We start from the raw sequence: 230,686 nt of genomic DNA, 5'->3' as shown, positions 1-230,686 counted from the left end.
AAGCTCAGGATCAATATCTGCAAAATAGGGTAGGGTCAGACCATTATTAATACGACCGTCTATATAATCTAAAGTCGCCATCATGACTGATAGCAAATGCTCGCGATTATAAAAAGTATCTAATACTTCGTCATCAATACTGTCGGTCGCACTGATATCAAGTGCTGCTAAGCTGGCATGGTTGCTAGCGATCTTGTCGTCAAAATTAGTATTGTCAGGTTGGCTCATATTGCTGTCCTTTTTATTATAAATGTGTTTCTAATGCTGCATCGTCTAGGTGATTTATTTGCCAGTTTTTTACTATAAAAGTAGTTCAATCACTATTTATCTTATCGCTAAATTTTTGGCTAATAAATAGAGGCCAATGTATAAAATGTATAAAGGCTACTATAGCTAAGTTACTGGTGGGCGACTAGTAGCGAAAGAGCTAAATTCAATAAACTGTCGGTAAGAAAAAAACCGGACTACTTTGAGTAATCCGGTTTTCTTATGCAAGATAAATGCTTATAGCAAATGACTGTAATTCAGTGATTAGCTTGATTATTATAGATTGGCTGCTGCATTAGCGACAGCTTGTCTACGCTCTTGTTCTTTAATACGTTCAAACTTACGTTTTTCTTCTAAAGCCATTTGCTCTTCATCAAATACGTCATAGGCTTCAACAATTTGCTGTACCAATTGATGTCGTACGACGTCTTTTGAATCAAACTTTGTGATATGAATCTCTTCAATATCTTTTAGAATATCCATCGCTTGTGCCAAGCCTGACTTATGACCACGTGGCAAATCGACCTGAGTAATATCCCCAGTAATGACGGCACGTGAGCCAAAGCCCAAGCGGGTCAAAAACATTTTCATCTGTTCAGGCGTGGTATTTTGCGCTTCATCTAGAATGACAAACGAGTTATTCAAAGTACGACCACGCATATAGGCAAGCGGCGCCACTTCGATAATCTGACGCTCAATCATTTTACCGACTTTCTCAAAGCCTATCATCTCATAGAGGGCGTCATATAGCGGGCGTAAGTACGGATCGATTTTTTGGGTCAAATCACCTGGCAAGAAACCCAGTTTTTCGCCAGCTTCTACCGCTGGACGCACTAGCAAAATACGCTCAATCTCATTACGCTCAAGCATATCGACGGCACATGCCACTGCTAGATATGTTTTACCCGTACCAGCTGGCCCAATACCAAATGACACATCAGAGCTCAGGACATTTTTTACGTAGCGTTGTTGGTTGCCACCACGCGGAACGATGCGACCCTTACGTGTACGTAAACTGATGGGCGTAAACTCGCTAGCCTCATCCAAATCTTCATCATATTCCATGTCATCGTGATCTTGTTCGTCTTCTTCGATGTCTTCATCACGAGAGAGGCTAGATTGGATGATGAGATGCAGCTCTTCTGCACTGATGTCTTTGGTGTTCTGTGCTTCATCTACCATTTTGTAGATAATACGTTCACCGCGTTCGACATTGGTCACATCGCCACTCAGGCAAAAATCACCTTGGCGCTGCATGATTTTAATATCGAGGCGTTCTTGGATATATTTCATGTGATTGTTGTATTCACCAAGCACGGTTTTCAGCTGTGCTGGGGTCAATGATTCAAACTTTATACGGCGGCTCATGGAATCAGTCAAGCGATTATCCTTTTATTGTGTACCCGACGCTATGATTTGGTTTTAATTGCGTGGCGGGTTGCAGAGATAAAATAGTTAGTGGCGTTACAGTATTTAGGTGATACAAAGATTATAGATGATAAAAATGACGGCGATATTATTGTTGTTTTTGTGGAAGGTCGTGAATGAAAGTAATGAAAAGTCTTGCCTTCATTATGGTAGAGAATTTTTAAATTTCAAGCCATACATCAGACAGATAACGCTGTTTTTGTATGCTGATTGCAACTCTACAGCGATTTTCTATAGATTGATTCGATGTTGCTATCAGTTCTATATAATTCATCGCTACCCATCATATGATAGTGCTTTAATAAGATTAAGATATTGGAGTTTTATAAATATAAACCTCGTTTATGATGAGAGTAAAGAAACGATTTGTCTACGGTTAAGACCACGGCATAATGGACAATTTGTGGTAATCTATGGGCGATACCATAGGTTACTGCAACCCATCTAATAACAGCAGCGACATGATAAAAATTATAAAATAAAATCAGTGACGAGCGGCTATCTATCATTAATAAATTGCTTGTCCAAAAATTATAATAGGAAAATAACGATGCAAGATACTGATTCACATTTATCCAATACTGACAGCATACCTAAAAAGTTCGACAGCATCTCTAAAAACAAAGAAGCAATAACTGACCAGCAAGTGCTTATCGCAGGTGGTGGTCATGTTGGTTTGTCTTTTGCATTGCTATTGGCCCATCACGGTATTGCGAGCACCTTATTAGAAAAAAACAGCTATCCAACCATCAGTCCAACGGATGATAGGACTCGCAGCCATTATTTAGACAGTCGCAATACGGCTTTATCGCGGCGCACGGTACAGATATATCAAGAGATTGGACTGTGGGATGAATTACAGAGCCATGCCTGCCGTATCGATACCGTACAGATTAGTGAGCAAGGCAGTTTTGGGCGCGCGCAGCTGAATAAAGCAGAAGAGCGCGTTGAGTCATTTGGGCAAGTCATCGAAAACGCTTGGCTGGGTCGTAAGCTTTTATTAGCCGCACAGCAAGAGCCACTAATTACCTTGATAGATAATGCCAATGTGACAACGGTCCAGCAGCAGGCCAATAGTGTGACACTTAGCTTTAATTATAACGATGAAGCCGAAAACGAGCAGCAGCTACAAGCTAGCGTATTAGTTGCCTGTGATGGACGCGACTCTACAGTACGCCAATTGCTAGATATCGGTACAACTACGTATGATTATCAGCAAACGGCCATCGTCGGCGTAGTAGAGACAAATACGCCACACGAGCATGCAGCGATTGAGCGTTTTAGTCCAGCTGGCCCGCTTGCCGTGCTCCCACTGACCGATCCAGAGGGCGATGGCAATGATGCGTATCAACAAGGCTATAGACGCTCTGTGGTTTGGGTCTGTCCAACAGGTGAAGAAACCAGATATTTAGAAGACGACGCCCATTTCTTGCAGACGTTACAACAAGCTTTCGGTCAACGCGCTGGCAAGTTTACCGCTGCTGGTCGCCGCGGCGCCTATCCATTGACCCGCGTACTAGCGGATAAGCAGGTAGAAGGGCGCTGCGTCATTATGGGCAATGCCGCTCATACCTTACACCCTGTCGCTGGTCAAGGGTTTAATCTCTGTATGCGAGATGCACATGTGCTGGCACAAATGCTAAATGCACAAGTGCTCAAAGGCGCAGATATTGGTGATGCACAGTTATTAAAGCGTTATGAGAAAGCACGTCAAACTGACCAGAAGCGAGTGATTCGTTTTTGCGATGCGGTAGTACACGGCTTCACGCATCCTAACCCAGCGATTAAGCTGGCGCGAAATATGGCGTTGTTGGCCTTTGATAAATTGCCAAATATTAAACCACTAGTCGCCACTTATGCGATGGGTCTAAAATCATAGCGCTATAGTTAATTCTCTTTAAAAGAGTGACAGCGTTAACCTCGCTTAAAGTATGGCCTATACATCTGCACTCGGTTGCATTGTCTCTCTTTTAAACTGAATCAACTAACTGTAATTAAGATTGATAATAAGCATTCTAATATTGAGCAATATTGAGAGACACCTTATGAAAAACAACCATACGCTGATTATCGGTAGCGGTATCGTTGGGGCGACGCTTGCTCTAAAGCTGGCGCAAGATAAAATGCCAGTGACGTTGATTGATGCCCGTCCTGAGCGTGATGAGTCAGCTTGGAAAGATGTGCTTAGCAAACGTGATGCACGTGTCTATGCACTCAGTATGGCTAGTATTAATCTACTCAATGACATTGGCGCGTGGCAAAAGATTGCCGCCTCTAAACGCAAAGCAGACTACTCGCAAATGCAGGTATGGCAGCTAAATGGTATGGGTGAGCTATTATTTGGTGAAAGTGAAGATATTGGCGCCGAGGATAATAGTAGTAAAAATCATGAGCCTACATTATTAGGTAGTATGGTAGAGCCTGCTGTTATCGAGCACGCACTATGGCAACGCTTGCAAGAAGCTGATGTCAGTGAGTATCTGACTCTTATCGCTGGTCATAAAGTTGTCAATATGGATTGGCTAGGGGCGCAGCAAGGCTACCGTGTAACTCTGGACAATGGCGAGGCGATTGATACACGTCTATTAGTTGGCGCTGATGGGCGCGGTTCATTTGTCCGTCAGCAAGCAGGGATTGGCGTAGATACGTTAGACTATAACCAAACCGCAATTTGCTGTGCGATTCAGACTGAGAAACCGCATCAAGCGACAGCACGCCAAGCTATGCTACCGACAGGTACGTTGGCACTATTGCCATTAGCAGATATAACCGATGTTGATAAGACAAATCCGCAGCATTGGCAGTCGATCGTATGGACATTGCCGCGCAATCAAGCATTGGCATTGATAGAGGAAGAAGAGCGTTTTATTGCTGATAAGTTAGCAGCTGCTAGCAATTACGAGCTGGGTGCGATTAATCAGATTGAGTCTATCGCTAGTTTTCCATTAGCGGCACAGCAAGCGAAAAGCTACGTCGCTGATAACTTGGTGCTGATCGGTGACGCTGCTCATGGCGTACATCCGCTGGCAGGTCAAGGACTGAACCTCGGTATGCTGGATGTGCAAGTATTATGTGAGCAATTAGCGCATGACTTTACACGTAGTGGTGGTACGCTTTGGGGCAGCAATCAAACGCTACGTCATTATGAGCGTTCGCGCCGTCCGCATAATAGCCTAATGATGCACAGCTTTTCTGCGCTTAACTGGTTATTTGCAGGGTCACTTGCCCAAATGCGTCCTGTGCAGCAAATCCGTAATGAAGGTATGTACCGAGTTAGTAAAATCAAGCCATTGATGCGCTTGTTTGCTAAGCAGGCGAGTGGGGTATAGTCGTCTACCCAAGCGCCGAAAAGAACACCATCAGCACTGGCGAGACAATATTAATCAAAAAGCCAAAGCTAATCGCTAGTGGCACGACTTTTAGACCACCTGACTGCTGAATGATAGGCAAAGTGAAATCTAAACTGGTCGCGCCGCCAAGCCCAACCGCAGCGGAGGGGTATTTGCGCATAAATACTGGAATAAAGATTAACGCAAAGAACTCACGTACCAAGTCATTAAACAACGCGACACTACCCCAAACCGCGCCATAAGCATCGGTCATGACAATCGCTGATAGCGAGTACCAACCAAACCCTGACGATAGTGCTAAGCCTTTCGTCCATGAGACATCCGTAAATAGTAGCGCGAAAATAAGCCCGCCTGCCAATACTGCTAGCGTAAAGATGACACTCATTTCTACGCCGCGTTTATTAAGTAATACTTCTTTTAAGGTGATGCCCGAGCCTTTTAAGCCTATACCAACCAGTAAAATCAAAATCATCAGCATGACGGTCATAGAGTTTTCAGGCGGCATATAATCAGCAGGCAAGAAATAGCCAATCACCATCCCGATCACCACACAAACCACTTGCGCCAAGCTACCTCGAATGCTCACCCGATGCTCTTTAGATTTTACACTTGGTTTTTTGGCATGCCATGGACGCAGATGGTCAAACAGCATAAGCGCAAACAATCCTGTACCAATTGTTAATATTGATAGGACGGTGACATATAGAGCAATTTCACCCAGCTGATTACCTAGACCTTCTACCTGAGACAGCTCAATACCGATCAGCGCTAGGATGATAAATACTAAGTATGATAGACCTTTGTCGGCCACTTTTGTCATGGTAGGGTTAGACGGAATGGCAAAGCCAATAAACATTGGCATTAGAACCAGAACAAGGGTGACTAGGCTTTCCATGATAAAGGGCTCGCAGCATTTTTAATAAGGCGTTTTTAAGAAGCTGAAGATTGTACCATATAAGGTCAGCAATACTGATATGAGCCATTGAGATTCATTGCAAATCATCGCTCATTGTTGGCCAAAATATAAAAAACTGGACGATTATAATGACGATAATAAATATCTTTTTCAAAATGTTTGAACGTTTTTGAGCGCTTTGTAATTCTTTACCTTATAAACTTTTGTTGCTACATTAAAGTACTGAAAATATTTGGCTAGACTCATGTCGCTATATCAGCTCAAAACTCAGTTTCAAAATCAACTACGTCCGATGAGTAATGCGCTGGTTGAGCAAAACATTACCGCTAACCAAGTGACAGTATCCGCTGTTTTATTAAGTATCGGTACTGCCTATATCATTGCCAAACCAGCGGCTGAACAGCATAGGCTGTGGCTTTTATTGCCTTTATCATTGTTTGTACGTATGGCACTCAATGCTATCGATGGCATGATGGCGCGTGAGCATGGACAGGCCTCAAGGCTCGGAGCCGTGTTAAACGAGGTAGGTGATATGGTTGCCGATACGGCGCTATTAGCGAGCCTGACCCCTCATATTCTGACCCATCATATCAATGATAAAGAACAGCAGACGTTAATAGCCAACTTGCCAACGAATATATCAACTTCTCAGCATCATATCACTGCTCTGATCGCTCTTAGTATTGGCACCGAACTGTTAGGCGTTACTAGTAATACCATGTTAGGTGTTCGTGCTAACCAAGGGCCTTTGGGCAAAAGCGACCGCGCCTTCTTATTAGGGGTGCTTGGTGCCTTTATGGGTAGCAGAGCCAAAGCGCCAGTAAGTATTAAAGGGCAGGTGGCTTCGCCTGCCGTCAGAATAGATCAATTATTTATACTAACAGAAATCATGCTACTAAAGACCTGTCTCAATCGACTACGTTATATGACAGAGTTATACTTGATGCACAATCCACCTGAGCTGCGATCCGTACTGGGTGAGTCAACAAACAACTCACTCTCTCTTACTGTTGTTTTGCCAAATACTTCTACTGATAACGTTCGCCCATTGGAGTTCAAAGAAATGCCAACCACAACCGTTGATAGTCAAAAATCCGAAGAACAGGCCAGTGTTGGTTTTGATTTGCCCGCATCTAAAATCATCAATGGTGAGAGCTGTTATAACGCTTACGATGGCACTGCTATTTATTATCGCTATTGGCTAACGACGCCTTTAGAATATATTAAGCAAGCCAACCAACCGTTGCGCCAAGTTATCTTATTGCACCGAGGACATGAGCATTCGGGACGATTGACAGAGCTGGGAGAGCAGTTTGCAACAGCTGGCTATCAAGTGTTTGCTTGGGATGCGCGCGGCAATGGTCGCTCAGGGGGCATTAAAGATCATGCAGAGAGCGTCACAGAGCTTGAGCGAGATTTAGAGGGTTTCGTCCAGTTGGTGATTGGGCAAACAGGCATTGCTATCGAGGATACATTGATTGTCGCCAGTAGTATCGGCGCGGTATTGGCAGCAGCATGGGTACACGATTATGCGCCTAATATTCGCGGCATGATACTTGGCACGCCTGCGCTCAGTATTCGTCTATATCTGCCCTTTGCTATACCATCGCTAAAGGTGGCACGTACGCTAGGTCTGATGTCACGTGTCAGCAGCTATGTTAAAGCACAAGTACTGACCCATGATAAAGACGCGCAGCAGGCTTACAATGCCGATCCATTGATATCGAATAGTATCTCGACTGATTTACTCATTGATACCCATGCAACGGGGCAGCGTCTACTCGATGATGCTGGTGCTATCACCGTACCGACGTTTGTCTTATGTGCGGGCAAGGATTATGTGGTCGATAAACAGGCTGAGCGGAAATTCTATGAGGCGATTAACACACCGATCAAACGCTGGCAGTTGTATCCAGACAGCTATCATGCAATCTTTCATGAGACCAATAAAGCCGATGTATTTGCCGACTGTATTGAGTTTGCTGAGCAAGTATTTAGCGCACCAGTCCAAGCCCCTGATCTGAGTACCGCTCACTTAGACAGTGCCAGTAAAGATAAAGTAGACCGTTTGGCGATTAAACCATTCAATCCAAACTTTGCCATTACCCGTTTTGCGATGCAAAAGTTCGGTCACGTCAGCGATGCGATTGCGACAGGGCTTGAGCATGGATTTGATTCAGGTCACTCGCTGGATCATGTCTATTACAATCAGCCCAGCGGGCAGAATAAATTTGGACAGGCAGTCGATAAGTTTTATTTAAATAATATTGGTTGGCAAGGTATTCGTATTCGCCGTGAGCACATATTGGAGTTGGCACGCTTAGCACTTACAGATATTGAAGATAAAAATCAGAGTAACGCCAAACCATATCAACCAAAACTGTTAGATATCGCCAGTGGCCATGGTTTTTATGCGTTTGATCTGTTGACTGAGTTTACCGATTTGCAGGCAGAGCTACGAGATTATGAGATGCATAATATACAGGCATTACAAGCAAAAGCGGAGCATTTGGCCATGAGCAGTCGAGTCGTGACCAGTAAAAAGGACGCCTTTGATCCTATTAGTTATATTGATGCACATACGAAAGACACTAGCACCGATACTAAAAAATCAGATCTTGCTATTGCTTCAGGGTTGTTTGAATTGTTCTCTGATAATGCGCTACCAGCGACAGCCTTAGCGGGTATTTATGACAGTTTAAAATCGGGCGGTTATCTGATTTATACCAACCAACCGTGGCACCCTGAACAGGAATTTATCAGTAAAACACTAAACAATCACCGTGGCAGTAGTTGGGTGATGCGTTGTCGCTCGCAAGCGGAAATGGATCAATTGGTTGAGCGTGCAGGCTTTAGGAAAATCACGATGCGTATCGATCGCTTTGGTATCTTTACTGTTTCGTTAGCGATTAAAACTGTATCAGCTGATGATGAGTAATAGATGAACAATCAGTTGGTTAAACCTTACGAGCGTGTTCAGCTGTTTTCAGGCGGCGGTTCACGTTTTGGTTATTATTTGGGTAGCTATGCAGCCTTAGCGTCTCATGACTTAGCGCCAGATATTATCGTTGGTACTTGCGGTGGGAGTTTGTCTGCTTACTTAGTACAATTTGCGCCTGACCCCAAGGATTTGCAAGCGTTGATATGTAGTCGTGAGTTATATCGCGTCATCACAGCCATCAGACATGTCGCGCCAGATGAAGCCAATAAACGTCTAAAGCTGCGTTATATGACCCATGCACTTAAGCGTTGGCGGTTATCAAAGCAAAAGGATAATGGACAAAGACAACGTCAAGCAGACAGCTACGAGCGACTGTTAAGTGAGTTGCAGCAGTTAGCGATGTTTCGTATCGATAACGAGCAGTACTGGCTAGATGAGCTGTCGCAGTTTGCTACTAGTAATAATGATATTAGCAATACTGATAAAGCAACGCCAGAGATAGCCATCATTGCCAGTCGATTGTATCAATCACCTACTGATGGTTTGTATAGTGAAAAACTCGCACTGCAAGAGTTGTTATTTGCGCCGCCGCGCTTAGCAAATTTGCCAAATTTTGTATCAGGTCTGGCCGACGGGCAAATGACATCGCCTGCGCACACATTTGCAAACGGGCGCATACACCCTTCTGTAAAGGTTCAAACACAATGGGATTTTGCCCCAGTGATCCGCGCTTCTATGGCTGACATGTACTATCTGCCGCCCACACATATCACAGAGCTTGGCTGGTGTTTAGGAGGTGTGATTAATCTGACACCAATTGAGCTAGCCTGTCAGTTGGGTAACAGCGTATTTGCAGAGACTAAGGCAGGTTATGACCCATGGCTGGCTGCTCCCGCGATTCAGCGTGTTTTTGGTTTTGATCCTAATAGGCGATTGGCAGCAGTACACGGTTATCAACCAATGAGAAAGCCATCTTATGCTACTAGCAATCACCATCAGCTACACTGGTTACCATTTGCAGATAACGAGCAGCAACTGAGAGGGCGAAATGTGCAAAAGCGTTTTAACCTAAAACAAATGATCGTCGAGCTAATACATAGCGACTATGACGGTTTTGTGCAGCAAATGCAGGCGCAATGGCAATATGGCTATCAGCGTACGGTCGACTATATACAGCAGCATAAATTATGAAAAACCTCGCAAAAGGTATCACTAAAAACCATGCGCCGCATATTATTATCGTTGGTGGTACGAGTGGCCTTGGCTTGGCATTAGCGCTGAATCATCAGATGCTTGGCTGGCAAGTCAGCGTTGTCGGAAGTAGCGCAGCAAAGATAGCCGATATCAACAGACAGCATCCTGCTATTGTGACTTATGTATGCGACTTAACTGACCCAAATCAAACGCAAACGTTATTAGACAATTTGTCAGGTATTCCATTTCAAAGGCTGATCTATAGTGCGGGTAGTTACACCAATGAGCGTATCCATCACTTAAATCAAGCAGATAGCGACCAGATGCTAGTGATTAACTTACAGGCGTTTGAGCAAGTTTTTAGATGGGCAAGCAGTCAGTTAAAGCAGCAGTTAAAACAGTCATGTCAGGCATTAGATATGACTAAAGGTGATAGACCTAGCCTCATCTGTATTGCCTCTATCGCAGGCACGATAGATTATCCTTATGCCAGTCTATATGCAAAAAGCAAGCGTGCAATGATTGCTACGGCTAGCGCTTATCGAGCAGCACTTATACCTTATAACATCCAAGTAAACTGTATTGCCTCAGGCTATATCAATACTCAAGCACTACGTGATTTAAACGATGGCGATGCTAGCCATAAGCCATTTATCATGAGCACGCAAGCAGCGGTTGATCATATTATGCAAGCGATTGACGATAATATAGAACTAGCGATATTTCCACGCTCAATGCGCTATATCACGAGTGCCTTAAATTATTTACCTAAGCCTGTGCTCAATTGGATATTGGGCAGTAAACTGGATAAAGCCAAATGACTCTGCTATCTGTGCTTTGATTGTATTTAACCAAATAACCAGTAGAGTAGAGTAAATGCTGGCACTCCAATCAGTAAACTGTCTATCCGATCTAACACCCCACCATGACCAGCGAGCATCGTTCCAGTGTCTTTTACCCCGTGCTGGCGCTTAAAGGCTGATTCTAATAAGTCTCCAAATATACCGCTTACAGCCAAGCCATAGGCAGCTAATAGACAGATCCACCAATCAAAAGGGGTGAGCCAAAGACCTAATACTGCTGCCAACATTGCCGCAACTAAACTGCCAAAGATAGCACCTTCAATGCTTTTATTCGGGCTAATAGTCGGCGCTAGACCTCGTTTAAACAGCTTACGTCCAAGCAGTCTTCCACATAGATATTGGGCAATATCGTTGAACTGACTGGCAAATAATACGAAGAGTAAAACGCCATATTGTTCGCGTTGCCAGGTCAATTGCTGTAAGGCTACAAGGCTAATGATGAGTGAGATGAATGCAACACTCAGTAGCAGATCTAAGGAATTGAGCCGCGTATAGTGTTGAGTCAGATTGAGAGAGGTTTTCGCTAGTAGGGAAGTATTTGGCTGTAAGCCTTGCGCTTGGAGTTTATTAATGAGTACGGCTTTACTGCGTAAACACCATAGGCGTTTAATCTCGTAGCTGCCGCGTAGACCAATTAATATAAAGAATAAAATGAGCAGCCATTGATAGGGATATACTTGCGAATGAGAACCTTGCGTATCGTTTGTTATTTTTGCAATCACATAGCAAGTGCAGAGCGCGGCGAGCATCAACCACCACGAGCGGGCTATCAAGTAGATTTTTGGCAATCGTTTGCGCAGACGAGGTACGGCAAGTACACTCCAAGCCAAGCTGACGATTATCATCAGGGCAATCACAAACACAATATCAGAAGCCATACCGTGGACACCCAAAGAAGAGGTAATATTTTAAGCCTATCCATAATGATAGCTTAAATGCTTCTTTAACTATAGTGTTAGATATCACCCTTGATGGGTTGGGTTATTATCTGTGGTAGGCTTAAATATGGTCAGTAACAGGTATCGAATAACGCTCGTCTTCTATGATGCGATTCATGGACTCAAACGTAGCGTCTCTCCGTGGCAAAATGATACTGGTCAAAGGCGTTTCAGCTAAGTTAGGATAATCCTCACGATAATGCCCACCGCGACTTTCAAAACGTTGATAAGCGGATTGGACAATCATCGTTGCTAACGCTAATTGCTTCGCCAATTGAAAAATTGCCAGCTCATCGAAAGTAGTGGGGAGGTTGTTATTTATATTGGATTTACCAAAATATATGAGTGACTCCTGCCACTGCTCAATTTTTTGCAATGCTTGCTCTAATTGTTTGGCACTACGTGTAATGCCCATATTGGCTGTCAAAAGAGCTTTCAATGCTATCGTTATCTCTGCAATATCTACGTCAGAATGAAATGCTTTATCAGCATTATAAGTTGGATACGATGATTGCTTAGAATAGGGTAAGATAACAAATTGCGTGTTTTCTAATGTCGGATATTGCCAAATATCGGCAGCCAACTGATGCAGTTCATAATAGGCAGTCGTATGTGGCTGCGGCATTTTTTCTAAAGCTTCAGCCGTTTTCTCTAAAGCTTCTAAGTTCTTTAAGCGTTCCAATTTTGTTAAGTAAGAAGGCAGATTAGCGGCGATGTTGCGACCAACCACCACACACTCTAACAATGAATTGCTTGCTAAACGGTTGGCCCCATGCAACCCTGTATAAGCAACTTCACCTGCTGCATATAGCCCTGCGACGTCGGTCAAACCATTGGCGCAAGTCACCACGCCGCCACAACTATAATGGGCAGTCGGAGCGACCGGAATAGGGTCTGTGGTCATATCGATGCCGAGTGCTAGCAGCGTCTGATAAATCTGCGGGAAATGCGCCTTTATAAATGCGGCTGGCAAGTGACTGACATCAAGATACACGTAGCCAAGTCCGTTACTACTAATCTGATTTGCTATTGCTCGAGCGACGATATCGCGTGGCGCCAATTCAGCGCGCTCATCAACGTCTAACATAAAGCGCGTACCAGTCTGTGGGCAATATAATCGTCCACCTTCACCGCGTAACGCTTCAGATATCAAAAAACTGCTGTCATCTAATGCCAGACCCGTCGGATGAAATTGCACAAATTCTAAATTTGCCAAGCGGCAGCCTGCTTGCCATGCCATCATGACGCCATCACCAACACAGACATTAGGCGCGCTGGCACGTTTAAATAGTTGGCCTAAGCCACCACTAGCGAGTACGACAGCTGAACTATGAATGGTGAGTTGGCGCTCATTGACATGATCAAAGACCAGTGCCCCTCGACAATGTCTAATATCGCTATCGTTCATGCTAAAAGAGGAGCTGCTAATCATAGGTGAAGTCAGTAACTCTAATGCTTCATGATAAGGCAAGATAGTGATATTGGTTGCAGTCTGTGCTTTGATAATTAATGCATCCATCACGTGCCGACCCGTTGCATCATCCGCATGGGCCACACGTCTACAGCCATGACCGCCTTCTTTGGTCAAGTGTAAGTCACTGGTTTTTAAGACTGAAAAATCAGGTGTATTATCATTTTCTTTAGTTAAAGTGGTTTGAGTAAATGGCACACCTTGCTCGCATAACCACTGCACCGCTTGCTGTCCTGCACCCAAGATACGGGCAGTATTGTCCGTCGCACACAATCCTGCACCAGCGATTAAGGTGTCAGCGACATGATCAGTCACAGAGTCCGCCGTGTCTAAGCTGGCTGCGATACCCCCTTGAGCGTAGTGACTTGAGCACACCTCAAGTGCCGCTTTGCTTAAAACAGTGATATTCAGCGATTTTGGCAGAGATAGCGCGGTGCTCAAGCCTGCCAGACCAGCCCCAATAATAAGAACATCAGTTTTTATAATATTACTCATATCACTGCTGCTCCTGTTATTTTTATAGCGAGTGGTGTTGGAACAATCAACTGAATGCAACTGACTCATGCTAGGCTGCCCCAACGTTAGCGAACAGCGCACGGTCTTTTACTATGTCGCCACTGGCGGCTACACGTTGCTTTTGTGTTTCAGCAAAATCGAGCATCCGTTGTAATGGTTTTTTTGCTGCAGTCGCTAGCTCAGGTGTCATTAGCACTTCACCGCTTTGATTGGTTAGGCACTGTTCAATCCCTTTTAAGCCGTTCATAGCCATCCAAGGACAAAACGCGCAGCTCTTACAGCTAGCGCTCTCGCCAGCAGTTGGTGCGGCCAAGAATCGCTTGTTTGGCGAGCGTTTTTGCATCTCGTGCAATATGCCCAAATCAGTAGCGACGATAAAGGTATCAGCATCCATCTCATACGTTGATTGCAAAAGCTTGCTAGTCGAGCCGACCACATCAGCGAGTGCCACCACGCTATCAGGTGACTCAGGATGCACCAAGACTTTGGCCTCTGGGTGTTCCTCTTTTAATTGCAAAAGTTCAGTGGCTTTAAATTCGTTGTGTACCAAACAAGACCCTTGCCAAAGCAGCATATCTGCGCCAGTCTCACGAGCGATGTATTTGCCCAAATGGCGATCAGGCCCCCAAATAATAGGCTCGCCTTGCGCATGTAAATGACGAACGATGTCGATACCGACAGATGAGGTGACCACCCAATCAGCTCTCGCTTTTACCGCGGCGCTGGTATTGGCGTAGACGACAACAGTACGTTCAGGATGAGCATCGCAAAATGCTGAAAACTCGTCAGCAGGGCAGCCCAAGTCAAGCGAGCACTCGGCTTCCAAATCTGGCATGAGGACGGTCTTTTCCATACTTAATATTTTTGCTGATTCACCCATGAAGCGCACACCAGCGACCACCAAAGTCTGAGCGCTATGAGCTTGTCCAAACCGAGCCATTTCAAGTGAGTCACCGACGCAGCCACCGGTTGCCAATGCCAAGTCTTGGATAAAAGGGTCGACATAGTAGTGTGCTACCAGTACGGCATTATTCTCTTTCAGTAGCTTCTTGATATTTTCTTCGACCACGATGCGTTCAGCGCGAGGCAAGTCTGCTGGCATTTTAGCCTTAGCATATTCAATATTCATCTGAGTGGCGATGCGATTGTCCGTACTCATGATAGGTGCGTCGTAAGGATATTTTTTCATAATGGCAGCCTTTGTTGGTGCGATAACGATAAATGTATGAGCTAAAAAATAGGTAATTGGACATAACAAATTTATAAGTTGTCTTAATTATGCTCATTTTGAGTATAATTACAAGTGGTTTTTTATACTTAATAAGTCAAAAGATTAGGTTTGAGTGCTCAAAGTGATGTGCAATTAAGCCGTACTAAGCTTAAAAATGGTGCTAATTCATGCCCCTTATAACTATTTATCGATATTGATTTTTCATACTTACAACCACAGACTATGATAGTTTTAGATTCAAGCTATACTAAGTCATACAACGGCTGTTAGTCTCAATAGCCTTTTACATTTTAGAGAAAAAGGATAATTCCCAAAGCCATGACGTTGTCTTATTCACATGCGCACCAGCAAGGTAGCGGCACGACAGAAGTGGTCGCCGTATTGGTCGCTATCACCGATCATATCGCGCGCGTTCTAACCGTTGACCAAGGCAAGCTATTGCCAAATGGGCCACTTATGCCGCTACATCGCTCTCTACAAGCGGGAGTACGTCAGTGGGTAGAGGAGCAAACGCAGCAACCGCTCGGATACTTGGAGCAGTTATATACCTTTGTCGATACTAACAGGCGTAATATTGATGGCCATGCGTTGGTGTATGTGAGTTATTTAGGTTTGGTGCAAGAGACGCAAACGCAGGCACTCCAAAGCAAAGCACTCTGGCGAGATTGGTATGATTATTTCCCGTGGGAAAATCATTTGGACGGTATGCCTAGTATTATTATGGACTTCATTGTGCCTGCGCTACTTGAATGGGCCAATACTGCCAATGACTCAATCGTTCAACAGCGCAGGCGTCAGCGCATTGGCTTATGTTGGGGGCTGGACGAAGCGTTTTTAGCAAGTGGTAAACTCACTGACAGTCAATCCGTCAACGAACACGATAATGAAAGTAGAGAGTGGATTGCAGAGCATGTATTACTACGTTATGAGATGCTTTATGAAGCAGGTCTAATCCCCGAAGCCCCTAATTATCCGCCCAATTATCAGGCTATTGCTTTGCCAGAAGACTGGTCACAACGCATAGGCGTACCGATGTATTATGATCACCGTCGCGTGATTGCTACTGCTATCTCAAGACTGCGCGCGAAGATTGAATATAGACCGCTTATTTTTGGTCTGATGCCAGACGTCTTTACCTTATCGCAGTTGCAGCAGAGTGTTGAGGCGTTATCAGGAGTGCGCTTGCACAAGCAAAATTTTCGTCGCTTGCTTGATTCGCAAAATTTAGTAATGGAGACAGGAGAGAGTAGCACTGCTCAGCGCGGTCGTCCTGCCAAACTATATCGCTTCCGTCATGATATTGAATTACAGAGTTTATTGATGGACAGCAAACTTCCCAAGCGCAAATAGTCGTTTCAAGCCATTCCGTTTTACCTCTAAATCGGTTTGTAAAACGAAAAATTTGTCACCTTTCCTTGCAGGGCCGTTAACTTTACGCTATATTTATGCTCATTTTGAGTTTAAATAAAGAGTAGTTTCTATCAATATCATGCCTAGATAAGGGTTAAAGATGACAATTGAAAAAGAGCCAGCATTGGATGACGTATTGCTCAAGCCATTGGTTGAGAATGCACTAACTGAAGATTTGGGTAGGCGTGGTGATGTAACGTCGCAAGCTACTATCCCAGCCGATATGCAAGCGCAGCTACAGATCAAGGCGCGGCAAGCAGGCGTGATATGCGGTATCGATTTGGCACGTTTATCTTTTGCCTTAGTCGATGCACAAATTGAGTTTATTGCACAAGTACAGGATGGCGAAACAGTAGAGGCTGGTGCAGTGTTAGCGACCGTAAAAGGTAACGCGCGTCATTTATTGACTGCAGAACGCACGGCACTGAATTTTATGACCCATCTCAGTGGTATTGCGACAGCGACACGTCAGATTGTCGATAGCGTGGCGCAATATCCTGCACAAATTACCTGTACACGCAAGACCATTCCAGGCTTACGTATTGTACAAAAATACGCCGTACGCTGCGGCGGCGGACGCAATCATCGCTTGGGGTTGGATGATGCAATTTTAATTAAAGACAATCATATCGCCATTGCTGGTGATATAAAAACAGCTATTCAGCAAGCACAGAAATTTGCTGGACATCTGATTCCTATTGAGGTCGAAGTCGATACGCTAGAGCAATTAGAGCAAGCGTTGGATACAGGTGTGAGTTTAGTGCTATTAGACAACATGTCGCCTGAAACATTGTCGCAAGCGGTTACTATGTGTCAGGGTCGCGCAAAGACTGAAGCCTCAGGTGGTATTACGCCTGAAACGGTACAAGCGGCAGCAAGTACAGGCGTTGATTTTATCGCGATGGGTTATTTGACGCACAGTACGACAGCCTTGGATATTGGGCTGGATTTTAGTGCATAAGTGCAGACGTGCTAAAGGCTAACAGCGTTATATACGCTCGATTTTATGACAAGGGCTATCACCGAGTTAATAGAATGGCAATTTATACTGATAGCTTGTACTAATAATCTGTTAAATGCTTGTTTTTACACTGAAGCTTTACTAAGGTGACATGTAGGCGTAACGGCGCAAAGTTAATGATTTTATTAGCTTATCTGCCTATGTTAGAATATAAGCTACAATGCCGTTTTTAACTGCCTATTGGGTCATCGTTGCACTTGCACGATGGCCTTATCTTTTTGCACCAGTGGTATCAATAGACAAGTGAGCGCTCAGTGAATACTGAAATTATCAAGATAATCCTAGCCTTTATGGTATTGATCAATCCATTTAGCGCATTGACGTTATTTTTAGATTTGACTCGTGGCTATTCGATGAACAATCGACGTAAGGTCGCGCGCGTTGCTTGTCTGACCATTTTTATCACCATCAGCTTTTTTACGATTGCAGGTGAAACGCTACTAAAAACCCTTGGTATTTCTATCGGCTCGTTCCAGTTGGCAGGCGGTATATTGGTGTTTTTAATTGCCCTAAATATGATGAATGGAGAGGGTAACCCTGTTAAACCTGATCAAGAGAACTTCGATGTTGATCATGTGAAAGACGCGCCAGTCTCGATGGCAGCTGCCGTGGTTCCCCTCGCGATTCCAATGATGATTGGGCCTGGTGGTATCTCCACGGTTATCATTTACTCTTCACAAGTATCAGGTATTTTGCAGGTATCCGCTATCTTGATTGCTGGCTTATTCATCAGTCTGTTTTGCTATTTGGCATTGATGGCGGCAGGTCGTATCAGTCGCTTACTAGGCGATACTGGCTTGAACATCATGAGCCGGATCATGGGTATGCTATTGGCAGCCGTTTCTATCGAAATTATCGTTAATGGACTGCGTACGCTCTTTCCTAGCTTGATGTAAATGATCAATACAATATTGCTAACCATACCCCACTCTCAACTTCGAAAGTGATTGAAAAAAGAAGAGCACCTCACTAATCTATTGTTTTCGACCAAGAATACAATGGAGTTGTGAGATGCCCATAGACGAATTTATCATCAATATCTATTTAATGGTAGAGCAATATTACAAAATAGTCGTCACCAAACCCTTGCGAAGTGCAGGTTACGCGCCAAAGCTAAGTGATCCTGAGGTTATTTGCATGGAGATGGTCGGTGAATTTTTACACCTTGATCAAGACAAACAAATTTGGCAATACTTTACCCAGCATTGGCAAGACTGGTTTCCAGCCATCGGCTCATACCCTAACTTCGCAAAGCACTGCGCCAATCTGTGGCAAGTCAAACAGCAGATACAAGATAACGTCAGTCAAATTGAAGGCCGTGACAACATTCATTTTATGGATGGCTTTCCGATACCCGTCTGTCATTATGGACGCGCTTATCGGCATAAAAACTATCAAGACTTAGCGGCTTTTAGTTACTGCGCCGCTAAGCAAGAGAGATACTATGGCTTTGAGGGACATTTGCTTGTTAATTTATCGGGCATGATTAAAGGCTTTACCGTTGCCCCTGCCAATGTTGATGAAAGAGCGGTTGCCCCAGAAATCACCACTCATATTCATGGGCTACTTGGCGCTGATAAAGGGTATATCAGCCCTAGTCTGACATCGTACTACGACGCTCAAGGCGTGGATTTACAAACGCCACTCAGAGCCAACATGAAAGAGGATAGACCCAAACCTGTGGTAAGGCGGCTAATGAAAGCCCGCCGTATCGTTGAAACTGTCATTGGTCAGCTATCAGAACGATTTAATATACAAAGGGTACGAGCAAGAGATTTATGGCATTTGTCTCATCGATTGATTCGTAAGATTCTTTCACACAATCTGTGCTTTGTACTCAATAAAAAACTTGGTAACCCGCCTCTTCAGTTTGATTTGCTTATTTCAAGTTGAGAGTGGGGTTAACCATATATATTTATACAGTGGTTAGCGGATATCGACGTCATTCAGTTTATTCAACACTCAGCTTATTTATCATTTCTCAGTCATACTTCTATCAGCTTTGATACAAATGCCAAGCCAGATATAGCATCAGTAACCCTACCAAAGCATCCAGTATGTTCCATGCCTTAGGCTTCTCAAATAGAGGTCTGAGTAATCGCGCACCATATCCAAGCGCAAAGAAGAAAAAGAACGAAGCGCTAATTGCACCTGCGGCAAACGTCAATTTACTACTTGCACCCGTAGAGACCATGCCGACGAGTACCAAGGTGTCTAGATAGACGTGTGGGTTTAGCCAAGTAAAGCCAAAGCATAGTAACAAGGCTTTTTTTAAGCTAGTGACGACTTGCCCTTCGACAGTCAAAGCATGTGACACACGTACGCTGGCATACAAACTCTGTAAACCATATCCTAATAAAAATATAACGCCTGCTATTTTTGCGATACCTATAACGTGCGGGTAGCGGGCCGTAACTGCACCAAAACCACCAACACCTGCTGAGATTAAAAACGCATCGCTCACTGCACAGAATAAACAAACAAAAAATATGTGCTCGCGTTTGAGACCTTGTTTGAGTACAAAAGCATTTTGGGAACCAATAGCAATGATGAGAGATAGCCCAAGTAGGAAACCAGAAATATAATCGGGAGCATTCATAATACGGCGCTTAACGGTTGGCGTGTAGGAATGGTGACATTTTGCTTACTGGCAGGCCAGCAAAAACCTGCTAAGATACGCTATTGAATGAATGTATGCAATATGCGCACAATGTGAGTGTAATAGACGAGGGGCAGAGCAAGTCATGGTAGTCAGTTTGACAAGAATGCTACAGTCATTTGGGCAAGCTCAAGATGACCTACCGACATTGGCAGCAAAGAATGCTCAGGAGATGAGTGTCAATCATGAACGGGATGCTGCTGCCAAGAGTGATAGCAATCACGCAGTACATGAGCGTTCTACACTGACTCCGCCTGAACGTGTAAACCGCATATGTGATGCGTTGGCACAAGTGAGTGATAGCCAATCATCCACGCCTTTGACCGATCGCTATCTGAGTAATCGTGCTCAAATGCGCCCAACCAATAGACCGCCTTTTGACCCAGATACCTTGTGGTATCTCAAACATGGACGTTGTCCGATTATGACTGAGCTTGTTGATGTGGTTGATGAGGCCACCCTAAATGCCATGCCTATTGAAGCCGTTGCGATACTAGACCGTATCAACGGTAAGCTAAAGCGTTACCGTGAGTGGAGTAGTGAGCTGAACGAACAGCAACAGCAGCAGCATAATGAGCGTCAGTTCGTCATCGATAAATTGGTGTCCGAAAGTATCCCTGAGGCATTGCATCATTATGAGCAGCTACAACGCTTTAGTCCGCATCGCACCAAAAACAATATGGTGCAGGGCAAGATGACGGCCGGTGATATGCTGACAGATTTGTTTTTAGAGATTGACTATGAGCTTGACGAGTTATTGGATGAGTTGCATCAGACAGTTTTGAACCGCCTTGCCTCAACCCATCGTTATGTTAAGAGCCGTACGCAAAATTAAATGTTCTTTAATGATGTTTTTTTGAACACTGGCAAAGGTTAAGTATTATCAAAAAACACAATCGACGCAGTGCATAACAATATAGGGCTTTAATAGAGCCTTATTTTTTTGTTTAATAATAACAACCATAAGAAATCAGCTACGACATTCTGATAAGTAATAAGGACAATATAATGACCCAAATGACTGCGATGTTCGTAATGTTTGTTTTGTATGGGCTGTTGCCAGCAGCTGGGTTATATCTAGGTTATCGTGGCATTAAAAAAGTCACAGCACCCAAAATGCTCGAATATAAGGCGATTCCGCAACTGGGTTATATACCTGAAAAAAGCCTACCTGTCGACGTTAAAACTGCTCTGGAGCAAATTAATACAAAGGGTGAAAAGCTGCGTGTCATGTATGGCGATACCAATAATGATGGCAAAATTGATGATAAAGATACTGTCAACGAAACTTATATTATGATTCAAAACTTAATGGATAGGCACGTGCCACAAGCAGTGGCTGACTATCGCCGCTTACATGATTTAGATGTGACGGATAGTGCGCTTGCTGACACTACCAAAATTAAGCATTCTAATGTCACGGGCAAAGAAGCCTTGTTAGACGTGCTTAAGACAATTAACACACAGTTCGATGACCTGCTCAACGCGTCATATCATCAAGACGGTCAAAAGCTACTCGCGACCAATCGCTATCTCCAAAAACGTTTTGACAATCCTACTAGCAACACAGAGTTTCAAAAGCCCGATAGCACTAGCACTGCCAGTAGAAATGCGAGCAGTAATGTAGATATCCAAGCGATTGAAAGCCCAACTGGTGAAAATGTGAGCGCTAAAGATATTAAGTTATAAATACAAAGTTGAATGGTGAAAGGGTAAAGAGCAAGCGTATATGAGTATCTTAATAGGCATCGGTATTGTAACGACCGTCACTACCTTTTATCTAGGTAGAAAAGGCTGGCAGGCTTTTCATAAAGCTGTCGGTATCTCACCTGGCGTGCTCACGTATCAGGATTACGATGCGCCCTTGTCATTAGCCACATTAAGCTTGCAGCAGTTAACGTTAAATAAACAGCACTTAAAAACATTGTCAGAGCAGCAACTTCGTCAGCTAAAACGTATCGATGAAAAAGTAAGCAGCTATTACGCTTATCAAGCAGCATTACATGCTCAACATAAGACACCAGCGATAACAGAAGCGCAGTTTGTGTTGAATAAAATGCTGCAAACACGGTTACCCGAAATGCTAGCTACTCATTACCAATTAACAAATATAAATGCCAAGAATGGAAATAACGACAAGAGATTGGAAGCTAATGAGTTATTGCAGAGTGTTTTAGATAATATCGAGCAGCGTTTAGATAAATTACTGGCGCAAATGGATGAGGAACAGCTACAAGAGCTGCGAGTCATGAAGCACTATATTAATAGTCACGATAGCTGAGCCGCTATATCTATACTGAGCAACTGTGACGCTTGTAAACTGTGAAGCCTATAAAAAGACACAAAAAAAGCGGTCAATGACTATTCATCATTGACCGGTTTTTATGCTTATCCTAAATCTATCAAAAAATTAGAATAATGTTAAACCAATTTAACTAGCGCTTATCATTGCGATCACGGGTGTTGCGTGTACCGCGGCTGGCAGGGCTAGCACTACTTTTAGGTTTCGCACTGCTGTTGCGGTTATCGCTACGAGTGTCAGTGCGACGCGCTTTAAGCGGCTTGTTTCTGATACGTTCTTGCTTTTCTTTAGCTGCGCCATGTAGACCCGTGCCATAACGTGGACGCAAGCTGACCAAATCCGTCAACGTGTTGATTTCTTTTTTATCAAGCTCTAAGAAACGACCAGTACGTAGCTCTTTTGGTAGAACAATCGTGCCATAGCGCGTGCGTAGTAGACGACTAACTTTTAGACCTTGTGATTCAAACAAACGACGTACTTCGCGGTTACGGCCTTCTTTTAGCTGGACGTGATACCACTTGTTTACGCCTTCGCCGCCGCCTTCTTTGATGTCTTCAAATTTGGCAAGGCCATCTTCTAGCATGACGCCAGCAGTCAGTGCACGAGCGATATCAGGCGTTACTTCACCCAATACACGTACCGCATATTCACGAGTAACTTCACCAGATGGATGCATCAAGCGATGCGCCATTTCGCCATCGTTAGTAAATAACAATAGGCCAGTTGAGTTGATGTCCAAACGTCCAACCATTACCCAGCGGTCATGCGTCAGCTTTGGCAAACGTTCGAAGACAGTTGGGCGGCCTTCTGGATCTTTAGCTGAGCAAACTTCGCCTTCAGGCTTGTAGTAAGCGATAACACGGCGACGCTTCTCATTTTCAGAAGTGTATTTGATTTGACGGCCATCAACGCGAATCTCATCACCTTGCGAGACGCGATCACCAATGGTCGCAGGACCGTTATTAACCGTTACGCGGCCAGATTTGATGACTTCTTCCATTTGACGGCGTGAACCAAGTCCCATACGGGCGAGTGCTTTCTGTAATTTTTCGTCTTTCATCATAATATCCTTGAGTCGGTGGGTTACATTTCTCAATGTAAAAAATTGGATTGACTATTCTACGCTATTTTAACAAATTTAGCACGTAAACCAATAGCTTACTGATTATTAATGCATAAGCAAACATTGTGCTAATCAATAAAAGTTTATTAGTCGTATACGAAATATAGACTCGAAGAGTCTTAGTGACTGACTATATAAGTTAATACATAGATACAAACACTTACACTATTTCGGCACTAAAAGGTTATTTCCAATTATAAATGCAATCTAGACAAGCCCTTATTAAGCTGAATTTTTTCAAATTAAAAATAAAAATTTTATTTATGACGAAGCTGTTTTCACTTGCGTTTTTTATCGCTCAACAATCTAAAAGTCGATATAAATTTTTGCAATTAGCCGAAAATAAAGGGCTTGATGAGAAATTGCAAAATAGTCACTTAATTATTTTATGGCAAGTTATATGTATTGCACTGAATATAGTTTAGGTGTATATTTATTAAATATATTCTTTTTTACGAATATAAGTGCTGTGGTGAGGTTTTCTGGTTTGATTCACAAATATAAATATGAGTAACTGTTATGGTTAATAAATATTTCATTTTTGTACACAAACGCTTCTTGGTAATGAGCATATTTTGCTTATTTCTAATGGGGTTGTTTAGTGGCTGTACGATCAACTCAGGACTTCAGTCAGGAAATCTTCCTGAATCTGGCACCTTTACCGCAGAAAACGGCCTTCAATTTCATATTCAGCCTTTAAGTCTGGCAAATTTACCGCGTACAGCGCCGCCTACTGTTACGCAAGACCTCTCTCATTTGATCAAAACCTCTGGACGAGTCAATTACGGCATTGCGAAAGGGGATGTGCTGAATATCATCCTTACCAATTATCCGGATATTAATGCGTCAACTGCTAGCTTAACGGTAGATCAACAAGGGTATATACAGTTTCCATTGATAGGCAGAGTCCAAGCCAGTGGACTGAGCGTGCCGCAGTTCACCGCTACGTTGCAAAGCAAACTACAGCGCTATCTCAAGTACTCAGATCCTCAAGTCAAAATCATTAATTACCGTGGCAGCAAGTTCTTCGTAGATGGTGCGGTGAAGCAGTCTGGTGAGTTTGCTATAGCTGATGTGCCAGTGTCGGTACATGGGGCTATCTCTATGGCAGGTGGTACCACTGAGACAGGCGACTCAAATAACATTGTGCTAAATCGTCAGGGAAATAGCTATCGCTTAGGAGTGCAGTCACTGCAAAGAATGGGGCTGTCTGCAAATCAAATCTATCTGCGAGATGGTGACTCTATCCACGTCAATAGTCAAAGCCGCAATAAGGTCTACGTATTGGGTGAATTTGGCAAAATTGAGCCAGTTGCGATTCCAGAACAAGGGCTGAGCTTAGCGCATGTATTGGGCGAGTCAAATGGGCTAAATTCCAATACGGCTAATGCAGCCAAAGTATATATCGTGCGCGACAACCCTCAGTACCAGTACACCAATATTTATTACGTCGATATGCAGAGCATTACAAGCTTGGCATTAGCCAGTCGCTTTAACATGCAAGCCAATGACATTCTCTATGTAGATCCAACAGGCTTGGCTCGCTGGAATCGTGTGATTAGCGCGATACTACCATCAACCTCTGCCATCAATGTGATATCAGGGTTATAAATAATAGCTAGTGAAAATACTGAATATGCTTTGAATTTTAATACTGAAATTGAGAAATAAGAATAGGAAGTAGAGTAACAGGTTTTATAAGGTGCGATGAGGCAGGGGGCAATCTAACTGCAGTCAAGGGCAGTTAGGGTCTTGAAGCTAAGCGAAAGCTATTAAGCGATTAACATTGAATAATGGGTATATGGTTATGAATAATATAGATTCAAAAAACCTATCGACACCTAAGGGTGACAACGACAATGACAACATCGACTTAACGGCGCTGGTTTTGGTTTTGTTGCGTGGCTGGAAAGTTATAGCGCTCATGGCAGCAGTCGGACTCTTAATAGGATTTTTCTATACACGTTATATTAATCCGACCTTCAAGTCTGATGCGCTGATCCAAATTGAAGAAAATTCCCAAGGAGTCGATGCGCTTGGTGCAAACATCTCAGAGTTGGTCGGAGAAGAAGTGAGCAAGGCTGAGGCAGAAGCCGAGCTCATACGGTCTCGGATGATACTAGAGCCAGTCGTCGATATGCTACATCTAGACATCAAACTGACCGATCCTAATATTGGCTATCTCGATAAAATAACAAACGACCGCATTAACACTCAGTTGAACACGAATGATGGTGTGTCTTTGAGCACAAAAAACGGTTCGGTTCAAATCAATCAGTTCGATGTGTCACCAGCGTATTTAAACCAGTCTTTTACGCTATCACAGTCTGACACAGGGTTTGTCCTGAGCAATGGAATAGATGATTTCAAAGGACAATTGGGTCAGCCGCATCAGTTCAATGGGGTAAACGGTGAGATTAACATTACGGTGACCGAGCTACCTGCAGACGGTTACCCTATTGGCATCACTCAGCAGACCTTAAAGACCACGACAGATGCAATGAATAGCGCCTTGTCTGTGGAAGAAAAAGGGGATAAAACCAACATTATTCAGCTGTCGATGACAGGCACAAATCAAAAGCAAATCACGACCACACTTGATCAGATAGTCCAGTCATATATCGATCAAAACCAATCTCGTGGTACGGAAGAAACGACCAAAACATTGGCTTTCATGGAAACACAGATTCCAGCATTAAAAGAAAAATTAGACACCTCCGAAGCTCAGTTCAATGAGTTTCGTAAAAAGCACGGCACCATCGATGTAGGTAAAGAGGCTGAGCTATTACTAAATGAAAAGTCTCGAATCGATGAGCAGCTCAATGATCTCAAATTAAAGAGAGCAGATTTAACGACTTACTATACCAATGAACACCCACTCGTCATCCAAATCAATGAGCAACTAAAAGTCCTCAACAGTCGAATAGGAGCGATAGGTAGTACCGTTGCAGGACTGCCTGAAATCCAGCGAGAGTTCTTAAAGTTATCAGAAGATACAGCCATTAATAGAGAGATTTACCTCACGCTGCTCAAAAATTATGAACAACTAAAAATCGTTAGAGCAGGTCAGGTTGGTTATGCGCGTATTTTAGATAGACCGACCAGTACCTTCGGTGCCATTGCACCAAACAAACTCCAAATTATGCTGCTAGCGCTACTCGTAGGTACTGTACTTGGGGTAATGCTGGTTCTAATCAGAAACTTGATTAGAAATGTCGTAAAAGACCCAGAACATCTAGAGTCTAAAACGGGAATTCCTGTTATTGCAACGATTCCACGTTCGACCTCGATATCTAAGTTAGGTAGGAACAAAAAAAATACTGGTCGGATGCTTGCTCATGTTGATCACAATGGCTTGAGCTATGAAGCAATTAAAAATTTACGAACAAACCTTTTATTCGGTAAGACGACGAAAACAGCAGATAAAAAATCCGCTCAGACCATATTAATCACTGGAGAAAGCCCAGGTGTCGGTAAGTCTTTTATTACGGCCAATTTATCCGAAGTATTTGCACAGTTGGACAAAAAAGTACTGATTATCGATGGAGATATGCGTTTAGGGGAGCTGCACAAAATGTTTGGTATGAATCTAGACAGTGGGCTCACAGATTACTTACTGCAGGATAAAGATAGCTCTCTAACAGATAATGAGCCTCGATTAGATAGTGTTATAGCTAAGTTAAACCTTGAGAGCTTTATTCAGCCGACTGGTATGGAGCATATCGACCTTATATCGCGGGGACGACCGTCGCATAATCCGACTTCCTTATTGATAGGAGAGAGGTTCGATCATTTGATGGCAACGCTCAAAACGAAGTACGACTATATCGTTATCGATGCGCCACCTATTTTGGCTGCATCAGATGCCATGGTGTTGGCACAGCACGCAGACAAAGTACTGATCGTCACCAAGTTTGATCATTCAGTAGAAGGACAACTGGTCTATGCCATCAAACAGATGAGTAAAGCAAACATACAAGTCGATGGCATCATCTTAAATGACATACAGCAAAGTATTTTGAATCGGTATAGCTATCACTACCATTATGCTTATGGACACAATTCGTAGTCAGCTACTGTTCATTGTCCATGGCAAACGAGCGTCATAACTTAAGTAGGTGGATCTTATGTTTATAAAAACAGAGTCTAACAATACTTATCACACACCAAGCGATATCAATCGATGGTCGAAGCGTATGACGCTGTTTTTATTAGCCTTACCACGCTTTGCGAAATGCTCTATCTTATTTGGCATCGATTTTTCAGTTGCTGTCCTTTGCTTGGTAGCGGCATTGGCATTGCGTCAGGGTTATGTCGATGATCAAATCGGCCTTACGGTATTGGCTTTTTATGCATTGATACCTGTCGTCAGCTTATATCTGATTGGCTTTTATAGAGGTGCTTCTAGAGGATTTTTCGATGCTGCGATGGGTCGAGTACTACAGTTGTTTTTATTACTTATTATCGTTTATCAGTTCATCATTTATGTGAACCCAGTGTCAACGATGCCGCGCTCAGCGCCAATCATATTTTTGTTCTTATTCTTTATTTGGTTGTGGAACAGTCGGCTAATGATTCGCGGGTTGCTGAATCGACTACAGAAACCAGACAGTCAAGATCGCCTAGATAGTTGCTGTGATAACGTGATTATTTATGGTGCAGGATCGGCTGGTAGAGAGCTATTAGAGAGCTTGAGACATTCTCATAAATACAATGTAGTGGCATATATTGATGATGATCCGCAGCTGATAGGGGCTTATTTACATGGTAAAAAAATATATGCCGCTCATGCGCTACCTTGGTTAATAGAAAAATTAAATGTCGCGCAAGTGATTTTGGCAATGCCTTCTATGAGCCGTGGTCGTAAAAAACAGATTATGGATAGCCTGTCAGGCGTTTCTGTCAAGTTAAAGGATTTACCGAGCTTACGAGAGCTTGCTGATGAGATCGTAACAGTCAGCCATATACGTCCGGTCGATATATTAGATGTGCTTGAAAGAGAGACTGTAGAACCAGTTGCTGAGCTCCTCCAAAAAAATATTACGGGTAAAAATGTACTCGTGACGGGGGCAGGTGGTTCTATTGGTAGTGAGCTGTGTAGACAAATCATGAAAAACAAACCTGCATGTTTGGTGTTATACGAGCAGTCTGAATATGCTTTGTACACAATCGATCAGGAACTTAGAAGCCTTGTCACTAGTAACGTCGCTGGTAATGTCATTAGTAATATTGAATATCAAGATATTGAGGTTGTCAGCATCATTGGAAACGTGGGTAACGAAAAAAAATTAATCAATATATTCGAAAAATACCATATAAAAACGATTTATCACGCTGCAGCATACAAACATGTACCGATTGTCGAATCCAATCCATTTGAAGGCACGATTAATAATACCAAAGGTACCTATCATTGTGCCTGTGCTGCGATAAAGGCTCACGTTGATACATTTGTATTGATCTCTACTGACAAAGCAGTGCGACCGACCAATGTCATGGGTGCATCTAAACGCTTGGCTGAGCTTGTCTGCCAAGGATTGAGCCAAAGCAACAGTCATACGTGTTTTAGTATGGTGCGTTTCGGCAACGTTTTGGGTTCATCGGGCTCTGTAGTACCACTATTCACCAAGCAAATTGAGCAGGGTGGTCCGATTACCATCACCCATCCAGACATCACGCGCTACTTTATGACCATACCGGAAGCGGCCAGTTTGGTTATTCAAGCAGGTGCCATGGCGTTCGGTGGTGAAGTATTTGTGCTTGATATGGGAGCGCCCGTCAAAATTGTGGATCTTGCCAAACGTATGATTCGTCTGACAGGGTGCGAGCTGAAAGATGCGAGCAATCCTAATGGTGATATCGAAATTGTGTTTACGGGATTGAGACCAGGTGAAAAGCTCTATGAAGAGCTAATCATTGGTGCTGACAACATAGAGACCACGTTTCATCCACTCATTATGCAAGCAATGGAGCATAGTTTTCCATTGGAAGATATCGAAGCTATCTTGTTTGAGTTTATCGAAAGATCAAAGCAGCACGATACTGAATGGTTGAAAGCACAGTTTAGGACCTTCGTTGAAGGCTACCGAGAAGGCGATAATGTCAGGATCGAGGTCGAAAAACTGACATCATCGTTGATGGATGAGGTTGGTTAATACAGTAGGTAGATAATCACAAGATTACTGATTCTTTATAAGTTATATGAAACATAAAATTGGATGATGAGTAATGACCTCTGAAGTGTTTTTATCGATACAGAGCATAATCAGTCGATTGAAAACCAGTCACTTTGTACGAGATGTGGCTATGGTTGGAGGCGGTATTGCTGCTGGTCAGGCAATCGCTATGGTCTTTATGCCGTTTCTCACCAGATTATATAGTCCTGAAGATTTTGGTATCGCTGCCGCATTTGCCGCAGTCATCAGTATTATTACTCCGATTGCGACCATGGGTTATGCCAATGCCATTGTGATGCCTGATAGTGACGAGGATGCCGCTGCCATTATTAGATTGTCTGTATTGCTCAGTTTGTTTATAGCGGCTATAGCGTTCATCGCTGTCTATTTCGGCAATGTTTATTTGGCACGATGGACGGGTATGGAAAATGCACCATATATGTTGTATCTCATACCGTTGACGCTATTGGCAGGTGCGTTTCTATCTGTTGCTGATCAGTCTGCTATCAGAGTAGGTTTGTTTAAAGCCAAGGCTCGTGCTTATGTGGAGAGCAAGCTTGTGACAGATACCAGTAAGTTGATAGGTGGTGTATTGGCCCCCTCTGGTATGTTACTTATTTTGTTAACGATAGCAGGACAGCTTACGAATTTTATGATGCAGATGCTTCGGGTACCTAGGATTGGTGTATTAAATATCCGAGACTGGTTTGGCACGGTTGGTATTCGTAATGCTGCTATATCGCAGCGTGACTTTGCCATATACCGCATGCCGCAAAGTATGCTCAATGCTGCTTCAGTAGGGCTACCAACCATCTTGTTAGCATCACTATTTAGTGCTTCTTCTGCTGGGCAGTATTCGTTGGCTGTTCTTGTGCTCGGTGCACCAGCGATGTTGTTAGGCCAAGCTGTTGGAGAGGTTTTTTATCCTAAGATTACGCGTGCGATCACAGCAAAGTCACCAGAGGCTTATCAGTTTTTATTAAAAGTGACGGTAATTCTATTGGTGGTTGGTATTGTTCCCTTCGGTACAGTGTTCGTTTTTGGCGATTACCTTTTTTCTTTAGTATTTGGCACAGAGTGGGCATTAGCAGGGAGTTATTCGCAGTGGCTTTCTATTTGGCTTTTGACCAGCTTGGTATCAGGTGCAAGCACTGCGGCATTGCCAGCATTACGTTTGCAGCGTTTTCTTTTGATTAGAGAGATTTTTGCAGTGATATTTCGTGCTGCAGCGCTGTATGTAGGTTTTTACGTTTTTGAGTCAGATATGGTAGCCATTGCCCTGTTCTCATTTGTTGGGGTCTTGCTTAGCTTATCTATCGTTTATGTCGCTTTTCGGCGTCTGGTTCATATTCATAAAGTGCAGCAGTAGGTAAATATGTTGACTGCGTTGGATGGCACAAAGGATATGCATTAGAAGTCTCAACTCAAGAGGCTCACTATGATTTCAGTTATTATTGCCGCATTTAATGCCGCTGTCACTATTGATCGTTGTATTAGTAGTATTGACATTGCGAAAAAGAACCATGAGATTGAGTTGATCGTTATTGACGATGGTTCTAATGATGACACTGCTAGGTTATTGCACAAGTGGGAAAGTGATAGGGCATGGGTTACGGTGAAATATCAAAAAAATGGAGGCCTGGCAGATGCTCGTAATACTGGGCTTGATACCGCAATCGGCGACTACATCGTTTTTATAGATGCGGACGACACTATCGATGATTGGTATTTTGACTTTATCATTGCACAAACGGTTAATCGGGATATTGAGATGTTGGCGTTTGGTCATAAGCGCATCATGCTAAATGGCGATGTGCTCGAGCGCCGTAACATTACAGCAGAATATTCACAGCAGGAAATTCAAGCATTGCAACTGAGAGTGACAGAAAATAGAAATATATATTGGTATGCATGTACTAAAGTTTATAACAGAAAATTAATAGGCGATATACGGTTTGATTGTGACATAAAACTTGGTGAAGACGGTATTTTCAATATTGAATGCTTAAACAGAGCTAGTCATTTATCTGTCGTACTCGACTGTCCCTATAACTACTATGAAAATGTTACTTCGATGACGAGTTTGCAATATAAGCCAGGGCTGATCGAGTCTATAGAAGCAGACTACAACGCCAGAGTCAGGATACATGACTGGTCTATCGGTGCTACAGAGAGACAAATATTGCTATCAGATTTCGCACGTAGTTATATCGAGCATATGCTGCCATATTTACTCAATAATTTGGCTCATATTCAGATGAGAAAACGCCATGCAGAGTTGATGAAGATACGTCAGTCTTTCGTTTACCAGAGCTGTTTGCCACATTACCATCAACTGCACCCAGCACGCGGCATTCGTATTTTGATTTCATGTTTTTCACGACGTTGGTATGTGATGACATTGGCTTTTTTACAACTGTCTTGGTCTAAAGCGAAGGTAAAAAGACATGTTTAATATTGATTTGTTTCCTCAGGCTTTAAAAAGTGACAAAAATGGACAGACTCGTTCTTGTTTGCTGAAACAAACAACCATGGGTGAAAGTGTCACTGAGCAAGAGTTGTGGTTTGCATATCCTATCAATCTACCAATGCCAGAAGCCGATGATTGCGACTCTTACTTGTTAGCCACATTGTTGCCTGCGATGCAACTGCGTGCGGCTATTCGTGTCCATGGCAGTGTGTCCCACGAGCTATTAGCCAATCTGACAGAACTACAGTATGTCTGGAATAAATGGTTACCAGAGCGTTATTTTTTGATTGATATACAAGTTGATCGTATTAGAGCGCGCGACGTACAAGTAGAAGGTGCGATTGCTGCATTTTCTGGTGGTGTGGATGCACAATTTACCGCTTATCGTCATGCGACAGGCAGAGCAGGATATGCCACGCGAGATATTAAGGCAGGAGTTTTCGTGCATGGTTTTGATATACCTTTAGATGATACAGAAGGTTTTGATAGTGCTGTAGAGATAGCAACCAAAGTACTTTCTGATATTAATGTTGATCTACTGCCGGTTAAGACGAATGTTCGAGTATTGTGGTCTATCGATTGGGAAGAATATCACGCGGCTGCCATTGCCTCCGTTCTATGTGGATTGAAACGATATGCAGGAATTGGACTCATCGGTAGTGGCGATTCTTATGATGTATTACTTACTCCATGGGGATCACATCCCATAACAGATCCATTATTGAGCTGTGGCAATTTTAGAATTATTCATGATGGTGCAGGGTTTCGTCGATCTGAGAAGTTAATCATTCTTTCAAATTGGTCTATAGGCATACGAAATTTACGTGTTTGCTGGGCTGGTAATAGGCATGATGGAAACTGCGGTTACTGTGAAAAATGTGTACGAACTCGACTGAATCTCTTACTTGCAGGTGTTGATAACCCTGCTTGTTTTGACACCCCGATAGAGTCGTCACTTTTCAGGTTCATGGTTCTGAAAAGTGACGCTGTACGCATAGACTGGTCTCTAATTCGTCAAGAGATGATTGAAACGGGCAGGGGTCTTGAATGGCTTCCGTATATTGAAAAAGTACTCAAACGTAAATCATCTCCAAAATTGAGTAGGTTATTTCCTTTTGGGTCAAAACGTCGCATGTGGGTAAAAAAAATATTAATGAGAAATAAATAAGGGAGTGTCAAAAATGAATACTACCGCCATAAAAAAGCTCATACCACTTAGACTAAAAAAACACTTAGTTACTTATATGGGCGCGCGAGATTTGCCTTTACCTAGTAGTAATCGATGCTTCATTTTTCTGGCAGCTGACTACGGCAATATTGGTGATATTGCTATCTCTTATGCTCAAAAGCAATATTTGCAACATGTGATGACTGATTATGAAGTTGTCAGTGTTCCTATTAGTCAAACCAGATTGGTGCTTAATTCGATTAAACAACAAATACAACAGAGGGATATTGTCACTATTATTGGGGGAGGCAATATGGGTAGCTCGTATCCTGATATTGAAGAGCTGCGCCAATTAGTTATCAATACGTTTCCTGCGAATCGCATTGTTTGTTTTCCTCAAACCTTGGATTGGAGTGATTCTGCTAAGTCTAAGCGAGCATTGCATCGTATCGTAAAGGTCTACGCCAAGCATCCAGATATACACATTTTCGCTAGAGAGTCGATGACAGCGGCCAAACTTATCAAGCTTTTTGCTGAGTATAGCAATGTCCATGTTGGTCTTGTGCCAGATATCGTTATGAGTGCAAACGCAGCAGTACTTGGGACGACAAATGACGTAGAGTCTTCAACTATTCTGCGATGCTTACGAGATGACAAGGAAGCTGCGCTATCAGGTGAGCAGTATGCAATGATAGACAAAGCCTTAGCAGATACTGGCTATCATATTGAAAAGACAGATACTCATGCTGGCGGCTCTCAATTGGACGAAGCACATTGCAAAAAATTATTGACTGACAAGCTTAGCCAGTTTCGTGCTGCAAAATTGGTCGTGACTGACCGCCTACATGGCATGATTTTATGTTTACTATCGGGTACACCTTGCTTGGTATTGCCGAACTCCAATCATAAGATAAGGCAAACGCAGTTAGACTGGTTACGTAACCATCCAAGACTTGTGTTTTTAGAATTAGATGAGGTTGCTGAGATTTCAAAACATATCGACAAACTGCTATACCTGTCTCATGGCACCATGACTGAGTCAACCGTTCATATCAATGAATACCATGATTTAGAAAAATCGGTGGTGATTATATGACTAGCATAGCAGAGCCATTAGTGAGCATTATCGTGCCAGTATATAACGTCGCACTATATATCGACGCGTGCTTAGAATCTATCAAGCAGCAAACCTATAAGAATATTGAAATTATTGTCGTTGAAGATTGCTCTACTGATAATTCAAAACAAGCGCTTGCCTTACATCTCACAGATAAGCGTATCAGAGTCATTCAACATAATAAAAACAGTGGTCTTTCTGCTGCTCGCAATACTGGTATTAAATCTGCAGTAGGCGATTATATGATGTTTGTGGATTCCGATGACATTGTAGATACTCGCTTAGTAGCAGCTTGTGTAGATTGTGCTCTTACTACGAATGCAGAAGTAGTGACATATGGTTTTGCACCGTTTAGAGAGGGAGCAGCAGAGAATGAACTACCGTATCCAGCTGCTAGCTTGGTATCCGAGACAACCAAGATAGAAGATTCGTATTTCAGCCTACCGCATTTTGCGTGGCTAAAATTTATTAAATCTAGTGTCGTGCAAACGGCTTCTCTAAATTTTCCAGTGGGTTTGTATTATGAGGATTGGCCTTTCCATTGGCATCTTGGCTTATCTACTAAGGTTAGATATCAGTTGCCTATTAATTTTTACCTGTATAGACAGCGAGGCACGTCGATTACGGGTTCAACAGATAAAAAGCTATTAGACCTATTTATTATTCATTCAAAAGTCATGAGTCTAGTAGAAGACTATCAAGCGGATGACGTTAAAAAGATACTTGCCAATAAAATCAGACAGAGTCATTGGAGCATTCTCACCCGTATAGACAATGAGTATTTAGTAAAGGCATTAGTACAAGCTAAAAAAGCAGATAAAGCGCTACGACTAAAAGGTTATCAGAATAAGTGGACGTTAAGGAATATATTGATCAGCAATATAGTACGTATGCCAAGCCAAATTGCGCTGCCTATAATGCAGGTGCTTCGTCAAGCACTAGAGAAAGAAGCAAAACTAAAAGGAAGCAAATTGGAAATAGTTATGAGAAGCAAAGTTGGCTTTATGTTTCTTAAAAGGTAAATGATATGACTATCCGAAGAGTGCTGCACATAGTGGGAAAAATGGATCGTGCTGGGGCAGAGACCATGCTTATGAATTTATATCGTCATATAGATCATAGCCAGATTCAGTTTGATTTTGTCACTTTTACCAACGAGATCGGCGACTATGATGCTGAGATAACAGCGTTGGGCGGTAGGGTTATACCGATTTTAGCTGGTCATTCATTAACGCGCATGCTCAAACTTAACAAATTCCTTAAACAGCAGCCTGATTATCAAATCGTTCATGCTCATATGCTATTAAACAATGCCTTTCATCTGTTGGCTGCTAAAGGTGCTGGCGTGCCGCATCGCATTTCTCACTCTCATAGCACCAGTAATGGTAAAACCAATATTATTAAAAAAATATATGAACAATGGGCATTAATTACCAATCGTACATTGGCTACTAAGAGAATCAGCTGCGGTGATCATGCTGCAAACTACCTATTTGGTACTACAAAAGATGTGTGGCTACTGCCCAATGCTGTTGATATACAGAAGATGATATCAGTCGCTAACCAATCACGGCATTATATCAATCAGGAGTTTGGTGCTAAAAGACTTGGAGATGAAGGGTTAAAAATCATCCAAGTTGGTCGTCTCAATGAGGTTAAAAACCATCAGTTTTCTTTAGAAATCGCTGAGCAGCTGAAAAAACGTCAGATCGACTTTACCTTATATATCGTTGGACAAGGTCCATTGGAAGATAAATTAAGACGACAAGTGAAAGAGCAAACCTTAGGGGGTAATATTAAGTTTTTGGGTATGCGTACTGATATTACTGAGTTAATGGCCAGCGCTGACTATATGATTATGCCATCCCTGCATGAAGGTTTCCCAGTGGTCTTAGTAGAAAGCCAGACAGTAGGACTTATGGCATTAGTTTCTGATCAAGTATCACCTGAAGTAGATTTAGGACTTGGACTTGTATGTTTTTTGCCTATACAGTCAGCCAATGTTTGGGTGGATAGTTTGCTGAGTTTTCAGCCTCCAATATCCAATGAAGCAGAAATAATGAATGCGCTAAATGTACATGGTTTTAGCGCCGCAACCAATTCGCAGAAGTTAACGCAAATGTATTTGAATATGCGATAAGGCTTTTACTTAATATTCAGCTACTTTATAGAGGGTTAAATGCTTCCTTATCTGTTGGTCCTTAGCCTTGTTGTTTTCTGGATAGTACTGGAGAAAAAATCTCTCAATCGTACGTCTTTTTGGCTGCCTTTAATTACTTTAGCGCTGTTCGCAGGCGGTCGTAGTTATTGGGTCGGTACAGATACAGGGAGCTATACCAGAAATTTTAATAATAAATTGAGTCATGAATCCTTTAGATTTAATGAAGATGTTGAGTACGGCTACCAGCTATTTGAGTATTCGTTACTGCATGTGACAAATAACTATTTTTGGCTACTGATTATCACCAGTTTCGTTATCGTCTATTGTTATTTGAAAGTCATCAGAAGATACAGTGTGAACTATTGGCTCTCTGTATTTCTGTTTATTACGCTAGGCGTCTATACCTTTTCATTCAATGGATTGCGTCAAGGAATCGCAATGGCTTTGTTTACTTTGGCCATTCCTTATCTGCTAGAGAAACGGCTTTTTCCTTATCTATTAATATGTGCCATTGCATCGTTTTTTCATATCACGGCTTTATTTATCATTCCATTTTATTTCATTGTAAATTTGAGAGTGAAGCCAGCTTATAAAATACTTGCGACGTTTTTTGGGTCGTTATTCGTTAGTAGGTTACTCGTATCTTATATTTCATCTACTAATGATCGATATGAAGACTATGCAAAAGTATCTGAAGAGTCGGGCGGGTTTTTGACACTTGGGTTTTACACAGTGCTCATGCTTCTCATCATTATTGCGAGCTATGTATATAAAATTAAAGACAAAAGCTTTCAACAGCTATTGATGTTTTATGCATCAGGCGTGGTTTTTGTTATACCGCTAGCGCTGTTGGGTACTAGCGCTTCAGGCCCGCAAAGAATCATTTCGTATTTTACATGGACTTTGGTTTTGTTACTGCCTGTGGCTTTGAAAAAGATAAATAACATTTATGTCTATATCATTAGTGTGTTTATCTTCCTAATGTATTTCATATTGACGACATCAAAGTTTAGCGATCTGAGTCCTTATATTATCAATCCTATGTTTGAGGTGTTCTGATGAAAAGTCACGCTTATATCTCAATTGGCATTCCTATCTATAACGCTGAAGCTTATTTGGCAACAGCCATAAAGTCGATATGGGCGCAGACACATGAGCGGTGGGAGCTTATCTTGATAGATGATGGTTCTACAGACAACTCGCTAGCAATAGCCAAACAGTTTGAGAAGATTGATAGCAGAATAAGAGTGATCTCTGATGGTTCCAACAAGAAACTGCCTGCTCGTCTGAACCAGCTTATTGATGAATCAAAATATGATTACATTGCCCGTATGGATGCTGATGACCTTATTCACCCAGATAGATTGACTATTCAAATAAGCTTTCTGGAGAATAATCCCAGTTATGACTTGGTATCGACTGGCGTAGTATCTATTGATGCTCAAAACAAGGTGTATGGTTGTCGTCATGTAGACCGTTTATATGCAGGATTTGAGAGTGTGGAGACTGCATATCCCATTGTCCATGCGTCTATTTTGGCAAAAAAAAGTTGGTATGAGCGTAATAGATACAATGAGAATTATCCAAGGTCTGAAGATTATGACCTGTGGTGTAGAGCCATATCCAAACAGGATTTGCGCTTAGCCGTGCTCCCAGACTTGCTCTATTACTATAGAGAAGAGGGCAATCTGTCATTAGCAAAAATCGTTCGATCTTACAAAGATAGTCTTACGACATATAGTGAATATAAAAAAACCAATATCGTCGACAGTGCTAAGTTAGAAGTAAAAGTAGGCGCGGTAAGGTTATTAGACTCGCTAGGGCTCTTGCAAAAGATAGCCAATAAGAGAAACAAAATAACGATGTCCGAGCAGCTACAAGAAAACCATCAAGCGGTTGTTAATGGTTTGGTTGCTGAATAAATTTATCAATGAAGTAATAATGAGGTGCTTAAATGAAACCAAAAATATGCTTTATTATGACGGACGCCGTTTCTTTTAATGTGTTGTATCGCAATCAGCTTGAATATATTAGAGACTCTTCAAACTTTGAGATTACATTAATCTGTGGCGGTAGTAGGGAACAGTTAGATATTTTACGAGCTCGTAATCTAGGAGAAGTGGTTGATTTAAATTTTCAGCGCAAGCCTTCTGTACTACAAGATACCAAGTCGTTAGTGCTATTGACTCGTTACCTGTTCATTAGGCGATTTGATATTGTGGTTTATTTAACACCAAAGGCTTTATTGTTAGGAAGCATAGCCAGCACACTCACTATGCAAAAGAGAAGAGTTGCCTTTAGTGTGGGACGAGCCTATGAGAACTTTTCAGGCCTAAAGAAACGCGCTTTTCAGGGTCTTGATCAACTTAGCTTTGGTCTTTCTCATGAGGTTCTATTCGTTTCTGATTCCTTAGTAAATGTGTGCTTATCAGAAAATCTTCTTAAAGAAAATAAGGCGCGTGTCATCGATAATGGTTCATTTAACGGTATTGATATTGATGTACTCAGACCGGTAGAGCAAATGGCAAAACAAAAATTAAGACGACAGTATAGAGTGCCTGTAGACGCTTTTGTAATTTGTGTTGTCGGTAGAATTTGTGAAGATAAAGGCCTAAAAGATATTGGTGAGATATCTGAAAGCTTTAAATCAGAAAATATTCACTTTATGTTCATCGGAGACTTCGAAGATGACATCGGAAAGGCGGTCGTTGATAGAATAGTAAAAGAAGGTAAGGGCGTATATATACCAGCTAACCCAAAAGTAGAAGAAGTAATTCAATGTGCTGATTTGCATCTATTTTTAAGCTACCGAGAGGGTTTTGGGAATGTTGCTATCGAAGCGGCTAGTTGCGGTGTGCCGACGTTTGCCTATGATGTGGTGGGTGTAAAAGATAGTGTAAAACAAGATATCAGCGGTCAAAAGTTCCAGTTAAAAGACACTGTGTCCGTGACAAAAGCCATCAAACAAGCAATCACTGATATCAATTTTAAAGATAAGTATCCTAAAGCAAGAGCTTGGGCGATTCAGAACTTCGAACAAAAAGAACTATGGCAGAGTTATTTGGATTTTTATCTACACCATACAAATAAGGCCTAACGGATGATAAAACGACTATTTGACATTGTAGGTGCAACGACAGCGTTAGTAGTGCTATCTCCTGTCTATGCTGCAACTGCCTACAAGGTGAGTAAAAATCTTGGCGCGCCTGTTCTATTTCGTCAGATTCGTCCAGGTCTGTATGGCAAGCCATTTGAGATGATAAAGTTTCGTTCCATGAAGGATGATATAGATGCAGATGGCAATCCTTTAGAAGATGGCGCGCGATTGACATCGTTTGGTAAAGCGCTGCGTAACACTAGCCTTGATGAGTTGCCAGAGCTTTGGAATGTCATAAAAGGTGATATGAGTCTAGTGGGCCCGCGACCATTATTAATGGAATATCTGCCCTTATATAATGATGAGCAAGCGCGCCGACACAATGTCCGCCCAGGTATTACAGGTTATGCTCAAGTTAATGGTCGCAATGCTATTGGGTGGGATGAGAGGTTTGCACTTGATACATGGTATGTGGACAATCAGTCGCTGTGGTTAGATATCAAGATTCTATTTAAAACAGTAAAAAAAGTTATTGTTAAAGATGGTATCAGTGCTGAGGGTGAAGCAACTATGAGTAAATTCATGGGCAATAGTATTAATGAAGAAATGCTTTAAAAGTACTCTTTGCTAATAGCAATACAGTTAATCAAAAGATATTAGGCATCAAGAAAGTCATGATAGATAACAAGGTTAATAACATAGTGAGCAGTTTATCGTAGAGCGTGACACAACATTAGACATAAGTACCATAGAGGAACATATGCTAAATACCCCTTTTTCACCTTGGCCAAAATTTACGCAACAAGAAGCCGACGCTGTCAGTCGAGTGCTGTTGTCCAATAAAGTCAATTATTGGACAGGCGAAGAATGTCGTCAGTTTGAGCGAGAGTTTGCTGATTGGACAGGTAGTAAATACGCAATAGCGTTGGGTAATGGCACTTTGGCGTTGGATGTCGCGTTACAAGCACTCGATATAGGTGCCGGTGATGAGGTCATTGTCACACCGCGTACCTTTATTGCTAGTATCTCGTCAATCGTTAATGCAGGTGCGATCCCCATCTTTGCAGATGTCGATGAAGCAACTGGTAATATCACCGCTGAGACCATCACAGCTGTACTGAGTGATAAAACCAGAGGTATCGTATGCGTCCATCTAGCTGGCTGGCCATGCGATATGGACAGTATTATGGCACTGGCAGATGAGCATGACCTATATGTCATTGAAGATTGCGCACAAGCTCATGGTGCACGATATAAAGGGCGAAGCGTGGGCAGTATTGGTCATGTTGGGGCATGGAGTTTTTGCCAGGATAAAATTATGACCACAGGAGGTGAGGGCGGTATGGTCACCACCGATAGCGAACTGCTATGGCGAAAAATGTGGGCGTATAAGGATCATGGTAAGAGCTATGCGGCAGTCTATGAAACGGAACAATCACCTGGCTACAACTGGCTACATGAAAGCTTTGGCACCAATTGGCGTATGACTGAGATGCAAGGCGTTTTGGGGCGTATTCAACTGGAGAAAATGAGTGAGTGGACAGCCAAACGGACTGCTAATGCGCAAGCCATACTAAAGGCATGTAGTAAATGGGAGTCCAAAGGCTACCTTTGTGTGCCAAGACTAGAACATTTAGCGCAGTTCTCCAATACGAACCATGCTTACTATAAATTATATGTCTATGTGCAGTCCGATAATCTACCTGATGGCTGGACACGTGACCGCATTATTGAAGTAATTAACAATCAAGGTGTGCCTTGCTTCTCTGGATCTGCGTCAGAGGTCTATTTGGAGAAGGCCTTTGATAATACTGGGTTGCGTCCAAGTATTAGATTGCCAATGGCAAAGCAGCTAGGAGAGAGTAGTCTCATGTTTTTGGTGCATCCTACGCTTACGGCGGCTGAAATTGAACTGACAATACAGGCGATCGATAGTGTGTTTGGTTCGATGGACGAATAAGACGATAATTAATGATTATTTTTAAAAATGCATCCCTCAGTCGACGCTATTTTTATTGAAAGCATAAGGTACATTTGCCTATATATAAGCAATACTGTTTAATTGACTTATTATGAAAATTTATCAGTGCGCAGGCTTTATCTTACGCTAGGATTTTGTAGCGTACACAGGTACAATATTACTCTTAGTCAAAGATTGACGAACCAAAGGACAGGCATGCAAAGTATTTGCGCGCGCTGTCTTTATTTTTTTATATCGTACCCTCTATTGGAGTTACTATGTCTACTGCCCAAGAATCCGCTACCGTTTTGGACGGCAAAGCACTTGCCAAACAAATAGAACAGGATCTGCGCACGCGCGTAGATACGATTAAGGAAAAGACTGGCCGCACCCCAAGCTTAGCGACGATATTGGTTGGTGACGATCCAGCCTCTGCCACTTATGTTCGTATGAAAGGCAACGCCTGTAAGCGTGTTGGCATGGACTCTATACGCGTTGAGATGCCGAGTGCCACGACCACTGAGCAGCTCATGGCAAAAATAGATGAGTTAAATAGCAATCCAGATGTACACGGCATTTTGCTACAGCATCCTGTTCCTGAGCATATTGATGAGCGTGCTTGTTTTGAGCAGATTGACTTAGCAAAAGACGTCGATGGTGTGACTTGTCTTGGTTTTGGTCGTATGGCGATGCAGCAGTCAGCTTATGGCTCATGTACACCGCAGGGCATCATGCATTTGTTAGAGCATCATAATATCGAGCTATCAGGTAAAGAAGCAGTAGTCGTAGGGCGTAGCGCTATCCTAGGTAAGCCAATGGCGATGATGCTATTGAATGCCAACTGTACAGTGACGATCTGTCATTCAAGAACTCAAGATTTGGCGGCGCATATTAAGCGTGCAGATATCGTAGTTGGTGCAGTAGGCGTACCTGAGCTTATTAAAGCGGAGTGGATCAAAGCAGGAGCGGTTGTTGTTGATGCAGGGTTCCATCCGACAGATGATGGCGGTGTTGGTGATATCGAAATGAAAGGCATGGAAAACATTGCCAGCGCTTATACGCCAGTGCCAGGCGGCGTTGGCCCAATGACTATTAACACGCTTATTCGCCAAACGGTCGATGCTGCTGAAAAGTCAGCGGGTTTGAATAACGGCTAAAAAGATAGTCATACGAATACTGATTGCCGATATATAAGGGGCCTGAGGTAACGTAAACTCAGGCTAAATCAACCACATTTCAGTTGATAGGACCTAAACATGGCTAAAAAAAATGTAGGTGTCCATGAGCGACTACAAAGTATTGGTAGAGAGTTTGTCGATGTCTGTCATTACGTTATTTTATTTCTAATCAGTGTGGTTGTCGTTTGGACTGCAGGTAAAGAGTTTATTTATATTGTCCAAAAGGGTTCAGCGGATCTAAAAGACATATTGATGTTATTTATTTACCTTGAGCTACTGGCTATGATAGGTATCTACTTTAAAACCCACCGACTGCCAGTACAGTTTTTGATATTTATTGCCATAACAGCATTGTCACGACATTTGGTGGTTGATGTACAGGCAGTTTCAGACTATTTCCATTTATGGCTGCTAGCGACAATTTCCGTGGCCATCATGTTATTGAGCGGCTCTATTGTAATCCTGACTTGGACAGCAAAAACGTTTGGTCGCCCAGAAGATAATCTTGATAAGCAGCATGCAAACCTAACGGTTAAAGCACTATTGCCTGATAATGCTCAAGCGCCTGATAGCCATACTAAGCATCGCCGTGAATAATTAGATAGCAATACAAAAAAAAGAGCGACCAGTGGTTGCTCTTTTTTTATGCCTATCGTTTGGCATTACAACCATTTCAGTCTTTTGAAGTTATAGTACAGATAGCTACATAAGGCGATAATAATGGCCATAATGACAAGGTAAGAGTATTTCCAATGTAGCTCAGGCATAAAATCAAAGTTCATGCCATAGATGCCAGCGATAGCTGTTGGTACTGCTAGAATACCTGCCCATGCCGCGAGCTTACGCACGACTTCATTCTGACCCATATTGACCATCGCCATATAGGTATTCATCACCACGCTCAGCATTTCATTAAGACCATTAATAGCATCTAGGGAGTGTAAGAGGTGATCGTTGACATCGCGAAAATACGGCTTAGCGGCTTGAGAAAATCCAGAGACAATCTCACTTTTTTTATGATTGATAAAAAAGCTACAGATGTCTTGCACAGGTAAAATAATGGCACGCATATGTACCAGTTGCGATTTAAGCTCGTAGAGGTTTTTTAGCGTACCTTTATCAAACTCAGAAGTAAATACGTAGCGTTCTTGCTCGCGCAAGTAACGGCCCAATCGATCGGTAATCGGCATATAGTTATCAACGATAAAATCGAGGATAGCATGCAGTACAAAGATAGGGCCCATGCGTAACTTTTCAGGGCGACGATGGCAGTGCTCACGGACAGGTGCATAAGAGTTTGACGGGCCATTGCGAATTGTAATGAGGTAGTTTTTACCCATAAATATCGCAGTAGTACCATAACGAATGACATTGTCTTCTAGCTTAGCCGTACGTAGCACCACAAAGACCATGTCATTATCGTAGTTTTCGACCTTGGCACGTTGATGATCAGCAAAGGCATCTTCAATTGCTAGCTCATGCAGGTCAAAGGCTTCTTTTACTTTAACCATGGTTTCTAAGCTTGGATCATATAGCCCAAGCCAAATAAATTGACCGTTGTTCCCTAGAGTACGACTTACATCATTGAGCGCCACTCTATTAAGGTTCTCACCTGTTTTACGTGAGTAAGCGTAGCAATTGACCACTTCACCTGCACTTGATGAATCAATATCTTCATAGCGTTCAGAGTCAGGATCGTAGACCGTCATGGTCTCAATAGTATCTTCAGTAGTGGCGTCCACATCACCATAAATATAGCTATCATCATCGTCCAAATAGAGATGCTTGTCATTCATATTGGCATAGATATGATTCATATTGGAATCAGGGGCAATATGAGCCGTTTTTTTAATCAATTGATTATTATCATTTTCCATATACTTTCCTGTCATATAATAAAAAACTTCAATAATCCAAATATACTGTGAACGCTGCTAAGGTTTTATCGTGTGCCAATACTATCTATAGGGCATAGCTTTTTAGCGTATCGATATCTACCAATGCCAATAGGCTCTCGTGACACGCTTCTAACTTGATTTGCGGTGCAATATCGAAGTCCAATGCTTCAACCCAACGTAGCGCGCAGATGCACCAGTAGTCACCAGGTTTGAGACCAGGAAAGTTGTATTCAGGTAGTGGGGTAATTAGGTCGTTACCGCGACTGGCAGAGAAGTTTAAAAATTCGCTGGTCATCTTGGCGCAGACGGTATGTTGACCGACATCATGGTTGCCAGTATGACAAAAACCATTGCGATAATAGCCAGTAATGGGATCGAAACAACAGCTGGCAAGTGCGGTGCCTAAGACATTGGTTTGGTTGATGGCAGGGTTTGGGTGGTAATCAGATGACATAAGGCTTCCGAGATAAAAATATGTGTTAGTGTATCATGAGTCTGTGCCGAAGACGCTGCCGTAATCACGCTCATTATCTTATGGTTAACAAAAAATAAACCTCTTGGCTATTCGCCCAATATTGAGCCAAATATATCAATGATGACTGTTACATCTGCTAAGCTCATAAGCGGCAATTGAACTGTAATTAGATAGTGATTGTGGCTAATTGTCACTAGGCGAACCTTGAGTGCTATGCTAAACTAAAGCATAAAGTGCCTTGATTATTTGTCGCAATTTTTTAGCGCATAAAGATACTCGTCTTATCATTCTAAATTATACTTATTATTCACCCTTTTGCGGTTACCTGGTTTGTTTATAAATAATTGGGTCAATGATGTTGCGCGTTAAAAATAAACACACACAGCGTCAATACCCGGCAAATCACCCTTTAAGTACCGCATCAGTACCGCGTTTTTGGTAAGCGATACGCCAAACAAGGATTTATTGTGTCTGTTAGTTCTGATTCTGCAAAACCTGACCAGCCAAACTCTACCAATGAAACAGTGTCTCAGCCTGCCGAAAACAGTGCTGCACCCAATCGTATGCCATATTTGAGTAACTTTGGCAGTGATGTTGCCAATAGTTGGCTATTGCCTGATGGGGTGGTTGATGTCCTGTTTGAAGATGCGCATAAGCAAGAAGTGCTTAGACATCAGTTAATCGAGCAGCTTATTACTCATGGTTATCAGCTGGTTTGTCCACCGATGATCGAGTTTACTGAGTCTTTGCTAAGTGATGCATCAGAAGATCTAAAACGCCAAACCTTTAAGATTATCGATCAGTTGACTGGTCGCTTAATGGGCGTACGCGCTGACATTACCCCGCAGATTTTGCGTATAGATGCGCATCATGGCGGTACGGGTATTGCGCGTTATTGCTATGTGGGCGATGTGATTCATACCTTGCCATCAGGTCTGTTTGGCTCACGTACACCGCTGCAGTTAGGTGCTGAGATATTTGGCTGTGCGTCACTAGCGGCAGATATTGAGCTGATAGATGTGCTATTTACGATGGTGAATAAACTCAATATGAGTGCAGCGCTCCATATCGATTTGGGTCACGTAGCGATATTCAAACGTTTGGCTGAATTGGCTGAATTGTCAGACAGTGATACTGAACAATTGATGTACTTATATGCCAATAAAAACTTACCAGAGCTCAAGCGTGTTTGTCGCGCTTTGCCAATGGGTGATGATTTTTATGTGTTGGCACGCTTTGGTCACGATATCGCAAACCTATTAGCCAAATTATCAGATGCGGCGCAGCAAGACAGCCAAATCGCAACGGCAATTGATGAGCTACAGCGTTTGAAAAACTATCTACAAGACCAATGGCAGTGTCCAGTCAGTATTGATGTGACTGAGCTATCAGGTTATCACTATCACACTGGCATCGTCTTCAATGGTTATATCAATAGTGAAACGCAGCCACTAGTACGTGGTGGTCGTTTTGATGGTATGCAAAGTCAGACGCAAGCGTTACGCGCGGCCACGGGCTTTAGTATGGATGTCAGCCGATTGCTGGCTCATACACAGTTAGATGCGCCAACCGTTGTCTTGGTTGATTTTGCCGCTTTGTCTAATGCCAATACAGATGAGATGCAGACGCTACTGCAACAAGTAGAGAGTCTACGTCAGCAAGGCTATCGCGTCACTATGCCATTAGATGCACAGGACAGTCCAAGTGATATTACGCATCGTTTGAGCATGTCCGACGACAGTCAATGGCAGCTACAGACTGTTTAACTGTCTAATAGTAGGCGATTGAATGGCGCACGCAGCCAAAAGTATTCAGTACAGATTACGAGAACGTAAAATTATTTGTTAGATATCTCAGTGTTTCTATTTCATAAATCACTGAGATAAAAAGATGTAGCTAAGAAAATCATTTTAATTTTCAGCTTTTATTGCACACACCTCAATACATAAAGGTAAGGATTGATCATGGGTAAGAATGTTGTAGTTTTGGGTAGCCAATGGGGCGACGAAGGTAAGGGTAAAATCGTTGATTTACTTACCGAAAAAGCCTCAGCAGTAGCCCGCTTCCAAGGCGGTCATAATGCTGGTCACACGTTGGTTGTCGATGGCAAAACCACTGTCTTGCATTTGATTCCATCAGGTATCTTGCGTGAAGGCGTCACTTGCTTTATCGGTAATGGCGTGGTGTTAGCACCTGACGCACTACTAAAGGAAATGAAAGAGCTAGAAGACAACAACGTACCAGTACGTGAGCGTCTACGTATCTCTCCTAATTGCCCACTTATCATGCCTTATCATGTAGCACTTGACCAAGCTCGCGAAGCCAAGCGTGGATCTGGTAAAATCGGTACAACAGGTCGCGGTATCGGCCCTGCATACGAAGATAAAGTAGCACGCCGTGCGATTAAACTTGCTGATTTGTTCCGTGAAGATCTAGAAGAAAAACTACGTAACCTAATCGAATATCACAACTTCCAACTGACTGAGTACTATAAAGTTGAAGCGATTGATTTTGATGAGACACTTAAGCTTTGTAAAGAGTGGAAAGAAGAGATTAAAGGTATGGTTACTGATGTAACTGAAGACCTAAATCAATTACGTCTAGCTGGCAAAAACCTAATGTTTGAAGGTGCTCAAGGTACGCTACTTGATATCGATCATGGTACTTATCCGTTTGTAACTAGCTCAAGTGTAACTGCTGGCGGTGTATCAACGGGTACAGGTATCGGTCCATTGTATTTAGACTATGTACTTGGTATCACCAAAGCATACACTACGCGCGTTGGTAGTGGTCCATTCCCAACTGAATTGTTCGATGATGTTGGTGCTCACTTAGCCAAAGTCGGTCATGAATTTGGTGCGACGACTGGCCGTGCACGTCGTTGTGGTTGGTTCGATGCTGAAGCATTACGCCGTGCAGTAGTACTTAACTCTATGTCAGGTATTTGCTTGACCAAGCTTGACGTACTAGATGGTCTTGAAGAATTGCTAATCGGTGTAGGTTACAACCTACCTGAGACTGAGTGTGCAGGCGCGCATGATGCTGAGTTCTATGAGTCAGTCACGCCTAAGTACGAAACCATGCAAGGCTGGAGCGAGTCTACCGTTGGCATTACGAACTATGATGAGCTTCCAGAAAACGCTAAAAAATACATCAAACGTATCGAAGCATTGATCGGTTGCCCAGTTGATATTATCTCAACTGGCCCTGATCGCGAAGAGACTATCGTATTGCGCGATCCGTACGACGCTTAATTTGTACTACAAACTTGATTAAATAGTTTTGAGTATTAATAAAAAACCCCGATGCTGAGCGTTGGGGTTTTTGCTTTTGTTAGAACTTACAGCATTATCAACGACTAATGCACAATAAATTTACTTTTATGCAAGGTATGGTCATAAATTAACCCTATCATTTATGGCCTTAATCATTATAATAGGCAGCAATCCGATGTTGGCGCTTATGGTTATACACTGATATACCATGAGTTGTGTAAAACAGTCCAAGTCAACATTGTGGCTAAAGCTAAAAAAACGCATTATTTTTTTCATATTTTATTGAACTTATCATTTATTAGGAGCTTCTCATGGCTAACGAACGTACTTTATCTATCATCAAACCTGACGCAGTTGCTGGCAACCACATCGGCGCTATCTATAGCCGTTTCGAACAAGCTGGTCTAAAAATCGTTGCAGCTAAAATGCTACAACTTGATGATGAAAAAGCAGGCGGTTTTTACGCTGAGCACGCTGAGCGTCCATTTTACAACGACCTAAAATCTTTCATGATGTCAGGTCCAGTATTGGTATCAGTACTAGAAGGCGAAAACGCTATCGCTCAGCATCGTGAAATCATGGGTGCAACAAACCCAAAAGAAGCTGCTGAAGGCACTATCCGTGCAGACTTCGCTAGCAGCATCGACGAAAACGCAGTACATGGTTCAGATTCAGCTGAATCAGCAGCACGTGAAATCAGCTACTTCTTCAGCGATGATGAAGTTTGTGCACGTACACGCTAATATAGTAAGCCAGCTATAAGCTTTTACGGCGTTCGATTTGTTTGAGGTAACTGCTATAATAAGACAGCTACGATTTAGACTGATCTTACCTGTATGAGTTTTATACTTGATTGACTATATACGAATTATTTACAACATTGATTGTTTATAATTGGTTTGCGAGACGGCTTATATCTTATGGGTATAGGCCGTTTTAGCTATTGTAATAATCCTATAATCAAAGAACTACTAAACTGCGACGGTATTACCCTCATCAGATGTACTATTTGTACAATCTGCAGCCTTGTATCTGCTTTAGAGTTCTGTAATTATATTATTCATTGAAATTCTTAATGACTTGCCTCATTATTGATTTTACTTAGCGTTATCAATCCCTTATCAGCATGTTTTTGTTAATTCGAAGAACTGCGCTCATAGCGGATTGCTCATGCACCCATGTATGTATGGCAAAGCCCATATAAATAATTGCACCGCTTATCTAAGCTTCTGCAAAAAGGTTACCTATTATGTCAACTGTTCAAGCACCTACTCAGCACGTACCTGCTAAGATTACTGATAGCATTAAGCTGGTAGATGAGGCACATGCCAAAACCAATCTATTGGGTATGACGCAAGCGCAACTGGCTGATTACTTCAAGAGTATTGGCGAAAAGCCATTTCGATCTACTCAGGTGATTAAGTGGATTTATCAGCATGGCGTAACAGATTTTGAGCAAATGACCAATTTGAGTAAGTCATTACGAGATAAATTGTCGCTTAATGCTTGTGTGGTACCGCCCAAAGTGATTCATCGTCAATACAGTGATGATGGTACGCGTAAGTGGGTGTTTGAAGTCACTGGCGGCTCGTTGGTTGAGACGGTGCTTATCCCTGCAGATGATAGCAAGTTAAATGGCCGCAAGACATTATGCGTGTCTTCTCAAGTAGGCTGTGCATTGGACTGTAGCTTCTGTAGTACAGGCAAGCAAGGGTTTGAGCGTGACTTAAGTGCGGCTGAAATTATCGGTCAGTTATGGGTCGCTAATGCGTCATATATGACAGATGAAAATGAAAGCTTAGAAAACGTTGATCATAGCCTATGGGAAAATAACGTCACCAACGTGGTGATGATGGGCATGGGTGAGCCGCTATTGAACTACAAGCCAGTGGTTGGCTCAATGGAATTGATGCTCAGCGATCATGCTTATGGGTTATCAAAGCGCCGTGTGACTTTATCAACATCAGGTGTCGTTCCCAAAATGTATCAACTTGCCCAAGACATCGATGTGGCATTAGCAATCTCATTGCATGCGCCAAACGATGAGTTGCGTAATGAGCTGGTACCAATCAATAAAAAGTACCCGCTAGATGAGCTGATTGCCGCGGCAAAAAACTACGTCTATGATGTTAATCCACGTCACAAAAAGCACGTCACCATTGAGTATGTGATGCTCGATGGGGTCAATGATAGCAATGAACATGCGCATCAGTTGGTCGCACTATTAGACGGTCTACCAAGTAAGATCAATCTTATCCCGTTCAATCCGTTCCCACACGCGCCATATGATAAGTCGAGCAACAACCGTATTCATGCGTTTAGTAATATATTGAGCGAGGCAGGTTTTGTTTGTACGATTCGTCAAACACGTGGTGATGATATCGATGCTGCTTGTGGTCAGTTGGTTGGACAAGTTGCCGATCGTACTAGACGCTCAGCCGCGTGGCAGCAGAGCATTAAAGATCGTGAAAGTGTTTAGTAGTCTTTGAGAGAATAAGCGTTATATATGACTGGTATAGCGTTTTAACTGTCATTTGTCTGTCGCAATGGTAATGAAAATGTATCAATAACGCTCGAGACTGAAGAACACAGCAATTAATAACAACTAAATTGTACTTATAGGGGTTAAATCTATTAAACTGAGGCCTCGAAGATCGAACGCATTGAATCCCAGTTTTATGATGGCGGCTATGATGACTTCTAAAAATTCTTGTCAGTTCAAATATCAAAAATCATTTTCTAAATTTTATCAGCAGTCGAGTATCAGTGCTGCCCAAACCGCTTTGCCAAAGCGTGCAGTGCTGTCGGCAGTGTTTGGCGTCCTTGTATTAAGTGGCTGTCAGACCACCCCGACTAATGATTTGCTAGGCAACTCTCCTTATCAAACATCTACGCGCGCTAGCAACGATCGAAATTTAGATCAGCAGGAAATCGCCCGTGTACGTACCTCACTTGCCGCGCAATACATCCGAAAAAATGAGCTTGATACCGCGCAGCAGCAGCTCGAAAAAGCCTTTGCTGCCGATAGCCGTTATGCGCCAGCCTATGATATGATGGGCGTTTTGTTACAGCAAGAAGGCAGCCGTATTAATCTAGCCAAAGCTGATGAGTACTTCAAAAAAGCAATCTCACTAGATAAAGACTTTGTACAAGCACACAATAATTATGGCGTGTATTTGTCACAGACAAAGCGCTACCGTGAAGCAGCAGAACAGTTTGAGATTGCAGGGGCGACGCTAGGCTATGAAGGCCGTATTGGCGCGCTAGAAAACCTAGGTCGTACTTATCTACAGTTAGGCGATAATAGTGCTGCTTCAAAAGCATTTCTACGGGCACTCGATGGCAATCGTAATAGCATCATTGCTCATATCGAATTGGTAGATTTATTGCTGGAACAACAGCGTGTACCGCAGGCACAGAGACTGTATGATGAGACGCTGATATTGGTGCAGGGGCAGGGTATTAGCCCGCGCTTGCTCTTACAAGGTATCAAGCTTGCAGCAGCACAAAATAATATAACAACGCGCCAGCAATTGGCACAGCAGCTTTTATCCGCTTATCCGCTAAGTGATGAAGCAAAACAACTTAAGACTTGGCTTAACAATCCAGAGGCACCATGGAAATGATCACCCCATCATCTAACACTCAATCTAACGCTCAGGGATCATTTGGTGCCGTGTTGCAGCAAGCCCGTAAGAACAAGCAAGTAACTTTAGAAGCAGCGGCGGCTGAGCTGTTCATTCTAAAGCGTCATTTGGAGGCATTAGAAAGCGAAAACTTCGCTGAGCTACCACAGGCTGCGTTTGCTCGTGGTTTTGCGATTAACTATGCCAAATATCTGGGCTTAGACTCAGCAAAAATCGCTAGTAGCTTCGATGCCGCTTATCCTAATGAGTTAAAAGCCAAATCAGCCAGCAATATCGATACGCCGCTGCGCCCAATGGGGACTTTGCAGCGTGATACTCACAACCGCATCCGCTTTAACCCGCTATTGATCATAGGCGTTATCGGATTGATTATCTTGGCGGTGTTCCTATTCCGTATGGTGAGTAACGCTAGCAAAGAAAACACCCAAGAGCCTGTATCAGCTGTTGAAGACATGTCAGCGATAGAGCAAGCCCAAGGTGCCGCCATCAATAGTGACGCGAGTGGCGTTGGTGCTTCTGGCTCTGCATTGAATCTAGGTGATGCTGCAGCAACGGCTAACCTAAACCTTGTATTGACAAGCGACGCTGTGGTTAGTATCACGGATGCTTCTGGAAACAGTCTGATAAATGGTTCTCAGTCTGCAGGTAACTATGACTTGTCAGGTATGCCACCGTTTAATGTGCAAATTGATAATATCGATAATGTTAGCTTGATGCTCAATCAACAACCAGTTGCGTTAGATACGTATGCAACAGATAAGCAAGCTACTTTTGAATTGACACCATAGTCAGTTGCATAAGCACCAAATTTGAATAAAGCACTCATATGTTTGGATGAAGCAGCCATGTGTTTGAATAAAGCGAATATGTGTTTGTCGATTTAGCTGGTTTATATTATATGTACAAAGGCCTAGGGCTTTTCTATTTTTGATTCAAGGATTTATGTATGTCAATGCCATCGCCTATTAATCGTCGTCTGACCAAAAAAATCTATGTCGGTGATGTCGCGGTTGGTGGTGATGCACCAATTAGCGTACAGAGCATGACCAACACTGACACCTGTGATGTAGCAGCGACTGTTGCCCAAATCGAGCGTTGTGTCGAAGCAGGTGCTGATTTGATGCGCGTATCAACGCCAACAATGGATACTGTCAAAGCTTTTGGCGAAATTCGTAAACTGGTAAGCGTGCCTTTGATCGCTGATGTGCATTTTGATCATAAAATCGCTTTAGCAGTCGCTGAAGCGGGCGCTGACTGTTTACGTATCAATCCTGGTAACATTGGTAGCGATGCTAAGGTACGTGAAGTGGTCGCTTGTGCCAAATATCATAACATCCCGATTCGTATTGGCGTCAACGCTGGCTCTTTAGAAAAAGACATCCAGCGTAAGTATACTGAGCCAACTGGCGAGGCAATGCTAGAGTCGGCAATGCGCCATATTGATATTTTAGAGCGTCTTAATTTTGACCAATATAAAGTATCTGTCAAAGCCAGCAACGTGTTTTTGACATTGGATGCTTATCGTTTAATATCAGCGCAAATTGATAATCCATTACATTTGGGCGTGACGGAAGCGGGTGTCTACCGTACGGGCGCTGTTAAATCTGCTATTGCGCTAGGTGGATTATTGCTAGATGGTATTGGCGATACTATTCGTATCTCGTTAGCCGCTGAGCCTGAAGAAGAGATTAAGATTGGTTTTGATATCTTAAAATCGCTTAATATTCGTTCGAATGGCGTAAACTTTATCGCCTGTCCAAGCTGCTCGCGTCAAGAGTTTGATGTGATTAAAGTAATGACAGCGTTAGAGTCTCGCTTAGAAGATATTCGTGAACCAATGAATCTATCTGTGATCGGCTGTAAGGTAAACGGTCCAGGAGAGGCAAAAGAGGCCGATATTGGCATCGTTGGTGCTGCCCCTAGATCACTGGTCTATCGTATGGGTGAAAAAAGCCACCTTATCGATACAGGCAATCTGGTCGATGAAATAGAAGGTATGGTTCGCGCCCATGCAGAAGACTTGGCGAAAAAACGTGAGAATGAAATTATTCGCGTAAAATAAGCCATAGAATAGATTGATACGTTAGGCTATACCGTCACAGTATAAATCACATATAGCGCTTATTTGAATATATAGAAAACAATAATAGAATACCTGTTAAACATTTAAGGATACGACCGTACCATGATCAAAGCTATCAAAGGTTTTAATGATATTTTGCCTGACCAATCAGCAAAGTGGCTGCATTTAGAAGCGATATTGGCTGATGTACTTGGTAGGTACGGTTACGAGCATATTCGCTTGCCAATCGTCGAACAAACGGATATGTTTGCCCGTGCTATTGGCGGCGCGACTGACATCGTCGAAAAAGAAATGTACAGCTTTACTGATAAATCTGAGCCACCAACGCCATTAGCGTTGCGTCCTGAAGGCACAGCTGGAGCAGTACGTGCAGTTATCGAGCACAACTTGCTACGTGGTGATACGCCCAAGCTTTGGTATATCGGTCCAATGTTCCGCTACGAGCGCCCGCAAAAAGGCCGCTATCGTCAGTTTCATCAGTTAGGTGTCGAGAGCTTCGGTAGCGCACTACCGGATGCTGATGCTGAGCTGATTGCGATGACTCATTTGATGTGGCAAGAGCTAGGTCTTAACAATGAGATGCGTTTGCAACTAAACAGTTTGGGTGAGCTGGATGAGCGCTATGCTTATCGCGAGGCATTGGTTACTTATTTGACTGATAAAAAAGACCAGCTAGACGAAGACAGCAAACGTCGCCTAACGACTAACCCTTTACGTATCTTGGATAGTAAAGAGGCGAGCACGCAAGCAGTATTGGCAGATGCGCCAAAGCTTGCTGACTTCTTGGGTGAAGAGAGTGTGGCGCATTTTGAGCAAGTCAAAGCCTATCTGACTGCGCTTAATATCGATTTTGAAATCAATCCGCACTTAGTACGTGGCCTTGATTATTACAATAAAACGGTATTTGAGTGGGTAACAGATAAGCTTGGAAGTCAAGCTACCGTTTGTGCGGGTGGTCGTTATGATGGGCTAGTAGGGCAATTGAAATCAATCGGTACAGATGGCAGTAAACCAGTCAAATCTGAGCCTGGTGTTGGTTTTGCAATGGGGCTTGAGCGTTTATTGCTACTCATAGAAGCGGTAGCGCCGATTGCTGACATACCTGCTTGTGATGTATTCATGGTGGCCCATCCTGAGGTATATAGTGCTGGTATAAGCTATGCACAGAACTTGCGTCACAGTCGTCCAGATGTACGAGTAAAGATGGCCAGTGCCACGAGTCTAAAAGCGCAAATGAAGAAGGCAGACAAGTCAGGCGCGGCATTGACAGTTATCATCGCACAGCAAGAGCTGGATGATAATACGATTAGTATTAAAGACATGCAGACAGGTGAGCAAAAGACGGTCGCCCAAGATTGGTTATCAAATAAAGATAACTTCTCTCGTCGCTAGTCAATTTTTGACTAATAAGATTTGTTTGTCGCACCAGCAATTTAATGTAAATTTTATCAGGTAAATATATATGGCTCTGACACCTAATTCGCCGAATGCAGATAACTCCATGCAAGCGTTAAAGCAATATGGTAGTTATATCGTCACTGCGATTTTGTTAGCACTGGCCGCCTATTTTGGTTGGACGTACTGGCAAAACAACCATGCGCGAGTAGATACCGTCGCCGCCGATCAATATGCTGATATTCAGCAGCTAAACGAAGAGGTCAAACTGGCCTCGCAAAACCCAGATTTAGAAGCAGAAGCTCAAGAAGCGCTTACCCAAAGTCGTAGCCAACTAGACAAAGATATTGATACTTTGGTCGGCACGCATGGTGAGTCGGTTTATGCATGGCAAGCGCTAATGATAAAGGCACGTCAGCAAGTAGATAATGATGACTTTGCAGCAGCGACTGAGACATTCAAAAAAGCATTGGCCATCGATTTGGGTGATGCTGGTCTAGAAGCGATTACTCGTTTACGCTATGCAAAAACACTGTTGGCCGCAGGTGATACAGATGCTGCACTGTCAGAAGCAAACAATGACATGCCAAGCTCGTTTGAAGCAAGTCAGCAGGAGCTACTGGGTGATATTTACTTAGCGCAAGACAATAAAGACTCAGCGATTAAATCTTATAGCAATGCGTGGGAGCTATTACGTAGCCGCCAAGAAACGCGTGCAGTATTGGCATTAAAGATGGAAAGCTTAGGTATCACGGCTGAGCCGATTGCTGAGCAAACCAGTCTTATTCAAGAGCCATCTGCTCCTGAGCCGTCGCTAGTGATAGATACCTCGAATGAAGTCGCTGCCGAAGCAGGGCAATAAGTCGGTAGGCTAGATATTAAGTCAGTAGTATAGTATTGAGAGTTGGTAATCATCCAAAGCTCTTTTTTAATATAACCTAATGATTACTAATTTGCCGTTGGCCAATTTACCAATTAATAATAATTTATCTGTAGTGAGAACATACAATGACTCAATCTATTCGCTCTAGCAAAATGTTAAACACCAAGACTATCAAAAAGACAGTCATGCATGTGGCCGTACTGGCAGTAATGAGCACGGCAGTGATTGGATGTAATCGCGGTATTAAGCCGGTCGTTAATGATCCGGTAAAATTGGTACAAATCGCTCAGCCGATTAGCGTACTACAGCCTGTATTTAGTACCGATGTTGGCAATAAAAAAGCCAGCAAAAAAGATCCGCTAGATTTGCAAGTTGGCTATGCCAATGGTCAAATCGTTACTGCATCACGCGGTGGTGAGCTGTCAGGGTTTAATAGTGCAGGCGAGCGTGTATGGTCAATCAATGTTGACGACCAAATCACCGGCGGTGTCGCAGTAGATGCATTGAGCCAGACAGCTATTATTAGTACTCGTGGTGGCAAGGTTATGGCATTTGATAGCACGACTGGTGCAAAACGTTGGCAGCAGCAGTTATCAGGTTCGGTGTTGACGCCAGCACTGATTACCAATAATCGTGTGGTATTATCAGCGAATGATGGTTTCTTACACGGTCTGTCGCTGCAAACTGGACAGTCAGTATGGCAGTTCGCAACTCAAGTACCTGCTATCAGCGTTCGTGGTAACGCTGCGCCAACTTTATTAGACAATGAGACGGCACTTTTGGCGACAGCTGATGGTCGTCTGCATGCGATTACTGTCGATAATGGTCTTCCGCTATGGTCAAGACGTGTTGGCGTAGGCGCTGGTAGTAGTGAAGTTGAGCGCATGAGTGATGTCGATGGCAAACCTATCGTAGATAAAAATCAGTTGTTTGCGATCAGCTATAGTGGTCAGCTATTAGGTATTGATTTGGCCTCACGTCAGGTGATGTTCGTCAACGAAATTGCGAGTCTCAAATCACTGGCGGTAAATACTCAGCAAGTCATCGCTACTAGTCTAGATGGCAAAGTAGTTGCTTATGATCGCAACAGTGGCGAGACACTTTGGGAAAGTGACGAATTGGCTTATCGTGATCTTACCAATCCTGTGATGATTGGCAACTATATCGCCATTGGTGATTTTGATGGCGTAGTGCATTTGTTTAACCCTGCTACGGGTAGCATCGTTAGTCGTGTAGAGACAAAAGGTGCGTTGACCAACTTGCAAGTTCAAGGTAGTCGTTTAATGACTCAAAGTACGTCAGGACAAGTTGCTATCTGGCAACTAGTTCGCTAATAACTATATAGATAGGTGCTTATAGATAATTAACGAAGTGTAATATTTCACTATAGCCCTTAAGCCTATTCTTGATTATCATTTATAAAACACAAACGCTGCTTAGTCAGCGTTTAGTGCCTTGTGTAAATTGCTTGTTTAAACACAGGCTTTCGCGTACTCTATGCGACCGATGTGCTATCCATATATACTACTTATTTATGTATAATAGGTAGAATGAAGCCATCCTATATACTATTTTTAATCGTAAAATAGCCATCTATTATTTTTGCTATTGTTCTATCATCCATTTTAATTCACGGTCAATTGCAGCATATCTATTACTATTGTTATGTCACTGGTTATAAGAATAACTGTACTGCCCGTCATTGTGCCTTTCACTGAGAGTAACCCATGAGTATCAAGCCTGTGGTCGCCTTAATTGGTCGTCCAAACGTCGGTAAATCCACCTTATTTAATCAGTTCACAAAAAGTCGGCAGGCATTGGTCGCTGACCTTTCAGGATTGACTCGTGACCGTCAGTACGGTGATGCAACTTATGAAGATAAATCCTTTATCGTTGTAGATACGGGTGGTATCGGTGAAGCTGATGACGGTAGTGGTAATATCGATGACTATATGTCTGAGCAGTCGCATACAGCAATCCATGAAGCAGATATCATCGTATTTGTCGTTGACGCTCGTGCCGGTATGATTGGCGCTGATGCTGAAATTGGTAAGTTTTTGCATACATTAGGCAAGCCTGTCTATGTTGTCGCCAATAAAGTCGACGGTGTACATGATGCAGCACCTGCTGAGTTTTATGCACTGGGCTTGGGTGAGCCGTATCCGATGGCAGCCAGTCATGGTCGCGGTGTAGGCAATTTGCTTGAAGTGCTAACAGCTGATATGCCTGAGCAAGAAAACATAGTAGAGCCAAGAGGCTTGAAGCTTGCCATTATCGGTCGTCCAAATGTTGGTAAATCGACGCTCGTAAACCGCTTGCTTGGCGAAGATCGAGTAGTGGTATTCGATATGCCAGGCACGACACGCGACAGTATTTATATTCCTTATCAGCGTGAAGGTCGCGACTATGTTTTGATCGACACTGCTGGTGTACGTCGCCGCGGTAAAATCGATGAAAAAGTAGAAAAATTCTCTGTCATCAAGACTTTGCAGGCGATTGAAGATTCTAACGTAACCGTGATTGTTATTGATGCTCACGAAGGTATCGTGGATCAAGATTTGCATATGATTGGTTATGCGCTTGACGCTGGACGTGCGTTAGTCGTTGCGATCAACAAGTGGGATGGTCTAACGCAAGATCAAAGAGACTATATCAAGCTTGAAATGGATCGCCGTTTTAGCTTTATCCCTTATGTAAAAATTCATCTAATCTCTGCATTACACGGAACAGGCGTCGGTAATTTATATCCTTCTATCTTGCGTGCGTACAAATCTTCTATGTTCGAAGTATCGACCAACCGTTTGACTCAGATTCTGCAAGATGCGGTAACGGCCAATCCGCCACCAACCGTTGCTGGTCGTCGTATCAAGTTACGTTATGCGCATATTGGTGGCCACAATCCACCCGTTATTGTTATTCATGGTAACCAAACCAGTGCGCTTCCTAAGAGCTATCAGCGTTATCTAGAAAATCAATTCCGTCAAGTGTTTAAGCTAGAAGGCACACCGCTTAACGTTATCTTGAAGCAAAACGATAACCCATATGCGAACAAGAGTGACACACCGACTAAGGCAAAAGCTCAGCAATTGCGTCAACGTGAGCGTAATAGATCACAGAAATTTACTACCAAAGATAAAAAGCCTCGTTAATTCTCGTATTTTATGCTTTAGCTTTATGATTAATGTCATCGCGTTCGATAGCGCGATGACATTTTTCTATTAATACGTTATAGTTTGGGCTTATAAATAGTTATCTGAATGCTTTAAAAATACTCAAATGTTTTACTTATCACATCTTTAAAATACCTGTACTATAAATGAAAGCTGCACGCGACTCAGTAGAGTGATATGAACAACCGTTCGTCTCAAACCATTCCCGTACTTATCTGGCGTTCTGTCATACAAGCCGCTGTTTTGGCAGTATTGGCAGGTTTTTTATTGCCTTTTATTTATGGTTTAGTGCATCACTATCAAGAAAAAGAACAGCATATTCAACAATTGGCATCGCTATTAACGACTAGTGCATCGACTGCAGATGGCGCAGATATCGTGGCTGAACAAGTGAATATCTTGTTAGAAAATGAGCCGACTATCCAGAGTATTGTTTTCTATTCAACCTCTGAGCCAATTGAGGATATAGACCAGTCGCTTGCTGATTGGAAAAATGCTTTATTTGCGCACACGGTCAGTTTCAACTATCCAGTGATTAGTAAAGACCTCGATGCCAGTATTGTGGCGTCCAATAAGTCCGATTCCAATCAACAGTTAGCACTGACTTTATCAAACATTATGAGCGAATCGTCAGTGCCAGATGAGACGACTGATACAGCTACCGAAAATAGCACATTGATTGGTTATATCAATATTACGATGGACGTAGAGTTGCTACGTTTACATTGGTTTCAAAATATCCTGTGGTTATGGCTAACAACAGTGGTAATGATTGTTATATTTGCCTTATACATTTTTAGAAAGCTGAATTGGCCAGTTAAAGATATTGAAGTGTTAACTGATGTTTGTGACATTGTCATAGACAACGCAAATCTAGAGCAACTGCCAGTCATTCCGCAGCAATTTAATTTTCAAGAACTGACTCATATCAAGAAAGCACTAATTGTGTTATTTAATCGTTTACAAGAAGCGAGGCAAGGTTATGAAACCCTTGCGGCCTTTGAACAGCAGTTACACAATAAAGATGTGTCACTTGATGTGCAATTGCATAATTTTCAAAGCATGATTTCTCATGAGTTAAAAACGTCATTGAATGCAATTGTAGGTGGTTTACAACTATTGGATCATGAGGCGCTCAACAGAGAGCAAAAAGACGCGGTAGAGATTATCAGTAGTGGTAGTGATAAATTGGTATTGTCGTTAGATCATATTATACAGTTGAACCAGATCCAAAAAGGCCAGATAAGAATTCATAAAAATGAGTTTAACCCATTACAGTTAATCGCTGACCTGTTAGTTAAGTTTGAAAATACAGCTACGCAAAAAGGGCTAGAGCTGATTAGTAATATTCATCATATAGACTATAGCCTATACGGTGATTCAGAAAAAATACATCAGATACTATCGATACTACTCAATAATGCGATTAAGTTCACGCCTGTTGGAAAAGTTACGATTACGTCGCAACTGACACATTTTAATAAGAGTAATCGCTGGCAGATTAGCGTGAAAGATACCGGTATTGGTATCAATAATGAGCACCTAGACGATATATTTAACCCGTTCTTTCAGGTGGATTCGTCGCAAACTCGCCAGTATGAAGGCTCAGGGGTTGGCTTACCTATCGTTAGACAAATGGCACAGCTTATGGGTGCTACTATAGATGTTGATAGTGTGCTTGGTGTAGGTACGCAGTTTACGCTGACCATAGCGATGCCCAATCAACAGCAATCAAAACAGCAGCGCTTATTGTCTGGTCTAACGATTATTTATTATTACTATCATGAGACAGGCTCCTTATTAAATGAACTGGAATATCTAGGAGCTACGATTATTTGTCGCCAAGGTAACCAACTCGTCATAGAGGAGATGCGTAAGCAGAAAGTTGACATGGTGATGTTTGCTGAAGATGTCTTCCCAGAAACAGCTGAGATACTAGCCAAACGCATTCGTCAGTATGAAAGCGATGAGGGTAGTAAGAGCGAGCATCGTGCGTTATTGGTATATTGGTATCCGCAGCATCGGGCGCGCTATGTAGACAGTTTTGAGTATGGTTTAAAAGCAGCTGGCGTTGACTATTGTCATATTGCTACTTATAAAGACAAAGCGTTAAGCGACTTATTAAAACAATGGTTGGTTTAGACGTAGTACGGTTCTATTAAATCCGTATTCCTAGTTAGATTTATCTTACTAGGTAGCGTTTTTATATTTTCGACTTTTCAATGTCGAAGCACTTTTAAATTAAAGTAGGTATAAATACAAAAAAGACGCCCATTTTAAGGCGTCTTTTTTTAAATAGTTTTTAGCTAGAATTGCTTTTTAAAAGTTTCTCTTAGAAAAGATTTTTTACCCAGCGTACGATATGTTCCCACGTACGGCTCATAAAGCCTGACTGTTCGATATCATTGGTTGCGATAATTGGAACTGAGGCTACCGCTTTACCATCGATTACAGCCATCATTTTACCAACTTCCTGACCTTTCTTGATCGGTGCTTCTAAGCTCTCAGGAATGTCGACCACTGTAGTGATTTTGTTTTTCTGTGTTTTGCTGGTTAGAATTTGCAAGTTGTCGCCAGTTGCCAGTTCTACCTCGTCAGCTTCTCCAAACCATACTGGAAGCTTACTAACGAACTGTCCAGTGGGTGCTTTGGTAACGGTTGTAAAGTGACCGAAACCCCAGTTAAGTAGTTCACGTGACTGATCAGCGCGAGCCTGTTGGCTCTTGGTACCCATAATGACAGAGATTAGACGCATGCCTTCACGATTGCTTGATGCAACCAAGCAGTAGCCTGCCGCATCAGTGTGGCCTGTTTTTAAGCCATCAACAGTTGGGTCAGTAATCAGCAGAGCATTACGGTTACCCTGGGTAATACCATTATAAGTAAACTCTTTTTCTGCGTAGATACTATAGTAGTCGCCGCTGTTTTTGATAATAGCGCGAGCAAGTTTAGATAAATCCAAAGCAGATGCTAAATGACCTTCATCAGGCATACCGGTAGCATTGACAAAGTTAGAGTTCTCCATGCCAATCTTTTGCGCTTGTTCGTTCATCAAGATTGCAAACGAGGCTTCACTGCCAGCAATATGTTCAGCCATGGCTTTTGATGCATCATTACCTGATTGAATGATAATACCGCGTAGCATATCGATGACGCTGGCAGTTTTGTTCACAGGCACATACATACAAGATTGGCTGCTGCTACCACGGCACCATGCGTTTGGACTCATCAATACCTGTTCATCTTCTTTCAGGTCGCCTGATGCTAAGCGTTGCTCAATGATATAACTGGTCATCATCTTAGTCAGAGATGCTGGCGGCAGCGCCTCATTGGCGTTCTTTTGAGCCAAAATTTCGCCAGTGTTATAGTCCATCAACACATAGGCAGTATTGTCCATTTCAGGTGGTTGAATGGCTGCGTTTGCCACTACTGCACTCATCGAGATACTTACACCAACTACCAGCTGTACCAGCTGATTTTTTACACGCTTTACTGTCATATATCATTACACCGCATCATGGAACCAAATGTATCTATCGCTTATGTTTTGTACCTATTTCCATACATTATTTTAAGCAGCATGTCTTAAATGCAGTGTTTAAAATAATGTATCGACGAAAATAGTAACGCCTACACAATAGACATAAAATTAACGCCTTATCTTAGCAAAATGACTACCGATGGGGAATCGATAAATGCAAAAATAAGGCAAGTTTGAAAAGAAAAATGAAGGCCTATCATATATTTGTTGTGTCTATCATCTGACCAGTCTCTGTAATAAAAATTTAACGCTCACAAAAAAGCCTGCTGCACTGCTTGTGAATAACAAGTAAAGTGACAGCAAGCTTTGATGCTACAGATATCTAAACAATCAATTGATAATATTTGCTTAACCGATGTTATAAAGAGTACATAGCTTTTATTTTATTATCGTTAATACTAATATTATTAATAAGCTAAGCAGATGACGCTAGTCGCTGAATCAAACTAGCTAGTTATCTAGTAATCCGCATTTGCCAAATCTTCACATAGTGCTTTGTTTTCTTGCTTTGAGAATCCCATCGTCCAACTACGAATACCTTGTAGTATCTGGCGATAGTCTTGCTGTGTAGATAGGTATTGAATAGCCGCTTTTGGATCTTCTAGAGAAGGCATTAGCTCATGCAGCTGTACAGTGTAGGACTTATAGAACCGCTGTTTTTGCTTACCATTTAGCATTGGTGGGCATATCTCTGATAGTACCTGCATCACCGCAATTTCGTGCTTAGTGATGTTGATGCCAGACATGTCTAGCGGAATGGTAGTGCCAGAGTTATTCGCAGCATTAGAAGCTTGAGACAGCATAGCAACAGACGTTATCAGTCCTGCAATCCCAACTTTTGAGGCAGTATTTGCTATCACAGAAGCTATAGATAATATCGATTGTTTATTCATTCAGTATTACACTCGCTCGTCTTTATTTAATGGTCATATGTTAATCGGTAAAAAAACAAAAGTCACATAAAATATTGATTTATGTGTAGATATCTTGTGAGCCAAAACCATTTTTTAGCAACATATCAGTAGCATACCCTAATGACGTTACTTCAGTATCAGTACATCGGTTTGTATTGTTGTGGGGTGTTGCGTATTGTAACGCGATGCTTAATCTACTGGTTGTCATCCGCTCTATACAAATATTTGTCACGCTATTTTTCTCATATAATCATTAGTATGAGATGAGAATGATACTTTGCTAAAGACAGGGTTCGTGTCTTTATATTATTCAGTTATAATCGGCCATGCTAACAAAACGATTCGTTTTCGATAGACTGAGGCGTCATGTCGTTGGAGAATTAGAGTATCATGTTTTCATTTTAGATATGAGCATCGTTCTTTGATGACTATCTTCGACAGACATGGCGCGATAGCAGAATTATCAAGTAAAGATGTAGAAAGACAGCTAATAAAACATTAACCACATATTGAGCAGAAATGAGATTTTTAATTAGTAATGATGACGGTGTTTATGCGCCAGGATTATTGGCACTATCTCAGGCATTATCGACTATTGGTGAAGTGGTGGTCGTCGCCCCGAACGATGAACAAAGCGGCTATGCCAGTGCGCTGAGTGTCTCAAGACCACTGCACACGCATCAGCTGCCTTCTGGATTTGTAGCGGTAAATGGTTCACCAGCTGATTGTGTTTATCTAGCAATCCATGAGTTGTATCGTGATGGTGACTTTGACTGCATGATTACAGGTATTAACTCAGGGGCTAACTTGGGACAGGATGTGATGTTCTCTGGTACGTTCGGTGCTGCGTTGACTGCGCAACTATCTGGTATTCCTGCTATAGCAACGTCTTTGGTAGGCGGGGGGGTCAAAAACGGTGGGCAAGAATCAGCCAGTGATTATCAAGTGGCCGCACATGAAATCGTCAAACTGCTTACTGAGACTTCGATTTTAAAGACACTCAAAAGTTTGCCCTATCATGTATTAAACGTTAATATTCCTGATGTGCAGCATGCCGATGATATCAAGGGTCGAAAAATAACCTCGCTAGGCTATAAGCAGTCTGCTCAGCCAGTACGCCATATGATAGACCCACGCGGTCGAGATGCGTATTGGTTGTCTCTACGAAAAGGTAAAAATGAGCGACCATCAGAGACGTCAATCGATGCGATACAAGCGAATCAGGATATGATGACAGATTATCAGGCTGTAGCGGCAGGGTATGTCAGTTTATCACCAGTACGCCTACATCATACGCCAACGGCAGCGCTGGAGAGATTATCAACACTCGCGCTATAAATTCTATAAGATATAGTCCATACCGGCTTATTAAACACTGACGTGTTATGAGAATATCAGAAGACTCTTGTATGATATCAAGCGCTTTTGAATGATTAAACAATGAATGAGCAACACAAAGAATAGGAACCTTGTATGAAAAAAATCATAGCTGGATCGCACCTTGTTAAAGCCGCGTTGATTGGTACTATGGCAGTCGCTACTCTATCTGTCGTTGGCTGTGCAACGAAGCCTACCTATCAATCAGCAAACCAAGCAGGTCCTAAGGTTATTACTAACGCGCAAGGCGTCCCTAACTATCACCGTGTACAACGCGGCGATACGGTCAGCCAGATTGCAGCGCGCTATCGTCTGAACTACCGCCAAATCGGAGCGATGAACAATCTAGATAGTAAATACACCATCTATAGTGGCCAATGGCTCAAACTATGGCAAGGCAATGTGGCAACCACTGCAAGTAACAATAGCTACAGTGCTCCAGTTCAAACGCAACCAACTTATACGCCACCTGTGACCCAATCTCAAACACCAGCTTATGAGGCCACTGCCAACTCGACCTCTGGTTATGATTATCCTACGCGTAACCCAGTGACTCGTAATATTGACCCTGCTACGGGCAATATGGGAATGTGGTTTGCGGGCAAAGTTGGTGATCCAGTACTTGCCAGCCAATCAGGAACTGTGCTTTACTCAGGCAACGGTCTGCCAGAGTATGGCAATCTAATTATGATTCGTCATAGTGATAACTACATCACAGCCTACGCCCACAATAGCCAATTATTGGTGCAAGAGGGCGATACAGTACAGCGTGGCCAACGTATTGCTAGTATGGGTAGCAGTGGTCAGACCAATGAGGTAGGCTTAGAGTTTCAAGTTCGCTTAAATGGTAATCCTATTGACCCACGTAGCGTACTTGGGCGTTAGACTTAAATAATAGCTACGGATAGCTTGGCCACTGTGAGCCATTTTATTTATTCATGTTTGAGATTTTTTATGAGATTAAAAAAGCAATACCTCACCCTTATGCCAGCATTAGTGATGGTCGGGTGTACAAGCCAGCAGGCAATGCAAAGTAAGCCTGTTCGTCAAGGCGGCGTTGAGATTACTCAAACCCAAACCGTTCAGGTCAAACCAACACCTGCACCAGTCGTAAAACCGCAGCCTGCGCCCAAGCCTAGCTATAGTAGCTTTTCTGATTGGAAGTCAGACTTTTCTATGCGTGCCATATCGTCAGGCTATGATGCCCAAGTTATTGGTCGATTGCTTGATTCTGCTTATCTAAACCAGCAAGTCATCTCATTAGATTCAGGTCAGCCCGAGTTTTCCAAGATGCCGTGGGAATACGTAGATTCTGCGGTATCAAGTGGACGCGTCAGTGTAGGGAAGCGTAAATTTGCCGAGCAGCGTGCTTATTTGTCTCAGCTAGAGTCTCAGTATGGGGTCAATGCAGAGATTATCGCTGCGATATGGGGCATGGAGTCATCGTATGGCGCTGTGACCGGTAATAGTGATTTGCCAAGTTCGCTTGCCAGCCTTGCCTATGATGGTCGTCGTCAAGAGTTCGCTGAAGCGCAGTTGCTATCGTTAGCGACCTTGTTACAACGCGGTGATGTATCATGGTCACAGTTGGACGGTTCTTGGGCAGGCGGCATGGGACAAACCCAGTTTATCCCTGAGACTTGGCTCAAACAAGGGGTCGATGGTGATGGCAATGGACATCGCAATCCTTGGGCTACTGGTGATGCACTAGCCTCGACTGCCAACTATCTTAGCAATTCAGGTTGGGTTCGTGGCTTAGCGCCTTTTTATGAAGCAACGGTGCCAGCCTCGTTTGATTACTCAGTGGTTGGTAGTAAACAACCTGCGGCTAGATGGGCTGCGATGGGTGTCGATACGATAGCGGACGTTTACTTAGATGCCAATACTCAGATGGAGCTATGGTTACCTGCGGGTAAAGACGGTCCAGTATTGTTACTAAGCCCAAACTTTGATGTGATCAAAGTCTATAACAATTCATCTAGCTATGCGTTGGGTGTTAGTCTGCTAGGCAAAACGATTAATGGACAAAGCGGGTTGCAAAAATCTTGGCCTCGTTATGAGCGTCCGTTATCGACTACGCAAGTGACTAACCTACAACGTCGTTTGACTAGTATGGGTTACGATACCAAAGGCGCTGATGGTATCGTTGGTACCAATACTCGTATGGCATTCCAGCGCTGGCAAGCAGATAATGGCCAAACGCCAGATGGATTCATTACTCAAAACAGTGCGTCTTCATTGGCTGGATGGTGAGGTAAACTGACGGTGTTTATACACTGTATAAAAGTGGCTCTTTTTAATAGTATTTAGCCATTATTAATTAGCCACTAGTCATCAAACGATAATTTACTTTGTTCTACAAAAAGCACCTTGCCAAGGTGCTTTTTTTGTCTCAATCTATGTCTGATTTTGCTGACACCTTTAACATAATGGACCATGCAATAAGTATCAAAAATTAAGACCAGTGTAATCTGGCTTTATTCAAAACTTATCAGGACAAGGTTAATACAAGAAAGTTGATACTTTGAATGATAGACTCTAGATAATGTGTTTTTTAACGATGACTTTTACTCAGAGTGTTTAGTAACAGTTTTCAACGACTATTTTAAATCACAATTTTGATTATAAATAATTAGAACGACAGAAAGAGCGTGACCTTATGATTACCATGGAAGAATTACAAGCTGCGATACAGCAACGGATAGATAATTATCATATTACTGACTTTCCGCTACAAAAAAGAGCCGTCAACACTCTAGAGTTGCTGGGCAGCCTAAACCATATACTGGCTCAAGATATTGCTTCGCCTTTTGATGTACCGCGACAGAACCTATCTGCAATGGATGGTTATGCGATTGCAAAGGGTAGTGAGTTATCAGAAAGCAGTACTATCGAAATCGTTGGTGAGTCGCAAGCTGGCAGTGCTTATACTAGTGAGACAGCGGCAGGGCAAGGGGTGCGGATTTTTACGGGTGCAGTCGTGCCAGATTGCTGTGATACGGTCATTATGCAAGAGAATACGAATTTTGCAGATATCAAAGCGACCGTTGATAAATCTCAACTTTATAACATCACGCTCACGCAAACCGCCAAAGTTGACGGTAATATCCGCTCACAAGGCGAAGAGATTGAGTCTGGGGAAGCCGTTTTAAAAATCGGTAAACGACTAAATCCTACAGATATTAGCTTACTGGCCAACCTTGGTATTAGCCAAGTGAACGTGTTTCAACCACTCGTCGTAGGCGTGTTGGCAACAGGTGATGAGCTCGTAGCTATTGGCAATGAGCTGCAAAGTCTAGCCCAAATATATAACTCTAATACCCCAACGCTCAAAAGCTTGCTATCAGATCTGCCTATCACTATTCGTGATTATGGCATTATCCCTGATAACCTAGAGCAGACAACTATCGCAGTCAATGAGGCCATGCAGGACTGTGATGTACTGATATCGACGGCAGGGGTCTCGGTTGGTGACTATGATTTTTTGACCACTGTGATTGAAACGTTAGGTCAAATTAACCATTATAAAGTGGCGATGAAGCCTGGTAAGCCTTTTGTATTTGGTGAATTGAATAAAAATCTCGATAAGCCAGTATTGTATTTTGGCCTACCCGGCAATCCGCTCTCTACGGTCGTGGGTGCGCTACAGTTTGTAATACCTGCATTGTGGCAAATGTCAGGTGCTAGCGTATCAGAGCAGCCAATGCCGCTAACTATTAAAGCCAAACTCATCAGTGATATCAGAAAATCTCCCGGCCGCAAAGACTTTCAGCGTGGCGTACTGTCACGAGATGAGACAGGTAATTATCAAGTTGAGTGCTTTTCAAGACAGCAGTCACATAGAGTCAAACAGCTGAGCCGTGCCAATTGCTTTATTGTATTGGACAAAGACAGTGGGAACGTAGCAGCTGGTAATGACGTCGTTGTACAACCGTTTCCTTGGCTACATCGCTAATTCATCGTTTGCCAATTTATTGTAAGGTGGTCGCACAAAATCAGAGAGTAACCTTACACTGGTATGCTAAACACGAATAACAAAGTAGTGCTTATAGTAAGCAGTACTGATGGCAGTAACATATGATTGATGACAAACACAAAATAGACAGCCCGCAACTGTATTCACCGAGCTTGGCACCGGCATTATCTGACGGCTACATAGAGCCTTCCTTGGTCGTGCCTACTGAGCAGATGAGTGACTATCACCAGCCGCTAACCGATGGGTTTGCACGGCGTCTGACCTACTTGCGTCTGTCTATTACTGACTTCTGTAATTTTCGCTGTGAGTATTGCCTGCCAAATGGCTATCAAGGTAAGCGGCCTGATGATGAGCTAAGTATCTCTGAAATTGCCACCTTGGTGCGCGGCTTTGCTCAAGTAGGTACCAAGAAGGTTAGAATTACAGGTGGTGAGCCTTCTATTCGTCGTGATGTTGTCGAAATTATCGAAACGATTAAGCAAACTGACGGTATCGAGACGGTCGCGATGACCAGTAACGGTTATAAATTGGGTAAACATATAGCCAAATGGCAAGCTGCTGGACTTGATCAGCTCAATATCAGTATGGACAGTTTTGATGCTGCTACCTTTCATAAGATGACAGGCTTTGATACCTTGCCGCAGATATTGGCTGACATGGATATATTGTTAGAAACGACTGATATCAAACTGAAAATAAATAGTGTCTTGATGGCGGAGACTGCTTTTGAGAACTTAGTCACGGCGATCGACTATGTCAAAGACAGACAAGTGACTTATCGCTTTATCGAATTTATGCAGACCAGTGATAATAGCGATTTGTTTTTTGCTCAGCACGCTCAGTCTGATATTATCACTGATTACTTGTTAGAGAATGGTTGGCAGCCGCATGAGCGCGGTAGTGCCGATGGTCCAGCAGTAGAGTATAGCCACCCTGATTATGTTGGTCGTATCGGTATGATTGCCCCATATGCGGCGCACTTCTGTGATACCTGTAACCGCTTGCGTGTAAGCAGCCAAGGCAAGGTGCATTTGTGTCTGTTTGATCAAGGCAACTATGATATCCGTCCATACTTACAGCAAGACGATATCCAAGGACTGGTAAACACTTTACATAGCTTTATGCCGATCAAACCTGAGCATCATCATTTGCATGACTCTAACAGTGGCATCATGCACAATCTATCGATAATCGGCGGTTAAGATGTTTTGAGTCTGCAATCATGACGCTGATAGAAGCTGTTTTCCAATGCAATCGTTTTTCAATATAGTTTTTTGATACAACCGCTTTTTAATACAATTATAAAATGACATCTATAAAGGATTATTTATGAGTAAGCCTGCTGCACAATTTACACCGCTTAATATTGCTGTATTGACTGTTTCTGATAGCCGTACGCTGGCAGAAGATACGTCAGGTCAGTACTTAGTAAATAGCTTGACTGAAGCAGGTCATCATTTAGCAGATCGTCAATTAATTACCGACGATATTTACCAGATTCGCGCAGTCATTAGTGGCTGGATTGCTAGCCCAGACGTTCATGCAGTTATTACCACTGGCGGCACAGGGTTCTTCATTAGAGACAGCATGCCAGAAGCTGTGAGTGTACTGTTTGATAAATCAATCGATGGTTTTGGTGAAATGTTCCGTCTAATCTCAAAAGATGAGATCGGTATGTCTACCGTACAATCGCGAGCAGTTGCTGGCATGGCCAATGGTACGGGTATATTCTGTCTACCAGGCTCTTCTGGTGCTTGCCGTACTGGTTGGGAAAATATTTTAAAAGATCAGTTTGACAGTCGTACTCGTCCGTGCAATTTTGTACCGCATTTTTTGGCACAAAACCCTAGCCATAATTGAGATATAAATAATTGAGATATAAATAATTGAGTTATAAATAATTGAGCTATGAGTGATATACAATCAAGCCTGACAGGTAAATGGTAAATGAAAAACTGCTCAAATAATCTGGATGGTTTGGCAGGTGTGATTATCTTGGCAGGCGGCGCATCTAGACGTATGGGAACGGCTAAGGCGATGCTGACGCTACCGTCAGGTGAGCAGCTGCTAGACTATCATGTTCGTCATGCGAGCAAGTTACAGATTCCTATATTGGTTGCAGATAATGGTCGCGGCTTTCAAACTGGTTTAGATGTCCATTTAGAAAAAACCAATTCGCCTATTATTCATATTGCTGATTATGGTGCTGATGTTGACTCTAATGAGCATGATGGGCAGATCAAAACTGGCGGCGCATTGGTCGCTATCGAATCAGCCTTACAAACATTGAACGATTTGAATGATTCAGGCGTCTCAAAAGACGTACAAGCATCGTGGTTACTGGTTATTAGCTGTGATAGCTTAATACCAGCAACTGACTTGTGGCAGAAACTACAATGTGAAATGAGCCTTGCTGCTGATAAGAAGGTGATTTGCTTAAAAGATGATAGTCACTTATATCCATTATTAGGGCTGTATCAGTTAAGCATTGAGCGTGATTTGAAAAACTATATAGATAGCGGACAGCGTAGTGTAATGCAGTTTATTCAGCCATTAGTGCAAGCTGTACCATTTAGCAAAGAGTGGCAAAATCTAACCAACTTTAATACGCCTAAAGATTTTAAGCAGGCATGTGCTGTTCTACCAAAATAATAAAAATATCACATAGAAAAGGTTATATAAATGAGTGACAGCGTTCAGATAAATCAGCAATCTACTTTATCTCACTTAGATAGTGATGGTGATATTACCATGGTCGATGTCAGTGGCAAGACAGCAACGACGCGAGAAGCCAATGCAACTGGTCAGGTACGCTTTCCCAGTGAGATTTATGCGCAGATTAAAGCGGCTGATGGGATGACCAAAAAAGGTAGTATCACGCAAACGGCTCACATCGCTGGTATCATGGCGGCCAAACGCACTCATGATCTTATACCGCTTTGCCATCCACTACCGTTAGACAAGATAGGTTTGAGCTTTGAGTACAATGACGCGCTCAGCAGCCTCACGGTCAGTGCGGTGGTCAAGGTTACGCATAAGACAGGGGTGGAGATGGAAGCGTTAACAGCGGTCAGCGTTGCCTGCTTAACTATCTATGATATGACTAAAGCACTATCGCATGACATCGTTATAGATGATATTCATCTGGTCAAAAAGACAGGTGGTAAATCAGACTACAGTCATGCTTAAAATAACAACATTGCAGAGTGCGTCATCAATTAATTAATCAATAACAATGTGCTAAGTGTCAAGCAAGGAAGCTTGCGCAAGAGGGAGAGGTTTATGAGTGCTATCGATATGACAACTAATATCGAATCAACGATGAATATTAATGTCATGTATTTTGCCAGTTTGGCTGACGAGGCCAATTGCCAGCAAGAGACAGTAAGCGTACAGCAGGATACATCATTGACTGAACTATACGAACAGCTTAGTCAAAAGCATCGCTTTAGCCGTCCACAGTCAGAGCTACGCGTTGCAGTAAATGACTACTTTGCCAAATGGACTGACCAGATAAATGATGGTGATAGCGTAGTTTTCATTACGCCAGTCGCTGGTGGTTAGACAAGCGTTTATTAGTGTCCATTTTGTCAGTAGCTATTCAGTGGTTACAAAGAGAAAATAATAAATAGAGAAGAAAAATGACCGACAACGTCCACGATCATTCAATGAGCATCAAACGTAGTGCTGACGACGCTTACCTTATCGCTGAGCGTGATGGCTTTGCGCTACTAGATATTGCGATTGATGAAGATAGGCTAAAAAGTACGTTAGATAATGACAGCTGCGGCGCGTTTGTTTGTTTTGAAGGGCGAGTGCGCAACCATAATAATGCCGCGAGCGTTGATAGCCTTACCTATTATGGTTATGAGGATTTGGCCATCAATCAAGGCCGCACCATTATAGAAGAAGCCAAAAAGCGTTTTGAAATTACGCATGCTATTGCGATACATCGTATCGGTGCGTTAGAAATTGGCGACGTGGCTGTGTGGGTTGGGGTGGTGTCAGCGCATCGTTATCCAGCATTTGATGCTTGTCGCTGGATATTAGATACCATCAAAGCAGACATTCCTGTGTGGAAGCAAGAATACTACGAAGACGACTCGTCTAAATGGCTTAGCAATAATGGTTAAGTCATTAGTTACTGTCTGTGTATCTGCTTGTCTGCTATTATCACTAAATGCTTGTACGCAAGACAAAGACGCTAATACGACGCTTACTGATACTACTGAGCAATCTCATACATTGCGTATTGCTGCGGCTGCTAACTTATCTGATGTACTCCCTCATATCATTGATAGCTATCAGGCTGATAACAGCTCATCTGCCCAAAATATTTCAGGTATCTCAGATATTGAAGTTACTTATGCCTCTTCTGGCAAGTTATATGCGCAAATCAAAGCAGGGGCACCGTATGATATATTCTTGTCTGCCAATCAAGATTTTCCTGCTAAATTGGCTGATGAAAATTCAGCTGATGTTACTAGTAAAGAGCGTAAACTAACTAAGCCCTTTACATATACTAGAGGACAGTTAGCGCTCTATAGTGTCAGCAAACCTTTAAACGATTTTACGCCAACATCGCTGGGTGATGTGTTTACCAGTGCTGACTTTACTCAGGACAGCAAGGTAGCTATTGCGAACCCTGACCTTGCGCCTTATGGTGCGTCTGCCAAAGCCTATCTGCAATCACAAAATATGTACGATAAGTTAAATGCTCAAAAAAGCTTGATACAGTCAGAGAATATCGGTCAAGCGTTTCAATATGCGTATACGGGTAGTGTGGACTATGGGTTTGTAGCACAGTCTCAGCTTGTTGCGATTAAAGCCAAGCCTGAGCAGTTTATTACCTTATTGCCAGCGTCTTATCCAGCTATCTTACAAGATGGCATAATTATCAATAACACCGCCCCAGCAGCAGACTTCACCGACTACCTGCGCTCAAAAGCAGGGCAGCAACACTTCTTACAAGTAGGCTATCTGGCCGTCCAGTAATACGTTAGACTAGGGTTGCTTGAATGTTCAACAGACCCTAACCCCTCTCATCATAGAACGAGCAGTGACATTATATGATCGACCAGTCTCTTATGTCAGACATGCTCAGTCCATTTTGGGTGAGCATTAAGCTCGCTTGCGTGACTACCTTATGTCTATTGCTATTTGCAACGCCTATCGCTTATTGGTTGGCTAAGCCGAGCCGTATAAAAGCAAGAGGACGTCTTAAGGTACTGCTCATGGGCATCATTGCGATGCCTCTGGTGCTACCACCTACCGTGATTGGTTTTTATCTACTGTTACTGCTCAGTCCTAGTGTGGGTATCGGTAAATGGTTGAGCGAACATAATATTAGCCCGCTGATTTTTACCTTTGAAGGTCTGGTCATTGGTTCTATTATTTACTCATTGCCTTTTTATATACAGCCTGTCTATGCACAGTTTTTGCGTATTCCGCAAAGTGTCACGGAAGTCGCTCATCTCCTAGAACCAAGTCGTATGCGACGGTTTATGAAAGTAGCCTTACCGCAAGCGCGCGTGGGTATTATTTTGGGCAGTTTGGTGAGCTTTGCTCATACCATTGGGGAGTTTGGGGTTGTACTGATGATAGGCGGCAGCATCTCAGGCGAAACTAAAGTAGTATCGATTGCGATATATGAGCAGGTAGAAGCGCTCAACTATGAGGCGGCGCATATGATGTCTGGTATTTTGATTATTATGGGTGTAGTGATGGTAGCGTTAATCGCTAGTGTGAGCCGAATAAGTCAACGTTCATAGCACTGAAACATTTGTATGCGAGTTAAGAAGTGTTAGATAGTGCAACAGCTATATAAACAATGTCTAAGTAGAATATACAGACACAAAAAAACCTCAAACAATCTAATGCTTGAGGCGAAACTTGCTTAAACCCAAAGGTTTAAATTCGTTTTAAATATGGCGCAGCGGACGGGACTCGAACCCGCGACCCCCGGCGTGACAGGCCGGTATTCTAACCAACTGAACTACCGCTGCTTAGGTCTCTTAGCTTGTTTAGCCACTTGCTAAGAAGTGGTGGGTGATGACGGATTCGAACCGCCGACATTCTGCGTGTAAGGCAGACGCTCTACCAACTGAGCTAATCACCCTTCGAACAATTGCTAGGCAATTTATTCAACATCAACTGAGCTCTTAAGTTTGTCACTAAGCTCCGTTGCTGTGGGTGTGTATTATATAGATTTACTGTTGGGTGTCAAATATTATTTTAATGTTTTTAGAAAATAATTATAAATCGGACTTGTAATCTATCAAAAATAGCACTCAAAGCCATGTATTATATAGCATTTCTAAAAGTACACTTATTATCATTATTTGTTGTTTAGAGGTGAAAAGCTACTATACTATGGATGCTTTGCTCGTTGAACACGGTTGATGGAGGCCAATATAAACACTTTTACTATTAAGGATACTTTTACTAGCTGGACCTGGGGAGACTTAGCGGGTCTAGGTCTGGTGCTGCATATTGTACTTATGATAGTAATGACGCTGCGAGTGGTTTCGGTGCAGCGCAATATTGGCGTGTCTATTGCGTGGGTGGCTGTGCTTTACACGTTACCAGTATTTGGTTTTGTGGCTTATATCCTGCTCGGTGAGCCGATGATTGGACGGCGCTATCGTGAACGCGTGGATCAAGCCAGCATTTTGATGAATGATATGGCACGGCGTGAGCATCTGATTTTTGATAAAGGGCAGGACTTATTACCAGCCAACTACCGCGGTGTTAGCCAAATAGGAACGCGCTGGACCGGGTTTGGTGTATTTCCCAATCACCAAATGCAGCTGTTGACGGATCCTGCTTCTATTTTTCAGCGTTTGATTGAAGATATTCATGCCGCCCAGCGTATTGTCCTTATGGAGTTTTATATTGTCTATCCAAAAGGACAGGTGTTAGAAGTTATAGAGGCGCTGTCTGTAGCGGCTCAGCGCGGCGTAGAGTGTCATATATTGGCTGATAGTGTGGGCAGCTTTAGCTTTATTAATAGTAGCGTGCACCGCAAATTAGAAAAAGCAGGGGTTTATGTCCATCAGTCATTGCCAGTAGGACTGTTTAAGACGCTATTTAAACGTTCTGATTTGCGCAATCATCGTAAAATGGTGGTTATCGATGAACATATTGGCTATATCGGCAGCTTCAATCTGGTTGATCCAAGGTTTTTTAAGCAAAATAAAAACGTTGGTCAATGGATTGATGTGGCGCTACGAACGACTAGCCAGCACTCGATTAGTATCAATACAGCGATGGCTAAAGTGGTTGTTACCGATATTGGTGCTGAAAGTAATGACAATCTTGCCGAGCTGCATCAACGGGTTAATAACTATACTCGTAAGTTATATGTGATGCATCCGACCATCAATGATCTAAATAGCCGCGTGAAGGTATTGGCGGATACGATTGATGATCATGAGCAGCCAGATATAGGCGCCACCTCGATTGTCGTACCAAAGATGCCTGTCGTGGACAAAGTCTTGGCGCAGCTAATACCTTCAGCACCGCAGCTAACGGCTCATGTGATTTACAATACGTTAGTTTCTGTGATTCATCGTGCCAATAAGCGCATTCGCATTACCACACCTTATTTTGTCCCTGATGAGTCCCTATCGGGTGCGCTGACGATAGCGGCTAAGCGCGGCGTTGAGGTGACGATTATTGTTCCTGAAAAGGTGGATTCATTTTTGGTACAGCATGCTTCTCAGGCTTATTATCAAGAGTTGTTGGATGCAGGGGTAACGATCGCATTGTTTAGAGGTGGTTTGCTACACGCAAAAACAGTGGTTATCGATGATGACTACTGTTTATTTGGCACCGTCAATATTGATATGCGCAGCTTTTATTTAAATATGGAAGTCAGTTTGGCGATTTATACGCCAGAAATGGTCGCCCAAGTAGCGGACTGTCAGAAAGTCTATTTAGAAAACTGCCGAATCTTGGATAGTGATGAGTGGCAACAGCGTCACGGATCAAAACGCTTGTTTGATAATGTCGTGCGCTTGTTCAGTCCTTTATTGTAGCACTCGAGTTTTTAGGGTAAGGTAATCTACCAGTATCGCTCTATTATCTTAGTAATAGCAGCACTTTTATAGCCTATACTTTTTTGGTTTATTTATCTGCAAAGAGGTCACTCCCGTCTATGTCTGCATCCCCTTTAACGCCACTGGACTATATTGCAGAAGGCTACTGGCAAGATTTCTTAGTTGGGCGTCCTATTGCGGGCGGTATCGCCTACGAAACTGAGCTGCGTGCTTGTACGTTAGATGAGTCGCTTGAGAGTTTACAGCGTATCGACACGCTATTGTCTCAAGTACGCCGAGATATGATCAAGAGCGGTATATGGGAAGAGGCGACGCTGCTGATCGATGAGCACTATCGCAACTTTATGGTGTTTTTGGCGTTTTATGCAGGTCGCGTATTGGCACAGCAGTGGCAGAGCAAGCCACATTGGTATGGTCAGTTTGAGCTGCGTAAACGTTACCCTGAGTTGTCATTGATCACCGATGATTTTTATCAGCATATGGCAGTCGGTTATGATAATGATAGCGTGGTTAAAGAGCGCTTATTTTTTGCGCTAGAGCCAATAGGGCTGCGTCTTTTTGGTCATATTGATCGGCAGTTTGACCCAGTACAAGGCGGGCAAGTAGAGAGTGGGTTATATCAAGCGGTTAGCCTTAAACTACCAACTACTTTAAGCAACGATGTTCATTCAGTGCCTGAATTAACAGCGGATAAAGTAACAACGCATAAAGCAACCACTCATCAAGTCACTGAAAGCATCGTTCCGAGCGCAGATTTAAATACGCATATCGGTACTATCCAATTAAATGCTCCTCTTAACAAGCCAGAGGAAGTATCGATAGGAGCTGAGCATAACCAAGCAAACGTAGTGCCTCCTGAGTCTGAGAATTCAATAAAGCCTGAGCTGACTAAAGTAGCGCAACCAACGGCTAAGCCTGCGTCACCTGTAAAAAACACATCAACGCCAGAGATGTTTACGCAACTGCTCGTAGAGTTAGATGAGATAACGGTGCCACAACCAACTGGTGATGTGCAATATAAGCAAGCACGCAAAGTATTAGATCAGTTCGAGCAGCATATTGCCAAACAGAACAAACCTCGTCGCCAAGTTATATTTTCAGATAATCATATCGCAGCAAAAAACAAAGCGTTGCTATTACTACAAGCGGCTGCTGAAGATGGTAATACAGCGGCTATGTTACGTTTGGCCATGTATGAATTGTTAGGTGAAGGTTTGACAGCGGACAGTGACAATCAAAAAAAATCTGGCGTAGATTGGGTTAATCAAGCCGCCAGCAAAAACGACAGCCGTGCTCAGCGTCTACTCAGTAAAATGTATTATCAAGGAGTAGGGGTGTCTCAAGATATAGATAGCGGTAAATACTGGTTAGAGCAAGCAGCGGATAATGGTCATGCAGAAGCGGCCAATCTGGTCAAGCAATGGCAGCAAGCAGATATGCTGCTGACCACACAGAAGCAAGAGCAGCATAGCACCAAGCGTTATCAGCTGTTAATCGGCGCAATCATCGCAGTCGCTTTATTGATAATAATCATTATCTAACAATCATTATCTAATAACTATTTACTCAGTAACTTTTTAAAAGCTTATTGTTACAGCTTAAATTCAGGTAGAATTGGCGCGCTTTACCTTTACCCTTTTATTGTTTGATTCATAACTAATTTGGGCTGTTCCATGCCATCATCTAATACCCCGTCTGACCACTCTGCAAATCCAATTGACCCTGTATCATCGCCTAGTCGTGCGGTACATGAGACACCTTTATATTATCAGTCTCTTATTGGGCTGCTAAAGCCACTATATCGTCTGCAAGTATGGCGTCGATCTCATAAAAACGAAAACTATCAGCAGGAAATCGATCAGCGTTTTGGCAGGCAGTATCCACCGCGTCCAGTGGTCAATGCTGATAGCGATAAAGGGGTGATTTGGTGCCACGCAGTCTCACTAGGTGAGACCAATACGGTCGCGCCTTTACTAGATATGTTATTGGCTAATGGCTATCAGATATGGTTGACCAATACGACTCAGACAGGTTTTGCTCGTGGCGCCAGTCGTTTTGCAGAAAAGATAGCTCAGGGTCAGATGAGTCATAGTTATGTGCCAGTCGACAGCCCTGCTGTTATCGAGACTTTCTTAACGCATGTGCAGCCGATCGCTGCACTGTTTGTAGAAACAGAGCTATGGGCAAACATCTTGACCAAATTATCCCAGCACCGTATTCCAAGTATTCTAGTCAATGGTCGACTATCTGCTTCTTCTTTTCAGAGCTATCAAAAAATTGGTGCAGTCAGCGCCAGCATGATGAAAAATCTTTCTTTAATTATTGCGCAAGACAGTGACTCTGCTAAACGCTTTAGGCGACTAGGGGCTAGTAGCGCCCAAATTCGCGTAGCAGGCTCATTAAAGTGGGTAATCAATGCGTCCACAACTAATGACAAAGCGGTAGAAGATAACAGTATTCATAGTAAGAAAGCTGATCTGCGAGCAGAGTTTGGTATAGCAGATCGTCCTGTGTGGGTAGCTGCGAGTACTCACGATGGCGAAGAGGCAGCAGCGTTGTCATTGCAGCAGCAACTACTGTCTCAAGCCACATTAGCAGATACGCTGCTTGTTATCGTCCCTAGGCATCCTGAGCGTTTTGATGCAGTAGCAGATCTCATTCAAAAAACTGGGTTAAACATGGCTCGGCGCAGTGATGGGGAAGCGATTGATGCAGACACTCAAGTCTATCTAGCAGACAGCATGGGTGAGATGATGACTTGGTATACATTGGCAAATGTAGCATTTGTGGGCGGCTCGCTGGTAGATATTGGTGGGCATAATCCAGTGGAGCCTGCAAGTGTGGCAACGCCTGTACTGATGGGGGGTTACACTCAGTCTTGCCAAAGCGTAATAGACAAATTGGCTAGCGTAGGCGCTGTATATCAGCCAAGTAATGACTTCTATCGTCCAATCGAGTCAAATAGCTCAAGTAGTTCGGATGCACAGATAGTCAGTGATGAGCAGTTAAAGGCGAATAAAAAATCCTCTCGTAAGAAAACAGCTTATAACCGTGAAGACGCTGTTAGCATTTATATGCAGCTAGAGACTTGGCTAAGTAATTTGCCATTAGCCGCGCAGGCAGGGCTAGCTGGCGAGCAAATGACGATACAGCAGCAAGCGGTACTGACCCGTCAATTTACGATGATTGAAGACGCTATCGAGATGTCTTCCAACCAAGATAGCTTATGAACTGTATATTATTGCCCGCTGAAAACTTCTCATCAGATACAGCAAAAATCGATTCCTTGTCTCAAGTCAGCCATGTGACTAAAGTGCTGGGCGCGAAAGTCGGTGATACGCTTAAAATTGGCCAAATCGGCGGCAATCTTGGTACTGCTGTTATCGAAGATATTACCGCTGACAGCATTCAGTTAAGTAACGTTCAGCTCAATACTGTGCCGCCAGCCAAATTAGATTTGACTGTCATTTTGGCGTTACCGCGTCCTAAAGTGCTACGGCGTTTAATCATGGATATGACGGCGCTTGGTGTACGCGATATCATTCTTATCAATAGCTATCGTACTCAAAAAAGCTATTGGCAAAGCCCAATGCTTGAGCGGATAGACGAGTTTGTATTAGAAGGTCTGCAACAAAGCATCGATACGATTGTTCCTAGTATTACGCTACAAAAACGTTTTAAGCCATTTGTTGAAGACACACTTGCAAGCCTAATGAACAATCGAGCGATTGTCGCGCATCCTTATAGTCAGCAGTCATTTTCTGAGTTTTTACAACTACAACCATCACGAGAGCTACCGAGTATAGTCTGCATAGGTGCTGAAGGTGGTTGGATTGACTATGAGATAGAGATGCTGTCGGCACAAGGTTGCACGCCTGTACATATAGGCTCTCGTATCTTACGTACAGAAGCTGCGGTCAATGCAATTTTAGGGCAATGGCTCCTTTAGATTGACACTAAAATGCGTCGCCAGACCAAACTATTGAAAGAACTGGGCCGCTAAAAATAGCTCTTAAAAATCAATGCTAAAGACTCATCACAGGTATATTTGCCAGTTAAACAAATGTATTGATAATTAATCTCACTTCCATTAGTATGTTGCTTTGATATATTATGGCCTGATTACTGCTAGCGCTTAGCAAGTCAGCGTTATAATCACTGTTATTTTGTCTCACCATCCGTCTTACTTTTTTTATAGCATTACTATGGGGAAAACCATGTCATTAAACGCTATCAGCGCTAATCTAACCTCTACGAAGCTTATCTTACCTGCAGCCGTATTTGGCATGATGTTGGGTTTGGCGGGTTGTAGTAATTCTTCAACCACAGAAGAGAGCGTAGAAGTAGAGTCAACAGAAACAGGTGCTGAGCAGCAAGCAGCAACTGACGAAGCTATGACTGCTGATGGTCAGACAATTACTATCTACTCATCACGTAATGAGCAGCTGATTAAGCCATTGTTAGATCGCTATACTGAGCAAACAGGCGTAAAAGTTGAACTGGTTACAGACCAAACTGGGCCTTTGATGGCGCGTCTAAAAGCTGAAGGTCAGAATACCCCAGCTGATATGCTATTGACCGTTGATGCTGGTAACTTATGGCAGGCTGCAGAGCAAGGCCTATTACAACCAGTATCATCTACTGTATTAGAAGCTAACGTCCCTGCAAAATACCGTGATCCAAAAGGTCAGTGGACAGGTCTGTCACTACGTGCACGTACTATCTTTTATGACCCAAGCAAAGTCACTGCTGACCAGCTATCTACTTATGCAGATTTAGCCGATCCAAAATGGAAAGGCAAATTATGCTTACGTACTTCTAAAAAGGTCTATAACCAATCGCTTGTCGCTAGCATGATGGAGCATTTGGGCGAAGAGAAGACCGAAGCAGTTATTAAAGGGTGGGTTGATAACCTAGCGACTGATGTGTTCAGTGACGACGTTGCGATGTTAGAAGCTATCGCTGCTGGTCAGTGTGAAGTGGGTATTGCCAATAGCTACTACTATGGTCGTCTATTGGACGAGAAACCAAACTTCCCTGTTAAAATATTCTGGGCAAACCAAGATACGACTGGTACGCACGTAAACATCTCAGGCGCTGGCGTGGTTGCAGGTTCAGACAATCCAGATGGTACGCTTAAACTGATAGAGTGGTTGTCATCTGATGAGGCACAAGGTCTTTATGCCAGCTCTGACAAAGAATTCCCAGTAAAAGTAGGTATCGATGAGTCAGACATGCTCAGATCATGGGGCGAGTTCAAAAAAGATGATATCAATGTACAGAAATTCGGTGAACTACAAACTCAAGCTATCCAAATGATGGATAAAGCGGGTTATAAATAAGGGGTCGCCAGTAATACTGATACCAATCTCAAAACCATAACTTTTAGACAATAGTTCTCAAAGCACGGCTTTTAAACAACAGCTTTTAAAGAATAAGTTCAAAGGTTAGTCGTTACAGATCAGTTATTCAAGTAATGACGATTTTGAGGTTGGTATAAGCTTACAAGGTCTCTATACGTATGACACGGTAATGATAATATGATCACAACGCCAGATGCGTCTGTTAGTCAAAACGATACTGTCAATAACGGTGTTAACGACCAGCAGACTGTCAGCCAAGACCATGCCCTTCGTAAACGTATTATCTCGAAATCAGTCTTAGGGCTGATTTCGTTGTTTATGCTAGTACCGATTTTAATCGTGCTGCTGTCGTGGACACAGCCAGTGGCAGAGATTTGGACACACATGGCAGACTATGTACTGCCGCAAGTGCTCAAAAACACGGCGATTTTATTGCTAATGGTGACTGTTGTTTCAGGCACTATTGGTACTGCTCTGGCTTGGGTGACTAGTATGTATCGTTTCCCTGGTCAGCGTTTCTTTTCGTGGGCATTGATGTTGCCACTTGCCATCCCTGCTTATGTGTTGGCATTTGTCACTATCGGCATTGTTGACTTTAGTGGGCCGCTACAGACAGCTCTGCGCGATTCTGGTATTAGTACTGCTCTACCGTCGATAAGGAATGTATGGGGCGCAGGCTTGGTATTATCGCTAGCGTTTTATCCTTATGTATATTTGCTCGCGCGTCAGGCATTTTTGTCGCAAGGCAGGCGAGCGATAGAAGCGGGGCAAATGCTAGGTTTGAGTCGTAGCCGTGTATTTTTTCGTCTGGCGCTACCACAAGCATTACCGTGGATCATTGGTGGCTTGCTGCTAGCCAGTATGGAAACCTTAGCGGATTTTGGTGCAGTATCGGTATTCAATGTCGATACTTTTACTACCGCCATTTATAAAGCATGGTTTGGTTTTTTTAGTTTGACCACAGCGGCTCAGCTAGCAGCCTTGCTCATTGGTGTGATCTTTATTGTGGTATTGTTTGAGCAGTATTGGCAAGCGAAGCGTGGTAGCTCACTGACCCAAGGTAGCAGCCAGCGCTTTGACGCTAGCAAACCTGCCAAATTCGCCATGACACTGCTGTGTACGCTGATCTTTCTGGTCGCCTTCTTAATTCCTTTCTTACAGCTTATCTATTGGACAGCACTGAATTTTCGCCAAGATTTTGATGCACGTTACATTGATTTTGTCACCAATAGCCTCATGATTGCTAGTATGACCACGCTATTTATTGCTTTTTTGGCCATTATTATTGCGTGGATCAAACGGCAGTATCCTGATAAATCGACTAAGCTAATGACCACTTTAGCCAATTTAGGCTATGTCGTACCGGGGACTGTATTGGCGGTAGGGATATTTATACCTATTGCGTGGCTTGATAATCAAATGATTGCCTTTGGTATCACCTCACAGCAAGTGCTTTCTGGCAGCGTCATTGTTATGCTACTGGCGCTATCGACGCGTTTTATGACAGTGAGTTTTCAGCCAGTTGACAGACAGTTGCAGCGATTGACAGTCAATCAGGAGGCTGCCGCAAAATTACTGAGCGACAGTCCTTATCAGCGCTGGCGTCATGTGATGCTGCCTGTGCTTAGCCCTGGCGTATTGACTGCATTATTGATGGGTTTTGTCGAAGTGATGAAAGAGATGCCCATTACGCTGATGACACGGCGTCAAGGCTGGGATACGCTTGCAGTACGAGTGTTTGAAATGACGAGCGAAGGCATGTGGGGACGAGCCGCTTTGCCGAGTTTGCTAATCGTGCTGGTTGGTTTGCTCCCTGTTTGGATATTATTGCGTCAAAGCGACAAACACAGTTAGTAACAACAAAGCTAATAGCAATAATTTGACATAAGTTTAACAGCACACTCGTAGTGTCAGCTATATTATAATTTGCTCTGTTTTATCGATGGTTTTACTTACTAATAGCGAACTGGTACCGTTTATGTACACTGATTCAATGAACGACTCTACAAATTCTAAGTCAGAAAAGGCTCGGGCTAATCACATGCCTGTAGCAAAATCAGCACTGTCACAAAATAGAATCAATCCAGTTCAGCCGAATAAAACTGTAGAGCAGAGCAGTACCTCACAACAAAATACTGAGAAACATATCGCGACAGATCCTTACTTTAGTGTGCAAAATCTCATCGTAGGCTATGACGATACTATTGTCGTCAATGGTCTATCGTTGATGTTGGAGCAAGGAGAGATTGGTTGCTTCTTGGGTTATAGTGGCTGCGGGAAGACCACAGCGCTACGAGCAATCGCGGGACTGGAGCAAAGTCGTGGCGGCACTATTTATCTAAACAACCAACGCCTAACAGAGAAAACTGCTCGTCAATCATTTGCAGTTGCGCCAGCCAAGCGTGGCATGGGCATGGTGTTTCAAGACTATGCTCTGTTTGGGCATTTAAGCGTGGCAAAAAACATCGCCTTTGGTCTCAATAAGTGGTCAGCTGCTGACAAAAAAGCCCGTGTGGCTGAGATGCTAAGTTTAGTTGAATTGACTGAACATGCAGACAAACGTCCAAATGAGCTTTCTGGTGGTCAGCAGCAGCGTGTGGCTCTAGCAAGAGCGCTAGCCCCCAAACCAAAACTACTATTACTTGATGAACCATTCTCTAATCTAGATGTGGTGCTGCGTGAATCACTAGCAATGAATGTCCGTGATATTCTTAAACGTACCAACACCACAGCAATTTTGGTCACTCATGATCAAAATGAAGCGTTCGCGCTAGCGGATAAAGTAGGGGTAATGGATAAAGGACGATTGGTGCAGTGGGCGCGACCAAGCGAGCTGTATCATGAGCCTGTCAGTCCTTTTGTCGCTGAATTCGTAGGCGAAGGCGCGATGATAGACGGCATTATCAAAGAAGGTCATGTTGAGACGGCGCTAGGTAATATCTATCGTCGCATGGAAGTCTATGATGAATCAGGCCAGCCACAGTACTGCGAATATGATTATCCAAATGGTACGCCAATCAAAGTACTCGTGCGCCCTGATGATATTATTCATGATGATGACAGTACGCAGACAGCTTTGGTTATCGGACGTGTGTTTCGCGGTGCCAACTACTTGTACCGTCTGCAGTTAGACGACGGACAGACTGTCTTATCCTTGGTTGCGAGCCATCATAACCATGCAATCGGCTCGCATATTGGCATTCTGCCTTTGCTAGAGCATGTCGTAGTCTTTGATGAAAAAGACATCAATGCCACTACTTGGTCAGAATACGATAGATCATCGAGAATGGATGAAGAGGTTTAGTAGTCTTCATCCATTCTTGGGTAATCTTCTAAATTTACCGTTTAGCCAAAATGTGTAAATAACGGCCAAGCCATTTGTACGGCTCTAATTGTGAGTAGCGTAACTCCATTCTGATCACTGCATCTGGGTCGTTATGCCCGCCACGCTTGAGTGGTGCATAATCATGAAACACTCGTAGACCACTGCTACGTACCGTCTGATAATCATGCGCTTTGAGCCACGACTCGACTTCTACTTTGGCCACGGGATAGTTGGGGGTGAGGCTTTTCTTATTGTCCGCTTTGTAATCGTTACCATCAAGTAAGCTATCGAGTAAGTTAAAATTCCCCATGATAAGATTGCGATAATCAAAACTCGCTGGGTTATAGAAGCAGACAGATAGCGCGCCATCATCTGTTAAATGCTCATCAAAAAAGTCCATGACCGCCGCTGGTTCTGCCAACCATTCAAGTAGCGCATGCGACATGATCAAATCAAATTTTTCTGTCTCTGTCTGAGCCAGTTTTTCTTCAAGCGCTTGATAAGGGCAAACATACCATGTGATGTCTAGCTTTTTATCAATTTTTTCTGCGCTCGCTTTCGCCTTCTCAAGCATATTTGCTGATATATCATTGATGACTACGCTATGACCTTGAGCAGCAAGTTCTATCGCAATTTGCGCAAGCCCTGCACCCACATCCAGGATACGTAAAGGTCGCCCAAGCGCTTCACTCATCTGTGAACTATATTCGAAAATATCACGGCGTAGTACAGCCAATCGAATCTCGCCTTTTAAACCACCATACACTTTCTTTTCGAAATGATCGGCAATGGCATCGAAGCTACGATCTGCTCGTTTGTCTTCTGTTGGTATAGAAAGGTTTGAGTCAGGCTGGCTATCTTGATGTTTAATTGTCATAGGTATTTAGATCAATAATTAAGAGGGTCAAATTAATAAAACTATTCAGTATTAACTAGCGTTTCAAACGTCTGTTAATTACCCATTTAAAAACGACTTTCGCTAACACAATAACGACAAATACCACGATAACAAACACCCACATACCATTGCCTTGTAGGTTTTCTTGATAGGCTTTTGACAAGTATGCTGATAAAGCCATAGCGACTAAAAGTGCTCCCCAACGAACATAGGGTACAGCGCGATTGTTATGGTTAGGAAAGCTAGCAACATAATCGCTCGAAAAGCTGTATAGCACCATTGCTAAAATCCAAACAATTGCAAGAATGATATCCATAATAAAAGTAGCCTGTTAGGTCGTTATTTAAGTGCTATAAAAGATGAGGTAGTGTAGCGTTTAGAATTTTTTTGTCCAGTATCACTAAAAAATAACCGCATCAAAGTGGTTTAAATCATAATGTGCTCATGAGAATAATATGATTTTGAAAGCTATTAGCTTATGGCAAAGCATTATGGTTATGAAAACAATATGACCATAAAAACAATCAGTTCACGTCAGAGACAGTTGTAGGTGTTGTTGTATTGGCTAAATATTCTAAGCATCCTAGTTGTTTGGTCAATAGAGCTTATATGCAAACCACGTATGATCCCTATGCTCAAGATTTTAGCGTTAAATTAAATGTCATGTTGAATTGTAGGTAGAAATATAAGTATTCACTCAGTTAGTCAAAATAAATCTTGTCGAGCTGTACTGAATGAGTATAGTATTTTTCTATTTAATATCCATCAGATACGGAGAATAAACAATGAAATCAATCAGCACAGCGCTACTTGCCCTAGTATTTACTTTTACATCTATGAGCCAAGCACAAGCTCGAAATACGCCTTGTTCAGGTAAAATGGGCGGGGTGTCTCATTGCTCAGCAGATGGTAAGTTTGTTTGTAAAAATGGCAAAATCAGCCAATCAAAAAAAACCTGTCATTAGAATTATTTTAGAGTGTGTCAATAATTCAAAATATCACTGTGAATGAACCGTCTAGCTTGATTTTAATGGTACTCAGAACCCCCTAAATCAGCAAATTTGTGCTAAAATAGCTTCTTTTATTAAACATTAAAACTATCGCTATTTTCCTATTGTTTTGCACGTGTAGCAGTGTTTTTTTATGGTATGTATTTTGGTCATGACTGCCCATTTATGTGGCAGTATTTTTATATGATCTATGGGTGCTATAAGCGATGTGTCAACGTTAGAAAAAAATGTGAGTGAAGGAGTGTATATGAGCGAATCGGTCAGTCCTATTGGCATCGTAGATGAACTAAAGCAGTCGTATTTGGATTATGCGATGAGCGTGATCGTCTCGCGTGCGCTTCCTGATGTGCGTGATGGGTTCAAACCTGTACACCGCCGCGTGATGTATGCCATGCACGTGCTATCAAACGATTATAACAAACCGTACAAAAAATCAGCACGTGTGGTCGGTGATGTTATCGGTAAGTACCATCCACATGGCGATAGTGCCGTCTATGATGCCATCGTCCGTATGGCGCAGGATTTCAGCTTGCGCTATCCAATGGTTGATGGTCAAGGTAACTTTGGCTCGATCGATGATGATCCTCCGGCAGCGATGCGTTATACCGAAGTACGTATGACCAAACTGACCCACCAGATGCTCGCTGATTTGGACAAAGATACGGTCGATTGGGAAGACAACTACGACGGCTCTGAGCGCATGCCAAGCGTGATGCCAGCGCGTATTCCTAATCTATTGGTCAATGGCGCGACGGGTATTGCCGTTGGTATGGCGACCAATATGGCCCCGCATAACCTGACTGAAGTGATCAATGCTTGTTTGGCCTATGCTGAAAACCCACAAGTTTCAGCCGAAGAGCTGATGTCGCATATCTCAGGTCCTGATTTTCCTACGGGCGGTATTATCTATGGTCGCGCGGGCATTTTAGATGCTTATCGTACGGGTAAAGGCCGCTTGCATATTCGTGGTCGTTATCATATCGAGCCGATGAGCAATTCTGGCGTCAACCGCGATCGTGAGCGCATCGTATTCACCGAAGTACCTTATCAGGCCAATAAAGCCAAGTTGATTGAGCGTATCGCAGAGCTGGTCCGTGATAAAAAAATCGAAGGTATTAGCGAAATTCGTGATGAGTCTGATAAAGATGGTATGCGTATAGCTATTGATTTGCGTCGCGGCGAGACTGCTGAAGTTATTGTTAATAACCTATTTCTACAAACGCCGCTAGAGTCTAGCTTTAGTATCAATATGGTGGCGCTCGATAATGGTCAGCCAAAACTATTGACCTTGCGTCAGCTTATCGCTGCGTTTGTTCGTCATCGTCAAGAAGTGGTGACACGTCGTACGATTTATGAATTGAACAAAGCCCGCGTTCGTGGTCATTTGCTAGAAGGTCTAACGGTCGCTCTAGCCAATATCGATGAGATTATTGCGACGATTAAAGCGTCAGCAAACCGTGGATTGGCTCGTGAAAGTCTATTAAATAATACATGGGGTTCAGGTAGCGTTGTCGCGATGCTTACAGCTGCTGGTAGTCAGTCAGTGCGTCCTGAGTTTATCGATGGTGAAGATCCTAAAGCGCCGTTTGGTCTGATCGAAGGCGAAGAGCGCTATCGCTTGTCACTTGAGCAGGTCAATGCGATTTTAGATATGCAATTGCATCGTTTGACGGGTCTTGAGCAAGATAAATTGACCGAAGAATACCAAGACCTATTACGTGAAATTGCACACTTAGAGTCTATCCTTGGCGATTTTGATAAGCTTATGGCTATTATCTCTAATGAGATGATCGAGATTCGCGATAACTTTGGTGATGAGCGCCGTACGGACATTATTGACTCACGTACTGACTTTAGCCGTGAAGACCTTATTCCAGAGCAAACGGTCGTGATGACAGTGTCACGTACTGGTTATGCTAAGACTCAGCCAATTGACGATTATGTCGCGCAAAAACGTGGCGGTAAAGGCAAGTCTGCCACGGCGATGAAAGAAGATGATGTCATTGATCATTTAGTTGTGACATCTACTCACTCTACCGTATTGTGTTTTACGGATAGTGGGCGTGTCTTTAGCTTACGTGGTTTTGAAGTGCCGATTGCCAGTCGCGGTGCTCGTGGTCGTCCACTCGTTAACCTGATTGGCTTAAATGGTGATGAAACCGTTACGACGATATTACCGATTCCGAAAATCGTAGGGGACACATCGGTCACAGGTGAGATGTCAGAGGCAGATATCTTAATAGATAGTGATGATGACTCAGTAGAAGACAGCAACCAAGCAGAAGCGCCTTTCGTTTTCTTTGCAACGGCCAATGGTACCGTGAAGCGTGTTGAGCTTAAGCAGTTTGCCAATATTCGCTCGAACGGTTTGATTGCGGTTGGACTAGAAGACGGTGATAAATTGGTCAGCGCTCGTATCACTAACGGTAGCCAAGAAGTGATGTTGTTTGCTTCAAATGGTAAAGCGATTCGTTTTGATGAGAATGATGCGCGTGCGATGGGCCGTACGGCAAAAGGCGTCCGCGGTATGCGTCTGGCTACTGATGAGTTTATCAAATCATTAGTCGTTATCGAAGATGATGTACGTGAAATTCTGATTGCTTGTGAAAATGGCTTTGGTAAACGTACCTTTATCGATGAGTTCAATACACAAAATCGTGGCGGTGGCGGTGTGATCGCTATCAAGACCAGCGAGCGTAATGGCGCACTAGTACGAGCGACCAAGGTTGACTCTACCGATGATATTATCCTAATCTCTGACAAAGGTACGTTGGTTCGTACACCAGTTGAGCATGTTGCTAGCTCTGGTCGTAATACGCAAGGCGTAACATTGATTCGTCTGTCAAAAGATGAAAAACTGGTTGCCATGGCGCGTGTTGAGCACGAAGAGAGCGATGACGAGCTTATCGATGCCATGAGAGAAGATGGTACGTTTGAGGTAGAAGGTCAGGAGCAGATAGATATTGATGCGACAACTGACAATACCGCAGCTACCGACGTCGATGATGTGATTGATATTGCAAACGACCATAAACCAAGTGACAATCTATAATAGACTAACTATGCATAAGACGATGACGAGTAATAGTCTTGGTAATTAGCTTTTGAGTCTAGTCTCTTAGCATTTTTCTAGAAAAAAGCCTCTGACGTTATCGTCGGAGGCTTTTGTTTTTTAATTCTCATTTTTTCAATACTGTAAATAAGGTTCTATTTTTTAAGGCTGTTGTTATGCTTACGACCAATCAAACTTTTCAGGGAACGGTTGCTTCGGTATCATCGAGCTTTTTATTCTCGATGATGTTTTTGTTTGGACTGTTTATGCTGCCCTTAACAGGGACGCAGGTAGCATCATGGCGTGTGCTCATGATGTTGCTCAGTTTGGTTATATTGGTCAGTTTGACTAAGCAGTGGCAACGTGTTTTTGATTATATAAAGACGCTAAAGACAGTCAAGGAATGGCTTATATTTATACTGCCTGCGCCAATCCTAGGTGGACAGATTTGGTTGTTTATGTGGGCACCGGTCAATGGGTTTGGTCTCGATGTCACATTGGGCTATTTTTTATTGCCGCTAGTGATGATTGTGCTTGGTCGATTCTTTTACCATGAATATATGAGTATCTTGCAATGGGCTGCCGCGATATTTGCAGCACTCGGTATCGGCTACGATATTGTTCAGTATGGTTCAGTATCTTGGGTGACACTGTTTGTATGCTTGGGTTATCCACCGTATTATCTGCTACGGCGCACCCTTTCTGTACCACCTATTACGGGTTTGTTATTTGATTTGACGCTGTTGACACCAGTAGTGCTCATCGTGCTTTATATGACTGGCGGTTTTGATGTTGCAGCGCAAGACATGAAGTTCTGGTATCTATTGCCGCTGCTTGGTGCTTTTAGTGCGCTTGCGATGTCGCTGACGATGATTGCTAGTAGTAAGCTGCCAGTATCACTGTTTGGGGCGCTAAGTTATATAGAGCCGATGCTGTTATTCGTATTGTCTATTACTATTTTGAGTCAAAGCCTTGAAGAAGGTGGTTCGCTCTTTATGTACGGCATGATTACGCTTGCGCTACTGGTTATGATGGCTGATAGCATAAAAGGCTATCTCGTTCGTCAGCGTAATGATCGCTTGCATGGCTATAGAGAGCTTCAGATTGGCGGCTTTCCACCGCGTCGTCATTTTATCAATCAGCGTATCGATGGCGTGCTAAAAGCCCATCGTTTTCGCAAGATTCGTCGTTACCAAAAGAAGATGGATAAGATACAGCAAAAAATCGAACAACTTGATGCAAAATAAGTACTTACCTGCATTAAATTTACTCAATTTAAAAGTTTAGACACTAGATGAACAGTGGCATTGCTTATTCATTCTGACTTTGACATAATGCCGACCATGATGTAAGCCTAGTACATCAAAAGCGTTCAACTTAGATTGCGCGACGACCTTATATGCAAAAGCCTCAGACGTTCTCGTCTGAGGCTTTTGTTTTTTTTAAAAATTGCCATGGATGTGCCCCAATCTTTAAAGGCTGTTGTGATGCTGACTACTAACCAAACCTCGCAGGGTACAATCACTGCCGTCGCTGCAAATTTTTTATACTCATTGCTGTTCTTATTTGGTCTACTGCTGCAACCATTATCAGGTACGCAAGTCGCTTCGTGGCGCGTGCTGACAATGTTTTTTAGTCTAGTACTGCTGGTAAGCGTATTAAAGCAGTGGCAGCACATTTTTGATTATTTAAAAACACTAAAAAATGCAAAAGAGTGGTTTTTATTTATATTACCCACACCGATTTTGGGTGCGCAAATCTGGATATTCATGTGGGCGCCAGTTAATGGTTTGGGACTTGAGGTAACGTTGGGTTACTTCCTATATCCGATGATTATGATCGTTGTCGGCAGGTTCTTTTACAACGAAGACATGAGCTTACTTCAGTGGGCTGCCATTGTATGTGCAGGTCTGGGTATCGCTTACGATATTTTTGAGTATGGTGCTATTTCTTGGGCGACTTTGTTTGTTTGCTTGGGTTATCCTCCTTATTATCTACTACGCCGTAAGCTTGCAGTACCGCCTATTACTGGTCTGATTTCAGACCTTGTATTGTTGTTGCCAGTGGTATTGGTCGCACTGTATATGAATGGTGGTTTTGAAGTAGCAATCACCAACCACAAGCTTTGGTATCTGCTGCCATTATTAGGCATTATTAGCACCGCTGCGATGTCACTAACGATGGTGGCCAGTCAGAAGTTGCCTGTTTCACTGTTTGGCACTCTGTGCTACCTTGAGCCAATATTCTTGTTCATATTCTCAATCGCAATTTTAGATCGTAACTTACATGATGGTGGCTCCATGCTGATGTACAGCATGATTTTCATCGCATTGCTGATTATGATTGCTGATAGCGCGTTGGGCTATATGGCGCGTAAACGTGAAGACCGCTTACATGGCTACAATGAACCACAAGTAGGCAGTTTTCCACCACGTCGTCGTCTGAAAAATCGCCGTATCAAAGGCGTGCTAATCGCGCATCGATTTCGTCAGATCAAAAAATATCAGCAAAAGATAGATAAAATGACGCGCAAGATTGAAGCATTACATTTAGATTGATGTCAAAGAGTACACCGTCTTAGACAGTATCGATACGGTAGGCATTGTTTTCCATCATGTCTGCCAACTCATAGTATTAAAGAAGTAGAAATTACGCTATTATCGAGAGCAGTAGGGCCGCGATTGAGTGAACATATGGCGCTATATCTGAGATATTATGGCTGATTTACTACAATATATAACTAGGACGGTTTATGTTACATCTTCATCATTTAGCAAACTCGCGCTCGTTTCGTATTATCTGGCTGTTGGAAGAGCTCGGCGTTGATTATAAACTGACTTGCTATGAGCGCAATAAGGCATACCGTGCCCCTGATAGCTTAAAGCAAGTGCATCCGATTGGTAATGCACCGATACTAGAAGCAGACGATCGTGTGCTGATTGAGTCAGGGTTTATCATTGAGTATTTGATTAAGCACTATGATAAAGAAAAGCAGTTCAAACCTGACGATAATAACGAAGCAGCGTGGGAAGCCTACACGTTTTGGCTACACTTTGCAGAGGCTTCATTGATGCCACTGTTGGTCATGCGTTTGGTATTCACCAAAGTAGTGTCTCAATCGCCGATGCTAATCAAACCTATCAGCAAAAAAATCCAAGGTCAGATTGAAAAGAACATGATCAGTAGCGGTTTGGAGAAGATGTTAGATATGATGGAGCGTCATCTACATGAAAATCACTGGTTTGCAGGTAGTGAATTTAGCGCCGCTGATATTCAAATGCATCTTGCAGTCTTGGGTGCCAATGCTGGTGCAGGTTTAGATCAGAGTAAATATACTAATCTCTTGAATTGGCTCAAACGCTGCGAAGAACGAGATGCCTTTAAGCGAGCAGAAAAAAAGGGCGGCCGTCTGAATTTTTAGAGGATACTGGTATAATCCTCTCTCAACGCTTAAGTAGCCATATAGACCAAAGGCTTTGTTTATGAATAAACAAAGCCTTTTTTAGGATAATACTATGACAGATCTAAATACCTCGAATAAAGGTAATCTAAAGCAAGATAGCCTAAATAAAGATGACAATCAGTCAGCAACTCAAACATCACTTAATAAGCAAGATACCAGTATGCAAGAAAATAATAGACAACAGATTAATAGCCAGCAAGTCTCTATCAAATCGTGGTCACAGAAAATTCTAGTGGTAATTCTATGTGCAGCGAGCTTTTATGGTGGCTGGAAATCTTACGAATCGAATATGGTAAACGATTGCACCGCCAATGGTGGACAAATGGTTGAAGGTCAAAAAACCATGATATGCCAACTGTCGTAGCTAGGACATATTCTCCGTTTATCTCATTTCTGTTATCGTTTTAGAATGAAGAGACGTTCTCGTAAGTCTGAGCCAGTATTCCTGATAAATAAAAGGCATCACTATGCTAAAGCTAACCTTTTTGGGCACCTCTGCAGGTGTACCGACCAAACAGCGTAATGTGACCGCATTAGCAATAGAGTGTTTGAATCCGCATACCTCTGGCGTACAGCAAGGAAGTCGTCAACAGAATAATCAGAGTAAGAAATCGCGTCCATGGGTGCTGATTGATTGCGGTGAAGGCACGCAGCAGCAGTTGCTACATACCAAGCTCTCCTTACATCAATTGGCTGCTATCTGTATCACTCATGTTCATGGTGACCATTGCTATGGTCTACCAGGGCTGCTAGCTAGTGCTGCCATGTCAGGACGTCGTGAATCATTGACTTTGATTGCACCAAAAGCAATTGCTACTTTGCTTGAAGCTATTACCGCCACTACAGAGCTGTATCTACCTTTTGCTTTCGATTTTATAGCGATTGAAGAGGTGTTAGCTGAGCAAGATGATACGAACAAGGTCAGTATTAGCTTAAGTGACCAACATCAGCTTGATATTGATATCACGCCGCTATCACATCGAGTTGCTTCTCATGCCTTTGGTATTACTCAGACTATTAGCCGCCGCATCCTTAATACAGATAAGCTTGTGGCAGATGGTATTCCAGCAAGTGCACTATGGGGCAAGTTACAGCAAGGCGAAGATGTCACGACTGAGGGTAATAGACAATTGCGCTCAGTAGATTATGTTGACAATGAGATACAGCGGACGCGAGTGGTGGTGGCAGGAGACAATGATGCGCCAAATTTGTTAAGCAAAGCCGTTATCAATGCGGATTTATTGGTGCATGAAGCTACTTATACGCACGAGGTGCTCAATAAGATTCGAGCCAAAAACCCAGACTATGATCCGATGCATAGTAGCGCCCAATTGCTCGGCGAATTTGCCCAAGCGGCTGGACTCAAAAATATAATTTTGACCCACTTTAGCGCTCGCTATCAGAACTTTGATAATCCAGATAGCGAAACGCCAAATATGGCATATATTCGCTTAGATGCGCAAAGTGTCTATCAAGGCAATCTATGGCTGGCAGAAGATTTTGACCAATATATGGTCGATAGTGCAATTGGGTCGGCAAGCAATCAAGAGAGCGGTCAAGAGGAGAGTCGCGTGCAGTATATAGGCTCTGCACGCAGTGATTAGAGATCGTTAAGCTTAGATATGATTTAGCGTTAAATATGACCTAGCGCTTACTGTCTTCGATAGCCAATTGTGTTTCACCACTCCAAAAGCGGCTGAACTGGTAAGCAACTCTTCCTGAGCGACCACCACGTTCTGAGGCCCAACGTAGCGCATCCTTTCTGATCTTATCAGGCATAGACTGACTTGCTAAAATGTCCTTAGCATCACTACCCATATCAGCTGAGATTTTTTGCTGCTCTAAATTCAGATAATGCTGAACGATATGCAGATAAGTCTGCTGATCCATAGGATGGAAGGTGAGGGACAAACCGAATCGATCTGATAATGACACGGTCTCATCAATAGCCTCATAGGGATTGACTTCATCCGTCTGCCCATTATAGATATCGACATTGTCTTTCATCATCTGCGGTAGCAGGCGACGACGATTGCTGGTGGCGTAGACCAGTAATTTGTCTTGCTCAGAGTCTAGCGAGCCATCGAGCACGCTCTTTAGCGCACGATAGCTTTCATCTTGACCATTAAAAGCGAGGTCATCACAGTATACGATATAGCGGCAATGACAATCTGCTGGTAGGGCATTAATAGCAGCACGAATCTTATCCAATACTTGCAGATCATCGCGGGCCACCTCAATAATACGCAAGCCTTCACTATGATGGGCTTGTAGCAAAGCGCGAATCAATGATGACTTACCGGCACCGCGTGTGCCTGACATCAATACATGGTTGGCAGGGTAACCTTTAATAAACTGACGGGTATTCTGTACCAGTTTCGATTTTTGCGTATCGATACCATGCAAGTCATCTAAGCTCAAAAACAGATTGACTGACAAAGGCTGCAGGTGACCAGTGCGTCCACCAACCCAGCGATAAGCAAGCTGGCTCGGGTCGATTTCAATAGTTGGTGTGACTCGCTCTTGTAAGTATTGACTGAGTAAGTCTAGCAGCGGTGCGGGCAGGGCATAAGTGGGTTGATCAGATGGCGTGGTCGGGATAGTTGGTTGTGACATAGTGGCTCTAGCAATTAAGGTTGTCTTTAATACCATACCCAAAAATACAATTAACGCTGCTGAAATTTCAGTGACTACACTCTTAGTACCTACTAAGCGTAGTACTTGTAACCATTATTCGCGCTATTATTATCTTTGGAAATGATACGAATGGGAAGGCAGTAATCTCACTATATTATGAGAAACAATATCATGGAAAATAGTGCCAGTAATCCGTCTATTACGCAAGCCTTGCAAGCTCAAGCAATGCAGCTATTGCCCATTATTACCCAAGAACTGGACGCACAAGATTTTAGTGAGATAGTACATCAACGTATTGCTCAGCAAAGCACAGAACAAACGCAAGGTCAGCATGCGCAAGTTGTTAAAACGCAACATATCGACAAGACTTACTTCCAAGGACTAACACGTGCCCAGCATCCACAATTTGGTAGCGTGATGATTAAATGGCAGTTGAGTGATGGCGCTTATACTATTGCTGCCGATTTAACTCATGAAGCGGATATTTTAGCTGCTGTAAATGCTTCATCGAAAATCAAAAATAACGCTATCGCACCGCCACTATTGGCTCATCATTGCGTGGATGTTCAGATACTATCGCAGTTGCAACGACTAGTTATAGTAGTCACACCTTATTACTCTAATGGTAGCTTGGCGAGTCAACTGACCGCTTCAAAACATCTGTCATTGAGAGCATCACAAAAGCATCATTTCATCACTCAGGCTGCATACTTGATAGCTAATTTGCATCAGGCTGGTTGGCTACATAATGATATTAAACCCAGTAATATCTTGGTTGAAGGTTCTGATGATGAGTGGCCAGTAGATACTATGAGTAATAGTCTGACCCCTAGATTATTACTCACTGATTTTGCTTTATCACAACGTGTTACGGTGGCTAATAGCCAACCAAATCCTGCTGGCACACCAGCGTATCTCGCACCTGAGCGCTGGCAAGGTCAGGGTGCAACGGTGCAAAGTGATATCTACGCGTTTGGCGTAATGATGGTTGAGATACTAACAGGAAAACGCCCGTTTCAGATAAATGCTGACAGCCGTGAGAAATCAAAAACGTGGGCGATTCAGCATTGCCAACAACCTATTCCAACGTTACCAGCAGAATATAATCACTATCAATATATGGTCGATAAAGCATTGGCGAAACGGGTAGAGAGACGGTATCAGGAGATGGATAAGATATTGATAGATTTAAAGTTATTAAAAAATAGCTGAATTTATTATTTTATTTTAAAAAGTGATTGTTTGTAGTATTCACATATTACCTAGTAGTTGTTTTTTATGTTTGAATGGATATTCAGGCTCATTTTAAGCGAAGTCGCTATAAACTAATTTGGGTTCCCATATTTCATTACAATACAGTGAGAATATCATGGCTAAAGTACTTATCATTACCGGTGATTTTGTTGAAGATTATGAAAACATGGTTCCGTTCCAAGCGCTTCTAGCGATGGGACATGAGGTTGATGCTGTATGCCCAGATAAAGTGGCAGGTGATAGCATCGCGACCTCAATACACGACTTTGAAGGTGATCAAACTTATACCGAAAAACGCGGTCATAACTTTACCCTTAATGCGTCTTTTGCAGATATTAATGTCGCAGATTACGATGCTTTGTATTTACCAGGTGGACGTGCGCCAGAATACCTGCGTTTGAATACTAAGGTTATTGCAATGATTCAGCATTTCGCAAATACTAATAAACCGATTGCGTCGGTTTGCCATGGACCACAAATGCTGACGGCTGCTGGCGTATTGAAGGGTAAAAAAGTATCTGCTTACCCTGCGTGTCAGCCAGAAATAGAAATGGCTGGCGCTGAGTATGTCAAGTTACCTATGGATGGTGCTATTACAGATGGCCAACTGGTAACGGCTCCTGCGTGGCCTGCCCATCCAGCTATGCTGAAGCAATTTGTTGCCTTGCTATAAGCTTTAATTAGTATCGAGAGAGGATATTATATGTGTCAATTGTTTATTAGTGCTGACGACAGCTTGTGGAGCTCTAAAACCAAATCACTTCGAATTCAGGGAGTTGTCACCTCAATTCGTTTAGAGGTGTTTTTTTGGGATATATTAGAAGAGTTGTCATTTCGGGATCAAATGACGGTTAATCAGCTGATCACTAAGCTATACCTTGAATCTCTCGATGCTGATCATGATATTGGTAATTTCACCTCTTTTTTAAGAGTTTGTTGTTCTCGTTATTTATCTTTAATAGCCGATGGCGATCTTTCTCGCGAAACAAGGTTACCTTTAGAAAAGGTCGATGCAAAAAATATAATTCAACGTGAAACCCTTCGTAAAAATCAACGTAGTGCATTATTCAATGAAAGTGAGGGAAACCTTTCTATTAATTAGTTCTGTCTATGGCAAGTACATTAAAGCATTGATGCAGCGGGTAAGTAAGTGCCATCAGAGTATGGAGGAAGTGTTAAAGGATTTAGAAAAGAAGATTAATACTTTTAATAAGATATTTTATAGTTTTAACACCAAATTCCAGACACAAAAAAACCTGCTAAAAGCAGGTTTTGATATTTGGTCTAAGATGTACTATCCGAAAATGGTGGGGCTGGAGAGACTCGAACTCTCACACCTTGCGGCGCCAGAACCTAAATCTGGTGCGTCTACCAATTCCGCCACAGCCCCATTTTCGTTACTCTATCATCAAAAGCGGTTAAACTCAAACGCTATCTAGATAGTTAACTGATTCGGTAGTGCGTCTCAGTGGTTGGCTATTATATAGAGTTTTAATTGTTTGGCAACCCCTATTTGCAATTATTTTTAATTATTTATCATTTATTTTCGGTACTAATTTTAAGTGATTGATATTAATAATAATTTATTATCATGTTTTATGCGTTTATTTACTCTTTAGTTGGTACTCTCGGGGCAGAGATATCCAATTGCTGCAATTTGCGTGTCAGAGTATTGCGTCCCCAACCAAGTAAGCTTGCGGCTTCTATCTTTTTGCCGCCACTATGATTGAGTGCTGCTGTTAATAAAACGCGCTCAAACTCAGGGGTTGCTGTTTGTAAAATATCAGTTTCACCCGTGCTTAGCGACTGCTCAGCCCAATCAGCCAATGCTTGTTGCCAACTTTGGTTCTTAGGCAACGGGCTACTTTGATTATTTTGATGACTGTTTAACGCACTACTATTTAATACATCGCCATTTTGTACCAAGTTCTCTTGAGCGTCTTCCTGTGATGAGCAATGCTCTTCATAAAGCACCGTATTAGGTGAGATGTTTTCAAGTAGCTCTGGTGGCAAATCTGTCGCCATCACAGTATCACCAGTAGCCATAACCGTGAGCCACAAGCAGACGTTTTCTAATTGACGCACGTTACCACGCCAGTCAAACGTCTGCATGATTTGCAATGCGGCAGGATGTAGATGCTTTGGAGTGGTATTCATTTGCTCTGCGGCAGACTGCATAAAGTAGAGGGCCAATGCAGGAATGTCTTCAGGGCGTGTACGTAGTGGTGGTAGGGGTAATCGAATGACATTAAGGCGATAAAACAAATCTTCGCGGAATCGGCTTTGTTTTACCAGCTCTTCTAAGTTTTGGTGGGTGGCTGCGATGATACGTACATCGACCTTTATTGGCTGTTGACCACCAACACGATAAAATTCACCATTGGCCAGTACGCGTAACAGCCTTGTCTGAGTGCTAAAAGGCATGTCACCGATTTCATCTAAGAATAGAGTACCGCCGTCTGCCTGCTCAAAACGGCCTTGACGCATCGTTGTTGCACCAGTGAACGCGCCTTTTTCGTGACCGAATAGCTCAGACTCGATCAAGTCATGCGGTATGGCTGCCATATTAAGTGCAATAAACGGTTGCTGCTTACGAGGGGAGTGTTGGTGCAATGCACTGGCTACCAACTCTTTACCCGTTCCAGACTCTCCAGTAATTAAGACGGAAATGGGGGATTGAGCCAGTCTGCCAATGGCACGAAACACCGTTTGCATGGCTGGTGACTGTCCAATGATGCCGCTAGGGTTACCATTATCCTTGGTTACGGCGGCACCTTTGCTCTTATTGTCTTTGGTTGTCTTACTAGCAGGTGCTACTTTAGGTTTTATCAGGTCTTCAGTGAAAGTATCAGACGTTATATTGTTATTGGATTCATCTAAAAGGGAAACAGTCGTTGTTTCTAGATTGGGCTGATAATTGATGGCTTTATAAATCGTCGCAACCGCGTCATCTAAGTCAAAAGGCTTGGGCAGGTATTCAAAAGCCCCTGTCTGATAGCTATTGATAGCAGAGGTCAGGTCTGAGTGTGCTGTCATAATTACGATTGGCATTTTAGGGAAATGCTGATGAACCCAGTCGCTAAAAGATAATCCATCCATCATTGGCATGCGTATATCGGTCAATATGACGTCTGGTAATTGCTCGGCTGACTCTTGCTGTTTTAAAACATCATTAAGGCGAGTCCATGCTGCTTGTGCTTGAGTAAAACTGATAACGGTCAATCCAGCATCTTCAAACGTGTCTGCCAACACCATGCGTAGGGCTGCATCGTCATCGATTAACCACAATGTTGCAGGGTGGTCGCTGGGTGCATTATTCACAGTTACTATTTGTGATTGTGGTGATTGATCATCGCTTTTAGGTTGGAGGTCGTCGCTATATTCAGTCATGTATTGGGCCTAATCAGCAATTATTGATGGTAAGTTGGGGATTGGGAGTTGGCGTTATGAAACTTAGCAGCCTTTAATTCATAAATTCATAATTTGTTTTATGTCTCAGTGATGGGTTGAGTAAATGGTAGATATAGCGTAAATCGGGTTTGCTTATCTTCTTGCTCTTTTGTCGAGCTCACATCAATCATACCATGATGATGACTGATAATATCTTGGACGATGGATAATCCAAGACCTGTACCGGCTGCACGGCTAGTGACCATCGGGAAAAATATCTGACCGATCAATGCTGGATCAATACCTGAGCCATTATCAGTAATAGTAACTTGCATCACTTGCTTGTGCTGCTGTCCGACGATTGTATGCTGAAAAGCAACCCGCGTTTGAATATTCAATGTCGGTTGATAGTCAGAATTGCTCTCAGTTTGCATGGCAGCTTGTGGTGATTCTTGAGACTCTGAGATTTGATTCTGTTGTAGCGTTTGTTCGAACTCAGTCATCGACTCACAAGCATTATTGATAAGGTTTAAAAACACTTGAATCAGCTGATCTTTGTCAGCGCACAACTCTGGCAATGATAAATCATAATCACGCTGTAACACTACCTGTGGATACTGATTGGTCACTAAGGTTAAGACATGCTCTAGAGGCTCATGGATATTAAGCGTTTGCCAGTTTGGTAGTTGATTGGAACCCAGAAGCTGCCCAATAAGATGGGTCAATCGATCAGTTTCTGAAATAATAATGTCCGTATAGTTGCGCAGCTTTTGATTCATTTTTTGCAAATCATGCTGAGTGTCAGTGTTAGTGGTTGTCAAAGCATTATCAGCGCTAGAGGTGTTAGTAGTAGATGCGTCGCTGAATTTAATAAACTGCCGTTGCAACAGCTGGGCTGCCCCGCGAATACCAGCAAGAGGGTTTTTTATTTCGTGTGCGACCGACCGTAGCATATGACGGGCCACTGTATACTGCTGTTGTTGGCGCTGCTCCTCAGAGATACGACTTTGCCGATCTTTACCCCACATCTCGATAATAAAATAAGGCTGCTGTTCATAGATGACAGGCGTGACGCTATAGTCGACTGACAATGATAAATTACCGTTTAGCGGTGTTTTGATAATGTGATCATGGTCGATAAAAGGCTGCTGATAGTTTTGCGCTTGCACAAAGCGCTCGGTCAAAGAGTAAGCTGGCTCGCTTGAAGACTCATTTTCATTTGTATCATTACTATCATTATCTATAGATACCGTATCTTTAGTCTTTAATTCATCAGGTGCTAGCAGTGTCAAGATGGATTGATTGATTAATCTGCCGCTACTAATGGCAAGTAGCTGCTCGGCTTGAGCATTCAACCGCGTGATTGATAGCTCATCGTTGACCCATAAAATAGCGGTGAATAAATGCTGAGATATAAATGCGAGGTCAGGGGTTGTTTTGGCGGTTATAAAATCAGCGTTCATCAGTAGGGCCCAAAAAAGTCAGATGCTTGAGATAATATTTAACCACAAATCAAGACTATAGAGCGGCAAAACTGGTGATTTTTGCAAAAAAAACGTACAATGCGCTCAGCCAATTTATCTCTAGCAAGGTCAGCCATGTCCAAAACTTCTACCGAGTCAGTGAATACGACAGCAACAGCTCCTCTATCTGCCGTAAAAGACACTGCCACTATCTTCAATCCTGCCGCGCCTACCATAGTACAAGCGCAGAGTCAGGCAGATGCCAGTCAAACAGATACTAAACAGCCTTACCATCACAAAGCCAACCACAACCAAAACCGTAGTGTAGCCCAAAGCAGCGATGTTACGACTGCCAACGCCACTGCTACGATGCCAGTTAGTGCAGCGCCAAAGATTGGTTTTGTGTCACTAGGTTGTCCAAAAGCATTGGTGGATAGTGAGCGTATTATCACTGAGCTAAGCCGTGACGGCTATCAAGTAGCCAGTGATTATGACGGTGCTGACTTAGTCGTGGTAAACACTTGCGGCTTTATTGAATCAGCGGTACAAGAGTCCCTTGATGCGATCGGCGAGGCCATTAGCAAAAACGGTAAAGTGATTGTTACTGGTTGCTTAGGTAAAGAAGCAGACAAAATCCGTGAGATGCATCCGGCCGTACTAGCAGTGACGGGCGCGCATGCCTATGACGAAGTAATTACGGCAGTGGCGCAGCATGTGCCTAAGCCAAATCGTAGTCAGGACGCTAACTATGATCCAAAAATAGATTTGATTAATGAAGCGGGTATCAAACTGACCCCAAGCCATTATGCTTATCTAAAAATATCAGAAGGCTGTAATCACCGTTGTACGTTCTGCATTATTCCAAGCTTGCGCGGTGATTTGGTATCGCGCCCGATTGATAATGTGATGAACGAAGCACTGGCACTCAAAAAAGCTGGCGTGAAAGAATTACTTATCATCTCGCAAGATACTTCGGCATATGGCCTTGACCTAAAGTATAAGACCAGTTTTTGGAATGGCATGCCGCTCAAGTCTAAGTTTTATGACTTATGCCAAGCATTGAACGATTTGGGCATTTGGGTACGCCTGCATTATGTCTATCCGTATCCACACGTAGACAAAGTCGTTGAGTTGATGGGTGAGAAGAAACTGCTTCCTTATCTGGACATTCCGTTCCAGCATGCCAGTCATCGTATCCTAAAAGCGATGAAACGTCCTGCGCATAGCGAAAACACCTTGGCCCGTATCAAAGCGTGGCGTGATATCTGTCCTGATATCGTGATTCGTTCAACCTTTGTGGTTGGCTTCCCTGGCGAGACAGAAGAAGATTTTCAGTGCTTGCTTGATTGGCTGGTTGAAGCACGCCTCGATCGCGTGGGCGCATTTACTTATTCAGAAGTAGAAGGCGCAGTTGCTAATGACTTGCCTGATCATGTTCCTGAAGACGTCAAGCAGTCTCGCTATGAGCGTTTAATGGCGCTACAGCAAGATATTTCAGCGCAAAAGCTACAAGAAAAAGTCGGCAAAACCTTAACGGTATTGGTCGATGAAATTGATAGCGATGAAAATATTGCTATCTGCCGTAGTTATGCTGATGCACCTGAAATTGATGGTCATGTCTATGTTGATGACATCAACGCTCAAGTTAAAATAGGGCAGTTCTTAACCGTGACTATCGATGATGCTAGCGAATACGATCTATTCGCCAGTTATCAAGGCTAGATATCCAATAAGATATGCGAGTGAAAATTGCCCAATGGCGGGCAGTTTTTGCTACAATTAGCGCAATTTAGCCTTTTTAATACGCTTAGCTGTAAGTGTGGCGTTGTGGGCAAACTCGATTTGTATTTTACCGATAATTTTCTTTATAATTTCATGATAACAAGGTGACCTCATGTCTGACAAAAACCCGCGTTACGCTCGTATCTTGCTGAAACTCTCCGGTGAAGCCTTAGCTGGTAGTAAAGACATGGGTATTGATACCGAAGTGCTTGATAAAATGAGCTTGTCTATCGCTCACTTGCGTGGACTTGGTGTCCAAGTGGGTATCGTAGTCGGTGGTGGTAATTTATATCGCGGTGCACAGTTACAAAAAGAAGGTCTCGTTGGCCGTGTGACTGGTGATCAGATGGGCATGCTAGCGACCGTTATGAACGGACTGGCAATGCGTGATGCGCTTGAGCGTCGCAATATCAAAACGCGCTTGATGTCAGCGTTACCGATTGGTGAAGTCACCGAAAGCTATAGCAGTCGTAATGCCATTCGTTATCTCAAAAACGGCGAAGTTTGTATCTTTGTGGCAGGCACGGGTAACCCATTCTTTACCACTGACACCGCTGCATGTTTGCGCGGTATCGAAATCGAAGCTGGTTTGATTTTAAAAGCGACTAAGGTCGATGGCGTTTATGACAAAGACCCGAGCCTACATGACGATGCAGTCAAGTATGACGGTCTGACTTTTGACGAAGTACTAGAGCAAAAGCTAGGCGTCATGGATTTAACGGCTATTGCACTGTGCCGTGAGCATAACGTACCGCTGCAAGTGTTTGATATGACTAAACCCAATGCATTATTGAATGTCATCATGGGTGAGAATGAAGGCACACGAGTTTTTCATTAATTGATGCGATACTGGCAACTAACGTCAGTAAATAGCTAATGATTAGCAACAAATAATTAATATCCCAATAGCAAATAAAAAATTTGTCGGTAACGATAAATAAGGATACACAATGATTAAAGAGATTAAGCAAGACGGCGAAGCACGCATGCAAAAAACGTTGGAAGCGCTTGAAAGCACTTTCAGTAAAGTTCGTACTGGCCGTGCGCATCCAGGTATGTTGTCAGGTGTGATGGTCAGCTACTACGGTTCTGATACACCATTGAACCAAGTAGCAAGCGTCAACGTTGAAGACTCACGTACCTTGCTGGTTCAACCATTTGACCGTACGATGGTACAAGCAGTAGATAAGGCCATTCGTGAAGCAGATTTGGGTCTAAACCCAATGTCTGCCGATGTAATTCGTGTGCCGATGCCAGCATTAACAGAAGATACTCGTCGCGATATGCAAAAACTTGCACGTGGTGAAGCTGAGAGCAGCCGAGTTTCTATCCGTAACATTCGCCGTGACATGATGAATGACATCAAAGACTTGGCAAAGGAAAAAGAAATCTCAGAAGATGATGAGCGCCGCGCTAGTGATGATATTCAAAAAATCACTGACAAATATATCGAAACAATCGATGCTCGCTTGAGTAAGAAAGAAAGCGATCTGATGGAAGTTTAATACTGATATATTTGGTGTTGAGAGCAAGAATGAGTTCGTAAGATTATCTGTAATTGAGCAGCCAATACTTTATAGCTATTGGCTGTTTATTATTGTGTAGACTGATATAGTCAATCCTTTCTAAAAGAGTAACAGCGTTAACTTCGCTTGAAGTATCACAGTTACATCTGCACTCGGTTGTGCTGTCTCTTTTTTAAACTGAATTAACTATATAAAGCCATATCTAAGGCAAGCCAAAGATGTGGTTGATTGAACTGGATCCATCGTATTCTGAGCACTAAAAACTAACAATGTAATTGTGATAAGTTAGTGAATTATATAAATGGCGCTTTTTAATCGCTGTTGCACACGTTATTATTATTTTACCTCAACAATAAGCAAGTTCGCCTATGTCCATTTCAGCCGTTTTGGCGCCCGCTATTCTTCCTCGTCATATCGCCATCATTATGGATGGTAATAATCGCTATGGTAAGGCCAATGATTTGCGCCACGGTCAAGGGCATGTGGCTGGCAAAGACGCGCTCGATCCTATCGTTGAGTATTGTGTCAATACAGGCATTGAAGTGCTGACCGTATTTGCGTTTTCTAGCGAAAATTGGCAGAGACCACCTAGTGAAGTGGCACTGTTGATGCAGCTGCTTACATCGACGATTCATGAGCAAATGCCGCGCATGAATGAGTATCGTATTCGCTTGCGTTTCATCGGTGACCGTAGTCAACTTAGTGAGTCATTACAAACGCTAATGGCTGATGCAGAAGAAAAAACGGCGAAGTTTGACGCAATGACGCTAGTGATTGCGATTAGTTACGGTGGGCAGTGGGATATTGCAAATGCAGCAAAACAGCTGGCTCAACAAGTTCAAGCTGGCGAATTAAAAGCTGAAGATGTCAGCGAAGAGTTGTTAGGTAATTACGTACAGTTAGCCGATACGCCAGCAGTAGATATGCTAGTGCGTACGGGCGGCGAGTATCGTATTTCTAATTTCTTATTGTGGCAATCTGCTTATGCTGAGCTATTTTTTACTCCCACATTATGGCCAAATTTTACAGCAGAAGAGCTGGCTTTGATGATCGCAGAGTTTGCAAAACGTCAACGCCGCTTTGGCAAAACCAGCGAGCAGGTAGTAATAGAGCAGCAAGGGCACTGAGCAATGAGTTGATAGGTAAGTTCAGTCGGTTCAGTTCAGTTAGTATTGTATAACTGGTCAATAGGGTTGGTTTATGCAATGATAAATGGCTTGAATTAGTATTGAATGCTATCACTAGGCCATCGTTAGTTAGCTGCTATAATGCATTTTTTGAACATCTGTTCTTCATTATTATAAGGCTCGATAAGTATGTGGCAACGAATTAAAACGGCAATTGTTCTCGTTATTATCGTTGGTATTGCAATGTTTGCGAGCCAAACACCTATTTTATTTGCACCACTGTTGGCCATTGGGGTCATTATCGCCGCTCATGAGTGGGCTAAATTGATGCCTAAGTGGCGCCAACCTGCGGTATTTGTTCTATTGATTTTAGCGCTCACTATATTCTCACTGATGTTCAAGGTGACTTGGCTGTTTTGGTGGGTGGCGTCACTCGTTATATGGCTAATGGCGCTGTCTTGGGTTCGAGTCTTCCCAACACAAACAAGATGGTACGGCAACCAATTGGCAATGATGGGCGCGGTTATTTTGACGGCATCTATTACGGCAATGTTCTATCTCTGGCAACTGTCGGCATGGTGGCTGCTGTATGTGTTCTTATTAGTATGGTGTGCAGATAGCGGTGCGTATTTCGTTGGACGCAAGCTTGGTCGCCGAAAAATGGCACCCAATGTTTCGCCCAATAAGAGCATGGAAGGGTTGGCTGGTGGCCTCCTCACAGGGCTGTTAGTTGTGATAGCTATCAGCGTCTTTAAATTACAGCTGACGGGTGTACCGTTGATCGCATTTGTAGCGTTATCGGCCATCACTATTCTTGCCTCTGTACTTGGAGACTTGTTTGAGTCGATGCTCAAGCGCCGTGCTGATGTAAAAGATTCAGGCACTATCTTGCCAGGTCACGGTGGTATCCTTGATCGTATTGATTCGCTTCTGTCTGCAACACCGATATTTGCCCTTGGTTTTTGGGCGATACAGCAGCTTGGTTTGATAGTGGTATAAGGTTTTATAGCAGCACTGTTCTATTTAAACCTACTCTGTCGTTTATTCTCAGTAATATTGATATAAGTCAGCCGAGCGCGAGTAATACATTAGTATGGCAAGCGTGGCTACTAGCATGACAATATAGTTAACAGACGATATTCTATTTTTATTATTTTTAAGTATCATGGGCATTGATGGTTATGACGCAACGCATCGCCGTACTAGGCGCGACAGGCTCGATTGGCGATAGCACCTTAGCAATATTGGCGGCGCAACCGCACACTTATGAAGTCTATGCTTTATCAGGCTATCATCGCTTAGATAAACTATTTGCACTTTGTCAGCAATTTCTGCCGAAGCGAGTCAGTGTGCCGACGTCAGCCGTAGATGATTTTGCTCACAGGCTTAAAACAGCAGGAATTGCTAGTGAGGTCGTAGGGGGCGAGGCAGGATTGGTAGATATTGCCACTGACTCACAGACTGATACGGTGGTAGCAGCGATTGTAGGGGCGGCAGGGTTGCCGTCTACATTGGCAGCAGCACGTGCAGGCAAACGTATCTTATTGGCCAATAAAGAAGCCTTAGTCATGGCAGGTAAGGTCATGATTGATGCGGTCAAGACGTACAACGCTACTTTGCTGCCGCTGGACTCTGAACACAATGCTATTTTTCAATGCTTGCCACTTGCTATTCAGCAAGACAATACGCAAATTCATCAGCCAAATCATGGTGTCCGTAAACTGTGGTTAACAGCCTCTGGTGGGCCATTTTTGCAGCAGTCGTTTGAGCAGATGCAGCAGGCAAGCGTCGCAGAAGCGGTCAAACACCCTAACTGGTCAATGGGTCAAAAGATATCTGTCGATTCGGCGACGATGATGAACAAGGGGCTTGAGCTGATAGAAGCCTGTCACTTATTTGATTTGCCTGAAGATAAGATAAATGTGGTCATTCATCCACAAAGTATCATTCACTCAATGGTAGAATATAGCGATGGCAGCTTTTTAGCGCAGCTGGGCAGTCCAGACATGAAAACCCCCATTGCGCACGCGCTGAGCTATCCTGATCGAATTGATAGTGGCTCGCAGCCGTTAGACTTATTTGCACTTAGTGGTTTGGAGTTTATTGAGCCAGATCTACAAAAATTTGCCTGTTTGCGTTTGGCTCGCCAAGCTATGCAAGCAGGGACGCAAGCCACAATTGTGCTCAATGCGGCAAACGAAATTGCAGTAGCAGCGTTCCTCGATGGCAAAATACGTTTGACTGATATTGCTGATATTAACGAACAAGCCTTAAATGACATACAGCTGCCACCATTGAACGAAACCGCTGACATAGAAGATATATTGGCAATCGATAAGATTGCACGCCACTTGACTGATAAGTTGGTAGCAAAGCTGACATAATCGTAGCAAGCGTCTCTTAGCTGATACGTGACATTGATAAACGATATTAGCGAAGATGTTGATGAAAATGCTGAGAGACAATACTGAGAAAAAATCATGACGTTTTTACTAACACTTCTTGCCGCCATATTTGTTTTAGGCCCGCTTATTGCCTTACACGAGTGGGGACATTATATTGTGGCGCGGCTTTGCGGTGTCAAAGTACTAACGTACTCTATCGGTTTTGGCCCTAAAGTTTTTGGTTGGACCAGCAAAAAGAGCGGTATCGATTATCGTATCTCAGCATTGCCACTCGGCGGTTATGTAAAAATGCTGGATGAGCGTGAAGGTAATGTCGCAAAAGATGAGCAGCATCTTGCATTTAATCGGCAGCATCCGCTCAAGAAAATTGCTATCGTTGCAGCTGGCCCTATCATGAATTTTGTCATCGCTATCGCGCTATTTTGGGTACTATTTATGACCCCATCTGAGCAGTTGGCGACTAAGATTGGACAGGTACTACCAGATACGCCTGCTGCAATGGCACAGTTACCAGTCGGTGATAAGATTGTTGCGATTGATGGCCACGATGTGCAGACATGGGAAAATATTAACTATCGTCTTGCAGGACGTATGGGTGAGACGGATAATGTCAGCATTACCTTGCTGTCAGACGCCCAAACCAATCAGTCGACTAAAACATATCAAGCCCCCGTCACACAGTTTATGCAAGGTGAGGCTCAAGGCAAAGACGCATTGACTAGCTTTGGTATGTTGCCATGGCAGCCGCAGATTGCGCCGATTGTAGGCGGTTTGGCTCCCGATGGTGCCGCTAGCCGCCAAGGTCTAAAGGTTGGTGACCGCATTACTGCTATTAATAATGAGTCAATCGAAGATTGGATTACTGCGACGCGTATCATTCGTGATAATCCTGAAACGCTGTTGAACTTTACAGTGTTGCGTGATGACAAGCCTGTACAGTTGCAGATTATGCCCCAAGGTAAAAAAGACAACTTGGGTAATGATTACGGACAGATTGGTGCAATGGTGGATCAGACTGAGATTATTATCCCTGACGATTACAAGACCACTGTGGTCTACGGTCCTAGTGAGTCGTTAGTTAAGTCGTTTGAAAAGACTGAGCAGCTAGCAGTAATGACCGTAAGCTCAATGGGAAAAATGCTGTCAGGTATGATTGGTTTAGACAATCTATCAGGGCCAATTACCATTGCCAAAGTCGCCAAACAAAGCTTTGATATCAGTTGGCAGATGGTATTATCGACAGCGGCGCTTATTAGCTTAAGTCTTGCCGTCTTAAACCTTTTGCCGATTCCAGTATTAGATGGTGGTCATATTGTCTATCATTTTATTGAGCTGATTCGCGGTAAGCCACTGTCTGAAGGTGTGCAAATGGTCGGTCTAAATATCGGTTTACTCTTGCTAGCAGGTTTCATGGTGTTAGCAATTGGTAATGACATCAGCCGGCTCTTTTAGTCAGCTGATGAGCAATATGGCTGATAAAGCACGATATACTAATGGTTTTACGCCTATTATAGGCTGATTATTGTTATGATAGGCATGCTACTCTGTGTCGCAGCCTCTGTACTAATCGTAATTTTTAGTTTATTTTGTGATGCAATTTATATAAAGTGTTCTGAGTTACCCTTGCATGGGTTTATAACCTTATGCGCACGGGTTAGACAATACGTGCCTTTTAACTTAACTTAAGCAATTTTTTTATTGACGGATAGTGTTTATGCGTACGCCTTTAATTATGAGCGCGGCTGGGTTGCCGTTAGTTGTAGCGATGATGAGTATGCCAGTACAGGCTGCAGAATTTGTAGTAACTGACATCGGTTTTAATGGCTTACAACGCCTAACCCCTGATAGCCTCTATCCGGTCTTACCTGTTACGGTAGGCGATACGGTGAATGATAGTAGCTTAGCTGCCAGTATTAAGGCGCTATATGCAACTGAAAACTTCGCTGATATTCAAAGTCGTGTCGAAGGTGGCAAGCTGCGCTTTGATGTCGTCGAGCGTCCTATCATCGCTGAAGTCAACTTTGAAGGCAATAAACTTATCCCAAAAGAAGGGCTTGAGCAAGGGCTTGGTAACGCTGGTTTGTCTGTGGGTGATGTGCTAAAGCAAGCGACCTTGCAAGGTGTTGCCAACGAGCTACAACAGCAATATATTAGTCAAGGTTATTACAATAGCAATATCGAAGTCGATCAGACATTATTAGATGGTAACCGCGTGAAACTTGACGTGCGCTTTGTAGAAGGCAAGCCTGCTAAAGTTGTCGATATCAATATCATTGGTAACAAGCACTTTAGTGATGAAGAGATTAAAGACGTTTTCGCGGTAAAAGAATCTTCATGGACGCGTCTATTATCTAAGTCAGATCGCTACGCCAAAGAAAAACTAGGCGCAAGTTTAGAGAACCTAAAAGCGCTGTACCAGAACGATGGTTATGTGCGCTTTAACGTTGACAACGCCATACTCAATATTAGTGAAGATAAAAAAAGCGTCTTTATTGAAATCAGCTTAACCGAAGGCGACCAATACCAGTTTGGGGATATTAGCTTTTTGGGCGATCCCAAATTCGATGTCAATGATCTAAGCGAGCTTGTGACCTTTAATGCTGATGAGCAGTACTCGCAAGCTAAGCTTGATGCAACAACTGCTGCGCTCAAAAACCGTTATGGCAATGAAGGCTATTATCTAGCACAAATTCGCCCAGTACCGCGTATTAATGACGACACCAAAATCGTCGATGTTGACTATTATATCGATCCGGTAAGACCTATCTATGTACGCCGTATCAACTTTAACGGCAATATAAAAACCCAAGACGAAGTACTGCGCCGAGAGATGCGTCAGTTAGAAGGTTCGCTGGCCTCTAACGAAAAAATCCAGCTATCGCGCACGCGTTTATTGCGCACCGGTTTTTTTAAAACCGTTAACGTTGATGTTAAATCGGTGCCCAATCAGCCAGACCAAGTCGATGTGAACTATACCGTTGAAGAACAACCCTCAGGTAGCTCAACGATTGCCGCTGGTTACTCTCAAAGTGGCGGGGTAACTTTCCAATTGGATCTGACTCAAAATAACTTCATGGGTACCGGTAACCGTGTAAAGGCTGCGCTTTCTCGTTCAGAAACACGCGACTCTTATAGCCTAGGTTATACCGATCCGTACTTTACAGAAAACGGTGTCTCTCAAGGCATCAGCGGTTATTATCGCAAAACCAAATATGATGACGACAACGTTAGTAACTATGTGACCGATTCATATGGTGCGACGCTGAATTATAGTTATCCTATTGATGAAACCAAACGTCTGAGTGCGGGTCTGAATGTGGACAACACAAAGGTTCGTGGTGGTCGTTATCTGGGTATATCTAATGTTCAAGAAATTCTAGACGAGGGCGGTACGAAAACGCCTGAAGTTGATACTGATGGTGTTGCCACTTTCAAGAATGACTATCAGACTTACAATCTATTGTTTGGTTGGGACTACAGCACTTTAGACCGTCCAGTATTTCCTACCAAAGGGATGAGCCATGCGGTTGATGCAACCATCGGTCTTGGCGATGCCAACTACCAAAAGCTAACTTATAGCGGCAATATATATTACCCTATTTATAAAGATGTGATCGCACGTGGTTATACCAAGCTTGGCTATGGTAATGATTTGCCATTCTATGAAAACTTCTATGCTGGTGGTTATGGTTCGGTTCGTGGTTATAAATCATCTACTCTGGGACCTAAATCACAAGTCTATTATGATGCGGTCAATGATCCAGACAACCAAACCTTTACCGCAGAAGAGGTTGGTGGTAATGCACTAGCAACGTTTGGTGCTGAACTAATTTTACCAATGCCGTTTAAAGGTGATTGGGCAGATCAAGTACGCCCAGTATTGTTTGCTGAAGGTGGTCAGGTCTTTGACACGTCTGATAAAGAAGATCGTACTTTTAATGATTCAGATGTTCCATTACTGACCCAAGATAATGACTTCCGCTACAGTGCGGGTGCTGGTATCACTTGGTATACGCCTATCGGACCTATTTCGATCAGTTATGCGGTACCTATTGGCGACAAAGAAGACGACAAGACCGAAAAAGTCCAGTTCCAAATTGGTAATACATTCTAAATTAATGACATCATTCTCATCTATTTGAGCAGTTTTAGAGATTGTCTCAAATAGACGGAAATATCATTAGAGCTTAGTAGGTCGTCAAAACGCATTGTTATTTTGGCGACCGTTTCATTTATAACCATATTTTATTAATAGTCATTATGATAACGATTGAGCAACTCATTACTCGAATTGAGCAGCGTCAGCCTATTATTAATAAGGCCGAGATTGATACTGAGCAATTGTGTCAACCATTCAGTAGCGTCGGTAGTTTGACGACAGCCAGTCAGCAGCAGTTAAGCTTTTTGGCAGATCCTCACTATATCTCTAGCTTGGCTAGCAGTGACGCAGGCGCGGTGTTGGTAACGGAAGCATATCGTGACCAAGTGCCTACCTCAGCGATAGCGCTAGTCGTCTCAAATCCATATTTGGCTTATGCCAGTGCCAGTCAGCTGTTTGCACGTCATTCTTTATCTAATGGGATTCATCCTAGTGCTGTGATTGCAGACAGTGCTGTTATTGGCGAGCAAGTCAATATCGGCCCTTTTTGTGTGATTAGTGACAATGTGCAAATAGGAGCGCGTAGCTCACTCGATGCTCATGTCGTGGTTGAGGCCAATACTAGTATCGGTACCGATTGTGTCATTAAGTCGCAAGTCGTTGTTGGGCCTGAGTGTGTTATTGGCAATCACGTAAGATTGCATGCAGGGGTCAGTATCGGATCTGAAGGGTTCGGGTTCGCTCCTACTAAAGATCCTAGTAACACAGGTTGGGAGCGCATTGCCCAGTTAGGCCGTGTCATTATTGGTGATCATGTGCGAGTTGGTAGCCAGACGTGTATCGATCGTGGCGCTATTGATGATACTGTTATTGGTAATCACGTGATTATTGATAATTTGGTACAAGTTGCCCATAACGTCCGTATCGGTGACGGCACTGCTATTGCTGCTCAAACCGGTATTGCGGGTAGTACTACGATAGGTAAGCGCTGTATAATAGGCGGCGCTGTCGGTATCACAGGGCATATCGAGATTACAGACGATGTTGTTTTATCTGGCATGACCATGGTAACCAAATCCATTAAAACCGCTGGCTCATATTCATCTGGTACGGCTGCAATGCCAACTGCTAATTGGCGACGTGCTGCTGTACGTTTTCGTCAGCTAGGCAATAACTAATGCAAACACAAACGAATAATAGATATTCAAAACACAGCAAGGAAGCGTCATTATGAGCAATAACAATATAGATGTCCCAACTGATGAAGACGTTAAAAGCTTAGCTGAGCAAGGTCTTACGCTACCATTGACGTATAATACGATTAAGCATTACTTACCGCATCGTTATCCTTTTATGCTGGTAGATCGTATTGTAGCTTGTACGCCAGGCGAGTGTATTACTGGTATCAAAAACGTGACTATTAATGAAGAGTTTTTTAACGGTCACTTTCCTGATGAGCCGATTATGCCAGGGGTATTGATGGTGGAGTCAATGGCACAGGTGTCAGGTATGCTTGGTTTTATTAGTGCAGGGCTAACGGCAGAAGACGGTTACCTCTATCTGTTTGCAGGTGTGGATAAAGTCCGTTTTAAACGCCGTGTGATTCCTGGTGATCAGCTTATCATTCGTGCAAAGACCGTGATGCAAAGACACGGTATCTATAAATTTGATTGTACTGTTCATGTCGAAGATGAACTGGCTGCTAGTGCTCAAATCATGATTGCACGTCAAGAGCAGCAAAAACCTGCTAACACGAAGGGTGCTTAAGTTTTCAATAAGCCATACTGTACAAAGAGCGATATTGAAATCGCTCACTATCACTCCAATAAACAGCTATATGTAAACTCAACAACATAACTGGTATTAGCTTCGTTAGTAACACTGAAATAGCGATACTTTTTTATTATTTACTCGCATCAAATGATACAAGGGCCCATCTTATGAGTCAGATTCATCCTACAGCACTCATCTCACCGTCCGCGCAGATTGACGAGACTGCTATCATCGGACCCTATTGTATCGTTGGTGATGAAGTATCAATTGGTGCGCATACGGTTTTGCATAGACATGTCGTTGTGACTAAACTGACTCGTATTGGTCAACACAATGAGTTTTATCAGTTTGCGAGTATCGGTGAAGATCCTCAAGATTTGAAATATGCAGGTGAGCGTACTTGGCTTGAAATCGGCGATCACAATACGATTCGTGAAGCCTGTAGTTTACACCGTGGTACAGCGCAAGACGGCGAGCTGACTAAAATCGGCAGTCATAATCTACTGATGGTAAACACCCATGTCGCACATGATTGTGTCATTGGCGATCATAACGTACTGGCTAACAATGTCGGTGTAGCGGGGCATGTGACTATCGGCGATCATACCATTATTGGTGGTAACTCAGGCATACATCAGTTTTGTACAGTAGATGACTATAGCTTGATTGGCGGAGCAAGCCTTATTTTAAAAGATGTGGCTGCATTTACGATGGTGTCTGGCAATCCGGCAAAGGCCCATGGACTCAATATCGAAGGTATGCGCCGTAAAGGTTGGTCAAAAGAAACGATTAATGTATTACGTCAAGCGTACCGTACGATTTTCAGATCAGGTTTGACCACTGCGCAAGCGTTGGAAGTCTTACATAGTGAGCTATTGGCTAAAGAGCCAAAAATTCAGCTACTTATTGATTCATTACAAAATAGCAGCCGCGGTGTTGTGCGCTAAAAAAACAACTCGATTAATGATGAGTTTGATACTTTTAATCAGCTAAATTCTTATGGAATGAAGGCGAATTAGATGAAAGCCATAACTATTTGTTATGGCTTTTTATATTTATGAGCACTTGACTTTTTTGGTCGCTTAGCAGAAACTGAGCGTTTACGATATTGTAATCAATTCTTTCTTAATGTTGCTGGGCGTTTCACATCGAAGCGTTTACTAAATAGTCCAACGGTAAAGCCGACTATTTATGTTGATCAAGGAAGATTATCAGTAACGTTAATTGAAGCACGAGGACGGAAAAAATGGCTATCAATAAACAAGAACATGCCCAATGGAGCTCAAGCTTTGGCTTCGTATTGGCAGCAGTAGGCTCAGCAGTTGGTTTAGGAAACATATGGAAATTTCCATACATGGTTGGCGAAAGCGGTGGTTCAGCTTTCGTTATTGCCTATTTGTTCTGTATCGCGCTGGTCGGTTTTCCGATATTAGTTGCTGAATGGTTAATTGGTCGACGTGGTCAAAAAAACCCAGTCAATACTTTTTCAGACGTAGCAGCGACTGAAGGTAAGTCGCGTAGTTGGGGCATCGTTGGTGCTACTGGTATCTTAGGTGGTTTCTTAATTCTATCGTTCTATAGTGTGATCGGTGGTTGGGCGCTTAACTATATTACTAAAGTTGCAACAGGTAGCTTTGCTGGTCAAGACAGTGATTCTGTTGCTGCAACCTTTGATGCTATGCTTGCATCAGCTGGTACATTGACGATCTGGCATACGGTATTTATGATTTTAACCGCTGTCATCGTTGGTATTGGTGTGACAAGTGGTATCGAAAAAACAGCTAAGATTTTAATGCCATTATTGGGTGTGATTCTGTTCGTTATCGTTGGTTACAACGTGATGAACGGTGGATTCGGTGAAGCAGTTGCTTACCTATTTACGCCAGATCTTAGCAAACTAACGGCTGATGTTATGCTTGCAGCATTAGGCCATGCATTCTTCACCTTATCAATTGGTATGGGTATCATGGTCGCTTATGGTTCGTATTTGGGCCGTGAAGTGAACTTGCTAAAAACAGCACGTACCGTTGTTATTTTGGATACGGTTATTGCGTTGGCTGCTGGTCTTGCCATCTTCCCAATTATCTTCAGCAATGGTCTAGATCCTGCATCAGGTCCTGGTCTTATCTTTGTAAGTTTACCAATTGCTTTCGGTAGCATGGGTGCGGGTACTATCATTGGTGCATTGTTCTTCTTGCTTATTACCTTTGCCGCTATCACCTCATCTATCTCGTTGCTTGAGCCAACCGTTGAGTTGTTAGAAGAGCGTACGTCGATGAGTCGTACTGTATCTACTATCGTGGCAAGTACAGTAATCTGGTTGTTAGGTATTGCAGCATTGCTATCGTTCAACCTATGGTCTGACTTCACTATCATGGGTAATGGTATCTTTGATGCATTAGATAAGCTTACTAGTAAGTTCCTATTGCCTCTAACAGGTCTGGCTGCAATCGTATTTGTTGGTTGGAAAATGGATCAACGTAACATTCAGCAAGAGCTTGGTTTATCTAATGGTACATGGCAGCTTTGGCAAATCGTTGCGAAATTCATCGCACCAATCGCTGTTATTGTAGTATTTGTGACGTCATTGATGGGATAGTAGTCAAGATTGACACTATATTAATCATTAGTTGATAATCATTAAATAATAAAAGCAGCACAGAAAAAGGGCTTAAGATTATTCTTAAGCCCTTTTTTATTTCAACAGATTCGTTACACAGTCGTGAATGTTAAACAGGATTAGCGCAAGTTTAACTCAGGAACCGTTTGACCGCGTTTGGCATAAAACTCGCTGACAAACTCATCAAATTTATCTTGCTCGATAGCATCTCTAATACCCTGCATCAAACGTTGGTAATAGCGTAAATTATGAATAGTCGCTAACTGAGCACCTAGCATCTCTTTACACTTATTAAGATGGTACAGATAAGCACGGCTAAAGTTTTGGCAAGTATAGCAGTCACATTCAGGATCTAATGGGCCTTCATCATTGCGATATTGGCTATTACGGATACGTACCACGCCAGCATTATCTGCATCGCCCGTCACAAAGTAATGGCCATTACGCGCGTTACGCGTTGGCATCACGCAGTCGAACATATCCACACCGCGACGTACGCCTTCAACTAAATCCTCAGGCTTACCAACACCCATAAGATAGCGCGGTTTATCTGCTGGCATATCGTCAGGCAGGTAGTCTAGGACATCTATCATCTCTTCTTTAGGCTCGCCAACTGATAGACCGCCAATAGCATAACCATCGAAGCCAATCTCTAACAGACCTTCAAGTGACTGCTGACGCAAATCAGGATACATACTGCCTTGTACAATACCGAATAATGCGTTGGTACTGCCCAGTCTGTTGTGCTCATCGATACAGCGCTGTCCCCAACGTAATGATAGCTCTAACGACTTTTTCGCTTCATCATGAGTGGCTGGATACGGCGTACACTCATCGAACTGCATGACGATGTCTGAGTTCAAACTATACTGAATTTGCATAGATTTTTCTGGTGAGAGAAATACCTTTGCGCCATCGATAGGAGATTTAAAATTGACGCCTTCTTCGGTGATTTTACGCATTGCGCCGAGGCTGAATACTTGGAAACCGCCCGAATCGGTCAAGATAGGTTTGTCCCAATGCATAAACTTATGCAAGCCACCGAATTTATCAATGACTTCGGTACCTGGACGTAACCAAAGATGGAAGGTATTGCCCAAAATAATATCAGCACCGATGGCTTCGATATCACGTGGCAGCATGCCTTTGACCGTACCATAAGTACCAACAGGCATAAAAGCAGGCGTTTGCACGTCGCCATGATTGAGATGAACCGTACCACGGCGTGCACGCGTTACACCGCTGGCCGTTTTATGTAAGACAAATTGCATATGATAACCGCTATTTAAGCTATGAAAATGGCGCTAATTATAGCATTGTTAGCGGTTTTTTGGACATATAGTCAGAGAATCACTGAACTGCTACGGCGTTACCCTCCCTAAATGTACTACTTGTCCAATTTTTAGTTGGCTACCTTGTACCCGTTTTAGCGTTTTTTAACTATAGATATTAGGTGTCATCGATATACGTGCAATATATACTTTGGTCAATACCGCTTTACCATAACCAAAAAACACAGATAGCACGCCAAAAGACACAGATAGTGCTAGAGGTCTGTTGATACAGTAGAAGTTATACAGGTGAGGTGATAAATATTGCCACATCATGCTTTTAGATGCTGGAGACATGACATGAAAAAGACAGCTTACTTATTATTGAGTGGTTCATTATTGATATCAGGAGGAGCTATGGCTACCGAAGAGCCGAAATATACGGTGTTGACCCAAGTAGACGACTTTGAGCTGCGTCGTTATGATGAGCAGCTAGTAGCGCAAACGTGGGTGAGTGGTGACCAAGACTCAGCAAGTCGTGAAGGATTTAAGGTTTTAGCGGACTATATTTTTGGTAATAACACCGCACCAAGTGGAGACAGTAGTAAAATTAGTATGACGGCACCTGTTACGATGCAAGCTGATAACAAAAAAAGTGATAATGAGTCACAAAAAATTGCCATGACAGCACCAGTCAGTATGCAACAAGACAATGGTAAGTGGCGCGTACAATTTACGATGCCTAGTAAATATACGATGCAAACACTGCCTAAACCAAATAATCCAAACGTTGAGATTATAGAAGTACCTGCACAGACGTACGGTGTGATTAAGTTCTCTTGGCTCGCAGGAGAAGATAAAGTAGCGGAAAAAACCGAAGCGCTGCAAACATGGATGCAAGACCAGAATTTGACGCCTATAGGCGAGCCTGAATTGGCCCGTTATAACCCACCTTGGACGCTACCATTTTTACGTCGTAATGAGGTGATGATTGCGTATCAACCTAACTAGTAATCAGCCTATAAAAAAAGACAGCAATCGCTGTCTTTTTCGTGCTTTATTTAAGGTATCTGAGTTAGACGTTTTGCTCACGGATGATATTAAGCATACGACGTAATGGTTCTGCTGCGCCCCACAATAACTGATCACCAACGGTAAATGCGCCTAGATACTCAGGGCCCATATTCAACTTACGTAAGCGACCTAGTGCAACGGTTAGGGTCCCAGTCACGGCTACTGGCGTTAGGCGGTTCATGGTAGCTTCTTTGTCATCTTCGACCAAGTCCAACCATTCGTTACCACTATTTTTGAGTGCAGCTTCGATTTCTTCTAGCGGAATGTCTTTTTTCAGCTTGATCGTTAGGCCTTGCGCATGACAGCGCATAGCCCCGACGCGTACACACATACCATCGATAGGAATCGTACTGGCTTCATCGTTACCCAAAATCTTATTGGTCTCGACGCCGCCTTTCCATTCCTCTTTTGACTGTTTGTTTTCTAGCTGCACATCGATATAAGGAATCAAGCTACCTGCCAATGGTACACCGAAGTATTGTGTAGGGAAGTCTGCTGAGCGCTGAGTCTGAGCGATTTTTTTATCAATCTCAAGAATAGCACTAGCAGGGTCAGCCAATTCGTCTTGGACGGCATCACGTAACACACCCATACCGTTGATGAGCTCGCGCATGTTGTTTGCGCCAGAGCCACTAGCAGCTTGATATGTCATCGCGCTGACCCATTCGACCCAGCCTTTATTAAACAGCTCACCGATAGCCATCAGCATCAATGATACGGTACAGTTACCGCCGATAAAGTCCTTTTTACCGTTGGCTAGGGCACTATCAATAACGTTACGGTTGACTGGATCAAGAATGATGATGCTGTCATCTTTCATTCGCAGCGTACTTGCCGCATCAACCCAATAGCCGTTCCAACCACTATCACGTAGTGGTTGATGGACTTTTGACGTATAGTCACCACCTTGGCAAGTAATAACGACATCACAAGCAGCAAGTGCTTCAATATCATGAGCGTCTTTTAGTTGGCCGGTTTCAATACCGTCGAATTTTGGTGCATCACCACCAGCATTACTGGTAGAAAAAAACACCGGCGTGATACCGTTGAAGTCATTTTCTTCGTGCATACGTTGTATCAATACTGACCCTACCATACCGCGCCAGCCTACCAAACCTACTGTTAAATCACTCATGAAGTTCAATCCTATTTACAATTATTTGTTGCATCGTCAACCGATAACAATGCCGTGAATGGCGCGAAAAAGCAAGGCGTTTTGGCTATTATTTGGTCGTTTTCCATACACTATTAACTATGTCGGCTATAACTTTAAGTTATTACTATTGAAGAGGTACTTGGCTATCTGACGACCTCAAAAATATAATGTTAATAAATCACGCATTACATTGAATGAGCCAACATTGTAACGTTTTATGATAGTTGTCGCATAATTGAGACTCACCAGTAGGCGAGAATCTTCTGAAATGCTAAAGTAAGTCTCAAACACAATTACTCGACGTTAGTTATTTGACGTCAGGTGAGTTAAAGCTTAACCAATATACATCATCAGCTCTATCGACACTTTAATCAACGGTTAGTACCTACTTATGGATCTCTCACTATTGTATTACGCCTTACAAGGTCTAGCAGGATTCATCGCCTTTGTCACAATCTGGGGCTGGTTGCCGCTAGATAACTGGTGGGTGCGCGGTGTTGAGTTTCCACGTATTCAAATCATGGTGCTTGGTATTATCGCTTGGGTCGGCATGATAATGTTTTTCTCAGAGTGGGAATTAGGGCAGTGGATATTATTTGTTGTACTGAGCGGTACGTTAGCATTTCAGCTGAGAATGGTACTGCCATATACTAAATTGTGGAAAAAAGAAGTTCAAAAGGCAAAAGATAAGCCAGAAGGGCAAGCGCATCAAATAAAAATCATGGTATCAAACGTATTGACGCCCAATGATGAAACGCAAAAGCTGGTCGATTTGGTTAAGCAAAAGCAGCCTGATATCTTAATTACATTAGAGAGTGATAAAAAATGGGAGCAAGTCTTACAACAAGTCGAGTCTGACTATCCCTATACCGTGAAAGTGCCACTAGATAATTTATATGGTATGCACTTGTATTCTAAGCTTGAGCTAATTGATCCTGAAGTTAAGTACTTGATGATAGATGATATACCGTCTATCCATACTCAATTGCGTTTGCAAGGAGGCCGCGTCATTTGGTTATATTGCTTGCATCCCATGCCGCCTAGTCCAACTGAAGCTGATAAGTCCACCACGCGTGATGCTGAGCTGCTCATGGTAGGTAAACACATAAAAGAAAACGACCAAACGGCGATACTGGCAGGTGATCTTAATGATGTCGCATGGTCAAAAACCACGCGTCGCTTTCAACGTATTTCTGGTCTGTTAGATCCTCGTATTGGTCGACATTTCATTAATACCTTTCATGTTAAATATCCATTTCTGCGTTGGGCTTTGGACCATATCTTTCATAGTGCCTGCTTTACGGTAGTTGATATTCAGCGTATGCCATCCGTAGGATCTGATCACTTTCCTGTGATGACTACCTTGCAATATGAGCCAGAAGAGGCAAGCAATCAAGAAGGCAATGCGCCTACGGCACAAGCAGAAGATATCCAAGAAACTGATAACAAAATCGAAGAAGGCAAGAAAGAAGGCGAAAAAGTGTCAGAAGAGCACAGACAAGAGCAGCGCAGTTTTGGTTAATAAAAGAGGCTGTTTATTAACGGTAATGCATAGAAATGATGTAAGCATATGCTTACGCAAAATAGAGTCTTTAGCTTCTATCGGCACCAAATCCATTGGCCTATAATACATCCATCAACACAAGGATACGCATGGATGTAGTGTTGAGACAGTACCAATAAAAGTACAGGTCAGCCCGCTGTCTTATATAATACTGTTAAATGACTTAGGATGAGTCAGCACGGAAGAGAGATAATAACAATAACACGAAGTATTGAAACCCTGAACCAATCGCCCTAGGTTCGGGGTTTTTCTTTGTGTGGATTTTGGTTTAATAAAGTTTAAAATGCTTAACTCCGATATTTTTTTAAAGCTTCCAGTTAAATATCTAACTGCGCAAAATAAAGAAGGGTATATGCAATAGCATATACCCTTCTTTGTTTAAATCGATTCAGTGCTTTCGCTAACTTAATACTACTAGCTTATTGCAACATATCAGCCAAGTATCTGAATATAAGCGCCAGCACGTAGCTCTTGTAACCAGTCTTCTTGAGCTTGTGGCGCTAAACGTTGATACAATGCTTGACGTGCCATATTGCGACGATATTGCTCGCTAATATCTTGATCGCGCTTACCGTCGACTTTTAGGATATGCCAACCAAATTTTGTCTTAAATGGTGCAGAGTAGTCACCAACCGCTGTATTTTTCATGGTGGCTTCAAATGAACCAACCATATCTTCTTCGCTAACCCAATCAAGATCACCGCCACGTCCCGCAGAACCTGGATCATCTGAATACGTTGAAGCTAAACTAGCAAAGTCAGCGCCGCCACGAAGTTGCTCGTATAGATCATTGATTTTTTGTTCAGCAAGCGCGTCAGTCTGTAGGTCATCGACTTTGACTAGAATATGGCGAGTATGCCATTGTGGTATCAGCATCGTATTGCTGGCTTTTTTATCAGCAAGCTTGATGATATCAATCCCTTCAGGAGTCAATAGTGGCTCGCTTACAGTACCAACGTCTAGCTTGGTAATTTTGCTAGACAGTTCTGTCGGTAAAGAAGCAGCCTTGTGAAAGCCCATATCTCCACCTTGCAATGGAATCGGATAGCTACCTTGGCTAGCAGCAACGGCTTCAGCGACGTTGACATTTGGCTCAAGCAAACGCGTACGTAATGCTTGCGCGACTTTTAATGCTTCTTCACGTTGAGCGGCTGATAGGCGACTATAGTCATCTATATAAGGCACACGTACGTGAATGGTTTGATATTCGCTTTGATTCAGACGTTTGGCTTCAGGTGAGGCCAAAAATGCATCAATATCTTGCTCGCTAATACGTACTCGGCGAGTAATTTGACGCTGCTGTAGCGCTTGGATAGAAGCCTCTTCGATCAGTTTGGCACGTAGATTGGCATAACTACCAGGTTGTGCGGCATCTAGACGTTGCTGCAATGCTGCAATGCTATTAAGGCCTTCAGCTTGAGCGATTTGACCAAGACGTTGATTGATTTCTGCTTCATCGGCAGACAGTCCCGCACGTTTGACCATAGACAGTTGTAGTTCACGCAAAATAAGCGCGTTTAATACTTCAGACTGTAGTTGTGCTGAGTTTGCGATAGGCTCACCAGCAGCTTTGGCACGTGCTTGGGTTTGCTCGATAGCATCAACCAGTTCGCTTTTTAAAATAGCATTTTCATTAACTAGGGCAATAATACCGTCTGTGCTATTGGCTGGTGTTAAGCGATCAACTGAGCTTTGCGCAGCAGAAGTAGAAGCTTGAGCTGCTGCAGGTTTGACAGTAGCAGCGTTGGCACTTAACGTAAGCGTAAGGCCTGCCATAGATAGCAATACTGCTCTGCTAGTCTGACGTAAAGAAAAAAATCTCATGATGCTCCTCATCAATGTCATTGCATCGGATGGTAGTTGGTCAACTCTATCCGATACCCTTAATAATAAAATATTCGACAGCGTTTCCCATAATAGGGGTTTAAATAGTGTCTTATAAATATTTACGTAAATAACTCTAATCTAGCAAAAAACTGGTTAGTCTTTCCATGCCGTCTGTACAGGTTCAAAGCCCAAAATCTTATCAGCGAGCAATCGTGTCAAGCGGCTACTACCGCTGCCAAGACCATTTAATCTAACTTCTGCCATAATAGCTTGTGTTGGCTCGTCTTTTACGTTTAGGTCATTGTAATAGCGGCGACCATAAACAGCAAAGCCGAAACAGCAGTCTTCGTAATCAACGCCGATGAGTGAATCAAGCATCTTGTTACGATTATAATCGTACTGACCTTGAGCCAATATACGCCAGCTGTTATTGATAGGGAAAACAGCGGAAGCGGTAAACGCAGATAATGGCAACTGATCGGTATTGTCATCACGCTGACGCTTAACATAACCCACATTAAATAAGCTGTTGTCTGATGGCTGATAACGAAGTTCAGTAGTAATGTAGTTCAAATCATAATTACTGGTTAGGGCACCGCTGACATCAACCCAAAAATTATTATAAGGCTGAGTGCTGGTATCCCATACCATACCTGAAGAAGACGAGGTAAAAACAGGCTGATCGTCGTCAAGTGTTACACGTCCATCATCTAGATAGAACTGTTCTGCAATGCTACCATCAAAACGTGTCACACCCGTTGCATCGATGTAACGATAATTGACGCCAGGCGTAATAGAATGCAGATCCTGCAAACGATCATGACCTAAGAACCAACTGTCCGAAAACAGCTGCTCATAGTTAATAGAGGCAATACGCGTATTAAAGTTAGGAATGTCGTTTTGGTTCTCATACGGTGAATACGTATATTTTACGCGTGGGCTAAGTAAACGATAGCCGCCCATCGTATCGTCAAACGCACCAAATGGTGAGCCCGCTTGATAGAAGTGTAGACCTGCATCGATACTGGCTTGCGGAACAAACACAGACTGACTGCCATCTTCTTCACTAAGCTGATTATCTTCTAAACTATCTTCATCATATGACGTATATAGATGCTGCAAGCTGAGCTTAGGTTTGATATAGCCCCAAGATTTTTCCATCGGATAAACGGCGCTTAATTTATTATAAAAACGCGTGCCACTTTTTTCATTTTCATAGCCATCATCGATGGATTTTTTAAAATAAGCCGAGTCACTTACGCCTGTGATATCAAAGCTTTTTGCCCATGGTAGACGATAGTCAAGTTTAAGCTGTGGCAAGCGCGAGTACGGCTTGTCTTTATCTTGTAAAGGCTGTCCGTTATTGTTAAATGCATCGAGCGTTTGGAAAGTCTCGACTTTTAATTCACCATTGACATAATCGTTATAATAATTCACCCGCGCACGGCGTGGTAGGTTTAACGTATTGTCTGACAAACCCAAGGTATCGAAGTCGTTGAGATAATCGGCATCTGACACATAGCTATATTTTGCGTCGCCACTTAAGCGCGGAATACTGGTAGATGACCAATAATGATCGTAAAAAAAGCTGCTACGATCTTCGCCATCATATTTTTTATCATTGGGCAAATAAGAGCCGTTAAAAATTCCTTCGCCGTACTCCTCAGTTAGATAACGAAACTCACCGGAGAGCATGGGGTTACGGTTGGTATAAACGCGAGTATTAAGGGTGGCATCGTAGTTCGGCGCTAAATTAAAATAATAAGGTACGTCAACTTCAAGGCCGCTTTTACTACCGACACTCGCGCTCGGTAATAAAAACCCACTACTACGGCGACTGTCTATCGGGAAGTTAAAGTAGGGGAGATAAAATACGGGTATATCAGCCACACGGAAAGTGGTGTTATACGCTTCGCCGCGCCCTGTATCGGTATTTAGATCGATACTTTTCGCTTCAAACTGCCATTTGCGGTTGGTAGGTGGACAGGTACTAAACATCACCTGATCCAGCTCGTATTCACTCTCATTCGGTTTGTTTAAGCGTTTGGCATAGCCGTGCGCTTGTAGTCCAACACTAGCAAATGCCACATCATTGGCCGTTGATTGACCAGTCTCAGTATTGTAATTTAAGCTGTCTGCAACGCCAATTAGGCCGCCTTGTGCTGCTCTATCATTAAAGCTGGCTTGGCCATTATTTGTAGCGGCATTGTTTGTAGAGACGTTGCTTGTACGCTGTCCAGTCGCATTATCTGTAAACATGACTTTGCCTTGAGCAGCCGCAACGCCATTGCTCAAGTCAATCATGACTTTTTCTGCTTCGATATGCTGAGTGCCTTGGTCAATTTTTACATTGCCAGATAGCTCGGCATAATTAATATTGTTGTAATAACCGTAATCTGACTCGGTAAATAAAGGGGCTTGATTGTTCGGAACGCTAGCCACATTTGGTGCTGGTTGTCCGTTTGCCGTACCAGCTTCGTTTACAGCGCGTTGATAGTTGGGGTTACTCTGCGGATATACCCATTGACCTTCACAGCGCTGGGCACTGTCCACGGCATTTGGCAACAGACGTAAGTCTCTACCGACCTTTGGAATCGTCTGTGCAGCAGGCATCGCATTATTATGAGAATTGTCCGCCTCAGTGCTGACAGCCTCATTGTTTAATGTTGACGCATCGGTATCTGGTGTTAGCTCATAAAACTCTGCTAAGCGCATTAAGCTGGCTTGAATACTCTCATCATTAAGATCTAGCTTGCCATTTTCCGTTGTCACCGCTTTAGGGACAAAGGCACTGCTATCTGGTGTATTACTGATTGGTTGGTTGCTGGTTTCTGTATTTAGATTAGCAGTATTAGACACTTCGTTGCTAAAAGCTTCAGAGTCAGCAGCCTCATTAATCTCTGTAATATTTAGGTCATTGTTCTCAGAGAATCTGCTATCTAACGCAGTATCATTTAATAAAGTAGCGTTGTTCGTATTAGCAGAATTAGCATCGTCTGGATAGCTATCATTTAGAATATCTGCTTCTTGATAGCCATCATTACTTTGAGTACGACTAATACTATTGGCGTCAGTCGCCACACTATTAGACGCATAGCTGCCTGTACTGTCCGTAGTGAGTGGTTCAGTTTTTTGCGTATTGGCATCACCAATGGCAGCACTGACAGTTAGGCTAGATAAACCTAAGGCACCAAATAAGATCAAGCGGATGCTTTGGTAAAGCGGAGAATATAACAAGGGCACACCTATGATTGCAGAGCTTATTGGATTGCATGACTGAGTTTAGTAGCGGTATCACCGAACGACATAAAGCAGTGAACGAGCGACTAAAATATGACTAATGTATTCTCAAAAATTTGGATGTTTTACATATAATGACGACTAATCATAGTCAAAAAAAACCAAATCAGCTACACTATTTACCAAAATTTATAATATAGCCATGCTGATTTTTAAGTAGCGATAGCGATTCTATCCGACATCAAGTATTGAATGATATAGCAATACGTCTGTGACAGCTTGTAGAGCACCGACACATATCGCTATTTTAGCAAGTATTTGTCCGACTTATCACTACTTTAATTATTTATGACTTATATTTAACCAGCGATGCCCAATATGACTGACAAAACGACTTTAGAGACTGATATGATCGATGAAAATAACAACCGCCAACAGCAATTAGAACAATGGTTACAGCAAGTATTTTTAGATCAAACCTTTAGTCTAGATAGCTTACCTGGTGACGCTAGTGCCCGCCGATATCATCGTATCGAACTATCAGAGACAGACAATAGCGCCAACAAGCATTATATCGTCATGGACTCCGCTGACGAGCAAGATGCGATGCTGCAGTTTATCAGTGTGGCTAAGCTGATGGCACCTGCTGTCAACGTGCCGACACTGGCTGCACAAAATGTAGAAAAAGGATTCTTGGTATTACAAGATTTTGGCACAGTAGAATTTGCTCATTTGCTTGTCGATGCCACTGCAGACCAAATCAATGACTACTATCAACTAGCAATGCAGACACTAGTCGCGCTACAAACGGTACCAGTAGAAACGGCAAAGTCGCAACACCAGCTACCAGATTATGACACAGCACTATTAGACCGCGAGATGGATTTATTTAGCGAATGGTTTATGCCTTATATTGGTATAGCGCTAGATGAGCAGGTTTGGGGAAACCTAAAAACAGCGTTAATGAATGAGATTTTGCGACAGCCACAAGTGGTGGTACATCGTGATTATCACAGCCGCAACCTCATGCAAGATCAAGCAGATAAATCTCAGTTGGGCGTGATTGATTTTCAAGATGCTGTTATTGGTTCGTATGCTTATGATTTAGTGTCGTTAGTCCGCGATGCTTATGTTGAATGGCCAGAGAGCCAAATATCTACATGGATTAATGACTTTTGGCAGCTACAAAAACAAAAATCACTAACCACTGCTGATAGCGCGGTGCAGTTTGAAAACGATGTAAATGTCATAGGCGTACAACGTCACTTAAAGGTATTAGGGATTTTTATTCGTTTGTCTGAGCGTGATGGGAAAGACCGCTATTTGGCGGATATTCCTAAAGTCATGCGTGATTTGATTATTGAATTAAACTGGCTTGCCGAACATGGCAATGATGAACTAAAGCAATCAATTATATCGTTTAATCAATGGCTACAAGAGGCAGTGCTACCTGCTTATAAAGAGAAGTTTGCTTCAGCGTAGATGACGCTCAGCTAAATTAATTTAAATAATAAAGATAGGAGCGCAGATGTCTACCTCTACGATTACACAAGCCATGATTTTGGCAGCGGGCAAGGGTACACGCCTACGTCCATTAACGCTTGAGACGCCCAAGCCTTTGGTTGAAGTCGCAGGTCAACCGCTTATTGTATGGCATATTAAAGCACTACAAGCAGCAGGCATTACTGATATCACGGTCAATGCCTCATGGTTGGCAGATAAGCTAATGGACGCCCTAGGTGATGGTTCACAATATGGCGTAAATCTGCATTGGTCAGTAGAAGACGATGAGCCACTTGAGACTGCAGGCGGCATTTTTCAGGCATTACAATCAGGTAAACTAAAAGATGAGCCGTTCATTCTGGTAAATTCTGACGTCTGGACTACCTATGATTTCTCTCGATTAACAGACTATACATTGGGAGCGGATCAGCGCGCGCATTTGTTATTGATTGATAATCCAGAGCACAATAATGGCGGCGATTTCGCGATTAATAATGGCCTTGCTAGTGAACAACCGGTTGGCGATGCAGATAAGTATACCTTTGCAGGTATTAGCGTAATGTCACCAAAATTGGTAGAAGGTCTGGTATCAGGACAGCCTGCGGCATTAGCACCACTACTAAAGCAAGCAATGATAAAGTTTCAGATTACTGCTGAAGTGACGACAGATAATTGGATAGACGTGGGGACCCCAGAGCGTCTAACACAGGTTAATGAGTTTATCGAACAGAATGATATCAAGCATGCAGGTAGGCCAAGCTGATAAATTTAAGATAAATAAAAAGCAGCGTTGATTATTCAACGCTGCTTTTTTTATGCATATAGAGTTACTTTTTACGACATTCTTAAAAGAGGTATTTGCAAGACAAAAATGCAAATTTAGCATCTAGCAAGCTATTTATTAGCTAACTAACCAACTACTCAATCGTATGATTAGGCAGTTACGCTAAACACCCATGGCCAGTTTAATTAGCTGAGCAATGGTAAATACCACTAAGAACCCTGCCAAATATAGACCCACGAACCATGCCCATTGCGATTGTTTTTTACTGAACTTTTTCATAGAGATCTCCTGATTAGCGTATGAAGTGTGACTACCATCTATAAACGATGATAGCCATCCTTTTTAGCTGATCCGTTGTCCGTCGCGATTAGCGACTAGTACATTGGATTGTGATCAGACTTACCTTTAAAGGTATAGTAAGCAAATGCTGTATAGCTCAAGATAATCGGTAACATGATACAGGCGCCAATCAGCATAAATGATAACGAGGTATCGGCAGCAGCAGCTTCATAAATCGTCATTTGATACGGTACGATATAAGGGAATAGGGCGAAACAAACCCCAATATAACCCATTAAAAATAAGGCAACCGTTAGTAAGAATGGACGATACTCACGCTCTGTTTTTAAGTCTTTACGCATGATAAAGAATAAGAGCATGACAATGATAGGCATAGGAGCGAGGTATAATAAATCTGGGAAACTAAACCATCCTTCTAATGCATCGATGTCTGAGAAGTACATAAACGCTGTGACCACAACCATCGCTACTAGTAACGCAGTAAGCATCCATCTAGAAACTTGGCGCGCCCATACTTGTAATGTGTGCTCTGTTTTTATAATAAGCCACGTTGAACCAAGTAAGGCATAGCCGATAATCATGGCAAATCCGCACACTATTGAGAAGGGTGTGAGCCAATCAAATGGGCCACCAGTATATAGACGGTTACTGGCTTCTAACCCTTGCACTAACGCCCCAAGCATAATGCCTTGAGAGAAAGTGGCAACGACTGAACCGACAAAGAAAAAGGTATCCCATACATGCCGGCGCGAAGAGGATTTAAAGCGAAACTCAAACGCTACGCCGCGCATGATAAGACCGAACAACATGGCAGTTACTGGCAAATATAGACCTGTCATGATGATGCCATAAGCAACAGGGAATGCTGCGAATAAACCACCACCACCTAGGACTAGCCACGTTTCGTTACCGTCCCAAAATGGGGCGATAGAGTTCATCATGCGGCTACGGTTTTTATCTGAGCCTGCAAAAGGGAACAAAATACCGCAGCCCAAATCAAAGCCATCAAGCAGTACATAGACAAAGACAGACAAAGCAATCAAACCGCCCCAAATAAGAGGTAAATCTAATACATCACCGAAGTTAAACATTAGCGTAATCCTCCATCATCGACATCATTTGCAGGCTCATCTAAGCCTTCTTCAGTACCTTTAGCAGGATTACTATCACCACTTAACGCGCGGCCTTGGCTCTCAGTTACTGAATGCTCGTAGAAGTTATCTTCTGCAGGATCTGTATAAGGTTTCGGCCCTTGAGCAATCAAGCGCAAGATATAAAAACTGCCTGCACCAAAGACAAATATGTACAGAACGATAAAGCCAATCAATGTTGTCGCTACTTGCTGTGCTGCAAGCGGTGACATACTTTCAGCAGTACGAATCACCCCATAAACCGTCCAGGGCTGACGTCCTGTTTCGGTTACGAACCAACCTGATAATAAGGCGATAAAACCAAGCGGAGTCATCATCATCCAAGCACGGTGGAACCATACACTGTCAGTATTGAACTGCTGTTTTTTGAAGTATTTGTATAGACTGAATAGGCCGACCAGTACCATAAGCATGCCAATACCAACCATGATACGAAACGCCCAAAACACGATAATGACGGGTGGTTGATCTTCAGGCGCCCAGTTTTTAAGCCCTTTAACTTCACCATCTAACGAATGGGTTAAGATTAAACCAGTCACATAAGGAATTTTTACTTCGTACTTATTGGTCTGATTTTCTTGGTCAGGAATCGCAAAGAGACGTAGTGCGGCACCGCGCTCATCTTCCCAGAGCCCTTCCATCGCAGCTACTTTAGCAGGTTGATGCTCAAGGGTATTTAGACCATGCTCATCACCAATCAATACCTGCGCAGGCGCAACGAAGATGGCCATAATCATCGCCATACCTAGCATCACACGACCATGCGCGCGGTGCTCGACGTGCTTTTTGGATTGAATATAATATGCGCCGATACCACCAATGACAAAGGCAGTGGTTAGAAAGGCTGCGGTCATCATATGAGCGTAGCGGTAAGGGAATGAGGGGTTGAAAATAATTTCAAGCCAGTCAGTTGGATAGAGCAGGCCATCTGCACCCATCATAAAACCTTGAGGGGTCTGCATAAAGCTGTTGGCGGCTAATATCCAGAAACCTGAAATCAAGGTGCCGATAGCAACGATGGCGGTTGAGGCAAAATGCATGCGTTTGCTCACGCGACCCCACCCAAATAGCATAATCCCCAAAAAGGACGCTTCTAAGAAGAACGCTGTCAGTACCTCATAGGCGAGTAATGGGCCTAGAACGTTACCGGCTTTATCAGAGAATACTGCCCAGTTAGTACCGAACTGGTAGGACATTACCACGCCTGATACCACGCCTAAACCAAAGACGACAGCAAATATTTTGACCCAATGCTTGTAGACTTCAGCATAGATAGGTTCACCAGTTCTTAACCAGCGGAATTCAAGCACCGCAAGCCAGCTGGCAAGACCGATAGAAAAGGCAGGAAAGACGATATGGAACGAGATAACAAAAGCGAATTGGATACGCGCGAGCATCAGCGCATCGAGCTGGTCAATCATAAATGTAGCGAACATAAACGGTTACTCTCATCTGTTAGCTGAATAGCGCTGACTTCCATACAACGCTCAAGTAACTGTCCGTAACTATCCATCGATCAAAGTGGCAAACATTACGGGCAATAGCTCAGTGACGTGGACTTAGCTCCATTAGACATAAATTGTGGCTAAGTTTGCGACTCACTGTTTAGCTGAATTGAATAATTTATGTCCTTATAAATTTACATATTACTGTCATGTGCTATAGATATATTATGCGCTCACCTAGATATACACGCAAGCAACCCAGTCTGTCTGTTGCAGACCTAAGAGTCATCAAAATAACATAATTCAAACATTGAAAAATAAAATTAATATTATTAAAAACAAAGCAGTATGCGCGAACATACTGCTTATCTGAAAGCTATGACTGATGTTTAAAGGTTACGATTTATACGTCAAAAACCTTGTGAAATAACAAAAATCTACATCATTCTTGTAGCTGCTTATGCAAAATTCTTCGCAACGTCAAAATGGTCTGCGGATTAGTCTGGATACTATGACCACCATTGATAATTGTCTCAGATGCGGCACCATCGAGATGGGCACTATTATAAGGAACGATACCATCTGATAAACGCTCAGTCAGTGCTTGACTGATATCATCATTGACCGTTACAGCAGCAACAAGCGGCTCAGGTGGTAGCTGTGATGTCTCAGTATTATCGCTCACATCAACGCTCGCCGTTTCATTTCCAGCATTGTCTTCTACCGCTTGCGACAAATCAATCTTGGCACCATTTGGTTGTGTTTGTGCCAACCCTTTAGTGATATCGGCATCGTTATTGGCAATGATTGAATGATAAGTGATACGCTCATTAATAGTGATGTCTTTGGTTAACTCTATAAAAGAAGACTTATCACTTAACTGGCTGGCACCATTCTGCAAATACAATGCTCCTAGTGGGTTTTGCGCCAAATCGCCTTGTGTGGCAATAGTCGCTAAGTTATCCGTGAATGTCTTGACCAGACCTACGGGTAAGTAAACGATGCGGCGTAGTGCACGGGTGAACCATCGATCTGCATAATCGGTACCACGGAAAGGTGCAGATAGAAAAACAGCGGTGTCTACTTGTGGCAATGCCTGTAGCTCAAATCGTTCCTTTAACTCATCTTCGCCAAAAGACGTTTTGAGCGCGTTACGGATTTGCTGCTTCTCATTGCTAGAGAGGATGTCTTTATCATTGAGCTTATCTAAATCATCGATTAAATTTTCATCAGATAGCATCATACGAGCGATAATGGCACCCATACTATGACTGATAATCACACTGTTTTGACTGGCACGATTTTGTCCATTGGGATCAGTTTGCTGGTAGGTGCTGTTGATTAACTGTTGAATCTGGTAGCGATTTTCTAAAATAGGCAGATTGGTTGGATAGAATATCTGCCAAACTTGGTAGTTATCACGCAGCTTGTCATCATTAAGAATATCGTTGGTCAGATTGACCCAAGTGGCCGGACTAGAGGCTAGCCCATGCAACATAATCAACACGCGTTTATCAGGATCATAAGGCTCGAGCATGAAGAGTTTGGGCAGCTGAGCATCTGGTTGGCGAGTAATCAAGTTTAAATAACCCACACCATCTAACTGGTTTTCTGATAACCATAAGCCATATCCCGCAGAAAAATTGGCTGCCAGTGGGTAGTCATCGTTGAGGATATTGACGGATTCAGTTTGGTACGGATTGTATAAATGAATATCAAGCTTACGACTGCCTAGCGCGTCTAATACGCTATCGCCATCTGGCTTAATCAGACCTGTTAATAACAGGTGTCCAGTGGGATAAATACGTGAACTTGGCTCGCTATCGTCCGTGTTTGTATCTTCATTTGTTAGCCGACCAGATAATGAGGCGACCAATAATTGACGGATTGTGGTGGTATAGCGATCATCCAACGAGGCAACCAAGCTGATGCCTAAGCCGGGGCGTTTGCTCACGGAATTGAGACCTGAGAGTCGCAGCTCATAAGTGGATGATAAGTCTGCCAAAGCGGAAGTTTGTTTATGAGCGTTTTGCAGATAGTTGTTTTCGTTTGGCAAATAAATATCAAGGTTGTAGTTATCTACTGTCACTTTCATGACTTTGACTTGGTCTGTTGCTTTGCCCTTTAGTGGTGGTCGATTGGCAATCGCTGCTTCATCGGTGTTATCACGCTTGGTAGAGGTTATTGGCAGGTATTCTACTTTCGTATCACCCATCAATTTATTGGCATTTTCAGTCGATTGATAGATTTGAGTAATAACGTCGTTACTGGCAGCGTTATAAATATCTTGGGTTTGGATGTCATTGTCATTCGGAATACGGTTTTGCGCACGATGGCTATTACTATTTTGCTCTGCACCTTCAAAGTCATGGGTCAAACTGTCATAAAATAGATAGGTGTAGCTGTATTTGACGGCATCAAACAATCTTGCTTGATAATCGGTTAAACACAGGTCAGTCTCTTCTTGCTGTGTTTTTGAATCCTCATTACTTAAAGGCGCATTGGCGTAATACGGATCAAGTGGCGGGCGTGCAAGCGCATTACGACAGTTTTTTGAATCAGATAGTTGACGCGCTTTTGCATAGTGCAGTTCTGCAAAAATAGCTAAGGCAGGCCGATAGTGCCTGTTAAGCATACTATCAGAGAGCTGAGTCAAGCATAAGTCAAATTGCTGCATACAGGCTTGCTCATTCAGTCCTGCTGATAGCAAAGCAGATGTTGTGTCGCTACTTAGCGCATTGTCAGTGACGATATTGCCGCGCTGCGCTGAGATGGTCTTGGCCGAGGCTTGTTTATCGACCGTCACCGTACTACACGCTGGTAGCAATACTGCTGCCGCCAAAAGCATAAGTGACGTAATGGGCAGGGTTTTTTTATTAATATGCATTACTGTCTGTTTGCTAAAGCCAGCGAAAGTCATAAGTCAGTCCAATAAACGGTAGTTATGTATGAGAGTATCAATAATGAAAGTAGCAATTGATAATGAGTGTAGCGCAACTTTTGGCATTAGACTATTCATTTGCAGTTCTACAAAAGCATGTTTTAAAACGAAAGTGTTTCTACTAGTCGAAAAAAAGCGCTTTTGTCTTATAGATATAAAACAAAAGCGCTTGGTATTTAAAGCTTGGATTTAGATTATTTATTAGAGATTTGACCTAGTGAAGGTTTTATTAAACAAATATCTTATGAATCAAACCCTCAATAGCTAATCTCAACAAGTATAAAATTTCTAAGCACCTGGTTTTACACTGATGTCAGGGGCAGGAATATCCCAAATGTAGAATTTGCCTTCTTCAACGAGTTTGATTTGTTGAGGAATAACAGTATTGTTAGGGTATTGCCCTTCAAGACGACGTAGGCGTTCTAACGCATTAGCACGGCGGTCACTAAGTAGATCTGACTGTGCCAAGCTTTGTTCTGCTTCGGTGTACCCTAGAGCGACAGCGCGATCTAGATACTTTTGACCTTCTTTGAATCCGCCACCCTCTGATAGCATCATACCGTATAGGAAGTTAGCCTCACCACTATCAGGTTGCAGCTTGATAGCGCGATCGACATACTGACCACCACGTACCGTGTAGTCTGAACCCAAGTCTAGGTTACGACCCATACCGTTTAGCTTAGCAGCACGAAGCAACACATCATAAGAAGCATTTGGCGACTTAGCATAAGGTTCGATCCAATCCGCTAATACTTTGATTTTTTCACGAGTGTAATGACGCTGTGTGCGGTTAGGGAAGTTTGGTGGATAGTGGCGCGCGTTAGGGGATACATCAGCGATGAAGTCATCTAATAAGCTAACATCAAGCTTATCAGTACCTAGCCCTTTTTGTTGTGGAATTAGTACAGTTTTAACAAAGCTCATGTCTGAGAGCTGTAATTGCGGTGTAGGAATATTCGGAAGTTGTCCGCTACGCAGATCGATACCAGTAGCTGTCATTGGACCAGGCTCATAAACACGAGTAGTGCCGTTCATGACAGGTGCAGCAGCAGGCGACATCATTTGTGGTGTTTGAGGTTGAGCAGTGCTAACAGATGCGTTGTTTTGCAGAGTGCCGCTTAGTTGCATGTTAGTTGTTTGCGCATTAGTCGGCTGGCTGTTGCTCGCAGGTGTTGCTGGCAAGCTTGTTTGAGCGGCATTGGCTTGAGCAGGACTGATAGCTGCATTAGGACGAGCAAGACGAATCACACGTTTGCTTGAATCCATTGCACTAGGTACAGCCGTTGCAGTGGCGTCAGTTTCTGCAGCGTTTACAGGTGCAGATAACAGCATGGCACAGGTTGCAGCCATGACGGTCAACGTTGCAAACTTCGGTGACTTAATAGAGTGGCTACTAGAGAGAATCGCTTTCATAAAAATCGTTACCTTGTTTAATTTATTTGGTTGTTATTCATTGATTGGACGGTAATATAAATAGCGCATTGCTGCAAAATCGTACAAATTTTTAATACCGTAGCAAATTAAGCTTTACGCTATCTGTGGTAGGATTGTTAATCGCTAGAATTAAGCAAACCTACGTAAATCTGTGCAGCTATTAATTAGTAAGAAAATCGACAACAGCAACTAACCACAGTACCTGTAGCCATAAGTGATAAGCTATAAGTGATAAGCGGTATCTTTCATGCGATTTGCCATCCATCGCATGGTCCGACGTACTGCCGGAGAAAGGGCAGCGCCGCCACTTGCAAGTGCTAGCTCGCGATGATGCAGCTCCTCTTTATCCATTTGTGCCAGTATTTCTTTTGAGCGCTGATCATGTTCAGGTAGCTGCTTGATATGATCCTGTAGATGCTCGCTGACCTGCGCTTCTGTCTCCGCTACAAACCCTAGACTAAACTCATTTGAGATCGCGCCTGCGACTGCACCAAGTCCAAAAGACATACCGTACCAAAGCGGCGTAAATACGCTGGCATGGCTACCAAGTTCGCTTAGACGAGTCTCGCACCAGACCAAATGATCGACTTCTTCTTCGGCGGATTGTTGCATGGCTTGTTTGACACCATTATCTTTCGCGGCAAACGCTTGGCCATGGTATAGACCTTGCGCACATACTTCACCGGTATGATTGATACGCATAAGACCTGAGACGTGCCGCGCTTCTGTGATGGTCAGCTCAGGAATCTCATCGCTACTGACGGGCAACGGACGCGTGCTTGGATTGGAATGGGGCACGACAGCTCGTAATGCCTTATCGACCCCAAGTAACAACTGGTCAATTTTAGATAAAGGACGCAGGGTCATAATTCACTCCTGATGGTGTTAAAAACTGTCAATAAAATAAAGTATGTTACCGTCTAAAAGCAACGGCATGATGCGTATTACTATAACAAACAATCCAAATTATCGGCTCGAATATTACTGTCTAGGTAGCCCATAAATAATCTATAGATAGTTCATAGGTTGCTATAGCGATAAGAGCAACGAAGTCATCAGCGCAACATTAGACTGTATCTATGGAACTGAACTTATTTACGGCGCTATACCATCGTTGGTTTGGATAACGGCATGCTTAATATGCTTATTGAGTTTAATATATAAGAACGCACCAAACACAATATTTAATAGCCCTGTTACCAAGAATAGCTGCGGTAGCGTAAACCCTAAAACATTTAAAATAACAATCGCAAAAATCGCTGATGTAACCATAAATATCGCATTAAAAATATTATTCGCACCGACAATACGTGCTCGATGGCTCTTAGGTGCGTAGGCTTGCATAGAAGCATATAGCGGTACGATATACAAACCACCGCTGAACCCTAATAAGAACAAATCTGCAAACACCCGCCAGCTACCACTTATATTAAACAAATCACCGATGCCAAGTAATGTGTCATTATTCACATTTATATCTAAACCTGAAAGTGAAAAATACAAATCAATAGCAAAGATACTTAATCCAGCAATACCAAAAGGCAATAAACGCAAGCTGACTTTATTTCTGGTCAATGTTTTGCACAGCACCGAACCGATCGACACGCCAACAGAAAACAATGTGAGTAAGAAAATAACAACTGACTCATCACCAAGCAAAATCACCTTGCTGAACTCTGGCACTTGGGTCAAAAACGTCGCCCCATAAAACCAAAACCAGCTGTTACCAAGAATGATAAAGAACAAAAAAGGCAAGGAGTATAAGTAACGTACAGTGGCTAAGCTGGTGGTAATGATATTCCAGTTAATCTTCAGGTCAGGCTGCATCGCTGCCATAGTAGGAATATATCGTGCAGCTAAATATCCTAAAACAGCGACAACCAACACCGTGGCACTAATCCAATACAGGGATTGTGATAGTTGAGTCAAAATACCAGCGACAATCATACCGACCAAAATAGCCAGCGACGTACCCATCTGAAAAAGGCCGTTGGCGCCGACCAGTTCATCTTCTTTCATCGCTTGCGGCAGATAAGCGTATTTAATCGGTCCAAAGAAGGTCGAATGTGTGCCCATCAAAAACAACGCGACAAATAGCAGTGCATACCATTCAAAGACAAAGCCGACTGCGGCAACTGCCATAATGATCAGCTCAAGGAGTTTGATAAACTGCGTGAGCTTTGATTTTTCATACTTATCAGCAATCTGGCCTGCCAAAGCAGAAAACAAAAAGTAGGGCAGGATGAATAGCATAGCGGCCAAGTTATTAAGAATGCTGACCTCTACGCCTAATTTACTGGCGGCAGTATAAGTCAGCACCAGTATGAGCGCCTGCTTAAAAATATTGTCATTGAATGCGCCCAAAAACTGGGTAAAAAACATAGCGCTAAAACGACGGCGCTTGAATAACTGAAACTGGTTGGACATGGACATTCCTACAGATAAATCGCGACTGATAGAGAAAATAGCGGCGCTGAACGACAATTTTTTTATGAGAATAATCGTAAATTTTATTAAAAACTATATCAAGATATAGCATAGGTTTTATCAATATTAAGCCGTATAATAGCAAGGCTTCGGTGAAAATACATGCAGTCAATGCTATGATTCGATATTTAACTAAGTTATGATTTATAAATTTTATGTGATTGCGTTTTAGGGTATAAATAGTAGTGAAAACAAAGGCTACTACCCATTAATGCTATCTATAAGCTAGTAGCCTTTTCTAAGCTAGTAGACCTATAAGGCAGTAGACACAGAGTGCTAAAGCCGACACTATAGATAACCAGTCATAAAATTAAAGTAGTAAACCATTAATTCCAGATAACTGCTATAAGTTTATTCACCGGTCAGACTTAACGATCGTTATCGTTGATAAGATTGTGCCGCGTGAGCTGATAGGACGTAAAGATGATAAAGCAGCCTTCAACTCGAGCATGCAAGGGTCTAATGATGCAGCGTGACACAGCCATAGTCCAAAACGATAGTAATAATCCAAGTACGTATCCAGCAGCACCGCGTAAAAATTTCAGACGTTCGGCATTGTGCACTGCGCTTGCGACCAGTTTGTTCGGTATGGCACCTGCGGCAATGGCAGACACTACCAATAGTGTAAATAATACCGCTATCACCAACTCATCTGCTGCTGACCAAACTGATAGTAATCGAACGCTTAGTAAGCAGAATAACAATAGTCAAGCTGCTAATGATCAAGCGGCTATCAAGCAGTCAGCTACATTGTCCGATGACGATACTCAGCTAGATATGGCTCTAGATGCGCTACGTCTAAAAAAAGCAGTAGAACAAGGCATCATTGATCAGTCAGTATTGGACGACTATAGCGAACAAAGCTTAGGAATTAAAAAACCTAACTCGACAAAGTCAGGATCTAAAAACTCGACGAAGCAAAATGCCAATGCTCAAAACTTATCTTCTCAAAACAATAACTCTCAAGATCTAGAGACTTTCACTGATAGTCCAAGTACTTCATACAATCCAAATAACGCTCAATCAATCGCTTCTAATGATGACCTGTTGCAACAAGCAACTGAGATTCAGCAGCAGGGTTATCAAATGATGACGCCTGAGCAGATCGATCGTGAGCTAGCGGCAATGGATACGCAGAACGCTCAAGATATTGACAGTATCAATATCAGCAATAACGACAGTGATTTTGATGCGCCAATCGCTACGTTAGATGACACAATATCGCCAATTGGTCTCGATGTAGAGCTAGATGCGACAAACTTGCCAGCTCCGAACAATCTTGATACGTTGGGTAGAAATGAAACAACGGAAGAACAGGCGAGCACAGCTGAAGGGATGTCACGTCCGATTGAGGTGAGTGGCGCTGTTAGCAATGAAGATGTCGTTAGTAATGAAGCTACTGTTAAGAATGAAAATGGCCTGACGACTGATGATAGTAGTGATGAGGTGATAGCTGGCACGAATGTGCCTGCAAATGTAAAAGGTACGACAACAGACATTATCAATCCGAATGACTATCTACCAGATTATCAGAATGATACTCAGGCCGTCGATCAAAGTATCGAACAAGCCAATAGACCACGGCCACGCGCGCGTAATAGAGGTAATATCGTGACGCGTCTCTACAATCGTTTTTTTAATGACGGTGGCGTGGTGGCTTTGCCAAATGTAGAAACCACTATTTATCTAGAGCAAGTATCCGCTGAAGATTCTCCTAACGGTAAGGCTCAGTTGATTGAGGCTGACAATGATATTCAGCCGATGAAAAACATCAAAGCAGCACTGGATGACACTTCCGTTCAGTCGGTTATTGACTTTACTGCGGCATTGCCACGTTTGCGCGAAACAGCACAGAATGCTGCTAAAGCCGTGGGTTACTACGAGGTTGAGATGCGTTTGACCCAGCCTGATCGCGATACAGTCAATGTGGTGATTGAAGAGCTAGGCGAGCCGGTACTGGTAGACAGCCGTATTATTGAGATTCGCGGTGAGGGCAGTGAGCAAGAAGAGTTTGCATCGCTTGAGGCAGATTTGCCGCCGCAAGAAGGCGATATTTTTAATCATCGTGTCTATAAGAGCAGTAAAGCGGCTTTAGAGTCCTTGAGCAATACCTACGGCTACTTTGACCAGTATTGGCTGAATAAATCTGTTGATATCATCTTGCCGGACAACAAGGCAGATGTCTCGTTGGTTTATAACACGGGTGATCGTTACGAGTTTGACGATGTGGTGTTTTTTACCTACGACAAAGAAACCAATACGCTGACCCAAGACCCTGACAAGCTACCAGTAGAGCTTTCATTATTACAACAGCTCTATGGCTTTACGCCGGGTGAGCCGTTTTATCGTCCAGCAGTCACGAAGTTCAGTAATGACTTATCGGCAACTCGTTACTTTAATACGATCAACGTCGAGTCGATACTACCACCAACTGATAGTAGTGAAGCTGGTACCTTAGCGTTTGACAATGCTGCTACCGAGGGTAACGACACATTAGATGACGATATTAATAATGTGGACAATGATGGCATTGCAGATCTGAGTAGCAATGATGGCGCAGCTGCCTTAAATGTAACTGCTAGCACAGAAGATACGGTCAATGATAATAGCGACATAGGTGCAGAGAGCGATAATGCTCTGAGTGCTAACAGCGGCGCGACGGTCAATGAAGCGGATATCGCTGCGATTGATTTTGAAGCTGATGAAGCCACCCTTGATAAGCTGCAAGCCATCAGACAAAAAGCAGAACGACTAAGCCGCTTGCCGAATGATCGCGTGCTCGATGAAAAAGATCAGGAAGCCGATAATCTATTGGGAAAAATCAGTGACTCAATCAGTAATGTCGCGCAAAAGATATTCCCTGACGAAAAGAGTCTGATTGCTGACGAAAACTTTGTACCACCAACGCTAGCAGGACGTAAAACGCCGCAAGACGTCGCAGAAAGCAAAAAAGTACCTTTATATGTGTTTGTATACGCGGATAAACCACGTGATGCTCAAGTTGGTCTGGGTTATGGTACAGATACTGGCGTTCGCGCCACTGCAAAAATAGACTACAACTTGCTCAATCGCCAAGGCTATCAAGCAGGTGCAGAAACGGAAGTTTCGAGAATCAGCAAAAACGTGGCTGTGTATGCCAGTCGACCATGGAAGCACCCGCTCAATGATAAGCTAGATGCACGTCTTACTTATGAAGAGGAAGTGATTGACCAAGGTGAAGGCAACTTTGATCTATCAACCACAACGCTAAAAGCGGCTTTGGCACGTAACATTCGTAGTGACACTGGCTGGAATCGCAGCTACTCTGTGCGTTATCGCTTGGATGAGCTTGAGACAGGGGTTGATGGGGCAGCACTAGATGATCTGCCTATCCGCTTTACCTCTTCAAGTCCGAAACAGCGCGCGTTATTATTTGGCTATGGTATGAATAAAACAGATACTGATAACGCTACCAATCCAACGAAGGGCATGCGCCAGTACTACTCAATCGAGGCTGGCACTGATAGCGCATTCAGTGATACTGATATGGCGATTATTCGCGCAGGCGTTAGTGGTATCTATAGCTTTGGCGAAGACAAAAAACATCAAGTATTAGGTAGTGCTAATGCCGGTTATATCTGGGCGGATGATTTTTACGATGTGCCTTATAAATTGCGTTTCTTTGCAGGTGGCGATCAGAGTATCCGCGGTTATGATTACGAGAGCTTGTCACCATTAGATAAAGGCTATCTAACGGGCGGGCAGGTACTAGCGGTCGGTAGTGCTGAGTATAACTATGAATTTAAACCAGGTTTCCGTGGTGCATTCTTTACTGATGTCGGTAATGCTTATGACAAAGATTTTGATACTGAGACAAAAGTCGGCGTTGGTGTCGGTATCCGCTGGGCATCGCCTGTAGGAATGGTGCGCGTCGATGTGGCTGCTGGCGTGACAGAGGAAAGCATTCCTGTACGACTGCACTTCTTTATTGGGTCACCGTTATAATCGCTTAATGTAGTAGTTCCAAATGTTTAGTAGCTCCAAATGTTCTAATCATCACTTATCGTACCGATTGCTGGTCTTCATTTTTTAACGTAGTTGAGTGTCATGCTGACAGAAAATACCCCGCCTAATAATGCTCCAGATGAAGATCCAGCACAGCGTGATGCCCGTGCCGTTAGGCGTTGGTATCCGTTGTCATTTCTGCTCAAACTGCTGGTATTGGTGCTTATCGTACTGGCGATTATGTTTGCCATATTTTTTTATGCGGCAGGGACTGACGCTGGTACGAAGTTTATATTAGAAAAAATCAGTGTTGAAACAGGTATTGATTTCAAATACGGACGCGGTAACTTGCGCGATGGCATTTGGGTCACTGATATCGATATTGAAGCGACTGAAGATCTTGAGATATTGGTAGATAAGGCCTATGTAAAAATAGGCTGGCGTGCAGTATTTGCAAAAGAAGTGCATTTAAGCGATGCAGACATCCAGACCATAGAGATTATCAATAAGAAACCGCCTACTGGTGAACCGTTCGATTATAAAACCTTAAAGTTGCCAGTAAATTTGCGTTTTGATCAAGCAAAAATTAAGAAAGTCACCTATAAGCAAGTAACCAAAGATCCTATCGTTATTCAAGATATTACGGCACGTGATCTAACGTGGGTGGGTAGTACGGTGACCGTTGGCCGTGGTGACTTGCAGTACGCTGATATCGTGAAAGTCAGTGCCTTACAAGGAGAGATCGACCTACAGGGCGACTATCCACTAGATTTGAGTGCGATTGCGGAAGTCAGCGCCCTTGAAAAAGCCTATATCGACCCATTGAATATCTCTGCAACGGGAACGCTTAAACGTACTGTCGGTAAAGTACGCAGTCGTTATAACGATAGCGATGTGAGAGGCGACTTTGTAGTACAGGGGTTGGATGCGGGTGCGCCGTTCGATGCAAAACTACAGTGGGATGATATTCTTATCCCTTACGCCGATAGCCAAAACATTCGCCTACAAAGCGGTACAGCCACAGCTTCTGGTGTCATCTCTGAGATACGATTGCGTATCAATACTGAATTGACAGCCAAAGACATTCCATCAGGTCATTATCAAGGCCGCGCCGTTATTGCCAATAGTCAGCTACGTATAGATCGCCTAGATGCTGACGTGCCAGCGGGACGTTTGGCATTACAAGGTATCTTAGATTGGAAAGACAGCTTTGAGGCCACAGTGCGTGCGACGGGTAGTAATTTTAATATTCGCCAAGCTATTCCGGCTGAGTATGCTGACTTTAAAGCTTATGCGCCGCAAACCCTTAACGGTAGACTGTCACTGCGTTATCAGCAGCAGAATGCCACTGGTAATACGCAGATCGATGCAGATTTACGTCAGCGTGATGGTGAGCATATCAATGCCAATATGGTCCGTGGTAAAACCTCTGCTAAATCTAAGCAGGTTGCGCCTTGGTATATTGATGCTAACTGGAAAAATCTAACCCGCCGTAACGTACCCAATATTGGCAATATCGACAGTCCTAGTGGACAGGCAGACGTCATCGTTCGTGGTTCAACCCTATCAGTCGATGCCAATGCCGTTATCAATGAGCTAAATGCTGCCCCCAAGGGCAACTATGATTTACGTATACGTAAGGCTGGTGATGTCATAGATATAAATCGTCTTAATTATAACGGCATAGTAGGAGACTTATCCGGCACAGGACAGATTCAGTTGGCGAGCAACCAGCGTCCACTGACATGGCAGATTGACGCCAGTACCAAAGGTTTACTTCCTAAGAAATATCGTAGCGATTTACCGCTTGAGCGCCTAACAGGTAGTATAAGTGCGCGTGGTCGACTGCTAAATATCACTAAAAACGGCGTCAGCGGACAGCGTCACGTGATTACTTTAAACAATACCGATATGCAAGCGCAGCTCGATGCGACGCAAGCAGATCGTGCTATCGGTATTACCGGTGCTGGTGATGCCAGTGTTGATATCGTAGGTGGTGAGCTGTCAGTCTTTGATGCGCGTTTTGATGGTCGGATTGATACAGCAGATGTACCACAAGGTCGTCTATCTATCGATGCTGCGGGTACGCCAAAGCTGATTAGTATTCGTAAGCTGAACTATAAAGGTGAAGCGGGCGCAGTTGATGCGAAAGGTGTTATCGACTTACGTAAAAATATCGGCTGGAATATAGATGGTCGTTTTGACCAGTTCAACTTGGGTTATTTTTTACCCAATAATCCAGCGATAATCACAGGCGATCTAAAGACCAGTGGCGAATGGCAAAATGCGCCAAAAAACAGCAAAAACACCGCAGGCACATTGCAGCGCTTTGCCGTAAATTTCAACGGCATATTAGATGCCGAGCAATTGCCAGCAGGTAAGCTAAATATAGAAGCCAGTGGTGACAGTCAGTTGATCCGTATCAACCGTTTCCGTCATGTGGGTGCGGCAGGTAGTATCGATGCCAGCGGTACCGTTGATGTGCGTCAAGGCGTTGCATGGGATATCAACGCGGTGATGGATCGTTTTAACATTGGCTACTTCCTAAAAGATACTCCAAGCCTTATCACTGGTACGATTGATACAGATGGCCGCTGGAGTGACACGCAGCAGATTGTCAATATTAAACAAGTTAATCTAAATGGCATGCTAAAAGGGCAGCAACTGAGTGCCAAAGGCAGCCTATCAGCGAAAATGCGTTTGCCTAAAGATTTAGCAAGTTACTTCAAGCAACTTCAGACCCAAGATGCCCAAGCACAGTATAAGCAAGTAAATGCTTTGATTGATAGCTTAAATGCTAATAATCTGGTGCTGCGTTGGGGTGATAATTACGTCACGGCTAACGGCAATGCCAAACAGCTACAAACCAAAATTAATATCACCAGTCTAGATCAGCTGTCTAACCAACTGGCTGGTAAAGTCACTGGCGGTGCCACGCTGTCTCAACCATCTGGTCAAGCACTGCCTACTATTTATATTGATCTGGTCGGTGAGCGACTTGCGCTACCTGGCTTTATATTGCGTCAAGGCCGTGTACGCGGCAAGCTGGTTAACTTAGCCAATAGCCCAAGCCAGTTAATCGTAACGGCTGAAGGTCTAGATGCTGCTGGTCAAAGTTTCGATAGTGTCAAAGCGTCTTTTAATGGTACCGAAAAGTCTCATGTGGTCGATCTAAATGTGGCCAATAAGCAACTCGATGTCGGCGCTAGGCTAAAAGGTGGTTTTGATCGAGATAGGCTAAGTTGGTCAGGTGTCATTGGAAAAGGCCGCATTAGATCTAAATATGCGACTTTGAATCAGTTGCAACCTGCACAGCTGATTGTGAATTTACCTTACAATCAAGGTGGTGAAAACCGTGATCTAAAAGTACAGCTTGCCGCTCATTGCTGGCAGGCCACGGATCAAACTGGCAAGCTCTGTCTACGTGAAAAACTAGTAGCATCGCCGGACCAAGGCGAAGTCAATGTAGCGTTACAGAATTTAGATACGTCGTTATTCTCAGTGTTCTTACCAGAAGATATTGACTGGAATGGTAAGATTAATGGTAAAGCAATCGTCGGATGGCAACGTGGTCGTCCGCCAACCATTAATACCACGTTATACTCAGACAATGGCAAGATTGGCCTCGCTCAAGATGGCGAAAGCACATCAATGACTTTGCCATACAAGCGTGTGTCTCTCATTGCTCTGTCTGTGCCTGAGGGTATCAAGCTGCGTACCGATATCAATACTGGACGCGGGGCACGTGGTTATGCTGAAGTGATCGTTGATCCTTATAAAGACCCTAAACCAATCTCTGGCGCATTGGTGCTGAACGAGCTTGATCTTGCGATATTTAAGCCTTTCTTCCCCGGTATGCGCGTCCTAAGAGGTAATGTCACAATGGCGGGTGGCCTAGGCGGCACCTTAACCAAACCACAGTTCTATGGCGATGTAAAACTCTCTGACGGCCGTATAGCGATGCTTGATTTGCCAGTGAATCTGTCTAAAGTAAATGTGGCAGCCAAAATCCGCGGTACACAAGCAACCATTGATGGCACATTTAATAGTGGTACAGGTGAAGGCGAACTATCAGGGACAGTCAACTGGCAACAAAAACTGCAAGCCAAGTTGAGTATCGTCGGTGAAGGCCTAGTCATTACTCAGCCGCCATTACTGGTTGCTGAAATCGATCCTGATATCGATATTATCGTGCGTCCAGGCGACCGTTATGTTGATATAAAAGGGGCGATCAGTGTGCCGTCTGCGACCATTCGTCCGCCTGAAGCCAGCGAAGATATCATTACTCAAACTGAAGATGCAGTCGTCCTAGATCGTCGTTTGATTGGTAATATCGATGAAGTACTGGCTATCTCAAAACCTTGGTCAATCAATGCGGATATCGGTGTTGATTTGGGCGATGATATCAATTTCCGTGGTTTTGGCGCCGTCATTCCATTGGCAGGGGCGATTAATGTTACTCAGAATGGCACAGGTATCATGCGTGCTAGAGGTGTTGTGCAGGTCTCACGCCGTACCAATATCAATGCCTTTGGCCAAAGCCTAGAGCTGAATTATGGTCAAGTGCGTTTCAATGGCGATGTGATGAAACCGAGTCTGAGTATTGAAGCGGCCAAAACAATTAATGGCAAAACAGTTGGTCTGCGTGTCAAAGGAACGACTGAAAGCCCCAATATTATCGTCTTCAACAATGCAGGACTGACCCAGCAACAAGCCATGAATGCATTGGTGACAGGCCGCATCGATAATAAGAGCGCGACGCAAATCAGTGAGCAAGGGTTCAAATCGCAAGTGACCAATAATCTGGCTGCCGCTGGATTGAGCTTTGGTCTGAGTGGCACTCGTAGCCTGACCAATCAAATCGGACAAGCGTTTGGTTTGCAGAGTCTGACAGTCGATGCTTCAGGTAGTAGCGAGGACACCAATGTCAACGTCACAGGTTACGTTACCCCTGATTTGTACATTCGCTATGGCGTGGGTGTTTTCAACGCGCAAAACAGCCTTTCTGTTCGTTATCAATTGACGCGCCGCATCTATGTAGAAGCGAGCTCAGCAGCGGAGAATGCAGTAGATGTGGTCTATAGTTGGCAGTTCTAAATTGTTTATTAATAAGACGACTGCTTTTTAATTGATGTCAGCTGAGAGCGCTTTTGAAATTGTTTTTAAGTTGTATAACCTATAAAAAAACGCCTCATAATGAAGGCGTTTTTTTATAGAGGTATTGAGAAAGGTGTCACTGAAATAGACGTTACTTGGTTAGAATCAAGCGATTGTTGCGAGTTAGGCGTAGTCGATACTCTTCGCCTTCATGCTCGATACGTACCTCTTTGGTTAGTGCAAATAGATGTTGTGATTGCAAAGTAGGTAGACGGTTTTCACGACAGTTTAAATAACGAGAGATGACCATGCTCATAGTAAATTCCTTTTGAAAAAAAGTGGCTTAAAAAATTGGCTAACCATAGCGTAATTGTTTTTAACGATAATAATTATCATTTAGATTTGATGAATTTGCAAGGCAATTGATAAAATAAAATGCAGTTATTATGTAAACTTATCTAAGTTTACTGTCATAAAATATCTCAGTTGAATATTTTATCTATATAAATTAATAAGTTAGGTAATAAATTTAAATAAATCATCTAGCCTATAAAAACTATTAAATTATCAAAAATAATCAGAGTAAATACCGAAATAAAGGATATAAGTATGTTGAACGGGTCAAATCAACAATCAGAGACGAAGCCGGAAAGTAAGACAAATAGTAAGACGAAAACTGACAAACCTAGCATTGTAAATGTTGCAGTGGCTGTCATTCATTATAAAGATCAGTATTTACTTGGGTTTCGAGATGCTACTCAGCATCAAGGAAATCGTTACGAGTTTGTCGGTGGAAAGATAGAAGCAGATGAGTCAGCAGCGCAGGCGTTGATAAGAGAGGTGGCTGAAGAGACGGGTATCCTGATTGATAATAATACTATCGTTAAGCTTGGGCGTTTGCATCATGATTATGGCGACAAGCAGGTCAGCTTACAGGTTTATAAGATTGAGCTGACAGCAGAGCAGTACGAGCAGCATAGACACTGTGAACAAGGTTTAGAAGGGCAGGCACTGACTTGGGTAAGCAAATCACAGCTTTTGGCAGGAGAGTATCATCTGCCCGCTGCTAATAAGACAATCCTTGAATGGTTGAAACTCCCATCGAAGATAGCGATTACTTATCCTCTAGCACATTTCGGCACACACACTGATGCAGCGGCAGCATGGCTACAGCATCATCAAGAAAAGTTAGCATCAGAGTCATGGGTGTATATCCGCTTGAAGGACGCAAAATCTGAGCATCTTGCTGAGCAACTGATGACGGTACGCCCAGATATTTTAGCGATTTTACCTAGTGATAATGAGCAGCCTTTAAATGGGCAAGGCTCACTAACCGCTAATGAGACAAAGATTGGCCAGCGAATAGTTGCCAAGCATCTGACACAAACGACACTGATGCAGTGCTTTGATAAGGATGGCAGTTCTACAGCTCTTATACAGTCGTTATCTAAAGACCATCCGCTTATCGTCAGCTGTCATGACATCGCGAGCATAACGGCAGCCAATCAACTTGCCAGCATGCGCATACAGAATGCATTGCCACCAGTGATTGGTACTTTCGTATCGCCTGTGCTCGCCACCCAAACGCATCCTGATGACACACCGCTTGGCTGGGAAGCATGGTCAGCGTTGGCAGAGTTAGCTGATATGCCTGTCATTGGGTTAGGTGGTTTGGAGCCTGCAATGCTCAATCAAGCATTACAGTATGGTGGTATCAGTGTGGCAGGTATCCGTCAGTTTATATAATCCGCATGACTCGAGAAAGCTATCTACAATCTATAGTTCCATTTGCCTGAATGTGACCCGTATTAAACTTGCGTATTAAGCTTAGTAAGTTCAAATAACTGATTTTTAACTTAGTTGTCCAGCAAGTAACTGTGTGGTTATGATGTGTTCAAACAACACTCAAACCTCATAGTTACTTACAAACCGTTGCGTTTTCCTACATTGCACTACTGTTTTAATAGTCCAGTTGTCCTTAATATATATTGCATATCTACGATACGTTGATCTTATTTCTATAGACGAGTGACTGACCAAAAGTGATGCTCAAAATACAATAATAAAAAAGCTTTTGTAGAGTCAAGTTTTGCACGAATAATTTATACCAAAGCAAATGGCTTTTAGAAAACGAGACCAAATAGATGCCGTACATAAAGCGTTTTTAACAATCACTATTTAAGAATGGTACTCCTATGAAAACCAATAAGTTACCTGAATCAGCATGGACTGATTCACAGGCAGCTGGTTCTCAACTTCAGCAGCCTAAGCAATCGCTCAATGACAATGAATATGGCGACGACACGCAACAGACAAAACAAGCGAGTAACGATGCTAGCTATAATCACGATAGCTCGAATGGCGAATATTCGCACCATCTGGCAAAAGACACGTCTTCGCAAGACAGCTATTTTGGATACAAAAGCGCCGACAAAAGCCTTAGGGCAAAAGAGTCAGCTATGAGTAACAATGAGATAAGCAAAGATCTAAAAAATAGCAATGAGGACAATCATGACGTGGCTAGTGGCTACAAATCATCTGGCTATAAGTCAGCGCAAAATAAGCAGCCACAAAAGCTAAATGAAGATGAGCCATTAATATCAGGACTGTTAGAGGATCAAATAGATAATCTAAACAGTAGTTCTGAACACGCCATCGACGCTGAGCCAATCGGTGATACATCAACAAATAATTCATCCTACAAAGAAATACCGGAGCGCATATTTATGAATGGACTGATCAAACATACAGGCATTGCCTTAGCAATTATTATACCGTTAGCAGCGTTCTCAGCCTATGCGGCCACGCCGCCAATGAACTCGGCAACTAACAACGTAGTAACCAATGGAATGTCTGATGATGCGATGAGTGAGAAGACTACAACCGATATGCTATCGGTTCAGCCAAGTGATATTATTCATAAATCTGCAAGCACACCAACTACTGTAGATAGCGTAGATCTGAACACTTATGCAGGTACTTGGTATGAGATTGGCCGTTTGCCGATGTATTTCCAGCGCAAGTGTGCTGGTGATGTCACCGCCAACTATGCACAAAAAGATGACGGCTCGGGAATCACGGTTACTAATAAGTGTGTGAGCGAGGATGGTTCAGGCATTGTGGCAGAAGGTTTGGCTAAGCCAGTCGATGAAAGCGGCAGCAAACTAAAAGTGACGTTTTTACCGAAGTGGATTCGCTGGATTCCAGTCGGCCGTGCTGATTATTGGGTGTTGGCACGTGATGCAGAGTATAAAACTGCGCTAGTAGGGACACCTGATAAAAAATACTTATGGCTACTAGCACGCTCGCCAAATATCAGTCGGGAAACGTATACCAAATATCGTCAAATTGCTCAGCAGCAAGGTTATGACTTAAAAGAGTTTACATTGACGTCGCAGAGTAACCAAACGGTGAATCTAGCACCATAGGTGTTATAACTAAATTTACTGCTGTGGTTAATTAAGCCCTATAGCAATTATTATTTCATTACGTCTCGAATAAGGCAGCATATATAGCTGCCTTTATTTTTATTATTAGCTGTATATGAGAAGTATATATAAGAGCTATATACGAGAATGAAACCTATTATGCACGCTAGCTAATCGGTTACTACTGGCAAAATGAGGCGTTTTAGGCTAAAATCTAGGCGATTCAAATACTCTAGCGTCAATAACCCATATTGATAGTGGTTGATTATCATATTAGAGTCGCCATTTAGAGCATACACGACCTATCTATTTTACACTTCTTCATATTTTATTGATCATATATTACTGACCATAAGGATGTTTCTCGTGAGCAACGCTGATACCTTACGCCAATTACATCAAGACCACTTGAACAACTACAACAATCAAGAGCAACAAGCGATTGAGCTTATGGGGCTACTAAACAAGCTCTATAACAAGCAAGACGTACAAGTGACTTTGTTTGGCGAAACGCTAGACTCTACCTCAGTTGGTCAAATACTTGCTTTACATCAAAAAGTAGCGCTACGCGACCATGGCGCCAAAGCTATCGATATCGCTGATACTCTAGCGATGGTAAAAGTTATCTCAGAAAACACTGATATCCAAGCCACTCGTATCGATGTTGGTCAATTGATTGCTAATGATACTGACTTACAAACCGCTCTACAGTCTATCAACAACTCTGGTGCTGTAAATGGCGCGACGGACGTTGTACTGTATGGTTTTGGCCGTATTGGTCGTATCTTGACTCGTCTGCTCTTGTCACAAGCGTCAAGCGCAAAAGGTCTACAACTAAAAGCAATCGTTGTACGTCCAGCCGCTGCTGGTGACTTGGCTAAGCGTATCTCATTGCTTGAGCGTGACTCAATCCATGGTAGATTCTTAGGCGGCATCAGCATCGATGATGATAATAACGGCATGATCGTTAATGGTCGTTTTGTACAAGTTATTTATGCCAAAGACCCAAGCGAAATCGACTATACTGCTTATGGTATCGATAACGCTCTTGTTATCGATAACACGGGTATTTGGAAAGACGAAGCAGGCCTTGGTAAGCACTTACAGTCTACTGGCGTGAAAAAAGTACTACTAACCGCACCTGCTGGCGGCGATATCAAAAATGTCGTTTATGGCGTGAACAATGACACCGTTGGTGACGATACGATTGTTAGTGCTGCTAGCTGTACGACCAATGCGATTACGCCAACGTTGAATGTACTGAACGATGAGTACGGTATTGTAAATGGTCATGTAGAGACTATTCACTCATTTACCAATGATCAGAACTTAGTTGATAACTACCATAAAGCAGACCGCCGTGGTCGTAGTGCTGTGATGAACATGGTTATCACTAGTACTGGCGCTGCAAAAGCTGTTGGTAAAGCATTGCCAGAATTAAATGGTAAGCTAACGGGTAACGCTATTCGTGTACCAACACCAAACGTCAGCTTAGCTATCTTGAACGTGAATCTAAAAACTGCTCCAGCAAGCGCTGATGCATTAAATGAGTTCTTGCGTAAAATGGCTAACAGCAGCACTTGGCAGTCGCAGATTGCTTATACAGATTCTACAGAAGCGGTATCAACGGATTTCGTTGGTACGACTCATGTTGGTATTATCGATGCTCAAGCCACTATTTTGACTGACAACCAAGCTATCGTATATGTTTGGTATGACAACGAAGTTGGTTATAGTACTCAGGTATTGCGTTTGGCGACGCAAATGGCCGGAATCAGCTACGCTCAGATTCCAGCATAGGTTACTAAATACAGTAGAGCAATAACGTCATACCAAGTATAGTAGCGCTATAGTGTCATAAGAATGGCGCTGTAGCAGATGCTACTTTAAATAGCTTGGTAGGACTTTAACTGTCATACTTAAACACCCGATAGTCCGATTGATTATCGGGTGTTATTGTCATAATGGGCACTAAGTAAAATTAGTATTTATACAGTGTTCATTTTGACGCAACAACATAGCAAAACCCCAAAATACAACCGTTGGTTGTAACCAGTTTATAGACTGGATTGTGAATTAAGGAACGTAAGATGCGATTTATTGATGAAGCCGTCGTAACGGTAAAAGCAGGTGACGGTGGTAACGGAATCGCCAGTTTTCGCCGAGAAAAGTATGTCCCACGTGGTGGACCTGATGGTGGTGATGGCGGCAAGGGCGGAGATGTGTATGTCATTGCAGAAGACAACACCAACACCCTAGTTGACTATCGTTATACGCGTCGTCATGACGCCATGCGTGCTGAGAACGGCCATAGTAGAAACTGTTCAGGTAAAGGGTCTGATGATCTTTATTTACCAGTACCAGTTGGTACGACGGTAGTTGATACCGAGACAGACGAAGTATTGGGCGATTTGATTGAGATCGGCCAGACACTACTGATTGCCAAAGGTGGCGATGGTGGTCTGGGTAATACCCATTTCAAAAGCTCGACCAACCAAGCGCCGCGTAAAGCGACGTCAGGTTTTGAAGGCGAGCTAAAAGTTCTTAAGTTTGAGCTAAAAGTAGTGGCTGATGTTGGTTTGATTGGTTTGCCTAATGCTGGTAAATCGACCTTTATCCGTCAAGTCTCTGCTGCTAGACCAAAAGTGGCTGATTATCCGTTTACCACCCTAGTACCAAACTTGGGTGTGGTCGATATTGGTCGTCATCGCTCATTTGTAATGGCAGATATTCCTGGTCTTATTGAAGGTGCATCAGAAGGCGCAGGACTTGGTATTCGCTTCTTAAAGCATGTTGCGCGTACGCGTCGTCTGCTACACTTAGTTGATGTCAAGCCTGTCGATGGTAGCGATCCGGTCGAAAACGCCCGCGTTATCCTAAATGAGCTTGAGCGTTTTTCGCCTGAATTGGCCAACTTGCCGCAGATTTTGGTATTAAACAAAATCGATCAGGTCAATGATGAAGACTTGAACGCGCTTTGTACACATATTGTCGCAGAGCTTGGTTGGACAGGTATGGTCTTCCGTACAGCAACGCTGACTGGTGAAGGTGTTGATGCGGTAAAATATCATTTAATGAATGATATTGAACTTGAGCGTGAGCGTGAAATAGAAGATCCTATATTCGCTGAAGCACAAAAAGAGCGTTTTGAGCGTTTAGAAGCCGAAGTGCGTCTTAACACTGAAGCACAGCGTGAAGCATATCGTGCAGCTCGTAAAGCAGCACGTGAAGGCTTGGATGCGTCTGATTTGGATGATGACGACGATGGCGTTGAGGTAATGTACGTTCCTTAAGCTAGTATGCTTGAGCAGTTATACTTGAATTGTGAATTTAATCCCTACAATCAATTGATATGAAAAAAAGGAGTTTATATGGCAGATGACATAGCAAACACGATGGAAGAAGCAAGATTTGTTAAGCAAACTCGCAACTTTGATATTCAGCGCGTTATTGTCAAAATTGGTTCATCACTATTAACCAATAACGGTCGAGGGCTGGATCGTACTGCCATATATGAGTGGGCAAAGCAGATTGCTAAGCTGCACAAAAAAGGCGTTGAGGTACTGCTAGTATCATCAGGTGCTGTTGCTGAAGGTGTGGTACGTATGAACCTTGAGGAACGCCCTAAAAAACTAGCAGCACTACAAGCCTGTGCTTCTATTGGTCAAATGGGGTTGATTGAAACATGGTGGTCAGCTTTGATTCAGCATGGTATTCAAAGCTCGCAGCTACTGCTAACTCATGATGACTTGTCTAATCGTAGCCGTTACCTTAATACGACGGGGGCGCTGACCCAGTTATTAGAATGGCGCGTACTACCTGTTATCAACGAAAACGATACCATCACGATTGATGAGATTAAATTCGGTGATAACGATACCTTGGGTGCGATGGCAGCCGCAATGGTTAATGCTGATTTGTACATCATCTTAACCGACCAAGAAGGTGTCTTCACTGATAACCCACGTGATAATCCTGATGCCAAGATGATTCGCCAAGAACGTGCAATGGCGGATTATTTATTTGATATTGCAGGAGACGGCGGTAAGCTTGGACGCGGTGGTATGTTGACCAAAATCCGTGCTGGACGCCTTGCTGCTATGGGTGGCTGTCCTACCGTTATCGTCAGCGGTGCTATCGATGACGTTATTACCCGTGTGGTATCAGGCGAAGCGGTAGGTACATTGCTGACGACTAATGACGAAGATAAAATCATCGCGCGTAAACAGTGGCTAGCTGCGCATCTACGTATGTCAGGTAGCTTGGTCGTTGATGCAGGTGCTGCAAGAGCATTGACTGAGCACAATAGAAGTTTATTGCCAGTGGGTGTTGTAGAAGTGCGGGGCGGGTTTGATGAAGGTGATGTGGTAGAAATCATTCATCAAGATACTGGCGAACGCATAGCCGTTGGGCAGGTAAACTTCTCATCGAATGATGCGCGCCGCGTAGCTCGTGAGCGTACCGAACAGTTCGATAAGATCTTTGGCAGTAGCGAAGAACGTGTCGTCATGGTACACCGCGACAACCTTGCATTGACTGTATAGCGCTTTCATATAACCTTTTTTATTCAACTTATTTTATCCAGCACAATATCCATTTATAAATATGGATATTGTGCGGTTTTGGAGATTTGTACATGAGTGCTTCAGACGGTAGTAACTCGGCTCAGCAACAGTTTGCACCTTTAAAAAATGATAGATTGCTACGTGCATTACGTTTTGAGCCCATCGATACCACACCGGTATGGATGATGCGCCAAGCTGGTCGTTATTTGCCAGAATATAAAGCCACTCGTGCTGAAGCGGGTGACTTTATGAGTCTGTGCAAAGATACAGCCCGCGCTACTGAAGTGACTCTACAGCCATTGCGCCGCTATGACTTAGATGCCGCTATTTTGTTTAGTGATATTTTAACTATCCCTGATGCGATGGGATTGGGCTTGTATTTCGAAACAGGTGAAGGTCCTAAATTTAAGCATCCTATCCGTGAGCAGGCTGATCTTGATAGATTGCCAGTGCTTGAGCCAAACGACTCTCTAGATTATGTCATGCGTGCTGTAACCAGTATTCGTAAAGCATTGAATGGACAAGTTCCACTATTTGGTTTTTCTGGTAGTCCGTGGACGTTGGCTACTTATATGATAGAAGGCGGTAGCTCGAAGGATTATCGTTATACCAAAGGCTTTTTGTATAGTAACCCTGATTTTTTACATCAGTTACTAGACAAGCTGGCGACGTCAGTTATTGACTATTTAGATGCCCAAATCGTCGCTGGTGCTCAAATTGTACAGATATTTGATAGTTGGGGCGGGGCGTTAGGCCATCGTCAATTTATCGAATTTTCACACATTTACAATAAGCGTATTGTCGCTGAACTAAAAGAACGTCATCCACAAGTACCTGTAGTGCTATTCACTAAAGGTGGTGGGTTATGGCTTGATATTCAGGCTGACAGCGAAGCGGACGTGTTAGGTTTAGATTGGACGATGCCGATTGATCGTGCGCGTCAAGTGTTGACTGAAAGTCAGCGTCAGTTGACCAAGAAGCATAAAAAATTGCAAAGCAGCAAAGCTATCCAAGGTAACTTAGATCCAGCGACGTTATATGGCTCGCCTGCAACTATCCGTTCTGAAGTGAACGCCATGCTTGACCGTGCTTACGCTGACGGTGAAAAGACTGGTTACATAGCAAACTTAGGTCATGGTATCACCCAGTGGGTTAACCCTGACAATGCCAAAGTGTTTGTGGATGCAGTACACGACTATAAAATTTAAGAGTCAGAATATTTAGAGAGTGATTCTGTATTTGTTCGCATTTGCGGAACTGTATAATTTATGGAACTGAATGAGTTATAAGCAAATATAGAATCTATCAGTGCATATTTAGTATTTACCAAGAAAAGGGTGTTTTATGATTTCAGCAGCGATCGTCGGTGGCACAGGCTATACGGGTATTGAGCTCATTCGCTTATTATCTGCTCATCCTGAGGTTTCTATTGATTTATTAACTTCTCGTAGCGAAGCTGGCACTCGTGCTGATGAAATCTTCCCAAGCTTACGCGGTGTGTCTGACATCGTTTTTAGCGACTTGGGTGATAATACGCTTGCTGCATTGCAAAAATGTGATGTTGTGTTTTTTGCGACGCCACATGGCGTAGCAATGAAGCAAGCTGAAGCGCTTACTCAAGCTGGCGTCAAGGTTATCGATTTGGCTGCTGATTTTCGTTTGCAGTCACTGACTGACTTTGAGCATTGGTACAAGCAGTCACATGCTTGCCCTGAATTGTTGAAAACAGCAGTCTACGGCTTACCAGAAATCAATCGTGACAAGCTTGCGAATGCGTTACTAGTAGGCAACCCAGGCTGTTATCCAACCACTGCGATTTTGGGTCTAAAACCAATTATCGAAGCTCAGAATAAGCAAGCAGAGCGTTTGATCGAGTCTCGTATTGTAATTGACGCAAAATCTGGTGTATCTGGCGCAGGTCGTCAAGCATCACTTGCACTCAATTATGCTGAGACAACAGATAGTTTTAAGGCTTATAGCGTCGAAGGTCATCGTCATTTACCAGAGATTGAGCAGGGTGTCGCACAGTTATTAGACAGTCAATTTACGCACCGTATTCGCTTTTTGCCGCATTTAGTACCGATGATTCGTGGCATGCTCAGCTCTATTCATATGGAACTGACCGATGCTGGTGCGGCTATCGATTGGCAGCAAGCGTTTGACAATAGCTATGCGTCAGAGTTGTTTGTTGATGTCATGCCAAAGGGGCTTTATCCCGATACGCGCAGTGTTCGCGCTAGTAACCGTTTACGTATTGCCGTACATCAGGACAATGAGCGCGCTGAGCTAACAGTTATCGTTGTTCAAGATAACTTAGTCAAAGGTGCTGCTGGGCAGGCTGTTCAAAACATGAACGTGATGTTTGGTTTTGACGAGTCAATGGGGCTAAACTTTGCACCGATTGTTCCTTAATATCAACGACTTCATATTCCAATCATTCACATTTGCGGTGCTAGGTATTGATTATAAATTCGGCTATAATGACTTGCCCTTACCCTTAAGAGATACTGTCTAAATGCGTTCTCAGCTCGTACTACGCTTTTGCTCACAGCCAGCACGTCTATCGTGCAAAGACTTGGTTATAGATAGCTTGGAGCGCAAACAGCATTCCTTTAGAAATAATAATGTCCCTATAAGTGGTATTGCTAGCTCACAACGCGGCGCTTCTACATTGGTATTGGCACTGTTTGTAGTGGCTGTATTAGTGACAGCGGTGGTTGGGCTGGTATTCGGTCATAAGCTTGGTTACCAACGTGGCCTTCATTCGATGGAAACAGAAGCCAAGCAAGCAATCATCGATAGCACTGAAGCGACACAAGCATTAGAAGACTTGCGCCTTAGCAATAAGATAGCCACTAACCAAGCGGCAACTGCCAAACAAGAACTGGCCATCAGTTTGGCTAATTTAAAAGAACTGCGTGAAAGCCAGCAAGAATTAACAGTAGAAAATAAGCAAGTATCACAGCTCAACGAGCTATATTCAGATGTCATCCGTGAGAAAGGTGGTATGCCTTTACAGGTATTAGGTGCCAAAATTTCGCCACTACCTGAAAATGCTTTTGAGTATGGTTTTGATATTGGGATGCTCGGTAGCGATGGTCAAGCCAAACGCTTGAGGCCTGTATTGACGCTACTTAACAATGACGATCTTGTAGAAGTACCTCTTGACCCTGCATACCATATGATCGAAGGTATCGTTCGGATACGTGGTCGCTTTGTAATGCCATCAGGCTTTAGACCATTGCAAGCCAAACTGACTTTGCAAGCTGGTGGTCAGAAAGTAGAGCAATTGTATGACTGGAAGCTCGGTGATAGTGTGGATAACATGCTACCATCGCTCCTAGATTTACCAGAAGTTGATGAAAGTCCTATCGTACCTTGATTACCTCATGTCTTAATGAAATACTCAGTGACGATGCTGTGGTTGAAATCAAAGCACAATAGCCCTAGTTAGTAGTTGTGCTTTATACCATGCCTTATCGCCTGCCTTAACAACCTCTTCTATCTTAAACTTACCTTATAATTATATTTTGATTATGATGAAAAAAATGATATCACAAGCCACGCCAACGGTTGCTGATTGGCACTTTCCCAATATGCCTGCTCATCGTGCACAAGACGGTGATACCGATGGTGAAACGTCACCGCAAGCAGATGTATTGGTCGCAGAGCCTGAAGTAGCCAAACCGCCTATGTATGCGGTTGTTATGTATAATGACAACTACACGCCGATGGAGTTTGTTGTATATATATTGCAGTCAGAATTTCGTCATAGTATGGATTCTGCAGTCGAGATTATGCTGACTATTCATAATAGCAGCAAAGGCATTGCTGGCATTTATCCTAAAGATATCGCCGAGACTAAGGCCAAAAAAGTAAATAGTTTGGCACATCGTGAAGGCTATCCCTTATTAACCCAAATCGAGCCGCATCAAGGCGAGTAGAGCAATTTATTAATTTCTTATACTGATATATGGCTCTATTATAGCTGTACCTACTGTTCTTTATTTCTAAGCAATCCATATCAAAGCTCACCTTTATAGTGAGCTTTTTCGACTTTTCAGTCATTCCCCTTATATACAAGTAGAATCTTTTAAAATAGATTTATTATCCATAGAGTCTTGATTTCTATAGCGAATAACCCTATCTATTAAACAGCCTACTCAATAGTCTTAGACTAAGTATCTCAGTTAAACTTGCTAAAACTCTGTCATTTCTAGCTTCTAAAATATCAATCTCTCTTTCTATCTAATCAGTTTTTCAACATTTAATATTCGTTATTAGAGTTGTCGCTACTAGCTTGTAGCACGCTTTGATACATTTTAGTCTGTGTTAATAGATTGACTCCGTTGAAGTATCGTGTTGATATAAAGAAAAGCGGCCATGGATAGTTATGATTACTGTTGGCTGATAGCGAGATTATAGTATTTAATCAATAGTCTACCGCTCACCTCATTTATTCATGACTTCTAATAATACGAATATAGCCCTTGAACAATTCATCTACCGCCCTGATTTACTTACTAACTCATTCATAAAACTATCAATTATAAAGATAGATATAACCGTAGGAAGTTGTTATGTTAAGTCGTCATCTTGAAGTTTCTCTACGTTTAGCAATGACGCTTGCGCGCCAAAAATCGCATGAGTATCTCACTGTTGAACACTTGCTTTTGGCCTTATTAGAAAACACTCATGCTGCCAATACGTTGACTGCTTGTAATGCTAATGTCTCGGCGTTGCGTACTGAGCTTGAGGTTTATATTAATAAACACACGCCAACTATCGATGCTGATACAGAACAGTCACCGCAGCCGACTCAAAGCTTTGATCGTATCTTGCAGCGTGCTATTTTTCACGTGCAATCGATCGGTGGTGGTCGTTTGGTAGAAGGCTCTGATATTTTGGTCTCTATGTTTTCAGAGCATGATACCTATGCTGTCTACCTGCTTAAAAAACAAGGCATCAGTCGCCTTGAGCTAACCCAGTATTTGTCACATGGTCAAGATAAAGAAGAGCCGTCTGAATCACGTGGTTCTGCAGGCACTGAGCGTCGTAGTGCCTCTGAAAAGACCAGTAAAGATCCCTTAGTTGAATTTGCAACCAATCTAAACCAGCGAGCTGCTGAAGGTAAAACGGATCCTTTGATTGGGCGTGCTTCTGAAATTGAACGTGCTGCCCAAGTACTATGCCGTCGTCGTAAAAATAACCCATTGCTAGTAGGTGAGCCTGGTGTAGGTAAAACCTCTATCGCTGAAGGTTTAGCATGGTTAATTATTAACGACAAAGCGCCGAAGCCACTTAACGGTTGCGTGATTTATAGCCTTGATATTGGCTCACTAATTGCGGGAACTAAGTATCGCGGTGACTTTGAAAAACGCATGAAGTCGTTGCTTGATGCACTAAAGAAAAAACCAAATGCTATTCTTTTTATTGATGAAATTCATATGATTATTGGTGCTGGTTCATCTATGAGTAGCAATATGGATGTATCGAACCTTATCAAGCCAGCGCTTGCTAACGGTGAGCTACGTTGTATAGGTTCAACAACCTTTACTGAATATCGCCAAGTATTTGAAAAAGATCATGCATTGTCGCGTCGTTTCCAAAAAATCGATGTCAAAGAACCCAGTGTGGATGACACCATCGATATCCTGCGTGGCCTAAAACCTCGTTATGAAGAATTCCATAATGTTGAGTATACGGATGAAGCGTTGGTCACAGCGGTACAGTTATCAGCCAAACATATTCATGAGCGTTTTTTACCTGACAAAGCTATTGACGTAATTGACGAAGCAGGTGCGTATAAGCGCTTAGGTGTGGTGCCTGATGTCGATGATATCGAAGCGGAAGAAAGTTTCATTGCTGATTTAGAGCAAGATTTTGATGCGCAGATTGATGCTGATATCGAAGGTATCGATAGTGATACAGATAATGAAATGCAGGATGAAGCAGCGACTGCGAAAGCAAGCGATAGTGCTAAGTCAGCAGATGGTGTGAAATTATCAAAAGGTCAAAAGCCACCGATGAAAATCGATGTTGCTGATATCGAAGCTATTATTGCCAAATTGGCACGTATTCCACCCAAATCTGTATCGAGTGATGACAAGAGCATCCTTGAGCATTTAGATCGAGATCTTAAGCACTTGGTGTTTGGTCAAGATGAGGCGATTGCTACGTTGGCTGATGCTATCAAGCTATCACGTGCAGGACTAAAAGCACCTGATAAGCCAATTGGTTCGTTTATGTTTGCAGGTCCAACTGGTGTGGGTAAAACAGAAGTATCGCGTCAGCTAGCGAACCTGTTAGGTGTAGAATTGGTACGCTTTGATATGTCAGAGTATATGGAAGCGCATACGGCATCACGCTTGATTGGTGCACCTCCAGGTTATGTTGGCTATGATCAAGGTGGCTTACTTACTGAAAAAATCAATCAGCATCCACATTGTGTGTTGTTGCTTGATGAGATTGAAAAGGCGCATCCGGATGTCTTTAACTTGTTACTACAAGTCATGGATCATGGGACGTTGACCGATAATAATGGTCGTGTGGCCATTTTTAAGCAAGTCATCGTTATTATGACAACAAACGTTGGTGCTGATAGTATCAGTCGCTCGTCAATGGGCTTTACTCAACAAGACCATAGCCGTGATAACACAGAGTCGCTGAAACGTGTCTTTACGCCAGAGTTCCGTAATCGCCTAGACGCCATTATTCAGTTCAATCCTCTAGATACGTCAGTTGTTGTATCAGTTGTCGATAAGTTCTTGGTTGAATTGCAAGTGCAGCTTGATGATAAGCAAGTGACATTAGAGATTGATGATGATGTACGTGACTACTTGGCGGATAAAGGCTATGACCGTCTAATGGGTGCACGTCCGATGCAGCGTCTGATTCAAGATGAAATCAAAAAACCATTGGCAAGTATGATTTTGTTTGGGGATTTGGTCAATGGCGGTGTCGTACACCTGACCTTAGAGCCTAAAGTCGATGATTCTCAAGAGAGTGATACGATGAAGCTTGATAAGGTATCAGACAAAGGCTCAGCTGATAGTCGTATTATTCTAACAGTCGTTGAAACTCATGAACCGCATCCTGATTCTGAGTCTCTAGCCAGCTAAGTTTTTTGATATTGACATCATAAAAACGGCTACCGTATTACTGCGGTAGCCGTTTTTTTATTGCTATAATTCATCAACAAAGCACACACCGTTTTTTGTTAGTATGATTATTTACAGTAAATCAGCTTTAACGAACCTATTGAATTTATAACAAGATAACAAGTATAAAAAGGACACACTATGGAACTGTTTGATGAACCGAAAACCAAGACTCCAGAACAAAAGCAAGCGATTTTAGACAATGTCCGTTTACCAGAAGATTGGAAAACGGCATTAGCAGATGAATTAACGTCTGAGAATATGGACAATCTACGCGCGTTTTTAAAAGAAGCCTACCAGTCCGATGATAGTATCTATCCGCCTGCACCATTGATGTTCAATGCGCTTAACCTCACGCCTTTGTCACAAGTCAAAGTGGTAATCTTGGGCCAAGATCCTTATCATCGTCCAGGTCAGGCTATGGGGTTATCATTTTCTGTTCCTAAAGCCATTCCAAAGCCACCATCATTGAATAATTTGCTTAAAGAAATGGCAGATGACATTGGCATTCGCCCTTCAGCGCATGGCGATTTGACATACTGGGCGCAGCAAGGCGTTCTACTGCTTAATAGCTCACTAACTGTGCGAGAAGGCGAGCCAAACAGTCATCAGAATAAAGGCTGGGAGCAGTTTACTGACGCTGTCATCGATGCAGTCAATGAACAGACAAAGCATACCGTGTTTATTTTGTGGGGTAGTAAAGCCCAGAAGAAAGGCAAGTATATCGATACCGATAAGCATTTGATCCTGACAGCGGTACATCCATCACCACTGGCGGCAAACCGTGGCGGCTTCTTTGGCACTAAACCTTTTTCTAAAACAAATGATTACTTGGTGCAGTATGGCCAAACTCCAATTGACTGGCAATTACCACAATAAATGCAAAATATACAGAATATAAGCTTAATGCCGTATCAACCTTTAAATATGCAGGCCAGCACTTTTTGGTTAGCTGAAGATATTAAATGGATGCAACAAGCAATCGAACTTGCTAGACAAGGTGCTGAGCGAGGAGAGGTGCCGGTAGGTGCGGTATTGGTACATGAGCAGCAAATTATTGGCCAAGGGTTTAATCAACCAATTAGTAGTCATGATGCTACTGCTCATGCAGAGATAGTTGCATTGAGAGATGCTTGTACGCGTTTAGAAAATTATCGACTGCCGCTACAGACTACTTTATATGTCACTCTGGAGCCGTGTACAATGTGTATTGGTGCATTAATTCATGCGCGTGTAAACAAGCTGGTGTACGCAGCGAGTGAACCGCGTGCTGGGATGGTTGGTAGTCAAATGGACTTATCATTACAACCTTTCTATAATCACAGTATTCAAGCCTATAGTGGATTATGCAGCGAGCATAGTAGTCAAATACTTAAGACATTTTTTCGTGAGCGTAGGCAAGCGGCGAAAAAGAATAAGGCCACTATGTAAACTCAAAATACTAATAAACAAGATATCAGTCTTGGTGCTAGTGGTCACGATGATTTTTTGCTATAATATTGCCCTATTTGATAGCACCCATTTCAATGGGCTATTAAAGACTTAACATACGAATAAATATTGTTTTATTAATGACATACGATAAGCGATATAAGTAACGCATATTATTGAGTAAGTATTATGACTAGTTCTACACCTGATAATGTTTTACTCAATACAGAGGATAGCCATACCTCATCAGTGCGCTACCCTGTTATTTGTATCGATGGTCCCAGTGGCGCTGGTAAAGGTACGGTCACATGGCGTCTAGCACAAGTGTTAGGCTATCAGTTGTTAGACTCTGGTGCGCTTTATAGAATTGTTGGGCTAAAAGCCTTTGAAGCGGGTTTAATCAGCGCAGATACTAGCCAACCAATTGATGAAAATGCTGTATTAGCATTGACTGAAAGCTTAGAGATAGCGTTTGTACCAAACAATGACTCAGGACGTGTAGATATCATTGTTAATGGACAAGCAGTAGGTGAGCAAGTACGCAATGAAACGGTCGGAGGCTATGCATCACAGATAGCTGTCTTTCCACAAGTTCGTCAAGCATTGCTCAAGCTACAACAAGATATGGCCACTCGTTCAGGTTTGGTTGCTGATGGTCGCGATATGGGTACGGTTGTTTTCCCAGATGCTGATGTTAAGGTGTTTTTGACGGCCAGTGCTGAAGCACGTGCAGAGCGCCGTGTGATTCAGTTATTGAATGCTGGTCAAACAGCAGATTTTGAGGCGATTTTAGCGACGATAAAAGAGCGTGATGATCGTGATGAAAATCGCAGTACAGCGCCATCGAAGCCTGCGGCAGATGCATTATTACTTGATAGCTCAGCGCTTAATGCTGATGCAGTATATGAGCAGGTTAAGAAGCATTGCCAAGATAAAGGTGTTTTTTTCACTAGCTAGTCATTTAATAGCTAGTAAAAACAACATATTAAGTACTAAAAAGTTTCCTATTAATCATTGTTTTAGTATAAAATAATACGGTTAAGTTAAATTTTATTGAAGCCATAAGAAAAACTTAGTTTATTCAAGATATTGCATTCGATATAAGACAGTTGTTGTTAGTCAGTTTTAATTATAATGAGCTCGCTATCAACAAACGTTTTTTTATATGATTGTATGGGATATAAAACCAGTATTTCGTTCTATACAATCATAAATTTGATCCGTACTGTGCTGGACAGGATACGGCTATACAAAGGTAGACATAATGGAATCATTTGCTGAACTATTTGAAGCGAGCATTGAAGAGCAGGGCCTAGATATCGAGCGTGGCTCGGTTATTACAGGTGCTGTTGTGGCCATCGATAGCGATTGGATCACAGTAGATACTGGTCTTAAATCTGAAGGTATCGTCGCTCGTGAAGAGTTTTTAAGCGAAGAAGGCGAACTTGAAGTTGAAGTTGGCGATAGCGTTGATGTCGTAGTTGAAGCGGTTGATAACGGCATGGGTCAAACCTTGCTGTCACGTGAGAAAGCTAAACGTGTTGAAACTTGGAACTTCCTTGAAAAAATCGCTGATAACGATGAAATCGTTAAAGGTATCATTTCAAGCAAAGTTAAAGGCGGTTTCACTGTAGATATCGGTTCAGTACGCGCGTTCTTACCAGGTTCATTGGTAGATGTACGTCCTATCCGTGATACAACGCATCTTGAAGGCAAAGAGCTAGAATTCAAAGTCATCAAACTTGACCAGAAACGCAACAACGTTGTTGTTAGCCGTCGTGCAGTTATGGAAGCTGAAAACTCAGCTGAGCGCGAAGAGCTATTGAACAAGCTTGAAGAAGGCATCGAGATCGAAGGTATCGTTAAGAACCTTACTGATTACGGCGCGTTCGTTGATCTAGGTGGTATCGATGGTCTATTGCACATCACTGACATGGCATGGCGCCGTATCAAGCACCCATCTGAAGTTGTTGAAGTTGGCCAAGACCTAAAAGTTAAAGTATTGAAGTTTGACCGTGAACGCAACCGCGTTAGCCTAGGTTTAAAACAACTTGGTACTGATCCTTGGGATAACGTTGGCGGCACTTACCCAGTAGGTAGTGTTGTAAAAGCTCGCGTAACTAACTTGACTGACTATGGTTGTTTCGCTGAGATTTCTGAAGGTATTGAAGGTCTAGTACACGTATCAGAAATGGATCATACCAACAAAAACATCCACCCATCTAAAGTTGTTCAAGTGGGCGATGAAGTTGAAGTAATGATTCTTGATATCGATGAAGAACGTCGTCGTATCAGCCTAGGTATCAAACAAACTCTAGCTAACCCATGGGATGAGTTTGATAAGAAACATGAGCGCGGTGATAAAATCACTGGTACTATCAAATCAATCACTGACTTCGGTATCTTTATCGGTCTAGACGGTGGTATTGATGGTCTTGTTCATCTATCTGATATCTCTTGGAACGAAACTGGCGAAGATGCTATCCGTAACTACAACAAAGGTGACACCGTTGAAGCAATGGTATTGTCTGTAGATGCAGAAGCTAACCGTATTAGCCTTGGCGTTAAGCAGCTAAGCTCTGATCCATTCAACGAGTACTTGGTTGGTAACGACCGCGGTGCTATCGTTAATGGTAAAGTAAAAGAAGTAGATGCTAAAGGCGCTACTATCGAACTTGCTGACGAAGTTGAAGCTTATCTACGTGCTTCTGAAATCCAACGTGACCGCGTTGAAGATGCAACTAAGCATCTGACTGTTGGTGATGACGTTGAAGCGAAAATCATCAGTGTTGATCGTAAAACACGCAACATCAACTTGTCTATCAAAGCGAAAGACGAAGCTGAAGAGCGTCAAGCGATTAAAGATCTTGGTAGCACGAACACTACTGCTGCTCCAGGTTCTGATGCACAGCCAAAAACTATTGGTGATTTGATCAAAGAGCAAATGCAGTAAGCTGCAAACTATTGACATAAAAGTAATATAAAAAAAGCGACTTCGGTCGCTTTTTTTTATGATTAGATTTTATTAATACAGTTAGTAAGAGAGGTTTTTAGCCAAATGGGCAAACTCTTATTCCCATTTACGCTAATATCCGCTATCATTTGCACCATTGAGTAACGAGATGATAGTTATAAGCTTTTTATAGTCATAATGTGATTCTGAATGTTAATTTTCAAAGATTCAGTATATATAGTTTAATTATACAAACGCAATTACGTACTATAGAGCGTTGACTTATCATCAGCTTATCCATCAATCAACAAGGCAAGCGTAATAATGCAGCAAGCGATTAACAAATCCGAATTTATTAGTAATTTGAGTGCAAACTGTGACAACATGGCAGACACCGTGGTTGATGACGCAGTGCGTGAAATCTTAAACTTGATGACCCATACTTTAGCCAATGATGGCCGAGTCGAAGTTCGCGGATTCGGTAGTTTTTGTCTACATCATCGCCGTGCCCGTATGGGACGTAATCCTAAGACAGGTGAAAGCGTACCTGTACCGGCTAAAGCGATTCCACATTTTAAGCCAGGTAAGGCTTTACGCGAAGCAGTAAACGATACGGTAGCAAACGGTTAATTAAACCAGCACTGGCTATCTAACCGTCAAAATTTATCATTCCAAACAGAGGTAACTGTCTCATGCGCTTTCTACTATTTGTATTGCTATTCTTGAGCTTTGCCTATTCACTTGGTTTGGTATTGGCAAATAATACTGAGGTCGGAGTCAACCTACTGTTTTCACAAGCACCTACGATGAATCTAGGGTTGCTACTTATTTTGTGTTTGATGCTAGGTATTGTTATTGGTATTTTACTGGCATTACTTATCTTTCGTGTGCTACAGAATAAGTGGGAAATCTCACGTCTGCAAAAAGCAAACGCAAACCTGCAAGAGCAATTGACTCAAGCCAATACAGTTATCGATCGTCAAGCAAGCGCGCCAACAGTAGATGAAGCTGTTTATGGTGCTTCTGCTACTAACGTGCACAATACCGATGCAACTAGCCTAACTGAAGGCTCTACTCTATCTAAGCGTAGACGAGATTAAGTCTTTAGGTAATCTTTTAGGTGCTCTGCTAAGTGACAGTTCAACGATCGCAGTACTGACCTCAAATACAATACTTTGATAACTTCAAAATATATGGTAAAACCATGAATAAAGTAATTAACTCTCCAGTTGTCGTCGCTCTAGACAATATGACGGTAAAGGCTTCTTTAGCGTTAGCTGACCAGTTAGATCCATCCCAATGTCGATTGAAAGTCGGTAAAGAGCTGTTTACGCGTTGTGGTCCTGATATCATCAAGGCATTACATCAACGTGATTTTGAAGTGTTCTTAGACTTGAAATTTCATGATATTCCGAATACCACTGCTCAAGCAGTATTGGCTGCCGCTGAACTTGGTGTATGGATGGTGAATGTCCATGCTAGCGCAGGTCTAGAGGCCATGTCGTTGGCAAAACAGCGCTTGCTAGATAGAGATCTCGATACCTTACTTATTGCAGTTACTGTATTAACCTCTATGGATAGTGAAGCGTTGATGCAAACAGGCATCACTGATAGCTTAGATACCCAAGTAAGCCGACTAGCACAACTGACTAAGCAAGCTGGTCTAGATGGGGTAGTTTGCTCGGCTCAAGAAGCAAAGGCACTTAAAGCATTATGTGGTCAGGATTTTAAACTGGTAACGCCTGGCATACGCCTAGCTGAAGACAATGCGGATGATCAAAAACGTATCTGTACACCAAGTCAGGCGCTAATAGACGGTTCCGATTATTTAGTCATTGGTCGTTCGATCACTCAAGCCTCAGACCCTGCTGCTAAACTACAGACAATACTTCAAAGTATTTAAGTTTGAATAGATGTTAAGAAAAAAAGACAGCCTAAATGGCTGTCTTTTTACTTTTTGATGGTCAAGGAAAAGCTGCTACACTACTTAAATTTATTCTTACAACCTTTCTAAAATATAATAACTATATTGACAACGCTCATGTAGCTAAAGATCAGTAGTACTGCTATGAGCGTTTATCGCTAATTAGATTTTTAATAATAACGCCACTAAGTGATGTTGGATAATATGAAATTACAGATATTGAGTGACTTACATATTGATAGTTATGCACGTCAATCGCACCCCGTTGGACATATTCCCAAAACTGATGCAGATATAGTGCTGGTAGCAGGGGATACTGCTAATAGCGACAAAGGTATGCCGTGGTTGCAAGAACAAGCGGCGCGCTTAGAAATTCCCCTGATTACTATCGCTGGTAATCATGAATACTTTGATGAAGATGTCTTGAACTTTGACCATAAACTGGCAACTTGGGATAACTATGATACTGCGTCTAAAAAAGGGGTTCGCGTATTACAATGCCAGCATATCGATATCGGTGATATACGCCTTTTAGGTTGTACCCTTTGGACAGACTATCAGTATCATGCTAACGAAGACACCATGGCCGCTGCTCGTCATTTTATGCGTGACTATAAGCAAATCTATGCAGGCAACGAATTGTTTTCACCTGAAGTATCTATGCAGATTCATGCCAAGCATCGTCAGTGGCTACAGCAAGCTTTGATGGAATCTCATGAACTAGGTAAAAAAACAGTAGTCATGAGTCATCACAGCGTCAGTGCGTTATCGGTGTCTGAAAAATATGCCAATCTACCGAGTAATGCGGCTTTCGTCAGTGATCTGTCAGGATGGATGCACGAGGATTGGGCGCCGATGCTATGGGTACACGGACATACTCATGAAGCATTTGATTATAAAATTGGTAATACGCGAGTGATTGTCAATCCACGAGCCTATCCTAATGAGGTCAGTAGTACCGCACTAGAGTTCGCGTGGGACAAAGTCATTGATATTGGCTAGGACCGTGTGTAAATATCTGGCAAATCTCGATTTATTCTAGACATAGATTCTTTTGAATAAAGCGTTTTTCTGAAAGAGTACATAGTATTTATAAGATATATTGCAACTAGATTTGTCTGTGGTTCATTCCTGATAAGAAATCTGCTAGGCTTGCTATCATGAGTAAATATCTAAATAACACCCTGTCCAAAATATCTGCTGACAAGCTTGCGAGTCACACCCCAAGCGCGCCTGCACCTTCGCACCTACCAGATAGTATGATTTCCTCCGTTAGCCTATTGCCTGAAAATAAGCGGCTGATACTATTTACTAGGCACTCTTTACGCGAGCGTTCTGATGGTAATGGCTTTGCTAGCTATCAGCTACCGTTGACTCCTAAAGGCCGTATACTGGCAAAGTCTTGGGGTCGTTGGTTATCAGGTCATCTACCATATTCGCTCGACGTCGATAGTATTTCTAGCCCGATTGGGCGTTGTATCGATACCGCGCAGCTGATGCAAGAGGGGGCAGGACTACGGCGTGACATTACGCATCAATCATTGTTGGTTGAGCCTGGCAGTCTCGTCACTGAGCCTGAAATAGCCAATCCTGTGTTCAAAGAAATTGGCGTCCTGAACTTTATTAATCGTTTTTTGCAAGGCAATCTCGAAGGGACTAAAAACACCTATCAAGGCGGTTTGGATATTCTGTCGCTTTTTTATCAGAATCAGCCGCAGCATGGCCATCTGATGCTCGCTGTGAGTCATGACACGTTGCTATCTGCGTTCTTGGCCGTCATGTTCGATGTGGTAGAGATTGATTGGAATGATTGGCCAAAGATGATGGAAGGCGTGTTCTTATGGTTCGATGATAAGCCATTTGATCAAGCGAGCGCGCATTTTATTTGGCGGGGTCAGGTATATACTCGGCCGATTAGTTCATTATTAGACGGTTACCGTGCAGCTGGCTATCATCCTAGCAAGTTGCTATTGCCGCCAGAAGTACAGTGGAATTGATGCTTTGTTCAAACATTGAATGAGTTGATAGAGCAACTATTCGTTGAATACGTTTTGAACAGGCATAAAAAAAACCTTGCCACGGTATTAGAACCAGTGACAAGGTTTTAGTCATTACGCTATAAAAACGAAATGCGGTCTAACCAATACAAATCTTAAGCTTGTAGGCCTTTGATTGTTTTGTTTAGGCGGCTCTTACGACGAGCAGCTTTATTCTTATGAATAATACCTTTGTCAGCCATACGATCAAGAACTGGTACCGCTTTTTTGTAAGCTTCGGTAGCCGCGTCATAATCTTTAGCTGCGATAGCCGCATCAACACGTTTTAAGTAAGTACGAACCATAGAGCGTTGTGACGCAGAGTTCTGACGACGTTTGGTGTTTTGACGGGCGCGTTTACGAGCTTGTGCAGTATTAGCCACGCGTATCTCCTTGATAAAGATAGATAAAAATATGAATGTTGATTGCAATAATGGGTTTAACAATCATCGGTGACGAGCAGCCGTCTCGTCAAATATGATGTCGATGTCTGATATTAAAGTATCTAATATAAATAGAGCATCGTAAGCGTCAGAGCTGTTTGGAATAATTAAACAGCGTTGACGTGTAAAGCCGATTATCTTAGCAAATTATTGAACTAAGGACAATATATTTGATGATTAATGCTCAAAGAAGTTACGTAATATCATTGAATCTGGGTCATTCTAGTAACTAAATCCTTAGTAAGCGCTGACAGACATAGAGGGTTGATAAAATCTCTTACAATATATCCTATATAATAGCATCAGTTATTGAGGAATTTAGGTATGATATTCTAACGATAGACCTTGATATAGGTATTTTCTCATCAATATAGTTCATCTAATGTTATATAAGTGGATAGGGTATGCAGCGAAAAGCAATTGTGATTGGCGCAACGGGGTTAGTAGGGCAGCATTTGGTAAAGCAACTGAGTGAGCTTTATGACACATTGATTGTGATTGCTCGTCGCCCGCCACGCTACATTAATGCCAGCATGCGTTTTTATCAAATCAATGATTTCGATAATCTCTCTGAAGTGTTTGCAAGTGTTGGTGCCGATCGCACCACGGATGCTTTTAGTTGTTTGGGTACGACAAAAAAGCAGGCTGGTAGTGATGAGGCTTTTCGCAAGGTAGATCGAGACTACAACGTAAACTTTGCCAAGTTATGTCGTGACAAAGGGGTAGAGAATTTCTTTTTACTCTCCTCAATGAATGCGGATATTGATAGTCGTTTTTTATACAATCGAGTCAAGGCTGAAACAGAGCAGGCTGTTATGGCATTAGATTTTGGCCAGTTGGTCGTCTTCCGTCCGTCATTATTGCTTGGTAAGCATAAAGGTCGTCCGCTTGAAAGCATTGGTCAAAAAGCCTTTAAACTCATCTCGCCGCTCGTGTCAGAGTCACTATCGTTACATCCTATCTCTGCTAAACGCGTTGCTAGTGCCATGGCCATGAGTGCTCATGATATCTATCATCGTAGTAAATATCGTACTGAACCTCAAATCAAGCATATCGATATTATCGAAAATAAGCAGATGCTAGCGATGACCCGTGTCAAAAAATAAAAGGACAGTTTTTCTAGTGACAGATTCAGTCTCAAAACTGGAAAGCTACAGATATTGATTGTTAATTGCATTAGAACAAGAATACAAGAGTAAAAAATACAATAACTATTATCAAAGCATCGATAAGTATTGAAAAACCAGTCAGTTGAATCACTAAAACAAGGAGCAGGAGCAATGTCAGAATCGATACAAATGGATAGAGGGAATTTTGTCACTTGTGATCTATTGGATGCCAATCCTGAGTCGCAAGTATGCTTGCCAAATATCGAAAGTAAGTCATTCCGTCAGTTTGGTGCGAAAGACAAATTCTGCGGTGAAATAGTGACGGTTAAGTGTTTTGAAGACAATAGCCGTGTTAAATCTCTATTGAATAGCGATGGTAAAGACAAAGAAGGCAATGGCAAAGTGTTGGTCGTTGATGGCGGTGGATCTATGCGCTGTGCACTACTAGGCGATATGATTGCACAATCAGCTATCGATAATGGCTGGGCTGGGGTTATTGTATATGGTTGTGTCCGCGATGTTGATGACATGGCAGAGATGGATCTTGGCGTGATGGCGCTTGGTTGTATCCCGCGCAAATCAACTCGCCGTGATGAAGGTCAAACGGATATCGAAATCAGCTTCGGTGACTTAACGTTGAACTCGGGTATGTTTGTTTATGCTGATAATAATGGCATTATCGTTAATGATAAACCACTTATCAGCTGAAGTTTTAGGCTTGGCTTGATTAGTAAAAACAAAAACCTCAGCTGATAAGTTGGGGTTTTTTGTTATGTAATGACAGTTAAAGCGCAATAATCGTTGTTAACACTCAATCATTAATGAGTAAACTCTTAAGTGACAAACCGTTACGGCATAAGTTTTGGTAATTGCTCAAATATTCGTATAATAGCTTTCTGACTCCTTAACTTTGATCCTATTCTTTATGCCTATTACTGCTCTGACTGACGCGTTTGACCCTATTAACCAGCAGTTGTTTCCTATCCAAAATGCCGAGCGGCGTTGGCTAGCGCCTGTCCATGGTGCGGTCAGCAGTTTATGGTTGGCAAGCTTGGTGCAAACACCTATGTGGAATGTTGCCGAGCGCCTAAAAGTTGTGGTGGCACGTGACCAGAACCAACTCAATCAAATAGAGACTGAGCTGGCATTTTGCGGAGTCGATGCTTACGTATTCCCTGACTGGGAAACGCTAACCTATGATGAGCTATCTCCACATCAAGACATCGTTAGCGAACGCATTAATCTGTTGACGGATATGCCAAAAACGGGCGTGCTACTTATTTCAATACAAGCGCTCATGCATCGCGTCGCACCGCCAAGCTGGTTGATTGGACAGCATTTTGATTTGAGTGTCGGCGATCGTTTTGATATCAATACCCAGCGAGGGCTATTGGCAAAAGCAGGTTATCGCGCGGTTGAAAATGTCTTTGAACCAGGTGAGTTTGCAGTACGTGGCAGTATTATTGATATTTTTGCCATGGGTCAGCCTTTTCCGCTACGTTTAGACTTGTTCGATGATGAAATCGAAACGATTCGCTTTTTTCATCCTCAAACGCAGCGTACATTGACCCCTGACGATCTTAAAGCGATGTTAACGGGCAACGATACCAGTATGGCAAAAGAGTCATTGTCACTACTGCATAAGATGCCAGATATCTCTAAACCTATCGACCAATTTCAAATCTTGCCTGCAAAAGAGTTTCCGCTCGATGAAGGGCGTGAGACGTTCCGCACGAACTTTGCTGCCATGTTCCCTAATACCAGTAGCCGCAAGTCTGAGCTGCACAAAGACGTGATGGCAGGGATTGCAAGTAGCGGATTAGAGTATTATCAGCCGCTATTTTTTAACTTAAAAGACTGGGAGGCAGAGAGTAGCCTATTTTCCTATTTACCAAGCGATGCATTGTTTATCACCGATGAATTAATCAATGAAAAACAAGCCGATTATCGGTCGCAAATTCAGCGCCGTTACGAAGAGCGTCGCCATGATATTGATAAGCCTATCGTAGAGCCAGCAATGCTGTATCTATTATCTAACGCGCTTAACGAACAGCTAAACCAGTACCCAAGAGTAATATTAAGTGCTCGTGATGAACTGGCTACGATGAATGATGTGGTAGTGCCAGAAAGTATAGATGCCTCACAAATGCCATTGCCATCGAGTGTGACTAAACAACAAGGACTAGTGACATTAAGTGCTCAAGAGCCGCCACAGTTAGCAGTTAATCATCAAAAGTCTGAACCATTATCCGAATTGCTCGACTTCTTAGATATGCAATCAAAGACTTCAACACCCGTACTAATCGTTGCAGAAACCGCAGGCCGTCGCGAGATTCTCATTGAACTGTTCAAAGGCAAGATTGATATCAAAGCATATGATAGCTTTGAGGCATTTTTAGCTGCAGATAAAACTAGTGTTACCAAGAACAATCACCTACCGCATGTCGGTCTGACTGTGGCACCGATTGAGCGCGGTGTCTATGTGCCTGAACGCTTGGTGTTGATTAGTGAGACGCAGCTGTTTGGTCGTCAAGTTTTACAGACACGCCGTCGTCGCCAAAGCGGGGTATCAGAAGAGTTCTTAGTCAAGAGCGTCACTGAGATAACAGATGGCAGTCCAGTGGTACATATCGAGCATGGTATCGGTCGTTATAATGGCTTGATTACCTTAGATGTGGGCGATGGTGAGCAAGAGTTTATCCACTTAAAGTATTCTGATGACGCTAGTATCTACGTGCCAGTGGCCAATCTGCAAATGATTAGTCGCTATAGTGGCGGCGATCCTGCCTTAGCACCACTCCATAAGATTGGTAGTGGTAAATGGGACCGAGCCAAGCAAAAAGCATTGGAGCAAATTCATGACGTCGCTGCTGAATTACTCAATATGCAGGCAAGACGTGAGGCTAAAGTTGGCATTCATTTCAAAATAGACCCATCGCAGTATGAGCTATTTGCCAGTCAGTTTGCCTTTGAAGAAACCGCCGACCAAGCCAATGCTATTCATGCGGTAATGGAAGACATGAGACAAAACCAGCCGATGGATCGTCTTATTTGTGGTGACGTTGGTTTTGGCAAAACAGAAGTCGCGATGCGAGCCGCCTTTATTGCCGTTAGTGCTGGCTATCAGGTTGCCGTACTGGTGCCTACTACGTTGCTTGCTGGTCAGCATGAAGACAATTTCCGTGATCGTTTTGCCGATTGGCCAGTCCGTATCGAGAGCTTATCGCGCTTTGGCGGCAAAAAACATCAAGAAATGGTATTGGCTGATTTGGCCGCTGGTAAAGTGGATATTGTCATTGGTACTCATAAACTGCTACAACCAGATGTGAAATTTGCCAACCTTGGCCTGATGATTGTTGATGAAGAGCATCGCTTTGGAGTGCGTCATAAAGAGCGTATCAAGGCTATTCAGACAGATGTAGACAGTATGTCTATGACCGCGACTCCCATTCCTAGAACGCTTAATATGGCACTCTCAGGCATGCGTGACATGTCTATTATTGCCACACCGCCAGCACGTCGACTTGCGATTAAAACTTTTGTCATGCAAAAGACAGATGCCTTGATGAAAGAAGCCATCTTGCGCGAGCTGTTGCGCGGCGGGCAAGTCTATCTCTTGCATAATGATGTGGCTAGTATTGAGCGTATGGCAGAGACTATTCGTGACCTCGTGCCAGAAGCGCGGGTAGGGGTTGCCCATGGACAAATGCAAGAGCGCCAACTTGAGCAGATTATGCAGCAGTTTTATCATAAAAAGTTCAATGTGTTGGTTTGCTCTACCATTATTGAGACGGGTATTGATGTGCCCAATGCTAATACGATTATCATTGAGCGTGCAGATAAGTTTGGTCTTGCGCAATTACATCAGCTGCGTGGCCGAGTAGGACGTAGTCATCATCAAGCGTATTGTTACTTACTAGTGCCATCTCTAAAAGGACTCAAAGGTGATGCCAAGCGCCGTTTACATGCGATTGAACGCGCCAATACTTTGGGTGCAGGTTTTATGCTGGCAAGTGAGGATTTAGAGATTCGCGGCGCAGGTGAGATATTGGGTAAGCAGCAAAGTGGCAATATGCAGGCGATTGGTTTTAGCTTATACATGGATATGCTTGAGCGTGCGACTAAAGCCATTAAAGCTGGCAAGGAGCCTGATTTAAATACACCATTGTCGCTAACCAGTGAAATAAACTTACATAGTTCTGCTCTTATTCCAGAAGAGTATCTACATGACGTGCATCAGCGCTTATTGTTCTATAAGCGTATTAGTAATACCGATGATAAAGAAGCATTGACAGATATTCGTACGGAGATGATAGACCGCTTTGGAGCACTGCCAGATCAAACCAAGCAGCTATTCGCTATTCATGGATTACGCTTACAAGCAGAGCCGCTTAAGATTAACAAAATTGATGCCAACAGTAGTAGTATGACGCTGGAATTTGCGCCAGATACTCCAGTTGATGCGTTAGCGATTATTAAATTGATCCAATCAAATGGTCAGCATTATCGTATGAATGGCGCATCTGGTATCCGTTACCAAAATAGCGATAAACTGGCCACACCGCAACAGCGCGTAACGGTCATACAAGAGCTGCTGCGCTATTTTAGCGAGCACATGGTGACAGAGCCTGCTTAGTACATGGCTAGATATCAGTAGGCTCAGTAGTCATATTAAACCAATAAATTATGGTGCTATTTTATCAACCCGATAACTGATAAAATAGCCCAACTAACTTTTTAACCCTCTGTATTTTATTTGCATTAAACAACAAGAGAACCGTCATTATGTTCCAACTTCATCATAAACTTGCTGCTGATAGTTTTTTAGTGGGGGATTTTCCATTATCCACTTGTCGTTTAATCAATGACTGCCAATTTCCTTGGCTGATATTAGTGCCACGTGTCTCCGGTATCAAAGAGTTATATGAGCTGTCTGAGGCAGATCAAACACAGTTTTTACGAGAGTCCAGCTGGTTGTCGAGTCAGTTAGCTAAAACCTTTCAAGCTGATAAAATGAATGTGGCCGCTCTTGGTAATCAAGTGCCACAACTTCACTTTCATCACATTGTCCGTTATCAAAATGATATGCAATGGCCAAATCCAGTATGGGGTGTGCCAGCTGTCCCATATACTAAAGAAGTATTGGCGCAAATGCAGCAAACATTGATGATGGCATTACGTGGTCATCACCAAATGCCGTTTGATTGGCAAATGTAATTATTATTCTATTTTGCCTTCAATAAGAATAGATTGAACCTTAATTTTATATGTAAAAAGAGAGGCCAGATACTTAAATGTATCTGGCCTCTCTTTTTATTTAAATTTGGATAAAAACTGTAAAACAGTGAATAAACTAGACAAAAGGTCGCCTTATAGTCATCAGTAACCTTGTTTAAACTTATTTCAAAAGTATAATATATTATTAGATATATCTTATGATAAATCGTCATAAGGACAAATAACGTACATATGTTAGTGTAGTATGCCTTTGTCTCTCAGGTAGCTCACCTTATTTAAGTGAATCTCATATGACCTTCTCAGAGACATTCAAACCAATGACACCGTTAAAGGACACCGGGACATGTCGTTTTGACTATCCAGAAGTGTTCGTGTTGATACTGACGGTTGTTTTGCGTGCTATATACTACGACTTCCGCTCTATCTCAATGGCACTATTGGTTATTATTACATTGCCAAGCCTTATGATCCTGATATATAACTACCGACGCCAGACCAGCTTTTGGACGTCTAATATCGTTATTATTCTATTATCGGTTGTCATTGGCTCGCTACAATGCTGTACGGTCATATCAATCAGTTTGGCTGCTTTGATTGGTGTACGTATCATTCTTAGCCGACCTGAGAATCACCTCAGACTGTTATCTGTATCTGTTGTGACTATCATTGTGTTTTTCTACGTTAGCACAGTCTTAAATGCAGACAGTATGGACTTTGATGAAGGCTTATTACCATTGATAGTAATGGTGGCAAGTCTAGGCGTTATTTTATACCAGTTCTGGCGTATCTATCAGCAACATATTACTTTTAAAGTACGTACCCATCAGGCTAGTGGACGCCTGAACACAATGGTATCAGTGATCAATAAGCTTACCCGTTTTGTACCACCACAAATTTGGGAGCCTATTGTCAAATCGGATAGCCCTGTTAGGGTTTCTAATAAACGCGCAAAAATAACTATCATGTTTTCGGATATTGTCGGTTTTACCGAGTTGTCTGATAGTCTAAGTTCTGATAATTTAGCAGATATTCTCAATACTTATATGCATTGCATGACATCGATTGCTGACAAACACGGTGCAGTACTTGATAAGTTCATTGGTGATGGCATGGTATGTTTCTTTGGTGAACCGAATAGCCGCGGCTCGCGTCAAGATGCACTAGATTGTGTGGCGATGGCAATCGATATGCGCCGGGAAATGCGTACTTTACGCCAAAAATGGCGGCTAATGGGATTTGAAGGCTTATATATACGTGTTGGTATCACAACTGGCTACTGTCACGTTGGTAATTTTGGTAGTAATAGTCGATTAAGCTATACCATCATTGGCAAAGAAGCCAACCTAGCCTCTAGGCTTGAGTCTTGTGCGGGCAAAGATCAGATATTGGTCAGTGAAAGCACTTACGATTATATATGCCATAACTATGAGTGTGAGCACGTTGCCGCATTTTGCTTGAAGGGAATTGATGAAAAGGTCGATGCATGGCAAGTACTTGACCCTAGTGCCAGTACAGGTCATTTATCTAAATGGGTCGACCACACATTGCCTGGTTTTAATTTGCATTTGAATTTCAAAGATATGAAAGACAATGATTATCAAGATATTAGAGCTCGTTTAAATTTTGCGCTGGAACGCATCGAGCAAGAGGAAGAAAAAGTAGTAAAGAGTATAGCTGCAGAAAGTAAGCGTGAGAATGCCAATCGCAAGTAAGCGTTTCAAGTCTATCGTCTTAAAATCATATATAGAGAAAGGCCAGCTATCACATAGCTGGCCTTTTTTATCTTAACTAGAAAGAATCATCAGTGTTTAATGATTTTCTTTAGCATGATTAAGGGTATATTTAGGAACTTCGATGGTCAAATCCTCGTCATCAAGCATGACCTGACAAGATAAACGTGAATCAGGCTCTAGTCCCCAAGCACGATCAAGTAGATCAGCTTCGATATCATCCATCTCATCCAAACTGTTGAAACCCTTACGTACTACAACATGGCATGTAGTACAAGCTTTCGACATCTCACAGGCATGCTCGATTTTAATGCCTTTTTCTAGTAGTGCTTTGCATAAGTTTTCACCAGCTTGCAACTCAACTTCTGCGCCTTCAGGGCAGATTTCGTGATGGGGTAGTACGGTAACTTTTGGCATAAATTATCTGTCCGATGCTAATCAATTTAAAAAATATTAGAAATTAGCTTAACGTGTTAGCTAAGCTATATATGTCGATGTATTTATTACCAGTCTTTGGCACTAGTACCTGCCATACTGGTCTTGACGCTTTGATTCATAATACGTGCAGCAAAGGCATCACTATGTGGCTTGAGCTGTGCTTGTTGTGCTTCAATAAGCGCTAAGTCATCAGTGCTAAGAGAGTTACGTAGCGCTTGTATATGCTCTGCTAGTGACTGTTGTTCTTCAGTAGAAAGCAACGCCGCAAATTCGTTAAGTGCCGACTCTAGGGCAAGTACTTCACGTTCCGCTTCTACTTTGGTCTCAATTAAAGAACGCGCGTTTTTGTCTTCTTCAGCGTGTTTGAACCCTGCAATGAGCAACTGTTCTTTTTGCTCATCTGATAGACCATAAGAAGGCACAATCTCAATTTTGCTTTCTGTTTTGGTCGTAGTTTCTTGTGCACTGACAGTAAGCTGACCGTTGGCATCGATACTAAAGGTAACTTCGATACGAGCAAACCCAGCTTTCATTGGCGGGATGCCATACAGCTCAAAACGTCCAAGTGAGCGACAGTTTTCTACCGTTTCACGCTCACCTTGCACCACGTGTATCACCATGCCTGTTTGACCGTCTTGATACGTGGTAAACACTTGACGTTTCTTCACAGGGATAGGCGTGTTGCGTGGGATGAGTACTTCAACCAAACCGCCCATGGTCTCAAGACCTAATGATAATGGCGTCACATCCAATAATAATAAATTGTTGTCACTATCACCATTCACCAATTGATGAGCAGTTTGGGCAGCGCCCAAGGCAACAACCTCATCTGGATTCAGACGACAAAGTGGCTGCTTAGCAAAAAACTCAGTCACGACTTGCTGTACGGCAGGCATACGAGTCGAGCCGCCCACTAAAATAACTTCATCTAGATCTGTAGTAGACAGCTTGGCATCGCGTAGGACTTGTTCGCACACGCTTAGGGTACGGCGGCTAACAGGCTCTACGATAGTTAGCACGTCTGTACGGCTTAATACGCCTTGATAAGACTGACCATTGACAACCACATTGATGTCCACTTGCTCAGCATCAGTCAATGCTTGTTTATAAGCTTTTGCTTGTTGAGCTAGTATTGATTTGTCGTGCAGGCTTACGTCTTTTGGATCGATATTTAATTGTTTAATAATCCAATTGGTAATAAGACGATCGATATCATCGCCGCCTAGTGCGCTATTACCACCAGTTGCCAACACTTCAAAGACACCGTCGGTAAGCTTTAAGATAGAAACGTCAAAAGTACCACCGCCCAAATCATAGATTAAGTAATAGCTCTCTTTTTTACTGTCTTCTGATGATTGGTCAAGCCCGTAAGCGACCGCAGCGGCCGTTGGTTCATTCAACAAGCGAAGTACGTTGATACCCGCTGCTTGTGCAGCATCTTTGGTTGCTTGACGCTGTGCTTCATCAAAATAAGCGGGAACTGTAATCACAGCACCCTCGATGCTATCTGCAGGTAAGGCACTTGCTGCACGTTGCTCAAGAGCGGCTAAGATACGCGCTGATACTGCAACAGGAGACACCTCACCTTGAGCCGTTACAAAGGCGGGCATATCATCTTTATTACCAGATAACTCATAAGGATGAGAGAATTTGATATCAGCTTGACTACGACCCATAAAACGCTTAGCCGAGACGATCGTATTTTTTGGATCATCTGCTAAATGAGCTAGGGCGTCATAGCCAACCAATGGCGTACCAGTAGCTGGATAATAGACAACAGACGGTAATAATGTATCTGTCGCTGCGCCTGCCTCTAAGACTTGTGCCTTACCTGAACGCACCACAGCAACCAACGATCGTGTAGTACCAAGGTCGATGCCCAAGCCAAATTTATGTTGGTGAGGTTGAGCGCTTTGATTGGGTTCAGCAATTTGCATTAAAGACATAAGGATAACTCAGAGATAAAATGAATAAGTGAAATGGAGCAAATATAGCATATGCAGTACGAGAGCTTAACGTCAGTAATCTCACTCCATGGAATACGGATTCTGACAGTTTAATGCGCTTAGACTCAAAGATTATACGGTATCACGGTCACTATTTTAACCAAATATATAGAATTTAGCTTGTTAGTGAAAGCCATAACCACAGATGTTTAGACGTATAGGTCATCGTCATCTGAATGCGATGCATTTGCAACGTCATCAAGCCCCGTCGTCACATCAGCATTTAGCTTAACTAAAAATTTTAGCTTCTGTGTCGCATCAATCGCTGTTTGCCAATCTTGATTTTGATAAGCACTATTAAAGCGCTCAGATTGATTTGCTAGACGCTCTGTAATTTGAGGGTGTAATTGCTGCAAGGCTGCAAGATCTTTGTCTTCGATAGCATCATCTAGAGCCATACGCATCTGCATCGCATCTTCCAAAAAGTCTAAATCTGCGATTGAGTGCTCTATATTTTGTGCTTGATCCGCCATGTCTAATAAATAACCAGCACGGCTATCAGGAGCGCTTAGTGTTTGATACGCTTGATTGATTAAAGCGGACGCTTTTTCAGACTGCAGCTGTGCTTGAACCATATCGGTCTGATTTTTGGCGACATTATCAGGATGAAAGCGTTTTTGCAGCAATCGCAAACGTTGCTCTAGATTGCTTTGATTAATTTCAAATTGTACAGGCTGCTCAAATAGGGCAAAGAAGTTATCAAACTGTGGTTCTGAAGTAATATCTGTCATAATCTGATGCCTTGCTTTTTTATTTGTTTTTGAAGTCATGACCTAGCTAAGAATATTGAATCGCTCGGCTACTCAACTACATTAATATTTCTTCATAGCGATAGCAGAGATACTGCACTATTCTTATGAAAGCTTGCTGAGCATAAATCTATTAGTTTTCAGCCATTGAACAATTAAACGGTAAACGACTCACCGCAGCCACATTCACCTTTTTGGTTAGGGTTGGTGAATTTAAAGCCTTCGTTTAAACCTTCTTTTTCGTAATCCATCAACAAGCCGTCTAAATATACGAGGCTTTTAGGATCAATAAAGATGCTAACGCCGCGACTTTCATAACGGGTGTCGTTTTCATCAGGGGTATCTACAAACTCTAAAACGTAAGCCAAGCCCGAGCAACCCGCCGTACGGATACCAACTCGAATGCCTTCGCCTTTGCCGCGATTGTCCAAAAAATCTCGAACATGCTGAGCGGCGCGTTCTGTCATTTCAATCATGCCAACTCCCATTGACTATTAATCATAAATATCAATAAAAAAATCTAGATAAACTGACAACCAGAATTACAAGATTGCCAAAACAATAGGCTTGCGACTATTAGAAAACAAAAGGTGACAATTACATAAGTGTCATTGTCACCTCTTTAGCGTCAGTAGCGATTACACATTGCTACTTTAGCGTTGCTAGTACAACGTAGCGCATACGCTAGCAGGTTTAGCCTAGCTTAGATCGCAGCTTCTTCTGCTGGAGCTGCTACGCCATGCTTGCCTTTATAGTCGCTAATAGCGGCTTTAATAGCGTCTTCTGCAAGTACAGAGCAATGCACCTTTACTGGTGGTAATGCTAGCTCTTGAGCGATATCGTTGTTTTTGATTTCGCCAGCTTGATCCAAGCTTTTGCCTTTTAGCCACTCAGTAACAAGCGAGCTTGAGGCAATCGCTGAACCGCAACCATAAGTCTTGAAACGTGCATCTTCGATAATACCATTATCGTCGACTTGGATTTGTAGACGCATTACATCGCCACATGCTGGGGCACCGACCATACCAGTACCAACGTTCTTGGCGTTTTTATCAAGATTACCAACGTTGCGTGGGTTTTCGTAATGATCAATAACTTGGTCACTATAGGCCATGGGGTTTTCTCCTAGTTAGATGATGAGTAGTTGTTTAGCAACTTTAAATGTCTAACTACTCATCGATAATTGGGGTCAAACGCTTAATTTAATTGTCTGATCAATTGTTTAATAAATATATTGCTAGCTATACTAAAAAGCCATATTAGAAATTAGTGCTCAGCCCACTCGACTGAATTTAGATCAACACCTTCTTGATACATATCCCAAAGTGGTGATAGGGCACGTAGTTTATCAACAGCTTCATGCATCTGCTTGATAACAGTATCGATATCTTCTTCAGTGGTATAACGGCCGAAGCTGAAACGGATTGAGCTATGTGCCAATTCATCTGGGCGACCGATTGCACGTAGTACATATGATGGCTCAAGCGTTGCTGAGGTACAGGCTGAACCTGATGATACAGCTAAGTCTTTAAGTGACATCATCAATGACTCGCCTTCAACGAAGTTAAAGCTGATGTTTACAATATTTGGTACGCTATTCTCAAGATCACCGTTTAAGTAAATCTCTTCGATATCTTGTAGGCCATCCCAAAGTTTTTGACGTAATTTGGCTGCATGTGCATGGTCAGCTTCATAGCTTTCATTAGCCAAAGCAAATGCTGCGCCTAGACCAACGATCTGATGCGTTGGTAGTGTACCTGAACGCATACCGCGCTCATGACCACCGCCATGTTGCTCAGCTTTCAAGCGAATACGTGGCTTACGACGAACAAACAATGCGCCGATACCTTTAGGGCCGTATGCTTTATGACCTGAGAAGCTCATCAAATCAATTTTCATTTCTTCAAGATTGATTTTTACTTTGCCAACAGACTGAGCGCCATCAACATGGAAAACTACGCCAGCTTCGCGAGTGATTTCACCAATCGCTGCAACATCAGTAATAGTACCAAGCTCATTGTTCACCATCATAAGTGATACTAAAATAGTATCATCACGCAGTGCTTCTTTTACTTGCTCTGGCAGAATAAGACCTGTGCTTGGCTGTGGCTCAAGATACGTAATCTCAAAACCTTCTTGCTCAAGCTCACGGCAGGTATCTAATACAGCTTTGTGCTCAATTTTACTGGTAATGATATGTTTGCCACGAGACTGATAAAAATGTGCCGCACCTTTAATGGCTAGGTTGTCAGACTCAGTCGCACCAGAAGTAAAGACGATTTCGCGTGGATCAGCGTTGATAACTTCAGCAACTTGACCGCGAGCAGTTTCTACTGCTTCTTCCGCTTGCCAGCCGTAACCATGTGAACGTGAAGCTGGGTTACCAAAGACACCATCTACAGTCAAATACTCGCTCATTTTAGCAGCTACTGATTTAGCAACTGGGGTAGTGGCGGCATAATCTAAGTATATAAGGTTGTTATGTTGGCTCATGCTGGGTTTGCCTCGCTGTTCGATAGAGTAATAGTATTAATGTCTTTTATGGAAATATCTTTTGTAGAGGTGTGCTGACGCTCTGAGACTGACTGCACATTTTCCATATCTAATAATTGCGCTAATGTTATATTTTTCAAGTACTGTTCGATATGATTTGATAGTGCACACCACAGATCGTGAGTTAGGCACATTGTACCACCTTGACAGTCACCGCGTCCTTCACACTGCATCGCGTTTACTGACTCATCAACCGCAGATATGATGCTCATCACATCTATCTCATTCAATGGCTTAGCTAGGTGATAACCACCTGCAGCACCGCGAATACTCGTGACAAGGCCGCGTTTGCGAAGTTTAGAAAATAACTGTTCAAGATACGAGATTGAAATCGATTGCCGTTTGGCGATATCGGATAACGATACAGCACTGTCTTGTTGGCTGGTCTGTAATGCCAAATCTAATAATGCGGTAACAGCGTATCTGCCCCGAGTAGTCAAACGCATGTGTTATCTCCAAACTTGATGTCATTTATGTTTAACAACGATCTTAGCCGAAAGTCTTAATAAGTACTCATAAGATAAAAAGAGCAACCAATAATACGTCAGCTAAGTTTTGTCTTGTCGTTATTGAACAACAGATGATTAACCCGATGTGTGCAACGATTAAGGTAATTATACTTAATCCCGAGTAATTTAGTCAAGATTAAAGTGTGGTTCAATGGTTAATCAAGCTTATTGCTGTAATTGATAAAAATAATGATGTTTAGAAAAGATATATGAGTGAGACATAAGCAGCTTAATTTGTCTGCTACAGATACGTTTGACGAAGTAAAAAATAAGCGTTCAATATCTATAGAAGACATTGAACGCTTATTTATAGGTAATTCAACGAAGCAAAACTAATTCATCAATAGTGCGATGATTGAACCGATCATAATGACAAGGGCAACAACAGTGACAATCATCAACATCTTTTGCTTGCTTTGAAGCTCTCTCACGGTTGTTTCAAGTTCACGGTTTTTAATGGTCAAGGTATTGATCTGTGTTTGCTGTTCTTTAATACGCAGTTTGTAGTTGTTCTTTTTTTCTTCCAAGTCAGCTTCTGTAGGTTTGGTTTTAGCTTTACCACCCTTTATCTTTTTGATCAGCCCCTGAATCAAGCTGCCAAGCCCAAGTTGCATAATAAACTGTTTAACCAGTTGTACTTGAATCGACTCACCGCGCATCTGTAGCTTTTCAGTGGTTTCGCTATCATGAGTGGTGATGGCGTTGATAACTTGAATGCTGTAGGCATTGATAACCACGTCAGGCTCACTACGACCAATCGGCAGCTGAGCATCTAGTAACACGCCTTTGGTACTAAAGGTGGCAAATACTTCTACATGCGGTAAATACAGGCGAAGCGCCACCACGGTGCCTTGCTTAGCAAGCGGATAAGCGGCCTTACGCAATTCAGGATCCAAACGTAACAATAATGTCAGCGCCGACTCGATAAATACTAAAATGATATTAAGAAAAGAGTGAGACAACGTAGAACGCTTCATGTAAGTAATCCGTTTTTTATTTAGCAAGTTTTAGATATTTAGCAAACAGAAGTCTGTATTTGCCCAATACTTGCAGTGATATTTTGCTTATAGTAACGTCTTTATAATAAAAAGTAACGCTAGTTTCTGTAGTGGCTAAACTATTACATTACAATTTAGCAGTCAATAAAGACACTCTTATTTATGACCAGTAATATACAAACTTAATGCATAGCAATGCACAGACGGCAATTGACAAATCTGACAAAGCGTAGAAAATAGGAAAGCCAATCGTCTCAGTTATACAGAGCCACTTATATATAAGTTCCTAACGCTTTGCGTAACATTAGGTGTCAAATACGTAGTGTAGAGCACAAAAATATGTAAAATCGCTTGCGCTCCTTATGCTGCCTTGATATAAAGACGATAACAAAGAAGAACCTGTTAATGCGCCAGTTAGGTAGTTTTTATTGCGTAAGCACCATGAGAGCGTTACAATACTTGGCGTGAGCATTTATTACCCCCTTAAACTTGAAGGAAATTTTATGAATAAGTCAGAATTAATTGATAGCATCGCAGACAAAAGTGGTCTAAATAAAACCCAAGCTGGTGATGCACTAAACGCTGTTATGGAAAGTGTTGGCGAAGCGCTAGAAGCTGGCGATAGCATCTCATTAGTTGGCTTTGGTACTTTCAGTGTAAAAGATCGCAAAGCACGCACTGGTCGCAACCCTAAGACTGGCGAAGAGCTAAGCATTCCAGCAAGCAAAGTACCAAGCTTCAAAGCTGGTAAAAACTTAAAAGAGCGCTTGAATTAAGCCGCCTTTTTAAGCATAAAATGATAGTCGGTGGTCTATAGCTGAAGTAATGAGCTAACCATCGAAGAGAGCACCTAATATTTAGGTGCTTTTTTTATCGCTATAGTTTGTATCATGCGTCGTGAATATTTTGAGTCTGCATGAAAAATCACGTATCATAGGGCGCGCGATAGGTGTGTCATTTAAGTCAGATTTCTTTAGTAAATTTTGTTTTTTACTATAAAATGCATACGCTCTTACTCTTACCATTGCTAGCTTAAATAGTACTGATATTGACAGGTTGCACTCAACAGCTCCTAACAGTATTACAATGGTTTTTCATCAATATAGGTTAATAAAGCAGAGATAACTATGGATAAATTGCGCGATTTCTTAAAAAGCTGGCCAGGTCGCATTTTATTGATTTTATGCCTATCGCCGCTCGCTCTCTTGGGTGTCGAAAGCTATTTTGGCGGCAACGTCGATCCCAACCAGATTGCGCAGGTAGGTGAGGCAAGCGTAGGACTGTCCGAGTATCAAACTGCTGTCAATAGCCGTCGTTCTGAAGTATTAGAGCAAGTTGAAGATGCCAGCTTATTGAATGAAGATGTGCTTCATGAGCAAGTATTAAAGGGTCTAATCGACCGTACGTTGTTAGAGCAGCAAGCAGGTAAGCTTGGTATGACAGTGTCTGACGACACGATCAATCGTTTGCTGCGTCAAGAAGAAATATTCCAAGATGCAGAAGGTAACTTTTCAAACGATCAGTTCTCAAACTTCTTGCGTCAGCGCGGCATGACCAAAAATCAACTATTTGCAGAATTTCGCAATCAGTTAAGCTTGGATCAATTGAACGCCAGTATTGTTGGGACGGCCGTCTATCCTATGCAAGCGGTCAGTCAATTGATTGACTTGCAACTTGAGTCGCGCAACGTTTGGGTGCATCGCTTTAATTGGCAAGACTATGCTGACAAAGTTAAGCTTAGTAAAGCAGACATTCAATCATACTATGATGCCAACAAAGACACATTGAAAAGTGCAGCGATGGTTGACTTGGCTTATATCCAGCTTAGCCCGCAAACTATCAAGGTTGATGAAGTAACCGCAGAAGAGTTGCAGCAGCAGTATGAAGCATATAAGCAGAGCATTGCGGCTACTGATGAGCGTAAAGTCAGTCAGATACTGTTTACTGGTAAAGATGCTAAGACACGAGCCGATAAAGTGAAAGCGCGTCTGAATAAAGGTGAAGCGTTTGCTGCGCTTGCTAAAGCAGAGTCGGATGATCCATCAGGTGAAACAGGTGGTGATATCGGACGCTTTAATCCGTCAGTGTTTGGCAGTGACGCGGATACTGTGCAAGAGGCACTAGAAGGGTTGAGCGTTGGTGATGTGACTGCGCCTATCAAGACTAGCTTTGGTTATCAGATATTTACGGTTACTGAAGATAATGGCAAAAAAATTCCAAGTCTAGACAGTATGCGTGAAGAGCTAACTGCGAAAGCAAAAGAGTATAAACGTCAGGAAATCTATGCTGATAAAGTGACATCAATCAATGATTTGGCAGCAGATGGTTTCAGTATCGAAGATATTGCACAGCAAGAAAACGTCAGCCTCAAGCGTATCAAAGATTATCGTAAAGTGAACAACAAATCAGCACTGCCGCAACCAGTAGTGGTTAAGCAGGCCTTTGATGAGTTTACTATTCAAGATCAGGCGGTAACGGCAGGCGTAGAAGTTGGCAACGGTACCGTATGGTTACAGCCAAGCAATTATCGTCCTACTAAGACGCTTGCTCTAGCAAATGCAACTCCAAGAATCACTCAAATACTCCGTCAGCAGAAAGCGACAGCATTAGCTTTAAAAGATGCTAAAGCATTGGCTGCTGGTATCAAGACGCCAGCTGATATAAGTAAGCAGTCGGTTAGTTTCCAAGCACTGGGTGAGATTAACCGTCAAACGACGCAGCTAACGGACAAAGAGCGTGGATTGGCCTTTAGCCAGCAAGCCGCTGATAATGGCGTCGTCGCGATTGCTAGTGAGACTGAGATGGGTGCAACGCTACTGGTTGGAGACCGTATTAAAACTGAGCAGCAGTCACCACTGTCTGATATGCAACGAGCGCAAACAGCCAGTATCATTCGTGACAATTTAGGCCAAGACCAGTTGCAAGACTATTTGGACTATCTACGTATGGTGTATACGGTTGAGATTAATGAAAGCAACATGGCAAACGCACAAGGCCGCTAAGTATTTGCTAGATTCTTATTTTTATTCTTATTTTTAGACGTAAAAAAGCCACCGTATCAATTGATACAGTGGCTTTTTTTTGGGTGATGCTTTAACGATAATTATCACGAATATTATATAGACTGAAAGTTAGTCGCATTAATAAATACAGCTGCTGCGACTAATTCCAGTCTTAAATTAATAGGTGATTGTTTAATGGCGGAAATGGCGCATACCCGTGAATACCATCGCGATACCATGCTCATTAGCAGCAGCAATGGTTTCGTCATCACGCATAGAACCACCTGGCTGAATGATAGCAGAGATACCTACTTCAGCAGCATTGTCGATGCCATCACGGAAAGGGAAGAACGCATCTGATGCCATAACAGCACCTTCAGTTGCTAGTCCAGCATGTTCTGCTTTGATAGCGGCAATACGTGCTGAGTTAACGCGGCTCATTTGGCCCGCGCCAACACCGATAGTACGTTGGCCTTTTGCGTAGACAATGGCATTAGATTTGACGTATTTTGCTACGTTCCAACTAAATAGTAGATCTGCCACTTGCGCTTCAGTTGGTTGTACATCAGTAACGATTTTTAGGTCGTTAGCCGTGATTAAACCAAGGTCTTGCTCTTGTACGAGTAAGCCACCGTTAACGCGCTTATAGTCAAGTTGGATATCACGCTGATCTGGTGCTGGTAGCTCGCCGCATACCAATACGCGTACGTTTTTCTTAGTAGCTGTCGCTTCAAGTACACCGTCTTCGATACTAGGTGCAATGATCACTTCTACAAACTGATTGTCGATAATGGCTTTTGCCGCAGCAAGCGTCAACGGACGGTTGAATGCGATGATACCACCAAAAGACGATTCAGGATCGGTGCTAAAAGCAGTACGATAAGCCGCTACTTGGTCATTATCAACCGCGACACCGCAAGGGTTGGCATGCTTAACGATAACGCAAGCAGGCGCGCTGAAAGCTTTAACGCACTCAAGCGCAGCATCGGTATCAGCGATGTTGTTATAAGATAGCGCTTTGCCTTGTAACTGCTTAGCTGTCGCGATTGAAGCTTGTTTGCTTTTTAAAGGCTGGTTTTCAGTATAGAAAGCCGCGTTTTGATGAGGGTTTTCACCGTAGCGTAGGTCTTGTACTTTTTCGAGCTGTACATTGAATGTACGTGGGAAGTTTTCTGGCTCTTGAGTTTCGTTGACACGGCTACCTAAGAAGTTTGCAATCATACCGTCGTACTGTGCCGTATGCTCAAACGCCTTTACTGCTAAGTCATAACGCAAAGCAGTTGTCAGTTCGGTGCCACCGTCTAACGCGTTAAGTACACGGTCATAATCAGCTGGATCAGTGACGATACCTACATGAGCGTGGTTTTTCGCTGCTGAACGCACCATGGTAGGGCCGCCAATATCGATGTTTTCGATAGCGTCGTTCATAGTCACGTCAGCACGTGCAATCGTTTCGGCAAACGGATATAAGTTCACGACGACCAAGTCGATACGTTCGATCGCATGATCACTCATTACTGCATCATCTGTACCGCGGCGTCCTAGGATGCCACCGTGAATCTTAGGATGTAGCGTTTTAACACGGCCATCCATCATTTCGGGAAAGCCTGTGTAATCTGATACTTCAGTCACGTCGACATTGTTTTCTGTGAGCAGACGATAAGTACCGCCAGTAGATAATAAACCAAAACCTGCTTTGAGAAGGCCTTGAGCAAACTCGACGATATTAGACTTATCGGAGACCGATAGTAGGGCAAGTGGGGTTGTACTCATAAGAAATTTTCCATAAAAAAAGCCTGACGTAAACGTCTGGCAAGGTGATGATGACAATGGTATGCCGTATCATGATAGATAAAGCGCGGAACATTTAATTGCCATACATAATGATAGTCAATGATGGGTAAGCTCATATAACAATGTTACATTAAATCATAGGTTTTCATTTTTTTGCGCAAAGTGCCTCGATTTAGGCCTAATATCTGAGCACATTTGGTTTGGTTGCCTCTTGTTTTTTCTAGGACGACAGATAAGAGAGGCTCTTCGACTTGCTTCAAAATCAGCTCATATAAATCAGTGGGCATCTCATCTCCTAGCATCGCAAAGTACTGACGTACCACACGCTCCACATGAACTCGTAGAGGTTGCTGCGCACTATTTGTATAGTGTTGACTAGCAAAATCAAAGCCGTGCGTAGGTGATTGGTATTCGTCTTTATTATAATCGGCAGGGTGCTCAGAGCTTTTAGCAAAATGATTAGCATTATGCTGTGCATGAGGTGCCATAAAATAATATCCTTGAGATGAAGAAAAATTCTGATTGTGAGGGGTCAGAACCATAGTATATCAAATTAATATCGCCTAGCGCTGATAGATTCATCGTTATCTTGGCTATCACGGTTTAATTGAAAATGAATTTACGGTGTATTTTCTACTCACGCTTATTTATATATGACACCCTAGTTTAATAAAGAGCGGTCATAGTAATGTCGCGAATTTGCGCATTAGCGACAGGGATAGTAAACAATAGCTGTCTATCTGTATTGGCCATTAACTGACTTTGCTTGCCTAATAAATAATCGTTTGGACCTGCAATAAACTCTCCAATAAGCTCATTTCTACCGTAAACGCTTATTTTTACATTTGGGTATAGTTGTGATTGCGGGCTGCCATTACTTAGAGTAGCGCCTATATCGCTAAATGTACCAGCAGTTTTAATCTGACTGCTTCTATGAAAGGTATTGCTGATGGTAAGCGCTGATAAATCTGCACTGGGCAAGCTGCAGGCAGCGACAGAGCATATCGATTGGAGACGCTGAGCATAGGTTGGGTTTTTGACTAAGTTCTCTAAGTTAAAAATAACATACTGAGCCGCGAGTAGCAGTGCTAGGACCAAACAACCTAATATCCATAATAATGATGCAATAGAACGTGTCGTTTGGGTTGGTGCAAACGGTAGCTGTGTTTTTCTTAAACGATCGTCGACAGCAGGCTCTTCATCTTTAACGGGTACTCCCATATCAGATAGAAGCTGTGATAAGTCTGTGTCATCTGGCGGTGTTTCTTCGTCTTGATTTTGTTCTTCTAATAGTTTTTGTAGCCATGAATTGTTATCACTACTCTCAACATTGGCATGAATATCATTGGCCGCTGCCGAGCTGAGCATGTTCTGTGTTGATGCTGATATTGTACTAGTAGATGGTTTCTTTGTTGATGGATTAGAGGTTTTGATAGTTTCTTTAGAAGAGGGCGCTTTTGGTTTTTCTGTGGTTGCTGCGCTAGGACTGGTATTACTGGCTTGGGTTAACCATGCATCCATATTATCTAAAGAGTCATACTCTTGAACGTCTTCTTCTGGCTCGTCTATATCCATATCGTCATAAATTAAGTCGTCATGAATCAAAGTATCAGATGATTTTTTCTTACTGATTGAAGATGTAGGGCGATTTGGCACATTTTGAGGTTTATGCTGATTACTATTAGTAGACGTTTTTTGCTCGTTCGAAATTGGTTGAGTTTGAGCTTTTTGTTGAGCAGGAATATTTTTTTGTGGTGTTGGTTTTTGAATGACCTCAGAATTTACCACAAGATGTTTATTGACCAAAAAACTTTGCTGGCACCGATCACAGCTGATGGTAGCATTGACTTGATTTAGTTGAGTTTGTTTAACGCTATAGCAAGCTTGGCAATGGGGGCATTGGGTTTCTATTGGCGTGGTCATAGAGGCGAATCCAAAAAAGTATGGTTATCAATACCGCTTAGCCACTCACCAATAGCGGCCCACAATACGCATTTTACTTATTTAATTTCGATGAATTGTAGGCAAAGACAGAGTGGCGTCAAACACATAACATTTGACTGCCCTCTATCGTAACAGATGTAATTAAATGTTGCTAGCTAGTAAATGTACCTGATAAACGTTGCCAATGCTGGTCTTCTTGCGCAGTAAAAGCATGCTTAGGATCGAGTGCAAAATATGGCTGATAAGCTTCAGTGACTTGCTCGGTTTGCGACTCAATCAAACCTGCCAAAACGATACGGCCCTTTGGCGCAACCAGTGTTGCAAAGTAAGGTGCTAAACCAATAAGCGGCTTTGCTAAAATATTGGCAACAATCACTTCTACAGGCAACACATCATGTTGCGAGCAGTACTCTGTAAATTCTTCTGGTAGAAATGCCTGTAAACGTTCGCCTACATTGTTGCGTACTGCATTCTGATTGGTAGCAAGTACCGCCTGCGGGTCAATATCGACTGCATATACCTGACGTGCACCCAATAGCAAAGCAGCAATCCCTAGAATACCTGAGCCACAACCATAATCGATAACCACTTTGTCTGTTAGGTCTTGCTCTGTTAGCCAGTCTAGGCATAGGCGAGTCGTAGCATGATAGCCAGTCCCAAATGCCAAACCTGGGTCCATAATGATATTGGTGGCTTCAGGGTTAGGCGGTGTTAGCCAGTCAGGCACAATCCATAGGTCATTAGCACATTCGATAGGATGATAGTTGCTCATCCATTCGCGCTCCCAGTCTTTATCATCAACAGCCGTTAGCCAGATACGAGTAGCCTGTACTTGTGCAGCAATTTCATGACTTAATTGCTCAACCGCTTGACGACTACCTGCATCAGTAGTCGCATCAAACAATCCTGTTAGTATCACCTCATCCCAAAGCGGCGATTCACCTGGAAGTGGCTCAAACAAAGGTTGATCGCCAGCATCGTCTAAAGCTATTGATAATGCGCCTGCTTCTAACAAAAGCGCTTCAGCCAAGTCGACGTTTGATTTTTCGCATTGTAAATGCAGTTGTTGCCATGCCATAAAGATAACCTTAAGCGGAAATAAAAATAAGTGTAGGTGTTAGGGAATACCCTAGATAAGTCTACATACAACGAAATTCATGATGTATATAGATGTTTTAACTAATGAATCTAAGAGGCACAAATACTCAGCTATTAGCGCAGTGCTTGTTTTGCTTCATTGACCACGCGTGAGTTACCCTGAGCTTGTCCTGATTGCAATATAACTTGCCATAGTGCTCGTCTACGACTGCTATCCTGAGAGACGCTAAGACCACGACGTGCCATCGCTTCTGCTTTACGAGGCTGGTTCTTTTTTAATGCTACTTGTGCCAAATAGAAGTATACCGCCGATGATTTGGGCGCTAGACGCTGTGCACGGGTAAAGCTGTTCTCGGCATTGGTTAGATTGCCCGCTTTCAACTGACTGATACCTACTTGCATCAAATTGCGAAACGCAGGTAGATTACTATTATTGCTTACAGATTGTTGAGTACGTTGCTGCGAGTTTCTTCTAGCGTGCTCAAGTAATTCATTATGCGACGGTACTGATGGTTCAGAGATTATATAGTCGTTACGAGAAGGTGCAATGATAACAGGATCAGGCTGCATCACTTCTGGAGCAGGAGGCGTAAATACAGGGGTTTCTTGCGTTAACGGATTTGGTGTTTCGGACTGTTCAACCGCATCGTAAGGCTCGGTTGGATAGTTGCTTTGATCATTTGCTTCCGTGATATGCGCTGGAGCAGTTGTCGTTGATGGCACGGTCGGTTGTGACGTTGGTAATGTTTGAACAGGCGTGGTTTGCACTGTAGTCGACGTGCTAGGTGCCGTCTGACAAGCACTTAGGCTTAGCATGCCAACGATCGCGCTGCCTGCAAGTAATGTATTGTTTGACGTGATTTTATTGCGCCATAGCACTATGGTTTGTTTTACTGAAGTAGTTGTCCGTAAAGATGACACCATCATGTTAAAACCTTTTTTAAATATTAAAAGCTAAATATCAAAAACACTATTAGAGCCATTCAACAGCTAGAACCACTCAATAGCTAGAACCATTCAACAGCACGGTCATACCAAGTATCAGCACGGTCTTCATCACCTTCACTTTGCTCGCTGCTACCTGCTGCATCATCAGATTCAACATTTGGAATCTCTAAACCTTCGCGGCGACGTTGTTGATTGATATCACCTTGCTGGTTCTGAAACTGTGTCTGTTCACGAGCGCGATCTTGCTGATACAGGCTCAGCGCACAACTGCTGGCTTCTTCTGGTAGGTGAGCTGACATTACTGGTAAGTAGCGAGCGTTAGCGCAGCGTTCATTAGACAGTTTGCCTGAATTGTTCTCTAGCCATAACCACTCGATACCTTCTGGCTCTGGTAGGGCAACTGGAGTCAGTTTTAGGCGTTTCATATAATCTACCCAAACTGGTAAGGCGCCAGTGCCACCACTTAAACCAATCGGTTTATTATCATCACGACCAACCCAAACGACACTCACATAGTTACCACTATAGCCTGCAAACCAAGCATCACGGTAGTCGTTTGTTGTACCTGTTTTTCCGGCTAGGTTTAAATTACTGCCGAGTGATTGGGCGCGTCTGGCTGTACCATTTGAGACGACTTGCTGTAATGCATAGTTGGTCAAAAAGTTGGTTTCAGGTGGAATACTGCGCTGAGTGTTAAGCCCAGTACGCTGTAAGATACGGCCGCGATCATCAATGACCGTACGAATACTATGAATAGGCGTACGGAAGCCACCAGTGGCAAAGACTTGATAAATGCCAAGCATATCCATCGGACTCAAATTAACTGAGCCTAACAATGCTGATGGGTAAGGTGGTATTTTTTCTTTGATACCCATGCGCTGTAATTGCTTAGCAAAGGTATTAACGCCGAACTCCATACCTAAGCGTACTGCCGCCTGATTATAGGATTGAGATAGTGCCGTGGTAAATGGTACATAGCCATGATCACGGTTGTCGTAGTTTTTAGGGTTCCAGTCAGTACCGTCGTTTAGATTGACCGTAATAGGGGAGTCATCTACTGAACTGGCTAAGTTATAACGACCGCTCTCAAGCGCAGTCATATAAATGATAGGTTTAAGCAATGAGCCGACTTGGCGTTTGGCATCGACCGCACGGTTAAACCCTGTAAATTCACTACCACTACCTACAACAGACACTAGCTCGCCAGTCTCAGGGTTGGCACTCACTAACGCGCCTTGTAAATCCTTAGTTTTGCTACTATTACGACGCAGCTCACCAAGTTTTCTATCAACGGCCTTGTCTGCTGCCAATTGAGCGATAGGGTCTAAGGTGCTGATAATAATCAGACCTTCGTTTTTGAGGTCGTCAGAATAGTAAACGGTATTTAGCTCACGTTTAACAATATCCAAGAAGTCAGGGAACTGACTTTTGCCTTCAGCAGGCTTATCCACGATGCCAAGCGGTTGCTTTAAGGCTTTGTCGTAGTCTTCTTGGCTCAGTGTACCCATGGTCAGCATGTTATTAAGCACCACATCACGGCGTGCTTTTGAGTCGTTTGGATTACGACGTGGGTTATAGATACTTGGGCCTTTTGCCATACCAACCAGCATCGCTTGCTGATCTAAGCGCAGCTCATTAAGTGGTTTGTCAAAATAAAACTGTGATGCCAAACCAAAGCCATTGATAGAGCGGTTGCCATTTTGACCCAGATAAGTCTCATTCAAATAGGTCTGTAAAATTTCATCTTTGCTGTAATGCAGTTCAAGTAGCACGGCCATCAATGCTTCATTGGCTTTGCGTTTGATAGTGCGATCTGAGTTGAGATAAAAGTTTTTGATCAGCTGCTGGGTGATTGTCGAACCACCTTGTCTGGCACCACCAGTAAAGTTATTGATTACGGCACGGGCGATACCACGTACCGATACCCCTTTATGCTCATAAAACGCGCGATCTTCGGTAGCGATAAGGGCATCAATTAACGGCTGAGGCACTTCGTCCAAAGACACAACCATCCGATCTTCATTACTGTCTGGATAGATACCACCGATATTGACAGGCTCTAGACGAATGATGCCGCTTTTGGCAGGCAGAGTACTCTGGATAGATTCTACTTTATTGCCAGAAATTGTCATTTTGATGACTTGCTCGGCATCTTTATCATTGGCGCTATACGTAAAGCCGCGCGTGTGAATAAAGTAAGTATTACCTGTTCGATGATAGGTGCCTGTACGATCATAAGCTTTGTTGCTTTGATAATTAAGCAACTCTAGCCATGTCTTCATCGTATCTCTATCGACATTGGCACCTTGATACAGCTCAAGCGGCTGCGAATACACTTTGGCTGGAATGTCCCAGCGCTTGCCCTCAAACTTATGAGTAATGGTGCGATCAAGTTTGATCAAATATAGCGCCAACAGCACCATGCCTGCGATGATGATAATTAATAGCAGACTACTAAAGACCAAGCCGCGCTGCTGCGAGGGTAGCGTGTGCATAGCAGACTTAGATGACGCTGATAACTTGGTATTTGGTAACTTGTAATTAGGTTTTTGCACGGATGTCGCACCATTTTTGGATAAAAAACTGCCTCATAATGACGCAAATTGACAAATTTTTCAATCTATCATCGTCAACGCAGGCATTTATTGGTCGTAGACTATGAGCGATGATACTGCTCATAGCGATAGCTTATAGTATAATCCCTATTAAAATACCGATACTTGTAATAAAGCGTCAGTCACTTTCAATCTGGTAGATAAACGCCATATAAGATAACAATTTACGATTGCCCTCACGATGTATTTTGTATGAATTCGCTGTTGCTAATGGTTTGCTATTAGCCGTTCGTTATGAATACTATGCTACTAACAGTAGTAATATTCATGTGATTAAAAACGGCTCTATTGCATGACGTACAGTACAGTCAATACGAGCAAGTTTGCTTTAAATGAATGCATTTTAAGCAAGCCTGTCAAAGGAAGTAAGCGCGACTATGTCTAGTATCCCATCATCAGTATCATCTGCTACCAATCACTCTTATGAAGACACTTCTATCATCGAAGGCTTAGTGCTTCCGCTGGCTGACCACTGCTTTCACTGCGGCGATCCCGTACCTCAGCCACCGTTTTATGCTGAGATATTAGGTCAGTCACGAGAGATGTGTTGTATGGGCTGTCAGTTAGCTGCCCAAAGCATAGTAGAGGCTGGTCTTGAGCAGTATTATCTTGACCGATCGGAAATTAATCGTACGGCAAGTTTGCCAACTCAGCTGACGCGTCTTGAGGTCTACGATCATGACGAGATAAAATCACAGTTCGTTTACGCGCAAGATGGCATGTCAGTAGCAGAGCTGTCGGTTAATAACTTACGCTGTGCTGCCTGTACTTGGCTGATTGAGTCGCGTCTCGATGAGCTAGAGGGTATTGGTAAATGTCAGGTAAATCTGACCAACCAACGTATGCGGGTCATTTGGGATGAAAACAAATTACCCATCAGTCGTATTTTAGCGGTCATCAACGAAATCGGCTACGAAGCCAAGCCTTATCGCCAAGATACACACGAAGCCATGCTGGCACGTCATAACAATCAAATGCTATTGCGTCTCGGCATCGCTGCACTAGGTTCGATGCAAGCGATGATGTATGCCGTTGCGCTTTATTTTGGTGAGTATAGCGACATGTTGATATTCCAACGTGACTTTTTGCGTTGGGTGTCTTTATTTGTGAGTACGCCTGTATTTTTCTATGCTGGCATTCCTTTCTTCACCTCTGCATGGTCAGCAATTCGTGCGCGCCAAGTCAATATGGATGTGCCCGTCAGTCTTGCATTGATTATCACTTTCTTTGCCAGTCTCTACGCTACCATCACTGGGCAAGGGGAGACGTATTATGACTCGGTCAGCATGTTTATCTTCTTTCTGTTAGCAGGGCGTTATATCGAGCATAACGCACGTCTAAAAGCCGCGACTATGGCTAATGATTTGGTGGTGGTCGAGCCGGTATTGGTGCAAAAAGTCGCTGAAGACAAAGCAGCTGCCGAGCGTATTTTACAACTGCTGAAAGAAAATGAGTCTCAGCAAGATGAGCTTATTGAAAATGAAACTACTAAAGGTGAGTCGGCTACAGTAGAGCCGATGCCTGACTTTATGCAGCGTATGGACGCCAATGTTTATCAGCTCACATCGCGTATCGCTCAAGAATGGCAGCAGTCACGTAACCAACCGAATACGCAATCACAGCCCGAAGGCGATATAGAGTCAAAGCAAATGGTCACCGCTCATAGTTTACAAGTGGGCGACATCATTTTGGTTGAAGCGGGTTCTGAGATTATCAGTGATGGTATCTTGCTAAGCTCTACTGCAACAGTGTCACAAAGTCTACTGACGGGCGAGGGTGATTTAATCATCAAATCTCAAGGCGATTATATTGTTGGTGGTGCACAAAACGATAGCCAGCCGTTTGAGATGCTAGTCACCGCCTTACCAAAAGACAGTCAGATAGGCTTAATTGATCGATTGATGAATCGTGCCATGAGCGAAAAACCCAAATTGGCGCAGCAAGCAGATAAGCTGGCACGTTGGTTTGTCGCGCGTATTTTGGTTTTATCCGTCTTAGTATTTGTCGGCTGGTATATTGTTGACCCAAGCCAAGCCATTTGGGCAACCGTGGCAGTCTTAGTCGCTACTTGTCCATGTGCATTGTCATTGGCGACGCCGATTGCCTTGACCGTCTCAACCAATCGTCTGGCAAGTTATGGTTTTTTGACGACGCGTGGACATACATTACAAACGCTAGCTGAAATCACGCATGTTGCTTTTGATAAAACTGGCACGCTGACTTATGGCAAACCAAACCTACTAAATATCGAGTTAATCACATCAAAAAGCCAGACCGAAACTGACGATTTGTCATTAACAGCGCAAAAAGATACGCTGTTGGCAATTGCAGCTGCACTAGAAGTAGGGAGTCGTCATCCAATTGCCCACGCGTTACTGACGGCAGCCTATCAGTTACATCTACCATCGACGCAAGCCGTACAGCATTATCCAGCAGGCGGTGTAGAAGCGATGATTGATGGCACTGTATATCGAATCGGTCACAAGGACTTTGCGTTAGATAAAACAAATGACAGCGCCAATGATATAGATGCTAGTAATGATTTAACCATTGATCTGGTAGCTCAGCGAGCCAGCTCAGCAGTGGTATTGTCTTATCAAAATACTGATAGCAAAAAATGGCAAGCGCTGGCATGCTTTTATTTCAATGACAAGGTACGTGATAGTGCGCAGTCGATGCTCGATACGCTTAAAGCACTAGGTATCGAGTCTGTTATGTTGACAGGTGATCCAAGCCCGCAAGCGCTAGTCATGGCTGAGAGTTTAGGTATGCAAGCAGCATACAATGGACTATCACCAACTGATAAGGTCAATCATATCCAGCAGTTGCAAGCTAATGGTGCTGTGGTATTGATGGTAGGTGATGGTATCAACGATGCACCAGTGCTAGCCGCAGCAGATGTGTCGACCTCGATTGCAGGTGCGGCAGACTTAGCACAAGTATCTAGTGATAGTATTATCTTAAATGGACAGATCGAGGCCATCACTGCGGCTAAACGCATCTCTGATAAGACGGAACGTATTATCAAGCAAAATTTCCGTTGGGCGCTCGCTTACAACAGTATCGTCCTGATACCAGCGGCTTTAGGCTATGTGCCACCATGGCTCGCTGCAATTGGTATGTCGCTCAGCTCATTGTTTGTTGTATTAAATGCATTGCGTCTAAAACGTGCTTAGTCTCTTTAAAAAGTATTTAATGTAAACAGGTCTGTAAAGTTTGCCCATAAAAAAACCGCCTTGCATCAAATGGAAGGCGGTTTTTTCTATACAGAGATACTGTTAGGTTACTCTTACAATTAGTCTTGTAGATAGCTTAGCAGACGCATAAATTCGATATACATCCAGACGAGGGTTGCAAGAATACCAATACTGAACAACCATTCGTAATCTTCAGAAACACCCATCGCAACACCGCGATCAATATTATCGAAATCTAATAGCAAGGTGAAAGAAGCGATAACGATGACAAATAAGCTAAAGCCAATAGCGATAGCGCCACCTTCAAATAGGAACGGCAATGATGAACCAAACGCTAGAGAAAGTACCCACTGTGCTACATAAACAAGCATAATGGCAATAACCGCTGAGGTCACGATAGAGCGGAACTTTTCAGTAACCTTAACTAAACCTGAACGATATAAACCTAGCATAACTGCAGCTGTGACGAAAGTTGCACACATTGCAGTGACTGGTACTGTTGGATACATTCTCATGAAAAATAATGAGATGCCGCCCAAAAAGATACCTTCTAACAAGGCGTAAGGCACTGCCAAAGTCTTGGCTTTTTGCGGCTTAAAGGTAATAAAAAGAGCCAGAACAAACGCAGCAATCATGCTACCAAAGGCTGCCATCGTAATAAAACCTTGCGATAAACCTGCCATAAGCGCATAAAAGAAAAAGCCCACACCAGTAATGGCTGATAAACCAAGTAACAAGCTGGTCTTTTGAATTACGCCCTTGACCGTCATTGGATTACCGCCGATCGCAAGTTCTGCGCGACTGACAATAGGATTGGCCATACATAAGTCCTTAATAATAAAATATAAAAATAGTGATGTTAGTTACTTTAGCAAAACCGCCATTATTGTCAACTGTGTTTGCGTGACAACTGCTGCGGTGCAACCTCAGGCTGTTCATTGTCTAGTGCATCGAGCTACAGTATCGCCCAATACGCTAATTGAAAAACTGAACAGACAGATCTGACTAAGTAAAACATTCGATAGCTTTTATATGGGGTCAGTTACGACAGTTAACAACGATAATTCATAAACATGCTAGTCTAAGCGCGCATTTATCGCTATCATTACCTTGTACTTCACCGTTATACCGAGTCGTTTTATGGAAAACTCAGCGCAGTCAGCAAGATTGCCACACTTACATGAATCAGAGCTATTCCACGCTATTAAAAACCCCGCCTTTAGGCGTATTGGTCTAATGGGCCGTGCTGGTAAACGTAGTGTCACTCAAAGCTTGGTACAGATTGCCCAAACCGTGAATGATATGAATTTGACGTTGATAATGGATGTACAAACGGCCAATTTGCCAACGCTTGATCTCACAGACATAGAAAGAGTCAAAATCGTCAAACGTGGTTTGATTGGTGAGATTTGTGATTTGGTTATTGTTGTTGGCGGTGATGGTTCGATACTACATGCGGCTGAAGCGCTAGCACGCTACCGTGTACCTGTATTAGGGGTTAACCGTGGTCGTTTAGGATTTTTAGCAGATGTAAAACCTGATGAAGCTGCCTTTAAGTTACGCCAAGTATTGATGGGGGACTATCAACTGGACCATCGGTTTTTATTGACTATGGAGATACGAGAAGGGCGCAAAATTATCCATGAAGACATGGCGCTGAACGACATCGTACTGCATGCTGGTAAATCCGTACATATGATTGATTTTCAGATGAAAATTGATGGACATGACGTTTATAGACAGCATAGTGATGGCTTGATAGCAGCAACACCGACTGGTTCTACTGCTTATGCCTTATCAGGTGGCGGTCCAATTATTCATCCGAGTATGGACGCTATTTGTCTGGTGCCGATGCATCCCCATACATTATCTAGCAGACCGATTGTGGTCAGCGGTAATAGTGAGGTTTGTATTCGTATCCACGAAGACAATCGTACTCAGCCGATGGTAAGTGCGGACGGTAAGCCAAGCGTGCCACTTGAGCAAGAGCAGCGCCTCCATATTCGTAAGCATCCTGATAAGCTTACCTTGTTGCACCCACCTGGGTTTGACTTTTATGAGGCCTGCCGTACAAAGCTGCACTGGAACGTACATGCCGAAGAATTCAGTCTTGATGTCGATGATGATATTATAGACGATGAATAAGCGTATCTATTAGACCAAAATATGATGCAAAAAATGGTAGTGGAGAGTAGGCAAGATGGATAAACAAACAATACTAGCAAGTCTAACGCCCGAAGTGGTTGATAAATTTCGTATGGCGATTGAGCTAGGTAAATGGCCTGACGGTCGTAAGATTACCGCTGAGCAGCGTGAGACTTGTATGCAAGCTGTGATGGTATGGGAACATGAGCATCTGCCGCCAGCTGAGCGTACAGGTTATATTCATAAACCCGTAAAAGACGATGGTACTGTCGTTGGCGCTGAATGTGATGTCGAGCACGAGCATCACTACCCTAATATGCCGAATCCTAAAGGTGCGGTACAGCCTGTTAAGTTTCGTGATAAATAGATTTATAAATAAGTTGTAATAGTTGTGATAAAAACAATTATCATAAAAAGCCACGCTATATAGCGTGGCTTTTTTACTTTATCAATAATTAAATTATCAGAAATAGCTTAATCATCATAGACGATTAAATAGCAGTCGTATCGACACTAGGACGAACCGTTAGCGGGTTCTTTTGCATCAAAAATCCTTGCCAGCCCCAATGTAAAAAATTACGGATATTGGCATGATCGGTACCGTTAGGCGTTGCTTGAACCTTGGCATAATGCTCGCCAAATAGCTTAAGCGTGTCCAATTGGTTCAGGCCATGGTGCTTAGCAAAACCAAAAATCTTTGCGCTACCTTCGTTCTCACCGGCTGCATTATGTACCATTCCATTTACGAAAGGAGCAGGCGCATAGCGATAAAAATCATCGATAAAGCTGATGACATCATTGAATCCAATGGCTTTTTTGTTCAAACCATTAAGTAATGCCGATACATCTGATTGGCGGATACTCATAAATAAATGACCTCAGAGCAGATTAAAAAAACAATATAATATTTATGTGTGCTCAATGATGATAGTAGCCGTTGAGCGTTCAGCATTATAATTTAGCTAGCTTAGCGATTAAAGTAGTCTTCGTCATCAAACGAAGGCGAAAAGTTGCCTTGTTCAAGATGCTGCATTTGCGACTGTACAGAACGCTCATGCTGAATACGTTGATAAATCTCTTCGCGGTGTACTGCAATATCTTTAGGTGCGTTTACACCGATACGTACTTGATTGCCTTTGACGCCTAGAACCGTCACACTTACTTCGTCGCCAATCATTAGCGTTTCGCCCACGCGGCGTGTCAAAATTAACATGCGTCACACTCCTTATGTCGCATCAACAAATTATTACTCATCAGATTACTTCTCAATTGCAGAACATCACCGCAGCACCAAACATGCAATATAACCATTATCACGATGCCAGATATCGTGCCAATAGCGGTAATGATAGGTAGATTCATTTAGCCCAAATGAAAGCCCCATTATAGGCGGCATAACAGATACTGTCACGGTTTTTCACAAAACTATTAGGTAAATGCTCATTTCAACTATGCTAAAAAATAAAAATAGGACCTAAAAAGATCCTATTTTATTTAAGTACTGTTTTTATTTAGATACTATTAATTCAAACGCTATTAATTTAAATGCTGTTTATCTATATACTATATAAAGTATAAAGTCATTAATAGCGATTAATAGATAACCATTAAAGCTAATGCTATATTTTAACAGTTTTTATGTCTTATAGCCCAGCGATTTTGCTTTCACCGTCTTCACGATCTAGGCCAAATGCCGTGTGCAATGACTTAACGGCTTTTTCTAAGTGTTGATCCTGAATTAGGACCGACACTTTGATTTCGCTGGTTGAAATCATTTGGATATTGATGTTGTTTTCAGCCAGTGTTTGGAACATAAGACTAGCGACACCTGCGTGTGAACGCATGCCAACACCAACCAATGACACTTTGACGACTTCACTGTTGCCCAATATTTCTTTGGCGCCAATTTCATCTTTTACTTCTTCGTTAAGCACTTTTAGCGTCTTATCTAAATCAGTGCGGTTAACCGTGAAAGTAAAATCAGTGGTACCGTTATCCGAAAGGTTTTGTACAATCATATCGATTTCGATATTGGCACGACCAATTGGGCTTAAGATAGCAGAGGCGATACCAGGATGGTCAGGCACGCCGCGTACTAAGATTTTTGCTTCGTCTCTATTGAACGCGATACCTGAGATGATTGCCTGTTCCATATTGTCTCCTTCGTCTATCGTAATTAGGGTACCCACGTTGTCTTGAAATTCTTGGTCAAAGCTACCGTCTGTGTTTTCATCAAAGCTAGAGAGTACACGTAGCGGCACGCCATATTTACCAGCGAATTCTACTGAGCGAATTTGTAGAATCTTAGAGCCAAGACTTGCCATTTCAAGCATTTCTTCAAATGTAATTTTTTCAAGTTTTTTGGCTTTTGAGGTCACGCGAGGGTCAGTGGTATAGACGCCATCGACGTCGGTATAAATTTGACACTCGTCAGCGCCCAAGGCCGCGGCAATCGCCACACCTGTGGTATCAGAACCACCGCGTCCTAATGTGGTCGCGTTGCCTTCTTCGTCGATACCTTGGAAACCTGCCACAATAACGATATTGCCAGCATCTAATTGCTCACGTATGTTTTTGTCATCGATGCTTTCGATACGGGCTTTGTTATGGGCGTTGTCGGTCTTAATCGCGACTTGGCGACCAGTCATTGAACGGGCACCAATACCAAGCTCTTTAATGGCCATAGCGAGGAGTGAGATAGAAACCTGCTCACCTGTTGAGACCATCTGATCGTATTCGCGAGGATCAGGTTGCGTGCTAATTTGGCGAGCTAGATCAATCAAACGGTTGGTTTCGCCGCTCATGGCTGAGACCACGACGACCACTTGATGACCATTGTCATGCCAGCGTTTGACTCGTTTGGCGACGTTTTTGATGCGGTCGATACTGCCCATCGAGGTGCCGCCGTATTTCTGTACTATTAACGCCATAAAAATCTACCTATTTATTCAATAATGACTTTTTATTGTCATTGATGAGAGTCAATGTGATGCTCGTCAATGCTTGTATAGATAAAGCCAGATGATAAGAGTTATGCCTTTAGGTCTTTCATTCTTCTAATGGTATCTATCAACCTTATGGAATGAACAATATGCCCAAACGTTGACCTTTATACCATATCTGCCGCATAACTTTAAGCCTCAGGAGCGCTTAGATGTATGGCGATTGGTTATAGTAGTTATAACCAATCACGTATTCTATGCGTAGTGGAGTAAAGCTATGCGATAAATATAAGGTACATTGTGACGCGCTATACCAGTATATTCGCGAGTTTAATATTCGCCAGCTTAGCTAAGCTGGGTTTCAATCCAAGCAGGTAGAGCGCTGATAACCGCTGTACTATTGCCAGACTTCGGTGCACCGCCTTGTGCGTAGTCAGGCTTACCGCCACCTTTACCACCAAGCTCACCTGCCAAGTGACGAATAATATCACCAGCCTTCACTTTGGCAGTAACAGATTTTGCGACGCTCGCTGCGAGTGCTAACTGGTCATCTTTATCACCAATTAATACAATCACGCTATCAGGCAGTTTTGATTTGATATCGTCCATCAGCGTACGGATAGATTTACCATCGATACCGCTTAAGGTGCTGATAAGAACTGGCGTACCGGCGATCGTTTGTACATCATCAAGCAAATTGGCTGCTTGAGCGCTGGCGATTTTTTGCTGCAAGCGCTCTAGTTGTTTTTCTAGGTCGCGTTGCTTATCAGCCATCGTACGGACACGCTGCGCTACTTCAGGACGTTTTACTTTTAGCTGACTTGTGAGCTCGCTCAGTTGTTGCTCGCTTTGCTGAATGTTTTTGACCGCGTTCATGCCAGTGACAGCTTCAACTCGGCGGATACCAGCAGCAATACCAGACTCACTGGTGATTTTTAGCACACCGATATCGCCAGTACGCTGTACGTGCAAGCCACCACATAGCTCGATAGAGAAAGGCTTGCGCTGACCATCAACGATACGATCTGTACCCATGGTTAGGACTCGAACGTCACTGCCATACTTTTCGCCAAACAGTGCCATAGCGCCTTGATTCATCGCTTCGTCAATCGACATATGCTCGATACGGGCAGGGGTGTTGGCTTGAATTTGCTCATTAACGAGACGTTCAACACGCATGATCTCAGCGGCGCTGACAGGTTTGTCATAAGCAAAGTCAAAACGTAACACTTCGCTTGAAACTAGTGAGCCTTTTTGCGTGACCGCGTCGCCCAGCACTTCTCTTAGCGCTGCATGCAATAGGTGAGTGGCTGAGTGGTTTTTGGCGCTGGCTGCACGAATGCTGGACAGTACTTGCGCTTCAGCAGTCTGCTTAGTACTGATATCACCCATGGTCACGACACCATAATGGATAATCGCCTGACCAGATTTTTTGGTATCTTGTACTTCAAAGACGCCAGATGCTGTACGAATTTCACCAAGCTCACCAACTTGACCACCACCTTCGGCATAAAATGGGGTGCGATCTAATACCACAACGCCTTCCATGCCTTCTGTTAAGCTGTCTGCTGGGTTGCCGTCTTGATAAAGCGCGTCAATAGTCACGCCGTCTTCTTCAAGCTGCTCATAGCCGATAAATGTCGTTGGTGTTTCTACTTGGATGACACTGCTGTAATCGACGTCAAACTTGCCAGCATCACGCGCACGCTCACGTTGTGCCTGCATATGCTCATCAAATTCCGCTTCATCAATAGCAATACCACGCTCACGAGTGATATCGGCGGTCAAATCAAGTGGGAAACCATAGGTATCATAAAGCTTAAATGCCGCTTCACCAGATAGCGTATCGCCATCTTGCAAGCCTTCAAGTTCGCTGGCAAGTAAACGTAAGCCTTGTGCCAGTGTTTTAGCAAACTGTGCTTCTTCTTTTTGAATGGCGTTTTCGATGACGCTCTGCTTGTCTTTTAGCTCAGGATAGGCACTGCCCATTTCAGCCACAAGCGGCGCAACCATTTTATAGAAGAATTCGCTATCAGCACCAAGTTTGTTGCCATGACGTACTGCGCGACGAATGACACGGCGCAATACATAGCCACGACCTTCGTTACTTGGCGTGACACCATCAGCAATCAAAAATGCTACAGCACGAATATGGTCGGCGATGACTTTTAATGATGATTGTTGCTCATTATTGATTTCTAAGATGTCAGCCGCTGCGTCCATCAAATGGACAAACAAGTCGATCTCATAGTTGCCATGAACGCCTTGCATGATGGCACTAATACGCTCAAGCCCCATGCCTGTATCGACGCTAGGTGCAGGGAGTGGTAATAGCGTGCCGTCTTTTTGACGATTGAACTGCATGAATACGCAGTTCCAAATCTCAATATAGCGATCGCCGTCTTCTTCTGGGGTACCTGGCAAGCCGCCTTCGATGTCGGCGCCATGGTCATAAAAGACTTCGGTACAAGGACCACAAGGACCAGTATCACCCATTGTCCAAAAGTTATCAGAAGCGTAAGGAGCACCCTTGTTATCACCAATACGAATGATGCGCTCACTTGGAATGCCGATATTTTTATTCCAAATCTCAAAGGCTTCGTCGTCAGTTTCATAGATAGTGACATAAAGACGATTTTTATCAATCGCTAACCACTTCTCCGAGGTCAAAAACTCCCAAATGTACTCGATGCCTGCTTGCTTGAAATAATCACCAAACGAGAAATTACCAAGCATTTCAAAGAAAGTATGATGACGTGCGGTATAGCCGACATTATCCAAATCATTATGTTTGCCGCCAGCACGTACGCACTTTTGCGAGGTTACCGCACGTGTATAGTCACGTGGTTCCATACCCAAAAAGGTTTCTTTAAATTGATTCATACCGGCATTGGTAAATAGCAATGTCGGATCATTGTGTGGAATCAAGCTAGACGATGAAACTTGGGTGTGCTGCTTGCTTATGAAAAAATCGATAAAGGCTTGGCGAATATCGGCTGAGCGAAATGGCTGGCTCACAGCGGCTCCTTACTGACGGATAGAATTGAGTAAATGACATAAAATAATTTTGCAAGCGATTTTAGCACAAACGCCCAAGCTCTTGGTACAAGAGTTATAACTACTAGGTTATTATACGTGTGCTAGTCATCGCCTAATTTATAGAGTATTAAGATTAATTGGTCAAAATTGCCGCATCCGTTTCATCCAATTTGTCTTGCGTCGTTGGATTGGACTCGATTACTTGCACAGGCAAATAACGTAGTTGGAGCTTAATTGGCAAGTACTCTGGGAAATTCTCTGCCATATCATTAGTAATGAGTGTCTCAATCTGGCGTACGTCATATGAGCTCGGCAAAGTCTCTCCACGTACGATTGCCCGCACTACTTGATTTTCTTCTGAGGTATCAAATTGCGTATTGGTTAATACATTGCCTTGGTCGATAAAGTAGTTGTTAATGGTTTCTTTGACATTACTCTCAAACACTTGCTGCTTGGCATTGGTCTGTAGGTTGATGGTTAAGTAGGCACCTAAGCCACCAAGTAGTAATAAAGTCACGGCGTTACGCTGCAAAAAAGTCAAATAGGTATTGGATTTATAATCGTCATCGACCAAACGACGAAACCCTAAGACCCACAATACAAGCGCATTGGTAAACTGGATAGCAAGAATGTTGGTCGCTGCCAATAATAGCGCACCAAGCCCAAGCTGCATCTCGCCATTAGCGAGCAAGATACCACTAGCAGCCAGTGGTGGCACCAAGGCTGTGGCAACCGCAACGCCAACAACCGCAACCGAGAGATGCGGAGATACCATCGCGTACGCGCCAGCTGTACCACCTGCTAAGGCAATCATTAAATCCATAGAGGTGGGCTGGGTACGTGATAGGATTTCTGCCGTTAGCGGTTGGTCTTTATGTAGCCAACCAACGATAAAGCCGACCAATACCACCAGCGAGACACCGATAATAACGGTAAAAAGCGACTTACGTAGCAGTGGCATACGGTGATCGATAATTGCTAGCGCTATACCCGTAATAGGGCCTAGCATCATCGCAACTAACATTGCTCCAATGACCACGGCTGCTGAATTGGTCACTAGGCCATAACTCGCAATGATGGCAGATAAGATGTTCATGATGAAGTACATCTTGCTAGGCAGCGCGTTCGCCTCGATTCTAACCCGTACTTCTGGGTAATCTACCTTTTGATTGCTGAACTGCTCGGCGACAAACTGCTTATAAGATTCAAGCTTGGCTTCTTTTTCCTCTTGAACCTCATCTTCGTCACTTTCATCTTGAGGTTTTTGAGCGTCGCTATCTTCTACATCGTTGTTTTTACTTTGGTTTTTATCTTCTGAGTCATTATTTTGATGGTCGTCATCGCGACTAGATTTGTTTTTTGTTTTTGGTTGATTGGCTGTTTTGTTATCTGATGACTGTGCTGCGATATTTGTGTCATCAGCAGGGTCGTCTTCTACTTCTACCGTTACTTCAGCATCACTATCATCTTGAGCACTTTTTTCTGTTGTTTCTGCCGTATCCGACTGGAAGAAATCGGACTTCTCTTTCGCTTCTATAGACTCTGATTCTGCAACCTCAGACGCTTCAGTATTTGATTGTGACTCAGGTTCTGTCGATTCTAAGGTTGCTACGACCACATCGTCACTGATAGTTTCCATGGTTATCTCAGCGTCAGGTGGCTGCGCACATTCAGTGTCTACTTCGGAGTCTATTTCGCCATCTGTATCAGTCGATTGCTTGTGTTGATTGTCTTCGCTTTCATCATTGTCTACAGCGGCATCATCAACTACTGGGTCAATTGTCGCGTCTTGATTGTGAGAGGCGTCAATAATGATTGGTGAATCATTTTGATCCACTGAGTTAGGCGCAGTGTTTTTTTCAGATGAGGACATAGCAGATAGCGTTCTTAGTAGGTAAAGAAAGTCATTATTGTAATGATAAATAGATAAAGATATAGGGGATTCTTGAAAATATAAAAAAGAGTTGAGAGAAGGTGGGAGTAAGAACTGGTATTTCTTATGATTAAGTCTAAAACCTTAATAATAGCATGGTTTTTATTCTAAAGTCATTCAATATAGATGCTACAAGGGTTCACGATAAATACTTACTTTTTTTGTGGAATTAAGGTTAAATATATTATATCCACAATAAAGATAAGGAATAATTTATGAACTGGCCGTTATTTTCTGTCATCTACTCAATGGCAGCTACTGTGACTATCGGACTTTTTATGATTGGTGCTCTCATTACAGGGTTCGATGAGATATTTCATATTCAAATAGCAGTGGGATTGGGCGTTCTAGCTTCGATACCTGCAGGATTATTCTTTACCAAAAAAATTGGCAGTATTACTGGCAATGAAGAAGGCTATAAAACATAAAATCAAACATAAGGACAAGCAATGTTATCGATGTGAAGTGGAACCGCCTATCAGCAAACAAAAAAAGACCTCAATATTGAGGTCTTTTTTATCATTAAAAATATCTGCTAACTAGCATCGAAGCTAGATTCAATAAGGTTCTATTTATTGAAGTTCGACAACTGCGCCATTTTCGATATTGGCATAAACTTCTAACACATCCCAGTTGGTCAAACGAACACAACCTGCTGAGCCTTGACGACTGATACCTTCAGGTACTGGTGAGCCATGTAAACCGTAAGAAGGCTTAGATAATCCCATCCAAACGACACCGACTGGGTTGTTTGGTCCTGGTGCTATCATATGAACTTTCTTTTGAGCGCCTTCACCAACGGTTGATTTATACCAAGGCATTTTCACTTTATTGATGATTTTGAACGTGCCTTTTGGAGACGGTGTGGCATCGCTACCAACGGTCGTCGGATAAGTAGCAACCAACTTATCACCATTATAGGCATACAATGTTTTATCGGCTTTGTTGGCGACTACGCGATTAATACGTTGGTTCAGCTTGTCGCGAGTATTTAGTACTGTGATAGTCTCGCCAACAGCATACTTTTTGTTTTTGTTAAGTTTATCTAAGTAACGTACATCCATATGGAAACGTTCACCTAGCATCTCTTTGATATCTTGATAATAAAGACCTTTCATTTTTGACTTCGCTTCCGAACCAGAAGGGGTAGTCGCAAAATTGGTATTGATATCGTCTGCGGTCAACGTATAAGTGACCAGTACAGGTTTGTTCGCAGGGATATTTTTAACCAAGGCATCCCAAGTTTTTTGGTCCATTTTACCAGTCGCTGGCAAGCCTTTCATCGTTTGGAAGTTAACAAGGGCTTTTTTGCTGTTCATACCCCAACCGCCATCAATAGGACCAGGAGAAGCATGGTTCCAATCAAGCAATGCCTGCATTTTGATCGTCATCGCTGAGTTGACTTTCATATTAGGTGACCAGACAGCACCATTCACTTGCTTGGCATAGTTCGACAAGTTCAGCGTTGTATGCTTCTTACCATCTTTGTCTTCGATGTTTTTGATGGTTGGATCGTCGCTAAAGTCTTGACGCTTTTCGTTCTCTGGTAACTCAAAAGCGAGTGGATCAGACGAGTCGATAGATGATAGGTCGCTAGGCGCAGCGACGGCTTGACCTTCACTAATGTCATCATTGCGGTCAGCTTGCTCATCTTTACGCGTTAGTTCTGCTGCACTCATATTATCAGCAACTGGGGCTGGCACGTTTTGGTTGGCTTCTTGCTTATTATTGATAAGCTGGTTCATGCTGTCGACTGGTTTCGCTTTCTCTGTATTTAACTGTACAGTAGCAGCGCCATCTGAGCGACTACGGTTTTCTTGCACATTAAGGCTAACCTTTTTGGCAAGACCTGGCATAGCGTCAGCCGTGCGTACTGGCAATGTGCGAGTACTATCGGCAGGTGCAGCAAGTGCGGCTACACTAGCACTTACAGCTGCGATAGATATGGCAGTAATAATTGGCTTTATTTTCATCATATTGAGTCACTTGTGGTTGCTACTAATGCGGCTATTATGCGCATAATTTGATTGCATCGCAAACTTTTGACACATCTTTTTGCATTTAAGACTTGCCAAACGTCAACTGCTGACGTATTCGCTACAGTTGGGTAATAATTTAACCAAGGTGTGTATGGCGTCGTGCTCGATTCTTACGCAAACTGTCCATTATTCGCACTATTTTTTGTGCAAGTAAAAATGACAGTTATTGGCGCTACTAGAGGTTTACGTCTATAATGTATGACTGAATTTTATTTAATATAACGATTTTTAGCAAACAGCAATTTAACCCGCTAGCAGTTAATCCACAAGGTGCGATATGTCAGAAGACCAAACAATGAGTGCAGAAGAGTTTCAAAACCAATACTTCAATGATGAGTCTGAAGGCTTAGACGGTGAGATGGAGTATGATTTAGAGACTGGACTTCTTGGTGAGCACGATGAATTTGCTAACTTACATGCAGAGCTAAACGAAGCACGTGAGCAGCTTGTCAGTATTCGCGACTTTATTCGTTTTTCAGTCACGCAGCTGCGTAACTACGACGTCGTTGTTGCACAAGGTACGACCGATGAGTTTGCAGAAGCGTCAGCCATTGTCTTGCACTCTTTGTCTCTCGATTGGTCTGCTAATGAGCAGATTTTAGACTGTCGTCTGACCACGTCTGAAAAACAGTTGGTACTAGGACTATTAGAAGAGCGTATCGCTGAACGTAAGCCACTCAGTTATTTAATTAACTTGTCATACTTCTGCGACCTGCCTTTTTATGTCGATGAGCGTGTTCTTATCCCGCGTTCACCGATTGCAGAGTTGATTCGTCAGCAGTTCCATCCGTACTTTGAAGTTACTGAATTGGCCAAACCACTGGGTGTCAGTCCGAACGAAAAGTCAGCGGTATTTTATGACCATGGCTTGGATGTGAAGCAATTGTCGCAGCCTGAGCGTATCTTGGACTTGTGTACTGGCTCTGGTTGTATCGCAATCGCGCTTGCTACCCGTTTCGTTGATGCGTTGGTCGATGCTGTTGATATCGATAAAGGCGCATTAGAAGTGGCAATGGTCAATGTCGATCATCATGATCTTGGCCATCAAGTAAACGTAATCGAGTCTGATTTGTTTGCCAAGATACCTGCTGAAAACCAGTATGAGCTTATCGTCACCAATCCACCGTACGTCGATGCGGCTATCATGGCAGATTTACCGCCTGAGTTTTTGTATGAGCCTGAGCATGCACTAGCAGCTGGCCAAGACGGCTTAGATTTGGTACATCGTATCTTATTTGAAGCGCCAGATTACCTTAGCCCAGATGGTTTGCTGATCTGTGAAGTAGGTGACAGCGAATGGGCACTAAAACAAGCCTATCCTGAAATCCAGTTTGATTGGTTGAAGTTTGCACATGGCGGTCATGGTGTCTTTGCGATTACCTATGATGAGCTAGTCTCAAACCGTCAATTGTTTGCCTCTTATGTTCAGCTATTAGATAGCCTTCAATAGACAGATATTGGGTCGGATAGACATCGGCTGCACGAGCCGAAACTATAAATAACAATACAATTACTCATTATAAGCAGTATAAGCAATAACCATGAGTGATTGGTCACATAGTCATCAGTAGCGTTTACTTGTTTAAGGACAGTTATGGCAGGCAATAGTATTGGGCAGGTTTTTACGGTCACCACTTGCGGTGAGTCACATGGCGCAGGCCTGATGGCCATCGTTGATGGCGTACCACCAGGTTTAGCATTATCTGCAGAAGACCTGCAAGTAGATTTGGATCGTCGCAAACCGGGTACGTCTAAGTATTCAACCCAGCGCCGTGAGTCTGATGAAGTTGAGATTATCTCTGGCGTATTTGAAGGCAAAACCACAGGTACGTCTATCGGTCTATTGATTCGCAATACCAATCAAAAATCTAAAGACTATAGCGATATCAAAGATACTTTCCGTCCTGGACACGCTGACTATACTTATAGTATGAAATATGGCTTCCGTGACTATCGTGGTGGCGGTCGTTCGTCAGCGCGTGAGACGGCTATGCGTGTAGCAGCTGGTGCTATCGCTAAGAAATACTTGCAAGAACGTCTGGGCGTACAAATTCGTGGTCACGTTACCCAAATCGGCAATGAGCATAGTAACGTCCTAGATCCGAGCCAAATTGATTGGGAGTTTGTAAATAGTAATCCGTTCTTTTGTGCAGACAGAGAAGCGATTGGCCGTTTTGAAACCTTGATTGATAACTTGCGCCGTGAAGGCACTAGCTGTGGCGCGCGCCTTGATATCATTGCGAGCGGTGTACCAGTCGGACTTGGCGAGCCAGTATTTGATCGTCTGGATGCTGATATCGCTCATGCGATGATGAGTATCAATGCGGTTAAAGGGGTTGAGATTGGTGATGGGATGGCGGTGGCAGGTCAATTCGGACATAGCGCTCGTGATGAGCTGACCCCAGATGGGTTTGCAGCCAATCATGCTGGTGGTGTCTTGGGCGGTATCTCATCAGGTCAAGATATCCGTGTGAGTATTGCGCTAAAACCAACGTCTAGTATTACCACCGCTGGCAAGAGCATTAACACTCAAGGTGAAGCAGTCGATATGCTTACTAAGGGTCGTCATGATCCTTGCGTTGGTGTGCGTGCTACGCCCATTGCCGAAGCGATGTTAGCGATTGTAGTGCTTGATCATTATCTGCGTCACCGTGGTCAAAACGCGGATGTGAAGCCGCCAGTACAATCGATTACTTAGTGTTTCATTGAATTCTGTTGAAAGTACACTTATCTTAAAAAGGCTTAAGTATGTCTGTTTATCATTATATATTAGCATGGTCTGAAAATAAGCCATTGTATCTAAGAGACAGTCTTCGAAGAATTTTAAATGCTTCTATTGATAATGATGATATTAATGAGCTAACTTTATTAGTTAAGAAAGAACACGGTGATGATACAGTCAATATTCAACCTATTTTTTATGATCAAACGCATATTCCGACAAGTATTCAAACTAATAATGACTATCCAAAATTACTAGGTTTGAAAAATCCTAAAAATATATCTGCTTTACATAGTGAAGCAGATTTAAAGTTTTCAGAAGATGGTCTAACCGTCATTTACGGTAATAACGGTTCTGGGAAATCAAGCTATTCAAGGATTTTTAAGAAGTTATGCTGGAGTAGAGCACCAAATATAGAATTGAAAACTAATATTTTTAGAAGCGATCAAACACAGCAGCAAGTTGAGATAAAAATAGGTTTTGAAGGTCAAAATATTGATTGGATATGGAATCAAAGTAATGAAAGTCATTCTCTGTTAAAGTCTATATTCGTATTCGATAGTGAATGTAGTGAAGTTTACATAAATAAAGATAACCCAGCTGAATATAAACCTGTTGGTATAGATTTGCTAGAAAGCTTAATCGATGTTTTTAACCAAATACAATCTAAGCTAAAATTGGAAATTTCACAATATAATGTAGTCAAGCCCGCTTTACCAGATTCACCAGTTAATGTACCAATCTCTAGCTGGTACAGTCAGATCGAGAATATCGATAATAAGCAGTTAAATGATTCTATCCAATTTAATCAAAGAGATATTGATAGAAAGAGTTTTTTAGAAAGTATTTTAGATAGCCCAAACCCAAGCAGAGATATACAGGACTTGAGGATTACCAAAAGCAACTTACAAAGTTACTTTCAAAAAGTATCAGAAATTGAAAGTTATTTCAGTACTCAAGCTATAGTTAATATTCGAGATTTCAAGCAAAGTTTTGACAGTACTAAACAGGCTTATGAAATAGCCAGGAATGAACTGAATGATTTGAATACTTTCCAAAGCTTTGGTACAAGCCCATGGAGGATTCTGTGGAGTTCAGCTCAGGATTTTGCTCACAGTTCTAATATGTCTGATGGACAAACCTTTCCATCAAATGAATCCTTGGATAAATGTGTATTATGTCAGCAAGACCTTGATGAAGAAGCTAAGAGGAGAATGCTACAGTTTAAGCAATTTGTTCTTAATGACATATCAAGTCAACATAATGAATTAAATAGAATATACGATAATAAAAAAAGGGGCTGTAGTAGATAAGGATTAAATATCACACCATTTTCTCAAGGTTTTCAGCTGATTAGATGGTGAGCCATAGTTGAATCTAAACTCGCACTCTTTTAAAAACAAATGGAAGTTCTTCTTATTGATCCCATTATACTTTCTGAGTGTTCGTTTGGACTGATTCCAGAAGTTCTCAATGCCATTGATGTGATTGTTCTTACCGCAAATGAACTCTATAGAGTGATTGACTCTGAAATGTTTAAACTCACTCACATCTAATGCATTGTAACTTCGATAGCTATCCGTATAAACAAAGCTGTCAGGCTTGATTTTACGCTTAATAACAGGCATTAGGGTAGTCTGTTTGGTGTCTGCTACGACAATGGTATAAACCTTACCGTTTCGTTTTAGAATACCAAATACAGCGGTTTTACCAGCTGCCCCGCGACCTCTTTTGCCTTTGCGTACACCGCCAAAGTAACTTTCATCTAATTCGACCTCACCATCAAAAAGCTCATCAGCTTCTAATGAGAGATGGTAATCTATCACAAGTCTTATTTTATGATAAAAAAGTGCAGCAGTATTAGGCTGGATATCAAGCAAATCTGCGGCTGTTCTAGCAGTCACTTCAGCCGTAAAAAACTCTAACAGCCTTCGCTGTGCTTTTTTACTTAGTTTACAACGGGTTATCTTCATAAAAGTAGTCTAGCATAGTGCTTATCTACTACAGCCCCTAAAAAAATGCTTTATTCAAATATGTCTGTTTCGGCTTATGGCAATATTGATGAAATAGAATACTATGTTAATAACTTTAATGAAATATTTCAGAAATTTGAACAAGAAGTTCGTTTTTCTATCAATTCAATTTTGACTTATTTAGAAAATGGAGGAGGATTGATATTCCCTATTCCAGTAATGCCAGTAGATATCGAGCCTATATTAGAGGATATTAGTAAAAAAATTCACGAACTAGCTCAGTTACAGCAAAATAGAAATAATTTCTGGATTGAATATCACAATATTGCTGCAAAAGAATTTATATTTAATAACAAAGCTACTATCATCCAATATCATCAAGAACTTAAGTATAAACAATGGTTAAGCCATCTAATTAAACAGTTAAATACCTCGATAATATCTAAAAAAATCGGTGATATTATGACCGAAGAAGCTATTAATCTACAGCATGATGAGTTCATCGCTCATTTAAACTGTTTTAATTCTGAACTATCTAATAAAGTAAAGATTTCTAAAAGTAGAACGACTATAGGTCAAGCTTTCATGAAATGTAACTTCAGTGAAGTTAGCGACGATATGGGTACTATTCTAAGTGAAGGCGAACAACGTATTGTTTCACTCTCAAATTTCTTAGCAGAATGTACGATTGATAATAAATTAAATAGTATTATCTTTGATGATCCTGTTACTTCTTTAGATACGGATTATAGAGAGCTTATCGCAGTCAAATTAGTTAATTTAGCTCAAACTAGACAGATTATTGTACTGACGCATGATCTATCTTTTATGAGATTGCTTATGGATATTCATAAAACTGAGACCTCAAATGATTGTGAGATAATAGGAATTGATAAATATAATGGAGTAACAGGTATTGTAACAGATGAAATTCCATATTTAGCTAAGAATCTTCAGGAAAGAGTTGACTCAATCCAAAGAATAATCAGAGAGCATGACTCACTTTCAATCACAAATGCTCATGAGCGAGAAGTTAAATTAGACTCTGCTAGGAAAAGGTTCAGAATGCTATTAGAAAGGTCTGTCGAAGAAGTACTATCAAACCGTACATATGAACGCTTTTCAAAGAATATCAATTTGAAAAGAGGCTACTTATCAAGCTATGTCGTTACTGAGGAAACTGATATTAATTTCATATTAGGTTTGTTCGGTAAATATTCTATTACTGAACATGATGGAGGGATATCAACTATACCTAGGTTACCTAGTAAAACTGACATAGAAGATGATATTAGAGAATTTAGTTTGTGGAAAAATAGCTTCAAAGCTAAACTTAAAGCATTTAGAGAGGCCAGTGTGGGTTGATTTTTGATGAATCTTAATATTTTGAAGTTAATAAAACTTATTCCGATTTTAGATGACTGTAATCACTAAGCAGCTACTTGATAACTATCAATAGCTACACATTGCTGATGTCGAAATACCAATAATAACCGCTGACTAGGAATTGCTAGCCAATGACCAAACTCAATACTATCGACGCCTTGGCTCGTTAATGTCTGTGTACAGTGATGACGGCTAAAGCCGATTAGATTCTTGATAATAGGGTTATCGGTCAATTGATGTGACATAGGTTGTCTAATCCTCATTTACTTTACAAATTTGACGGTTCAACAGATCTTAGTGCTATCGTAAAACAATAAAGTAGAAATCCTGTGTAGTCATGATGGAAAGTTGATGAATCCTTATAAAATTCTTATTCTAAAGCTAGTGGTAGGGTGATACTAACCATCACACCAGAACGCTGGTTTTTACCAGTATCAGTATTATCAGTTCTAGCTTTATTAGTGTCAGCTTTATCATCATTAGTACGGACATTATTGAGGGCTACCTGACCACCATGATGTTCAATTACTTGCTTCACTAGTGTTAGACCAAGGCCCGTGCCTTTTTTAAGCGTATTACTACTATAGTCAGTCTGCCTTGGCTTAGTCGTTGGATCTGCCGCCTCTGTATTTAGATCATTGCTGTCTGTATGATTCGTTGTTTGAGATGAGGGTTGGCTTTGATGAGATAGGCTAAAATAACGTTCAAAAGCTTTTTCAATAGCATAATCAGGCAACAGCTTTCCATCATTAAATATATCAATGATTACCGTTCGCGCTGTGCTATGCAAAGAGATGTTAACAGTGCTATCAGCAAAATGAATGGCATTATCCAGCACATTTTGTAGGACTTGTATCAGCCAAAATTGGTCAGCAAACACACTGGTAGAGGCCAACAACTCTGCTGGCAAGTTTGTAGTGTTTGTCATGTGCTGATCATCGATGTATATATCGATAGGGTATAGATTCTGCTGTTGCTGCTTGGCTGTATTATCTTTGATCAGACTTTGCAAAAGTGGTAATAGGGGAGTCAGTTGTCGGTTGAGCTTGAAGGTAGGCTGTTCAACCTTCGCAAGCAACAATAGGCGGTCGATGAGCTGTTGCATTTTTACGCTTTGCTCACCAACCGTCTCAATGAGCATCTGCCGATCATCCTTATCAAGCATATGACCATCTAATCCATCATCTTCTAACAGCTCACTACTGGCGCGAATGGCGGTCAAAGGGCTTTTTAGCTCATGGGTCAAAGTATGGACATAATCAGTGACATAAGCTCTATTTTCGAGTCGATGCTTCATGGTCTCGATGGTATCTGTCAGGCTATTTAATTCATGACCCAGATAAAAATAGGGCTTTTTGGTGTCTTCTGCCAATGCACTGGTATATTGAGTCACCAAGGTAATACTTTGCTTGAGCCACCATGCGATGAGACCCGCCAGTATAAGGGCGGCGATACTGATAAGTAGTGCGGTGATAAGCATGCGGTTACGTGTGTCATCTAAATAAGGCAATACGCTAGCGACAGGCTTACCGACGCTGACCACGCCGATAATATCGCCAGACATATTCTTTATTGGCTGTGCGACATACATGACCGAACCATCACGCTGCTGGCCATCCCGCAGCGTACTTCTTGCACCGTATTGACCTCTTAATGTGAGATAGACATCATTCCAGCGCCCATAATTTTGCCCTTCATTATTGTCAGGTTTGGGTAGCGAGTCGTAAATGACTATGCCGCTACTGTCTGTCACATACACGCGAAAGCTACTGTAGCTTTTGGTTTGATCGACAGGACTGAGTATTTCATCCATCGCTGGCATGCCCACAAATGCAGCATCAAGTTGCGCTTGATATTCCTCATCATATAATTGTCCTGTAGATAATGGCACTTGGAGACTGGCTGCTAACAGTTTGCTAGTGTCTAGGAGCGTGTCTTCGATGACTTGCTGCGCGGTTGGCTTGACGTAGCCAAACAACTGAGTAAACACAACCACACCGCATATGACGAGCACCAACGCAACGGCTAGCCAAATCCTAAAAAATATACTTAAATTGAGCAGCCGTTTGCGTTTAGGAGCTTGCTGAGCAGTACCAATAGGGTGCAGTTTGGCATACCAATTGCTTTGGTCGTTATGAATAGCATTCTCAGCAGGATTAGTTTTATTATTCATAAACTAGCAGCCACTGTTAAGCGGGACATAATGCGTAACCCAGTCCACGATGCGTATGGATGACATCGACATTAGCATCTACCATAGCGAGCTGTTTACGAATTGATTTGATATGGCTGTCTATCGTGCGTGCCAAGCGGTGGTCGGGATAGTCGCTTACTGCGCTAAGCAATTGCTCACGGCTAAATACTTGATGCGGTGCTTGCAATAACGTTAGCAAAATTTTGCGTTCTGTATTGCTAAGCTCAAGCTTTTGCTCTTGCCACGTTAATGAATAGTTAAGCGGTTGATAATGCCAAACGCCAGATTGGTTCTCAAACGTTAATGCTTGTCCTGATAGATTATTCGAGGAAGTATTATCCGTACTGTTATCTGAGTTTATGATATGAGAGCCTGACTGTTGAATTAGCTGTTCACGGCGCCAAATGGCTTTTAAACGCGCGACCAACTCACGTGGACTAAAGGGTTTGGCACAATAATCATCGCCGCCCATCTCCAATCCCAAAATCCGATCGACCTCATCGCTACGCGCGGTCAAAAACACGATAGGCAAATCTTTTAAGGCGTCGATATCAGGTGTGTGACGTATTTGCTGACATAGGCTCAAGCCGTCACCATCTGGCAGACCGACATCCATAATGATCGCCGACAGATCTTGTGCTTCATAACTATGCAGCATGGGTAACACACTACTGGCATTATCCAACCAAGTTATTTGCCAACCTTCGCGCTTGCAGGTGACCTTGAGTGACATCGCGATCGCAGGATCATCTTCTACCAGTAAAATATGGGTCATAGTATCTACATCGTCTTATAAGCTTAATAAATTATCGTAGCACAAAACAGCAGACTGCTCTTGCTGCCACGAGTCAAATGGTGTGAAAAGTTAATGGAAAAGTAAGGTGCTCAGTAGATAGTGTGCGATGTAATTATTTTAATACATTCAACAAAAAGGCCAGCTCAATAAATAAGCTGGTCTTGATAACGAAGATTAAGCATGGTTGTTTATTAATAGACTAAGCGAAAACCTATTTAAGACCTTTGCAGTTGGCATAGTAGCTCACTGTAGCGGGCCAATCTGAAAAAATGCCTTGGACACCGACGTCTTGCGCTAGTACGTCAATATAATTCATCATATCACCATCATTGTTGATATCATCACCAAGACCGCTATAGTACCAATCGCCACCATCGGTTAGTGGTCCTGAACGCTCTATCGACCAGGTAATGATTTTTAGACCATTGGCTTTGGCTTGTTTTGCGTATTCTGATGGTTGCATATTTCCCTTACCATCAGTAGTGACTAACGACCAAAGTGCTGGAGCAATGGTGTTAATGCCGCGTGCTTTGATATTAGCCAATGAGTGCTTCCAAGTGGTTGCGTCATTTTTATTAAATGTTTTATCGTCAGCGGTCTCATTGCTGTCATCAATCAGATAAACGGCATTAGCCCCATAAGCTGGCTCGTTTTTGATCCAGTAATCCAGATCTTCTATATTAAATGACTGGGCAAATACATCGCTTGCAGGCACATCTGCTGCCTTATAAGTATCTATCAGCTGTTGGCGGTAATCATCTAAATGATAGCCGTTAAACGGCATGGTCACTGCAGGCGCTTTTAGCTCAGGCGTGTGTTTCATACCTAGCTTGCGAGCCAATGCGATATGCTCTTTTAATGTCATTACCTGACCATTTTGTGAATACAAATCCGTTCGCCAAGGCGCAGTTGCGTTCATATATTCACTAAGGCTGGTTGCTTTTTTATTGGCAGCATCCATCTTACCCGTCAAGGTCTTGAACTGAGCGGCACTGATATCTGAGGTGCGACATTCGATATTATCGGCATTGGTAAGTTTGCCTTTAGCATCTAAGATGGGCGGTACGGTACATTGCTTGGCCAGCGGCGTGGCTAATATATTAGTAGTGGTGTGCAAATCGTTCTGGGCATGACGACAGACAAGCTCACCGTCATTGGTAAAAGCGACATCACATTCCAAGATGCCAGCACCCATTTGTGCTGACGCCACGTAGCTATCATAAGTATGTTCAGGCAGCTGTAATGGCGCACCTCGATGCGCAATAGAGAAATCTGTCTTACTTGGCAGTTGCCCTCTGCATGCCTGTAGCTCTTCTTTTAGTGGTCCCTCATCCATATCATTTATCAAATAAAACGGACGCACTCCATAGGTATATGCGACAGGTGAAGACGATTGTGGCTGTGATTGCACTGTCGATAAAGGGGCTTTTGATGTGAGCGTTGATCGGCTATCGGTAGTGCAGCCTACTATCAATAATGAGCTGATCAGCGTTAAAGGTAAGGCGATATTAATCTTATTAACCTTAGCCAGCGTGTGCTTACTCAGCTCAAGCGCTGATTTATTAGAAATTGTCATGTAAAATGTTCCTGCAAAATTATAAAAAAATCCCATCGGACGTATGGATAGGAATTGAAAAATTAACGTTTGACTATTGGTTGCTACTTGCCAAAAGAAGCTAAGTGTCGTGCATTCTTGTAAAAGCTTAGTTTTGTAAGAGCTTAGCCTTGTAAGAACTTAGCATTAATGCGGATACAATTGTAGGCACATGTACTAAAGAATAGACAGCTGACAGTACTTGAGCCTGATGGTATTGAGCTTATCGGTCGTAAAATCATACGTGTCTTCTTATACTGTTCACATTTTTGCTATTGTCCGTTTAGTACCTCACTATTGACCATACTCTCAAACTAACAGATGATATTGACCATATAATGACACACACATTATTTCGGCAAAAAATACAAAAATGCTTAAGGCATATCTCACTACATTATTAAGGATAACTATGAGTAACTATTTAGACGCCGTCGTCGTTGAGCACAATCCCTCTCAAAAAAAGATAGATCGCGCAGTGATTTGGCTACATGGCTTAGGTGCTAGCGGTCATGATTTTGAGCCAGTTGTACCGCAGCTTGGCTTGGCTAATGATATGGCAGTACGTTTTATCTTTCCGCATGCGCCCAAGCGTCCTGTCACGGTCAATGGTGGGATGGTGATGCCGGCTTGGTATGATATCTTGGAGATGAGTCTTGAGCGCAAAGTTGATGTGACACAAATTGAGACATCCTCGCAGCAGATTCGCGATTTGATTGCCCGCGAGATTGAACGCGGCGTCAAACCTGAACATATCGTTATCGCTGGGTTTTCGCAGGGCGGGGCGGTTGCTTATCATGTGGCGCTCAGTCATCCAGAGCGCTTAGCGGGTCTGATGACGCTCTCTACCTACTTAGCAACCAATGACAATATTGAGTATAGTGCTGCCAATAGAGACCTACCGATTTTGATTGAGCATGGTACGCATGATCCAGTCGTACCTGTGATGCTAGGCGAGCAGGCGCAGCAGTTATTGACGAGCAAAGGCTACAACGTTGAATACCATACTTATCCGATGGCACATCAAGTCTGTATGCCGCAGATTCAAAATATCGGCAGATGGCTAAACACTGTTTTAGCATAGCCCATTAAGCTGTAACGTAATGTAATGCAGGCTACTTATAGGTTGAAACCTAACCGATATCTCCTATATAATAGCCAGTCTTATTGGGGATGTTCTGGCTTCGACGCTGGTGATGAAACTCAATGATGCATGTCGAGAGTGTATGTCCTCTCGTTAATCAAACATATATTGTTATAGTCGCAAACGACGAAACTTACGCTCTAGCAGCTTAAACCCTGCTTACTTAGTTGCTGATCACCTACAGTTGGTTAACTAAGTTGAAGCGTCCGCATGTAGGCTCGCCACAAGTGATTGTCTCAATTGCTTGGGTTCAAAAGTAGAGAATCGTCCAATCCATCCTGACTGTCGGATCGGTGCGGATTAAATTTAAAGACAGAAACTAAACATGTAGATTCATGAGCGTAATGCTGGCGGACGCGGGTTCAACTCCCGCCATCTCCACCAAACATTAAAAATCCGATCACTTAGGTGGTCGGATTTTTTTTGTCTAAATTTTATGGTTAATTAAAGAAACAATGATACCAATAAACTTTTGATGAGAAAGTAAAAACTATTTATATAGAGTAATCATCAAGTCTTTGAAGTTGAATCACAGTTTTTCGTCGCCTATGGAGAACATAATATTAACTTGTCTTAAAGAATAATTCTGATTATTCTTAGTTGAGGCCTATTCTTCGCATCAGGCAATGCAGTAGCAAGAATAAGCGGACTTTCAAATAACTACAGGGAATGTATTATGTTAGGAAAAATGATGTATCAGCCATTGCTGATCAGTGGTCTAATCGAACACGCTGCCCGTTATCATGGTGATACGGCGGTTTTGTCCAAAGAAGTCGATGGACAGATGACTCATACCAATTGGCGTACTGTCTCAGATAACTCAAAACGATTGGCCAATGCGTTGGCTACACTGGGACTTAAATCATCAGAACGCATAGCAACTTTGGCTTGGAATAATCGTCGTCATTTAGAAGCTTGGTATGCGATTTCAGGCAGTGGCATGGTTTGCCATACTATCAATCCACGTTTGTTCCCCGAGCAGCTGAGCTACATTATCAATGACGCTGATGATCGTGTGCTATTTTTTGATACTACTTTCCTACCGCTAATTATGGCAATCAAAGAGCATATCAAAGGTGTTGAATACTTCATTTGTCTAAGTGATCGAGATGATAGTATCGTAGAAAAACTGCCTAATGTACTGTTCTTTGATGAGCTATTAGCAGAAAACTCTACTGACTTTGACTGGCCTCAATTCGATGAAGCAACAGCCAGCTCTTTATGCTACACCTCAGGAACTACCGGTAATCCTAAAGGGATTTTATATACTCATCGCTCTTCTGTGCTGCATGCGATGGCGTTATGCATGCCTGATGTCTCCGCGCTCTCTGCACAAGACGTTTTGTTACCCGTAGTACCGATGTTCCATGTCAATGCGTGGGGCACACCTTATGCAGCTGCCCTGACTGGTTGCTCTCTCATACTTCCTGGTCCAAATCTCGATGGTGACAGCCTAGTATCTCTCATTGATGATTGTCATGTTACGGTTGCTCTAGGGGTTCCAACAATCTGGCAAAGCCTATTAACCGCTGCCAAAGCCAGAGGTAGTAAGCTTGATAGCATGACGCGTACCATCGTCGGAGGAGCCGCATGCCCACCATCAGTAATCAAAACGTTCAGAGAAGACTTTAACTGCGATGCGGTGCATGGTTGGGGCATGACAGAAACTAGCCCACTTGGAACGATGAATCAAATAAAAGCCAAGCATAAATCGCTGAGTAAAGATGAGATTAATGAGTTGCGTAACTCTCAAGGTCGTCCGCCCTACGGCGTTCAGCTACGTCTCATAGATACTGATGAACCGCTACAGCGAGTCGAAGAAGATGGTATGTCTCAAGGTCGTTTACAGATCAAAGGTCATTGGATCATCAATGACTATTACACAGAAAATCCTGATGCGATAACTGAAGATGGTTGGTTCGACACAGGCGATATTGCAACCATTGATGCCGATGGCTATATGAATATTCGGGATCGCTCAAAAGATTTGATCAAGTCTGGTGGAGAATGGATATCGTCAGTAGAGCTGGAAAACATCGCAGTCGCCCATCCGCAGATAAGAATGGCGGCCGCTATTGCTGCAAAGCATAAAAAATGGAGCGAACGTCCAGTACTAATTGTGGTGAAGGAGCCAGATTCAGAAATCGATGAGCCACAAGTGCTGAGCTTTTACGAAGGTAAAATCGCCAGCTGGCAAATACCCGACAAAGTCATCTTTGTAGATAACATCGTGCTGAATGGCGCTGGCAAAATGGTCAAAAAAGACCTGCGTGATGATTATGGCAACGTGTTATTAGATAGCTGATTTGGCTGTTAAGAGCATAAATTGACAATGCTACTTGCAAAACCAAGTGTGTAATCTAGATAGGTTTCTTTAAGAATAGTGGTATAGGTGAGTAGGGCGTTTGAGATGCTCGTCATCTATATCACTTATCATGATTATTATTTCAAACGAGCACTGAGAGATTAATGTACATCAGATGCACAGATTGAGATAGATAGAGCAGGACAGTATAGAACACCAGATACAACAAAGCCCCTGATATCAGGGGCTTTAGCTGTTCTATAAGATAGTATAGGAACTATGTAATGGTACCCGGAGCCGGAACGGTTAATTGTTGTTAAGTGTTTGATGTATATAGATAAATATTTAAATATATATTTTAGTACACTTGTGAGTATACTTTAGATTTGTTTTTCAGTTTTATAATTTAATAGTAACTAAATATTATCGCTTGACTAGGGCGTGTCTTCAATTGGATAAGCCCTAAATAATAGTTACAATACCGCATCTATTGAGTCGATGCGAGAAATA

179 protein-coding genes, 3 tRNA genes, 1 other RNA gene and 1 pseudogene (1 of these 184 cut by a window edge) are annotated in these 230,686 nt (G+C 42.8%); 124 read left to right on the top strand and 60 right to left on the bottom strand.

What is annotated here, in order from left to right; all coding sequences use genetic code 11:
- A protein-coding gene (ybeY, locus tag QO187_RS02215; RefSeq protein ID WP_371546917.1) for an rRNA maturation RNase YbeY crosses the window boundary here: on the bottom strand, positions 1-228 show its 5' portion. It extends 372 nt beyond the left edge of the window; 228 of the gene's 600 nt are visible here — the first part of the coding sequence; the start codon lies at positions 226-228; its stop codon lies off the left edge, out of view.
- A 315-nt stretch (positions 229-543) separates the two neighbouring features.
- Positions 544-1,647, bottom strand: coding sequence for a PhoH family protein (locus QO187_RS02210; RefSeq protein ID WP_179798643.1), 1,104 nt, complete (start codon positions 1,645-1,647; stop codon positions 544-546).
- Between the two features lie 598 nt (positions 1,648-2,245).
- Between QO187_RS02210 and QO187_RS02205 the strand changes: the two genes are divergently transcribed.
- Both QO187_RS02205 and QO187_RS02200 read left to right on the top strand, forming a co-directional pair.
- Positions 2,246-3,574, top strand: coding sequence for a UbiH/UbiF/VisC/COQ6 family ubiquinone biosynthesis hydroxylase (locus QO187_RS02205; protein ID WP_371546914.1), 1,329 nt, complete (start codon positions 2,246-2,248; stop codon positions 3,572-3,574).
- 166 nt (positions 3,575-3,740) lie between these two features.
- On the top strand, positions 3,741-5,024 hold the full coding sequence (locus QO187_RS02200) for an FAD-dependent monooxygenase (protein ID WP_371546912.1): 1,284 nt from the start codon (positions 3,741-3,743) through the stop codon (positions 5,022-5,024).
- A 4-nt stretch (positions 5,025-5,028) separates the two neighbouring features.
- On the opposite strand, the gene QO187_RS02195 is transcribed toward QO187_RS02200, so the two are convergent.
- The gene (locus QO187_RS02195) at positions 5,029-5,940 is read right to left on the bottom strand and encodes a lysine exporter LysO family protein (RefSeq protein ID WP_160021578.1); all 912 of its coding nucleotides are present in this window, start codon (positions 5,938-5,940) and stop codon (positions 5,029-5,031) included.
- Between the two features lie 265 nt (positions 5,941-6,205).
- Here QO187_RS02195 and QO187_RS02190 point away from each other — a divergent pair, with 265 nt between their 5' ends.
- Genes QO187_RS02190 through QO187_RS02180 form a run of 3 tightly spaced genes read left to right on the top strand, consistent with a single transcriptional unit; the run spans position 6,206 to position 10,917 of the window.
- Entirely contained in the window at positions 6,206-8,899 is a 2,694-nt protein-coding gene (locus QO187_RS02190; RefSeq protein WP_290176429.1) for an alpha/beta fold hydrolase, read from the top strand.
- A gap of 3 nt (positions 8,900-8,902) precedes the next feature.
- The gene (locus QO187_RS02185) at positions 8,903-10,093 is read left to right on the top strand and encodes a patatin-like phospholipase family protein (protein WP_290176430.1); all 1,191 of its coding nucleotides are present in this window, start codon (positions 8,903-8,905) and stop codon (positions 10,091-10,093) included.
- Complete coding sequence (locus QO187_RS02180) at positions 10,090-10,917, top strand: SDR family NAD(P)-dependent oxidoreductase (protein WP_371546908.1); 828 nt, start codon at positions 10,090-10,092, stop codon at positions 10,915-10,917. Before QO187_RS02185 ends, QO187_RS02180 begins: the two co-directional genes overlap by 4 nt.
- A 26-nt stretch (positions 10,918-10,943) precedes the next feature.
- On the opposite strand, the gene QO187_RS02175 is transcribed toward QO187_RS02180, so the two are convergent.
- The 3 genes from QO187_RS02175 to nadA form a co-directional block, all read right to left on the bottom strand.
- On the bottom strand, positions 10,944-11,837 hold the full coding sequence (locus tag QO187_RS02175; RefSeq protein ID WP_371546906.1) for a phosphatidate cytidylyltransferase: 894 nt from the start codon (positions 11,835-11,837) through the stop codon (positions 10,944-10,946).
- A 121-nt stretch (positions 11,838-11,958) separates the two neighbouring features.
- Complete coding sequence (gene nadB, locus QO187_RS02170) at positions 11,959-13,863, bottom strand: L-aspartate oxidase (RefSeq protein ID WP_371546903.1); 1,905 nt, start codon at positions 13,861-13,863, stop codon at positions 11,959-11,961.
- Positions 13,864-13,933: 70 nt separating this feature from the next.
- On the bottom strand, positions 13,934-15,073 hold the full coding sequence (nadA, locus tag QO187_RS02165) for a quinolinate synthase NadA (protein ID WP_201547637.1): 1,140 nt from the start codon (positions 15,071-15,073) through the stop codon (positions 13,934-13,936).
- Between the two features lie 360 nt (positions 15,074-15,433).
- Between nadA and QO187_RS02160 the strand changes: the two genes are divergently transcribed.
- The 4 genes from QO187_RS02160 to QO187_RS02145 all read left to right on the top strand — a co-directional run bounded on the left by QO187_RS02160 (position 15,434) and on the right by QO187_RS02145 (position 19,439).
- Positions 15,434-16,465 carry a hypothetical protein gene (locus tag QO187_RS02160; protein ID WP_201547638.1) on the top strand — a complete coding sequence of 344 codons (1,032 nt, stop codon included), beginning with the start codon at positions 15,434-15,436 and terminating at the stop codon, positions 16,463-16,465.
- A gap of 160 nt (positions 16,466-16,625) precedes the next feature.
- The gene (gene nadC / locus QO187_RS02155; protein ID WP_371546900.1) at positions 16,626-17,486 is read left to right on the top strand and encodes a carboxylating nicotinate-nucleotide diphosphorylase; all 861 of its coding nucleotides are present in this window, start codon (positions 16,626-16,628) and stop codon (positions 17,484-17,486) included.
- Positions 17,487-17,800: 314 nt separating this feature from the next.
- Entirely contained in the window at positions 17,801-18,442 is a 642-nt protein-coding gene (locus tag QO187_RS02150) for a MarC family protein (protein WP_082624565.1), read from the top strand.
- 115 nt (positions 18,443-18,557) lie between these two features.
- On the top strand, positions 18,558-19,439 hold the full coding sequence (locus QO187_RS02145) for an IS982 family transposase (RefSeq protein ID WP_371546896.1): 882 nt from the start codon (positions 18,558-18,560) through the stop codon (positions 19,437-19,439).
- 103 nt (positions 19,440-19,542) lie between these two features.
- Here QO187_RS02145 and QO187_RS02140 read toward each other — a convergent pair whose 3' ends face one another.
- Positions 19,543-20,145: a LysE/ArgO family amino acid transporter gene (locus tag QO187_RS02140; RefSeq protein ID WP_371546894.1), complete on the bottom strand. Its 603-nt coding sequence runs from the start codon at positions 20,143-20,145 to the stop codon at positions 19,543-19,545.
- 166 nt (positions 20,146-20,311) lie between these two features.
- Between QO187_RS02140 and QO187_RS02135 the strand changes: the two genes are divergently transcribed.
- From QO187_RS02135 to QO187_RS02125, 3 genes are all read left to right on the top strand, one after another.
- The gene (locus QO187_RS02135; RefSeq protein WP_057758986.1) at positions 20,312-21,040 is read left to right on the top strand and encodes a hypothetical protein; all 729 of its coding nucleotides are present in this window, start codon (positions 20,312-20,314) and stop codon (positions 21,038-21,040) included.
- A 173-nt stretch (positions 21,041-21,213) separates the two neighbouring features.
- Positions 21,214-21,894 (top strand): hypothetical protein, encoded by a 681-nt coding sequence (locus QO187_RS02130; RefSeq protein ID WP_057758988.1) that lies wholly within the window; start codon positions 21,214-21,216, stop codon positions 21,892-21,894.
- A 40-nt stretch (positions 21,895-21,934) separates the two neighbouring features.
- The gene (locus tag QO187_RS02125) at positions 21,935-22,486 is read left to right on the top strand and encodes a hypothetical protein (RefSeq protein WP_057758990.1); all 552 of its coding nucleotides are present in this window, start codon (positions 21,935-21,937) and stop codon (positions 22,484-22,486) included.
- Positions 22,487-22,640: 154 nt separating this feature from the next.
- Here QO187_RS02125 and rluB read toward each other — a convergent pair whose 3' ends face one another.
- Positions 22,641-23,567 carry a 23S rRNA pseudouridine(2605) synthase RluB gene (gene rluB, locus QO187_RS02120; protein WP_101206234.1) on the bottom strand — a complete coding sequence of 309 codons (927 nt, stop codon included), beginning with the start codon at positions 23,565-23,567 and terminating at the stop codon, positions 22,641-22,643.
- Between the two features lie 582 nt (positions 23,568-24,149).
- Between rluB and QO187_RS02115 the strand changes: the two genes are divergently transcribed.
- The 16 genes from QO187_RS02115 to QO187_RS02040 all read left to right on the top strand — a co-directional run bounded on the left by QO187_RS02115 (position 24,150) and on the right by QO187_RS02040 (position 43,554).
- Positions 24,150-25,241 carry a polysaccharide biosynthesis/export family protein gene (locus QO187_RS02115; protein ID WP_371546893.1) on the top strand — a complete coding sequence of 364 codons (1,092 nt, stop codon included), beginning with the start codon at positions 24,150-24,152 and terminating at the stop codon, positions 25,239-25,241.
- 196 nt (positions 25,242-25,437) lie between these two features.
- The gene (locus QO187_RS02110; RefSeq protein WP_371546892.1) at positions 25,438-27,699 is read left to right on the top strand and encodes a polysaccharide biosynthesis tyrosine autokinase; all 2,262 of its coding nucleotides are present in this window, start codon (positions 25,438-25,440) and stop codon (positions 27,697-27,699) included.
- A 58-nt stretch (positions 27,700-27,757) separates the two neighbouring features.
- On the top strand, positions 27,758-29,785 hold the full coding sequence (locus QO187_RS02105) for a polysaccharide biosynthesis protein (protein WP_371546889.1): 2,028 nt from the start codon (positions 27,758-27,760) through the stop codon (positions 29,783-29,785).
- Between the two features lie 73 nt (positions 29,786-29,858).
- Positions 29,859-31,175, top strand: a complete 1,317-nt coding sequence (locus QO187_RS02100) for a lipopolysaccharide biosynthesis protein (protein ID WP_371546888.1) — start codon at positions 29,859-29,861, stop codon at positions 31,173-31,175.
- A gap of 69 nt (positions 31,176-31,244) precedes the next feature.
- A complete protein-coding gene (locus QO187_RS02095; RefSeq protein ID WP_371546886.1) occupies positions 31,245-32,261 on the top strand; it encodes a glycosyltransferase family 2 protein in 1,017 nt (338 codons plus the stop codon).
- The gene (locus QO187_RS02090) at positions 32,254-33,444 is read left to right on the top strand and encodes a hypothetical protein (RefSeq protein WP_101206228.1); all 1,191 of its coding nucleotides are present in this window, start codon (positions 32,254-32,256) and stop codon (positions 33,442-33,444) included. The genes QO187_RS02095 and QO187_RS02090 overlap by 8 nt, the downstream gene beginning before the upstream one ends.
- 13 nt (positions 33,445-33,457) lie before the next feature.
- The gene (locus QO187_RS02085; RefSeq protein ID WP_201555914.1) at positions 33,458-34,540 is read left to right on the top strand and encodes a polysaccharide pyruvyl transferase family protein; all 1,083 of its coding nucleotides are present in this window, start codon (positions 33,458-33,460) and stop codon (positions 34,538-34,540) included.
- The gene (locus QO187_RS02080; RefSeq protein WP_201555913.1) at positions 34,537-35,583 is read left to right on the top strand and encodes a glycosyltransferase family 2 protein; all 1,047 of its coding nucleotides are present in this window, start codon (positions 34,537-34,539) and stop codon (positions 35,581-35,583) included. Before QO187_RS02085 ends, QO187_RS02080 begins: the two co-directional genes overlap by 4 nt.
- Before the next feature lie 5 nt (positions 35,584-35,588).
- A complete protein-coding gene (locus tag QO187_RS02075; RefSeq protein WP_371546883.1) occupies positions 35,589-36,701 on the top strand; it encodes a glycosyltransferase in 1,113 nt (370 codons plus the stop codon).
- A gap of 39 nt (positions 36,702-36,740) precedes the next feature.
- Complete coding sequence (locus tag QO187_RS02070; protein WP_371546881.1) at positions 36,741-37,781, top strand: EpsG family protein; 1,041 nt, start codon at positions 36,741-36,743, stop codon at positions 37,779-37,781.
- A complete protein-coding gene (locus QO187_RS02065; protein ID WP_290176443.1) occupies positions 37,781-38,644 on the top strand; it encodes a glycosyltransferase family 2 protein in 864 nt (287 codons plus the stop codon). The genes QO187_RS02070 and QO187_RS02065 overlap by 1 nt, the downstream gene beginning before the upstream one ends.
- 32 nt (positions 38,645-38,676) lie before the next feature.
- On the top strand, positions 38,677-39,819 hold the full coding sequence (locus tag QO187_RS02060; protein WP_290176444.1) for a glycosyltransferase: 1,143 nt from the start codon (positions 38,677-38,679) through the stop codon (positions 39,817-39,819).
- 3 nt (positions 39,820-39,822) lie between these two features.
- Positions 39,823-40,434, top strand: coding sequence for a sugar transferase (locus tag QO187_RS02055; RefSeq protein ID WP_371546878.1), 612 nt, complete (start codon positions 39,823-39,825; stop codon positions 40,432-40,434).
- A gap of 145 nt (positions 40,435-40,579) precedes the next feature.
- Entirely contained in the window at positions 40,580-41,779 is a 1,200-nt protein-coding gene (locus QO187_RS02050) for a DegT/DnrJ/EryC1/StrS family aminotransferase (protein WP_371546876.1), read from the top strand.
- A gap of 278 nt (positions 41,780-42,057) precedes the next feature.
- The gene (gene folD, locus QO187_RS02045) at positions 42,058-42,936 is read left to right on the top strand and encodes a bifunctional methylenetetrahydrofolate dehydrogenase/methenyltetrahydrofolate cyclohydrolase FolD (protein WP_371546873.1); all 879 of its coding nucleotides are present in this window, start codon (positions 42,058-42,060) and stop codon (positions 42,934-42,936) included.
- Positions 42,937-43,035: 99 nt separating this feature from the next.
- Positions 43,036-43,554 carry a phosphate-starvation-inducible protein PsiE gene (locus QO187_RS02040; RefSeq protein WP_057759021.1) on the top strand — a complete coding sequence of 173 codons (519 nt, stop codon included), beginning with the start codon at positions 43,036-43,038 and terminating at the stop codon, positions 43,552-43,554.
- 65 nt (positions 43,555-43,619) lie between these two features.
- Here the strand turns inward: QO187_RS02040 and corA are convergent, their stop codons facing one another.
- Positions 43,620-44,774 (bottom strand): magnesium/cobalt transporter CorA, encoded by a 1,155-nt coding sequence (gene corA, locus QO187_RS02035; protein WP_371546973.1) that lies wholly within the window; start codon positions 44,772-44,774, stop codon positions 43,620-43,622.
- A gap of 145 nt (positions 44,775-44,919) precedes the next feature.
- On the bottom strand, positions 44,920-45,309 hold the full coding sequence (locus QO187_RS02030) for a DUF2237 family protein (protein WP_057759025.1): 390 nt from the start codon (positions 45,307-45,309) through the stop codon (positions 44,920-44,922).
- A gap of 488 nt (positions 45,310-45,797) precedes the next feature.
- On the opposite strand from QO187_RS02030, the gene QO187_RS02025 reads away from it, so the two are divergent.
- From QO187_RS02025 to QO187_RS01970, 12 genes are all read left to right on the top strand, one after another.
- Complete coding sequence (locus QO187_RS02025; protein WP_371546870.1) at positions 45,798-47,096, top strand: ATP phosphoribosyltransferase regulatory subunit; 1,299 nt, start codon at positions 45,798-45,800, stop codon at positions 47,094-47,096.
- A 198-nt stretch (positions 47,097-47,294) separates the two neighbouring features.
- Positions 47,295-48,584, top strand: coding sequence for an adenylosuccinate synthase (locus tag QO187_RS02020; RefSeq protein ID WP_057759029.1), 1,290 nt, complete (start codon positions 47,295-47,297; stop codon positions 48,582-48,584).
- A gap of 332 nt (positions 48,585-48,916) precedes the next feature.
- Positions 48,917-49,348, top strand: coding sequence for a nucleoside-diphosphate kinase (gene ndk, locus QO187_RS02015; RefSeq protein ID WP_057759031.1), 432 nt, complete (start codon positions 48,917-48,919; stop codon positions 49,346-49,348).
- 506 nt (positions 49,349-49,854) lie between these two features.
- Positions 49,855-51,084, top strand: a complete 1,230-nt coding sequence (rlmN, locus tag QO187_RS02010) for a 23S rRNA (adenine(2503)-C(2))-methyltransferase RlmN (protein ID WP_371546867.1) — start codon at positions 49,855-49,857, stop codon at positions 51,082-51,084.
- Between the two features lie 214 nt (positions 51,085-51,298).
- Complete coding sequence (pilW, locus tag QO187_RS02005; RefSeq protein ID WP_371546864.1) at positions 51,299-52,231, top strand: type IV pilus biogenesis/stability protein PilW; 933 nt, start codon at positions 51,299-51,301, stop codon at positions 52,229-52,231.
- Positions 52,228-53,040, top strand: coding sequence for a helix-turn-helix domain-containing protein (locus tag QO187_RS02000; RefSeq protein ID WP_371546970.1), 813 nt, complete (start codon positions 52,228-52,230; stop codon positions 53,038-53,040). Before pilW ends, QO187_RS02000 begins: the two co-directional genes overlap by 4 nt.
- Before the next feature lie 158 nt (positions 53,041-53,198).
- Entirely contained in the window at positions 53,199-54,314 is a 1,116-nt protein-coding gene (gene ispG, locus QO187_RS01995; RefSeq protein WP_057759039.1) for a flavodoxin-dependent (E)-4-hydroxy-3-methylbut-2-enyl-diphosphate synthase, read from the top strand.
- A 123-nt stretch (positions 54,315-54,437) separates the two neighbouring features.
- Positions 54,438-55,727, top strand: coding sequence for a histidine--tRNA ligase (hisS, locus tag QO187_RS01990; RefSeq protein ID WP_371546860.1), 1,290 nt, complete (start codon positions 54,438-54,440; stop codon positions 55,725-55,727).
- Positions 55,728-55,797: 70 nt separating this feature from the next.
- The gene (locus QO187_RS01985) at positions 55,798-56,592 is read left to right on the top strand and encodes a YfgM family protein (protein WP_371546858.1); all 795 of its coding nucleotides are present in this window, start codon (positions 55,798-55,800) and stop codon (positions 56,590-56,592) included.
- Between the two features lie 146 nt (positions 56,593-56,738).
- Positions 56,739-57,947: an outer membrane protein assembly factor BamB gene (gene bamB / locus QO187_RS01980; RefSeq protein ID WP_371546855.1), complete on the top strand. Its 1,209-nt coding sequence runs from the start codon at positions 56,739-56,741 to the stop codon at positions 57,945-57,947.
- A 393-nt stretch (positions 57,948-58,340) separates the two neighbouring features.
- Complete coding sequence (der, locus tag QO187_RS01975) at positions 58,341-59,762, top strand: ribosome biogenesis GTPase Der (protein WP_057759046.1); 1,422 nt, start codon at positions 58,341-58,343, stop codon at positions 59,760-59,762.
- Between the two features lie 198 nt (positions 59,763-59,960).
- Complete coding sequence (locus tag QO187_RS01970; RefSeq protein WP_371546852.1) at positions 59,961-61,925, top strand: sensor histidine kinase; 1,965 nt, start codon at positions 59,961-59,963, stop codon at positions 61,923-61,925.
- 190 nt (positions 61,926-62,115) lie between these two features.
- Here the strand turns inward: QO187_RS01970 and QO187_RS01965 are convergent, their stop codons facing one another.
- Together QO187_RS01965 and QO187_RS01960 are read right to left on the bottom strand one after the other, a co-directional pair.
- Positions 62,116-63,282, bottom strand: a complete 1,167-nt coding sequence (locus QO187_RS01965; protein ID WP_371546849.1) for a D-alanyl-D-alanine carboxypeptidase family protein — start codon at positions 63,280-63,282, stop codon at positions 62,116-62,118.
- 500 nt (positions 63,283-63,782) lie between these two features.
- On the bottom strand, positions 63,783-64,217 hold the full coding sequence (locus tag QO187_RS01960; RefSeq protein WP_057759051.1) for an MCR_0457 family protein: 435 nt from the start codon (positions 64,215-64,217) through the stop codon (positions 63,783-63,785).
- A gap of 540 nt (positions 64,218-64,757) precedes the next feature.
- Between QO187_RS01960 and surE the strand changes: the two genes are divergently transcribed.
- The 12 genes from surE to modB all read left to right on the top strand — a co-directional run bounded on the left by surE (position 64,758) and on the right by modB (position 75,362).
- Positions 64,758-65,576, top strand: a complete 819-nt coding sequence (gene surE / locus QO187_RS01955) for a 5'/3'-nucleotidase SurE (RefSeq protein ID WP_371546846.1) — start codon at positions 64,758-64,760, stop codon at positions 65,574-65,576.
- 135 nt (positions 65,577-65,711) lie between these two features.
- Complete coding sequence (locus tag QO187_RS01950; protein WP_371546843.1) at positions 65,712-66,500, top strand: LysM peptidoglycan-binding domain-containing M23 family metallopeptidase; 789 nt, start codon at positions 65,712-65,714, stop codon at positions 66,498-66,500.
- A gap of 69 nt (positions 66,501-66,569) precedes the next feature.
- Positions 66,570-67,868, top strand: coding sequence for a lytic murein transglycosylase (locus QO187_RS01945; RefSeq protein ID WP_371546840.1), 1,299 nt, complete (start codon positions 66,570-66,572; stop codon positions 67,866-67,868).
- A gap of 406 nt (positions 67,869-68,274) precedes the next feature.
- Positions 68,275-69,570: a gephyrin-like molybdotransferase Glp gene (glp, locus tag QO187_RS01940; protein ID WP_371546838.1), complete on the top strand. Its 1,296-nt coding sequence runs from the start codon at positions 68,275-68,277 to the stop codon at positions 69,568-69,570.
- A gap of 122 nt (positions 69,571-69,692) precedes the next feature.
- Positions 69,693-70,793: a GTP 3',8-cyclase MoaA gene (gene moaA, locus QO187_RS01935; protein WP_371546835.1), complete on the top strand. Its 1,101-nt coding sequence runs from the start codon at positions 69,693-69,695 to the stop codon at positions 70,791-70,793.
- 127 nt (positions 70,794-70,920) lie between these two features.
- A complete protein-coding gene (gene moaB / locus QO187_RS01930) occupies positions 70,921-71,451 on the top strand; it encodes a molybdenum cofactor biosynthesis protein B (protein WP_371546832.1) in 531 nt (176 codons plus the stop codon).
- Positions 71,452-71,538: 87 nt separating this feature from the next.
- Positions 71,539-72,243 carry a molybdenum cofactor guanylyltransferase gene (locus QO187_RS01925; protein ID WP_371546830.1) on the top strand — a complete coding sequence of 235 codons (705 nt, stop codon included), beginning with the start codon at positions 71,539-71,541 and terminating at the stop codon, positions 72,241-72,243.
- 30 nt (positions 72,244-72,273) lie between these two features.
- Entirely contained in the window at positions 72,274-72,780 is a 507-nt protein-coding gene (gene moaC, locus QO187_RS01920; protein ID WP_165596862.1) for a cyclic pyranopterin monophosphate synthase MoaC, read from the top strand.
- A gap of 93 nt (positions 72,781-72,873) precedes the next feature.
- Entirely contained in the window at positions 72,874-73,155 is a 282-nt protein-coding gene (locus QO187_RS01915; protein WP_057759069.1) for a MoaD/ThiS family protein, read from the top strand.
- A 77-nt stretch (positions 73,156-73,232) separates the two neighbouring features.
- A complete protein-coding gene (locus tag QO187_RS01910; protein ID WP_371546825.1) occupies positions 73,233-73,724 on the top strand; it encodes a molybdenum cofactor biosynthesis protein MoaE in 492 nt (163 codons plus the stop codon).
- On the top strand, positions 73,717-74,586 hold the full coding sequence (gene modA / locus QO187_RS01905; RefSeq protein ID WP_160021605.1) for a molybdate ABC transporter substrate-binding protein: 870 nt from the start codon (positions 73,717-73,719) through the stop codon (positions 74,584-74,586). The genes QO187_RS01910 and modA overlap by 8 nt, the downstream gene beginning before the upstream one ends.
- A 74-nt stretch (positions 74,587-74,660) precedes the next feature.
- Positions 74,661-75,362 carry a molybdate ABC transporter permease subunit gene (gene modB / locus QO187_RS01900; RefSeq protein ID WP_371546822.1) on the top strand — a complete coding sequence of 234 codons (702 nt, stop codon included), beginning with the start codon at positions 74,661-74,663 and terminating at the stop codon, positions 75,360-75,362.
- Positions 75,363-75,519: 157 nt separating this feature from the next.
- On the opposite strand, the gene QO187_RS01895 is transcribed toward modB, so the two are convergent.
- Positions 75,520-75,596, bottom strand: a tRNA-Asp gene (locus QO187_RS01895).
- A gap of 37 nt (positions 75,597-75,633) precedes the next feature.
- Positions 75,634-75,709, bottom strand: a tRNA-Val gene (locus QO187_RS01890).
- Between the two features lie 283 nt (positions 75,710-75,992).
- Here QO187_RS01890 and QO187_RS01885 point away from each other — a divergent pair.
- From QO187_RS01885 to QO187_RS01855, 7 genes are all read left to right on the top strand, one after another.
- Positions 75,993-77,630, top strand: a complete 1,638-nt coding sequence (locus QO187_RS01885) for a cardiolipin synthase (RefSeq protein WP_371546820.1) — start codon at positions 75,993-75,995, stop codon at positions 77,628-77,630.
- A 119-nt stretch (positions 77,631-77,749) separates the two neighbouring features.
- Positions 77,750-79,192 (top strand): tetratricopeptide repeat protein, encoded by a 1,443-nt coding sequence (locus tag QO187_RS01880; protein WP_102094343.1) that lies wholly within the window; start codon positions 77,750-77,752, stop codon positions 79,190-79,192.
- A gap of 132 nt (positions 79,193-79,324) precedes the next feature.
- Positions 79,325-80,881: a 3-deoxy-D-manno-octulosonic acid transferase gene (locus tag QO187_RS01875; protein WP_102094344.1), complete on the top strand. Its 1,557-nt coding sequence runs from the start codon at positions 79,325-79,327 to the stop codon at positions 80,879-80,881.
- Entirely contained in the window at positions 80,878-81,600 is a 723-nt protein-coding gene (locus tag QO187_RS01870; protein ID WP_102094345.1) for a 16S rRNA (uracil(1498)-N(3))-methyltransferase, read from the top strand. The genes QO187_RS01875 and QO187_RS01870 overlap by 4 nt, the downstream gene beginning before the upstream one ends.
- A gap of 268 nt (positions 81,601-81,868) precedes the next feature.
- Positions 81,869-82,993 (top strand): extracellular solute-binding protein, encoded by a 1,125-nt coding sequence (locus QO187_RS01865; protein ID WP_102094346.1) that lies wholly within the window; start codon positions 81,869-81,871, stop codon positions 82,991-82,993.
- Positions 82,994-83,191: 198 nt separating this feature from the next.
- Entirely contained in the window at positions 83,192-84,868 is a 1,677-nt protein-coding gene (locus tag QO187_RS01860) for an iron ABC transporter permease (protein ID WP_102094347.1), read from the top strand.
- A gap of 124 nt (positions 84,869-84,992) precedes the next feature.
- Positions 84,993-86,318, top strand: a complete 1,326-nt coding sequence (locus QO187_RS01855; protein ID WP_185156646.1) for an ABC transporter ATP-binding protein — start codon at positions 84,993-84,995, stop codon at positions 86,316-86,318.
- A gap of 34 nt (positions 86,319-86,352) precedes the next feature.
- On the opposite strand, the gene QO187_RS01850 is transcribed toward QO187_RS01855, so the two are convergent.
- The gene (locus tag QO187_RS01850; protein WP_102094348.1) at positions 86,353-87,216 is read right to left on the bottom strand and encodes a methyltransferase domain-containing protein; all 864 of its coding nucleotides are present in this window, start codon (positions 87,214-87,216) and stop codon (positions 86,353-86,355) included.
- 55 nt (positions 87,217-87,271) lie between these two features.
- A complete protein-coding gene (locus tag QO187_RS01845; RefSeq protein WP_101206189.1) occupies positions 87,272-87,553 on the bottom strand; it encodes a hypothetical protein in 282 nt (93 codons plus the stop codon).
- Between the two features lie 469 nt (positions 87,554-88,022).
- On the opposite strand from QO187_RS01845, the gene QO187_RS01840 reads away from it, so the two are divergent.
- The 7 genes from QO187_RS01840 (at position 88,023) to QO187_RS01810 (ending at position 96,366) form a co-directional block, all read left to right on the top strand.
- Positions 88,023-88,202 carry a hypothetical protein gene (locus QO187_RS01840; RefSeq protein ID WP_102094349.1) on the top strand — a complete coding sequence of 60 codons (180 nt, stop codon included), beginning with the start codon at positions 88,023-88,025 and terminating at the stop codon, positions 88,200-88,202.
- A 292-nt stretch (positions 88,203-88,494) separates the two neighbouring features.
- Positions 88,495-91,299, top strand: a complete 2,805-nt coding sequence (gene gyrA / locus QO187_RS01835) for a DNA gyrase subunit A (protein WP_102094350.1) — start codon at positions 88,495-88,497, stop codon at positions 91,297-91,299.
- A 176-nt stretch (positions 91,300-91,475) separates the two neighbouring features.
- Positions 91,476-92,546: an EamA family transporter RarD gene (rarD, locus tag QO187_RS01830; RefSeq protein WP_371546812.1), complete on the top strand. Its 1,071-nt coding sequence runs from the start codon at positions 91,476-91,478 to the stop codon at positions 92,544-92,546.
- A gap of 240 nt (positions 92,547-92,786) precedes the next feature.
- The gene (gene rarD, locus QO187_RS01825) at positions 92,787-93,857 is read left to right on the top strand and encodes an EamA family transporter RarD (RefSeq protein WP_057759099.1); all 1,071 of its coding nucleotides are present in this window, start codon (positions 92,787-92,789) and stop codon (positions 93,855-93,857) included.
- Between the two features lie 194 nt (positions 93,858-94,051).
- Positions 94,052-94,720: a glutathione S-transferase gene (locus QO187_RS01820; protein ID WP_102094352.1), complete on the top strand. Its 669-nt coding sequence runs from the start codon at positions 94,052-94,054 to the stop codon at positions 94,718-94,720.
- Between the two features lie 94 nt (positions 94,721-94,814).
- Positions 94,815-95,126 (top strand): hypothetical protein, encoded by a 312-nt coding sequence (locus QO187_RS01815; protein ID WP_102094353.1) that lies wholly within the window; start codon positions 94,815-94,817, stop codon positions 95,124-95,126.
- Positions 95,127-95,229: 103 nt separating this feature from the next.
- A complete protein-coding gene (locus tag QO187_RS01810) occupies positions 95,230-96,366 on the top strand; it encodes a ribonuclease Z (protein ID WP_102094354.1) in 1,137 nt (378 codons plus the stop codon).
- A 40-nt stretch (positions 96,367-96,406) separates the two neighbouring features.
- Here QO187_RS01810 and QO187_RS01805 read toward each other — a convergent pair whose 3' ends face one another.
- A complete protein-coding gene (locus QO187_RS01805) occupies positions 96,407-97,378 on the bottom strand; it encodes an ATP-binding protein (protein WP_102094355.1) in 972 nt (323 codons plus the stop codon).
- A 192-nt stretch (positions 97,379-97,570) separates the two neighbouring features.
- Here QO187_RS01805 and QO187_RS01800 point away from each other — a divergent pair, with 192 nt between their 5' ends.
- The 3 genes from QO187_RS01800 to QO187_RS01790 all read left to right on the top strand — a co-directional run bounded on the left by QO187_RS01800 (position 97,571) and on the right by QO187_RS01790 (position 99,755).
- Positions 97,571-98,611: a protein kinase gene (locus tag QO187_RS01800; RefSeq protein ID WP_102094356.1), complete on the top strand. Its 1,041-nt coding sequence runs from the start codon at positions 97,571-97,573 to the stop codon at positions 98,609-98,611.
- Between the two features lie 154 nt (positions 98,612-98,765).
- Positions 98,766-99,326: a DJ-1/PfpI family protein gene (locus tag QO187_RS01795; RefSeq protein WP_322868756.1), complete on the top strand. Its 561-nt coding sequence runs from the start codon at positions 98,766-98,768 to the stop codon at positions 99,324-99,326.
- 30 nt (positions 99,327-99,356) lie between these two features.
- Positions 99,357-99,755, top strand: a complete 399-nt coding sequence (locus QO187_RS01790) for a ribbon-helix-helix domain-containing protein (protein ID WP_102094358.1) — start codon at positions 99,357-99,359, stop codon at positions 99,753-99,755.
- Between the two features lie 203 nt (positions 99,756-99,958).
- Here the strand turns inward: QO187_RS01790 and QO187_RS01785 are convergent.
- The 3 genes from QO187_RS01785 to QO187_RS01775 all read right to left on the bottom strand — a co-directional run bounded on the left by QO187_RS01785 (position 99,959) and on the right by QO187_RS01775 (position 103,506).
- Positions 99,959-100,043 (bottom strand) — tRNA-Leu (locus QO187_RS01785).
- A gap of 218 nt (positions 100,044-100,261) precedes the next feature.
- A complete protein-coding gene (locus QO187_RS01780; RefSeq protein WP_102094398.1) occupies positions 100,262-102,043 on the bottom strand; it encodes a sigma 54-interacting transcriptional regulator in 1,782 nt (593 codons plus the stop codon).
- A 98-nt stretch (positions 102,044-102,141) separates the two neighbouring features.
- The gene (locus tag QO187_RS01775) at positions 102,142-103,506 is read right to left on the bottom strand and encodes a nitrogen regulation protein NR(II) (protein ID WP_102094399.1); all 1,365 of its coding nucleotides are present in this window, start codon (positions 103,504-103,506) and stop codon (positions 102,142-102,144) included.
- 135 nt (positions 103,507-103,641) lie between these two features.
- Between QO187_RS01775 and rimO the strand changes: the two genes are divergently transcribed.
- The 12 genes from rimO (at position 103,642) to QO187_RS01715 (ending at position 118,817) form a co-directional block, all read left to right on the top strand.
- Entirely contained in the window at positions 103,642-105,228 is a 1,587-nt protein-coding gene (gene rimO / locus QO187_RS01770) for a 30S ribosomal protein S12 methylthiotransferase RimO (protein ID WP_102094400.1), read from the top strand.
- A 172-nt stretch (positions 105,229-105,400) separates the two neighbouring features.
- Positions 105,401-106,126, top strand: a complete 726-nt coding sequence (gene pyrH / locus QO187_RS01765) for a UMP kinase (protein ID WP_057759121.1) — start codon at positions 105,401-105,403, stop codon at positions 106,124-106,126.
- 112 nt (positions 106,127-106,238) lie between these two features.
- A complete protein-coding gene (gene frr, locus QO187_RS01760; RefSeq protein WP_057759123.1) occupies positions 106,239-106,793 on the top strand; it encodes a ribosome recycling factor in 555 nt (184 codons plus the stop codon).
- Between the two features lie 389 nt (positions 106,794-107,182).
- Positions 107,183-107,941 carry a polyprenyl diphosphate synthase gene (gene uppS, locus QO187_RS01755; protein WP_102094401.1) on the top strand — a complete coding sequence of 253 codons (759 nt, stop codon included), beginning with the start codon at positions 107,183-107,185 and terminating at the stop codon, positions 107,939-107,941.
- Positions 107,942-108,130: 189 nt separating this feature from the next.
- The gene (locus QO187_RS01750; RefSeq protein ID WP_102094402.1) at positions 108,131-108,940 is read left to right on the top strand and encodes a phosphatidate cytidylyltransferase; all 810 of its coding nucleotides are present in this window, start codon (positions 108,131-108,133) and stop codon (positions 108,938-108,940) included.
- Between the two features lie 176 nt (positions 108,941-109,116).
- Positions 109,117-110,325 carry a 1-deoxy-D-xylulose-5-phosphate reductoisomerase gene (gene ispC / locus QO187_RS01745; RefSeq protein ID WP_102094403.1) on the top strand — a complete coding sequence of 403 codons (1,209 nt, stop codon included), beginning with the start codon at positions 109,117-109,119 and terminating at the stop codon, positions 110,323-110,325.
- Positions 110,326-110,421: 96 nt separating this feature from the next.
- Positions 110,422-111,798 carry an RIP metalloprotease RseP gene (gene rseP / locus QO187_RS01740; RefSeq protein ID WP_102094404.1) on the top strand — a complete coding sequence of 459 codons (1,377 nt, stop codon included), beginning with the start codon at positions 110,422-110,424 and terminating at the stop codon, positions 111,796-111,798.
- Between the two features lie 262 nt (positions 111,799-112,060).
- Positions 112,061-114,460, top strand: a complete 2,400-nt coding sequence (gene bamA, locus QO187_RS01735; RefSeq protein WP_102094405.1) for an outer membrane protein assembly factor BamA — start codon at positions 112,061-112,063, stop codon at positions 114,458-114,460.
- A gap of 146 nt (positions 114,461-114,606) precedes the next feature.
- Entirely contained in the window at positions 114,607-115,623 is a 1,017-nt protein-coding gene (gene lpxD / locus QO187_RS01730) for a UDP-3-O-(3-hydroxymyristoyl)glucosamine N-acyltransferase (RefSeq protein WP_102094406.1), read from the top strand.
- A 52-nt stretch (positions 115,624-115,675) separates the two neighbouring features.
- Positions 115,676-116,212 carry a 3-hydroxyacyl-ACP dehydratase FabZ gene (gene fabZ, locus QO187_RS01725; RefSeq protein WP_102094407.1) on the top strand — a complete coding sequence of 179 codons (537 nt, stop codon included), beginning with the start codon at positions 115,676-115,678 and terminating at the stop codon, positions 116,210-116,212.
- A gap of 173 nt (positions 116,213-116,385) precedes the next feature.
- Positions 116,386-117,165: an acyl-ACP--UDP-N-acetylglucosamine O-acyltransferase gene (gene lpxA, locus QO187_RS01720; RefSeq protein ID WP_057759135.1), complete on the top strand. Its 780-nt coding sequence runs from the start codon at positions 116,386-116,388 to the stop codon at positions 117,163-117,165.
- A gap of 299 nt (positions 117,166-117,464) precedes the next feature.
- Positions 117,465-118,817 (top strand): sodium-dependent transporter, encoded by a 1,353-nt coding sequence (locus tag QO187_RS01715; RefSeq protein WP_102094408.1) that lies wholly within the window; start codon positions 117,465-117,467, stop codon positions 118,815-118,817.
- Positions 118,818-118,957: 140 nt separating this feature from the next.
- Here QO187_RS01715 and tgt read toward each other — a convergent pair whose 3' ends face one another.
- Entirely contained in the window at positions 118,958-120,109 is a 1,152-nt protein-coding gene (tgt, locus tag QO187_RS01710) for a tRNA guanosine(34) transglycosylase Tgt (protein WP_102094409.1), read from the bottom strand.
- Between the two features lie 165 nt (positions 120,110-120,274).
- The gene (locus tag QO187_RS01705) at positions 120,275-120,466 is read right to left on the bottom strand and encodes a hypothetical protein (protein ID WP_102094410.1); all 192 of its coding nucleotides are present in this window, start codon (positions 120,464-120,466) and stop codon (positions 120,275-120,277) included.
- Between the two features lie 3 nt (positions 120,467-120,469).
- Between QO187_RS01705 and QO187_RS01700 the strand changes: the two genes are divergently transcribed.
- The gene (locus QO187_RS01700; protein ID WP_102094411.1) at positions 120,470-121,120 is read left to right on the top strand and encodes a heme-binding protein; all 651 of its coding nucleotides are present in this window, start codon (positions 120,470-120,472) and stop codon (positions 121,118-121,120) included.
- Positions 121,121-121,184: 64 nt separating this feature from the next.
- On the opposite strand, the gene asd is transcribed toward QO187_RS01700, so the two are convergent.
- The gene (gene asd, locus QO187_RS01695) at positions 121,185-122,318 is read right to left on the bottom strand and encodes an aspartate-semialdehyde dehydrogenase (RefSeq protein WP_102094412.1); all 1,134 of its coding nucleotides are present in this window, start codon (positions 122,316-122,318) and stop codon (positions 121,185-121,187) included.
- Positions 122,319-122,730: 412 nt separating this feature from the next.
- Here asd and QO187_RS01690 point away from each other — a divergent pair, with 412 nt between their 5' ends.
- Positions 122,731-123,861: an endonuclease/exonuclease/phosphatase family protein gene (locus QO187_RS01690; RefSeq protein WP_102094413.1), complete on the top strand. Its 1,131-nt coding sequence runs from the start codon at positions 122,731-122,733 to the stop codon at positions 123,859-123,861.
- Positions 123,862-124,335: 474 nt separating this feature from the next.
- Here the strand turns inward: QO187_RS01690 and QO187_RS01685 are convergent, their stop codons facing one another.
- Complete coding sequence (locus QO187_RS01685) at positions 124,336-125,727, bottom strand: peptidylprolyl isomerase (RefSeq protein WP_102094414.1); 1,392 nt, start codon at positions 125,725-125,727, stop codon at positions 124,336-124,338.
- Between the two features lie 156 nt (positions 125,728-125,883).
- On the bottom strand, positions 125,884-128,967 hold the full coding sequence (locus tag QO187_RS01680) for an LPS-assembly protein LptD (RefSeq protein WP_102094415.1): 3,084 nt from the start codon (positions 128,965-128,967) through the stop codon (positions 125,884-125,886).
- Positions 128,968-129,348: 381 nt separating this feature from the next.
- On the opposite strand from QO187_RS01680, the gene QO187_RS01675 reads away from it, so the two are divergent.
- Positions 129,349-130,452, top strand: a complete 1,104-nt coding sequence (locus QO187_RS01675) for an aminoglycoside phosphotransferase family protein (protein ID WP_371546792.1) — start codon at positions 129,349-129,351, stop codon at positions 130,450-130,452.
- 46 nt (positions 130,453-130,498) lie between these two features.
- On the top strand, positions 130,499-131,236 hold the full coding sequence (murU, locus tag QO187_RS01670; protein ID WP_102094417.1) for an N-acetylmuramate alpha-1-phosphate uridylyltransferase MurU: 738 nt from the start codon (positions 130,499-130,501) through the stop codon (positions 131,234-131,236).
- 183 nt (positions 131,237-131,419) lie between these two features.
- Here murU and QO187_RS01665 read toward each other — a convergent pair whose 3' ends face one another.
- The 7 genes from QO187_RS01665 to QO187_RS01635 all read right to left on the bottom strand — a co-directional run bounded on the left by QO187_RS01665 (position 131,420) and on the right by QO187_RS01635 (position 140,955).
- Complete coding sequence (locus tag QO187_RS01665; protein WP_101206161.1) at positions 131,420-131,536, bottom strand: DUF2474 domain-containing protein; 117 nt, start codon at positions 131,534-131,536, stop codon at positions 131,420-131,422.
- 95 nt (positions 131,537-131,631) lie between these two features.
- A complete protein-coding gene (gene cydB, locus QO187_RS01660) occupies positions 131,632-132,648 on the bottom strand; it encodes a cytochrome d ubiquinol oxidase subunit II (protein ID WP_057759155.1) in 1,017 nt (338 codons plus the stop codon).
- Complete coding sequence (locus QO187_RS01655) at positions 132,648-134,144, bottom strand: cytochrome ubiquinol oxidase subunit I (RefSeq protein ID WP_101206159.1); 1,497 nt, start codon at positions 134,142-134,144, stop codon at positions 132,648-132,650. The genes cydB and QO187_RS01655 overlap by 1 nt, the downstream gene beginning before the upstream one ends.
- A gap of 451 nt (positions 134,145-134,595) precedes the next feature.
- A complete protein-coding gene (locus QO187_RS01650; protein ID WP_228153225.1) occupies positions 134,596-137,073 on the bottom strand; it encodes a triacylglycerol lipase in 2,478 nt (825 codons plus the stop codon).
- A 309-nt stretch (positions 137,074-137,382) separates the two neighbouring features.
- The gene (locus QO187_RS01645) at positions 137,383-138,507 is read right to left on the bottom strand and encodes a M48 family metallopeptidase (protein ID WP_102094418.1); all 1,125 of its coding nucleotides are present in this window, start codon (positions 138,505-138,507) and stop codon (positions 137,383-137,385) included.
- A gap of 243 nt (positions 138,508-138,750) precedes the next feature.
- Positions 138,751-139,395 (bottom strand): 2-polyprenyl-3-methyl-6-methoxy-1,4-benzoquinone monooxygenase, encoded by a 645-nt coding sequence (gene coq7 / locus QO187_RS01640; RefSeq protein WP_102094419.1) that lies wholly within the window; start codon positions 139,393-139,395, stop codon positions 138,751-138,753.
- Between the two features lie 228 nt (positions 139,396-139,623).
- On the bottom strand, positions 139,624-140,955 hold the full coding sequence (locus QO187_RS01635) for an MFS transporter (protein ID WP_102094420.1): 1,332 nt from the start codon (positions 140,953-140,955) through the stop codon (positions 139,624-139,626).
- Positions 140,956-141,438: 483 nt separating this feature from the next.
- Between QO187_RS01635 and QO187_RS01630 the strand changes: the two genes are divergently transcribed.
- Positions 141,439-144,999 carry a BamA/TamA family outer membrane protein gene (locus QO187_RS01630; RefSeq protein WP_102094421.1) on the top strand — a complete coding sequence of 1,187 codons (3,561 nt, stop codon included), beginning with the start codon at positions 141,439-141,441 and terminating at the stop codon, positions 144,997-144,999.
- Positions 145,000-145,101: 102 nt separating this feature from the next.
- Positions 145,102-150,096 (top strand): translocation/assembly module TamB domain-containing protein, encoded by a 4,995-nt coding sequence (locus QO187_RS01625; protein WP_102094422.1) that lies wholly within the window; start codon positions 145,102-145,104, stop codon positions 150,094-150,096.
- Positions 150,097-150,247: 151 nt separating this feature from the next.
- Here the strand turns inward: QO187_RS01625 and hemP are convergent, their stop codons facing one another.
- A complete protein-coding gene (gene hemP / locus QO187_RS01620) occupies positions 150,248-150,406 on the bottom strand; it encodes a hemin uptake protein HemP (RefSeq protein ID WP_227672156.1) in 159 nt (52 codons plus the stop codon).
- A 299-nt stretch (positions 150,407-150,705) separates the two neighbouring features.
- Here hemP and QO187_RS01615 point away from each other — a divergent pair, with 299 nt between their 5' ends.
- The 19 genes from QO187_RS01615 to QO187_RS01525 all read left to right on the top strand — a co-directional run bounded on the left by QO187_RS01615 (position 150,706) and on the right by QO187_RS01525 (position 173,554).
- On the top strand, positions 150,706-151,842 hold the full coding sequence (locus QO187_RS01615; RefSeq protein ID WP_102094423.1) for an NUDIX domain-containing protein: 1,137 nt from the start codon (positions 150,706-150,708) through the stop codon (positions 151,840-151,842).
- Positions 151,843-152,291: 449 nt separating this feature from the next.
- Positions 152,292-153,524, top strand: coding sequence for a lipocalin family protein (locus QO187_RS01610; protein WP_102094424.1), 1,233 nt, complete (start codon positions 152,292-152,294; stop codon positions 153,522-153,524).
- Between the two features lie 357 nt (positions 153,525-153,881).
- Positions 153,882-155,324, top strand: coding sequence for a glyceraldehyde-3-phosphate dehydrogenase (locus QO187_RS01605; RefSeq protein ID WP_102094425.1), 1,443 nt, complete (start codon positions 153,882-153,884; stop codon positions 155,322-155,324).
- Between the two features lie 290 nt (positions 155,325-155,614).
- Positions 155,615-156,817: an Obg family GTPase CgtA gene (gene cgtA / locus QO187_RS01600; RefSeq protein ID WP_102094426.1), complete on the top strand. Its 1,203-nt coding sequence runs from the start codon at positions 155,615-155,617 to the stop codon at positions 156,815-156,817.
- A gap of 78 nt (positions 156,818-156,895) precedes the next feature.
- The gene (proB, locus tag QO187_RS01595) at positions 156,896-158,068 is read left to right on the top strand and encodes a glutamate 5-kinase (RefSeq protein ID WP_102094427.1); all 1,173 of its coding nucleotides are present in this window, start codon (positions 156,896-156,898) and stop codon (positions 158,066-158,068) included.
- 92 nt (positions 158,069-158,160) lie between these two features.
- Positions 158,161-159,297 carry a uroporphyrinogen decarboxylase gene (gene hemE / locus QO187_RS01590; protein WP_102094428.1) on the top strand — a complete coding sequence of 379 codons (1,137 nt, stop codon included), beginning with the start codon at positions 158,161-158,163 and terminating at the stop codon, positions 159,295-159,297.
- A 136-nt stretch (positions 159,298-159,433) separates the two neighbouring features.
- On the top strand, positions 159,434-160,501 hold the full coding sequence (gene argC, locus QO187_RS01585) for an N-acetyl-gamma-glutamyl-phosphate reductase (RefSeq protein ID WP_102094429.1): 1,068 nt from the start codon (positions 159,434-159,436) through the stop codon (positions 160,499-160,501).
- 103 nt (positions 160,502-160,604) lie between these two features.
- Positions 160,605-161,471 (top strand): hypothetical protein, encoded by an 867-nt coding sequence (locus tag QO187_RS01580; RefSeq protein WP_102094430.1) that lies wholly within the window; start codon positions 160,605-160,607, stop codon positions 161,469-161,471.
- 166 nt (positions 161,472-161,637) lie between these two features.
- Positions 161,638-162,033 carry an ATP-dependent Clp protease adaptor ClpS gene (locus tag QO187_RS01575; protein ID WP_101206289.1) on the top strand — a complete coding sequence of 132 codons (396 nt, stop codon included), beginning with the start codon at positions 161,638-161,640 and terminating at the stop codon, positions 162,031-162,033.
- 636 nt (positions 162,034-162,669) lie between these two features.
- Positions 162,670-165,210 (top strand): AAA family ATPase, encoded by a 2,541-nt coding sequence (locus tag QO187_RS01570; protein ID WP_102094431.1) that lies wholly within the window; start codon positions 162,670-162,672, stop codon positions 165,208-165,210.
- Between the two features lie 180 nt (positions 165,211-165,390).
- A complete protein-coding gene (locus tag QO187_RS01565; protein WP_102094432.1) occupies positions 165,391-166,128 on the top strand; it encodes a uracil-DNA glycosylase in 738 nt (245 codons plus the stop codon).
- Positions 166,129-166,155: 27 nt separating this feature from the next.
- Positions 166,156-166,680: a tRNA adenosine(34) deaminase TadA gene (tadA, locus tag QO187_RS01560; RefSeq protein WP_228153226.1), complete on the top strand. Its 525-nt coding sequence runs from the start codon at positions 166,156-166,158 to the stop codon at positions 166,678-166,680.
- Between the two features lie 189 nt (positions 166,681-166,869).
- Entirely contained in the window at positions 166,870-167,637 is a 768-nt protein-coding gene (cmk, locus tag QO187_RS01555) for a (d)CMP kinase (protein ID WP_102094434.1), read from the top strand.
- 307 nt (positions 167,638-167,944) lie between these two features.
- The gene (gene rpsA / locus QO187_RS01550; RefSeq protein WP_371546779.1) at positions 167,945-169,633 is read left to right on the top strand and encodes a 30S ribosomal protein S1; all 1,689 of its coding nucleotides are present in this window, start codon (positions 167,945-167,947) and stop codon (positions 169,631-169,633) included.
- A gap of 324 nt (positions 169,634-169,957) precedes the next feature.
- Positions 169,958-170,263, top strand: coding sequence for an integration host factor subunit beta (locus QO187_RS01545; RefSeq protein WP_057759195.1), 306 nt, complete (start codon positions 169,958-169,960; stop codon positions 170,261-170,263).
- A 62-nt stretch (positions 170,264-170,325) separates the two neighbouring features.
- Entirely contained in the window at positions 170,326-170,733 is a 408-nt protein-coding gene (locus tag QO187_RS01540; RefSeq protein WP_101206142.1) for a lipopolysaccharide assembly protein LapA domain-containing protein, read from the top strand.
- 104 nt (positions 170,734-170,837) lie between these two features.
- A complete protein-coding gene (pyrF, locus tag QO187_RS01535) occupies positions 170,838-171,536 on the top strand; it encodes an orotidine-5'-phosphate decarboxylase (protein ID WP_160023008.1) in 699 nt (232 codons plus the stop codon).
- A 225-nt stretch (positions 171,537-171,761) separates the two neighbouring features.
- On the top strand, positions 171,762-172,559 hold the full coding sequence (locus QO187_RS01530) for a metallophosphoesterase (RefSeq protein WP_240991019.1): 798 nt from the start codon (positions 171,762-171,764) through the stop codon (positions 172,557-172,559).
- 158 nt (positions 172,560-172,717) lie between these two features.
- On the top strand, positions 172,718-173,554 hold the full coding sequence (locus tag QO187_RS01525; RefSeq protein WP_057759202.1) for a histidine phosphatase family protein: 837 nt from the start codon (positions 172,718-172,720) through the stop codon (positions 173,552-173,554).
- Positions 173,555-173,709: 155 nt separating this feature from the next.
- On the opposite strand, the gene rpsT is transcribed toward QO187_RS01525, so the two are convergent.
- Positions 173,710-173,976, bottom strand: coding sequence for a 30S ribosomal protein S20 (gene rpsT, locus QO187_RS01520; protein ID WP_010200097.1), 267 nt, complete (start codon positions 173,974-173,976; stop codon positions 173,710-173,712).
- A 464-nt stretch (positions 173,977-174,440) separates the two neighbouring features.
- On the opposite strand from rpsT, the gene QO187_RS01515 reads away from it, so the two are divergent.
- From QO187_RS01515 to QO187_RS01495, 5 genes are all read left to right on the top strand, one after another.
- Positions 174,441-175,142 carry an NAD-dependent epimerase/dehydratase family protein gene (locus QO187_RS01515; protein WP_057759204.1) on the top strand — a complete coding sequence of 234 codons (702 nt, stop codon included), beginning with the start codon at positions 174,441-174,443 and terminating at the stop codon, positions 175,140-175,142.
- Between the two features lie 174 nt (positions 175,143-175,316).
- Positions 175,317-175,853 (top strand): ribonuclease E activity regulator RraA, encoded by a 537-nt coding sequence (rraA, locus tag QO187_RS01510; protein WP_371546772.1) that lies wholly within the window; start codon positions 175,317-175,319, stop codon positions 175,851-175,853.
- 217 nt (positions 175,854-176,070) lie between these two features.
- Positions 176,071-179,781: a transcription-repair coupling factor gene (gene mfd, locus QO187_RS01505; protein WP_371546770.1), complete on the top strand. Its 3,711-nt coding sequence runs from the start codon at positions 176,071-176,073 to the stop codon at positions 179,779-179,781.
- Positions 179,782-179,930: 149 nt separating this feature from the next.
- Entirely contained in the window at positions 179,931-180,362 is a 432-nt protein-coding gene (locus QO187_RS01500; protein ID WP_057759208.1) for an HIT domain-containing protein, read from the top strand.
- A gap of 311 nt (positions 180,363-180,673) precedes the next feature.
- Positions 180,674-182,095, top strand: coding sequence for an adenylate/guanylate cyclase domain-containing protein (locus tag QO187_RS01495; RefSeq protein ID WP_205962089.1), 1,422 nt, complete (start codon positions 180,674-180,676; stop codon positions 182,093-182,095).
- Positions 182,096-182,191: 96 nt separating this feature from the next.
- Here the strand turns inward: QO187_RS01495 and fdx are convergent, their stop codons facing one another.
- The 8 genes from fdx to QO187_RS01455 all read right to left on the bottom strand — a co-directional run bounded on the left by fdx (position 182,192) and on the right by QO187_RS01455 (position 189,345).
- Positions 182,192-182,530 (bottom strand): ISC system 2Fe-2S type ferredoxin, encoded by a 339-nt coding sequence (gene fdx / locus QO187_RS01490; protein WP_101206134.1) that lies wholly within the window; start codon positions 182,528-182,530, stop codon positions 182,192-182,194.
- Between the two features lie 86 nt (positions 182,531-182,616).
- Positions 182,617-184,497: a Fe-S protein assembly chaperone HscA gene (gene hscA / locus QO187_RS01485; protein WP_102094272.1), complete on the bottom strand. Its 1,881-nt coding sequence runs from the start codon at positions 184,495-184,497 to the stop codon at positions 182,617-182,619.
- A gap of 209 nt (positions 184,498-184,706) precedes the next feature.
- Positions 184,707-185,288, bottom strand: a complete 582-nt coding sequence (gene hscB, locus QO187_RS01480; RefSeq protein WP_102094270.1) for a Fe-S protein assembly co-chaperone HscB — start codon at positions 185,286-185,288, stop codon at positions 184,707-184,709.
- 173 nt (positions 185,289-185,461) lie between these two features.
- Positions 185,462-185,782, bottom strand: coding sequence for an iron-sulfur cluster assembly protein IscA (iscA, locus tag QO187_RS01475; RefSeq protein ID WP_021814983.1), 321 nt, complete (start codon positions 185,780-185,782; stop codon positions 185,462-185,464).
- A 227-nt stretch (positions 185,783-186,009) separates the two neighbouring features.
- Positions 186,010-186,420, bottom strand: a complete 411-nt coding sequence (gene iscU / locus QO187_RS01470; RefSeq protein ID WP_057759218.1) for a Fe-S cluster assembly scaffold IscU — start codon at positions 186,418-186,420, stop codon at positions 186,010-186,012.
- A gap of 152 nt (positions 186,421-186,572) precedes the next feature.
- A complete protein-coding gene (locus tag QO187_RS01465) occupies positions 186,573-187,799 on the bottom strand; it encodes an IscS subfamily cysteine desulfurase (RefSeq protein ID WP_101206130.1) in 1,227 nt (408 codons plus the stop codon).
- Positions 187,796-188,305, bottom strand: coding sequence for an Rrf2 family transcriptional regulator (locus tag QO187_RS01460; protein ID WP_057759222.1), 510 nt, complete (start codon positions 188,303-188,305; stop codon positions 187,796-187,798). The genes QO187_RS01465 and QO187_RS01460 overlap by 4 nt, the downstream gene beginning before the upstream one ends.
- A 395-nt stretch (positions 188,306-188,700) precedes the next feature.
- Entirely contained in the window at positions 188,701-189,345 is a 645-nt protein-coding gene (locus QO187_RS01455; RefSeq protein ID WP_102094268.1) for a hypothetical protein, read from the bottom strand.
- A 524-nt stretch (positions 189,346-189,869) separates the two neighbouring features.
- On the opposite strand from QO187_RS01455, the gene QO187_RS01450 reads away from it, so the two are divergent.
- Together QO187_RS01450 and QO187_RS01445 are read left to right on the top strand one after the other, a co-directional pair.
- Positions 189,870-190,142 (top strand): HU family DNA-binding protein, encoded by a 273-nt coding sequence (locus QO187_RS01450; RefSeq protein WP_045445077.1) that lies wholly within the window; start codon positions 189,870-189,872, stop codon positions 190,140-190,142.
- 351 nt (positions 190,143-190,493) lie between these two features.
- Complete coding sequence (locus QO187_RS01445) at positions 190,494-192,368, top strand: SurA N-terminal domain-containing protein (RefSeq protein ID WP_102094267.1); 1,875 nt, start codon at positions 190,494-190,496, stop codon at positions 192,366-192,368.
- Positions 192,369-192,560: 192 nt separating this feature from the next.
- Here the strand turns inward: QO187_RS01445 and purH are convergent, their stop codons facing one another.
- The 6 genes from purH to mrcB form a co-directional block, all read right to left on the bottom strand.
- Positions 192,561-194,141: a bifunctional phosphoribosylaminoimidazolecarboxamide formyltransferase/IMP cyclohydrolase gene (gene purH, locus QO187_RS01440; protein WP_102094265.1), complete on the bottom strand. Its 1,581-nt coding sequence runs from the start codon at positions 194,139-194,141 to the stop codon at positions 192,561-192,563.
- A gap of 146 nt (positions 194,142-194,287) precedes the next feature.
- A complete protein-coding gene (fis, locus tag QO187_RS01435; protein ID WP_057759230.1) occupies positions 194,288-194,650 on the bottom strand; it encodes a DNA-binding transcriptional regulator Fis in 363 nt (120 codons plus the stop codon).
- A gap of 178 nt (positions 194,651-194,828) precedes the next feature.
- A complete protein-coding gene (locus tag QO187_RS01430; RefSeq protein WP_102094264.1) occupies positions 194,829-196,085 on the bottom strand; it encodes a DUF3426 domain-containing protein in 1,257 nt (418 codons plus the stop codon).
- A 172-nt stretch (positions 196,086-196,257) separates the two neighbouring features.
- A complete protein-coding gene (gene prmA, locus QO187_RS01425) occupies positions 196,258-197,184 on the bottom strand; it encodes a 50S ribosomal protein L11 methyltransferase (RefSeq protein ID WP_102094262.1) in 927 nt (308 codons plus the stop codon).
- Positions 197,185-197,318: 134 nt separating this feature from the next.
- A complete protein-coding gene (locus QO187_RS01420) occupies positions 197,319-198,131 on the bottom strand; it encodes a tetratricopeptide repeat protein (RefSeq protein ID WP_228153215.1) in 813 nt (270 codons plus the stop codon).
- An 80-nt stretch (positions 198,132-198,211) separates the two neighbouring features.
- Positions 198,212-200,707: a penicillin-binding protein 1B gene (gene mrcB / locus QO187_RS01415; protein ID WP_371546757.1), complete on the bottom strand. Its 2,496-nt coding sequence runs from the start codon at positions 200,705-200,707 to the stop codon at positions 198,212-198,214.
- Between the two features lie 437 nt (positions 200,708-201,144).
- On the opposite strand from mrcB, the gene QO187_RS01410 reads away from it, so the two are divergent.
- Positions 201,145-203,943: a heavy metal translocating P-type ATPase gene (locus QO187_RS01410; RefSeq protein WP_371546754.1), complete on the top strand. Its 2,799-nt coding sequence runs from the start codon at positions 201,145-201,147 to the stop codon at positions 203,941-203,943.
- Positions 203,944-204,062: 119 nt separating this feature from the next.
- On the opposite strand, the gene QO187_RS01405 is transcribed toward QO187_RS01410, so the two are convergent.
- Positions 204,063-204,785 carry a Bax inhibitor-1/YccA family protein gene (locus QO187_RS01405; protein ID WP_057759239.1) on the bottom strand — a complete coding sequence of 241 codons (723 nt, stop codon included), beginning with the start codon at positions 204,783-204,785 and terminating at the stop codon, positions 204,063-204,065.
- Positions 204,786-205,104: 319 nt separating this feature from the next.
- Here QO187_RS01405 and QO187_RS01400 point away from each other — a divergent pair, with 319 nt between their 5' ends.
- Positions 205,105-206,109, top strand: coding sequence for an NAD(+) kinase (locus QO187_RS01400; RefSeq protein WP_179798759.1), 1,005 nt, complete (start codon positions 205,105-205,107; stop codon positions 206,107-206,109).
- Between the two features lie 55 nt (positions 206,110-206,164).
- A complete protein-coding gene (locus QO187_RS01395; RefSeq protein ID WP_102094259.1) occupies positions 206,165-206,476 on the top strand; it encodes a YeaC family protein in 312 nt (103 codons plus the stop codon).
- 124 nt (positions 206,477-206,600) lie between these two features.
- Here QO187_RS01395 and QO187_RS01390 read toward each other — a convergent pair whose 3' ends face one another.
- The 5 genes and pseudogenes from QO187_RS01390 to QO187_RS01370 form a co-directional block, all read right to left on the bottom strand.
- Entirely contained in the window at positions 206,601-206,975 is a 375-nt protein-coding gene (locus QO187_RS01390; protein WP_057759243.1) for a HopJ type III effector protein, read from the bottom strand.
- A gap of 179 nt (positions 206,976-207,154) precedes the next feature.
- Positions 207,155-207,322: pseudogene (gene csrA / locus QO187_RS01385) on the bottom strand (carbon storage regulator CsrA); the annotation flags it as partial.
- 430 nt (positions 207,323-207,752) lie between these two features.
- Positions 207,753-209,039, bottom strand: a complete 1,287-nt coding sequence (locus QO187_RS01380; RefSeq protein WP_057759246.1) for an aspartate kinase — start codon at positions 209,037-209,039, stop codon at positions 207,753-207,755.
- Positions 209,040-209,396: 357 nt separating this feature from the next.
- A complete protein-coding gene (gene alaS, locus QO187_RS01375) occupies positions 209,397-212,069 on the bottom strand; it encodes an alanine--tRNA ligase (RefSeq protein WP_102094258.1) in 2,673 nt (890 codons plus the stop codon).
- 154 nt (positions 212,070-212,223) lie between these two features.
- Positions 212,224-213,963 carry a DUF389 domain-containing protein gene (locus QO187_RS01370; protein WP_102094256.1) on the bottom strand — a complete coding sequence of 580 codons (1,740 nt, stop codon included), beginning with the start codon at positions 213,961-213,963 and terminating at the stop codon, positions 212,224-212,226.
- 275 nt (positions 213,964-214,238) lie between these two features.
- Here QO187_RS01370 and QO187_RS01365 point away from each other — a divergent pair, with 275 nt between their 5' ends.
- The gene (locus QO187_RS01365) at positions 214,239-214,451 is read left to right on the top strand and encodes a hypothetical protein (RefSeq protein ID WP_102094255.1); all 213 of its coding nucleotides are present in this window, start codon (positions 214,239-214,241) and stop codon (positions 214,449-214,451) included.
- A gap of 144 nt (positions 214,452-214,595) precedes the next feature.
- On the opposite strand, the gene QO187_RS01360 is transcribed toward QO187_RS01365, so the two are convergent.
- Positions 214,596-215,999 carry a L,D-transpeptidase family protein gene (locus QO187_RS01360; RefSeq protein WP_185156643.1) on the bottom strand — a complete coding sequence of 468 codons (1,404 nt, stop codon included), beginning with the start codon at positions 215,997-215,999 and terminating at the stop codon, positions 214,596-214,598.
- A 340-nt stretch (positions 216,000-216,339) separates the two neighbouring features.
- Here QO187_RS01360 and prmB point away from each other — a divergent pair, with 340 nt between their 5' ends.
- The 3 genes from prmB to QO187_RS01345 all read left to right on the top strand — a co-directional run bounded on the left by prmB (position 216,340) and on the right by QO187_RS01345 (position 220,097).
- Positions 216,340-217,512 carry a 50S ribosomal protein L3 N(5)-glutamine methyltransferase gene (gene prmB, locus QO187_RS01355; RefSeq protein WP_101206117.1) on the top strand — a complete coding sequence of 391 codons (1,173 nt, stop codon included), beginning with the start codon at positions 216,340-216,342 and terminating at the stop codon, positions 217,510-217,512.
- 144 nt (positions 217,513-217,656) lie between these two features.
- Complete coding sequence (gene aroC, locus QO187_RS01350; protein WP_102094253.1) at positions 217,657-218,760, top strand: chorismate synthase; 1,104 nt, start codon at positions 217,657-217,659, stop codon at positions 218,758-218,760.
- A gap of 50 nt (positions 218,761-218,810) precedes the next feature.
- Positions 218,811-220,097, top strand: coding sequence for a hypothetical protein (locus QO187_RS01345; protein ID WP_371546744.1), 1,287 nt, complete (start codon positions 218,811-218,813; stop codon positions 220,095-220,097).
- Between the two features lie 3 nt (positions 220,098-220,100).
- Here QO187_RS01345 and QO187_RS01340 read toward each other — a convergent pair whose 3' ends face one another.
- Entirely contained in the window at positions 220,101-220,757 is a 657-nt protein-coding gene (locus tag QO187_RS01340) for an IS1595 family transposase (RefSeq protein ID WP_045455674.1), read from the bottom strand.
- Between the two features lie 60 nt (positions 220,758-220,817).
- On the opposite strand from QO187_RS01340, the gene QO187_RS01335 reads away from it, so the two are divergent.
- Positions 220,818-222,122 (top strand): AAA family ATPase, encoded by a 1,305-nt coding sequence (locus QO187_RS01335; protein WP_185156611.1) that lies wholly within the window; start codon positions 220,818-220,820, stop codon positions 222,120-222,122.
- A gap of 65 nt (positions 222,123-222,187) precedes the next feature.
- Here the strand turns inward: QO187_RS01335 and QO187_RS01330 are convergent, their stop codons facing one another.
- From QO187_RS01330 to QO187_RS01315, 4 genes are all read right to left on the bottom strand, one after another.
- Complete coding sequence (locus QO187_RS01330; RefSeq protein WP_102093530.1) at positions 222,188-222,388, bottom strand: hypothetical protein; 201 nt, start codon at positions 222,386-222,388, stop codon at positions 222,188-222,190.
- Between the two features lie 125 nt (positions 222,389-222,513).
- The gene (gene creC, locus QO187_RS01325) at positions 222,514-224,316 is read right to left on the bottom strand and encodes a two-component system sensor histidine kinase CreC (protein ID WP_102093532.1); all 1,803 of its coding nucleotides are present in this window, start codon (positions 224,314-224,316) and stop codon (positions 222,514-222,516) included.
- A gap of 16 nt (positions 224,317-224,332) precedes the next feature.
- Complete coding sequence (locus QO187_RS01320) at positions 224,333-225,112, bottom strand: response regulator (protein WP_102093533.1); 780 nt, start codon at positions 225,110-225,112, stop codon at positions 224,333-224,335.
- 232 nt (positions 225,113-225,344) lie between these two features.
- The gene (locus QO187_RS01315) at positions 225,345-226,709 is read right to left on the bottom strand and encodes a glycerophosphodiester phosphodiesterase family protein (protein WP_102093535.1); all 1,365 of its coding nucleotides are present in this window, start codon (positions 226,707-226,709) and stop codon (positions 225,345-225,347) included.
- 430 nt (positions 226,710-227,139) lie between these two features.
- Between QO187_RS01315 and QO187_RS01310 the strand changes: the two genes are divergently transcribed.
- From QO187_RS01310 to QO187_RS01300, 3 genes are all read left to right on the top strand, one after another.
- Positions 227,140-227,811, top strand: coding sequence for an alpha/beta hydrolase (locus QO187_RS01310; RefSeq protein WP_102093536.1), 672 nt, complete (start codon positions 227,140-227,142; stop codon positions 227,809-227,811).
- A gap of 85 nt (positions 227,812-227,896) precedes the next feature.
- Positions 227,897-228,255: a transfer-messenger RNA gene (gene ssrA, locus QO187_RS01305) on the top strand.
- Positions 228,256-228,547: 292 nt separating this feature from the next.
- Positions 228,548-230,176, top strand: coding sequence for a long-chain-fatty-acid--CoA ligase (locus tag QO187_RS01300; RefSeq protein WP_371546739.1), 1,629 nt, complete (start codon positions 228,548-228,550; stop codon positions 230,174-230,176).
- The last annotated feature ends 510 nt before the right edge of the window (positions 230,177-230,686 follow it).

The sequence above is a fragment of the Psychrobacter sp. Arc9 genome (genome assembly GCF_041431295.1).
GTDB lineage: Bacteria > Pseudomonadota > Gammaproteobacteria > Pseudomonadales > Moraxellaceae > Psychrobacter.
Note: the sequence above shows the minus strand (reverse complement) of the source record. Positions and strands in the feature narration are given on the sequence as shown.

Bases quoted from the DNA above. Each gene is read 5' to 3' on its own strand.
- QO187_RS02205 (WP_371546914.1), top strand. From the start codon at position 2,246: ATGCAAGATACTGATTCACATTTATCCAATACTGACAGCATACCTAAA.
- QO187_RS02200 (WP_371546912.1), top strand. From the start codon at position 3,741: ATGAAAAACAACCATACGCTGATTATCGGTAGCGGTATCGTTGGGGCG.
- QO187_RS02195 (WP_160021578.1), bottom strand. From the start codon at position 5,940: ATGGAAAGCCTAGTCACCCTTGTTCTGGTTCTAATGCCAATGTTTATT.
- QO187_RS02190 (WP_290176429.1), top strand. From the start codon at position 6,206: ATGTCGCTATATCAGCTCAAAACTCAGTTTCAAAATCAACTACGTCCG.
- QO187_RS02185 (WP_290176430.1), top strand. From the start codon at position 8,903: ATGAACAATCAGTTGGTTAAACCTTACGAGCGTGTTCAGCTGTTTTCA.
- QO187_RS02180 (WP_371546908.1), top strand. From the start codon at position 10,090: ATGAAAAACCTCGCAAAAGGTATCACTAAAAACCATGCGCCGCATATT.
- QO187_RS02175 (WP_371546906.1), bottom strand. From the start codon at position 11,837: ATGGCTTCTGATATTGTGTTTGTGATTGCCCTGATGATAATCGTCAGC.
- nadB (WP_371546903.1), bottom strand. From the start codon at position 13,863: ATGAGTAATATTATAAAAACTGATGTTCTTATTATTGGGGCTGGTCTG.
- nadA (WP_201547637.1), bottom strand. From the start codon at position 15,073: ATGAAAAAATATCCTTACGACGCACCTATCATGAGTACGGACAATCGC.
- QO187_RS02160 (WP_201547638.1), top strand. From the start codon at position 15,434: ATGACGTTGTCTTATTCACATGCGCACCAGCAAGGTAGCGGCACGACA.
- nadC (WP_371546900.1), top strand. From the start codon at position 16,626: ATGACAATTGAAAAAGAGCCAGCATTGGATGACGTATTGCTCAAGCCA.
- QO187_RS02145 (WP_371546896.1), top strand. From the start codon at position 18,558: ATGCCCATAGACGAATTTATCATCAATATCTATTTAATGGTAGAGCAA.
- QO187_RS02140 (WP_371546894.1), bottom strand. From the start codon at position 20,145: ATGAATGCTCCCGATTATATTTCTGGTTTCCTACTTGGGCTATCTCTC.
- QO187_RS02135 (WP_057758986.1), top strand. From the start codon at position 20,312: ATGCTACAGTCATTTGGGCAAGCTCAAGATGACCTACCGACATTGGCA.
- QO187_RS02130 (WP_057758988.1), top strand. From the start codon at position 21,214: ATGACCCAAATGACTGCGATGTTCGTAATGTTTGTTTTGTATGGGCTG.
- QO187_RS02125 (WP_057758990.1), top strand. From the start codon at position 21,935: ATGAGTATCTTAATAGGCATCGGTATTGTAACGACCGTCACTACCTTT.
- rluB (WP_101206234.1), bottom strand. From the start codon at position 23,567: ATGAAAGACGAAAAATTACAGAAAGCACTCGCCCGTATGGGACTTGGT.
- QO187_RS02115 (WP_371546893.1), top strand. From the start codon at position 24,150: ATGGTTAATAAATATTTCATTTTTGTACACAAACGCTTCTTGGTAATG.
- QO187_RS02110 (WP_371546892.1), top strand. From the start codon at position 25,438: ATGAATAATATAGATTCAAAAAACCTATCGACACCTAAGGGTGACAAC.
- QO187_RS02105 (WP_371546889.1), top strand. From the start codon at position 27,758: ATGTTTATAAAAACAGAGTCTAACAATACTTATCACACACCAAGCGAT.
- QO187_RS02100 (WP_371546888.1), top strand. From the start codon at position 29,859: ATGACCTCTGAAGTGTTTTTATCGATACAGAGCATAATCAGTCGATTG.
- QO187_RS02095 (WP_371546886.1), top strand. From the start codon at position 31,245: ATGATTTCAGTTATTATTGCCGCATTTAATGCCGCTGTCACTATTGAT.
- QO187_RS02090 (WP_101206228.1), top strand. From the start codon at position 32,254: ATGTTTAATATTGATTTGTTTCCTCAGGCTTTAAAAAGTGACAAAAAT.
- QO187_RS02085 (WP_201555914.1), top strand. From the start codon at position 33,458: ATGAATACTACCGCCATAAAAAAGCTCATACCACTTAGACTAAAAAAA.
- QO187_RS02080 (WP_201555913.1), top strand. From the start codon at position 34,537: ATGACTAGCATAGCAGAGCCATTAGTGAGCATTATCGTGCCAGTATAT.
- QO187_RS02075 (WP_371546883.1), top strand. From the start codon at position 35,589: ATGACTATCCGAAGAGTGCTGCACATAGTGGGAAAAATGGATCGTGCT.
- QO187_RS02070 (WP_371546881.1), top strand. From the start codon at position 36,741: ATGCTTCCTTATCTGTTGGTCCTTAGCCTTGTTGTTTTCTGGATAGTA.
- QO187_RS02065 (WP_290176443.1), top strand. From the start codon at position 37,781: ATGAAAAGTCACGCTTATATCTCAATTGGCATTCCTATCTATAACGCT.
- QO187_RS02060 (WP_290176444.1), top strand. From the start codon at position 38,677: ATGAAACCAAAAATATGCTTTATTATGACGGACGCCGTTTCTTTTAAT.
- QO187_RS02055 (WP_371546878.1), top strand. From the start codon at position 39,823: ATGATAAAACGACTATTTGACATTGTAGGTGCAACGACAGCGTTAGTA.
- QO187_RS02050 (WP_371546876.1), top strand. From the start codon at position 40,580: ATGCTAAATACCCCTTTTTCACCTTGGCCAAAATTTACGCAACAAGAA.
- folD (WP_371546873.1), top strand. From the start codon at position 42,058: ATGTCTACTGCCCAAGAATCCGCTACCGTTTTGGACGGCAAAGCACTT.
- QO187_RS02040 (WP_057759021.1), top strand. From the start codon at position 43,036: ATGGCTAAAAAAAATGTAGGTGTCCATGAGCGACTACAAAGTATTGGT.
- corA (WP_371546973.1), bottom strand. From the start codon at position 44,774: ATGAATCATATCTATGCCAATATGAATGACAAGCATCTCTATTTGGAC.
- QO187_RS02030 (WP_057759025.1), bottom strand. From the start codon at position 45,309: ATGTCATCTGATTACCACCCAAACCCTGCCATCAACCAAACCAATGTC.
- QO187_RS02020 (WP_057759029.1), top strand. From the start codon at position 47,295: ATGGGTAAGAATGTTGTAGTTTTGGGTAGCCAATGGGGCGACGAAGGT.
- ndk (WP_057759031.1), top strand. From the start codon at position 48,917: ATGGCTAACGAACGTACTTTATCTATCATCAAACCTGACGCAGTTGCT.
- rlmN (WP_371546867.1), top strand. From the start codon at position 49,855: ATGTCAACTGTTCAAGCACCTACTCAGCACGTACCTGCTAAGATTACT.
- pilW (WP_371546864.1), top strand. From the start codon at position 51,299: ATGACTTCTAAAAATTCTTGTCAGTTCAAATATCAAAAATCATTTTCT.
- QO187_RS02000 (WP_371546970.1), top strand. From the start codon at position 52,228: ATGATCACCCCATCATCTAACACTCAATCTAACGCTCAGGGATCATTT.
- ispG (WP_057759039.1), top strand. From the start codon at position 53,199: ATGTCAATGCCATCGCCTATTAATCGTCGTCTGACCAAAAAAATCTAT.
- hisS (WP_371546860.1), top strand. From the start codon at position 54,438: ATGATCAAAGCTATCAAAGGTTTTAATGATATTTTGCCTGACCAATCA.
- QO187_RS01985 (WP_371546858.1), top strand. From the start codon at position 55,798: ATGGCTCTGACACCTAATTCGCCGAATGCAGATAACTCCATGCAAGCG.
- bamB (WP_371546855.1), top strand. From the start codon at position 56,739: ATGACTCAATCTATTCGCTCTAGCAAAATGTTAAACACCAAGACTATC.
- der (WP_057759046.1), top strand. From the start codon at position 58,341: ATGAGTATCAAGCCTGTGGTCGCCTTAATTGGTCGTCCAAACGTCGGT.
- QO187_RS01970 (WP_371546852.1), top strand. From the start codon at position 59,961: ATGAACAACCGTTCGTCTCAAACCATTCCCGTACTTATCTGGCGTTCT.
- QO187_RS01965 (WP_371546849.1), bottom strand. From the start codon at position 63,282: ATGACAGTAAAGCGTGTAAAAAATCAGCTGGTACAGCTGGTAGTTGGT.
- QO187_RS01960 (WP_057759051.1), bottom strand. From the start codon at position 64,217: ATGAATAAACAATCGATATTATCTATAGCTTCTGTGATAGCAAATACT.
- surE (WP_371546846.1), top strand. From the start codon at position 64,758: ATGAGATTTTTAATTAGTAATGATGACGGTGTTTATGCGCCAGGATTA.
- QO187_RS01950 (WP_371546843.1), top strand. From the start codon at position 65,712: ATGAAAAAAATCATAGCTGGATCGCACCTTGTTAAAGCCGCGTTGATT.
- QO187_RS01945 (WP_371546840.1), top strand. From the start codon at position 66,570: ATGAGATTAAAAAAGCAATACCTCACCCTTATGCCAGCATTAGTGATG.
- glp (WP_371546838.1), top strand. From the start codon at position 68,275: ATGATTACCATGGAAGAATTACAAGCTGCGATACAGCAACGGATAGAT.
- moaA (WP_371546835.1), top strand. From the start codon at position 69,693: ATGATTGATGACAAACACAAAATAGACAGCCCGCAACTGTATTCACCG.
- moaB (WP_371546832.1), top strand. From the start codon at position 70,921: ATGAGTAAGCCTGCTGCACAATTTACACCGCTTAATATTGCTGTATTG.
- QO187_RS01925 (WP_371546830.1), top strand. From the start codon at position 71,539: ATGAAAAACTGCTCAAATAATCTGGATGGTTTGGCAGGTGTGATTATC.
- moaC (WP_165596862.1), top strand. From the start codon at position 72,274: ATGAGTGACAGCGTTCAGATAAATCAGCAATCTACTTTATCTCACTTA.
- QO187_RS01915 (WP_057759069.1), top strand. From the start codon at position 72,874: ATGAGTGCTATCGATATGACAACTAATATCGAATCAACGATGAATATT.
- QO187_RS01910 (WP_371546825.1), top strand. From the start codon at position 73,233: ATGACCGACAACGTCCACGATCATTCAATGAGCATCAAACGTAGTGCT.
- modA (WP_160021605.1), top strand. From the start codon at position 73,717: ATGGTTAAGTCATTAGTTACTGTCTGTGTATCTGCTTGTCTGCTATTA.
- modB (WP_371546822.1), top strand. From the start codon at position 74,661: ATGATCGACCAGTCTCTTATGTCAGACATGCTCAGTCCATTTTGGGTG.
- QO187_RS01885 (WP_371546820.1), top strand. From the start codon at position 75,993: ATGGAGGCCAATATAAACACTTTTACTATTAAGGATACTTTTACTAGC.
- QO187_RS01880 (WP_102094343.1), top strand. From the start codon at position 77,750: ATGTCTGCATCCCCTTTAACGCCACTGGACTATATTGCAGAAGGCTAC.
- QO187_RS01875 (WP_102094344.1), top strand. From the start codon at position 79,325: ATGCCATCATCTAATACCCCGTCTGACCACTCTGCAAATCCAATTGAC.
- QO187_RS01870 (WP_102094345.1), top strand. From the start codon at position 80,878: ATGAACTGTATATTATTGCCCGCTGAAAACTTCTCATCAGATACAGCA.
- QO187_RS01865 (WP_102094346.1), top strand. From the start codon at position 81,869: ATGTCATTAAACGCTATCAGCGCTAATCTAACCTCTACGAAGCTTATC.
- QO187_RS01860 (WP_102094347.1), top strand. From the start codon at position 83,192: ATGATCACAACGCCAGATGCGTCTGTTAGTCAAAACGATACTGTCAAT.
- QO187_RS01855 (WP_185156646.1), top strand. From the start codon at position 84,993: ATGTACACTGATTCAATGAACGACTCTACAAATTCTAAGTCAGAAAAG.
- QO187_RS01850 (WP_102094348.1), bottom strand. From the start codon at position 87,216: ATGACAATTAAACATCAAGATAGCCAGCCTGACTCAAACCTTTCTATA.
- QO187_RS01845 (WP_101206189.1), bottom strand. From the start codon at position 87,553: ATGGATATCATTCTTGCAATTGTTTGGATTTTAGCAATGGTGCTATAC.
- QO187_RS01840 (WP_102094349.1), top strand. From the start codon at position 88,023: ATGAAATCAATCAGCACAGCGCTACTTGCCCTAGTATTTACTTTTACA.
- gyrA (WP_102094350.1), top strand. From the start codon at position 88,495: ATGAGCGAATCGGTCAGTCCTATTGGCATCGTAGATGAACTAAAGCAG.
- rarD (WP_371546812.1), top strand. From the start codon at position 91,476: ATGCTTACGACCAATCAAACTTTTCAGGGAACGGTTGCTTCGGTATCA.
- rarD (WP_057759099.1), top strand. From the start codon at position 92,787: ATGCTGACTACTAACCAAACCTCGCAGGGTACAATCACTGCCGTCGCT.
- QO187_RS01820 (WP_102094352.1), top strand. From the start codon at position 94,052: ATGTTACATCTTCATCATTTAGCAAACTCGCGCTCGTTTCGTATTATC.
- QO187_RS01815 (WP_102094353.1), top strand. From the start codon at position 94,815: ATGACAGATCTAAATACCTCGAATAAAGGTAATCTAAAGCAAGATAGC.
- QO187_RS01810 (WP_102094354.1), top strand. From the start codon at position 95,230: ATGCTAAAGCTAACCTTTTTGGGCACCTCTGCAGGTGTACCGACCAAA.
- QO187_RS01805 (WP_102094355.1), bottom strand. From the start codon at position 97,378: ATGTCACAACCAACTATCCCGACCACGCCATCTGATCAACCCACTTAT.
- QO187_RS01800 (WP_102094356.1), top strand. From the start codon at position 97,571: ATGGAAAATAGTGCCAGTAATCCGTCTATTACGCAAGCCTTGCAAGCT.
- QO187_RS01790 (WP_102094358.1), top strand. From the start codon at position 99,357: ATGTGTCAATTGTTTATTAGTGCTGACGACAGCTTGTGGAGCTCTAAA.
- QO187_RS01780 (WP_102094398.1), bottom strand. From the start codon at position 102,043: ATGACTGAATATAGCGACGACCTCCAACCTAAAAGCGATGATCAATCA.
- QO187_RS01775 (WP_102094399.1), bottom strand. From the start codon at position 103,506: ATGAACGCTGATTTTATAACCGCCAAAACAACCCCTGACCTCGCATTT.
- rimO (WP_102094400.1), top strand. From the start codon at position 103,642: ATGTCCAAAACTTCTACCGAGTCAGTGAATACGACAGCAACAGCTCCT.
- pyrH (WP_057759121.1), top strand. From the start codon at position 105,401: ATGTCTGACAAAAACCCGCGTTACGCTCGTATCTTGCTGAAACTCTCC.
- frr (WP_057759123.1), top strand. From the start codon at position 106,239: ATGATTAAAGAGATTAAGCAAGACGGCGAAGCACGCATGCAAAAAACG.
- uppS (WP_102094401.1), top strand. From the start codon at position 107,183: ATGTCCATTTCAGCCGTTTTGGCGCCCGCTATTCTTCCTCGTCATATC.
- QO187_RS01750 (WP_102094402.1), top strand. From the start codon at position 108,131: ATGTGGCAACGAATTAAAACGGCAATTGTTCTCGTTATTATCGTTGGT.
- ispC (WP_102094403.1), top strand. From the start codon at position 109,117: ATGGTTATGACGCAACGCATCGCCGTACTAGGCGCGACAGGCTCGATT.
- rseP (WP_102094404.1), top strand. From the start codon at position 110,422: ATGACGTTTTTACTAACACTTCTTGCCGCCATATTTGTTTTAGGCCCG.
- bamA (WP_102094405.1), top strand. From the start codon at position 112,061: ATGCGTACGCCTTTAATTATGAGCGCGGCTGGGTTGCCGTTAGTTGTA.
- lpxD (WP_102094406.1), top strand. From the start codon at position 114,607: ATGATAACGATTGAGCAACTCATTACTCGAATTGAGCAGCGTCAGCCT.
- fabZ (WP_102094407.1), top strand. From the start codon at position 115,676: ATGAGCAATAACAATATAGATGTCCCAACTGATGAAGACGTTAAAAGC.
- lpxA (WP_057759135.1), top strand. From the start codon at position 116,386: ATGAGTCAGATTCATCCTACAGCACTCATCTCACCGTCCGCGCAGATT.
- QO187_RS01715 (WP_102094408.1), top strand. From the start codon at position 117,465: ATGGCTATCAATAAACAAGAACATGCCCAATGGAGCTCAAGCTTTGGC.
- tgt (WP_102094409.1), bottom strand. From the start codon at position 120,109: ATGCAATTTGTCTTACATAAAACGGCCAGCGGTGTAACGCGTGCACGC.
- QO187_RS01705 (WP_102094410.1), bottom strand. From the start codon at position 120,466: ATGTCTCCAGCATCTAAAAGCATGATGTGGCAATATTTATCACCTCAC.
- QO187_RS01700 (WP_102094411.1), top strand. From the start codon at position 120,470: ATGAAAAAGACAGCTTACTTATTATTGAGTGGTTCATTATTGATATCA.
- asd (WP_102094412.1), bottom strand. From the start codon at position 122,318: ATGAGTGATTTAACAGTAGGTTTGGTAGGCTGGCGCGGTATGGTAGGG.
- QO187_RS01690 (WP_102094413.1), top strand. From the start codon at position 122,731: ATGGATCTCTCACTATTGTATTACGCCTTACAAGGTCTAGCAGGATTC.
- QO187_RS01685 (WP_102094414.1), bottom strand. From the start codon at position 125,727: ATGAGATTTTTTTCTTTACGTCAGACTAGCAGAGCAGTATTGCTATCT.
- QO187_RS01675 (WP_371546792.1), top strand. From the start codon at position 129,349: ATGACTGACAAAACGACTTTAGAGACTGATATGATCGATGAAAATAAC.
- murU (WP_102094417.1), top strand. From the start codon at position 130,499: ATGTCTACCTCTACGATTACACAAGCCATGATTTTGGCAGCGGGCAAG.
- QO187_RS01665 (WP_101206161.1), bottom strand. From the start codon at position 131,536: ATGAAAAAGTTCAGTAAAAAACAATCGCAATGGGCATGGTTCGTGGGT.
- cydB (WP_057759155.1), bottom strand. From the start codon at position 132,648: ATGTTTAACTTCGGTGATGTATTAGATTTACCTCTTATTTGGGGCGGT.
- QO187_RS01655 (WP_101206159.1), bottom strand. From the start codon at position 134,144: ATGTTCGCTACATTTATGATTGACCAGCTCGATGCGCTGATGCTCGCG.
- QO187_RS01650 (WP_228153225.1), bottom strand. From the start codon at position 137,073: ATGACTTTCGCTGGCTTTAGCAAACAGACAGTAATGCATATTAATAAA.
- QO187_RS01645 (WP_102094418.1), bottom strand. From the start codon at position 138,507: ATGAAAGCGATTCTCTCTAGTAGCCACTCTATTAAGTCACCGAAGTTT.
- coq7 (WP_102094419.1), bottom strand. From the start codon at position 139,395: ATGACCCTGCGTCCTTTATCTAAAATTGACCAGTTGTTACTTGGGGTC.
- QO187_RS01635 (WP_102094420.1), bottom strand. From the start codon at position 140,955: ATGTCCAACCAGTTTCAGTTATTCAAGCGCCGTCGTTTTAGCGCTATG.
- QO187_RS01630 (WP_102094421.1), top strand. From the start codon at position 141,439: ATGATAAAGCAGCCTTCAACTCGAGCATGCAAGGGTCTAATGATGCAG.
- QO187_RS01625 (WP_102094422.1), top strand. From the start codon at position 145,102: ATGCTGACAGAAAATACCCCGCCTAATAATGCTCCAGATGAAGATCCA.
- hemP (WP_227672156.1), bottom strand. From the start codon at position 150,406: ATGGTCATCTCTCGTTATTTAAACTGTCGTGAAAACCGTCTACCTACT.
- QO187_RS01615 (WP_102094423.1), top strand. From the start codon at position 150,706: ATGTTGAACGGGTCAAATCAACAATCAGAGACGAAGCCGGAAAGTAAG.
- QO187_RS01610 (WP_102094424.1), top strand. From the start codon at position 152,292: ATGAAAACCAATAAGTTACCTGAATCAGCATGGACTGATTCACAGGCA.
- QO187_RS01605 (WP_102094425.1), top strand. From the start codon at position 153,882: ATGTTTCTCGTGAGCAACGCTGATACCTTACGCCAATTACATCAAGAC.
- cgtA (WP_102094426.1), top strand. From the start codon at position 155,615: ATGCGATTTATTGATGAAGCCGTCGTAACGGTAAAAGCAGGTGACGGT.
- proB (WP_102094427.1), top strand. From the start codon at position 156,896: ATGGCAGATGACATAGCAAACACGATGGAAGAAGCAAGATTTGTTAAG.
- hemE (WP_102094428.1), top strand. From the start codon at position 158,161: ATGAGTGCTTCAGACGGTAGTAACTCGGCTCAGCAACAGTTTGCACCT.
- argC (WP_102094429.1), top strand. From the start codon at position 159,434: ATGATTTCAGCAGCGATCGTCGGTGGCACAGGCTATACGGGTATTGAG.
- QO187_RS01580 (WP_102094430.1), top strand. From the start codon at position 160,605: ATGCGTTCTCAGCTCGTACTACGCTTTTGCTCACAGCCAGCACGTCTA.
- QO187_RS01575 (WP_101206289.1), top strand. From the start codon at position 161,638: ATGATATCACAAGCCACGCCAACGGTTGCTGATTGGCACTTTCCCAAT.
- QO187_RS01570 (WP_102094431.1), top strand. From the start codon at position 162,670: ATGTTAAGTCGTCATCTTGAAGTTTCTCTACGTTTAGCAATGACGCTT.
- QO187_RS01565 (WP_102094432.1), top strand. From the start codon at position 165,391: ATGGAACTGTTTGATGAACCGAAAACCAAGACTCCAGAACAAAAGCAA.
- tadA (WP_228153226.1), top strand. From the start codon at position 166,156: ATGCCGTATCAACCTTTAAATATGCAGGCCAGCACTTTTTGGTTAGCT.
- cmk (WP_102094434.1), top strand. From the start codon at position 166,870: ATGACTAGTTCTACACCTGATAATGTTTTACTCAATACAGAGGATAGC.
- rpsA (WP_371546779.1), top strand. From the start codon at position 167,945: ATGGAATCATTTGCTGAACTATTTGAAGCGAGCATTGAAGAGCAGGGC.
- QO187_RS01545 (WP_057759195.1), top strand. From the start codon at position 169,958: ATGCAGCAAGCGATTAACAAATCCGAATTTATTAGTAATTTGAGTGCA.
- QO187_RS01540 (WP_101206142.1), top strand. From the start codon at position 170,326: ATGCGCTTTCTACTATTTGTATTGCTATTCTTGAGCTTTGCCTATTCA.
- pyrF (WP_160023008.1), top strand. From the start codon at position 170,838: ATGAATAAAGTAATTAACTCTCCAGTTGTCGTCGCTCTAGACAATATG.
- QO187_RS01530 (WP_240991019.1), top strand. From the start codon at position 171,762: ATGAAATTACAGATATTGAGTGACTTACATATTGATAGTTATGCACGT.
- QO187_RS01525 (WP_057759202.1), top strand. From the start codon at position 172,718: ATGAGTAAATATCTAAATAACACCCTGTCCAAAATATCTGCTGACAAG.
- QO187_RS01515 (WP_057759204.1), top strand. From the start codon at position 174,441: ATGCAGCGAAAAGCAATTGTGATTGGCGCAACGGGGTTAGTAGGGCAG.
- rraA (WP_371546772.1), top strand. From the start codon at position 175,317: ATGTCAGAATCGATACAAATGGATAGAGGGAATTTTGTCACTTGTGAT.
- mfd (WP_371546770.1), top strand. From the start codon at position 176,071: ATGCCTATTACTGCTCTGACTGACGCGTTTGACCCTATTAACCAGCAG.
- QO187_RS01500 (WP_057759208.1), top strand. From the start codon at position 179,931: ATGTTCCAACTTCATCATAAACTTGCTGCTGATAGTTTTTTAGTGGGG.
- QO187_RS01495 (WP_205962089.1), top strand. From the start codon at position 180,674: ATGACCTTCTCAGAGACATTCAAACCAATGACACCGTTAAAGGACACC.
- fdx (WP_101206134.1), bottom strand. From the start codon at position 182,530: ATGCCAAAAGTTACCGTACTACCCCATCACGAAATCTGCCCTGAAGGC.
- hscA (WP_102094272.1), bottom strand. From the start codon at position 184,497: ATGTCTTTAATGCAAATTGCTGAACCCAATCAAAGCGCTCAACCTCAC.
- hscB (WP_102094270.1), bottom strand. From the start codon at position 185,288: ATGACAGATATTACTTCAGAACCACAGTTTGATAACTTCTTTGCCCTA.
- iscA (WP_021814983.1), bottom strand. From the start codon at position 185,782: ATGATTGAAATGACAGAACGCGCCGCTCAGCATGTTCGAGATTTTTTG.
- iscU (WP_057759218.1), bottom strand. From the start codon at position 186,420: ATGGCCTATAGTGACCAAGTTATTGATCATTACGAAAACCCACGCAAC.
- QO187_RS01465 (WP_101206130.1), bottom strand. From the start codon at position 187,799: ATGAGCCAACATAACAACCTTATATACTTAGATTATGCCGCCACTACC.
- QO187_RS01460 (WP_057759222.1), bottom strand. From the start codon at position 188,305: ATGCGTTTGACTACTCGGGGCAGATACGCTGTTACCGCATTATTAGAT.
- QO187_RS01455 (WP_102094268.1), bottom strand. From the start codon at position 189,345: ATGAAGCGTTCTACGTTGTCTCACTCTTTTCTTAATATCATTTTAGTA.
- QO187_RS01450 (WP_045445077.1), top strand. From the start codon at position 189,870: ATGAATAAGTCAGAATTAATTGATAGCATCGCAGACAAAAGTGGTCTA.
- QO187_RS01445 (WP_102094267.1), top strand. From the start codon at position 190,494: ATGGATAAATTGCGCGATTTCTTAAAAAGCTGGCCAGGTCGCATTTTA.
- purH (WP_102094265.1), bottom strand. From the start codon at position 194,141: ATGAGTACAACCCCACTTGCCCTACTATCGGTCTCCGATAAGTCTAAT.
- fis (WP_057759230.1), bottom strand. From the start codon at position 194,650: ATGGCACCTCATGCACAGCATAATGCTAATCATTTTGCTAAAAGCTCT.
- QO187_RS01430 (WP_102094264.1), bottom strand. From the start codon at position 196,085: ATGACCACGCCAATAGAAACCCAATGCCCCCATTGCCAAGCTTGCTAT.
- prmA (WP_102094262.1), bottom strand. From the start codon at position 197,184: ATGGCATGGCAACAACTGCATTTACAATGCGAAAAATCAAACGTCGAC.
- QO187_RS01420 (WP_228153215.1), bottom strand. From the start codon at position 198,131: ATGATGGTGTCATCTTTACGGACAACTACTTCAGTAAAACAAACCATA.
- QO187_RS01410 (WP_371546754.1), top strand. From the start codon at position 201,145: ATGTCTAGTATCCCATCATCAGTATCATCTGCTACCAATCACTCTTAT.
- QO187_RS01405 (WP_057759239.1), bottom strand. From the start codon at position 204,785: ATGGCCAATCCTATTGTCAGTCGCGCAGAACTTGCGATCGGCGGTAAT.
- QO187_RS01400 (WP_179798759.1), top strand. From the start codon at position 205,105: ATGGAAAACTCAGCGCAGTCAGCAAGATTGCCACACTTACATGAATCA.
- QO187_RS01395 (WP_102094259.1), top strand. From the start codon at position 206,165: ATGGATAAACAAACAATACTAGCAAGTCTAACGCCCGAAGTGGTTGAT.
- QO187_RS01390 (WP_057759243.1), bottom strand. From the start codon at position 206,975: ATGAGTATCCGCCAATCAGATGTATCGGCATTACTTAATGGTTTGAAC.
- QO187_RS01380 (WP_057759246.1), bottom strand. From the start codon at position 209,039: ATGGCGTTAATAGTACAGAAATACGGCGGCACCTCGATGGGCAGTATC.
- QO187_RS01370 (WP_102094256.1), bottom strand. From the start codon at position 213,963: ATGTCCTCATCTGAAAAAAACACTGCGCCTAACTCAGTGGATCAAAAT.
- QO187_RS01365 (WP_102094255.1), top strand. From the start codon at position 214,239: ATGAACTGGCCGTTATTTTCTGTCATCTACTCAATGGCAGCTACTGTG.
- QO187_RS01360 (WP_185156643.1), bottom strand. From the start codon at position 215,999: ATGATGAAAATAAAGCCAATTATTACTGCCATATCTATCGCAGCTGTA.
- prmB (WP_101206117.1), top strand. From the start codon at position 216,340: ATGTCAGAAGACCAAACAATGAGTGCAGAAGAGTTTCAAAACCAATAC.
- aroC (WP_102094253.1), top strand. From the start codon at position 217,657: ATGGCAGGCAATAGTATTGGGCAGGTTTTTACGGTCACCACTTGCGGT.
- QO187_RS01345 (WP_371546744.1), top strand. From the start codon at position 218,811: ATGTCTGTTTATCATTATATATTAGCATGGTCTGAAAATAAGCCATTG.
- QO187_RS01340 (WP_045455674.1), bottom strand. From the start codon at position 220,757: ATGAAGATAACCCGTTGTAAACTAAGTAAAAAAGCACAGCGAAGGCTG.
- QO187_RS01335 (WP_185156611.1), top strand. From the start codon at position 220,818: ATGTCTGTTTCGGCTTATGGCAATATTGATGAAATAGAATACTATGTT.
- QO187_RS01330 (WP_102093530.1), bottom strand. From the start codon at position 222,388: ATGTCACATCAATTGACCGATAACCCTATTATCAAGAATCTAATCGGC.
- creC (WP_102093532.1), bottom strand. From the start codon at position 224,316: ATGAATAATAAAACTAATCCTGCTGAGAATGCTATTCATAACGACCAA.
- QO187_RS01320 (WP_102093533.1), bottom strand. From the start codon at position 225,112: ATGACCCATATTTTACTGGTAGAAGATGATCCTGCGATCGCGATGTCA.
- QO187_RS01315 (WP_102093535.1), bottom strand. From the start codon at position 226,709: ATGACAATTTCTAATAAATCAGCGCTTGAGCTGAGTAAGCACACGCTG.
- QO187_RS01310 (WP_102093536.1), top strand. From the start codon at position 227,140: ATGAGTAACTATTTAGACGCCGTCGTCGTTGAGCACAATCCCTCTCAA.
- QO187_RS01300 (WP_371546739.1), top strand. From the start codon at position 228,548: ATGTTAGGAAAAATGATGTATCAGCCATTGCTGATCAGTGGTCTAATC.